The organism is Gracilibacillus sp. Marseille-QA3620 (genome assembly GCF_054950035.1).
The window spans coordinates 3322127-3552812 of record NZ_CM143102.1; the positions used below are offsets into that span (position 1 = coordinate 3322127).

At 43.1% G+C, this 230686-nt stretch carries 210 protein-coding genes, 27 tRNA genes, 3 rRNA genes, 3 pseudogenes, 3 riboswitches and 2 other annotated features (1 of these 248 only partly in view); of the genes and pseudogenes, 66 read left to right on the top strand and 177 right to left on the bottom strand.

Going from position 1 to position 230686, the window contains the following annotated elements; genetic code table 11:
* Window positions 1-590: 590 nt before the first annotated feature.
* The 8 genes from thrS to ACY8DX_RS16765 all read right to left on the bottom strand — a co-directional run bounded on the left by thrS (window position 591) and on the right by ACY8DX_RS16765 (window position 10157).
* The gene (thrS, locus tag ACY8DX_RS16730) at window positions 591-2519 is read right to left on the bottom strand and encodes a threonine--tRNA ligase (protein ID WP_049669912.1); all 1929 of its coding nucleotides are present in this window, start codon (window positions 2517-2519) and stop codon (window positions 591-593) included.
* A 369-nt stretch (window positions 2520-2888) separates the two neighbouring features.
* A complete protein-coding gene (locus ACY8DX_RS16735; RefSeq protein WP_231589582.1) occupies window positions 2889-3743 on the bottom strand; it encodes a putative sporulation protein YtxC in 855 nt (284 codons plus the stop codon).
* A gap of 133 nt (window positions 3744-3876) precedes the next feature.
* A complete protein-coding gene (dnaI, locus tag ACY8DX_RS16740; protein ID WP_049669910.1) occupies window positions 3877-4818 on the bottom strand; it encodes a primosomal protein DnaI in 942 nt (313 codons plus the stop codon).
* Window positions 4815-6212 carry a replication initiation and membrane attachment family protein gene (locus ACY8DX_RS16745; RefSeq protein WP_049669909.1) on the bottom strand — a complete coding sequence of 466 codons (1398 nt, stop codon included), beginning with the start codon at window positions 6210-6212 and terminating at the stop codon, window positions 4815-4817. The genes dnaI and ACY8DX_RS16745 overlap by 4 nt, the downstream gene beginning before the upstream one ends.
* A 72-nt stretch (window positions 6213-6284) precedes the next feature.
* Window positions 6285-6743: a transcriptional regulator NrdR gene (gene nrdR, locus ACY8DX_RS16750; RefSeq protein ID WP_049672785.1), complete on the bottom strand. Its 459-nt coding sequence runs from the start codon at window positions 6741-6743 to the stop codon at window positions 6285-6287.
* Between the two features lie 161 nt (window positions 6744-6904).
* Window positions 6905-7279 (bottom strand): adenosylmethionine decarboxylase, encoded by a 375-nt coding sequence (speD, locus tag ACY8DX_RS16755; protein ID WP_049669908.1) that lies wholly within the window; start codon window positions 7277-7279, stop codon window positions 6905-6907.
* 258 nt (window positions 7280-7537) lie between these two features.
* Window positions 7538-8566, bottom strand: coding sequence for a glyceraldehyde-3-phosphate dehydrogenase (locus ACY8DX_RS16760; protein WP_049669907.1), 1029 nt, complete (start codon window positions 8564-8566; stop codon window positions 7538-7540).
* Between the two features lie 262 nt (window positions 8567-8828).
* Window positions 8829-10157 (bottom strand): IS3 family transposase, encoded by a 1329-nt coding sequence (locus ACY8DX_RS16765; protein WP_049672034.1) that lies wholly within the window; start codon window positions 10155-10157, stop codon window positions 8829-8831.
* Between the two features lie 151 nt (window positions 10158-10308).
* On the opposite strand from ACY8DX_RS16765, the gene ACY8DX_RS16770 reads away from it, so the two are divergent.
* On the top strand, window positions 10309-10680 hold the full coding sequence (locus tag ACY8DX_RS16770) for a hypothetical protein (protein ID WP_049669906.1): 372 nt from the start codon (window positions 10309-10311) through the stop codon (window positions 10678-10680).
* 362 nt (window positions 10681-11042) lie between these two features.
* Here ACY8DX_RS16770 and ACY8DX_RS16775 read toward each other — a convergent pair whose 3' ends face one another.
* The 6 genes from ACY8DX_RS16775 to ltrA (ACY8DX_RS16800) all read right to left on the bottom strand — a co-directional run bounded on the left by ACY8DX_RS16775 (window position 11043) and on the right by ltrA (ACY8DX_RS16800) (window position 17494).
* A complete protein-coding gene (locus ACY8DX_RS16775; RefSeq protein WP_462405634.1) occupies window positions 11043-11423 on the bottom strand; it encodes a DUF4181 domain-containing protein in 381 nt (126 codons plus the stop codon).
* Between the two features lie 163 nt (window positions 11424-11586).
* On the bottom strand, window positions 11587-12915 hold the full coding sequence (gene ltrA, locus ACY8DX_RS16780; RefSeq protein WP_462405635.1) for a group II intron reverse transcriptase/maturase: 1329 nt from the start codon (window positions 12913-12915) through the stop codon (window positions 11587-11589).
* A 566-nt stretch (window positions 12916-13481) separates the two neighbouring features.
* A complete protein-coding gene (locus tag ACY8DX_RS16785; RefSeq protein ID WP_462405636.1) occupies window positions 13482-13859 on the bottom strand; it encodes a DUF4181 domain-containing protein in 378 nt (125 codons plus the stop codon).
* Between the two features lie 355 nt (window positions 13860-14214).
* Window positions 14215-15051: a permease prefix domain 1-containing protein gene (locus ACY8DX_RS16790; protein ID WP_462405637.1), complete on the bottom strand. Its 837-nt coding sequence runs from the start codon at window positions 15049-15051 to the stop codon at window positions 14215-14217.
* The gene (locus ACY8DX_RS16795) at window positions 15038-15388 is read right to left on the bottom strand and encodes a PadR family transcriptional regulator (protein WP_462405638.1); all 351 of its coding nucleotides are present in this window, start codon (window positions 15386-15388) and stop codon (window positions 15038-15040) included. The genes ACY8DX_RS16790 and ACY8DX_RS16795 overlap by 14 nt, the downstream gene beginning before the upstream one ends.
* Window positions 15389-15730: 342 nt before the next feature.
* Window positions 15731-17494 (bottom strand): group II intron reverse transcriptase/maturase, encoded by a 1764-nt coding sequence (gene ltrA / locus ACY8DX_RS16800; RefSeq protein ID WP_225231404.1) that lies wholly within the window; start codon window positions 17492-17494, stop codon window positions 15731-15733.
* Window positions 17495-18209: 715 nt separating this feature from the next.
* Here ltrA (ACY8DX_RS16800) and ACY8DX_RS16805 point away from each other — a divergent pair.
* Window positions 18210-18398 carry a hypothetical protein gene (locus ACY8DX_RS16805; RefSeq protein WP_462405639.1) on the top strand — a complete coding sequence of 63 codons (189 nt, stop codon included), beginning with the start codon at window positions 18210-18212 and terminating at the stop codon, window positions 18396-18398.
* On the opposite strand, the gene coaE is transcribed toward ACY8DX_RS16805, so the two are convergent.
* The 10 genes from coaE to ACY8DX_RS16855 all read right to left on the bottom strand — a co-directional run bounded on the left by coaE (window position 18391) and on the right by ACY8DX_RS16855 (window position 30807).
* Window positions 18391-18984, bottom strand: coding sequence for a dephospho-CoA kinase (gene coaE, locus ACY8DX_RS16810; protein WP_462406964.1), 594 nt, complete (start codon window positions 18982-18984; stop codon window positions 18391-18393). The genes ACY8DX_RS16805 and coaE overlap by 8 nt on opposite strands.
* A gap of 19 nt (window positions 18985-19003) precedes the next feature.
* On the bottom strand, window positions 19004-19642 hold the full coding sequence (ytaF, locus tag ACY8DX_RS16815; protein ID WP_462405640.1) for a sporulation membrane protein YtaF: 639 nt from the start codon (window positions 19640-19642) through the stop codon (window positions 19004-19006).
* A 71-nt stretch (window positions 19643-19713) separates the two neighbouring features.
* Entirely contained in the window at window positions 19714-20541 is an 828-nt protein-coding gene (mutM, locus tag ACY8DX_RS16820) for a DNA-formamidopyrimidine glycosylase (protein WP_462405641.1), read from the bottom strand.
* A gap of 23 nt (window positions 20542-20564) precedes the next feature.
* Entirely contained in the window at window positions 20565-23192 is a 2628-nt protein-coding gene (gene polA, locus ACY8DX_RS16825; RefSeq protein WP_439803152.1) for a DNA polymerase I, read from the bottom strand.
* 164 nt (window positions 23193-23356) lie between these two features.
* On the bottom strand, window positions 23357-25126 hold the full coding sequence (gene pnpS / locus ACY8DX_RS16830; protein ID WP_462405642.1) for a two-component system histidine kinase PnpS: 1770 nt from the start codon (window positions 25124-25126) through the stop codon (window positions 23357-23359).
* A complete protein-coding gene (locus tag ACY8DX_RS16835) occupies window positions 25126-25836 on the bottom strand; it encodes a response regulator transcription factor (RefSeq protein ID WP_049669901.1) in 711 nt (236 codons plus the stop codon). Before ACY8DX_RS16835 ends, pnpS begins: the two co-directional genes overlap by 1 nt.
* Before the next feature lie 598 nt (window positions 25837-26434).
* Entirely contained in the window at window positions 26435-27373 is a 939-nt protein-coding gene (gene mdh, locus ACY8DX_RS16840) for a malate dehydrogenase (protein WP_049669899.1), read from the bottom strand.
* An 86-nt stretch (window positions 27374-27459) separates the two neighbouring features.
* Entirely contained in the window at window positions 27460-28731 is a 1272-nt protein-coding gene (icd, locus tag ACY8DX_RS16845; RefSeq protein WP_049669898.1) for an NADP-dependent isocitrate dehydrogenase, read from the bottom strand.
* A gap of 178 nt (window positions 28732-28909) precedes the next feature.
* Window positions 28910-30025: a citrate synthase gene (gene citZ / locus ACY8DX_RS16850; RefSeq protein ID WP_439803149.1), complete on the bottom strand. Its 1116-nt coding sequence runs from the start codon at window positions 30023-30025 to the stop codon at window positions 28910-28912.
* 323 nt (window positions 30026-30348) lie between these two features.
* Entirely contained in the window at window positions 30349-30807 is a 459-nt protein-coding gene (locus ACY8DX_RS16855) for a DUF441 domain-containing protein (RefSeq protein ID WP_049669896.1), read from the bottom strand.
* A gap of 147 nt (window positions 30808-30954) precedes the next feature.
* Here ACY8DX_RS16855 and ytvI point away from each other — a divergent pair, with 147 nt between their 5' ends.
* Window positions 30955-32085, top strand: a complete 1131-nt coding sequence (gene ytvI, locus ACY8DX_RS16860; protein ID WP_462405643.1) for a sporulation integral membrane protein YtvI — start codon at window positions 30955-30957, stop codon at window positions 32083-32085.
* A 58-nt stretch (window positions 32086-32143) separates the two neighbouring features.
* Here the strand turns inward: ytvI and ACY8DX_RS16865 are convergent, their stop codons facing one another.
* From ACY8DX_RS16865 to dnaE, 10 genes are all read right to left on the bottom strand, one after another.
* The gene (locus ACY8DX_RS16865) at window positions 32144-32536 is read right to left on the bottom strand and encodes an FxsA family protein (RefSeq protein WP_049669894.1); all 393 of its coding nucleotides are present in this window, start codon (window positions 32534-32536) and stop codon (window positions 32144-32146) included.
* A 106-nt stretch (window positions 32537-32642) separates the two neighbouring features.
* Entirely contained in the window at window positions 32643-34403 is a 1761-nt protein-coding gene (gene pyk, locus ACY8DX_RS16870) for a pyruvate kinase (RefSeq protein ID WP_049669893.1), read from the bottom strand.
* 29 nt (window positions 34404-34432) lie between these two features.
* Entirely contained in the window at window positions 34433-35392 is a 960-nt protein-coding gene (gene pfkA, locus ACY8DX_RS16875) for a 6-phosphofructokinase (RefSeq protein ID WP_049672781.1), read from the bottom strand.
* A 282-nt stretch (window positions 35393-35674) separates the two neighbouring features.
* Entirely contained in the window at window positions 35675-36652 is a 978-nt protein-coding gene (gene accA, locus ACY8DX_RS16880) for an acetyl-CoA carboxylase carboxyl transferase subunit alpha (protein WP_462405644.1), read from the bottom strand.
* Window positions 36652-37515: an acetyl-CoA carboxylase, carboxyltransferase subunit beta gene (gene accD / locus ACY8DX_RS16885; RefSeq protein WP_049669891.1), complete on the bottom strand. Its 864-nt coding sequence runs from the start codon at window positions 37513-37515 to the stop codon at window positions 36652-36654. The genes accA and accD overlap by 1 nt, the downstream gene beginning before the upstream one ends.
* Window positions 37516-37674: 159 nt before the next feature.
* Window positions 37675-38250, bottom strand: a complete 576-nt coding sequence (locus ACY8DX_RS16890) for a FadR/GntR family transcriptional regulator (protein ID WP_049672780.1) — start codon at window positions 38248-38250, stop codon at window positions 37675-37677.
* A gap of 72 nt (window positions 38251-38322) precedes the next feature.
* A complete protein-coding gene (gene ystJ / locus ACY8DX_RS16895; RefSeq protein ID WP_049669890.1) occupies window positions 38323-39561 on the bottom strand; it encodes an NADP-dependent malic enzyme in 1239 nt (412 codons plus the stop codon).
* Window positions 39562-39669: 108 nt separating this feature from the next.
* Complete coding sequence (locus tag ACY8DX_RS16900; protein ID WP_462405645.1) at window positions 39670-41091, bottom strand: helix-hairpin-helix domain-containing protein; 1422 nt, start codon at window positions 41089-41091, stop codon at window positions 39670-39672.
* Between the two features lie 109 nt (window positions 41092-41200).
* Window positions 41201-43057: a group II intron reverse transcriptase/maturase gene (ltrA, locus tag ACY8DX_RS16905; RefSeq protein WP_462406965.1), complete on the bottom strand. Its 1857-nt coding sequence runs from the start codon at window positions 43055-43057 to the stop codon at window positions 41201-41203.
* Window positions 43058-43825: 768 nt separating this feature from the next.
* Complete coding sequence (dnaE, locus tag ACY8DX_RS16910; RefSeq protein WP_462405646.1) at window positions 43826-45823, bottom strand: DNA polymerase III subunit alpha; 1998 nt, start codon at window positions 45821-45823, stop codon at window positions 43826-43828.
* Between the two features lie 185 nt (window positions 45824-46008).
* Here dnaE and ytrH point away from each other — a divergent pair, with 185 nt between their 5' ends.
* Entirely contained in the window at window positions 46009-46344 is a 336-nt protein-coding gene (gene ytrH / locus ACY8DX_RS16915; RefSeq protein WP_049669888.1) for a sporulation membrane protein YtrH, read from the top strand.
* Window positions 46341-46841, top strand: coding sequence for a sporulation membrane protein YtrI (ytrI, locus tag ACY8DX_RS16920; protein WP_049669887.1), 501 nt, complete (start codon window positions 46341-46343; stop codon window positions 46839-46841). The genes ytrH and ytrI overlap by 4 nt, the downstream gene beginning before the upstream one ends.
* A gap of 385 nt (window positions 46842-47226) precedes the next feature.
* On the opposite strand, the gene ACY8DX_RS16925 is transcribed toward ytrI, so the two are convergent.
* A complete protein-coding gene (locus ACY8DX_RS16925) occupies window positions 47227-48168 on the bottom strand; it encodes a DHH family phosphoesterase (RefSeq protein WP_049669886.1) in 942 nt (313 codons plus the stop codon).
* A 137-nt stretch (window positions 48169-48305) separates the two neighbouring features.
* On the opposite strand from ACY8DX_RS16925, the gene ACY8DX_RS16930 reads away from it, so the two are divergent.
* Complete coding sequence (locus ACY8DX_RS16930; protein WP_049669885.1) at window positions 48306-48608, top strand: YtpI family protein; 303 nt, start codon at window positions 48306-48308, stop codon at window positions 48606-48608.
* Window positions 48609-48689: 81 nt separating this feature from the next.
* Here the strand turns inward: ACY8DX_RS16930 and ACY8DX_RS16935 are convergent, their stop codons facing one another.
* The 3 genes from ACY8DX_RS16935 to ACY8DX_RS16945 form a co-directional block, all read right to left on the bottom strand.
* Entirely contained in the window at window positions 48690-49994 is a 1305-nt protein-coding gene (locus ACY8DX_RS16935) for a CBS domain-containing protein (RefSeq protein WP_049669884.1), read from the bottom strand.
* Window positions 49995-50070: 76 nt separating this feature from the next.
* Window positions 50071-50304: a hypothetical protein gene (locus tag ACY8DX_RS16940; RefSeq protein WP_049669883.1), complete on the bottom strand. Its 234-nt coding sequence runs from the start codon at window positions 50302-50304 to the stop codon at window positions 50071-50073.
* A 95-nt stretch (window positions 50305-50399) separates the two neighbouring features.
* Window positions 50400-51077, bottom strand: coding sequence for a metal-dependent hydrolase (locus ACY8DX_RS16945; protein WP_462405647.1), 678 nt, complete (start codon window positions 51075-51077; stop codon window positions 50400-50402).
* 128 nt (window positions 51078-51205) lie between these two features.
* Between ACY8DX_RS16945 and ACY8DX_RS16950 the strand changes: the two genes are divergently transcribed.
* A complete protein-coding gene (locus ACY8DX_RS16950) occupies window positions 51206-52297 on the top strand; it encodes a M24 family metallopeptidase (RefSeq protein ID WP_049669881.1) in 1092 nt (363 codons plus the stop codon).
* A 608-nt stretch (window positions 52298-52905) separates the two neighbouring features.
* On the opposite strand, the gene ACY8DX_RS16955 is transcribed toward ACY8DX_RS16950, so the two are convergent.
* Complete coding sequence (locus ACY8DX_RS16955) at window positions 52906-55566, bottom strand: SpaA isopeptide-forming pilin-related protein (protein WP_462405648.1); 2661 nt, start codon at window positions 55564-55566, stop codon at window positions 52906-52908.
* Between the two features lie 728 nt (window positions 55567-56294).
* On the opposite strand from ACY8DX_RS16955, the gene ACY8DX_RS16960 reads away from it, so the two are divergent.
* Complete coding sequence (locus tag ACY8DX_RS16960; protein WP_049669879.1) at window positions 56295-56750, top strand: universal stress protein; 456 nt, start codon at window positions 56295-56297, stop codon at window positions 56748-56750.
* A gap of 326 nt (window positions 56751-57076) precedes the next feature.
* Here ACY8DX_RS16960 and ACY8DX_RS16965 read toward each other — a convergent pair whose 3' ends face one another.
* Window positions 57077-57409: a hypothetical protein gene (locus ACY8DX_RS16965; protein WP_462405649.1), complete on the bottom strand. Its 333-nt coding sequence runs from the start codon at window positions 57407-57409 to the stop codon at window positions 57077-57079.
* Between the two features lie 329 nt (window positions 57410-57738).
* On the opposite strand from ACY8DX_RS16965, the gene ACY8DX_RS16970 reads away from it, so the two are divergent.
* Window positions 57739-58563, top strand: coding sequence for a PRD domain-containing protein (locus ACY8DX_RS16970; RefSeq protein WP_462405650.1), 825 nt, complete (start codon window positions 57739-57741; stop codon window positions 58561-58563).
* Between the two features lie 118 nt (window positions 58564-58681).
* On the opposite strand, the gene nagE is transcribed toward ACY8DX_RS16970, so the two are convergent.
* From nagE to ACY8DX_RS16990, 4 genes are all read right to left on the bottom strand, one after another.
* Window positions 58682-60133 carry an N-acetylglucosamine-specific PTS transporter subunit IIBC gene (gene nagE / locus ACY8DX_RS16975; protein ID WP_049669877.1) on the bottom strand — a complete coding sequence of 484 codons (1452 nt, stop codon included), beginning with the start codon at window positions 60131-60133 and terminating at the stop codon, window positions 58682-58684.
* 132 nt (window positions 60134-60265) lie between these two features.
* Window positions 60266-60736 carry a PTS sugar transporter subunit IIA gene (locus ACY8DX_RS16980; protein ID WP_462405651.1) on the bottom strand — a complete coding sequence of 157 codons (471 nt, stop codon included), beginning with the start codon at window positions 60734-60736 and terminating at the stop codon, window positions 60266-60268.
* A 550-nt stretch (window positions 60737-61286) separates the two neighbouring features.
* Window positions 61287-62660, bottom strand: coding sequence for an argininosuccinate lyase (gene argH, locus ACY8DX_RS16985; protein WP_462405652.1), 1374 nt, complete (start codon window positions 62658-62660; stop codon window positions 61287-61289).
* Window positions 62657-63865 carry an argininosuccinate synthase gene (locus tag ACY8DX_RS16990; RefSeq protein ID WP_462405653.1) on the bottom strand — a complete coding sequence of 403 codons (1209 nt, stop codon included), beginning with the start codon at window positions 63863-63865 and terminating at the stop codon, window positions 62657-62659. Before ACY8DX_RS16990 ends, argH begins: the two co-directional genes overlap by 4 nt.
* 249 nt (window positions 63866-64114) lie before the next feature.
* Between ACY8DX_RS16990 and ACY8DX_RS16995 the strand changes: the two genes are divergently transcribed.
* Window positions 64115-64429: a hypothetical protein gene (locus tag ACY8DX_RS16995; RefSeq protein ID WP_462405654.1), complete on the top strand. Its 315-nt coding sequence runs from the start codon at window positions 64115-64117 to the stop codon at window positions 64427-64429.
* A gap of 42 nt (window positions 64430-64471) precedes the next feature.
* Here ACY8DX_RS16995 and ACY8DX_RS17000 read toward each other — a convergent pair whose 3' ends face one another.
* Window positions 64472-65005: a MogA/MoaB family molybdenum cofactor biosynthesis protein gene (locus tag ACY8DX_RS17000; protein ID WP_462405655.1), complete on the bottom strand. Its 534-nt coding sequence runs from the start codon at window positions 65003-65005 to the stop codon at window positions 64472-64474.
* Entirely contained in the window at window positions 65002-65832 is an 831-nt protein-coding gene (locus ACY8DX_RS17005; protein ID WP_462405656.1) for an EcsC family protein, read from the bottom strand. Before ACY8DX_RS17005 ends, ACY8DX_RS17000 begins: the two co-directional genes overlap by 4 nt.
* A 455-nt stretch (window positions 65833-66287) precedes the next feature.
* On the opposite strand from ACY8DX_RS17005, the gene ACY8DX_RS17010 reads away from it, so the two are divergent.
* The 6 genes from ACY8DX_RS17010 (at window position 66288) to ACY8DX_RS17035 (ending at window position 70983) form a co-directional block, all read left to right on the top strand.
* Window positions 66288-66686 carry a hypothetical protein gene (locus ACY8DX_RS17010; RefSeq protein WP_462405657.1) on the top strand — a complete coding sequence of 133 codons (399 nt, stop codon included), beginning with the start codon at window positions 66288-66290 and terminating at the stop codon, window positions 66684-66686.
* Window positions 66687-67147: 461 nt separating this feature from the next.
* Complete coding sequence (locus ACY8DX_RS17015; protein WP_462405658.1) at window positions 67148-67624, top strand: hypothetical protein; 477 nt, start codon at window positions 67148-67150, stop codon at window positions 67622-67624.
* Window positions 67625-67914: 290 nt separating this feature from the next.
* A complete protein-coding gene (gene istA, locus ACY8DX_RS17020) occupies window positions 67915-69168 on the top strand; it encodes an IS21 family transposase (RefSeq protein ID WP_049669382.1) in 1254 nt (417 codons plus the stop codon).
* Window positions 69165-69926: an IS21-like element helper ATPase IstB gene (istB, locus tag ACY8DX_RS17025; protein ID WP_049669381.1), complete on the top strand. Its 762-nt coding sequence runs from the start codon at window positions 69165-69167 to the stop codon at window positions 69924-69926. Before istA ends, istB begins: the two co-directional genes overlap by 4 nt.
* A gap of 214 nt (window positions 69927-70140) precedes the next feature.
* A complete protein-coding gene (locus tag ACY8DX_RS17030) occupies window positions 70141-70371 on the top strand; it encodes a hypothetical protein (RefSeq protein WP_462405659.1) in 231 nt (76 codons plus the stop codon).
* A 117-nt stretch (window positions 70372-70488) separates the two neighbouring features.
* The gene (locus tag ACY8DX_RS17035; RefSeq protein WP_462405660.1) at window positions 70489-70983 is read left to right on the top strand and encodes a hypothetical protein; all 495 of its coding nucleotides are present in this window, start codon (window positions 70489-70491) and stop codon (window positions 70981-70983) included.
* A gap of 110 nt (window positions 70984-71093) precedes the next feature.
* Here ACY8DX_RS17035 and ACY8DX_RS17040 read toward each other — a convergent pair whose 3' ends face one another.
* From ACY8DX_RS17040 to sppA, 9 genes are all read right to left on the bottom strand, one after another.
* Complete coding sequence (locus ACY8DX_RS17040; protein ID WP_462406966.1) at window positions 71094-71501, bottom strand: CPBP family intramembrane glutamic endopeptidase; 408 nt, start codon at window positions 71499-71501, stop codon at window positions 71094-71096.
* A 440-nt stretch (window positions 71502-71941) separates the two neighbouring features.
* Complete coding sequence (locus ACY8DX_RS17045) at window positions 71942-72361, bottom strand: nucleoside 2-deoxyribosyltransferase (protein WP_462405661.1); 420 nt, start codon at window positions 72359-72361, stop codon at window positions 71942-71944.
* A gap of 731 nt (window positions 72362-73092) precedes the next feature.
* The gene (locus ACY8DX_RS17050; RefSeq protein WP_049669870.1) at window positions 73093-74280 is read right to left on the bottom strand and encodes an acetate kinase; all 1188 of its coding nucleotides are present in this window, start codon (window positions 74278-74280) and stop codon (window positions 73093-73095) included.
* Window positions 74281-74474: 194 nt separating this feature from the next.
* A complete protein-coding gene (locus ACY8DX_RS17055) occupies window positions 74475-75461 on the bottom strand; it encodes a class I SAM-dependent methyltransferase (RefSeq protein WP_462405662.1) in 987 nt (328 codons plus the stop codon).
* A 215-nt stretch (window positions 75462-75676) separates the two neighbouring features.
* Complete coding sequence (gene tpx, locus ACY8DX_RS17060) at window positions 75677-76177, bottom strand: thiol peroxidase (RefSeq protein ID WP_462405663.1); 501 nt, start codon at window positions 76175-76177, stop codon at window positions 75677-75679.
* A 141-nt stretch (window positions 76178-76318) separates the two neighbouring features.
* Window positions 76319-76750: a GerW family sporulation protein gene (ytfJ, locus tag ACY8DX_RS17065; protein WP_049669867.1), complete on the bottom strand. Its 432-nt coding sequence runs from the start codon at window positions 76748-76750 to the stop codon at window positions 76319-76321.
* Window positions 76751-76764: 14 nt separating this feature from the next.
* Entirely contained in the window at window positions 76765-77421 is a 657-nt protein-coding gene (locus ACY8DX_RS17070; protein ID WP_462405664.1) for a DUF2953 domain-containing protein, read from the bottom strand.
* Between the two features lie 99 nt (window positions 77422-77520).
* Window positions 77521-78021: an RDD family protein gene (locus ACY8DX_RS17075; protein WP_082197010.1), complete on the bottom strand. Its 501-nt coding sequence runs from the start codon at window positions 78019-78021 to the stop codon at window positions 77521-77523.
* Window positions 78022-78033: 12 nt separating this feature from the next.
* The gene (gene sppA, locus ACY8DX_RS17080; protein ID WP_462405665.1) at window positions 78034-79026 is read right to left on the bottom strand and encodes a signal peptide peptidase SppA; all 993 of its coding nucleotides are present in this window, start codon (window positions 79024-79026) and stop codon (window positions 78034-78036) included.
* A 130-nt stretch (window positions 79027-79156) separates the two neighbouring features.
* Here sppA and ACY8DX_RS17085 point away from each other — a divergent pair, with 130 nt between their 5' ends.
* Entirely contained in the window at window positions 79157-79957 is an 801-nt protein-coding gene (locus ACY8DX_RS17085) for an NAD kinase (protein ID WP_049669864.1), read from the top strand.
* Between the two features lie 221 nt (window positions 79958-80178).
* On the opposite strand, the gene mbcS is transcribed toward ACY8DX_RS17085, so the two are convergent.
* The 5 genes from mbcS to ezrA all read right to left on the bottom strand — a co-directional run bounded on the left by mbcS (window position 80179) and on the right by ezrA (window position 86408).
* Window positions 80179-81759 (bottom strand): acyl-CoA synthetase MbcS, encoded by a 1581-nt coding sequence (gene mbcS, locus ACY8DX_RS17090; protein WP_462405666.1) that lies wholly within the window; start codon window positions 81757-81759, stop codon window positions 80179-80181.
* Window positions 81760-81915: 156 nt separating this feature from the next.
* On the bottom strand, window positions 81916-82116 hold the full coding sequence (locus ACY8DX_RS17095; RefSeq protein ID WP_049669862.1) for an alpha/beta-type small acid-soluble spore protein: 201 nt from the start codon (window positions 82114-82116) through the stop codon (window positions 81916-81918).
* A gap of 88 nt (window positions 82117-82204) precedes the next feature.
* A complete protein-coding gene (gene thiI / locus ACY8DX_RS17100) occupies window positions 82205-83413 on the bottom strand; it encodes a tRNA uracil 4-sulfurtransferase ThiI (protein ID WP_462406967.1) in 1209 nt (402 codons plus the stop codon).
* Window positions 83413-84558 carry a cysteine desulfurase family protein gene (locus tag ACY8DX_RS17105; RefSeq protein WP_462405667.1) on the bottom strand — a complete coding sequence of 382 codons (1146 nt, stop codon included), beginning with the start codon at window positions 84556-84558 and terminating at the stop codon, window positions 83413-83415. The genes thiI and ACY8DX_RS17105 overlap by 1 nt, the downstream gene beginning before the upstream one ends.
* Before the next feature lie 149 nt (window positions 84559-84707).
* The gene (gene ezrA, locus ACY8DX_RS17110; protein ID WP_439802251.1) at window positions 84708-86408 is read right to left on the bottom strand and encodes a septation ring formation regulator EzrA; all 1701 of its coding nucleotides are present in this window, start codon (window positions 86406-86408) and stop codon (window positions 84708-84710) included.
* A gap of 191 nt (window positions 86409-86599) precedes the next feature.
* Between ezrA and hisJ the strand changes: the two genes are divergently transcribed.
* Window positions 86600-87421, top strand: coding sequence for a histidinol-phosphatase HisJ (gene hisJ / locus ACY8DX_RS17115; protein WP_462405668.1), 822 nt, complete (start codon window positions 86600-86602; stop codon window positions 87419-87421).
* Here the strand turns inward: hisJ and refZ are convergent.
* Window positions 87411-88055, bottom strand: coding sequence for a forespore capture DNA-binding protein RefZ (gene refZ, locus ACY8DX_RS17120; RefSeq protein WP_439802249.1), 645 nt, complete (start codon window positions 88053-88055; stop codon window positions 87411-87413). The genes hisJ and refZ overlap by 11 nt on opposite strands.
* A gap of 160 nt (window positions 88056-88215) precedes the next feature.
* Between refZ and ACY8DX_RS17125 the strand changes: the two genes are divergently transcribed.
* Window positions 88216-88701 (top strand): GAF domain-containing protein, encoded by a 486-nt coding sequence (locus ACY8DX_RS17125; protein WP_462406968.1) that lies wholly within the window; start codon window positions 88216-88218, stop codon window positions 88699-88701.
* 654 nt (window positions 88702-89355) lie between these two features.
* The gene (gene rpsD / locus ACY8DX_RS17130) at window positions 89356-89958 is read left to right on the top strand and encodes a 30S ribosomal protein S4 (RefSeq protein ID WP_049669855.1); all 603 of its coding nucleotides are present in this window, start codon (window positions 89356-89358) and stop codon (window positions 89956-89958) included.
* A 100-nt stretch (window positions 89959-90058) separates the two neighbouring features.
* Here the strand turns inward: rpsD and tyrS are convergent, their stop codons facing one another.
* Window positions 90059-91321, bottom strand: a complete 1263-nt coding sequence (gene tyrS / locus ACY8DX_RS17135; RefSeq protein WP_049669854.1) for a tyrosine--tRNA ligase — start codon at window positions 91319-91321, stop codon at window positions 90059-90061.
* A 120-nt stretch (window positions 91322-91441) separates the two neighbouring features.
* Window positions 91442-91683, bottom strand: a binding site (T-box leader).
* 153 nt (window positions 91684-91836) lie between these two features.
* Here tyrS and ACY8DX_RS17140 point away from each other — a divergent pair.
* Window positions 91837-94827 carry a transglycosylase domain-containing protein gene (locus ACY8DX_RS17140; RefSeq protein WP_462405669.1) on the top strand — a complete coding sequence of 997 codons (2991 nt, stop codon included), beginning with the start codon at window positions 91837-91839 and terminating at the stop codon, window positions 94825-94827.
* A gap of 405 nt (window positions 94828-95232) precedes the next feature.
* Here the strand turns inward: ACY8DX_RS17140 and ACY8DX_RS17145 are convergent, their stop codons facing one another.
* Window positions 95233-96597, bottom strand: coding sequence for a sensor histidine kinase (locus ACY8DX_RS17145; protein WP_462405670.1), 1365 nt, complete (start codon window positions 96595-96597; stop codon window positions 95233-95235).
* Window positions 96594-97268 (bottom strand): response regulator transcription factor, encoded by a 675-nt coding sequence (locus tag ACY8DX_RS17150; protein WP_462405671.1) that lies wholly within the window; start codon window positions 97266-97268, stop codon window positions 96594-96596. The genes ACY8DX_RS17145 and ACY8DX_RS17150 overlap by 4 nt, the downstream gene beginning before the upstream one ends.
* Window positions 97269-97557: 289 nt before the next feature.
* On the opposite strand from ACY8DX_RS17150, the gene ACY8DX_RS17155 reads away from it, so the two are divergent.
* Entirely contained in the window at window positions 97558-97905 is a 348-nt protein-coding gene (locus ACY8DX_RS17155; protein WP_462405672.1) for a PepSY domain-containing protein, read from the top strand.
* Between the two features lie 57 nt (window positions 97906-97962).
* Here ACY8DX_RS17155 and acsA read toward each other — a convergent pair whose 3' ends face one another.
* Window positions 97963-99681 (bottom strand): acetate--CoA ligase, encoded by a 1719-nt coding sequence (acsA, locus tag ACY8DX_RS17160; RefSeq protein WP_462405673.1) that lies wholly within the window; start codon window positions 99679-99681, stop codon window positions 97963-97965.
* A 286-nt stretch (window positions 99682-99967) separates the two neighbouring features.
* Here acsA and ACY8DX_RS17165 point away from each other — a divergent pair, with 286 nt between their 5' ends.
* The 3 genes from ACY8DX_RS17165 to ACY8DX_RS17175 are packed head-to-tail and all read left to right on the top strand — an operon-like array spanning window position 99968 to window position 102438.
* The gene (locus ACY8DX_RS17165) at window positions 99968-100600 is read left to right on the top strand and encodes a GNAT family N-acetyltransferase (RefSeq protein ID WP_049669849.1); all 633 of its coding nucleotides are present in this window, start codon (window positions 99968-99970) and stop codon (window positions 100598-100600) included.
* 30 nt (window positions 100601-100630) lie between these two features.
* Window positions 100631-101278 (top strand): acetoin utilization AcuB family protein, encoded by a 648-nt coding sequence (locus tag ACY8DX_RS17170; RefSeq protein ID WP_462405674.1) that lies wholly within the window; start codon window positions 100631-100633, stop codon window positions 101276-101278.
* Window positions 101275-102438, top strand: a complete 1164-nt coding sequence (locus ACY8DX_RS17175; RefSeq protein WP_462405675.1) for an acetoin utilization protein AcuC — start codon at window positions 101275-101277, stop codon at window positions 102436-102438. The genes ACY8DX_RS17170 and ACY8DX_RS17175 overlap by 4 nt, the downstream gene beginning before the upstream one ends.
* A 92-nt stretch (window positions 102439-102530) precedes the next feature.
* Here the strand turns inward: ACY8DX_RS17175 and ccpA are convergent, their stop codons facing one another.
* The 5 genes from ccpA to ACY8DX_RS17200 form a co-directional block, all read right to left on the bottom strand.
* Complete coding sequence (ccpA, locus tag ACY8DX_RS17180; protein WP_462405676.1) at window positions 102531-103532, bottom strand: catabolite control protein A; 1002 nt, start codon at window positions 103530-103532, stop codon at window positions 102531-102533.
* 227 nt (window positions 103533-103759) lie between these two features.
* Window positions 103760-104845 carry a bifunctional 3-deoxy-7-phosphoheptulonate synthase/chorismate mutase gene (locus ACY8DX_RS17185; RefSeq protein ID WP_049669845.1) on the bottom strand — a complete coding sequence of 362 codons (1086 nt, stop codon included), beginning with the start codon at window positions 104843-104845 and terminating at the stop codon, window positions 103760-103762.
* A gap of 229 nt (window positions 104846-105074) precedes the next feature.
* On the bottom strand, window positions 105075-105404 hold the full coding sequence (ytxJ, locus tag ACY8DX_RS17190) for a bacillithiol system redox-active protein YtxJ (RefSeq protein WP_462405677.1): 330 nt from the start codon (window positions 105402-105404) through the stop codon (window positions 105075-105077).
* 52 nt (window positions 105405-105456) lie between these two features.
* Entirely contained in the window at window positions 105457-106077 is a 621-nt protein-coding gene (locus ACY8DX_RS17195) for a YtxH domain-containing protein (protein WP_439801998.1), read from the bottom strand.
* 27 nt (window positions 106078-106104) lie between these two features.
* Window positions 106105-106605, bottom strand: a complete 501-nt coding sequence (locus tag ACY8DX_RS17200) for a DUF948 domain-containing protein (protein WP_049669843.1) — start codon at window positions 106603-106605, stop codon at window positions 106105-106107.
* Window positions 106606-106770: 165 nt separating this feature from the next.
* Here ACY8DX_RS17200 and ACY8DX_RS17205 point away from each other — a divergent pair, with 165 nt between their 5' ends.
* From ACY8DX_RS17205 to ACY8DX_RS17215, 3 genes and pseudogenes are all read left to right on the top strand, one after another.
* Window positions 106771-107886, top strand: a complete 1116-nt coding sequence (locus tag ACY8DX_RS17205; protein ID WP_049669842.1) for an aminopeptidase — start codon at window positions 106771-106773, stop codon at window positions 107884-107886.
* Between the two features lie 325 nt (window positions 107887-108211).
* Window positions 108212-108636: pseudogene (locus ACY8DX_RS17210) on the top strand (transposase); the annotation flags it as partial.
* A gap of 4 nt (window positions 108637-108640) precedes the next feature.
* Window positions 108641-108940 (top strand): annotated as a pseudogene (locus tag ACY8DX_RS17215) (transposase).
* 181 nt (window positions 108941-109121) lie between these two features.
* Here the strand turns inward: ACY8DX_RS17215 and murC are convergent.
* The 7 genes from murC to ACY8DX_RS17250 form a co-directional block, all read right to left on the bottom strand.
* On the bottom strand, window positions 109122-110423 hold the full coding sequence (gene murC, locus ACY8DX_RS17220; RefSeq protein WP_049669841.1) for a UDP-N-acetylmuramate--L-alanine ligase: 1302 nt from the start codon (window positions 110421-110423) through the stop codon (window positions 109122-109124).
* Window positions 110424-110782: 359 nt separating this feature from the next.
* On the bottom strand, window positions 110783-113743 hold the full coding sequence (locus ACY8DX_RS17225) for a DNA translocase FtsK (RefSeq protein WP_462405678.1): 2961 nt from the start codon (window positions 113741-113743) through the stop codon (window positions 110783-110785).
* A gap of 76 nt (window positions 113744-113819) precedes the next feature.
* Window positions 113820-114629, bottom strand: coding sequence for a DUF1444 domain-containing protein (locus tag ACY8DX_RS17230; protein WP_462406969.1), 810 nt, complete (start codon window positions 114627-114629; stop codon window positions 113820-113822).
* 308 nt (window positions 114630-114937) lie between these two features.
* Window positions 114938-115249, bottom strand: a complete 312-nt coding sequence (locus ACY8DX_RS17235) for a thioredoxin family protein (protein WP_049669839.1) — start codon at window positions 115247-115249, stop codon at window positions 114938-114940.
* Between the two features lie 65 nt (window positions 115250-115314).
* Window positions 115315-116532: an MFS transporter gene (locus ACY8DX_RS17240; RefSeq protein WP_439803308.1), complete on the bottom strand. Its 1218-nt coding sequence runs from the start codon at window positions 116530-116532 to the stop codon at window positions 115315-115317.
* Window positions 116533-116848: 316 nt separating this feature from the next.
* Window positions 116849-117361: a DUF84 family protein gene (locus ACY8DX_RS17245; RefSeq protein WP_439803311.1), complete on the bottom strand. Its 513-nt coding sequence runs from the start codon at window positions 117359-117361 to the stop codon at window positions 116849-116851.
* Window positions 117362-117418: 57 nt separating this feature from the next.
* Window positions 117419-118495, bottom strand: a complete 1077-nt coding sequence (locus ACY8DX_RS17250) for a M42 family metallopeptidase (protein ID WP_049669837.1) — start codon at window positions 118493-118495, stop codon at window positions 117419-117421.
* 188 nt (window positions 118496-118683) lie between these two features.
* Here ACY8DX_RS17250 and ACY8DX_RS17255 point away from each other — a divergent pair, with 188 nt between their 5' ends.
* A complete protein-coding gene (locus tag ACY8DX_RS17255) occupies window positions 118684-119001 on the top strand; it encodes a hypothetical protein (RefSeq protein ID WP_462405679.1) in 318 nt (105 codons plus the stop codon).
* Between the two features lie 270 nt (window positions 119002-119271).
* On the top strand, window positions 119272-119610 hold the full coding sequence (locus ACY8DX_RS17260) for a hypothetical protein (protein WP_462405680.1): 339 nt from the start codon (window positions 119272-119274) through the stop codon (window positions 119608-119610).
* A 155-nt stretch (window positions 119611-119765) separates the two neighbouring features.
* Here ACY8DX_RS17260 and ACY8DX_RS17265 read toward each other — a convergent pair whose 3' ends face one another.
* Together ACY8DX_RS17265 and trmB are read right to left on the bottom strand one after the other, a co-directional pair.
* Window positions 119766-120611, bottom strand: coding sequence for a YtnP family quorum-quenching lactonase (locus tag ACY8DX_RS17265; protein ID WP_462405681.1), 846 nt, complete (start codon window positions 120609-120611; stop codon window positions 119766-119768).
* 48 nt (window positions 120612-120659) lie between these two features.
* Complete coding sequence (gene trmB, locus ACY8DX_RS17270) at window positions 120660-121295, bottom strand: tRNA (guanosine(46)-N7)-methyltransferase TrmB (protein ID WP_049669833.1); 636 nt, start codon at window positions 121293-121295, stop codon at window positions 120660-120662.
* Window positions 121296-121548: 253 nt separating this feature from the next.
* Here trmB and ACY8DX_RS17275 point away from each other — a divergent pair, with 253 nt between their 5' ends.
* A complete protein-coding gene (locus ACY8DX_RS17275) occupies window positions 121549-121782 on the top strand; it encodes a YtzH-like family protein (RefSeq protein ID WP_462405682.1) in 234 nt (77 codons plus the stop codon).
* Here the strand turns inward: ACY8DX_RS17275 and ACY8DX_RS17280 are convergent.
* From ACY8DX_RS17280 to pepV, 7 genes are all read right to left on the bottom strand, one after another.
* Window positions 121770-122546, bottom strand: coding sequence for a phosphotransferase (locus ACY8DX_RS17280; RefSeq protein WP_462406970.1), 777 nt, complete (start codon window positions 122544-122546; stop codon window positions 121770-121772). The genes ACY8DX_RS17275 and ACY8DX_RS17280 overlap by 13 nt on opposite strands.
* Window positions 122547-122670: 124 nt before the next feature.
* Window positions 122671-124830, bottom strand: a complete 2160-nt coding sequence (gene pulA / locus ACY8DX_RS17285; RefSeq protein ID WP_439803307.1) for a type I pullulanase — start codon at window positions 124828-124830, stop codon at window positions 122671-122673.
* Window positions 124827-125786: a diacylglycerol/lipid kinase family protein gene (locus tag ACY8DX_RS17290; RefSeq protein WP_462405683.1), complete on the bottom strand. Its 960-nt coding sequence runs from the start codon at window positions 125784-125786 to the stop codon at window positions 124827-124829. The genes pulA and ACY8DX_RS17290 overlap by 4 nt, the downstream gene beginning before the upstream one ends.
* A complete protein-coding gene (locus ACY8DX_RS17295; protein ID WP_462405684.1) occupies window positions 125752-126741 on the bottom strand; it encodes an NERD domain-containing protein in 990 nt (329 codons plus the stop codon). Before ACY8DX_RS17295 ends, ACY8DX_RS17290 begins: the two co-directional genes overlap by 35 nt.
* Before the next feature lie 31 nt (window positions 126742-126772).
* The gene (thpR, locus tag ACY8DX_RS17300; protein ID WP_049669828.1) at window positions 126773-127336 is read right to left on the bottom strand and encodes an RNA 2',3'-cyclic phosphodiesterase; all 564 of its coding nucleotides are present in this window, start codon (window positions 127334-127336) and stop codon (window positions 126773-126775) included.
* A 108-nt stretch (window positions 127337-127444) separates the two neighbouring features.
* Window positions 127445-128302 (bottom strand): D-amino-acid transaminase, encoded by an 858-nt coding sequence (dat, locus tag ACY8DX_RS17305; RefSeq protein ID WP_462405685.1) that lies wholly within the window; start codon window positions 128300-128302, stop codon window positions 127445-127447.
* A gap of 40 nt (window positions 128303-128342) precedes the next feature.
* Window positions 128343-129752, bottom strand: a complete 1410-nt coding sequence (gene pepV, locus ACY8DX_RS17310) for a dipeptidase PepV (protein ID WP_439803303.1) — start codon at window positions 129750-129752, stop codon at window positions 128343-128345.
* 371 nt (window positions 129753-130123) lie between these two features.
* Here pepV and ACY8DX_RS17315 point away from each other — a divergent pair, with 371 nt between their 5' ends.
* Entirely contained in the window at window positions 130124-130345 is a 222-nt protein-coding gene (locus ACY8DX_RS17315) for a DeoR family transcriptional regulator (RefSeq protein WP_049669825.1), read from the top strand.
* Window positions 130346-130396: 51 nt separating this feature from the next.
* Here ACY8DX_RS17315 and ACY8DX_RS17320 read toward each other — a convergent pair whose 3' ends face one another.
* Window positions 130397-131110: a pseudouridine synthase gene (locus ACY8DX_RS17320; protein ID WP_049669824.1), complete on the bottom strand. Its 714-nt coding sequence runs from the start codon at window positions 131108-131110 to the stop codon at window positions 130397-130399.
* A gap of 339 nt (window positions 131111-131449) precedes the next feature.
* Entirely contained in the window at window positions 131450-133057 is a 1608-nt protein-coding gene (locus tag ACY8DX_RS17325) for a putative polysaccharide biosynthesis protein (protein ID WP_462405686.1), read from the bottom strand.
* A 236-nt stretch (window positions 133058-133293) separates the two neighbouring features.
* Between ACY8DX_RS17325 and ACY8DX_RS17330 the strand changes: the two genes are divergently transcribed.
* The 5 genes and pseudogenes from ACY8DX_RS17330 to ACY8DX_RS17350 all read left to right on the top strand — a co-directional run bounded on the left by ACY8DX_RS17330 (window position 133294) and on the right by ACY8DX_RS17350 (window position 136934).
* Window positions 133294-134565 (top strand): BaiN/RdsA family NAD(P)/FAD-dependent oxidoreductase, encoded by a 1272-nt coding sequence (locus ACY8DX_RS17330; protein ID WP_462405687.1) that lies wholly within the window; start codon window positions 133294-133296, stop codon window positions 134563-134565.
* Window positions 134566-134583: 18 nt separating this feature from the next.
* A complete protein-coding gene (locus ACY8DX_RS17335) occupies window positions 134584-135066 on the top strand; it encodes a VanZ family protein (RefSeq protein WP_049669820.1) in 483 nt (160 codons plus the stop codon).
* A gap of 196 nt (window positions 135067-135262) precedes the next feature.
* Window positions 135263-135349 (top strand): annotated as a pseudogene (locus ACY8DX_RS17340) (MerR family transcriptional regulator); the annotation flags it as partial.
* Between the two features lie 60 nt (window positions 135350-135409).
* On the top strand, window positions 135410-135598 hold the full coding sequence (locus tag ACY8DX_RS17345) for a hypothetical protein (protein WP_231589475.1): 189 nt from the start codon (window positions 135410-135412) through the stop codon (window positions 135596-135598).
* A 46-nt stretch (window positions 135599-135644) separates the two neighbouring features.
* On the top strand, window positions 135645-136934 hold the full coding sequence (locus tag ACY8DX_RS17350; RefSeq protein WP_462405688.1) for a hemolysin family protein: 1290 nt from the start codon (window positions 135645-135647) through the stop codon (window positions 136932-136934).
* A 37-nt stretch (window positions 136935-136971) separates the two neighbouring features.
* Here the strand turns inward: ACY8DX_RS17350 and ACY8DX_RS17355 are convergent, their stop codons facing one another.
* From ACY8DX_RS17355 to ACY8DX_RS17375, 5 genes are all read right to left on the bottom strand, one after another.
* Complete coding sequence (locus tag ACY8DX_RS17355) at window positions 136972-137157, bottom strand: sporulation protein Cse60 (protein ID WP_049669817.1); 186 nt, start codon at window positions 137155-137157, stop codon at window positions 136972-136974.
* Window positions 137158-137283: 126 nt separating this feature from the next.
* Window positions 137284-138165, bottom strand: coding sequence for a hypothetical protein (locus tag ACY8DX_RS17360; RefSeq protein ID WP_462405689.1), 882 nt, complete (start codon window positions 138163-138165; stop codon window positions 137284-137286).
* 359 nt (window positions 138166-138524) lie between these two features.
* A complete protein-coding gene (gene leuS, locus ACY8DX_RS17365; RefSeq protein WP_049669815.1) occupies window positions 138525-140939 on the bottom strand; it encodes a leucine--tRNA ligase in 2415 nt (804 codons plus the stop codon).
* A 79-nt stretch (window positions 140940-141018) separates the two neighbouring features.
* Window positions 141019-141249, bottom strand: a binding site (T-box leader).
* A gap of 542 nt (window positions 141250-141791) precedes the next feature.
* A complete protein-coding gene (locus tag ACY8DX_RS17370) occupies window positions 141792-141962 on the bottom strand; it encodes a glycogen biosynthesis protein GlgD (protein ID WP_462405690.1) in 171 nt (56 codons plus the stop codon).
* Between the two features lie 15 nt (window positions 141963-141977).
* Window positions 141978-142241, bottom strand: a complete 264-nt coding sequence (locus tag ACY8DX_RS17375; RefSeq protein WP_439803189.1) for a YtzC family protein — start codon at window positions 142239-142241, stop codon at window positions 141978-141980.
* Window positions 142242-142399: 158 nt separating this feature from the next.
* Here ACY8DX_RS17375 and mnmL point away from each other — a divergent pair, with 158 nt between their 5' ends.
* Window positions 142400-143374 (top strand): tRNA modification radical SAM protein MnmL/YtqA, encoded by a 975-nt coding sequence (gene mnmL, locus ACY8DX_RS17380; RefSeq protein WP_049669812.1) that lies wholly within the window; start codon window positions 142400-142402, stop codon window positions 143372-143374.
* Window positions 143364-143930 carry a tRNA 5-(aminomethyl)-2-thiouridylate-methyltransferase MnmM gene (gene mnmM / locus ACY8DX_RS17385; RefSeq protein WP_439803188.1) on the top strand — a complete coding sequence of 189 codons (567 nt, stop codon included), beginning with the start codon at window positions 143364-143366 and terminating at the stop codon, window positions 143928-143930. The genes mnmL and mnmM overlap by 11 nt, the downstream gene beginning before the upstream one ends.
* A 143-nt stretch (window positions 143931-144073) precedes the next feature.
* Here mnmM and ACY8DX_RS17390 read toward each other — a convergent pair whose 3' ends face one another.
* The 5 genes from ACY8DX_RS17390 to ACY8DX_RS17410 all read right to left on the bottom strand — a co-directional run bounded on the left by ACY8DX_RS17390 (window position 144074) and on the right by ACY8DX_RS17410 (window position 149201).
* The gene (locus tag ACY8DX_RS17390) at window positions 144074-144871 is read right to left on the bottom strand and encodes an ABC transporter ATP-binding protein (protein ID WP_053103708.1); all 798 of its coding nucleotides are present in this window, start codon (window positions 144869-144871) and stop codon (window positions 144074-144076) included.
* A complete protein-coding gene (locus ACY8DX_RS17395; protein WP_462405691.1) occupies window positions 144865-145935 on the bottom strand; it encodes a FecCD family ABC transporter permease in 1071 nt (356 codons plus the stop codon). Before ACY8DX_RS17395 ends, ACY8DX_RS17390 begins: the two co-directional genes overlap by 7 nt.
* Window positions 145936-146070: 135 nt before the next feature.
* Window positions 146071-146206, bottom strand: a riboswitch (cobalamin riboswitch).
* 48 nt (window positions 146207-146254) lie between these two features.
* The gene (locus tag ACY8DX_RS17400; RefSeq protein WP_462405692.1) at window positions 146255-147271 is read right to left on the bottom strand and encodes an LLM class flavin-dependent oxidoreductase; all 1017 of its coding nucleotides are present in this window, start codon (window positions 147269-147271) and stop codon (window positions 146255-146257) included.
* 41 nt (window positions 147272-147312) lie between these two features.
* Entirely contained in the window at window positions 147313-148383 is a 1071-nt protein-coding gene (locus ACY8DX_RS17405) for a tetraprenyl-beta-curcumene synthase family protein (RefSeq protein WP_462406971.1), read from the bottom strand.
* A gap of 14 nt (window positions 148384-148397) precedes the next feature.
* Window positions 148398-149201, bottom strand: coding sequence for an alpha/beta hydrolase (locus ACY8DX_RS17410; protein WP_049669808.1), 804 nt, complete (start codon window positions 149199-149201; stop codon window positions 148398-148400).
* A gap of 108 nt (window positions 149202-149309) precedes the next feature.
* Here ACY8DX_RS17410 and ACY8DX_RS17415 point away from each other — a divergent pair, with 108 nt between their 5' ends.
* The gene (locus ACY8DX_RS17415; RefSeq protein ID WP_049669807.1) at window positions 149310-149840 is read left to right on the top strand and encodes a gamma carbonic anhydrase; all 531 of its coding nucleotides are present in this window, start codon (window positions 149310-149312) and stop codon (window positions 149838-149840) included.
* A 320-nt stretch (window positions 149841-150160) separates the two neighbouring features.
* On the opposite strand, the gene asnB is transcribed toward ACY8DX_RS17415, so the two are convergent.
* Entirely contained in the window at window positions 150161-152047 is a 1887-nt protein-coding gene (asnB, locus tag ACY8DX_RS17420; protein WP_462405693.1) for an asparagine synthase (glutamine-hydrolyzing), read from the bottom strand.
* 199 nt (window positions 152048-152246) lie between these two features.
* Complete coding sequence (gene metK / locus ACY8DX_RS17425; RefSeq protein ID WP_462405694.1) at window positions 152247-153446, bottom strand: methionine adenosyltransferase; 1200 nt, start codon at window positions 153444-153446, stop codon at window positions 152247-152249.
* A 123-nt stretch (window positions 153447-153569) separates the two neighbouring features.
* Window positions 153570-153699: riboswitch (SAM riboswitch) on the bottom strand.
* Between the two features lie 355 nt (window positions 153700-154054).
* Between metK and pckA the strand changes: the two genes are divergently transcribed.
* Complete coding sequence (pckA, locus tag ACY8DX_RS17430) at window positions 154055-155626, top strand: phosphoenolpyruvate carboxykinase (ATP) (RefSeq protein WP_462406972.1); 1572 nt, start codon at window positions 154055-154057, stop codon at window positions 155624-155626.
* A gap of 22 nt (window positions 155627-155648) precedes the next feature.
* Here pckA and ACY8DX_RS17435 read toward each other — a convergent pair whose 3' ends face one another.
* The 4 genes from ACY8DX_RS17435 to ACY8DX_RS17450 form a co-directional block, all read right to left on the bottom strand.
* Window positions 155649-156197, bottom strand: a complete 549-nt coding sequence (locus tag ACY8DX_RS17435) for a nucleotidyltransferase family protein (RefSeq protein ID WP_462406973.1) — start codon at window positions 156195-156197, stop codon at window positions 155649-155651.
* Between the two features lie 49 nt (window positions 156198-156246).
* A complete protein-coding gene (locus ACY8DX_RS17440) occupies window positions 156247-156825 on the bottom strand; it encodes a hypothetical protein (RefSeq protein ID WP_049669803.1) in 579 nt (192 codons plus the stop codon).
* 76 nt (window positions 156826-156901) lie between these two features.
* A complete protein-coding gene (locus ACY8DX_RS17445) occupies window positions 156902-157144 on the bottom strand; it encodes a DUF2584 domain-containing protein (RefSeq protein WP_049669802.1) in 243 nt (80 codons plus the stop codon).
* A 23-nt stretch (window positions 157145-157167) separates the two neighbouring features.
* Window positions 157168-157911: an alpha/beta hydrolase family protein gene (locus ACY8DX_RS17450; RefSeq protein WP_082197236.1), complete on the bottom strand. Its 744-nt coding sequence runs from the start codon at window positions 157909-157911 to the stop codon at window positions 157168-157170.
* Window positions 157912-158101: 190 nt separating this feature from the next.
* Here ACY8DX_RS17450 and ACY8DX_RS17455 point away from each other — a divergent pair, with 190 nt between their 5' ends.
* Genes ACY8DX_RS17455 through ACY8DX_RS17465 form a run of 3 tightly spaced genes read left to right on the top strand, consistent with a single transcriptional unit; the run spans window position 158102 to window position 160704 of the window.
* On the top strand, window positions 158102-159115 hold the full coding sequence (locus tag ACY8DX_RS17455; RefSeq protein ID WP_439803184.1) for an ABC transporter substrate-binding protein: 1014 nt from the start codon (window positions 158102-158104) through the stop codon (window positions 159113-159115).
* Window positions 159116-159134: 19 nt separating this feature from the next.
* Window positions 159135-159899, top strand: a complete 765-nt coding sequence (locus tag ACY8DX_RS17460) for an ABC transporter ATP-binding protein (RefSeq protein WP_049669799.1) — start codon at window positions 159135-159137, stop codon at window positions 159897-159899.
* A complete protein-coding gene (locus tag ACY8DX_RS17465) occupies window positions 159892-160704 on the top strand; it encodes an ABC transporter permease (RefSeq protein WP_049669798.1) in 813 nt (270 codons plus the stop codon). Before ACY8DX_RS17460 ends, ACY8DX_RS17465 begins: the two co-directional genes overlap by 8 nt.
* Here the strand turns inward: ACY8DX_RS17465 and ytkD are convergent.
* Window positions 160682-161164: an RNA deprotection pyrophosphohydrolase gene (gene ytkD / locus ACY8DX_RS17470; RefSeq protein ID WP_462405695.1), complete on the bottom strand. Its 483-nt coding sequence runs from the start codon at window positions 161162-161164 to the stop codon at window positions 160682-160684. The two genes, ACY8DX_RS17465 and ytkD, sit on opposite strands and share 23 nt — an antisense overlap.
* Window positions 161165-161355: 191 nt before the next feature.
* Between ytkD and ACY8DX_RS17475 the strand changes: the two genes are divergently transcribed.
* Both ACY8DX_RS17475 and ytzI read left to right on the top strand, forming a co-directional pair.
* Window positions 161356-161598 (top strand): DUF6154 family protein, encoded by a 243-nt coding sequence (locus tag ACY8DX_RS17475; protein WP_439803183.1) that lies wholly within the window; start codon window positions 161356-161358, stop codon window positions 161596-161598.
* A gap of 106 nt (window positions 161599-161704) precedes the next feature.
* Window positions 161705-161869, top strand: coding sequence for a YtzI protein (gene ytzI / locus ACY8DX_RS17480; protein ID WP_231589472.1), 165 nt, complete (start codon window positions 161705-161707; stop codon window positions 161867-161869).
* 29 nt (window positions 161870-161898) lie between these two features.
* Here ytzI and ACY8DX_RS17485 read toward each other — a convergent pair whose 3' ends face one another.
* Window positions 161899-162372, bottom strand: a complete 474-nt coding sequence (locus ACY8DX_RS17485) for an S-ribosylhomocysteine lyase (RefSeq protein ID WP_462405696.1) — start codon at window positions 162370-162372, stop codon at window positions 161899-161901.
* 136 nt (window positions 162373-162508) lie between these two features.
* On the opposite strand from ACY8DX_RS17485, the gene yidD reads away from it, so the two are divergent.
* The 4 genes from yidD to ACY8DX_RS17505 all read left to right on the top strand — a co-directional run bounded on the left by yidD (window position 162509) and on the right by ACY8DX_RS17505 (window position 164982).
* Window positions 162509-162748 (top strand): membrane protein insertion efficiency factor YidD, encoded by a 240-nt coding sequence (gene yidD, locus ACY8DX_RS17490; RefSeq protein WP_049669794.1) that lies wholly within the window; start codon window positions 162509-162511, stop codon window positions 162746-162748.
* Window positions 162749-162863: 115 nt separating this feature from the next.
* The gene (locus ACY8DX_RS17495; RefSeq protein WP_462405697.1) at window positions 162864-163823 is read left to right on the top strand and encodes a metal ABC transporter solute-binding protein, Zn/Mn family; all 960 of its coding nucleotides are present in this window, start codon (window positions 162864-162866) and stop codon (window positions 163821-163823) included.
* 105 nt (window positions 163824-163928) lie between these two features.
* Window positions 163929-164096 (top strand): DUF1540 domain-containing protein, encoded by a 168-nt coding sequence (locus ACY8DX_RS17500; protein ID WP_231589471.1) that lies wholly within the window; start codon window positions 163929-163931, stop codon window positions 164094-164096.
* A gap of 130 nt (window positions 164097-164226) precedes the next feature.
* Window positions 164227-164982, top strand: a complete 756-nt coding sequence (locus tag ACY8DX_RS17505) for a sporulation protein (RefSeq protein ID WP_462406974.1) — start codon at window positions 164227-164229, stop codon at window positions 164980-164982.
* 97 nt (window positions 164983-165079) lie between these two features.
* Here ACY8DX_RS17505 and ACY8DX_RS17510 read toward each other — a convergent pair whose 3' ends face one another.
* The 6 genes from ACY8DX_RS17510 to ACY8DX_RS17535 all read right to left on the bottom strand — a co-directional run bounded on the left by ACY8DX_RS17510 (window position 165080) and on the right by ACY8DX_RS17535 (window position 171616).
* Window positions 165080-165211 (bottom strand): hypothetical protein, encoded by a 132-nt coding sequence (locus ACY8DX_RS17510; RefSeq protein WP_269431770.1) that lies wholly within the window; start codon window positions 165209-165211, stop codon window positions 165080-165082.
* Window positions 165212-165297: 86 nt separating this feature from the next.
* Complete coding sequence (locus ACY8DX_RS17515) at window positions 165298-166749, bottom strand: o-succinylbenzoate--CoA ligase (protein ID WP_462406975.1); 1452 nt, start codon at window positions 166747-166749, stop codon at window positions 165298-165300.
* A gap of 72 nt (window positions 166750-166821) precedes the next feature.
* Window positions 166822-167640, bottom strand: coding sequence for a 1,4-dihydroxy-2-naphthoyl-CoA synthase (gene menB / locus ACY8DX_RS17520; RefSeq protein ID WP_439803190.1), 819 nt, complete (start codon window positions 167638-167640; stop codon window positions 166822-166824).
* Window positions 167630-168466 carry a 2-succinyl-6-hydroxy-2,4-cyclohexadiene-1-carboxylate synthase gene (gene menH / locus ACY8DX_RS17525; protein ID WP_462405698.1) on the bottom strand — a complete coding sequence of 279 codons (837 nt, stop codon included), beginning with the start codon at window positions 168464-168466 and terminating at the stop codon, window positions 167630-167632. The genes menB and menH overlap by 11 nt, the downstream gene beginning before the upstream one ends.
* Window positions 168456-170210: a 2-succinyl-5-enolpyruvyl-6-hydroxy-3-cyclohexene-1-carboxylic-acid synthase gene (gene menD / locus ACY8DX_RS17530; RefSeq protein ID WP_462405699.1), complete on the bottom strand. Its 1755-nt coding sequence runs from the start codon at window positions 170208-170210 to the stop codon at window positions 168456-168458. Before menD ends, menH begins: the two co-directional genes overlap by 11 nt.
* Complete coding sequence (locus ACY8DX_RS17535) at window positions 170207-171616, bottom strand: isochorismate synthase (RefSeq protein ID WP_462405700.1); 1410 nt, start codon at window positions 171614-171616, stop codon at window positions 170207-170209. Before ACY8DX_RS17535 ends, menD begins: the two co-directional genes overlap by 4 nt.
* A 315-nt stretch (window positions 171617-171931) precedes the next feature.
* On the opposite strand from ACY8DX_RS17535, the gene ACY8DX_RS17540 reads away from it, so the two are divergent.
* From ACY8DX_RS17540 to ACY8DX_RS17550, 3 genes are all read left to right on the top strand, one after another.
* A complete protein-coding gene (locus ACY8DX_RS17540) occupies window positions 171932-172867 on the top strand; it encodes a 1,4-dihydroxy-2-naphthoate polyprenyltransferase (RefSeq protein ID WP_462405701.1) in 936 nt (311 codons plus the stop codon).
* 157 nt (window positions 172868-173024) lie between these two features.
* Window positions 173025-174248: an ISL3 family transposase gene (locus ACY8DX_RS17545; RefSeq protein WP_462406874.1), complete on the top strand. Its 1224-nt coding sequence runs from the start codon at window positions 173025-173027 to the stop codon at window positions 174246-174248.
* Between the two features lie 159 nt (window positions 174249-174407).
* Window positions 174408-175163, top strand: coding sequence for a TraR/DksA C4-type zinc finger protein (locus tag ACY8DX_RS17550; protein ID WP_462405702.1), 756 nt, complete (start codon window positions 174408-174410; stop codon window positions 175161-175163).
* Window positions 175164-175199: 36 nt separating this feature from the next.
* Here the strand turns inward: ACY8DX_RS17550 and ACY8DX_RS17555 are convergent, their stop codons facing one another.
* The 35 genes from ACY8DX_RS17555 to ACY8DX_RS17725 all read right to left on the bottom strand — a co-directional run bounded on the left by ACY8DX_RS17555 (window position 175200) and on the right by ACY8DX_RS17725 (window position 193080).
* A complete protein-coding gene (locus tag ACY8DX_RS17555) occupies window positions 175200-177617 on the bottom strand; it encodes a glycogen/starch/alpha-glucan phosphorylase (protein WP_049669785.1) in 2418 nt (805 codons plus the stop codon).
* 16 nt (window positions 177618-177633) lie between these two features.
* Window positions 177634-179052 carry a glycogen synthase GlgA gene (gene glgA / locus ACY8DX_RS17560; RefSeq protein ID WP_049669784.1) on the bottom strand — a complete coding sequence of 473 codons (1419 nt, stop codon included), beginning with the start codon at window positions 179050-179052 and terminating at the stop codon, window positions 177634-177636.
* Window positions 179049-180077: a GlgC family sugar phosphate nucleotidyltransferase gene (locus tag ACY8DX_RS17565; protein ID WP_462405703.1), complete on the bottom strand. Its 1029-nt coding sequence runs from the start codon at window positions 180075-180077 to the stop codon at window positions 179049-179051. Before ACY8DX_RS17565 ends, glgA begins: the two co-directional genes overlap by 4 nt.
* A 26-nt stretch (window positions 180078-180103) precedes the next feature.
* Window positions 180104-181258: a glucose-1-phosphate adenylyltransferase gene (locus ACY8DX_RS17570; RefSeq protein WP_462405704.1), complete on the bottom strand. Its 1155-nt coding sequence runs from the start codon at window positions 181256-181258 to the stop codon at window positions 180104-180106.
* Window positions 181200-183179 carry a 1,4-alpha-glucan branching protein GlgB gene (glgB, locus tag ACY8DX_RS17575; protein WP_462405705.1) on the bottom strand — a complete coding sequence of 660 codons (1980 nt, stop codon included), beginning with the start codon at window positions 183177-183179 and terminating at the stop codon, window positions 181200-181202. The genes ACY8DX_RS17570 and glgB overlap by 59 nt, the downstream gene beginning before the upstream one ends.
* Before the next feature lie 676 nt (window positions 183180-183855).
* Window positions 183856-183927: transfer RNA gene (locus ACY8DX_RS17580), tRNA-Glu, on the bottom strand.
* A 3-nt stretch (window positions 183928-183930) separates the two neighbouring features.
* A tRNA-Phe gene (locus ACY8DX_RS17585) sits at window positions 183931-184006 on the bottom strand.
* A gap of 14 nt (window positions 184007-184020) precedes the next feature.
* A tRNA-Asp gene (locus ACY8DX_RS17590) sits at window positions 184021-184097 on the bottom strand.
* A gap of 16 nt (window positions 184098-184113) precedes the next feature.
* Window positions 184114-184206 (bottom strand) — tRNA-Ser (locus ACY8DX_RS17595).
* A gap of 9 nt (window positions 184207-184215) precedes the next feature.
* Window positions 184216-184291 (bottom strand) — tRNA-Thr (locus ACY8DX_RS17600).
* A gap of 513 nt (window positions 184292-184804) precedes the next feature.
* A tRNA-Glu gene (locus tag ACY8DX_RS17605) sits at window positions 184805-184876 on the bottom strand.
* Between the two features lie 3 nt (window positions 184877-184879).
* Window positions 184880-184970 (bottom strand) — tRNA-Ser (locus ACY8DX_RS17610).
* A gap of 5 nt (window positions 184971-184975) precedes the next feature.
* Window positions 184976-185050 (bottom strand) — tRNA-Asn (locus ACY8DX_RS17615).
* A gap of 9 nt (window positions 185051-185059) precedes the next feature.
* Window positions 185060-185133 (bottom strand) — tRNA-Ile (locus tag ACY8DX_RS17620).
* A 14-nt stretch (window positions 185134-185147) separates the two neighbouring features.
* Window positions 185148-185221, bottom strand: a tRNA-Gly gene (locus ACY8DX_RS17625).
* 5 nt (window positions 185222-185226) lie between these two features.
* Window positions 185227-185302 (bottom strand) — tRNA-His (locus ACY8DX_RS17630).
* A gap of 22 nt (window positions 185303-185324) precedes the next feature.
* Window positions 185325-185400: transfer RNA gene (locus tag ACY8DX_RS17635), tRNA-Phe, on the bottom strand.
* Window positions 185401-185453: 53 nt separating this feature from the next.
* Window positions 185454-185530 (bottom strand) — tRNA-Asp (locus ACY8DX_RS17640).
* 6 nt (window positions 185531-185536) lie between these two features.
* Window positions 185537-185610: transfer RNA gene (locus tag ACY8DX_RS17645), tRNA-Met, on the bottom strand.
* Window positions 185611-185636: 26 nt separating this feature from the next.
* A tRNA-Ser gene (locus ACY8DX_RS17650) sits at window positions 185637-185729 on the bottom strand.
* A gap of 7 nt (window positions 185730-185736) precedes the next feature.
* A tRNA-Ile gene (locus ACY8DX_RS17655) sits at window positions 185737-185813 on the bottom strand.
* Window positions 185814-185818: 5 nt separating this feature from the next.
* Window positions 185819-185895, bottom strand: a tRNA-Met gene (locus tag ACY8DX_RS17660).
* A 33-nt stretch (window positions 185896-185928) separates the two neighbouring features.
* A tRNA-Ala gene (locus ACY8DX_RS17665) sits at window positions 185929-186004 on the bottom strand.
* 18 nt (window positions 186005-186022) lie between these two features.
* Window positions 186023-186099: transfer RNA gene (locus ACY8DX_RS17670), tRNA-Pro, on the bottom strand.
* Window positions 186100-186109: 10 nt separating this feature from the next.
* Window positions 186110-186186: transfer RNA gene (locus ACY8DX_RS17675), tRNA-Arg, on the bottom strand.
* A 21-nt stretch (window positions 186187-186207) separates the two neighbouring features.
* A tRNA-Leu gene (locus tag ACY8DX_RS17680) sits at window positions 186208-186293 on the bottom strand.
* 14 nt (window positions 186294-186307) lie between these two features.
* Window positions 186308-186382 (bottom strand) — tRNA-Gly (locus ACY8DX_RS17685).
* A 7-nt stretch (window positions 186383-186389) separates the two neighbouring features.
* Window positions 186390-186471: transfer RNA gene (locus ACY8DX_RS17690), tRNA-Leu, on the bottom strand.
* 11 nt (window positions 186472-186482) lie between these two features.
* Window positions 186483-186558: transfer RNA gene (locus tag ACY8DX_RS17695), tRNA-Lys, on the bottom strand.
* A gap of 6 nt (window positions 186559-186564) precedes the next feature.
* A tRNA-Thr gene (locus ACY8DX_RS17700) sits at window positions 186565-186640 on the bottom strand.
* Window positions 186641-186726: 86 nt separating this feature from the next.
* Window positions 186727-186802: transfer RNA gene (locus ACY8DX_RS17705), tRNA-Val, on the bottom strand.
* A gap of 9 nt (window positions 186803-186811) precedes the next feature.
* Window positions 186812-186928, bottom strand: a 5S ribosomal RNA gene (gene rrf / locus ACY8DX_RS17710).
* 121 nt (window positions 186929-187049) lie between these two features.
* Window positions 187050-189985, bottom strand: a 23S ribosomal RNA gene (locus tag ACY8DX_RS17715).
* 214 nt (window positions 189986-190199) lie between these two features.
* Window positions 190200-191755 (bottom strand): 16S ribosomal RNA (locus ACY8DX_RS17720).
* Together the 16S, 23S and 5S rRNA genes with 21 tRNA genes alongside form the textbook arrangement of a ribosomal RNA operon.
* A gap of 419 nt (window positions 191756-192174) precedes the next feature.
* Window positions 192175-193080 (bottom strand): DMT family transporter, encoded by a 906-nt coding sequence (locus ACY8DX_RS17725; RefSeq protein WP_049669780.1) that lies wholly within the window; start codon window positions 193078-193080, stop codon window positions 192175-192177.
* 122 nt (window positions 193081-193202) lie between these two features.
* Here ACY8DX_RS17725 and ACY8DX_RS17730 point away from each other — a divergent pair, with 122 nt between their 5' ends.
* A complete protein-coding gene (locus tag ACY8DX_RS17730) occupies window positions 193203-193901 on the top strand; it encodes an MgtC/SapB family protein (RefSeq protein WP_156185550.1) in 699 nt (232 codons plus the stop codon).
* 160 nt (window positions 193902-194061) lie between these two features.
* Window positions 194062-194133, top strand: a tRNA-Ala gene (locus ACY8DX_RS17735).
* A 288-nt stretch (window positions 194134-194421) separates the two neighbouring features.
* Here the strand turns inward: ACY8DX_RS17735 and ACY8DX_RS17740 are convergent.
* Window positions 194422-194802, bottom strand: a complete 381-nt coding sequence (locus ACY8DX_RS17740; protein ID WP_462405706.1) for a hypothetical protein — start codon at window positions 194800-194802, stop codon at window positions 194422-194424.
* 521 nt (window positions 194803-195323) lie between these two features.
* Between ACY8DX_RS17740 and ACY8DX_RS17745 the strand changes: the two genes are divergently transcribed.
* Entirely contained in the window at window positions 195324-195527 is a 204-nt protein-coding gene (locus tag ACY8DX_RS17745) for a hypothetical protein (protein WP_462405707.1), read from the top strand.
* A 179-nt stretch (window positions 195528-195706) separates the two neighbouring features.
* Here ACY8DX_RS17745 and ACY8DX_RS17750 read toward each other — a convergent pair whose 3' ends face one another.
* A complete protein-coding gene (locus tag ACY8DX_RS17750) occupies window positions 195707-196786 on the bottom strand; it encodes an NAD(P)H-dependent flavin oxidoreductase (RefSeq protein WP_462405708.1) in 1080 nt (359 codons plus the stop codon).
* 334 nt (window positions 196787-197120) lie between these two features.
* Here ACY8DX_RS17750 and ACY8DX_RS17755 point away from each other — a divergent pair, with 334 nt between their 5' ends.
* Window positions 197121-197831: a B3/B4 domain-containing protein gene (locus tag ACY8DX_RS17755; RefSeq protein ID WP_462405709.1), complete on the top strand. Its 711-nt coding sequence runs from the start codon at window positions 197121-197123 to the stop codon at window positions 197829-197831.
* A gap of 561 nt (window positions 197832-198392) precedes the next feature.
* Window positions 198393-198584, top strand: coding sequence for a hypothetical protein (locus ACY8DX_RS17760; protein ID WP_049669743.1), 192 nt, complete (start codon window positions 198393-198395; stop codon window positions 198582-198584).
* 116 nt (window positions 198585-198700) lie between these two features.
* Here the strand turns inward: ACY8DX_RS17760 and ACY8DX_RS17765 are convergent, their stop codons facing one another.
* From ACY8DX_RS17765 to ACY8DX_RS17810, 10 genes are all read right to left on the bottom strand, one after another.
* A complete protein-coding gene (locus ACY8DX_RS17765) occupies window positions 198701-198880 on the bottom strand; it encodes a hypothetical protein (protein WP_462405710.1) in 180 nt (59 codons plus the stop codon).
* A gap of 65 nt (window positions 198881-198945) precedes the next feature.
* Window positions 198946-199101: a YezD family protein gene (locus ACY8DX_RS17770; RefSeq protein WP_082197002.1), complete on the bottom strand. Its 156-nt coding sequence runs from the start codon at window positions 199099-199101 to the stop codon at window positions 198946-198948.
* Entirely contained in the window at window positions 199091-199648 is a 558-nt protein-coding gene (ssuE, locus tag ACY8DX_RS17775; RefSeq protein ID WP_462405711.1) for an NADPH-dependent FMN reductase, read from the bottom strand. The genes ACY8DX_RS17770 and ssuE overlap by 11 nt, the downstream gene beginning before the upstream one ends.
* A gap of 10 nt (window positions 199649-199658) precedes the next feature.
* The gene (locus tag ACY8DX_RS17780) at window positions 199659-200417 is read right to left on the bottom strand and encodes an ABC transporter ATP-binding protein (protein ID WP_462405712.1); all 759 of its coding nucleotides are present in this window, start codon (window positions 200415-200417) and stop codon (window positions 199659-199661) included.
* Between the two features lie 10 nt (window positions 200418-200427).
* A complete protein-coding gene (gene ssuC, locus ACY8DX_RS17785) occupies window positions 200428-201192 on the bottom strand; it encodes an aliphatic sulfonate ABC transporter permease SsuC (protein ID WP_462405713.1) in 765 nt (254 codons plus the stop codon).
* A 5-nt stretch (window positions 201193-201197) separates the two neighbouring features.
* Complete coding sequence (ssuD, locus tag ACY8DX_RS17790) at window positions 201198-202343, bottom strand: FMNH2-dependent alkanesulfonate monooxygenase (protein ID WP_462405714.1); 1146 nt, start codon at window positions 202341-202343, stop codon at window positions 201198-201200.
* A gap of 20 nt (window positions 202344-202363) precedes the next feature.
* Window positions 202364-203314, bottom strand: a complete 951-nt coding sequence (locus ACY8DX_RS17795; protein WP_462405715.1) for a sulfonate ABC transporter substrate-binding protein — start codon at window positions 203312-203314, stop codon at window positions 202364-202366.
* Between the two features lie 211 nt (window positions 203315-203525).
* On the bottom strand, window positions 203526-204311 hold the full coding sequence (locus ACY8DX_RS17800; protein WP_049669741.1) for a CBS domain-containing protein: 786 nt from the start codon (window positions 204309-204311) through the stop codon (window positions 203526-203528).
* Between the two features lie 123 nt (window positions 204312-204434).
* Complete coding sequence (locus ACY8DX_RS17805; RefSeq protein WP_462405716.1) at window positions 204435-205253, bottom strand: formate/nitrite transporter family protein; 819 nt, start codon at window positions 205251-205253, stop codon at window positions 204435-204437.
* A 181-nt stretch (window positions 205254-205434) separates the two neighbouring features.
* Window positions 205435-205968, bottom strand: a complete 534-nt coding sequence (locus tag ACY8DX_RS17810) for an HD domain-containing protein (protein WP_462405717.1) — start codon at window positions 205966-205968, stop codon at window positions 205435-205437.
* A 214-nt stretch (window positions 205969-206182) separates the two neighbouring features.
* Between ACY8DX_RS17810 and ACY8DX_RS17815 the strand changes: the two genes are divergently transcribed.
* From ACY8DX_RS17815 to ACY8DX_RS17835, 5 genes are all read left to right on the top strand, one after another.
* On the top strand, window positions 206183-207676 hold the full coding sequence (locus tag ACY8DX_RS17815) for a Na+/H+ antiporter NhaC family protein (protein WP_462405718.1): 1494 nt from the start codon (window positions 206183-206185) through the stop codon (window positions 207674-207676).
* 157 nt (window positions 207677-207833) lie between these two features.
* Window positions 207834-208181 carry a PadR family transcriptional regulator gene (locus ACY8DX_RS17820; protein ID WP_049669737.1) on the top strand — a complete coding sequence of 116 codons (348 nt, stop codon included), beginning with the start codon at window positions 207834-207836 and terminating at the stop codon, window positions 208179-208181.
* Complete coding sequence (locus ACY8DX_RS17825) at window positions 208168-209148, top strand: HAAS signaling domain-containing protein (protein WP_462405719.1); 981 nt, start codon at window positions 208168-208170, stop codon at window positions 209146-209148. Before ACY8DX_RS17820 ends, ACY8DX_RS17825 begins: the two co-directional genes overlap by 14 nt.
* Before the next feature lie 151 nt (window positions 209149-209299).
* Window positions 209300-209806 carry a cupin domain-containing protein gene (locus tag ACY8DX_RS17830; protein WP_462405720.1) on the top strand — a complete coding sequence of 169 codons (507 nt, stop codon included), beginning with the start codon at window positions 209300-209302 and terminating at the stop codon, window positions 209804-209806.
* Between the two features lie 80 nt (window positions 209807-209886).
* Entirely contained in the window at window positions 209887-211113 is a 1227-nt protein-coding gene (locus tag ACY8DX_RS17835; protein WP_462405721.1) for an ROK family protein, read from the top strand.
* Between the two features lie 54 nt (window positions 211114-211167).
* Here ACY8DX_RS17835 and ACY8DX_RS17840 read toward each other — a convergent pair whose 3' ends face one another.
* Together ACY8DX_RS17840 and galT are read right to left on the bottom strand one after the other, a co-directional pair.
* Window positions 211168-212346, bottom strand: coding sequence for a galactokinase (locus ACY8DX_RS17840; RefSeq protein ID WP_049669733.1), 1179 nt, complete (start codon window positions 212344-212346; stop codon window positions 211168-211170).
* A gap of 16 nt (window positions 212347-212362) precedes the next feature.
* Window positions 212363-213865 (bottom strand): UDP-glucose--hexose-1-phosphate uridylyltransferase, encoded by a 1503-nt coding sequence (galT, locus tag ACY8DX_RS17845; RefSeq protein ID WP_462405722.1) that lies wholly within the window; start codon window positions 213863-213865, stop codon window positions 212363-212365.
* Between the two features lie 193 nt (window positions 213866-214058).
* On the opposite strand from galT, the gene ACY8DX_RS17850 reads away from it, so the two are divergent.
* Window positions 214059-214802, top strand: coding sequence for a YqcI/YcgG family protein (locus ACY8DX_RS17850; RefSeq protein ID WP_462405723.1), 744 nt, complete (start codon window positions 214059-214061; stop codon window positions 214800-214802).
* A gap of 382 nt (window positions 214803-215184) precedes the next feature.
* Here ACY8DX_RS17850 and ACY8DX_RS17855 read toward each other — a convergent pair whose 3' ends face one another.
* Window positions 215185-215382, bottom strand: coding sequence for a YwbE family protein (locus ACY8DX_RS17855; protein ID WP_049669730.1), 198 nt, complete (start codon window positions 215380-215382; stop codon window positions 215185-215187).
* 103 nt (window positions 215383-215485) lie between these two features.
* On the opposite strand from ACY8DX_RS17855, the gene ACY8DX_RS17860 reads away from it, so the two are divergent.
* A complete protein-coding gene (locus ACY8DX_RS17860) occupies window positions 215486-215959 on the top strand; it encodes a hypothetical protein (RefSeq protein WP_462405724.1) in 474 nt (157 codons plus the stop codon).
* Between the two features lie 45 nt (window positions 215960-216004).
* Here ACY8DX_RS17860 and ACY8DX_RS17865 read toward each other — a convergent pair whose 3' ends face one another.
* The 10 genes from ACY8DX_RS17865 to ACY8DX_RS17910 all read right to left on the bottom strand — a co-directional run bounded on the left by ACY8DX_RS17865 (window position 216005) and on the right by ACY8DX_RS17910 (window position 226185).
* On the bottom strand, window positions 216005-216784 hold the full coding sequence (locus ACY8DX_RS17865; RefSeq protein ID WP_462405725.1) for an enoyl-CoA hydratase/isomerase family protein: 780 nt from the start codon (window positions 216782-216784) through the stop codon (window positions 216005-216007).
* Between the two features lie 2 nt (window positions 216785-216786).
* Window positions 216787-217938, bottom strand: coding sequence for a thiolase family protein (locus ACY8DX_RS17870; RefSeq protein ID WP_462405726.1), 1152 nt, complete (start codon window positions 217936-217938; stop codon window positions 216787-216789).
* Between the two features lie 21 nt (window positions 217939-217959).
* Entirely contained in the window at window positions 217960-218796 is an 837-nt protein-coding gene (locus ACY8DX_RS17875) for an SDR family NAD(P)-dependent oxidoreductase (RefSeq protein WP_049669725.1), read from the bottom strand.
* Window positions 218797-220677 (bottom strand): AMP-dependent synthetase/ligase, encoded by a 1881-nt coding sequence (locus tag ACY8DX_RS17880; RefSeq protein WP_439802921.1) that lies wholly within the window; start codon window positions 220675-220677, stop codon window positions 218797-218799. It abuts the gene before it with no gap.
* Window positions 220678-220777: 100 nt separating this feature from the next.
* Window positions 220778-221143, bottom strand: a complete 366-nt coding sequence (locus ACY8DX_RS17885) for an SCP2 sterol-binding domain-containing protein (RefSeq protein WP_049669723.1) — start codon at window positions 221141-221143, stop codon at window positions 220778-220780.
* Window positions 221144-221262: 119 nt separating this feature from the next.
* Entirely contained in the window at window positions 221263-222483 is a 1221-nt protein-coding gene (locus ACY8DX_RS17890) for an acyl-CoA dehydrogenase family protein (RefSeq protein ID WP_462406976.1), read from the bottom strand.
* Window positions 222443-223615, bottom strand: coding sequence for an acyl-CoA dehydrogenase family protein (locus ACY8DX_RS17895; protein WP_462405727.1), 1173 nt, complete (start codon window positions 223613-223615; stop codon window positions 222443-222445). Before ACY8DX_RS17895 ends, ACY8DX_RS17890 begins: the two co-directional genes overlap by 41 nt.
* A gap of 20 nt (window positions 223616-223635) precedes the next feature.
* Window positions 223636-224250: a TetR/AcrR family transcriptional regulator gene (locus tag ACY8DX_RS17900; protein WP_082197000.1), complete on the bottom strand. Its 615-nt coding sequence runs from the start codon at window positions 224248-224250 to the stop codon at window positions 223636-223638.
* A 154-nt stretch (window positions 224251-224404) separates the two neighbouring features.
* The gene (locus ACY8DX_RS17905; protein ID WP_462406977.1) at window positions 224405-225364 is read right to left on the bottom strand and encodes an ABC transporter substrate-binding protein; all 960 of its coding nucleotides are present in this window, start codon (window positions 225362-225364) and stop codon (window positions 224405-224407) included.
* A 276-nt stretch (window positions 225365-225640) separates the two neighbouring features.
* A riboswitch (cobalamin riboswitch) is annotated at window positions 225641-225841 on the bottom strand.
* Between the two features lie 20 nt (window positions 225842-225861).
* A complete protein-coding gene (locus tag ACY8DX_RS17910) occupies window positions 225862-226185 on the bottom strand; it encodes a DUF6509 family protein (RefSeq protein WP_462405728.1) in 324 nt (107 codons plus the stop codon).
* Window positions 226186-226338: 153 nt separating this feature from the next.
* Between ACY8DX_RS17910 and ACY8DX_RS17915 the strand changes: the two genes are divergently transcribed.
* A complete protein-coding gene (locus ACY8DX_RS17915; protein ID WP_462405729.1) occupies window positions 226339-227025 on the top strand; it encodes a polysaccharide deacetylase family protein in 687 nt (228 codons plus the stop codon).
* 58 nt (window positions 227026-227083) lie between these two features.
* Here the strand turns inward: ACY8DX_RS17915 and ACY8DX_RS17920 are convergent, their stop codons facing one another.
* From ACY8DX_RS17920 to ACY8DX_RS17940, 5 genes are all read right to left on the bottom strand, one after another.
* Complete coding sequence (locus ACY8DX_RS17920) at window positions 227084-227416, bottom strand: antibiotic biosynthesis monooxygenase family protein (RefSeq protein ID WP_049669719.1); 333 nt, start codon at window positions 227414-227416, stop codon at window positions 227084-227086.
* 69 nt (window positions 227417-227485) lie between these two features.
* Window positions 227486-228520 (bottom strand): siderophore ABC transporter substrate-binding protein, encoded by a 1035-nt coding sequence (locus tag ACY8DX_RS17925; RefSeq protein ID WP_049669718.1) that lies wholly within the window; start codon window positions 228518-228520, stop codon window positions 227486-227488.
* A 150-nt stretch (window positions 228521-228670) separates the two neighbouring features.
* Window positions 228671-229435: an iron ABC transporter ATP-binding protein gene (locus ACY8DX_RS17930; RefSeq protein WP_049669717.1), complete on the bottom strand. Its 765-nt coding sequence runs from the start codon at window positions 229433-229435 to the stop codon at window positions 228671-228673.
* Entirely contained in the window at window positions 229435-230388 is a 954-nt protein-coding gene (locus ACY8DX_RS17935; RefSeq protein ID WP_049669716.1) for an iron chelate uptake ABC transporter family permease subunit, read from the bottom strand. The genes ACY8DX_RS17930 and ACY8DX_RS17935 overlap by 1 nt, the downstream gene beginning before the upstream one ends.
* Window positions 230375-230686, bottom strand: the end of a protein-coding gene (locus ACY8DX_RS17940) for an ABC transporter permease (protein WP_049672757.1). Its footprint extends 645 nt past the window's final position; 312 of the gene's 957 nt are visible here — the last part of the coding sequence; its start codon lies off the right edge, out of view; it ends in the stop codon at window positions 230375-230377. Before ACY8DX_RS17940 ends, ACY8DX_RS17935 begins: the two co-directional genes overlap by 14 nt.

Sequence of the window (230686 nt, forward strand, 5' to 3'; positions counted from 1 at the left end):
TAAAAGGGGCTGCTGGATTAAGCCCTTGTTTGATTATCTTTGACCACCCTTTATACCTTTTGCATGGGCAAAGGGTGGGCTTTCTCTGACGATGCTCACCTTTTTAACACCCTTTGCCCACTCTTCATCCCCTTTGCATGGGCAAAGGGTGGGCTTTCTCTGACGATGACCACCTTTTTAACACCCTTTGCCCACTCTTCATCCCCTTTGCATGGGTAAAGGGTGGGCTTCCTCTGGGCAGTGCCTCGCTTCTCCCACACTCTTCCCACTTTTCATCCCCCTTGTATGGGCAAAGGGTGGGCTTCCCCTGGGCAGTGCCTCGCTTCTCCCACACTCTCCCCACCTTTCATACCCTTTGTATGGGTAAAGGGTGGACTTTCTCTGGGCAGTGCCACGCTTCTCCCACACTCTTCCCACCTTTCATCCCCCTTTTGCATGGGCACAGGGTGGGATTCCACTGGGCTTTCTCCCATGCTTTCCCCCTTCCATCGACGAGCAGTAGCCTGACAGTACTTTCAAAGACCCACAGACCTGTAAAAGGACGCAAAAAAAGACCCTAATGCGCATGCATTTGGGTCTTTCTCTACTCGTTATTTCAATTCGCCTTTGATGATTGTAAGGAAGTCTTCAAAAGGCATAACTTCGGATTTTTGTTCTCCGTATTTGCGGACATTGACTTGGCCGTTTTCTTGTTCTTGGTCACCAATGACGAGCATGTACGGGATCTTGAGCATTTGAGCTTCACGGATTTTGTAGCCCATTTTCTCATCGCGAAGGTCCACTTCTACGCGCAGTCCTGCTGCTTGGAGGTCTGCTTCGATTTTCTTCGCGTAATCAAGGTGTACATCCGGAGATACAGGGATGACTTGTACCTGTACCGGTGCGAGCCATGTTGGGAAGGCTCCTTTGTATTCCTCAATCAAGAAGGCAACGAAGCGTTCCATTGTGGATACGACACCGCGGTGGATAACAACCGGACGGTGCTGTTTGCCGTCTTCGCCAACATATGTTAGGTCGAAACGTTCTGGCAGCAAGAAGTCAAGCTGTACAGTGGAAAGTGTTTCGTCTTTTCCAAGGGCTGTTTTCACTTGAACGTCTAGTTTTGGTCCGTAGAAGGCTGCTTCTCCTTCTGCTTCGTAATAGTCAAGGCCAAGCTCATCCATGGCTTCTTTCAGCATGGATTGTGCTCTTTCCCACATTGCGTCATCATCGAAGTATTTTTCTTTATCTTCCGGATCGCGGTAAGAAAGACGGAAGGAGTAGTCCTCCATGCCGAAATCTTTGTATACCTCAAGAATTAAGTTCACGACACGCTTGAATTCGTCCTTGATTTGATCAGGGCGAACGAAGACGTGGGCATCATTCAATGTCATCCCGCGTACACGCTGCAGTCCAGCAAGGGCACCGGACATTTCATAGCGGTGCATCATGCCAAGCTCAGCAATACGGATTGGAAGCTCACGATAGCTGTGGATGTCATTTTTGTAAATCATCATGTGGTGCGGGCAGTTCATCGGGCGAAGGACAAGCTGCTCATTATCCATATCCATGATAGGGAACATGTTCTCTTGGTAGTGGTCCCAGTGTCCGGATGTTTTGTATAGATCCACGCTTCCCATGATTGGTGTGTATACATGGTCATATCCAAGCTTTTGCTCTTTATCCACGATATAGCGCTCAATCACGCGACGGATTGTCGCTCCTTTTGGAAGCCATAATGGAAGGCCTTGTCCAATCAATTGGGAGTTCATGAACAGGTCAAGCTCTTTCCCAATCTTACGGTGGTCACGCTCTTTCGCTTCTTGAAGGAGGCGAAGGTGCTCATCAAGGTCCGCTTTATTGAAGAAAGCTGTACCATATACGCGTTGAAGCATTTTATTGTCGCTGTCTCCGCGCCAGTATGCACCAGCGATGTTCAATAATTTAAATTCCTTGATTTTGCCTGTGGATGGTACGTGTACTCCGCGGCATAGGTCAAAGAATTCACCCTGTTCATAGATTGTGACGGTTTCATCTTCAGGAATCGCATCAATCAATTCAAGCTTGTACTCATCACCAATTTCTTCGAAGAGACGTTTCGCCTCATTACGGCTGACTTCTTTACGTACAACCTCAAGGTTCGCATTGATGATTTTTTTCATTTCCTTCTCAATCACCGGAAGGTCTTCTGGTGTGATGGACTCATCAAGATCCATATCATAGTAGAATCCGCCTTCAATGACCGGACCTACTCCGAATTTTACGTTTTTGTAGATACGTTTCACAGCTTGAGCCATTAAGTGCGCTGTGCTGTGGCGAAGAATCTCAAGTGCTTCCGGCTGATCTGGTGTGATGATTTCAACAGAAGCATCTTCAAGGATTGGTCTACGCAGGTCATAAAGGGCTCCGTTCACCTTGCCGGCAAGTGCCTTTTTCTTTAAGCCTGAACTGATGGAGGAAGCGATTTGTTCAGTTGTTGTCCCGGCATCAAATTCCTTTACCGCTCCATCCGGGAATGTAATGTTAATTTTCTCGGCCATGTCTGCCACTCCTTTTTTTGCAAAATAAAAAGCCCGCCCCTCAATATATATCAAGGGACGAGCTGTTATGGATTTAGTCATAATACCCGCGGTTCCACCCAAATTCCGGCATTTCTGCCGACACTTAGTTTCTGTTAACGGAGTTCTCCGTCAGCCAATACTAGCCCTTCGTAAGCGTTCCTGACTGAAGTTCAAAGGTGGTAAGCATATCTGCTGTTGCGAGGAAGCTTTCAGCCGGCGGCTTCCCTCTCTAAACGCAAAGCGTTTGATCATGCCCGTGTCCTTATCATAACTTATCTTCTATATGAGGTTTGGTATGTAGGTAATTATAAAAGCTTATGATGACAAAAGCAAGGAGGTTGAATAAAATTATCTCGTATCCCCCGCTTCCCTCACACGCTCAGCAAAGCTTCTAGGGTGAGCAATAATAATCCGTTCCTCAAAGATTTTTTGGAGCGTCCGGATAATTCGAATTTCCTCATCTTCAGCATAAATAAAAATTTTCCGCGGCGCCATCGAAACGAGAGGAGCAATCGTATTGGAATCCACGAACATCGGATTTTCTGCCATCAGCTTACGGTCAATTGTGTTTGCAAGATTCCGTTTGGATATGAGCTGAAAATGCTGATTATAAAAGAAGAATTCGTCATTGTAGACGAGATGGACCTCCTCTAATAGCGGACGCCTTACCTCAAGGAGCCCTCGAATCAGGTAAATAAACTCCTGATAATCCTGTTCAAGCTTATATTCATCAATGGCAATACCAACGAGCGCAACGAGATCATCCTGTATGGAGCGCATTCGGAAATTCCATAAGGATTGATAGGAAAAAGGAACTTGTTCAGAGACAATGTCCTGGAACAAGCCTAATATCCTTTGCCTTACCTTCTTTGGAAGATTATTCGCTCCGTGATAGACAACTTCCCCCTCCCACATTAGCATAGCCATTTCCGCTATGTGCTCCACCTCATCCTCATCTTGGAAGAAATAGCGTTCCTCAATGATTTCCCGGATTTTCCTCTCCAAATGATAAGATGAGAAAAAGGAGAATAAGAATTCTATCAAAGCAAGGCAGACTGCCTGATCCTGATTCGGTTCAAGGCGGAAGGAGATGAACGCTTGTTCATCGTTCTCGGCTGGACAGACTGCCTGTTGGATGATTGGACGACTATTCTGCAAGCGCATTTGCCAGCAGGCTTGTTCTTCCCGTGAATCAAAATACACCGTGAGCAACCAAATCCCTCCAAACTTAACGAAACTTTATAATCCATATATATGGGACAATGCATTCCTTTAGAATGGCAGGATCAAATTATGAGGTATGAAAAAAGACTGCCAACAAAGGCAGCCTCCATTTCTATTCTCTTCTGTTCTTTCCATCCATCTCGACTGGTACAGTCAGATTCCGGACACGTTCCATGATTCGTTTCCCCTTCACGCGCTCTTCTTCTCCTCGTTGGGTATAAGAGAAATGATGTTCGAGCTCCTTCCAGTTGAAATTCGATGTAAAGAAGGTCGGCAAATTCTCATGCATCCGGTATTGGAGAATCGGACCGAGCACGTCATCACGGGCCCACGCACTCATGGTCTCCGCTCCGATATCATCAATCATTAGGACCTGTACCTCTTTGAGGGCATCGATCTTTTGATTGAAGGTGTTTTCAGCGAAGGAGCCTTTCAACTCACGCAGGAACTCGGGCCAATAGACAATATGGGAGGAGATGCCGTCCTCTGACAAGCCATTAGCAATGGCGCCGAGGAGATACGTCTTGCCGACACCGAATTCCCCGTATAAATAGAGCCCTTTATTATGGATGCCTTTTTTATAATTATCGACGAAATTCTTAGCCTTCTCGATTGCTTCAATTCTCGCCTCTGTCACATACTCATCAATATATAAATCAGCGAAGGTTGCATTCACAATCTCCTTCGGCACATGGCTCGCGTGAATCAGCTTCCGCAGGCGGTTCTTCTCCTCATGGAGGAGTTTCTTGCGGCATGGCTCATAGGATACATCAATTCTCTTTCCTTGGATGAATAAGCGCGGGGTATGTCCGCCAATTAAGTTACGGCAGCTTTCAAGCGATGGACATTCATCACATGTCTTCGTTTGAGTCGCATACTCATACAATTTGTTCATGCTCTTCTCAACCATGTCATTGGTCAATTCATCCTCATGCTCACGCAAAAAGGCGCGAACATCCGGGTTGCTCAAAACCAGATTGCGCATTTCATCCCATCTTTTCTGGAAGCTCTCTCGATTCCCCAGCTTATTCAATGAGTCCTGTATATTCTTCACTGCTTCTCACCTCCCTGCTGAGTTCCGCCTTGTATTTGTTCCTTCAGTCTCCGCGCCCTCTCAGCAATATCCTCCGTCTGAGCGGCTGGCTCCTTTTTCTTCTTGTCATCCATCCATTCTGGAATCATTTCTTTCCTTCCGGAGGTATTTACGCGGCGATTCGTTGTTTTGGCCGTTTTATTCTGCTTCTCATCGGCCCATTTTTGGTACTTCTTATGCTCACTCTTGGCTGTATCATAGGCTTCGCGTACGGTCGTAATCTTTTTGCGGGCCCAATGGGAGGCAATCGTCTCCACATAGCTTGCCTGAAGCTTCATATCCGAACGTAGCATGACATAATGGAGAAGGACATTAACAACGCCTGGCGGCAGCTTTTGATTAACCATCACCTTTTCAACAAGCGCCAGATCTTTCTCTGATGGCAGAGCGCCTTCAGATAAGCTGACTAGAAATTCCAGCGGTGATGTCGTTTCAAATGTATAAAGTAAATGCTCCTCAGGCGTTTTCGGCTCAAAGATGGTGCGCTCATATTCCGGCTGCACCCGTTCAATAATAGCCGGCATTTCCTCACCATGATTGATTAAGAACAGCTCACGCGCACTTTTGCGCAGCTCGTCAATATCTATCTCTTCATGCTCATTTTGACAGCGGAGGATGAGCTTGCTCATGTCCATAACCCCTATCTTGTAAAGATAGGCAAGCGTCGCGACCGCCTCCATAACAGCTGGAGTAAAGGATTTCCGCGAGATAAAGCTGCTCTTTAAGGACGCAAATAATAATTCAAAGTCAAATTGCTCAATGAAATTAGCGCTGTATCCCTGCACATCTTTAGAGAAGAACTGATTTTGGGTCGTTGTTTTCGGCTCAGCCAATTCCTTCGGATTCTTGAACTCTGATTCAAATACATCCGTAAATGAGTGAGTAACATCCTCATAATCATCTGGAATCTTCTTATCAGAAAACATCGATAAGAGCCGCTCATAATGTCTGCTGTCGAGCTTTTGCTGAAGATAAATTGGCAATAGATCATCGTGGAAAAATGCATCCGGCGTGAGCGGAGGCATGATTTCATAAATAAAGACATTTCCTTCGGCAGCAGCCTTCTTATAGGTCTTTAACAAGCCGATTCCTTCTAGCCTTCTGCGGCATTGATAGATGTCATCAAGCGGCATACCGAGTACATCCATCAGCCATCGGTGGGTGGTCTGCTTTGAATACATCATCCCGGTAGTCACCTCGTTAAGGAAGGTCAAATACAGCGAGATAGATAGACCGCCGATCAGCGGCTGATACAGATACTGAATCACCTTATGATCCATCTCTGACAATTTATCCTTATACAGGACAACATATCGATCTTTTGGGTTTACGAACATCCAGGAATATTGCATCATATTTACAAACCTTTCGCCTGCAAGAAGTGATAATGGCAAAAAAGAGCTAAAGAAACTGCCTTCAGCCCTGTTTTAATCTTCTTTTTTTATTAATTCCTTTAATTCCTTAATAAATACGTTGATATCTTTAAACTGTCGATAAACAGAGGCAAACCTTACATAGGCGACTTCATCCACCTCAGCAAGACGGTCCATGACCATCTCTCCAATATGGTCGCTCTTCACCTCGGAGAAGCCCTGATTTCGCAGTTCCTTCTCTACTTCTGTCGTGATTTCCTCTAGTTCCTTCAAGGCAACATGGCGTTTCTCACATGCCCTGATTAATCCGCGAAGGATCTTCTCACGACTGAATTCTTCACGGGCACCGTCTTTCTTCACCACAATCAAAGGTATTTCCTCTACCTTCTCAAACGTGGTAAACCGGTAGCCGCAGGACTCACATTCTCTTCTTCTGCGTATGGAACGACCTTCATCCGCAGGCCGGGAATCGAGCACTCTTGTCCCGTTATGGTGGCAAGTTGGACATATCATTTCGATTAGCACCGTCCCTTTCTCTATAGTTCTATCTTATAGAAACAAGCCCTTTTGGACAAGTGTTTGTTTCAAATAGACAAAAGCTGCTTTGTATTATACGGCGATTCGTCAAAAAAAGGATGCGATTCTTAATCGGCATCCCTTTCAAATAGTTGAATTTACATGGCGTGAACTCTTCTTACAGCAACAGGCCCCATTCCTCTTGGTATCTCAAAGGTTTCCTTCTTTTGAGCATTCAAGGCATCAGCGATATAGTTAGCTGCAACGTTCGGATCAAGGTCACCGCAAGTATATACATCAATACTAGCATAACCGTGTTCCGGAAAACTATGAATCGTTAAATGCGATTCAGAAATGATGACGACTCCACTGACTCCTTGGGGGGCGAATTTATGAAAGGCAACCTCTCTTACTTCAGCTCCCGACCTAAGTGCAGCATCTACAAAAATTTGCTCGATCTTATTCATATCGTTCAACTTTGTTAAATCACAGCCCCATAATTCCGAAATGACATGACGACCAATAGTTTTCATATTTAATTCCCCCTTCAAGCATTTAAACGAATTTGATACCTTCGTTTCTGGCCGCAACTGCCACGGGGGAAAGTTAGTCCTACGAGGTCCTAACCCTTTAAGCAGCCAGTGCCAGGATATGAAGTTCACGGTTTTTAGTATATAATTTTTAGGTTGTTTTTGCAACAAAACCCTGCCAATTCTTGTATTTCTTCCCATACTCGTTGTCCAAAAATAAACCGCTCCCATTTATACGGGAGCGGTTTTTACTATCCTTATTCAGCTTACTTGTGCTTTTTCCTTTACGAGTAAATGGGCTACATGGTTCACTAAATCTACAACCCTGCATGAATAGCCCCATTCATTATCATACCAAGCAAGGACCTTTACCTTTTGTTCGCCAATCACCATGGTTGACAGACTGTCAATAATGGTTGAATGCGGATTGGTGGTGAAATCAATGGAAACGAGCGGTTCCTCGCAAACCTCCATGATCCCAGCGAGCTTTCCGCCTGCTGCATTCCTCAATGCTCGGTTGACATCATCAGCCGTAACTGGTGTTTTCAAGTCAACGACCAAGTCCACAAGAGATACATTCGGCGTCGGCACACGGAGCGCTGTCCCGTGCAGCTTGCCCTTTAATTGTGGCAGAACGAGTGATAAAGCCTTGGCAGCACCTGTTGTAGTCGGAATGATACTTTGTGCACAAGCTCTTGCTCTCCGCAGGTCTTTATGCGGATTGTCGATATTATTCTGGTCATTCGTATAGGCATGAACCGTTGTCATCAAGCCATTATCAATGCCAAACTGCTCATCAAGCACCTTGGCAAGCGGAGCCAGGCAATTCGTTGTACACGAGGCATTAGAGATAACGAAATGATTGGCGATATCCAATTGCTCTTCATTGACACCCATGACAATTGTGACATCTTCGTTTGTACCCGGCGCTGTAAGCACTACCCTCTTCGCCCCAGCTGTTAAATGAAGAGATGCCTTATCACGATGATTGAATTTGCCAGTTGCTTCAATCACGATATCAATTTCAAGACTTTTCCACGGCAAAGCTTCCGGGTTTCGGTTATTAATCAGCAATACTTTCTTCCCATCCACGACTAAATGATCCTCATGTGGAACGACTTCCCCCTCAAATCGTCCATGAGTAGTATCATACTTTATTAAATGCGCTAGTGTTTCCGCAGGATAGCTGGCGTTGATCGCTACAATTTCCATGTTGTCTTCTTTGATGGCCTTCCGGAATACCATTCTCCCGATACGACCAAATCCATTGATTGCAACTCTAGCCTTCATTCCATTTCCCCCTAATATGAGTTATACAATTAACCAAAAATTATATAAATAGTATAGCACATTAGATAAAATACTGTATAGTTTGAACGCCTTTTTTTGGCAATTAAAACCCTTCCATTTGCATAAAATGGGAATAATTCAATGCGATAACTATTAGCATATAGGGTAGCCCTGGCAAACGATTCGAGGATGAACAAAGGATAATAAAAGGAGAGGGCTCTTTAAACTGGTACCCCTGTCAAGGACACATTAAAAAAAGAGACTAAGCTACGAGAAGATGATTCCTAAATTGAACAGGGGTCATCTTCTTTAAGTTCCATTGATAACGGTCATGATTATAGTAATTGATGTAGTGCTTTATTTTGGCCTTTAGTTCATTCAGTGTCTGGCAAGATCGATAATCGACTTCATCTTTGAGGTGCCCAAAGAACGATTCCTGAGGGGCATTGTCCCAACAGTTTCCCCGGCGAGACATGGATTGTCCCAATCCATATTTCTTCAATAATTTTTGATAACGAGGACTTGTGTAATGGCTTCCTTGATCGGAGTGGATAAACGCATCCTTGTCTAATTTTACTTTCTTGTTGTTCATTAACTTATGGATCGTCTGCGTGGCGATATCCAATGTAATTCGGTCTGAAACATGGTAAACGAGGATTTCGTTCGTCGAGGCATCTTTTATGGTCGACAAATAAGCCATCTGTCTTCCGGCATATGGCAAATAGGTGATATCTGTTAATAGTACTTTACCAGGAACTCCTTGTTTGAATTCTCGGTTCAACTTGTTTGGAACGACCTGGTGTTCCTTAGTGGCTTTGGCGATTTTCCTATAAGGATTTGACCTCCTGTGAGGACAGACAATCCCATATTTCCTCATGATTCGTTGAATCTTTTTTCGACTAAAGTGGACTCCATACTTATTTTCTAATACCATCTTAATGGAGCGAGACCCCTTCTTATACCCGCGTCGTTTAAACGCTTTTAAAATGAGCTCTTTCGCTTCTAAATCTAATTGTTCTCTTGCTTTACGGACCTCAAAAGCCTTTAAGTAACTGTAGTAACCCGAACGGGATACGCCTAAGAGGGCACAAAAGTATGCCGTCAATCGCTTGAATGAATGTTGTTCCAAGGTCTCATAAATCAGCTGATAGATTCTATTTGGAGCGAGGTTTTGACTTTCGTTTAACAGCCTCCTTTCGGTCATTTCTAGCTTTTTTAATAGCTCTATTTGTCCTTCCAACAGCTTAATTTGAGCTTCTTGGCGTTTAATCACTTCAGATGGTGAGAGTTCCCGTTTTAACGGCCTTCCAGATGCCGTTTTCCTTGAATCCGTGAGTCCAAGTAACCCATTGGTTTCATAGGCTTTCTTCCACCTATAGGCCGATTGTTCGATTCGCTTCATTCCAATGAGGTCGACATCAAAACCGCCCTCCATAAAAATTTGCCGGGGAAGCTTTCCCGTCATATACTCATCAATAAATCTATTTTTAAATGCATCTGTATAGGTGATGGATCGCTCGCTGACACGTTGTACATTTGGGTTTTTTTGAAGTAGTTTAATCTCTCTAGATGTAAATGTAATCTTACTCATGGTATCCCCTTGTATCTTATTTCATGACCTCTAGTATATAAGAAAACCTGTAGCTAGGACACTCTTTTTCAAGTGTCCTAACTACAGGTACCAGTTTACTTCGAAAGCCAACCAGTTAAAAAGAATCAGATGACGAAAAGGAGGGAGAAAGATGAAAGAACAGGTCATTCGTTCAGCCATTGGTTTGGCAATCTTTTTGGCAGGAGCGTTAGCCGCTGTGGTATTTCTTTGCTACGAAAGTGTGAGTACCCAATCGGTCATCTGGATTGGCATCATTACAGGGGTCGCCGTTTTGGGATATGGAATCCTCGGGACGGCGACCCCTGCTTATGCTCGTTCCATGGCAATGTTCATGGGGGGCATTCAGTTATGCTTGTTTGTGCCCATCTTTGCAACGATGGGAGAGCCAAGTGCCTTAGACGCCAAAGAATGGATCCACGGTCTCCAAACCATGGGGATTGTGTCAGTCATCCTCACCATCACCATTATGGCTGCCTTGCGAACCCAATGGATAGAGGAGTAAAAGAAGTTCGATTCGTTCCAGCAAATCAGGCAAAACAAGCAGTGGAGAGTTCCTCTGCTTGTTTGTCTTAACTCAGGAGAACCTTAGGGCAAAAGGGGATTCAAACAAAGGCAAGAAACAGGTAAAATGTCCTCTTAAATAACCCTGCAAAATACCAAGGGTGTCGTTAACAAAGAAAGAGCTAGATGTTGAATAAAAAGGCTCTTTTCGTAAGGATTGTTGCTAATGCCATAAGAAAAAGACAGCATTTTGGCTGTCTCCATTGTTTAACTAACGCCCCCGTTAGTTTAAGTACATTTGTTCACAAACTTTATTAATTTTGAAGAGAAACAAGCAATTATCTCATAAAGGGCCATTGCATCCTAATTACTGACAGTATTATATATGACAACTAATATCATCATAAGTGGAGCCTTTAGTAAACCAGCTAAAAAAGTGAATAAATAGTCTTTAGAGTTCTCGATATATTTCTTCTCTAATAAAGCGTCATACCCAAATAAAGTTACGCAAGATATAAGAATTAATATATATGTGTATGATGATTCTATACCTACACGAACAGAAAGAACTGCAATTAAAGAAAGTGTGATTAGTTTTACCCACAACTCATATTTTGTAAAGTATTCTTTTCTTTGAGCCACCTTGTCTTTACCAAACCATTTTCGAACAATGTTATCAACTACATTCGTGACGAAGATTGTACTCATTGTTATAACAACAATTAATTGTATCAATGACTGCATTTTTTTGCTCACACCCTTATATGTTTATATTTTATCAATATTGCATTTCATCTCAACTAGTCGAGTAGAAGAGAGCCTTTTTACCTTACGGTAAATTGTGCTTCTCCCCCCTCTCAGAACCGTGCTTGCGCTATTAACGCACACGGCTCCTCCTAGTTATCATTTACAGAATATAGCTAATTTCTTTCCTTAATTCATAAATATTGACCCTAATTCTTGGTTTGGGAAGTGGGAACATTTGAAGGAATAGCCTGAATTTATCCCATGTAAAGGACTTTCTTTGGCTCCTTCTATTCAGCCATTTAAATAGTAAAATTTCGATTTTCTCTTTAAAGTCATTAACCGTTCGAGAATTATCTGTAATGCAGTAATAGTTGTAGTATCCTACTAGAGAACGTCTAAATCTCTCCATAATTAAATGGATATTTTTATTTCTATTAGACTTCAACCATTCCTTAGATTCTTTAAGCTTGCCTTGGACTTTCTTTCTGCTCGATTTCCGTTTTACACGAAATTTTCCTTGTTTACTTTTTCCACAATAATGAGTAAATCCAAGGAAATCGAAGGTTGCAGGTTTACCATTCCCTGTTCGTTTCGCGTTATTTTCTGCAAATCTCCCGAAGGGAATAACCTTGGTCTTATCCTCAGCTATTTCCAAGTTAAATTTCTTCAATCTCAGTTTTAATGACTCGTAGAATTGTATAGCTTCCCTTTTGTGTTGAAAACAACAAACAAAATCATCCGCATATCTTACCATGTATGCCTGTCCTTCACATTGTTTCCTAACCACTTTCTCAAACCATAAGTCGAGTACATAATGAAGGTACACATTAGCCAAGATAGGAGATATTACTCCACCTTGCGGTGTCCCCTTATCTGTTTTGTATCTCCTGCTTTCCTCCATGTAACCACCTCTGAGGAACCTACTGATTATTCTCAGGAGGTTAGGATCCGTTATTCTATGTTTCAAGAACTCCATCATCCATTTGTGGTCAACATTATCGAAGAAGCCTTTGATATCTACATCTACTACATAGCTTACTAATCTCTTTTCTATATAAAAGTTTAGTATCTTTAACGCATCATGACAGTTTCTGTTTGGCCGGAACCCAAAAGAGCAGTCTAGAAAGTCATTCTCATAAATGGCATTTAGCACTTTCGCAATACCTTTTTGTACAATTTTATCCTCATGTTCCGGTATTCCTAATGGCCTCCTCTTATTAGAGTTAAGCTTTGGAATATACATTCTTCTAACTGGAATCGGACGATAACTTTTACTTCTAAGTCTGCTTGTTAAATCCATTATGTTTTCTTCGAGACTTTCGGCGTACTGCTCTTTCGTTGTACCGTTTACACCAGTTGCCTTATTGTTTGGCAGCTCATGATGACATTGAATGAGTGATTGCACATTTAATAAATGTGCAAGAGATGTAAATTTCATCTTAGGGTCAGATTTAGCTAATTCTGCTATCCTTAGTAGTTTTGTTTCCATTTATTATCCCTACCTCTGTGTGTAGTAAATGTGTCCCTAATAAGGGCAATAACTGGTAGCTAGCCTTTCCTCCATCGGCATTACCCAACTTCATTGGTACTACGCTGCTATCCGACTCCCTACCCGGCATTTGGTTTCCTTACTTGTTATCGCTTGTACACCATACTCTTCTAATAAACAGAAGAGACCGGTAGGGTCTCCCGAGTTGCCGTATCATATCTATGTATGACGTGCCAAGGTCTCTGACTCCAGAGAGGTTTTATCTTTCTCGCCTATAACAAAAGATAAAATATTGCTTTCTACACGCAGTTAAGGCATCAGCCCTCTCGGTTTACAAACGTTTATGGAGCTCAATCCCTTCAACCATTTGGCTTTCGGCCCGCCACCTAACTGTCTACGCTTAAAGACCAAAGTTACCTTTGCCCCTCCAAGACTCGCTACGAGCGAATGGCTAGTTCTTACTCGGCGGGAATCCCACCCGCTATATGATACGACCTAGGCTCGGCCGCACAACTGCCCCTTTAGTAGCATATAAAAGACTGTCAGTTTGACTATCGTGGTCTACTTCAAATATTCCTTAAAAGTAAAAGGTAGTAGCTAAATATGCTAATAATTATCGTCGAGCTTATCAGTGTTGAAATATATTGTTTCGATTCTTTTAAATACCTCCACTCCAATATAACTTGAAATGTCATTAGTGAAGCAATAAATAGAATCCACGAAATATTTATTACTATTTCCGAATATTGCGTAACAATCGGTAAGGAACATAAAAAGATAACCACTATTATCGTTCGTCCCCATCGATCAACTCTTTTACCAGGGGTCTCGGAAATTTTCTTTGTCTTTACACCCAGAAATTTTTCTGTCATTTTTTCTATTACAAATATCACTAAAAATAAGATAACAATAATAGTAAACAGTCTCACAATTAACCTCTCCATCTATCTTTATTAGTCACAACTTCAATGCTATATCCATATTAATTCGGTATGTATGGTAGCAAATCCTTCTTGCACTAAAACTGCCCGTTAGCAGCAGAAGAAATTCAACATAAAAGGGCATTAATCTTTCTTGATCAACGCCCCTGATAGTTTAAGTGAGTTAATTCACAATCCTAAATGTTTTACATACTAAAACCTATTTGTTCAAAGGAATGTTACTCCGTTTTAAAAAAGAAAAACTGCCATTATGACAGCTTTGATGAGCTATTGTATCTTAGTTTTAAAATATTTATTCTATATATAAACAACTTTTAATTACATACTAAACGTACCTACAGAAGTGAATCAAACAGATTTATTTGATATAGTTTTGTTTCCTACCAACAATATAATACAACAAATAGCCCACTACATTAAATAAAACAAAGCCTACACCCCAACCAATGTTTAAACGTTTATGATGATAGGCATTAATGATTGCCCAAATAGAAAATAACGTCCAATAGATTGCTAAACCAACAAATAAGATAGCAGTCATTATCGTTCCGAAACTTCTTTGTTCCATACCAACATACCATTGGTCATCACCATTTCCGTAAGAAAAGAAATCTGGTTTTAACCATTTAGGAGCCCAAACTGTTTGCTTGTATTGAAAGTCTGGTTCAGCTTGTGCCACATAATCAAATACATTTCCGTAACCTCCATAATTTTCACTCTTCTGAATATCATTCACATTGAATATTCTTACGGTTGAAATAAAACTTGTACTTTTAACTGATTCTTCTATATCTACTTTCATTTCAGGTGTAATGCTGCTTTTGTTTTCCAAAATATCTGCTATTTCCGTAGCAACAAGAGAAATTTGATGTGATTGTGATTCTTCACTTTGCCAAAGCCAACCAAAAATAGATAAGAATAAAGCTAGAAAGCCTAAAGCTAGATAAAGAACCCATTTTGCAAATGTTTGTTGGGTTTTAAACAGTTGTTCAATAATGGAACGCATTTCTTTTTTCCCACCAAATCGTTCAATTGCAATTTCTATTGCTTCTTGTTCAGACTTTCCTTCTGTTTTCAATTCGTGAACTGCCTCTAGTAAATGACTTTTCATTTCTGCTTTCAATTCTTTTATTTCTTTTTTATTTCCACCTACATTTTGATAAACCGAGTCAACAAATGCTTCAATTTGCTTCATATTTTTCTCCTCCCTCCAAAAACGAATCAATAATTCTCTTTATAAATTCCCATTCCAAACGCTTCTTTTCAAAACCTTCTTCACCTAATGGCGTGAGTTTATAGTATTTTCTTCTTCCACCTGGACCTTTTTCATCTCCCCAGTAGGATTCAATCCACTTATTCTGTTCAAGTCGCTTTAAAGACAAATATAGCGTACCTTCTTTTAATTCAAATTGTTCATTGCTTCTTTCTCGCACCAATTTAGCTAACTCATAACCATACATATCTCTTGTATATAAAAGCGACAGGATTAAGGTATCAATATGACCTTTCAAAACCTCTTTGTTTATTTCCATTTTTTTCACCCCCTTACAAATATTTATAAATGATAGTACCTAATAATGCAAGGTATTTATTTTTATATATCTAATATTTAACGAAATAAATAACACAGCTAAAAACTGTGTTATTAAAGAGAGATTTTTATTATATTTTACTTTTGCATTAGCGAACCTGACATATCTAAATGTATCTCTATTTAATTAACTTATTGAGCTAACCGTAGCAATAGGTAAGCGTTTGAAGTTATCTCCGGCTTTTCCCCTGCTCCACACGGAACGTGCCAGTTTCCAAGCATTCCGCGTTCCATCTGGCGATGGTTTTGATTATAAGTTTCAAGTTACTCTTATTGATTTGGATTATATGATAGGTTCTAACTCGCACTTTTCCCGATATTTATTGATTTTCTCTAATATCGGTGGCGTGATATCCAAACTTTTTATGAGTATATTCATCTTAGTTGTATCTGTCATATGGATTAGTTTGTGTACCTCTTTGTAGAGAATGCGTAAGTTATTGAACTTGTCATTTCCGCCGAGATGTACTGGCACGTAGTGATGACAGTGTACATCCCGTGCTTGTAGAAATTGTCCTGTAATTTCACATTTTCCTTGTTTCATACTATATCGACTGATTCGATTGTCCATATATTCGACACTTCGTGTCGGGATATTTGACTCCATTAGCAAGGCAATTTCTTGCTTGATATTCTTATGCAAATTCTTATGAATTAGCGCTCGGCCTTCAACTGTGAATAGTGTCAGACTTTGTGTGAAACAAATAGTGTTCTTTGTCTGAACATTCGCAAGAGGGAAGAGATGAATACCAGCAATTTCAAATGTCTTGAACCTCAAACTGTATAACTTCTTATAGGTTGGCGGCGGATTCGCTGGATGGGCGTATTTCCCGACTGGTTTAAGACGATTGTACATAGATGCACCTATATCATAAGCAAGACGTGAGAAGGCTAAGTTGACATGTGTAGCTCGATTAAAGTAATTATGCAGCCCTAAGACAAAGCTATTAAATCGCAAAGCATTTTGAGTCGTTGGTGAGGCTCGAAGTGCCTCAATTCGTTTCCTCGCTTCATCTTTTATTTTCTGTATCTTTTCGGCTTTCACAAAAGTATGGGCCACACGTTTTTCACCTTTGCGAATGGCACGTATCGTAAATCCAAGAAAGGCTGATTCATGTTTCCGCAGATTAATTACTTTTGATTTTTCCGGTGAAATGTCAAGTTTTAAACGCTCTTTCAGAAAAAGCTTAACGGCATGATACCATTTTTCGGCTGTCTTCCAGTCCCGACATAAGATTTTAAAGTCGTCGGCATAGCGAACTATATAACCTTCTTTTAACTTTGTGTGAATCTTTGCATAGCGTTCACCTTCGCGTGTCGTATATGGCTTATCAAGAGGGAAGAGTTCCCACTGATTCGCTATCCATTGATCTAATTCATTCAAAACCACATTAGATAATAACGGGGATAGTAGTCCACCTTGCGGTGAACCCTTTTCCGGAATGCCTTCACCATCAACTTCAGCTTTTAACATTTTTGAAATGCAAGCTAAAACTTTTCTATCATAAATACCTAAATTCCACAGCTGTTTAATGAGCAATGTATGATTGATATTGTCAAAGAAGCCTTTGATATCAACATCAACAACATAGTGAAGTTTAGAATGGTTAACAAGGAATTGAACTCTTGCCATCGCATGATGTGTAGACCGTAAAGGTCTAAAACCGTAACTATGATTATAAAAGTGCGCTTCCGTAATTGGCTCCAATACTTGCTTGAAACACTGTTGAATGATTCTATCGAGGATACATGGAATGCCTAGAGGTCGCATTTTACCATTATCTTTTTCAATTAATTTTCGTCTGACTTTCTTCGGGCGATAATTCTTGAGCTGTTTTTGTATCTTTTCTACTAAATCATTTTCTGTTAGTCTCTCTATGTCGATGATGGTTTTTCCATCTGTACCGGGGGTCTTAGACCCCTTATTTGACTTGATAGTCCGATAAGCTAATAAAATGTTATTCCTCGACGTGATGACGTCATATAAGTGATGGAATGTTTCTTTATTTTTAGCTCGGTGGTACAAGTCAGTAAAAGTGTCGGTCATATCATAGTAATCCCAGTATCGTAGAGCTTGCACTGTGGCATCATTCCTTTGTGAGGTGATGTTCCCACGTTCTTACCCGACCGGTGCAATGCACAATTGAAAAATAATCGTTGCCAATCACTAGACTTGGGGCTGTTCCTCTACCTCCGTTACAGAAGCTTCATCAGTCGTACCCCTACCCTCATAAGGACAAGTGCATTTCGTTCAATTACTTATAGCAACCGTTTTGGGTGACAGCCCTCGAATCAACGTTCCTTACTTTCCAAGTCCCTTATAACTTAGCTATCTATCTAAACGTAGGTGCTTCCTGTAAGCCTGTGAGCTGGATACCGCCATTGTTCGATATAACGTGTTTCAGAGGGGCAATTTTTACTCCACATCACTCACACCACCGTAAGGGTGGTACAATAGTTTCCTATTGTTCGAAACTCTAGACCTGTACATTCGGAAGTTCGTCCGTTCTTTGTGTAAGAAAATTCTCACCTTATTTAGTTTTTCAGCCATCCGGCATATCCATTGGCATACCTTTATCCTGAAAGGAATGGCTTTAGCCTTTGTTCTGCCGACTTCACCTGAGCTTCATACCCCATAATCTGTCCATTATGACGCATGCAGGAGTATCAATGGGATAGTTTCAAAATACATGGTTTTATCATTCCTATCCTCGGTTATAAAGTTAGAGTTTCTGTGGAAATTCCTCGTCTTTCGCACCGGAGTGCTTATAACAAAACTTGTCGCGCTGCCCCGATTGTTCAAGAAGTCACTCCCAATCCAATTGTACCGTAAAATAGATTGCAGCTTCCCTTTTTATTCAAAAGCAACAATCTTTACGAAAACAGCCAATAAAAAAGGACTGCTCCGCTTGTTTTTATACGGAACAGCCTTTATTGCCTGCCTTATTTAAATGTGTCCATAATCTGCCTCATCTGTTCAATCGTTTCAGAGAGCGGCCCATTATTATCAACGATGTAATCAGCCAATTCCTTTTTCTCATCGATGGGCATCTGCGCATGAATCCGAGCCAGGGCATCAGCTTCCATATACCCGTCTCTTTCCATCAGCCGTTTTAGCTGGATCTCCTTCGTAACATAAACAAGAATCGTCTCCTCCACCATATGAGTCAACTTACTCTCAAACAATAAAGGAATATCCATAATAACGATGGATGCCCCTTCTCCAAATGCCCGCTCCGTTTCCTGTCTCATCCATTCTCTCACAGCCGGATGGACAATAACATTTAATGTCTGCCGCTTTTCTTCATTCGCAAAAATAATAGAACCGAGTCTTTTCCGGTCAAGTGTTCCATCCGGAAGCAGGACATCATCTCCAAAGGCCTTTCTGATCTTCTCAAGAGCCGGCATGCCCGGTTCAACAACTTTCCTGGCCGCGATATCTGCGTCAACGACAGGATAGCCCTGTGAGAGAAGCCAGTTAGATACTGTGCTCTTCCCACTGGCAATTCCGCCTGTCAGCCCGATTATTTTCTTCATCATTTACTGTTTCCCCTGTCTAAAATAGTTTACTGATCCCTAGTGCAATTAAGACAATTCCAGGTACAAAGGACAAGATTTTCGCGGCAAAAGAATCATTTAAGTACTTTCCAGCCTGAAGGCCGGCCTTCATGAAAATGGCGCTCATAATAAAACTGAGCAGCACGACCGTCACGAGTGGATAGTCGAGAATACCGGCACCAATACCTGCGCCAAACCCATCAAGAGAAAGCGCAAAGCCTAGAAAACAAGCTTCAAGACCTGTAATTGTTCCGGAACGGTCAAAGTCAGCGCTCAGCGGCTTCTTCAAAATATGAATCACTAGACCAATTGATTTGATTTCCAGCTGAAACAATGTGCGTTCATCCACATTCAAATACACATCATCATTTTGCTTTAAATTGCTTGCGGCCGTCCATATGCCTAATGAAATGAGGATAAACCCTCCAATCATGCCTGCCCAGGACTCTGCCATGAAATGTTCACTCACAGATCCCGTGAACATGCCAATTGCGAAGCTTAAGGCCGAACATGCGGCAATAATCATTATGGATCTTAAGGGAATTGCCACATTGCGCATTCCATAAGTCATTCCGACACCGCAGCTATCCAGGCTGACTGCCATAGCGAGTAAGAGTATTGAAGCCAAGTGCTCCATTGACAGGGACTCCTTTCAACAATCAATACCCTACTATATGACAGGAGCCTATCTTTGGTTCATGGCCATTATCAACGTTTTTGACAGGAAGGACAATAAACAGTCCCCCTTCCTCCTACGGTGATTCTCTCCATGATGGAGCCGCATGTCTTACATGGCTGGCCCTTTCTCGAGTAAGCAAACAATTCAAGCTGGAACATACCAATCTGGCCCTGTGAATTTACGTAAGAGCGAATCGTGCTTCCCCCTTTTTCAATCGCCTCAGCAAGCGTAGTCTTAATCGCCGTATAAAGACGCTGAATCTCCTCCTCATTCAAGGATGAGGCTGCCCGCTCTGGATGAATACCGGCATGGAACAAAGCCTCATCCACATAAATATTCCCAAGACCCGCGAGCAAGCGCTGGTCAAGCAGAACAGTCTTGATGAAACGATGCGTCTTGGCAAGCCCGGCTGCCAGGTGCTCTGGCGTGAATTCATCTGAAAATGGTTCAGGTCCTACCTTCGAAAGCGGCAGCACATCCAGCTCAGTTCCTTTCGGGAATAAATGCATCGTGCCGAATTTGCGCACATCTCTGTATCTTAACTCGGTACCGTCTGTGAATTGGAATATGACATGAGTATGCTTATCCATCTCTTCGCTCTTGTCAAAAAGTCCGTATTTCCCTTCCATACGCAGATGGGATACGAGACTATAATCATCTAAATAAAAGATCAAAAACTTGCCGCGGCGGCCGATTTCGCGGATGGTTTGCCCCTTCAGGAAAAGGCAGAAAAGTTCAGCATCATCCGGTTCCTTGATGATCTTCCCCCATCGCACCTCTACATTCTCTATTGTCTTACCGAGCACCATGGCTTCGAGTGTTCGCCTTATCGTTTCTACTTCTGGTAATTCAGGCAAACAAATAACCCCCTTTTACTGCTCTATTTTGCGTCGTACCAAGTGTTTCCGAATGAATAATCCACCTTAAGCGGAACGCTCAATTGGATTGCATTCTCCATTTCCTCCGGTACGATTTTCTTTAAGATGTCTATTTCATCCTTCGGTGCTTCAAAAATCAATTCATCATGCACCTGAAGCAATAACTTTGCCTTTAAGTTCTCCTTCTTCAGCCGGTCATTCATGTGGATCATCGCCAATTTGATAATATCTGCTGCACTGCCCTGAATCGGCGTATTCATCGCTGTCCTTTCGGCAAACCCACGGACATTAAAGTTTCGATTATTGATTTCCGGAATATAGCGGCGTCGGTGAAGAAGGGTAGTGACATAACCGCATTCCTTCGCATCCTCAATAATATCCTTCATATAGCGCTGTACTCCTGGATAACTTTCCAAATAACGTTCGATGAAGGTACCGGCTTCCTTACGGGTAATATTCAAGTTTTGGGATAATCCATAATCACTGATACCGTATACAATCCCGAAGTTAACAGCTTTAGCCTGCCGCCTCATATTAGAGGTCACTTCCTCTTCCTTCACATGGAAGACATCCATCGCTGTTTTCGTATGAATATCCATATCTTCTTTAAAGGCATTGATTAAGTTCTCATCATCAGCAATATGGGCAAGGACGCGAAGCTCAATTTGGGAATAGTCAGCGGCAAATATGACCCAGTCCTCCACTGACGGAACGAAGGCTTGTCTAATTTTCTTTCCTTCCTCAAGCCTGATTGGGATGTTTTGCAGATTCGGATCCGTCGAACTTAGGCGTCCTGTCTGTGTAAGCGCCTGATTGAAGCGGGTATGAACCTTGCCATCCTCATGAATAACCTTCAGCAAACCTTCGATATAAGTAGATTGCAACTTGCCAAGCTGGCGATAATTGAGGATTTCACGAATGATTTCATGCTTGTTTTCAAGCTTCTCCAAAATGTCCGCAGACGTGGAATAGCCTGTTTTTGTCTTCTTGATGACCGGCAGACCTAAACGTTCAAAGAGGATCACCCCTAATTGCTTCGGTGAGTTAATATTAAATTTCTCACCTGCCAGGTCATAGATTTTCGCTTCGATATCAGCAAGCCTTGCAGCGAGCTCTCCGCCCATTTCCTTCAGTCTTTCCTTATCAACCTTGACACCTGTAATCTCCATTTCCGCAAGGATCAAGGCGAGCGGCAATTCTAAATCCATCAGCAAGGATAATTGTGCATTCGCAACAAGCTGGCTTTCAATACTAGCTTTGATCAAGCCCATCGACTGAGCTTTGCGTGCGATATGCTCACCGTAAACCTCAGGATTTGGAATCTTCCGTTTTGCTCCTTTTCCATACACATGCTCATCTGTTTGTATATGACCGGCACTATGTCTTTTCGCAAGGTCTGCCATATCTACTTCCGGCTCAGCCGGGTTTAACACATAGGAGGCAAGGAAGAGATCAAACGCGACACCCTTAAGCTCAACGCCATAGCGGTGAAGGGCAACAACCGCCTGCTTCACATCATGTACCGTTTTCTTCATGTCCGGATTCTCTGCCCATGCCTTAAAAGCAGCAGATTCAACAGCTGTTTCCGTCTCCATGAAGAAGGTGCCCTTAGCATTGGAAATGGCCAAGCCTTGAATAGGCGCTGTATGGTAATTATCCTCTAAGATTTCTACAAAAAGAGCTGTATCGTCCGTGAATATATCTTCGGTGATTTCCTTAACGAATGTATAATCAATCTCTTCAAGCACTTCATCTTCCTGTGCGTTGAGTGGATCCATCTTTTCAATCAAGGTTGCAAAGCCGAGCTCCTTATAAATCGCCAGAAGCTTTTCTTGGTCTGCTCCTGTGTAATCGATCTCCTCTAGACGAACTTCGATTGGCGCTTTCTTCTCAATCGTTGCAAGCTGCTTAGAAATGATGGCCTGATCCTTATATTCCTCAATCTTCTCCTTCAATTTCTTGCCGCTTACCTCCTCAGGAGAATTAACCACCGCTTCCACACTGCCGAATTGGTGCAGAAGCTTCAACGCTGTTTTCTCACCAACACCCGGAATGCCCGGAATATTATCGGAGGTATCCCCCATCAAGCCTTTCAAATCAACAATCTGTTCAGGAGTCAGATTATATTTCTCTCGAATATGCTCAGGTGTGTAATCCTCCATATCCGTAATTCCTTTTCGGGTAATACGGACTGTCGTCTTCTCAGAAGCAAGCTGCGTCAAATCCTTATCACCAGAAATGACCGTGACCTTGTAGCCATCACCCTCCGCAAGCGTGGCAAGGGTGCCGATAATGTCATCTGCCTCATAATTTGTTAATTCATAGCGGGAAATTCCGTACGCATCCAGCAATTCTCGAATGAATGGAAACTGCTCAGATAGCTCCGGCGGCGTTTTTTGACGACCTCCCTTATATTCAGCGAAGGTACTGTGGCGAAATGTCGTTTTGCCTGCATCGAAGGCAACGAGCATATGGGTCGGCTTCTCTTCTTCCATAATTCGATTCAGCATCATCGCAAATCCATATATGGCATTTGTATGTACGCCCTTATCATTATTGAGTAAAGGCAAGGCGAAAAATGCTCTGTAGGCAATGCTATTTCCATCTATTAAGACGATTTTTTTATTCATGCTTTCCTCCCGTATCTAACCGATTATCTTATCCTCTATTCTAACATGAGTCATGATTGAAAGAAAAACAGCTGTTCTGTATCTCAAAGACAGCCGTCAGAATAGATTAGTAAACATTAAAAAACTCCCATCACGAATGCACCCGTGAAAGGAGTTTTCCTTCTTTATTTCCCTTTTCCTGTATGCTGCTCCTTAGGGATGATTACTGTAAAGGTACTTCCCTCATTAAGCTTGCTGTCTATGGTGATTTCACCATGCTGAGCCTCGAGAATATGTTTCACGATGGCCAGTCCAAGTCCCGTTCCTCCGCTCTCTCTGCTTCTGTCCTTATCAACACGGTAAAAGCGTTCAAATATGCGTGGAAGCTCCTCTTCATCAATCCCGATTCCCGTGTCCGCTATCTTGATATAAACCTTGTCCACATCCTCGCTTGCAGATATAGTTACTTTCCCATCTGCCGGAGTGTAAGAAATGGCATTGCTGACGAGATTAATGATCACTTGCTGGATACGAAAAGGATCTGTTTCACAAACGATTGGCTGATTCGGGTCATTTAGGACAAATTGAATGTTCTTCTTGGCTGCCTTCTTCTCCAATATCTCGTACGTATCTCGCAAAACAGGAACGATATCCACCTTCTGCAAATCAAGCTGGAATCCCTGCTGCTCCACCTTAGACAATTCCAGCAATTCCTTGATTAGTGCTTGAAGCCGGTTACTTTCCTTCAGAATGATGGAGAGGAAATGATTTAGTGTATCCTTATCTTCCTTTGCTCCATCAATCAATGTTTCCGTAAAGCCCTTTATGGATGTAACAGGCGTATTCAATTCATGTGATACATTGGCTACGAATTGCTTCCGCACGGTTTCGAGCTTCTTCAGCTCCGTAATATCATGGAAAACCAAAATAATTCCTTTCCATTCACCCTTCGGACCAATAATCGGTGCCCCGTACACTTCGAAATTCTTCCGTTCAAGACCGATTGTCAAGACAATTTGTTTTTTTATTTTTTGCTCGACCATGAAGATTTCCTCAATGAGGGCATTTACTTCCTCACGATGGATTACCTTGTAATAAAGCTCCGACAAGTAATCCTCTTCATTTTCTTTAAAGAGATTCAGGTAAGCACGATTGACCATATTGATATATCCTTTATCATCAATCAATAGCAAGGCGCTTCCCATATTCTCAATCAAAGTACTGAGCCGGTCTTTTTGAATATCATAGGCGATTTTCATCTCTTGCATATCACGGGCAAGCTGATTAATGGAATCATTCAGCAGCCTCGCTTCCTTGTTGCGGCCAATATAAGTGCGTGCACGATAATTCCCTTTCGTCAGCTCCTGCACCGCATGAAAGGCGCTATCAACAGGCAGGAAATACTTCTTAATGATCTTAAAAACAAATAGCATGATAACGATGAATGCCACTGCCAAAAATGACAGAGAGGTTGTCCAGATCGATAACCCTCCCATAATGACATTCTTCTCTTGACCAACCAACAGGATGCCTTCATCCGATTGAATAGGAGAAATATAATAGAATAATCCGTCATCATGAAGCTCCCCGAAAACCGGTTCAGCTGAATGATCCCTGAAATCTTCCAACTTCGCTTGATAAAGAGCCAGCTCCTCACCTGTTGTCCCTTCTTCTACATACCTCTTATCAGAAAGAACCTCGCCGTCACGGTCAGTCAGCAGGATAGAAATACCCAGCTCTTTACTGAGTACTTCAAGCCGGCTATTAAGCTCCGTTGTATCCTCTAGATCAACGAGCTGCCATTCGATTACTTGCGCCGCATTCTTCAGGTCATTCCTCGTATCTCTTTCCAGATACATCGTGAACACCTTTCCTAATAAAAGTCCAAACAGAAAGGAAATAATCAGGATAGCGGAGGCAATCTCGAACGTCATCATTCTTCTTGATTTCTTCATTATCTCGGTTCCTCTAGCTTATATCCAAGTCCGCGTACCGTTTTAATATAGACTGGCTTCTTCGTATCCTGTTCGATTTTTTCACGTAAATGACTGATATGCACATCCACAATTCGTGTATCCCCAACAAAGTCATAATTCCAAATGACATTCAAAAGCTGATCCCTTGTGAGAATTCTTGACTTATTTTTCGCTAGATAAGCCAAAAGTTCAAATTCCTTCGGTGTCAACTCAAGCAATCCATCACGAAGATAGGCTTCATATCTTTCAATATATATTTTCAGTTCGCCGACTGTGATGAGGTCTGTATCATCCTCTTTTGACTCAGCGGCTGTATTAATCATATCCACTCTTCTTAGGAGGGCCTTTACTCTTGCCACAACCTCACGCGGGCTGAATGGCTTAGTCATATAATCATCGGCACCCAGCTCAAGTCCAAGAACTTTATCGAACTCTTCGCTTTTGGCAGTGAGCATCAATATTGGGACCGCAACCTTATTCTGACGCAGGATTTTGCAGACCTCAATCCCGTCAAGCTTAGGCAGCATGAGGTCCAATATGATCACATCTGGTCTTTCTGTCATTGCCAGCTGCTTACCCATTTCCCCATCCATCGCCTTAATGACGGTAAACCCGGCTTGTTCCAAATTATACGTAAGCAAGGTAATGATTGATTCTTCATCTTCCACAACTAGGACTTTTTTGCTCATCTTATCCTCCATCCGCTTCCCGATATATTAACTTCATTTCTAATAGCTTATGTTTGAATAGTCCTCTCTATTTATTTCATTGCCATAATCCATTCTGAATTATGCGCTCCAGACCAATCAATAAAGCATTTATCACCAATGTCTCTTCCCCAATTATACCAATCTCTCACCATTATATATGAAAAGATGAAATCTTGGTATAATGTCCCGCACCGGAATATAGGCAGGGACATGAATCATGCAGGAGTCGGTTCGTGAGATATCTAAACCACAGGAAAAGGCCTTTCAAAAGATTTCAGAATGTAGACAAAATCGCATTGACTCTAGCTGATAAGATTTTGTTCTATTCCCTCTGGCGTGGACTGCTTCCTCTATGTGTTCGCCTGAATGAGCTTCTGATAGATTTCACTTTACTTGTAAACAAATGGAAGGAGACATTCCTTACAATCAATTTCAGTAGAATTATTTGATTTCTAGAGGAGTATGCATAGTTATCTTGTCATTAAAAAAATCAAACAAGTGACTTGAGAAAAAAGTACTCTCAATTCTTTTAGGCAAAATTAAAAGGGACTCCCGAAAGAGTCCCTTTGTACATATATCACACAAGAATAGACATAACTGCCTTGACTGATTGAACGGAATGAGCAAGGGCGGCTTGTTCCTCCTCTTGCAATTCAAGTTCAATTACTTTCTCTATACCGTTTGCACCGATGATAGTCGGTACACCAAGGTAGATTCCATCATAGCCGTATTCCCCCTCTAAATAAGCTATGGCTGGAAGAATCCTGCGCTGGTCCTTCAAGATAGCCTCTGCCATGGATACAAGGGAGGCAGCGGGTGCATAGTAGGCACTGCCGTTACCAAGCAGCTCGACAATTTCTCCTCCGCCCTTTCTTGTCCGCTCGACAATACTGTTGAGACGCTCTTTAGGGATGAGTGCTTCCAATGGAATCCCGCCGGCATAGGAGTATCGGACAAGGGGAACCATTTCATCCCCATGTCCGCCAAGCACAAAGCCAGTTATATCCTTGACAGACAGATTTAACTCCTGAGCGATGAATGTGCGGAATCTTGCTGTATCAAGCACGCCTGACTGCCCAATAACACGGTTCTTTGGAAATCCCGTTTCCTTGAAAACCGTGTAGGTCATCGCATCGACCGGATTGGTCAAGACGATGATATGGCTTTCCGGCGAATATCTTACAACTTCCTTTGCTACTGAACGCATGATTTTCTGATTGGTTTGCACAAGATCATCACGACTCATGCCAGGTTTCCGGGCAATACCTGCCGTAATAATGACTAAATCGGAGTCCTTTGTATCTGCATAATCGGATGTTCCGATAATGGATGCATCAAACCCTTGCACCGGACCAGCCTGGGCCATGTCTAAAGCCTTCCCCTTTGTAGGCTTTTCCATTTGCGGAATATCCACGAGCACTACATCCCCAAGCTCCTTTTGTGCTAAAAGGAACGCTGTAGTCGCTCCTGTAAAACCACTGCCGATTACAGAGATTTTTTTGCGTTTCAATCCCATAATATATCATCTACCCCCATCGTTTATTGACGGTACCGTTCAAAAATCATCCCTCGTAAATCGTGCCTGCTTTCTACCTGTGTTCTTTATTCCATATTCTTGATTAATTCATCAGCAAATTCAGAGCATTTCACTTCGTTTGCTCCATCCATCAAGCGGGCAAAGTCATAAGTAACCACTTTAGAATCAATCGTTTTCTCCATGGAACGAGTGATCATGTTCGCTGCTTCATTCCAGCCTAAATGCTCAAGCATCAATACGCCGGAAAGAATGACAGAGGATGGATTTACTTTATCAAGACCTGCATATTTTGGAGCTGTACCATGTGTCGCTTCAAAAATCGCATGTCCAGTTACGTAGTTAATGTTTGCCCCTGGAGCAATACCGATACCGCCGACTTGTGCTGCAAGAGCGTCAGAGATGTAATCCCCATTCAAGTTCATTGTTGCAACGACATCGAATTCTCTTGGTCTAGTCAGAATTTGTTGAAGGAAGATATCCGCAATAGAATCCTTTACGATGATCTTGCCAGCTGCTTCAGCATCAGCCTGTGCTTTATTAGCCGCTTCTGTGCCTTCTGCATCTTTAATGCGGTCATATTGAGCCCATGTGAACACTTGCTCGCCGAACTCTTCTTCCGCTACTTCATAGCCCCAGTTTTTGAAGGCTCCTTCAGTAAATTTCATAATGTTTCCTTTGTGAACAAGCGTCAAGGATTTTCTTCCTTCCTTGATGGCATAATTCAACGCTGCGCGTACAAGGCGTTTTGTTCCTTCTTCAGAAACCGGCTTAATACCGATACCGGAAGTTTCCGGGAAGCGAATCTTAGAGACACCCATTTCATTGCGAAGGAATTCTAATAGTTTCTTAACATCATCAGAACCTTTGGCATATTCAATTCCAGCATAAATATCTTCTGTATTTTCACGGAAGATGACCATATCCGTATCCTGCGGGCGTTTAACCGGTGAAGGAACGCCATCAAAGTATCTAACAGGACGCAAGCATGTGTATAGGTCAAGCTCTTGACGAAGCGCGACATTTAAGGAGCGGATTCCGCCGCCGACAGGAGTTGTTAATGGCCCTTTAATCGCGATTAAGTATTCTTTAATCACGTCAAGTGTTTCAGCCGGGAGCCATTCACCTGTTTCATTAAATGCTTTTTCGCCAGCTAATACTTCTTTCCAAACAATAGCTTTCTCGCCGTTATAGGCTTTTTCTACCGCAGCTTCCAATACACGGGATGCAGCAGCCCAAATATCCGGGCCTGTTCCGTCACCCTCGATAAAAGGAATGATTGCATGATTTGGCACTTGTAGAGCGCCATCTACTACTTTGATTTTTTCTGCCTGACTCATTGAAAATCCCTCCAGCATGTATCAGCAAGCACCAAACCTGCTGTTCTTTAGTCTCTATATCTTCTCTATCTCTTTAACACTCTAAAGTATAGTATACCTATTTAAAATATTATGAACAAATTTTACATTTATAAATATCAGAATTATTTAGTGAGGCTTGTCCAATACTAGATGAAAATCAGCGTTCTTCGATTGGAACGTACTTTTGCATGCCAGGACCGACATACTCTGCACGAGGACGAATTAAACGGTTGTTTTCATATTGCTCAAGAATATGAGCAATCCAACCGGACATACGGCTGACAGCAAAGATTGGTGTGAATAGGTCATGATCAATACCTAAACTGTGGTACACGGATGCAGAATAGAAATCTACGTTTGGCGGAAGAGGTTTTCTGGAAGTAACCAATTCCTCAATTCTTGTGGACATTTCATACCATTTCGGTTCGCCGTTCATGTCAGTTAGCCTTTTGGACATTTCACGGAGATGTTTCGCACGAGGGTCCCCTTTGCGGTATACGCGGTGGCCAAATCCCATGATTTTTTCTTTATTATCAAGCTTATCATTAATATAAGTCTCGACATTCTCAAGTGAATCTATTTCTTTGAGCATTTTCATAACTGCTTCATTTGCTCCGCCGTGAAGCGGTCCCTTCAAGGCACCAATGGCAGCAGTAACACCAGAATACATATCAGATAAAGTCGCCACACATACACGTGCAGTGAATGTAGATGCATTCAATTCATGATCGGCATGAAGTACGAGAGCTTTATTAAATGCCTCAATCTCAACCTGGCTTGGCTCCTTGCCATTTAACATGTACAGGAAGTTTTGGGCATAACCAAAATCCTTGCGCGGTGCAATTGGCTCAAGACCCTTACGGATGCGTGAAAAAGCTGTCACGATGGCTGGAATCTTTGCTTGTAAGCGGATAGCTTTTCGTAAGTTTGCCTGATCATCCATGACATCTGCTTCCTCGTCATATAATCCAAGCATGGATACAGCCGTTCTCAAAGCTCCCATCGGGTGTACTTTTTCAATTGGATACATCTTAAAATGCTCGATGATTTCATTCGGCAATGCAGCATTTGCAGCCAATTGATTCTTCAAGTCCTCTAATTCAAGATGATTTGGCAGCCTGAGGTTCCATAATAGGAAAATAACCTCTTCAAAGCTTGCGTTTTCCGCTAAATCATCAATGTCATACCCCACATATGTGAGCGTGTCATCAATGATCGAGCTGATGGAAGATGATGTAGCAACAATACCTTCTAGACCTTTTGTTACAGACATTAAAATCTCTCCTTTGCCAGAAATTTCCCCTATGTTTTCCGATTCACTGGTCAGTCGGGTTAATCATGCTGAATATATCCCGGCTTTAAAGCTATATTCTTGCATAACTTCTTTACTCTTATAATAAGTAAGCGTTATCATAAGAAAGCGTTTTAAACCCATCTAAACCATTCTCTGAACGATTGCTCAGAATAATAATAGGGTTCACAAAAAAATTGTAAATTTTTGTGAAACCCGAGCCTTTTTTAATTATAAACAATTATTCCAAATTTGTGAAAGAAAACAACTCGTAAAATTATTTGACAGAGGTTTTTCCGAGAGATTTATCGAAATAAATCGATTAGCTGCATCATTAAGTAGGCGATACCGGCACCAATTAACGGACCGACTGCTACCCCATTAAATAGGGCAACCGCTAAGATTGTCCCAAACACGAGCGCCACCGTGATATGCGGGTCACTAGCAAGCAGTTGAATGCCATTCTTGGCGATAAGAGCTACCGCCACTCCGGAAAGCATAGCAACCCATGCATACGGGGATTTGGCCGCTTCAGCCAGCTGCTTAAAGCCGATATGACCGGTAGCGATTGGCACGAGTACCGCAATCGTAATAATGGTCACGCCCCAGTTGATACCCTTCGATTGAACATACGCTAAAAAGCGGCCGTCAGCTCCTGCCACTTTCATCAACAACAGGAAGCCTGTTGCGACCATTAATGAAGTATTCTTAGCAATGACCCCAATCAAAAGAAGAATAAGCAGGAAAATATAAGGTCCATACATGTTGTTTCATCCTTCCAAGTTTCAATTTATCTAAACATTGTAAATAAATAATTTATTTTACTTTTGTGGTAATAATCGAATTTTCATTGAACTAAAGATAAGAATATAATAGATAGAAGAAGACCCTCGCTTAAGGAGGCATTAATCGTGAATCTTGAATATTTATATCGTGCCCTGCGCTTTGTGTTCGTCATTGTCGGCACCGCCGCATCTGTTTATTTATTGCTTTTGACGGCGAAATATACATACCCTTTTATCATAGGGATATGCCTTGCCTTCTTGATGAATCCCTTCATCACCTTTCTAACTGGAAAGCTTCGTTTTCCACGTGCTTTGGCTGTCTTGGTCAGTATGCTCATCCTAATTGCCTTAATTGCAGGATTAATTACCTTTTTAGTCACAGAAACCGTGGCTGGCGCAGCCTATTTGTCTGATGTATTGCCAAAGCATCTCAACACCATGATTATCCTCATCCAAGATTATTTTCAAGCCAAGATTCTTCCCTTATATGAGAAGATCATTTCTTTGTTTAATAATCTCGAAGCTGGTCAACAGGATACAGTTCTATCAAATATCGAAAATATTGGGAGCAGCATTGGAACAACTCTGACAAATCTCATACAAACCACTCTTGGCTTTGTTCCTAAGTTGATTGGCTGGCTTCCAGGTGCTGGAACGGGCGCTATTTTCACCTTGCTTGCAACCTTCTTCATCGCAAAGGAATGGAACAAGCTTCTTGCTAAGACACAGCAGTTCCTCCCTGATAAGACCCTCCAAAACATCCGGAAGGTCATCATTGAACTTGAACGGGCATTATTTGGCTTTATTCGTGCACAATTGACCCTGATCTCGATGACAACACTCATTGTATTGATTGGATTGCTTATTCTGAGAATCGAATTTGCCATCACAATCGCCTTGATTACGGGGTTTGTTGACTTGCTTCCTTATCTCGGAACAGGTCTCGTGTTTGTCCCATGGATTATTTATGCCTTAATGACTGGCAATTTAAGCCTGGCCCTTGGACTCGCTATTCTGTATACAGTTGTCATTGTTCAGCGTCAGCTTATGGAACCGAAGATTCTCTCTTCCAGCATAGGGCTTGACCCGCTTGCGACCTTAGTTGCCATTTTCGTCGGTTTCAAGATACTCGGGTTTCTCGGGCTCATTCTTGGCCCAATCGTCCTCGTCATCATCCGCACGCTTTATAAGCTGCACATTCTCCATGATGTTTGGGATTTTATCATGGGCAGGAAACCAACCGATTTCCCTGAATAAAAAAAGGGCTGTTCATGGCAGACTGTTGAATCAGTCTGCCATAAACATGCCTGCTCACTTAACGGATAATCTTAATCGTACCTCGTGACTTGCTCATCAGCTTCCACAGTAACGCAGTTAGCAGCGGCTTGACCCATTTCCTTGTGATTGGAATAAGAAGCATAAGTCCGGCAATGTCACTAATAAAGCCTGGCAAAAGAAGCAGGAAAGCACCCGCAAGAATACAAATTCCATTAAAGAGCTCCTCACCAGGCATCATTCCCCTATTCAATTGTTCCTGTGCCCTTCTCAGGGTCTGTATTCCCTGCCTCTTAGCGAAGAAAAAGCCGAAAATACCGGTTAAGAACATAAGGGATACCGTCCACCCAATCCCAATATAAGAGCCTGACAGCAGCAGGACAATAATTTCAATTGCCGGTATCAGGATAAATAGAAACGTTGATCGTTTCATAAAAGCCCTCCTACATTATCTCTTCCTACCAGTGTACCACGAAAAGAAAAAGAGCTGCCTAAATTAGCAAAAGGCCAACTTAAACAACTCTTTCTCAATTTATGGATTAAAGGATGCTTGCATGTCCTTCATAAATACGTCCGCTTCTTGCATGAACGGTAACAGTTTGTCCGTCCTTCAAATCAACTGTCGCATTTTTTGCGCCAACGATAACCGGAATGCCTTGGCTTAATCCTACAACGGCAGCATGGCTTGTCAATCCGCCTTCTTCCGTAATAAGCGCAGCACATTTCTCGATGGCTGGCATCATGTCGCGATCACTTGCATTTGTTACAAGGATGCATCCTTCTGTTGCTTTTTCATTTGCTTCTGCAGCATCTTTCGCCACAACTACTTTGCCTGATGCAGATTTGCGGCCGATACCTTGGGCGCTCACCAATACAGAACCAATGATATGGATTTTCATGATATTAGTTGTACCAGATTCGTTAACTGGAACACCTGCTGTGATGATAACCAAATCACCTGGGTTCACGAAGCCATTTTTCATGGATTCTGTTACAGCTGTATCAAGCATATCGTCTGTGTTTGTTGTCGGTGTTCCCATGATAGGCTGAACACCCCAAACCAATGCAAGCTTACGCATTACACGCTCATGTGCTGTAACAGCAATGATTGGTGCATTGGAACGATAGCGGGAGATCATGCGAGCAGTAGAACCGCTTTGTGTCGGTGCAATAATAGCAGAAACCTTTAAGTTAAGGGCTGTATGAGCAACAGACAAGCCGATTGCCTCTGTCACATTGTAATCATGGTCTTTGCTGCGTGCAGAAAGAATTGCTTTGTAGTTCAAAGCTGTCTCTGTTTTCTGTGCAATATTGTGCATCGTTTGAACGGCTTCAACTGGATATTGACCTGCAGCTGTTTCACCAGAAAGCATGATGGCATCTGTACCGTCAAAGATTGCATTCGCAACGTCACTTGCTTCCGCACGAGTCGGACGAGGGTTGCGCTGCATGGAATCAAGCATTTGTGTTGCTGTGATAACTGGTTTAGCCAAACGGTTGCAGCGTTTGATTAGATCCTTTTGAACAAGTGGTACATCTTCTGCTGGAATCTCAACACCAAGATCTCCACGTGCAACCATCAAACCATCAGAAACTTCAAGGATTTCCTCGATGTTTTCAACACCTTCATGGTTTTCAATCTTAGGAATGATTTGGATATGGCCAGCATTATGTTTTTCAAGCAATTCTCTGATTTCTAGAACATCAGCTGCACGGCGAACGAATGATGCTGCAATGAAATCAACATCTTCTTCGATACCGAAAACAATGTCTTCTGCGTCTTTTTGTGTAATTCCAGGCAATTTCACAGAAACACCAGGAACGTTAACGCCTTTTTTGTTTTTGATCATTCCAGTGTTAAGTACTTTTGTATGGATTTCACCTTTTGACTTATCGACATCGATAACCTCAAGGCCGATTAATCCATCGTCTACAAGAATTCTTGAACCTGGATATACATCATCGATCAAGCCTTCATAAGTGATGGAAAACTTCTCTGGTGTTCCAAGAACTTGAGTGCTGGAAATAGTCACATTTTGGCCGGCAACCAATTCAAAACCGCCATTTTCCATATCATGAGTACGGATTTCAGGACCTTTCGTGTCAAGCAAGATCCCAACTGTTTTGCCGGTTTCCTTTGCAGCTTGGCGAATTGTTTGAATCCGTGCACGGTGTTCTTCATGGCTTCCGTGTGAGAAGTTTAGGCGCGCCACATTCATGCCGGCCTCCATTAAAGCTTTAAGCTTTTCTAATGATTCACTGGCAGGGCCAATCGTACACACAATTTTCGTTTTACGCATGCTGTATCCTCCTAATTACTTTATATAACTTAAATTGACAGCTCATCTGATAATTTATACATTTTTTGATCAATCACATGTGGCATCTTCAATGCTTCAATGATATCATAATCAACCAATTTGTTGTTCACGATCCCTACAGCACGGCCGCCCTTGCCTTCGATCAGCAATTCAACTGCGCTGGCTGCCAAACGGCTCGCTAAAACGCGGTCCTGTGCAGTAGGGGAACCACCGCGCTGAACGTGTCCTAGTACGGTAACACGAGTTTCAGCACCAGTGCGTTTTTGAATTTCCTCACCGATTTCAAACCCGTTTCCTACACCTTCTGCTACAACGATGATACTGTGTTTCTTTCCTCTATCATGCCCGCGATTCAGCTTATTAATGATATCATTCATATCATGGTTTTCTTCAGGAATGAGAATAGATTCTGCTCCGCCGGCCAGACCTGCCCAAAGAGCAATATCCCCGGCATTTCTTCCCATAACCTCAATTACGTATGTTCTCTCATGAGATGTAGCTGTATCTCTAATTTTGTCGATGGAATCGATAACGGTATTCAGTGCTGTGTCAAATCCAATTGTGAAATCAGTTCCTGGAATATCATTATCAATTGTTCCAGGCACACCCACACATGGATAACCAAGCTCTGTCAATGCTCTTGCTCCGCGGTAAGAACCATCTCCGCCGATTACAACAAGACCTTCAATGCCAAATTTCTTAAGTTGTTCAATACCCTTAAGCTGCACTTCTCTTTCCTTGAATTCTGGACAACGTGCAGTATAGAGCATTGTTCCTCCTCTATGTATAATGTCACCGACTGAACCAAGTTCAAGTTTTTTAATATTTCCATTGACCAGTCCTTGGTATCCGTTGTATATTCCATATACTTCAACATTATGGTAAATCGCCTTACGGACAACTGCGCGAATGGCGGCGTTCATGCCTGGAGAATCTCCTCCGCTTGTTAATACGCCAATTTTCTTCATGATCATCACCTCAAGTATATTATAATCTCCTCTATAGAGCTTCAACCTGTAAAGAATGGAAAGGAAAATCTCTCTGATGAAACTATATAGCCTTATTGCAATTTTTATTCTATGATAACAAAAAACTTTCGTAAACCCCATTATACCAGTATTTAAAAAATGGAAACGTTATCATGTTATTTATCTTCAGCATATTTTTGGAAAATGAACATTCCATGTACTTTTTCCCTTCCCCGAAAAAAAGAAACGTACATAAAATCTGTACGCTCCCTCATTTTCACCTTATTGATAGGTAAAAACACTCCCAAGGAAATTGTATTTCCCAATCTTCCTGTATTTCAGGTAGCGCATATCTAATAACTCATCTTTATCAAGTGATGATAGTTTCTCCAAAGACTGCGCTAATATACGGTCAATTTCACGTGCCTGATCCATTACATTTCGGTGGGCTCCGCCAAGTACCTCTGGAATGACCTCATCAATGATCTCCAGCTCTTTCAAATCCCTCGCCGTAATTTTCATTGACTCCGCCGCTTTTTTCGCTTGAGCGGAATCCTTCCAAAGAATAGAGGCTGCCCCTTCAGGAGATATGACAGAATATGTAGAGTTCTCAAGCATATGCAAATGATCGCCTACGCCAAGGGCCAATGCACCGCCGCTTCCTCCTTCACCAATCACGATACAAATAATCGGAACCTTTAATCCCGCCATCTCAAACAGATTGCGGGCAATAGCTTCACTTTGACCGCGCTCTTCTGCTGCCTTTCCTGGATAAGCTCCCTTTGTATCGATAAAACAGATTACTGGACGATTGAACTTTTCAGCCTGCTTCATGAGCCTTAGCGCTTTTCTATACCCCTCCGGATGTGGCATCCCAAAGTTACGAAGGATATTCTCCTTTGTATCCTTGCCGCGCTGATGGCCGATTACCGTGACGGGCTGGCCGCGATATTTAGCAATTCCTCCGATAATCGCATGGTCATCACCATATAACCGGTCGCCGTGGCATTCGAAGAAATTCGTAAACAAACGGTCAATATAGTCCTTGGTGGTCGGACGCAAAGAATGACGCGCTATTTGAACACGATCCCACGGCTCTAGAGTTTCATAAATTTCTTTTTCAATGTCCTGCAGCCTATCCTCAAGAGTCTCAATATCCTCCGAAAAATCATGGGAAGTGGTGCCCGCAAGTTTCTTCAGTTCTGCTATTTTTGTTTGCAAGTCCTTGATGGGCTTTTCAAACGATAATTCCCCTGTCATCACTCATTACCTCCTGGCATGTGAATCTCAAGTATATTAACCAAAGCCGCTTTTAATTCAGTGCGGGGGATAACAGCATCCAGCTGACCATGCTCAAGCAAAAATTCTGATGTTTGGAAGTCCTCCGGCAGTTTCTCATGGATTGTCTGCTCGATAATCCTTCTGCCCGCAAAGCCAATCAAGGCCCCCGGTTCAGCCAAATTATAGTCTCCTAATGAAGCGAAGCTCGCCGATACGCCGCCGGTCGTCGGATGGGTCATAACTGAAATAATCAAGCCTTGATGATCACTAAACCGTTTTAAGGCGGCACTTGTCTTCGCCATTTGCATTAAGCTTAATACCCCTTCCTGCATTCTAGCTCCGCCTGAAGCCGTAAAGATGATGAACGGCACCTTTAATTCATCTGCCTTCTCAATAGCCCGTGTGATTTTCTCGCCGACAGCAGATCCCATACTTCCCATCCGGAATGTCGAATCCATGACAGCGACCACTGTGGTCTGACCACCTAATTGACATACTCCTGTTAAGACCGCTTCATTCATGTTCGTCTTCTTACGATCCTGATCCAATTTCTCGAGATAATTCGGGAAAGATAAAGGATTCTCTGACACAATCATACGATCGATTTCCTCAAAGGTTCCTTCATCACTAAGGCTCACAATCCGCTCATAAGCCGTCATCGTATGATGATACCCGCATTTAGGACAAACTTTGTCATTCTTGATGATTTCCTTTGAATATTTGATAACCTTACAGGAAGGGCATTTCATCATGATACCTTCCGGGATATCCTGTTTTGCTTTATCTGATGGGATTGTCGCATATTTTTTTCTTCGTCCCCTTGAAAATACATCTTTTAACAAACTGCCCTATCTCCTTTCCATTCCCCTATGTGTTTTAATAACCAAGAGTGGCCTTACCTCTTGTTTACGGAAGAAAGGCCTATAGTCCGCCAACTACAAACGATTCCTTCCATGAATCCTCAAAAGATAAAGCCAAGTCCATTTGGTTATACAGCCATTCTATTCGGCCGTTACACTTTTTCTGATTTTTTCTTCATAAATGGCAAGAGCTTCGTCCTTTTGCCCATTCTCTAACATGGCAGCTAATAGGATGTATTGCTTACGCTCAGAAATAGGAAAGATACTGCCAGAAGCTTTGCAATAGCTGTTAACAGTTCTCCATATTCTCTCCATCAAACGATTATCTGTCATTATAGCCAATTTAGTGAAGAATTCTTCATCGGTAAACGAATTGTTCCTTGCCCATTGATATAAGTCTTTGCCTGCCTCCGGATCACGGTCACTACGATCGGAAAGGATTCGAATGCAATCCTTCTCAAGCAGAAGCTTCACTTCAAGCAAGTCTTCCTTCGTCTTTCCCTCTAGCACAAAGAAGGAACCCAATAGTTCCACAAGCTTGTGCTCCTGGAAATTATAGATGAATGTGCCTTCTCCTCTGCGTGTTTCAATTAAGCCTAAGAGCTCTAAGGCCCTAAGTGCCTCCCGAACAGAGGAGCGGCCCACATTCAACCGCTCTGAAAGCTCCCTTTCGGATGGAATCTTATCTCCAGGCACAAGCCTGTCCTGTTCAATCATTTTCTGAAGCTTACGTACGATTTCTAAATAAACCTTTGATTGCCCTGTTTCTTGCCTTTGCTCCACTGGCCCTCACTCGCTTTTCCCAATTGATGATAATAACTCTGTTTTTCTTCTAATCTCTTCCGGGTCCACTTTTAAACGTGCAACACCTGTTTCCATGGCCGCTTTAGCCACAGCAGCCGCGACAGCTGGTGCTACCCGGGGATCGAACGGTGCAGGAATGACATAATCCGCATGCAGCTCTTCCTCCGTGATTAAGTCCGCAATTGCATGCACGGCAGCCACCTTCATCTTCTCATTGATATGAGTGGCGCGTACATCCAGAGCTCCGCGGAAAATTCCCGGAAATGCCAGCACATTATTGACCTGATTAGGAAAGTCCGATCGCCCTGTCCCCACAACCTTGGCTCCCGCCTCTTTCGCAAGCTCAGGCATGATTTCGGGAGTTGGATTAGCCATTGCGAAGATGATTGGATCCTCTGCCATGGATTGAACCATCTCAACCGTAAGTGCATCAGCTACTGAGACCCCAATAAACACATCGGCCTCCTTGATAACATCCTTGAGGGACCCTTCTGTGCGGCTGCGGTTGGTATACTTTGCAACCTCTGCTTTCACCTTGTTCATTCCGTAGGGACGATCTTCAAAAATCGCTCCTTTACTATCACACATAATGATATCACGCACACCAAAATTGTATAGCAGTTTAATGATAGCGATGCCGGCTGCACCCGCTCCACTGGCGACGACCTTAATCTCGGACATTTTTTTGTTGGAGAGCTTAAGCGCATTCACGAGACCGGCAAGCGTGACAATAGCTGTTCCATGCTGATCATCATGGAAGACTGGAATATTGGCTTCTCTTTTTAACCGTTCCTCGATCACAAAACAATTCGGCGCAGCAATATCCTCCAGATTGACTCCGCCAAATGTCGGCTCCAGCAGCTTGACCGTTTCTACAATCTTGTCCACATCATTTGTATTCAAGCAGATTGGAAAAGCATCCACACCTGCAAAACTCTTAAATAGCAAAGCCTTTCCTTCCATAACAGGCAGGGCTGCCTCAGGACCGATATTTCCCAGTCCAAGTACGGCTGTTCCGTCGGAGACAACAGCGACTGTATTGCCTTTTATGGTATATTCATATACTGTATCCGGTTTATCATGAATTTGCTTGCAAGGCTCTGCAACGCCCGGAGAGTAGGCCAGGCTTAAATCCTTCGCATTTTGTACCGGAACTTTAGACACGGTTTCCAACTTCCCTTTGTTAATACGATGCATATGCAATGCTTCTTCTCTTAACGTCATCTCCAAACACCCCTTCTCCATATAAAACAATATCTGTCCCATCCATCTTGATGGTCTGACCAGAAATGATATCTTTCAATATATCACAATATTCAGGCTGATTCCTAGTCAATCTTCTTTTAACAACACATTTCCTTTACCAGCAATATCCTCAAGGCTTGAGATTAAATGGGGAGAAGGGTTTACCCAATTATCTTTTGACAGTTGAATCGTCTTTGCTTCCTTCTCATAATGCAGATATACTTTTACGCTGCCGCGGTATCCCGCAAGGCATTTCTTGATACTAGCAAGATTTTCGGCAGTTTGCCTATCCGATGTAAGCCTGATATAAAGCGATTTAAACAGAGAGCGCAATTGCTCATTCTCTTCATTCAAGTCATACATCGTTTTGATTACAAACTGCCGCTTGCCATTCCGCTCCTCTGATTTTCCCTCCAACAGCAGCATATTTCCTTCCTTCAACAGGCTGCTATGATGTCGGTACACATCCGGAAATGCGACACATTCTATTTCTCCCGTCTCATCACCGGCTGTCAAAAAGGCCATATTCTCTCCCTTTTTTGTCCGAATCGTTTTCACGGATTGAATAAAAGCACCGAGATACCCGGACATACCAGCGTGGTACTTCACAATAGGCAAGGCGCCCGCCTGTGTTAATTTCCTCCGGAAGCCCGATAACGGATGGTCAGATAAATAAAATCCAAGCACCTCTTTTTCTTTTTGCAGCTTTACGGCAGAAGGCATCGCGTCAACCATCATGTATTTTGGCTTGATCATCTCATCATCTGCATCAAAAAAGCTGGAATCACCGTTTGACGGACGGACCAATTCAACATGCTCCAATGCTACATCAATGCTTGCAAGCAGGCTTGCCCGGTCAATGGAAAACTCATCGAATGCACCCGCATAGCATAAATTCTCAAGCACCTTTCTATTCACTATCCGTGCAGGAGCACGTACACAAAAATCAAATAAGTCGAGGAAGGGACCATTTTTGCGTGCTTGGACAATCTCCCGCAAAACAGACGCCCCAATCCCTTTGATTCCAGCAAGACTGTAGCGAATCCCCAATCCTTTCTCAATCGTGAACGGGTAATGGCTCTTATTGATTGACGGCGGTAATATCTCATAGCCATTGCTCTTCAATTCCTGTACATATTGGAGAATCTTCTCCTCATTGCCGATAACAGATGTCATAATACCGGCCATGAAATGAAGGAAATAGTTTGCCTTCAAATACGCGAGCTGATAAGCAATCAAACTATAAGCAACCGCATGACTTTTAGGAAAGCCGTAATTGGCAAAACGGACAATCAAATCGTACACATCGTTTGCCCGCTTTGCATCATACCCTTTACTTTGTGCACCGCGTACGAAGTGCTCTCTTTCCTGGTCGAGCACATCCTTCTTCTTCTTGCTGACCGCTCTGCGAAGAAGATCAGCCTCTCCAAGGCTGAATCCAGCCATTGTGGAGGCAATCTGCAATAGTGATAGGTAAACCTTTGAAGTTATCTCCAGCTTTTCCCCCACTCCACACCGTACGTGACCCTTTCGGAGTCATACGGCGTTCCATCAAGTTTTAAATTTAATTATTATCTAATTAGATTTTCAATGATTATTTATATTGAACTTAATTCAGTTAAATTGTTTCTAAGTTACATTTCCTTCTTAATGTGTTTACCTTCTTGACTTGTTCTTTTGTTAGTTCTAATTCTTTCATCAGTTGTATTACTACTTCCGATTTTGTTGCGTGAACTAATTTATGAACTTTATCCCGAATTATAATTAGATTATGGTATTTGTCATCTCCTCCTAATTTCTTAGGTATTTTATGATGACAATGTATTTCTCCTATATCTAATTCTTTTTTAGTAATTGCACATTTGCCATTTTGAGCTGAAAATAACGATAGGCGATTATCGTTGTATTCTATACTTTCATACAGGACTGGTGTTTTCATTAAGTAATTAATCTTTTTCTGCAGGTTTGTATTCAAACTTTTGTGAATTAATTTTCGTCCTTCTTCAGTATAGTTACAAGTCTTTCTCGTAAATTGCATTGGTGATTTATGCGAGATTTTAGCTATTGGGATTATAGCAATTTCTCGTATATACCAAATCCCTTTACTTTCTCCGTATTTTCCTTTTATAAATTTGCTCATTTGGCCTTTAGAAGTTCTTATATCTTTGAAACGATTTTTTCTGAATTTAAGAGTAAGGTAATCCACTTTATGGAAGTCTTTACTTGCATGAGTAGCAGTGTTGTAATAATTGTGTAAACCACTTATTGTCGCATTAAATTTACCAATATTCTTTGCAAGTTCATTTGGTTTACCTTTTTGTAGTTCTTTAACAACCGTTTTGACTTTATCAATCGCTTTGTTCAATGCTTTGTCATTCATGTGTGAGATAACCGTATATTTATCCTTACAACTACTTTTGTTATAACTCCATTTAGTTCCTTTTCGAACCACTTTCATTTTGAATCCTAGAAATTCAGAATAGTTCTTTTTAAGGTTTACTATTTTGGACTTTTCTTCACTAACATCAAGCGATAATCTCTCTTTTAGCCATTTTGTTGTGGCTTCTTTGATTATTCTAGCCTCTGTTAGTGTTCGACAAAAGATTTTGAAATCATCTGCATATCGGACGATATGCATCTCTTTCAATTTTGTTTTTTGTAAGGCTTTATTTACCGCTATTGAACAGCTATATTGATGTTTTGTTTTCATCCCATTCCATTGTGAATGTATCCACCAATCGAGTTCATTTAATACAATATTAGAGAGTAATGGCGATAAGATCCCACCTTGCGGTGTGCCTTTATTTGGTTTACCTTCTCCAACAATTTCTGCTTTCAACATTTTAGATATCACTGATATTAGAGATTTATCTCTAATACCTAAATTCCACATTTGCTTCAGCAGTTTTCCATGATTTACATTATCGAAGAAACCTTTTATATCGATATCTACTACATAATGTAAATTATTTCTTTGCATTAAATGATAACATCTCGCCATCGCATGTGTTGTACTTCTATTTGGTCTAAATCCAAATGAATAGTCATAGAATTTAGCTTCACATATAGGTTCCATTACTTGCTTTATACATTGTTGGATGATTCTATCCTCAATTGTCGGTATACCTAAAGGTCTTAATTTACCATTTGCTTTTGGTATCATAACTCTTCTTACTTTATGCGGATGGTAATTCTTAAGCCTTTTTCTTACATACTCCACAATTTCATCTGGACTAAACTTTAATAAGTCTTTGATTGTTTTATTATTACATCCTGCTGTCAGACTCCCACGGTTTGATTTAATTTGTCTATACGCTAACAAGATATTTTCTCGACTTATAATACATTGCATTAAGAACCTGAAGTTTTTACCTTCGCGCGATTCTTTATATAGTCGGTCATATACATCTTGAAAACCATAATATTCATTAAACCTTAGCGAATCCTTTTTCAACTTCTTTTCTTTTGTAATCATTGTCAAAGTCGGTTATTCCTCCTTTGAGATTTATCATTCTCAAAGTGAATTACCTCTCTTAGTCTTACTCGAACCTTTGATTATCTAATTAAAACTTTTAAATCTAAAACTTTGACTTGTGCCTATCCCTCCACCACTTATTATCATGGTTTCTTCGGTACTGTGGCACTACTCTCACTTAGATAAAAATAAGTTATAGCTATAAGCCTTTCCTTATTACCGCTTCACTGAAATTAGGATTTCTCCACGTTCTAAGCTTTCCACGTTCCTATAACTTTATCTGTACATATACTTTTAGGTGCTTCCTTTATGCCTGTTAGCTTGATAGTGCCTGTAACACTATAAGGTATTTCATAAAATAAAGTTTTACTCTACCTCACTAACCCCACATTTATAAGTGGTAATAGCCTTTCGACTACCCAGAACTTTAGACACGTACATTCGGAAGTTCGTCAGTTTCGCTATTTAAACATTCTCACCATGAGTATTTTATAGACCCCCGGCATATCACGAACCATATCTCTTACTCAATACTTTCTTGACGGGTGGGCTCTAGCCACTTTTGTACCAATCACTACTCGTATTTTTCATTTGACTTAGGTTGCTTCTGCCGACTTCACCAAGCTTCATAAGATAAAGTTTCCTAACACTTTATCCCATGTTGGAGTATCAGGGAGTTGGTTTCAAGGCGTTACCCTATCATTCCCAACCTCAAGTTATAAGTTCTCTGCTCTACTACAGAGCATGTCGCTTTTCGGGATGAATCCCTTATGCGAAACGTGTCGCACTAATTTGCTCCTGGTAAACAATAATGCCATAGGTTGGCTCAAGGATATCCTTTAGCACAGGATGCGGATAGGAAACCGTTTCCCTGCCATGTTTCCGCGCAATGAATGCCGGGATATTATCCATCGGGCCAGGCCTGTAAAGGGCATTTACGGCCACCAAGTCGCCGAATTCGGTCGGTTTAAGCTTCTGAAGGACATTTTGCATGCCACCAGATTCAAATTGAAATATACCTGACGTACGGCCTTTTGAGAGCAATTCATAGGTCTTCTCATCATCAAGCGGTAATTGACTCAAATGAATCCTCCGCCCGGTTGACCGCTCAATCTGCCTAAGAATCTGATCCAGCAAGGTTAAATTGCGTAATCCGAGAAAGTCCATCTTCAAAAGCCCAATCTCCTCGAGGTATTCCATCGCAAACTGGGTTAAATACACACCTTCATGCCCAGCCTGAATCGGAATAGTCTCCGTAAGAGGGCGGTCTGTAATCACAACTCCTGCTGCATGGATAGAGGTATGCCTAGGCAGTCCCTCCCACTTTTGGGCCATATCAATGATTCTTTGATGATGCTCCGCTTGCTTCACCCAATCGCGCAGACGCGAGGATTCTGCTAAGGCCTGGCGTATCGTCATCCCTTGGCCGGGAGGGAGCGTTCTGGATAATTGCTCAATCTCCTTCATATTCAGACCAAAGACTCTTCCGGCATCTCTTAGTGCCGCCTTCATACCAAAGGTTCCAAAGGTAATGATTTGTGCAACGTGAAGAGCACCGTACTTCTCTGCCACATAACGAATCATCTCTTCCCGGCGATTATCAGGGAAGTCGATATCAATATCCGGCATCGTAATTCTCTCAGGATTCAGAAAGCGCTCAAAGAGAAGTTCATTCTTTATGGGGTCAACATTCGTGATTCCGAGGCAATAGGACACAATGGACCCGGCAGCAGAGCCCCGTCCTGGTCCTGTCAAAATCCCTGACTTATGCGCATGGTTCATGAAATCCCACACAATAAGGAAATAATCGCTGAATCCCATTTTCGCAATAACAGAAAGCTCATAATTCAACCGGTCTTCATGCTGTTTACTGCGGTCAGGGTAGCGCTTTTCAAGACCGCGATGGCATATTTCCGCCAAATAGACATCTGCTTGCCTGTTATCCGGCACAGGGTACTTCGGCAGGAGCCTTTGATGGAAGTCCATAGTAACGGAGCAGCCTCTCGCAATCCTTACGGCATTCTCCAGAGCATCCGGCTCTGCCCCGTACAGCTCGACCATCTCCTCAACGGAGGCAAGATGCATCGAGTCTTCCTTTGTAATCTCTGTATCTTCCATATCAGCAAGCTTTATATTGTCTTTCAGGCAAGTCAGCCCCTGATAGGCTAAGATATCCCCTTCATCCATATAACGGACTGGACCAGCGGCAACAAACGGAACCCCCGCTTCTTCAGCAAGCCTTTTCACCTTCTCCCAGATTGACCTTTTATTCCGGGGAAGCGAAAGATAAAAACGGCCCTCGCCAAAGATCTGCTTGTATTTATAAACCAGGGCGGCCGCACCTGCATCATCACCTTGTTCCAAAAGTCCTTCAATTTGCCCTTCAGCCCCAGGACTGATTGCTACCAATCCGTTCGCATAGCCTTTCAGCCACCTGTCAGGAAGGCCTTCATTTGCCCTTGTCTGAATCGCGCTCGAGATTTTCATCAAGTTCTTGTAGCCTTGATTATTCAACGCAAGCAGCAAGAGGGGAAAGCTACTTGTCTCCTCCTCATTCATCAGATCACAGGTCAACCCGATAATTGGTTTAATCCCCTGGGCTAAGCATTCTTTATAAAAGGCTGGTGCCGCATACATCACATTGCGGTCTGTAAGAGCAAGGGCTTTGTAGCCTCTATGCTTTGCACCGGCAACCATTTCTTTCACTGACAATGTGCTTTCAAGCAAGCTATAGGCACTATATACATGAAGATGGACAAAAGACATTGGCGTCACATCCTTCTTTCTTAATCAAACTAAATCATCTAAAACGATTCTTCCTCTCTATTATAAGAGTCCTGGAGAAAAAAAGAAAATATGTTCGCATTTTCATTTTGAAAGTTTTTGGACTTCCTCATAATATCCTTTATCTGTCCATATACATGTAACAAAAACAAAAAAGGACGAGTTAGATGGATCAAGCATTTTTACCTGCCTTTATTAACAGCTTCTTCATTTCATTAGGGGTCATCTTAGGCGGGTCATTAATCGGGGGACTCGCCGCCTTCATTACAGGACAGCCTCCATTAACCCATGTGTTCCGCTTATCGGAGGGTTTGAGGATTTGGGCCATCGTCGCGGCCATCGGCGGTACCTTTGATGCCGTTTACTCATTTGAAAGAGGGATATTCCATGGGGAAACAAAGGATATCTTCAAACAGATCCTGCTTATTATTTCAGCCCTCGGCGGTGCGCAGGCTGGTGCCCTGATTATTTCCTGGCTGACCCAGGAGCAAATGCACCCATGAGGATTCCGCCTTATTACCGCAGCCCCCTATGGCAGCGTTTCTTTGCGGGAGCCGCCATAGGCGCTGTCATCAGCTGGGGCCTTTTCTTTTACATGTTCGGAGACCTGCAGGAAAAGCAAGTGCAGCTCATCCAAACACAGCAGGACACCATCAAGGATTTATATGAAGAGGTCGATATTTGGCAGAGCGAATATGAAATACTCAACAAAAAAAATGAAAGCCGCCTGCTTGTTCAGGATGTTTCTATCCGTATCACCAACTATAAGAAATACCGGCTCGACCCGCTCAGCATATTTGAGGTGGAGCAAAGCATCCAAAAGGATTTCGCTTCCTTGATTGGAAAGGATTTAGAAAGCGTCAGCAAAGGCAAGGAGCTGCTCAAACGAGCCATCATCAACAAGGATATTAAGCTAAACAGCCGCCATTACCAGCTGGAAATTAAGGAACTAGTCATCTACACCAATATCGAAATTGAGCTGACAATCAAGCAAATGTAGGGAATCAAAAGAGGCTGGGACATAAGTATTTCAGCCAATGATAAACCCGAAGGATTAGACGATAAAGGAATGAATCTATCGTCTATTCCTTTGGGTCTTCATTTGTTGTTTTCTATGCATAAGTTGATGGTGGCTTTCTACTATTAGTGACTAGTGGAATCGAGCGAAATGCACTCGACTCCTAAGGAAAGCGAGTGCATTTCGCGAAGGAACGGACTTGTATTTCAACTCGTTGTCCCAGCCTCATTTTTTGCATAAAGAAGATAAGGCTACACAAAGATTGCATAGGCGGATATCCTAGTTTCGATTCCTTCCAGCTAATTTGTCCACAAATAAAAAGACTAATCTGAAAGCCTTTTAACATGCTTTCAGATCAGCCTCTGTTTTACTTATCGGCTTGGCAAACCGCTACTAAGTCCGCGATAACTTTGTCCACATCTGCCCAATCATAAATGGTGGCTCCAGATGCGAGCGGGTGCCCTCCGCCATTATACTTTTTGGCAATACCATTGATGACCGGTCCCTTCGAACGAAGGCGCACCCGGATATCGTTATTCTCCTCAATGAAGAATACCCATGCCTTCAAGCCTTTAATACCGCCAAGCGTACTTACCAGAAGGGAAGCCTGTGAGGCATTCACCCCAAAGCGCGCCATGATTTCCTTTGTGATGACCATGGAGCCAACGCCATTTTTATCCATCTTAAAATTCTCAAACACATAGCCATTTAAACGAGCGACGGCCTCATCCACATCATAAATGCCATTATAGAGTGAAGTACGGTCAAAGCCATAATGAATCAGCTCACCTGCATATTGAAAGGTTTTATCCGTTGTACTTGGATAAAGGAATCGTCCGGTATCTCCGACAATGCCAGCATAAAGAAGCCGAGCTGCCTCTTTATTCATGGTTAATCCTTTATCCTTACCGAACATATAAAAATCGTAAATCATCTCGCTGCATGAGCTCGCCGATGTATCCACCCAGACAATATCCCCATATACATCATCATTTGGGTGATGGTCAATCTTAATCAGCTGGTCGCCCATCGTATAGCGCTGGTCACACACCCGCTCCTGATTGGCTGTATCACATACAATGACGAGTGCCTTTTCATAGACGGAATCCGGGATTTGGTCAAGCTCTTTTAAAAACCGGAGGGATTCCTCTTCCTGCCCCACCATATATACATTCTTCTCAGGGAAAGAGGCTTTAATTATTTCCCCTAATCCACATTGAGACCCGTAGGCATCCGGGTCCGGACGCACATGCCTATGTATAATAATCGTCTCATATTGTTTAATTGCATCAAGTATGCGTTCTTTCATTCTCGATTCTCCTTTAATGAGTCTTCCTACTCTTTATTAAAACAAAAATCAGACCCTTATGGAAGGTCGTTCCATATTGGTCATTTTATTCTATTTCTTGTACAATATAGACATACTATTCTAACGGAGGCCAGCTCATGCCTATACTAGTTTTCTTGATTGTGACATCCCTGTCCTTTTATATTTACTATAAAGCGAAAACGTACCGGACGCATCATCCGATGCAGCGTGCATGCCTGAAAGGAAAGTCATCCATGACCCTCGGCTTTTTCGTACTGACATTCGGAATCAATCAATTATTTCTATATCAAACGACCATCACTTATTTTATAGCAGGAATCTTCATCATCATGGGGGCACTAAGCCTATATGGCGGATTTAAAATGTACCGCCACTTTGCTCCGCTGGCAGAGGATGAATTCCACGCCATGTCTAAATAAGAGACAGCCTTGCTAGCAAAAATGCCTTAACCAAGGAATACCTTTCTAATGGTTAAGGCATTTTTTAATCCAGCAATCTCATCAGCGCTCGAGCAATTGGCACATGATCATGGCTTTCCCGACCAATTTCCCCTCATTGAACACATCAATCTCTACTTTCCCGAATTTACGGCCGACCTCGAGAATCTTCGGGGCAATCTTTAGAATACTTTCCAGCTGAACAGGCTTAAGGAAATAAACGGTCATATTTTCAACAACCAGCTCACCCCTCTTATAGCCGCGAAGTGCACGATTTGCCGCCTCAATGACAAGAGCCGTAAAGACACCGTACGAAATGGTTCCTAAATGATTTGTCATTTGCGGAGTCACTTCGCATTCATAAGCATCCTCCTCTTGAACGACATTCATCTGATTAGCTATGACATCATCAATTGTTTCACCTACCTGCGGCTGTCGCTGACTCATTTGAAGAGCCTTCAGGACATCCTGACGGCTGATGATCCCAATCAGGATATTACGGTTATCCACAACAGGCAGGAGCTCAATTCCTTCCCATACCATCATATGGGCAGCACTCGCAACACTTGTCTTTTCTCCAGTAAAAATCGGATTTTTCGTCATGACTTTTTCAATGGCCGTTTCTGATGCCATCCCTAGAATATCACGAGACGTAACCATCCCTTGGAGCCTCATATTCTCATCAACGACCGGGAAACGGCTGTGCTTTGTCTTCCGATTAAGCTCTGTCCAGTCCTCAATCGTATTTCCGACTCGCAGCACCTCGGTCCGGTCAGCAGGAATAAGAATGTCTTCCACAAGCAGGATTTCCTTCTTAATCAATTGGTCATAGATAGCCCGGTTGATCATCGTTGCTACCGTAAACGTATCATAAGAGGTAGAGATAACCGGCATTTGCAATTCATCGGCCAGTCTCTTAATGGAATCCACCGTATCAAATCCGCCCGTGATCAGGACGGCCGCCCCTGCCTTCAAGGCAAGCTCATGCGCCTGGACCCGGTTTCCGACAATGAGAAGGTTCCCTGCTTCTGTGTAACGCATCATCGCATCAAGCTCCATCGCTCCGATGACAAACTTATTTAATGTTTTGTGGAGACCTGACCTTCCTCCGAGAACTTGTCCATCCACAATATTAACCACTTCTGCAAACGTCAGCTTCTCAATATTCTCTTTCTTCTTCCGCTCAATTCGAATGGTTCCCACACGTTCAATCGTGCTCACATACCCTTTCGTCTCTGCATCCTTGATGGCACGGTAAGCCGTTCCCTCACTAACCATGAGCGCCTTTGCAATCTGACGGACGGAAATCTTCTGGCCAATCGGAAGTTCATCAATATAATGTAATATTTGTTCATGCTTAGTAGCCAAACTATTCACCCTTTTTCGTTATCCATTATTCTTCATTATAATGGGAAAAGGGTGATTCTATCAAACAGCCCTTTTTTTATACACCTTTTTGCCTTACCTTAGCCGCTCCTGCAGCCTTAGAGGATTCCCTTCTGCCGGCTTTTCCATACAGAATACCGGACAGATTGCCAGCAAGGACACAAAAGGCAAGCGCCATCCACGCAGCAGAGAATAAAATTTCCTCCCTTGTCCCCTCAAAGGTTAAATGAGGTAATGACCACATTAGCATCACAAAGGCAGCAACAAAACAAAATCCATACCTTTTCTTCATCGAAAATCCCTCCTATACGAGTAATATATGAGAGATTTCCAAAAAAAGAAGCACGGCTCCCTTGATTTGCCGGGTGCTATGCTTCTTGCTGTTCCTTATAGTTCCACCGAATCCCCAGGAGCCATCACATTTACGACACCCTTCTCACACAGGGCAGCGAAATGATGCGGGTCCTGCTTAATTGGCGGGAAAGTATCATAGTGAATCGGAACGGCCTGTTTCGGATGCAGGAATTCAACTGCAAGCGCCGCATCCTCCGGTCCCATCGTGAAATTATCCCCAATCGGAATAAAGGCAAGGTCGATTGGATGCCGATCACCAATCAACTTCATATCAGAGAATAATCCCGTATCCCCGGCATGGAAGACCGTCTTGCCATCAATCGTTACGAGAATCCCGGCCGGCATACCGCCATAAATCATTTGACCGTTCTCTTCAAAACCAGTTCCATGGAAGGCTTGAGTAAGCTTCACGCGCCCAAACTCAAAATCATATGCGCCCCCGATGGACATCCCATGCGTTTTCACGCCCTTCCAACCTAAATATGTACTCATCTCAAAGTTGCAGATAACAAGGGCATCATGCTTTTTTGCGAGCTCAATCGTATCCCCGACATGATCACTATGCCCATGTGTCAATAAAATGAAGTCCGGGCTGACATCCTCGACCTTTAAATCTGTCAGCTCATTGCCCGTAATAAATGGATCAATTAAGATTTGATGCTTGTCTGTCTCAATTTTGACAACGGAATGGCCATGGTAAGAAACCTTCAAGATTCATCTCTCCTTTTCTTCAATATTGGATATAAATACCCGCATTTTTTTATTTTCTAACAATTTACTTTCTTTGATTTAATTGATAACCTACTATACATATCACTAGAGTACAGGAGGCAGTTTAAATGAGCAACTTAAAATTACTAGCTGATTGGCTAAAGGAAAAACAAGCTGATGCAGCATTTATCACATCTACCGAGAATGTTTTCTATTTAAGCGGCTTTCACAGCGATCCACATGAGCGCCTGCTTGCCGTTCTTGCCTTCCCGACAGATGAGCCAATCTTGATTTGCCCGCAAATGGAGGTTCCTGACGCGAAACAAGCAGGCTGGTCATATGAAATTGTCGGAATTTTGGATACCCAGAATCCGTGGGAACGTATCCAGGAAGTATTGAAAAAACGCAATGTCTCCATTCAAACACTCGCGGTTGAGAAGGAACATTTAACAATGGAGCGCCTAGAGGGGCTCAATGCCATTCTTGGCCAACCTTCATACATATCCGCCGAAGAAAAAATGCGCCAATTACGAATGGTCAAAAGCGAAAGCGAACTTGCAATCATTAAAGAAGCTTGCCGTCTTGCTGATTACGCCGTAAAAATCGGAACAGAAGAAATTGCAGAAGGCAAAACAGAAATGGAAATTCTCGCTGCCCTTGAATACCAATTGAAAAAAGAAGGCGTCTCTGAGATGTCATTTGCAACGATGGTATTAACAGGTGAGAATGCTGCTTCACCGCATGGTGTTCCAGGCCAAACAAAAGTGAAAAAAGGGGATCTTGTCCTTTTTGACCTTGGTGTTGTTGTCGATGGCTATTGCTCAGACATTACCCGTACGGTTGCCTATGGTCAAATTTCTGATGAGCAAAGAGAGATTTATGAGACGGTCTTAGAAGCCCAAAAAGCAGCTGTTGCTGCATGCCGCCCAGGTGTCACTTGTGCGGAAGTTGACTTGACCGCTCGTAATATCATACGTGGAAAGGGCTATGGGGATTACTTCCCTCACCGCCTAGGACATGGACTTGGCATCAGCGTACACGAATACCCATCCTTGACTGAGATCAATGAGCTGAAATTGGAAAAAGGCATGGTATTCACGATAGAACCCGGCATCTATGTCCCTAATAAAGCCGGCGTCCGCATCGAGGATGACCTTTATGTAACTGAAAATGGTGTGGAGATTCTAACGAAATTCCCGAAAGAATTAGTGACACTTTAATGAATAATCGTAAGAAGCGGAGGGGCTCCCCTCCTGCTTTTTAATGGGTTTTTATCTTATGCTCTTTGATATATCTCCTACATATTCTTCTCCACCAAACATTCTGGAGGCCCTTTTCTCTTGCAATATCTCATAGGGTTCTTCCCACTTTGTGTATTTCTTATTCCATGGATTATCCTTCTTCGTAACAATCGTTTTTAATCAATCCGAACATACTTGTTTTTTCATATCCCTCGAACGGGATAAATTCTTCTTCGTCCTTATCTCCTAATCCACTACCTTTTTCCATTGTGCAATAGAAGTCCGCCTTCTAACTCATTCATATAAACTACATCGTCTAATTTCATTGCTATTCATCCCCTTCTTCATTTTCTTTATTATAAATTCGTTAAATTATATATTGATTCAAAAAATAGGGGGAAAACTTCAAAAATCCTATAAGTCTTCAAGATACATTTTTAAAAAAAAGAAAGAGCCAGTCATAATGACTGGCTCTAACTACAATGATTCTCTATCTTGTTCATTATCCATTTCTTAATTTTGAACTCTATTAAGTACTAACTGAAATCCTATCCTTGTTTCTGATGCACCACATATGAATAGAGATTTTACCCTTTCATTTTGAATCGTCTCATAAGTAATATTCCTACTGCTGCCATAATCATAATACCAAATGCAGTTAATATCCTATATGAAACATCACCTGTTTTGGGATTACCAGTTATTTTTTCGTAGAAACTAGAAACATTGTTGGTATCTGATTTTATAACCGTCGAATCACCTGATTGGCTACTTGATGAATCAGGTTTACCTCCTGATGATTCGGTTGTACTTTCTGATGAATCAGTTGCTTCTTCTGAAGAATCAGTTTTATCTTCTGATGAATCAGTCGTTTCTTCTGATACCATTGATTTTTTATTCTCAAAGGTCAATTCAACATATAGATTATCATCATTAATTGTGACTTCCTTGTTTTGTTTGAGCAGAACATAGCCTTCTGGGGCTTTTGTTTCTTTCAATTCGTAAGTACCAAATGGCAGGTCATCGAACTTCAGGATTCCATTTTCATCTGTCACGCCGGTTTTGATGACTTTTCCATCTTGTGAAAGCGTGAATTCCGCTCCTGCTAGTTTTTCTTGCGTATCTTTATCGATTTTGGTGATTTCTATGGAGCCAGTCTTCTCTTCTGGTTCTGGTGTTACTGCTTTATCCTCGAACGTAATCTGGATATGTTGGTTTTCACCCTCGCCAATAGTAATAGTTTTGACTTCACCATTTGTCTCATAGCCTTCTGGGGCTTTTGTCTCTTTCAATTCGTAAGTACCAAATGGCAGGTCTTCAAATTTCACAATCCCTTTTTCATTGGTCGTGCCTGTTTTGATGACTTTTCCATCTTGTGAAAGTGTGAATTCAGCCCCGGCCAGCTTTTCTTGCGTATCTTTATCTATTTTTGTGATTTCTATGGAGCCAGTCTTCTCTTCTGGTGTTGGTGTTACTGCTTTATCCTCGAAAGTGATCTGGATGTGTTGGTTTTCACCCTCGCCAATAGTGATAGTTTTGACTTCATTATTTGCTTCATAACCTTCCGGTGCCTTTGTTTCTTTCAATTCGTAAGTACCAAATGGCAAGTCATCGAATTTCACGATACCATTTTCATCTGTCACGCCGGTTTTGATGACTTTTCCATTTTGTGAAAGTGTGAATTCCGCTCCTGCTAGTTTTTCTTGCGTATCTTTATCGATTTTGGTGATTTCTATGGAGCCAGTCTTCACTTCTGGTGTTGGTGTTACTGCTTTATCCTCGAAAGTGATTTGAATGAGTTGGCTTTCACCCTCACCAATTGTGATAGACTTAACTTCATTATTAGTCTCATAACCTTCCGGTGCCTTTGTTTCTTTCAATTCGTAGGTACCAAACGGCAGGTCCTCGAATTTCAGGAATCCATTGTCATTCGTCGTACCTGTTTTGATCACTTCCCCATCTTGAGAAAGCGTAAATTCAGCTCCGGATAGTTGCTCTCCCGTATCCGCATCTATTTTGGTTATTTCTATAGAACCGGTCTTTACTTCTGGTTCCGGTGTTACTGCTTTGTTTTTAATTGTGAGCTGGGTATCCGGGTTTTCTCCCTCACCAACTGTGATAGACTTAACTTCATTATTTGCTTCGTAACCCTCTGGTGCCTTTGTTTCTTTCAATTCGTAGGTACCAAACGGCAGGTCCTCGAATTTCAGGAATCCATTGTCATTCGTCGTACCTGTTTTGATCACTTCCCCATCTTGAGAAAGCGTAAATTCAGCTCCGGATAGTTGCTCTCCCGTATCCGCATCTATTTTGGTTATTTCTATGGAACCATAGCTTGTTTCAGTATCTTCTAAAGGAAGTTTGGCATTAAAAAGATAATTGTGTAATTCAAAGCCGCCATTCATTGAATTGATGAAATCTTTAACAATTAAATTACCATTAATTTGACCACTTCCGCTAGGTGTAAAGGTAGCATCCGGGGCCAGTATAGCACCAATCATTGAGAAACCTTGAAGTTGTAACTCTTGCAACTCTGTGAAATTCCATAATATCCTACTACCAGCTGAGGATGGTGCAGTCTGACCATTTAAAAATATGGAGTAATCCCCCATTTTCAAACTACTTCCTTTTACATTGATTAAAACAGTTGAAGATTCAGGAACTACTAGGTTAAGCCCCCATAATTCCCCGTAAGAAAGTTGTTCTGTTGTTAGTTCAAAGATATTTAAATCATTGTCATGACCTGTTAAAGTCAGGGTGGTATTTACTTTTTCAACCTCTCCGTTAGAGGTTAGCTGTGACCATTTCTGTGATTTATACTTTAAATCGTTATAAACCGAATTAAAATCAATTACATCTTCTTTAAAAGGATTTCCTTCTACTCTATTGTTATTGGTCATTGTATACTCTACTACAACACCATCCGTACCAATGGCTGTATTTCCTTTGAAATTGGAACCTCCTGTGGCACTTAACTTTTTACCAACAATTAAATCATACCGATCTTTCGATTCTACTAATTGATTGCTGCTCCCTATACTATAATTGCTATACTTCGCTTCATTCCCCACCGCTACTCTTCCTTCTGAATCGGAACTTTGGTGCGTATGGTTATTGAAGACAAAAATATTAAAGTCTTTAGCAACTCCTAAATCTGCCAAACTCGCTGCTGTAGCTTGTTTAGTGGAGATAGGTAGCCAAGAGATGAAAAAAGATAAAATAATTGAATAGATTAAAAACTTCTTCATTCTACAGTCTCCTTTATCAGCTATTTGTCCTTATTGCCTCAACCATTATTGAGGAGAAATAATATTCTAAATTATTTCAATATATTTAAATGTTAATTAACAATTGCTTTAAAAGTCAATTTATAAAATAAAAAAATCTCCAAATAAATATTTTAATATAAATTTAAACCTTTGGTTACAAACCTGAAGAGGGTGCTACTATACTAACAAATCAAAAAAGCACAATTTTAAGATGAATTATTATAAAAAACAATAAAAGCCAATCACATAGTGACTGGCTTTTATCGTTTCATTTAATTGCAAACCTTAATTGATTCAATCTACATAACCTCTCCTCATTAAATCTTATTTCTAGAACTTACAAAATATCAAACCCGAAATAAACGGAGTCAAAAAATTTACGGTTCACTATCTAGAGAAATTTGATCCTATGAAAAGTTCTAACAGGGACGAATTAAATCATGTGTTTTGTTAATATTTAAATATAATATTAACCCTTTGCATCATTCCTACACTTTGTCCCGCCTTTCTCAATCTTCATCTATCAAAGATTCGGTTAAAACATAAAACTCTCAGTGACTCATCAAGGTTCTTCATCTGTGTTCTTATGACAAAACCATCTAAAATTCCATAACTTAATGTAATGTTCACTATATTTCCATATAATATTGCCACTATTCGAAATGTTTTATAGTATAATAGATATATAATAAAAGGAGGAGATTAATATGGCGTTATCCTATAATAATATCCTTGTTGCAGTTGATGGTTCCCAGGAGGCCGAATGGGCATTCAAAAAATCCATCGACATCGCTAAGCGTAACCATGCCACACTTGTTTTGACACATGTGGTGGACAATCGTACTTTTGCAGCGGTTGAGGCCTACAGTATCTCAATCACTGAAAGTGCTGAGCAATATGCAAAAGACCTTTTAGAAGAGTACAAAAAAACAGCCTTGGATGCAGGCGTCGAAAAAGTAGAAATTTGCATCGAATTTGGTTCTCCTAAGGTGAAAATTCCTAAGGACATTTCGAAGAAACATAATATTGATTTGATTGTCTGCGGTGCTACAGGTCTGAATGCAGTCGAACGTTTCTTCATCGGCTCTGTTTCTGAGCATATCATCCGTTATGCGAGCTGCGACGTAATTGTCGTTCGCTCTGATGAAAAAGACAGCAAATAACCAAAAAATTCCAGCATACACGAGCTGACCCAAAACCCATTCAGCGGGCTTTTGGGTCGGCTTTTTCATTTGGCATTACATCGCACAAGATCAATGAGCAGTGCGATAATAGAGCTGATTACCTACAATAAAGAAGAGCCTTACTACGTCTGATAGGCAGTAAGGCTCTTAAAAGTTAGTTGAATTGATTGGAACAAGAAGAATTATGTTGAGATGTTATCAGCTGTCCGCTAGCTCGTTCACAAGCATCTGAACAGTTTAATAAATGTTCCTGCTGTATAGAAGATCTATAAGCACTGATTAGTATATGTTCCAGAAAACACGTCCTAATAATCTAACTGTCTTAAGCTCAACAATAATCCTTCATCGGTCATCTTTTTCACTTTATATAATTTTAACTTTTGGTCGATTTTTTTATTTGTTTTATCTCCATTGCTGAATAAATCTCTTCCTATATCTAAAGCATAAATGAGAAGCGTAATGGCACCACCTCCACCTAGTTCAACCCCTAGACGCTCGTTCTCCGTTAAATGTGTATCCATTATCCTTTTGACCTCTTTGAAGTAGTCGCCTTTAATGAGTATATAATCAAATTTCTCCTCTAATCCAGCTAATAATTCTTTAGGATTATATGCCTCATATGTAGTAAAAAGATTCATGTCCATCTCCCTTTATTCATTCAGGTATCTTCCTTGTATTTAACAAAGACATTTATAAGCAACATCAAATAACAAAAAATCAATATAGCTAATTCCATTTCATCGCTCTGGGCGAATATGATTACAAATTCACACAAGAGCAAAAGGTCATAACCATAATGCACGCATCCATAGTCCCCCATCATTGGTTATAACGAATTCTCCTCTTTTTCTATATATTTCGACAAAAAACATCATATTCCTGCTATGATTAATACATACACTTTCTAGTTTACTATGATAAAAGTACCAGCTTCTCTATCAATTTGTATTGCAGGAGGTGAAGAGGAATGAAAATAAAGAAAATCTTAAATAATAATGCTGCAATTGTCGTGGAAGATAATCAGGAAAAGATTGTAATCGGCTCTGGCATAGCGTTCAATAAAGGGAAAAACGACCTCATCAATCGAAATAAAATCGATAAACTGTTTGTGATGAAAAATGACGATCATGCCGAACAGCTTTTACCTCAAATTTCCGTTGAACATATGGCTTTAACACAAGAAATTATTCAGCATGCCGAGGATAGTCTACAAGTTAAATTAAACCCACATATCTTTATTGCTCTAGCAGACCACCTTTCATTTGCGATTGAACGCTACGAGAATGGTATTTTTATAAAAAATAAACTCCTTTCAGAAATAAGAATCTTATATAAAAAGGAGTTCGATATAGGTATCTGGGCCATTAATTATATTGAGGATAAAATAGGTATTCGAATGCCGATAGATGAAGCTGCGTTTATCGCGCTCCATCTTCATACCGCATCTGTTCCATCTGGGAATTTGCAGGTTTCCCTGCGCCAGACTTCCATCATTAATGAAATCATACATATTATCCAGGATTATTTCTCCATCCATTTAGAGGAGGGTGGACTTTCCTATGAGCGGCTAATTACTCACCTTCGCTATACACTGTATAGAACCGATGAAACTACGGAGAGAACAATGGACGAGGAGATGCTTATCATGGTACGCAAGAAATTTCCAGCATCCTACAATTGTGCCGAAACAATAGCAGAGCATCTATCCCAACAGCATGGCCTCCTTCTTTCAACAGAGGAGATTGGCTATATTACGATACATATAGAGAGATTACGGAGCAGAAAAGGTTAATATGAATAAACTGAACACTTGATAGAATTGATTAGGTACTATCAAGAAAGAATATAAAAACAGAAAAGCTCGTTCCAATTGAAAATGGAACGAGCTTTTTCCTGCAAATCTAGTGTTTTTAACTATTTTTGACTATTTTTTTCAACTCATCTGCCACAAATTGAACGCTTGTACCTACAATGACTTGCAGACTTTCACGTCCAGTCACTTTAATACCAGGAACACCAGTTGATTTGATTTTAGTCTGATCCACTGCATCCATATCTTTAACTTCAAGTCTAAGACGTGTTGCACAGTTATCAACAGAAACGATATTTTCTTTACCGCCCAAACCTTCATAGATGATTTTAGCTTGCGCAGCAAACTTATTGTCTGCAGAACCAGCAGAAGCTTCTTCGGCTTCTGTATCAAGCTCTTCTCCACGTCCTGGAGTATTAAGATTGAACTTCACAATAATAAAACGGAATAAGAAATAATAAATAACCGCAAAAACCAAGCCCTGTACAATCAACATATATGGTTGATTAGCAAGAGGCAGTCTGGAACTTAGAACAAAGTCGACTAAACCGGCACTGAAACCAAAGCCTGCTGTCCAATGGAAAGTGGCAGCGATAGCAAGAGAAATACCTGTCAATGCAGCATGAACGACGTATAATAATGGAGCTGCAAACATAAACGCAAACTCAAGAGGCTCAGTTACACCAGTAAAGAAAGCAGCAAAACCAGCAGCAATCATTAAGGAAGCAACCTGTTTTTTATTTTTTGTTTTAGCTGTGTGATACATGGCCAATCCAGCAGCAGGCAAACCAAACATCATTACCGGGAAGAAGCCTGCTTGATACATTCCAGTAACACCTTTTACACCCTTTCCGGACCAGAAGTTACCGATGTCATTAATACCTGCAACATCAAACCAGAATACTGAGTTTAACGCATGGTGTAAACCAGTAGGAATCAATAATCTATTGAAGAATCCATATAGACCAGCCCCTGCTGCTCCCAATTTGGCAATTCCTTCACCAAAGGAAACGAGTCCAGAATAAACCGGCGGCCAAATAAAGAATAAAATAACGGAAACAACCAACATGGATACAGCTGTCATAATTGGCACTAAACGTTTCCCACTAAAGAAAGCGAGCGCATCCGGAAGCTTAACATGACTAAATCGATTATACATATTTGACGCTACGATACCGGCTATAATTCCAACAAACGCATTACCAATCTTACCAAATCCAGGATCTACACTTTCTACCTCGATTCCCTTTAGCATTGCAACGGAATCAGGTGATAGCAAGGTTGTTACGACTAAATAAGCAACTAAACCACTTAAAGCGGCAGATCCATCCTTTTCCTTTGACATACCCAGCGCTACACCGACTGCAAACAAGATTGGAATATTGTCAATGATGGAGGACCCAGCTTTGATTAAGAAGGCTGCCACCGGACTGTCAGCACCCCAGCCGCTTGGGTCAATCCAGTAACCGATACCCATCAAAATAGCAGCTGCAGGTAAAACAGCAACCGGTAACATCAACGAACTACCAAGTCTTTGAAAATATTTCTTCACTTTACTCCCTCCAATTCTTCATTTTTGACTGAAAATACTCTTTCCAGCCATATAGCTGACCATTTTACGAAAGCGCTACCTTGGAATTATTGACTTTCAGCACCACCTCCTTAAAATCCATTTATCAATCGTTTAAATGGTCATCAAGACTGTCTCCCCTTGAATACCAGCACCCTTGCTGCCAAAGGTAATCTTCTTATCACTATTGGTCACGATAATAGGAGTAATCGTACTCTCCGCGTGTTCCTCTAAAAATGCCCAATCAACCTCAATCAGCAATTGTCCACTCTCAACGTGCTCACCTTCCTTAACGGCGAGCTTGAACCCTTCTCCTTTTAAGGAAACTGTTTCAAGACCTATATGTATTAATACTTCAACACCAGATTTAGACCGAATCGCAATAGCGTGTTTAGTAGGGGTAATCATAATAATTTCTCCACTAAATGGCGCATACACATGTCCTCCTGTAGGTTGAATTGCCACACCCTCCCCCATCATTTTTTGGCTGAATACCGGATCGGGAACCTCCTCAAGAGGAATAATCGTACCGTTTAACGGTGCCAACAAATCTACCCCTTTTTTCTTAAATAATCCAAAAGCCATTCTTGATTGCCCCTTTCTGTATAAAAGTAGTATCGAGTCTTTTTCATCCCATTGCACAAAAAAGGCATGGTGGAATTATCACTAGGCTACTAGCAGCCTAGTGATTTACCACCATGCCTGATCGTATCAGTCACATGCGAGACAATATCAATTTCTAAATCTATCGTATCATTTTTCTTATTTAAATTGTAGTAGTTTTTTCACTTTTTATAATTGTTTGTAACTATTGTCATTTCTACTACACATCAAACTCCACAATCGTTTCCTCAGAATAAGCCATTGAGATTTTGAAGATTGACTAGGAACGCAATGAGCGATGAACGAGTAAGTAAGTGGGCGAAAAGTTCTCAGGCATAACGCCCTCTCTTAGATAAGGAATCACTCTTCTTTCATTTCATATGACATTTTATTCCACTACAGAAATACTCCTCATTCAAGGAATATCAAAAAAAGAGCTGAACACAGCTCTTAATTGGGAAATCAAACGGAAAGCCTATCCATTTTCCACCTGTTTCGTAAAAACCTTCAACATTAAATGCTTCAATAAGTATTACTTCAACAATTCCCTTGCCTTCTCAATAGCAGCAGATACTTGCGTAAATCCTGTCCCGCCCGCACTGTTTCGTCTGCGCACAGCTTCCTCAGGCTTTAAGGCTTCATAGATATCCTCCTCGATGAGCGGAGAGGCCTCTTTAAGCGCTGAAAGCGGCAGATCAAGCAAATAGCAGCCCTGCTGAATGCAATGAAGCACGAGCTTCCCGACAATCTCATGGGCTTCCCTGAACGGAATTCCCTTTGCCGCCAAATAATCAGCCAGCTCCGTTGCATTTGAAAAGTCCTGATAAACAGCTTCCTTCATGACAGCTGTATTGACTTTCATCGTGGCAATCATCCCGTTAAAAATCTTGAGCGACCCCTTAACCGTTGTAACCGTGTCGAACATCCCTTCCTTGTCCTCCTGCATATCCTTATTGTAGGCAAGAGGCAGTCCCTTCAGGAGAGTCATCAGACCAACTGCATTGCCATACACACGGCCTGTTTTCCCCCGAATTAATTCGGCCATATCCGGGTTTTTCTTCTGCGGCATGATGCTCGACCCAGTTGAAAATGTATCATCCAGCTCAATGAAACGGTATTCCTGGCTTGACCACAAAATAATTTCCTCACTGAAGCGGGAGAGATGCATCATCAAGAGGGAGGCATTATGAAGAAATTCCGCAATGAAATCACGGTCGCTCACGGCATCTAAACTGTTTTCATAAATCCCGTCAAATCCGAGCAGCTCAGCAGTCATATGACGGTCAATCGGGAAGGTGGTCCCTGCGAGAGCACCTGCGCCAAGCGGGGAAAGATTTATTCTCTTCAGGCTGTCCTTAAGCCGGCCCTTATCCCGCTCAAGCATCCAGAAATACGCCATGAAGTGGTGGCCGAGTGAAATGGGCTGCGCCCGCTGCAAATGAGTATATCCGGGCACAACGGTTTCCACATACTTGTCAGCCGTATCAACCAATGTTTTCTGAAACTCTTCGATTGTGGCAATGATTTCTTCTACCTGGCCGCGCAAATAAAGATGCATATCGGTTGCCACTTGATCATTCCGGCTTCTCGCCGTATGAAGCTTGCCTCCGACCGGTCCGATTTCGTCAATCAATAGCTTTTCAAGATTTAAATGAATGTCCTCATAATCAACGGAAAAGGAGAGTTCCCCCTTCTCAGCTTTCGCCTTCAAGGAAGAGAGCCCTCCTTCAATTAATTCTTTCTCTTCCTTCGTAATGATTCCGCAGGCACCCAGCATCTTCACATGTGCCAGGCTGCCCTCGATGTCCTCCATCACCAATTCTTGATCAAATGAGATGGAAGCACCGAAGGAATCAATCCATTCTTCAGCTGTTTTCGTGAATCTTCCGCCCCAAAGCTTTTTCACACTGTCACCTTCTTTTGGAGATGCACCTGGCTGTTTACTTTTGTTGGCAAGCCCCATAGATTGATAAATCCAACCGCACTTTTATGGTCAAACTCATCAGCTGATGTATAGGTGGCTAAATTCTCATCATAAAGTGAGTACTCAGATTTACGTCCTTCTACAATTGCATGCCCTTTGAACAGCTTCACACGCGCAACCCCTGTGACATGGGTTTGCGACTGCTTCAAGAAGGCAAGCAATGAATCCTTAAGAGGCGAGAACCATAAGCCTTCATAAATAAGCTCCGTTAATTTCTTCTCAATAACAGGTTTGAAATGAGCCAATTCCTTCACCATTGTCAAATCTTCCAATTCTTTATGTGCCTTAATCAATGTCACGGCACCGGGGCATTCATATACTTCCCTTGATTTGATTCCGACAAGACGGTTCTCAACATGGTCAATTCGTCCAACACCATGCTTTCCGGCTAAATCATTAAGTGTAAGAATCAATTGGGATAAAGGATATTCCTTTCCGTTCAATGCGACTGGAACCCCTTCTTTAAAAGCAATTTCAACCATATCAGCCACATCAGGTGTATTCTCTAATGGACAAGTCAGATCATAGGCACCCTCTGGCGGTGCAGCCCAAGGGTCTTCTAAAACACCGCATTCATTGCTGCGTCCCCATAGGTTTTGGTCAATGGAATATGGACTGTCTAAATTAATTGGAATGGGAATATTATTTTCCTTCGCATATTGAATTTCCTCTTCACGTGACCAGCTCCACTCACGAACTGGCGCTAGCACCTTCAGTTCTGGATTCAACGCTTGGATAGATACCTCGAAACGGACTTGGTCATTTCCTTTACCCGTACAGCCATGGGCAACGGCAACCGCATTCTCCTTCTCTGCTACCTCAACAAGCTTCTTTGCAATCAACGGTCTTGAGAGAGCTGAGACAAGCGGGTATTTCCCCTCATACAATGCATGTGCCTGCAAAGCAACTAACGCAAATTCCTTCGCGAACTCTTCCTTTGCATCTATAACATAGGAAGTGCAAGCTCCTACCTTGAGGGCTTTGTCCTTTATAAATTCTAAGTCTTTCCCCTCGCCGACATCCAAGCAGCAGGCTACTACGTCATACCCCTTCTCTTTCAACCATGAAATCGCAACTGATGTATCCAAACCGCCTGAATAGGCAAGAACTACTTTCTCCTTTGTCATGTTCCTGTTCCCTCCGATGTATGTTGTATATTTATTCATTATTATATGTTTTTATGCAATTAATATGATATACACTATATCAATCCTGAAATCCTTTTTCAAGTATTTATTTTGAAAATTACTAATTTTTTTCAGAAGGAGAAGACAATATGTCCGTACACCGCGAAATAATCATGGAGGTTTATCGTTAATCAACGGACATTTGTATACAATAAGGGAGGAGCTAATAAAAGGAGGAATCCGTCAAACATGGAAACATACTTCGTTCATGATAAAAGATTAGGTATTGATATTCCAAGACTTGAGTACGATTGGGACAGCTATACAGAGAAAGATCAATCTGCCATCCTCCTTCGCTGGGAAGAAATCAGGGGAACGATACCAGACCGAGTGAAGGAGCTTGAGGGGAAAATTAATGATAAATTAAGTGAGCTGAACGAGGAAGAGAATTTCGAGAAATCCTGCACATTAAATGATGAAATCTCTGAACTTGCCTCATGCATTAATGATCTTTTGATATATTTCCGTACCAATGAAGAGCTTACAAGTAAACCCCATCGTTGATCCCAAAACGAAATGAAAAAACCGCTCCATCATCGGAACGGTTCATCGGTCTTTCCTGATCTCATGCATGATATGCCCGAGTTCCGGAATGATACATTTATTCATGGCCAAACGGACGGCACCGCTTGAACCCGGTGTTGAAAACACAGGAGTACCGAAAATCACACCTGCGCTCGCTCTTGAAAGGATTGCGGCAGAGCCGATATCCTCCTGGTAGCTAAGCATGCGAAATAATTCACCGAATCCAGGAATCTCCTTCTCGTATAAAGCGGATAAAGCCTCTATCGTCACATCACGCTTTGCAATGCCCGTGCCTCCATTTGTAAGCACGCAATCAACCTCGCTGTGCCTGCAGCCCTCAAGAACAGCCCTCTGGATTTGCTCAACTTCATCTTTGACGACTTCCCGGCTGACAACTTCATGGCCGGCAGCGGTCAGCAATTGCTCCATCAGCTGCCCGCTCTTATCTGAATCCAAGTCTCTCGTGTCACTGACGGTCATGATTTTGCAACGCACGGCCTTTGGGGCTTCTTTCTTATGAATGTATGTACTAGAGCAGCTCACCATATCATTCATTCGCTTTCTTTATCTCTTAAATAGCGGTATTTATAGAATTGATTTGCAAAAGCTGTTACATTCTTGGTCAGACGGTAATTCGCCTGGCTGCCGATGGCAAGACTGATGATTGGTACTCCCTTTAGTATCTGCTTACGGAAGAAATAAATGGCGAGCACCTTCATCAATTGCTTGATAGGCTGGTCCAGCCAGAATACATTGCTCATCTCTTCTCCCTCATAGAAATAATCAGAAGGCTTCTCTAAATCTTCCATAAGATCATCCCAGAAATATTTCTGCATGCGCTTTGGCATGGTCCCGGCATGGAACACCTTCAATGACAGGGCTGTTTCATAAGGCGTACTGATGTCATATCCATAGGATAAGCCAATCAGCTGGATACTGCGCAAATTAATAACCATTTGTGCCGGCAAATCAGCCGCGAGCGCCCATCCACCATTAGCCGCTGAAATACCGCCTTGTACCAGTGAATACATCCTATGGCGGGCCATTTGCTGCTCAGCGATATAGATCAGCCGGTCAACCGGCATCTCCCGGAGGTCCTGAATATCCTTGATGCGTTCATCGAACACACGAGCATTCTTCAGAATCCGGTCTCTTGCATCAGCCTGGAACTGGGATTCATGAATCATGGAATGTAGATGGAAGAGCCAGTTATCAAGCTTTGCAAAGAATTCCTCCTGTGTCGATTCTGGCAAAAGCGTAAACATGCTTTCAATCAAACGATCATAATAGGCTTCAAAGTCGGTCGGTTCATCGGACCGCATTTCACTTTCCCACATCTTCAAATCCTGCAAGATTATGTCTTCTCTCTCTGTAAGCGCCATTTGATCACCTCTTCTTCAAAATTGTCATGTATCAAAAGTATACCATACCTCTCTTCTATTCTTTCACATTCAGTAACAAGCTAATCGGCTTCGAATTGAATGACTGCAATTTACCGTCCCAGCCTGGCTTCTGTTACGCAAGACTCTTGTATGTTAAATGCTTTGAAAAATACACGCCGCAAACAACTGCTTAATTTACGTTTTTTTTCACTGCAATGCCATCCTTCAAATAGATTTCAGTATCCTTTGGATGATGTTTCATGCACCTCCCTAGTCAAAAAGGTAGACCTATCATTTGGTTTGCACGACTTATACAATCGAGAGCTTACTACGCTATCAAGAGCTGTGATCAGCTCTTTTTTTGATATTTCACAAACGGGCAGTTTAGCGGAAGAAGGAATACAAACTTTGCTGTTGAATTATTGTCTTTAGAAACGTTTTTGGGGGTTGGTTCGATGGAGAATTTAAGTAAATTAGACTTTGGCTATTTTATCGGGCAAGTTGTAACAAGTATAAATACCGAAGAAAATCAACCTTTAGGTATTATTCTTGAAAAAGGATGGTTAATGGTTGAATGCCCGTGGAGAATTCGGAAAGGCAAAGATATTATTTTAGGTGAAACAGATTGTGTGTCCGAACCTGAAAAATTTTCACATAAAAACTTAAAAAAACTACTCATTTCTAAGAAGATATTAAACATTTCATTTTTTGAACAGCTAATATTGATTATCGAGTTTGAAGATAATCTGACCTTTGAATTATTTCACGCTAGTAGTTACTTCGAGGGATGGTCATTTCAAGGGGACAATGGATTTGACGTATTTACATTGCCTGGAGGAAAAGTTTATTATTAAGCTAATGGGGCTTTACTTCGATTCAAGGGATGTGTTCAGTTCTTATTTGTTATACAGCTAAAGGGCAGGTTAGCGGAAGAAGGAGCATTAAAATAATCAAACTTTTTATAAAAGAATTGTACCTAGTTATAAAAGAAACTTCATTTTGATTAATCTTTATTTTAAAGCTACAAAAGTACGTTAAAGACTTATATAAGACATCTGTTATTAAAGGGTTACTAAAGAGAAAATGCCGTTTGATGTTTCTTTGGTTCATAAAAATATTGCTCTCTATTCTTTGAATTTGCTTCAAATAAACCAAAATTAAAGGTGAAGAAATTATGCTAAACGGTGATTTGATAATGAAAATCCTAGTGTAAGATTACTATCTATCCTTTATTAGTTTGGTTATTAACAAATAATTATAAAGGAAAATTAAAGTGTATATTGAAATTAATCTTATACAGGAGAGGAGATATAATTTGAAAAAATTTGTCTACATATGTTTAACGGTTCTTTGTTTATCAGGTTGTATTGGTGAAAACTATAGTGTTGGACACCCTATAACTAAATTACAGGTAAATGATTCAACATATGATTTAAAACCATCTAAAGTACAATGGCAAACGCAAGGAGATTCTACTTCTTTAGATGAAGATAATATTGAAGCACTACTTAGTGAATCCAAGAAAATCACTGTAAGTCAGGGACAATTTATAAAAATTAAATTTGAAGATAGCATTGAAGATGAAGGGGAGTACACTGATATTCAAATCAAGATTTCGGTAACTCAAAATGATAGTAAACAGTTGTTATACGAAAAAGATATTGATTCCAGTATGTTAGAGGAAATACATACTTTTGCATCCCCTACTGAAAATGGCAATTATATTCTTGAAGTCGAATTCTCTTCAAATGGTAACTATGCACAATATATTGGAAATTTATACGTTGAATAAACTGTTCACCTAAAAAGTTACCAAATGAAGGTGAACCTTCGAATCGTAAATTGCAGAGATATACAAAAACGATAAAGAGACCCCGGAATTTCTTAAATATACATCGGGAAAGTCAGGGCTTGATAAGAAAAGCCTATATCTTAAATTATTTGGTAATAAAAGATATAGGCTTTTTTATAGGTTCTGTTCGTAGTGTCACTGCCGGAGTTAAAATACTCAATAACACCGATTTAAAATTCCTCACTAATCACGGATAATCGACGTATCACTACAAAAGAGAGGGATCGTCGATGTTGAAAATGGGGGATTTTATAATGATTCGAGAACTTTATCAAAAAGGATGGACATTATCAGCTATTTCAGAGGAAACAGGATTCGACCGAAAAACCATTCGAAAATATATTCATTCTGAAGAAACACCTTCTTCAAAATCGAGAATGAAACGGAAAAGCAAGTTAGATCCCTATAAGGCGTATCTCTTACAAAGAATTCAGGAAGGAACCACAAATTGCGTGGTCTTGCTTGAAGAAATTACAGCAATGGGGTATGAGGGGAAGAGTACAATTTTACGAGATTTTGTGCAGCCCTTCCGGGCACAACCAAAGAAACAGGCCACTAGGCGATTTGAGACACCTCCTGGGAAGCAAGCTCAAATGGATTGGGCGGAAGTCGGTGAAGTAGTGATGGATGGTCATCCACAAAAGGTTTATGCCTTTCTCATGATTCTGGGGTATTCCAGGATGAAGTATATTGAGTTTACGACAGATATGAAGCTCGAAACATTGATGAAATGTCACATGAATGCCTTCTCCTATTTTAACGGCATTCCGAATCAGATTCTCTATGATAATATGAAAACCGTCGTGACAAAGCACAGTCCAACAGAGATTCGTTTTAATCGTACGTTTGAAGATTTTTTAGCCTACTATGGGGTCGTCCCGAAAGCTTGTAAACCCTACCGCCCACAGACGAAAGGAAAAGTAGAAAGAACGGTGGATTACCTAAAGAAAAATTTCTTTCAACGAAAACATGAACCTACGCTGGAAGCATGGAATCATGACATACAGATATGGTTGGACAAAACAGCTAATAAAAAGAAAAATGAAACGACACAAGAACCGCCGGTTCAGCGTTGGCAAACGGAACAGCCACAGCTTCAAGCCTGGGGAATAAAGCCGTTATTCCCAACAAGCCATTGGGAAGTGCGGGAGGTAAGCAGAGATTGCTTTGTCTCTTACTTAGGAAAGAAATACTCTGTCCCTTTTCGGTATGCCGGTCAGAAAGTTAAGTTGAAAGTGACATTGGACAAACAGTTGGAAATATACGATGCACAAGACCGCATTGCCCAACATCCCATTATGACAGGAAAAGCACATATGCATATTCAGTTGGAGCACTATGAGAAGTCAGAAGAACAACAAAAAGAGCAGAAACAACAGAACTCCCCTGGTTTGCCGACCCCGGATTTCTGTCCTTCTACTCCACAGGTGGAAGCTCGATCTCTAGCCACCTACGCCGCACTCGAGGGGAATGAATCAGAATGAAATCCAGCCTTGAAGAACGACTCATCCAGTTGGGCTGGCATGACACAGCCAGTCAATTGGATGATCTGGTAGAGAATGCTTCTACCCATAATGTATCATATTTTGATTTTCTGCACACGGTTGTTTTACAGGAATGGGAACGTCGAGAATCAGCTAAATTAGAAAATCGAATCAAGCGCGCCAAACTTCCTTATACCAAAACCATTCATGACTTTGATTTTACGTTTCAGCCAAGCATCAATGAGCAACGTGTAAAGGAAACCCTTACCTGCCGGTTTATTGCCAATGGAGAGAATCGTCTTCTTTTAGGGCCACCTGGTGTAGGGAAAACCCATCTCGCCCTCTCTTTTGCCTTAGAAGCTCTGGCAAAGGGACATACCGCCTTGTTTTTGACGGCTGACCAAATGGTGGCAGAATGCCGTAAGGCAGAAACAAAAGGAAGCATTCCTAAATTGGCACAAAAATGGAGCCGTCCAGATTTATTGATTATTGATGAGGTGGGATACTTTCCTTTTGACGAGTTGACGGCAAATGTCTTTTTTCAAGTGGTATCCAAGCGATATGAACATGGAGCGATGATTTTGACCTCGAACAAATCATATATAGAATGGGGCAAAGTGTTTGGGGATGATGTCTTAGCGACTGCCATCTTAGATCGACTCCTTCATCATGCGGTTACCTTCAATATCAAAGGAGATTCGTATCGTTTGAAGGAAAAGAAAAAGGCTGGGATTTATCCAGCAGCGTTATCGAAGTAACGGCATCAGTGGGGAATTTTATTCCGGTGATAGTGGGGAAAACTAAAACGGTATTGACACGTAGATATCGTTATTTTTCAAATATGCTACAGGGGCATTGATCCAAGGAGGATTAATGCCTTTTTGTGTTGAATTCTTTATTGGAGAAAAGGGCAGTTTAGCTCAATAAGTGTTACTGTTTTTATAAAGACATTTATTGAAGAAGGGGAATGCTTTGAATAGAAAAATCGGTGTTTTTTTATTGGTTTTCTTCTGTTATTTAATATGGCTATACTTCGCTATATATGAATCTTCAATTGATAACTGGTGGACAGTAAATGAGATTAAACAGACAACTGGTGATACTGATCAAATAGGTGTCTCATTAGGAGAAGTGTTTGCTGGTACGTTTATATTTACTCTTAGTGGTTTTGTTTTCTATTTATTGTTGAGAAAGAGAGATTAGTTCTTGTTGAACTACGGGGACTTTACTCTAATATCCAGAAATGTTATAGAAAAAAGCCAAGAAAACCACGCGAGGGACAGGTTAGTTGAACAAGGAAATATGATTTAGATAAAAGGGGTGTTAAATATTAATAAAGCAGAAAGAACTGCTGGTTTACAAACTTTACAGTTTTTATGTAAAGGAACAAGGCTAGAGGGACTTAATTTTTATGGATTAAGGTTACTTCTTTCGGAGAGTGAAAATAATTCAAATCGAATAGATGGTCAAATTTACATTAATATTGAGAGTCCAATTGGTTTATTTGAGTTGATGCCTAAGAAAATTCCATTATTAAACGAATTATCTGAACAGGATCCGATTGAATCTTTAAAGTTGTTATGTGAATTGAGATTAAAACAAATTGTAGATGTTTCTTTAGGTGTTGAAAGTCCACATTTATTCTTAACGTTTGACTCTGGTGAAGTTTTGTTTATATGGGGTCAGAATGAGCAGTACGAGAGTTGGCAAGTAGGGGTTATGGATTCTGAAGAAGGTGAGCATTGGGAAATAGTTGCTTGTCCTAATGATAGTTTAGCAATATGGGGACCAGAAGATATTGTAGGTAATATATAATTTCTTTGTAGAACTAATGTGGAGAAGGATTAATACCTTTTTCTGTTGAATACCTTATGGAAGTAAAGGGCAGTTTAGCTCAAGTTGGTATGTTATCTCATAGTATGTACTTAAATGTAATTATAATAGAATAAAGTAAATACATTCCATAAGAAATGCGTTAGGAGTGCTGGAATTAAAGATTTTGTAAATCTGAATACTAAGCCGAACGCTATACCTAATATAAAACCAAACAGAGGGTATTCTGGATGGGTAAAACCAAATAAAACGGAAGAAATGAATAAGGTAATGAGGTAACTAGGAAGTTTATTTGCCCAAATGGAGATGGGAGCTCTAAATACCAATTCTTCAAAGATAGGCAGCAAAAGTGTCAAATTGATTATAAATAGAACCAACTCGTATGTATCTAACATCATTGTTCCCGTTCTTGAATATGAATTAGTGAGATAATCGAATGTCGCAGATAAGCTCCTATTAAAAATAAATAAATTTGAAATAAAAATGAGTAATAAAGCCATAAAAATAATTACGTATGTATTTAATCTTTTTAATACGCTAAAATCCAACAATTTGATATAAAAGGCTCTAGTTTTCGGGAAGATAAATAAAAATAACACAGTTAGGATTAAACTAATTACTTGAATCTCCAATATGAAATCCTCCTGCTTAAGATTTTGTTATAGATTAATAATTCTATATATATAATTTTAAATCCTCTATTCTTTGTTAACAGGTGCATTAATCCAAGAAGGAATAATACCTTATTCTGTTGAACTCTTTATTAGGCAAACGGAAAAATGAAATTTGTGAGTTAAGTTTGTGAAACAATGTACTTAAAGTAAAAGGGGCTTTAGCTTAATAGCAAGTACAGCCACTTTCTTTATGGAGGTGGCTGTTTTCGCATCCCAACTAACTTTACGAAAGCAACCAAATAAAAAAGCTGTCAAAGACAGCTTCCTTAAAACATTTTCCCTTTATACTCGATAGCCTCAAGCTTCTTGAAGTCATAATCTTTCAGCTCTTCAAGAGTCAAGTTTGCAATAGCTGGAGTGTGTACCATTAAGTTAGAATCATCCCCAACATGAACGACAATCAACTTCTTCCCTCTTGCAATTGTATAGCCAGCCTCAAAAGCTGTCCCTGAGTCAGAGTAGTTTCCGTGATAAACCATGATAGTCCCATCGCAGAAGTCTAGAGCTTTAATATCATTCATATAGATAGCCATTGACCAGGCTTGAGAACCTGCCTTAAATTGGTCAAGCTGATTCAATCTAGGACTCCAGAAGTCAATCCCTTTCTCTTTCAAAATTTCCTCAACAGCTTGAACAGCTTCAAGCTCTTGCTCATTAAAAAATGGACTTGCTAGATATAGTTTCATTTCATTTTCCTCCTTATTTAAATTTATCCTGCATAATTAAAGCACCAACTAAAGTAAACACACAACAGGAAATAAATGCCTCTAAGAATTGTCCTTTGTATAGCATGACAACAAAAACGACTAAGCCAAACGGCAGAAGCCCATAGTAAATGACATTAAAAAGTTCCTGAGAACTCTCTTACCCCATCACCAAAAGCGAAACACTCATGACCATAACAGCCCCTGGATAATAGGCAGCTGAATCTTTGCCAGTTCTTGCCCCGCCAATCCGGGCTATTTTATGCCCAAACATTCCAACCCTAACTCCTCTCTAATTTGTTGCACTAAGTCGAATTTCTCATCATATAGCCGAGGAGTCATTATGACAAATAGCATACTCTTCACAGAAACGCTTCTATTTAGCTGAAAGACCAGTCAATGAACTCCTTCCCACTCTCTAGGGATTTTCCTGAAGTTCATTGGCTCACCTTCTTTCAGTAGGCTGTCTGCTGCATAGTTCTGACCTCACCTGTTTTTTTGTAACAAAAAGGCCTAGACTTTGAGCCCTCATCTTCTAACCCTACGGTTCGTTTTACTCCTTCATTATATCCAATCCATTTTATCCATAATAGATTCCTAGGAACGAACATATGCAAGGATATAGCCATAAAGGGCTAAGATCCAAAACATCGGCATCTTGATATACAAAAAGGACTGTGAATGCATTATTCACAGTCCTTTATAGTAATCAATTATTTTGTTAAACGCACAACGTCACGAGCAATCATGACTTCTTCATCTGTTGGGATGATGATAACTTTTACTGGAGAGTATGGGTGGTTAACGAATTTCTCTTCGCCTCTCACGTTGTTCGCATCTTTATCCCAGTACACGCCCATGAATTCCAGGCCGTGAAGAACACGTGCACGGATTTCCGCACTGTTTTCACCGATACCTGCTGTGAAGATGATAGCATCAACACCATTCATTTTTGCAGCATAAGAACCGATGTATTTGTGGATACCGTCAGCGAATTTAGACAGAGCAAGCTCAGCACGAGCGTTTCCTTTCTCTGCTTCATCCTCGATATCACGCAAGTCACTTGAGAATCCGGAAACGCCGAGCATACCGCTCTTCTTGTTAAGGATTTCAAGTACTTCTTCAGCCGAACTGTTTGTTTTCTCCATCAAGTATGGAATCAACGCAGGGTCTAAGCTTCCAGAACGAGTTCCCATTGTTAACCCTTCAAGTGGAGTGAAGCCCATTGTTGTATCGATGGATTTACCGCCTTCGATTGCTGTGATACTTGCACCATTACCAAGGTGGCAAGAGATCAAACGAAGCTGCTCAAGCGGACGTTTAAGCAATTCTGCTGCACGCTCTGACACATATTTATGAGATGTGCCGTGGAAGCCGTATTTACGGATGCCATATTCTTTGTAATAGTCGTATGGCAAGCTGTAAAGGTAAGAAGACTCAGGCATTGTTTGGTGGAATGCAGTATCAAACACAGCAACTGCAGGAACGTTTGGCAATACTTCGCGGAACGCTCTGATTCCAGTCGCATTTGCTGGATTGTGAAGTGGAGCAAGCTCAGAAAGCTGCTCGATTTGTGCAAGTACTTCATCCGTGATAACAGCAGAATCCGTGAAGAGCTCACCACCGTGTACAATACGGTGACCGATTCCGTCGATTTCATCAAGTGAGTTGATGATTTTGTGTTCTGTTAATTTTTCCAACAAAAGGTTAACAGCCACAGAGTGGTCAGGAATGTCCGTTACGATGGTTTTCTTGTCACCATCTACCGTAATGGAGAAGATAGAATCAGCCAATCCGATTCTCTCTACAATTCCCTTTGTGATTACTTTTTCCTCAGGCATTTCAAATAACTGAAACTTTAATGAGGAACTACCCGCATTGATTGCGATAATTTTAGACATTTAAATCACAGCTCCTATAATTTATGCATACTGATATAATTTTAAAATCAACTTTCAAATCTCATTAAACCATTGTAACCCGATTCTAGCAACAAAATTATTTTTATGTTATCGGTTTCACACAAGAATTTATTTTATTCAAATAATTCGAACAGATTTTAAAAAATACATCATTTACAGGAGTGGATTCTTTTTTATTTTTCTGCCTTAATCCAGTTATCAATCTTCGTCAGCATGGCAGCTGTCGCAGGTTTATCGGATAATTTCGGCATATTGACGAGAAGGACTTGCTTTGGTGCTTTCACTCCTTCACCAGCCTTTTGCAGAATAAGGATGCTCTTGGCAGACTGCTTGGTTTTAAACATGCTCTCTGGTAATTGGATAAGTCCTTGGATATAACCGTGATCATGGATGAATTGATTCAGAGCAGGCGCTTCAGCTGTATTGAACAGATCATTTGGTACAAGGAAGAATAAATAGCCCCCAGCCTTGGAATAGGTAAAGCTCTGCTCAATGAATAGGTGATGTGCATAGGACATGGAATCCTTCGCTCTTACCTTGAAGTCCTTCGCACGCTCGTTATCCGGGTAGTAGCCTACTGGCAGATCACATATGACGGCATCTGCAGGATCAATGAATAATGGCTGCAGGCTGTCCTGGTGCAAGAAATGGACAGGCATTCCGAGCAGGTTCGCACCTGAATAGGCGAGCTTCACCAATGTTTCATCTACCTCAATGCCTGTCGCGTTCAATTCCTTGCCGCTTAAAGCATTCATGACTGAAAAGAGAAGATTACCTGTACCAACTGCCGGGTCTAGGACTGACAGCGATTCCTGTTTGGCGGTGAATTTCTCCAGCAGATAGGCGAACATAAATCCGATTGCATCAGGTGTCATTTGATGATTCGGTTGTACATGTGTGCGCATCGCTTTCAAAATGGCTAGTTGCCATCCTTTTCGGATATCTTCCTTGCTGTATTGATCAAGATGGACTTCTTGATATGCCTTCTTCAATTTCTTGACGGCAATCTCACTAAGTTCATCCTGCAGCACATCGCCTTGGAAGAGGTTCTCTCCTGTTTCAGCAATTGCTTCTAATTCTGTACCGCCTAATTCCTCTTGGATAACCTTCGCAGTACTTGTAATTACCTCATATATTTGTTCAACATTTGTTGTATTCATAACATTTCCTCCAACTTTGTCCTCTAGTTCTTTCCTCATTGTAGTATTACAGCCTATAAAGAACAAGTATCACCTTTTCTGACTTGAATAAACCTCTATTGAATGAATGTGCTATAACAGCTGCAACTCAAAAAAAAAGAATCCAGGCATATCGGTTCAAATGTGAACCTTCCTGGATTCCTCTTGTTCATGCTGAATTAGGACACTTAAGCTGCTTATTTAGCTGCTTTTGCTGCTTCTATTGCCGCTTCATAATTCGGATGGTCAGTGCTTTCAGGTACATATTCTACGTATGTAACTGTATTTTGACTGTCTACGACAAATACAGAGCGCGCAAGCAAACGTAACTCTTTAATATATACGCCATATGCCTCTCCAAAGGATAAATCCTTATGATCGGATACCGTTACGACATTCTCAAGACCAGCTGCCGCACACCAGCGTTTTTGCGCAAATGGCAGGTCAACACTGACCGTAATAACTTCTACATTATCTAGTTTAGATGCTTCTTCATTGAATTTGCGGGTTTGCGCATCACATACACCTGTGTCGAGAGAAGGAACGACACTGATAATTCTAACTTTCCCTTCTGAGCTTTTCAGCGTTACTGGGGATAAATCATTTGCGAGCACAGTAAAATCTGGTGCCTTGTCACCCACTTTTACTTCTGTCCCTACTAATGTAACCGGATTACCTTTAAACGTCACGTTCGCCATACTAATTCCTCCTCAATCGTCTGAATTTTTTCATTCCTCTTTAAGTATAGGGTTTCATCTTCCCTTTGTAAAAAGCTACGATTTTTATTCTCACAAAAACAAACCACATCTCCTAAAAAGATGCGGTCTTTTTTCGTTCTCTTAATCCATGCTGTCTATACCAGATGTTTGCTGATCATTCTGCATTCCTTTTCCCTTTTTCGAAAACATGGAGCTAACCTTATCAACAGCAACAGGAGTAGCTTCCATCAATTTTTCGATTAGATGGGTATTTTCATCTAGATGCAGCATTTTAATTCCTTGAGAGCTGACAATCAAGAAAGCAATTGGGGTAATATAGACACCGCCAGCACTTCCGCCGCCAAATGGATGTCTTTGATCCTCTCCTGAAGGGCCGCTGATTTGATAATCACTGCCGCCTGCCGCATACCCGAATGCCACCTTCGATACAGTCATAATGACACTTCCGTCCGGAGTTTCGACAGGATCGCCAATAATAGTATTGACATCTACCATGCTTCTTAAGTTTTCCATCGCCGAATTCATTAATCCGCCAATTGGATGATTAGACATATGATAACCTCCTGTTAGGCCATTTGATTTTTGCCCTTATGGCTTTTTCCGCCAGTCTTATGCAGCTGCTTCTTGCTTTGCATAAATCGAGCTAATTTCCATATTGCCCTTATAGCGTTTGCCATTCTGATCTTTCCTATGCATCCAACATAGAGCTCAAGCGGTTTTTTCATCATGAAATAAGGAACGACCTCGGTTTTCGGAACAACCTCCAGTTGAAAATAACGACCAATGATTGAAATGCCTGTACCAACGATCCCCCATAATATGCCCGTTGCCATCGCCGTTGTCGGTGCATTTCCCGTTCCATAGGACAGGGAGATCTCCAGATTGGTCAATCGAATATCAGTCGTTACCTCCTTTGTCGCGGCCCTGTACTCTTTCAAATCAGATAATAATTTAGCGAGCGCATGGAAGGACCCGTCCATCTCATCAAGCGGCTGCTCCTCCTCCTGTCCTTCTTCAGATTCAGCCTTCTTTTCGTTTGCCATCGGTTCTCCCAGCTTTATGTTTTTCCCATAATGAAGCATTCCCCACCACATCTGTACCTTGATTTCAAGCTCATTTTTATGAATCGTTTTTTCATATCGAAAAGACAAGGTAACAGTCGATAGGATGAAACAGATCAGCACTATGAACAATACAAGTAAGCAAATAGATAGAATGACCAAACCAAACCCCCCTGACTTATCAACCAATCAGTATGGACAGTCCGCCTAAAAAATAAACCTGCCTGTTTTATCAACAGGCAGGTTTTTGATAGTTGTTTTCTAGCGCTCTTTATCAAGGACGACTACTGTATCGCTGAACATATCATGGAAGCCTTGTTTGCGCGGGTTAAAGGCTACGACAATATAACCAAGCAGGAAGAAGGCTGAAATATATCTTCCTATCCATTCCCTGAACAATACCGTCTTCCAATCCAGCTTATCTTGAGTCAGCGAAGTAACATGCAGTCCCATCACCATTTTCCCTAATGTTTGGGCAAAAATAAACGTCATAATGAAAAAATATCCGAAAAAGACAATTGAATCAACCACCGTATACGGCGATAAAATTCCGCTGCTGTCAATGGGAATATCGAGCAGCCGGAAAATCGGCTTGATAAAAAGCCGGCTGATGCTCCCTACAATCAGAAAATCAATTATGTACGCCCAAAACCTCATCCAAAAACCGGCACGGGTCAGCCCCTTCCCTTCTGGGGAGAAATCCTCGGCCGCCTGTATATGTGTATCTTGCTCGTTCAAGCTGTTCTCATGAATATCCGTCATTCCCGTGCCTCCTTACTCTCCAGAATATAGGTACATCATTTGCGGAGATTGATTTTCGGTCATGATGCTTTTAATGATACCTGCCTCATTATTACCTCCAACCCATTGAGTGAGCTTTAAATTCAGCATGGAGCCAAACCCAATTGTATCTGTCAGCTTTACAACAGCTGCACCCTTCAGGTCTTCATTTTTCTTCATGCCGGCAATAGCATCATCGATATAGCCAAGCTCATCAATAAGATTCAAATCCTTCGCCTGACGGCCGTCATAGATCCGGCCATCCGCCACTTTACGGACCTCCTCTTCAGACATGCCTCTTCCCTCTGCAATTACCTTCACGAATTGATTATAGGAGTTATCCACTAAAGATTGGAGAATTTTCTTTTCCTCATCGGTCATATCACGGAAGGAGTTTCCCATATCCTTGAATTTCCCGCTCTTAATCGTAACAAAATCAATCCCGTATTTTTCGGCAAGGCCTTCAAAATTATAGCTTTGCATGATAACACCCAGTGACCCCGTTAATGTCTCTGGACTTGCATAAATCTTATCTGCTGGCGTTGAGACATAATACCCGCCTGAAGCAGCCATTGAGCCCATGGCTACATACACTGGCTTTCCAGCTTTTTTGACCGCCTGAATCTTCCGGTGGATTTCCGCACTCTCATGGACACCGCCTCCAGGTGAATTCACTTCAAGTACAAGCCCGCCGATTGTATCATCCTCAGCAACGGTATCTAAATGTTTAAGCAATGCCTGATGATTATATCCGCCCGTGGATAGGAGTGAGGACTCCTCACCTGTATCAGCAATCGTTCCATCGATATCCAGGACGACAATTTTCTGCTCATAATCTCCATCCTCAATGACTTCTTCTTCCGCTTCGAAGAATTCGGACATAACTTTGTCATCTGAAGAAGCCAGCAAGGAAATCGAATTCATTAAGATTGATGCGAAGAAAATAACTGCTGCAATCCCTAAGCTAAGCCATCTTTTTTTGTTCACACATTATTCCCCCTGTCAAAGTTTGAATCTTCTTATTTTCCTGATAAAATTATTATAACATGTCGATGTTGGGCAAACTTGAATTTGCTAAGAATTCAGCATGTACTGCCTATTAAGGAGGTTTCGCTAAATGGACAACCGTAAAAATATCTATTTCTATCACAAGAAAGACAAGGATATTCTCGAAAGAATTGAGACCATTAAAGCAAACACAGATAAATACGGGTTCAAAACTGTTGAGAACCCTGCGGAAGCAAATATCATTGTCAGCATCGGTGATGACGGCACATTCCTGCAAGCCGTCCGCAAGACGGATTTCCGGGAGGATTGCCTCTATGCAGGGATATCCCTTAACAAAAAATTAAATATGTACTGTGATTTTTATATTGATGATACAGAAAAGATGGTTGACGCTGTCACCAGATCTGTCATTGAGGTTAGAAAGTACCCGACCATTGAAGTGACCATTGACAATGAGTACAGCTTCGATTGCTTGAATGAATGCTCCTTCCGCTCCTCCTTGATCAAAACTTTTGTCATCGAAGTTGATATTGATGGTCAGCCGTTTGAGACATTCCGCGGGGATGGGATGGTTATTGCAACCCCTACCGGTTCGACCGCCTACAATAAATCCCTTAACGGAGCTGTCGTTGACCCAACATTGCATTGTATGCAGGTAAGCGAAATCGCATCCATGAATAATAACCATTACCGGACATTAGGCTCCTCCTTCATTCTCGGAAGCGACCGCGTACTTACACTCCGTCTTTCTAAAACGGGTGATGATTATCCGGTCATTGGAATGGACAATGAGGCCATGAGTATCCAGCATATCGAACAATTGGACTTCCGCCTTAGCGGCCGCACGATTAAAACCGTCAAGCTGCGCGACAACTCCTTTTGGGAAAAGGTTCAGCGGACATTCCTATAAACGAATGAAACAGGTGAAAAACATCTTTTCACCTGTTTTTTATTTGGCGCATAGTGTTTTTATGCAATGCAACAGTATCCAGATTTTATGTCGATATTGAGATAACAGGAGCTTTTTCAATCACTATTATGAGAAGACTGCTCCTCCGCTTACCATATCCAAACGAACAAAGCTGACCTAAGTCCACTCGAAAGCGGGCCAAAGATCAGCTTCTTTTATGTCTATGCCTTCTGGTTTTCTACTTCCAGCTTCCTTAATTCGACCCTCATAATCTTTCCTGAGATCGTTTTTGGAAGGTCCTCCACAAAAGAGATTTTACGTGGATATTTGTACGGTGCGGTCATTGCCTTCACGTGGTTCTGCAGTTCTTTAATCAGCTCATCGGAAGGCTCCGGGGCATCTTCCCGCAATACGACAAAAGCTTTGACGATTTGTCCCCTCTCTTCATCAGGACTCGCTACAACCGCACATTCCTTTACATGCGGATGTTTCACGAGCGCATCCTCCACCTCAAACGGGCCGATTGTATAGCCTGAACTGATGATAATATCATCTCTGCGCCCTTCAAACCAAAAGTATCCGTCCTCGTCTTTTTTTGCTTTATCGCCTGTTATATAATAATCTCCTCTGAATTGCATCGATGTTCTTTCAGGGTCCTTATAATATTCCTTAAAAAGAGCTGGTGTTTCTATATGCACGGCAATATCGCCTGTTACGCCAACTGCACATGGGCTGCCCTCTTCATCAATTACCTCGACCTTATTCCCAGGTGTCGGCTTGCCCATTGAGCCTGGTTTAACATCCATCCCTTTCGTTACACCGACCAAGAGCGTATTCTCTGTTTGTCCATAGCCATCCCGGACGGTCACACCAAAATGAGTCCGAAATGTATCAATGACTTCCCGGTTCAGCGGCTCGCCTGCTGAGACAGCACTATGAAGGTGCTGCAGCTTATAATCTGATAAATGATCGACCTTGGCCATCAATCGATATTCTGTCGGTGTACAGCATAGGACATTAATGGAGTAGTCATCAAGCAGCTGAAGATATTTCTTAGGCTCAAATTTCCCGTTATAAACAAAACCCGTAGCTCCTGAACCTAGCACAGACAGGAACGGACTCCAAATCCATTTCTGCCAGCCTGGCCCCGCCGTTGCCCAAACAACATCCTCTTCTTCAATCGCGAGCCAATTGCTCGCTGCCGTCCGTAAATGGGCATAAGCCCACCCGTGTGTATGAACAACACCTTTTGGCTGCCCAGTGGTACCGGATGTATAGGATAGAAAGGCCATATCCTCCCGCTTTGTCTTAGCTGTCTTTAGAAGGCTATCCGCATGCTTGATTTTGTCGTCAAGCTCGATCCATCCCTCTTCTTGGCCATTGATGATAAATTTATGTAATGTTTCTTTGGATGATAAGCCTTTAAAGGTATCCACAAATGGTTTATGTACCAGCACAGCTTTTGCTTCCGAATGGTCAATTCGATATTGTAAATCCTTTATGCGAAGCATTTCTGAACATGGTATGACCACCAGCCCAATCTTTAATGCCGCTAAATAAACCGTATACGCCTCTATAAGCCTCGGTACCATGATCAGCATCTTATCGCCTGCCTTGAGCCCTTCACTGAGGAAGACATTTGCTGTTTTATTAACTGTCCTCATAAGCTCCTTGTACGTCACCTCTTCTGTTAAACCGCTTTCATTTCTCCAAATAAGCGCTTTTCTACGTTCATATTTTGCATACTTCTCAATCTCATCCACTAAATTGTATTGCTCAGGTGCAATCAGGTTCTCAGTCAAACTCCCCACTCCCTTTAACAATTTATGGTAACCATAGCTATTATACATGATTTTTGGAATATTTTTATTATTTATATTGGATTTTATTCTTGTCTACTCCCCGAAACAAGAAGAAAGCGGACCATAGGTCCGCTTTCTGTAGCCAATTGTATGAAATTATCGGGAGTAACCTCCACCCAATTGTTGCTCTGCCATTTGGACAAGGCGTTTTGTGATTTCTCCACCAACGGAACCGTTAGCGCGAGAAGTTGTTTCTCCTCCAAGTTGTACTCCGAACTCAGAAGCGATTTCGTATTTCATTTGATCAAGAGCTTGTTCTACTCCTGGTACCAAAAGGTTGTTTGAGTTGTTTGACATGTGTTTTTCACCTCCTTGTGAGTATAGAGTGTGTCAAAACACATGCCGATATGCGAAACCTAATATGGTAATTGTTCACAAATTCGATTTAGAACAGCTCGTCCGTTGTTCCTTCCTTCTTCTTCTCCTTATTGCTGAAGATAATGGTCTCTGTTTTTTCTACAGCTTCTTGGATGTATGGTTCAAAATCCGTGAAGGATTCGTAATGATTAACCTTCTCTCTTCTAGGCTTTGTCTTAGGATTGGCCGGCGTGAAGACGGTACAACAATCCTCAAACGGACGGATGGAGATGTCATGCGTGCCAATTCGCTCGGCAATCTCAATGATTTCCGTTTTGTCCATGGCTAATAGAGGACGAAGAATAGGTGTATTCGTCACTTCGTTAATTGTAAACATACTCTCCATCGTCTGGCTGGCCACCTGACCTAGGCTCTCTCCGGTAACGATAGCGAGGGCTTTGCGCTGTTCCCGAATCGCATCAGTGACACGCAGCATAAGCCGGCGTGTTGTTGTCATCGTATAATTATCCGGGATTTGCTTTTGGATGAGCTTTTGGATTTCGGTAAATGGAACGATATGCAGCACCATCCGCCCATTCACTTCTGCTAATTTCTCCGCCAAATCAATGACCTTCTGTTTAGAGCGTTCACTCGTGAACGGTGGGCTGTAGAAGTGGACGCATTCAATCTCCACGCCTCGCTTCATCGTTAAGAATCCTGCAACAGGACTGTCAATGCCGCCGCTTAGCATAAGCATCGCAGAACCGCTGCTCCCGATTGGCAAACCGCCTGCAGCAGCAATCTTCTCACCCGTAATATAGGCAGCATCCTTACGTACCTCAACACGGAGCTTCAGATCCGGATTATGCACATCTACCTTCAAGCCTTCCTTATGCTGGAGGCAATATCCGCCAACAAGCCCATTCAGGTCATAGGTTGAATAAGGAAATGTCTTGTCAGCCCGTTTTGCATCAATCTTGAATGTCTCAATATCTCTTGAAAGGTTGTTGATATAGAAGAGTGCCGATTCCTGAATGGCCGGAATTTCCTTTTCCACTTTCAGGGCTGGACTTAAAGAGGAAATACCATATACTTTTTTCAAACGGTCAATCACCTCTTCATGGCCCGCACCGTTTAAATGAATATACATGCGCTCATGCTGCGCTTCAATCCGCACATTCGGATAATCCATCAAGGCATTTTTCACATTTTTCTTCAGTTGGGTGATAAAGCTTTTACGGTTTCGTTTCTTTAAGGTTATCTCCCCGTAACGCACGACAATATGGTCAAATTTAATCATTTTTTACTAACCTCACTTAACATTTGAATGGCCTTGTCCACTGCGGAAACGGCCTGATCGATATCTTTTTTCTCCAAATCAAAATGAAGGCTGATTCGGATTGAGCTGCTGGCGATCTTCTCGCTCTTGCCCATTTGAAGCAATGTATGACTCATTGTTTTTTTCTTTGAGGAGCAGGCACTTGTCGTAGAAACATAAATCTCCTCATCCTCAAGCGTATGCACAAATGCCTCTGACTTTAAGCCTGGAATTGAAAAATTAATAATATGCGGTGCGGCCCCGTTCTGAGGCGTATTGATGACAACGCCATCTACTTCTGCCAGCCGGCTCATCGTATAGGCTTGCAGCCCCTTCATCCTTTCAAGACTTTTCATACTGTGCTCCGTCACAAGACGCATCGCCTTAGCTAATGATACGGCTCCGGCCACACTTTCTGTCCCGCTCCTGAATCCCGCCTCCTGGTTTCCGCCGGCAATGAGAGGAGATAGCTTAATTCCCTCCCGTTTGTACAGAAGGCCCGTTCCCTTCAATCCATGTATCTTATGACCTGATAATGAATACAGATCTACATGGGAACGGCTCAAGGAAAGATTCACCTTGCTATAGCCCTGTACGCCATCTACATGGAAGAGAATCTTTGGATACTGCTTCAGCAGCTCCCCTATTTCTTCGATTGGCTGGATAGATCCTATCTCATTATTGATATGCATAATCGAAACGAGAATCGTCTCTTCCCGTATCGCTTCCTTTAATTGATTCACACATACACGTCCAACTTCATCCACCGGCAGATAGGTAATCTCATACCCTAAATCCTTCAGCTGCTCTGTCGGATTAAGCACGGAGGGATGTTCAATAGAGGATGTGATAATATGCTTTCCCCGGCCTTTGTATTGCAGGGCCGCCCCCTTAATAGCGAGATTATTGCTCTCTGAACCTCCAGAGGTAAAAATAATCTCTGCTGGATTCACCCCCAGCATATTTGCGGCTTGTTCACGTGCCTTCGCAAGCAATTGTTCGGCCTTTCCTCCAAACCCATGGAGCGAGGAAGGATTTCCCCAAAAGCCAGTTGAAACCTTCATAAATGAATCCAGCACGGCTGGATATGGTTGTGTCGTTGCACTGTTGTCCAAATAAATCATTGGATTTCTCCTTCCCTAGCCTATCAATTAGAAAATGTAGCATAAACTTCCCGGTTTATAAAGCTGCAGATTTCAACTTAGCGTTATTTTCTCACCTTTAAGAACCGCTATCCAAAGGAAAGACCAGTCCATGGTCAAAGTGGACTGGTCTAATTAGCACTATGATCTTGTTCCAGTAAATCTTGGATTTTCTTCAATGAGCCCGGTTCCACTTGCTCAATCGCAGTGGCTGCCTGCTCAAGCGCATCCTCATATTGATAATTACGGAATTTGTTCTCTGCATCACTTAAGGCTGCTGCAACGGATGGGTATTGTCTTCTATACCGATTTCCGTATTGGATTACCTTCTCAGCAAGATGCACCTGCTCCGTCAAATGCTCAGTCGCTTCGCGAACCCGGCTGACAGCGACGCTCGCAATATCAAGATAATGCATGACGGCATTCATATTCAGCGGCTTTTCATCCAGCTTCGCTTTCACGTCGGCAAGACTCTCCTTTGCTTGGACAACCATCAGTTCATAGGAGGTCGGCATGCCTGGCAAGTTGCTTTCTTGAACCATCCGCAGTGATTCTGTCATATTCTTTTGAAGCTTGCGAATCGTCTCCCTTGATTCAAGTTCATCCTTGCGAAGGGCATTCAGCTTCTCTTCATATTCTTTCTGAGCCTTTTCTAATGCATCAAGCTTCGCCTCAAGCTCAACTATATCTTCCTTTAACACCGTGTAGGCCGTTTTTTCCTCAGCAAGCCTGTCCTTCAAGAGCTCCCATTTCGCTTTAATATTGATTAACGTCTTTTCAATATTCGTGCGGACCTCGAGCTCCTTTTCCGGCATTTGGTAGATCTGTTTGACCACTTCGGTTTCATCATCTAATTGCTCAAGACGATCAATGGATTGGTCGAGCTTCTGCTGGTACATATTCTTGACAGATAGAACATACTGACGGGCCATTACCTCCTTCTCAAGAAGATCGTAGAAGGACTGGATCGTTTCATTCAGCTTCTCAACTTCCTCTGTCGCTTCATCTGCTTTTGTTTCCTTTAAGAGGGATTTGGCCTCCGCCAGCTGCTGCTCCATCTTCTCGAGCTCAGTATCAAAATAAATATGGCTGAGCGGATAGCCCTGTGAACACATTTCTGTATATCCCGTCTTCAGCTCATGCAGCAGGCTTGGAATATGTATTTGGCAATTCGCCAGGAGATCCGGAATCTTTTCCATCTTCTCTTGAATGGCAATCAGTTTGGCTTCTATGGAGAGCACCTGCTCCCTCGCCTCTAAATAATCGCCTGATTCTGTCTGTGTATTAAACATCTGGAATTCAACGGCTAATTCATCAAATTGCTGTTCGAGACGCTCAGCGGCATCCCCAAATGTATGGCGGTGTGCGAGCAAATGCTTCTTCGCATCCCGATAGGACATTAAAAGCTCCTCAACGAGCTTCTTATTCTGTTCTTCACTGCCTATTAAATCATTCAACTCATGGAGAATCGCGGCCAGCGTAATCTCGGTCTCGTCCAAAATTCGATCAATCTCATGCTGGACAGCCACTGATTTCTTAAACTGGTATTTATCCGTGTATTCTTCCGCGTCAAAGAGCAAACTCTCCACCTCTGCCAGCCGCTCGGTCTGGATTGTATCCCAATCCTGCCGCCAGCGTTCAAACAGCCGCTCTGTTTGACCGGTCATGTTCAGACTCTTCACACGAGCCAATTCCTCAGCAATCGGCCTGTTCATGATGTCTATTTTCTTATCTGCAAGTCTGTCAATTTCCTTATAGTGCTTCTTTCTTACCAATATCCCGACGATAAAGGCAACAAAGATTAGCGCTAGTCCCCCTATCACATACTTCATAAAGAAGCCTCCTATTCAACACGAGACAAATATTTATGTATATAAGTTCATATCAATGATTTAATGATAACATGGCACAGGCTTTTTTTAACCATAAAAAGCGATATTTTCTGCAAAAAGTTATCCTAAACGACTTATCTTTTGCCAAAAACTCTCGAAACAAATAAAATTTGTCGAAAAGGAGGAGAATCATGGATATTTATGATGGTCATGTACATACACATTACTGCCCCCATGGGACAAGTGAAAAAATCAACGCCTATATCGAACGTGCAATCCAATTAGGATACCGCGGGATTACCTTTACGGAGCATGCTCCGCTGCCTGAACACTTCTCCGATCCTGCTCCTACTAAGGACAGCTCAATGGACATCAGCAAGCTCGGTTCTTATCTAACAGATTTGAAGGGCTATCAGAAGACTTATGGGGAGAAGATTGAAATAAAGATTGGATTAGAAATTGATTATATTGAAGGGCAAGAGGAAGAAACCAAACATTTATTAAGCACGATTGGACCGAATCTGGCCGATTCCATTCTGTCTGTCCATTTCTTGCAGCTAGAGGATGAATGGTTCTGCCTTGATTACAGCGATTCAGAGTTCGAGCGCATAATCAGCCGGTTTGGCACAACCGAAGCTGTCTATGATGCCTATTACCGCACATTGAAGAAAGCAATCATGAGCGACCTCGGACCGTTCAAACCAAAACGGATTGGCCATCTTTCCCTTGTTTCTAAATTCCAAAAAAAATATCCTAGCAGTTATGATTCTACTAGGCAGATGCTTGATCTTCTGCCCTTGATTAAACAGAAGGGCTACCAGCTCGACGTTAACACAGCCGGCCTGTTCAAGCCTTTATGCGAAGATATTTATCCGCCTGCAGCCATCCTCGAGGAAGCAGCTAGTATGGGCATCCCGCTCGTATACGGCTCTGACTCGCATCACCCGTCTGATTTAGGGCGCGGTCTGGATGCTCTTGACCCGGGTATTCGTGATTCCTTCATCAAGCCTTAGCCAGCTCAATCGGCGCACGGTATATCGTATGAAACAGACATTCATGCAGAAATGTTTCGATTTCTGTGAAATACGCCTTCGTGAAATGCGGCTCATTCGGGAATATATGCCATACCTCCATGAAATATTGGGAATGGATAAAGGGCTCATTCAGCATGGCCTTTAGTTTCGTGACAAACATTGGGATGGAGATTGGACGAAGCTCATTCCTTTTTCTCCCCTCCTCTAAAATCATCTTGAGGAGAAATTTTTCCTTCGAGAGATAGGTCATGTATACTTCACGGTTCAAGCTTGTGTCGACTGAGATCTCACGCAGCACCAGCCTTGTAAGCAGGAAATTCTCACGGTAATAATGAAGACAGAAGCTCGCATACTGCAGGAGGCATTCCCTCGCACCAACCTGCGGCAATTGCTCCGCGATTTGCTCCAGGCCGGTGAGATACCCCTCAAAGAAGTCCGTAAAGCAATGTTCCAGCAAGCCTTGCTTATGCTGAAAATGGTACGAAATATTAGCAGAATTGCTTCCTGCACGCCTGGCAATATCTCGAATAGATGTAGCAGAGTAACCTTTCATGTAAAATAAGTAGATAGCAGCTTCTATAATGGAATCTTTCGTCTTAGTATTCTTGTCCATTCGTAAACTCCCCTCCTTCTAAACAAAGGTTATTCTCTCTTATGGACTACTTCTGTTTTGAGGAGGCTATATCCTTCAATAAGTTCTCGACAAAAAGAATGAAACAGACAGGATTGGCATAGATTTCAATACCCTATATAGGGAGGAAAGGAGAAATATGATGTTTCAAGTCGAACAATACACCGGTACAAAAGCTGAGCAATATCAATTAGTCGGCAAACAATTACAGGCGTTAATTACCGGGGAGCCTAATATCGTGGCAAACCTCAGCAATGCCAGTGCCCTCTTAAATGTGTTTCTAAATGATGTTAACTGGGTTGGCTTCTACCTATACGAGGAAGAAAGCGATATGCTGGTTCTCGGTCCATTCCAAGGGCTCCCGGCCTGCATTCGCATTCCTCTTGGCAGAGGCGTTTGCGGCACTGCGGCATCAGAACGCAGAATCTTGCGCATAGCGAATGTTCATGATTTCCCGGGACATATCGCCTGCGATGCTGCCAGTCAATCAGAAATTGTTCTTCCAATCGTGAAGGATGGCCGCTTAATCGGCGTCCTTGACATTGACAGCCCTAATCTTGAACGCTTTGATGAAGAAGATGAAACAGGTCTAAGTCATTTCGTTTCAATCCTTGAATCCAGCCTCTAAAAAAGAAGGGGTTGGGACATAACTAAATAAATGAACCTCAAAAACGAATGATTGTAAATTATTCTCCCTATTCAATAACAGTTGGAAATAGGTTCTCTCCCTTCCACTAGTCATGAATAATAAAAAGCCACAATTAACTATTACACGGAAAACAACAAATAAAGACCCGAATGATTTGACGATAATCTATCATCAAATCATTCGGGGTTATCATTGGCTGAAATAATTATGTCCCAGCCTTCCCATGAAAGCAATTGCTAAACGCCAATCCGTATTCCACGTCTGCCTTTATCTTTAAGCCGGCATGGTCCTTTTTAGTTATTAATCCTATTTCAACTGTTTTTCTAATGAAATACATGATCTTCTTGTTCTATGACAATCGACCTAAATAATCCGTCATTAGTTGTTCGCATTTTCCAATAACAAGATAATACCTTGACTTCCCTATGAATAAATTATACAATACTCCTTGTGTAAAATATCGCAGCTTATGTTCACGTCTTTATTCGTTCATTTCATTCCTCAAGTCATTGAGGTGCATCTCGTAACCCGCTGCTGCTAGGGCGAAGGTGCATGAAAATGAAATGGCAGTAATGTATGTAAACATCGGTTTTTATTTTACAAAAATAAAAACAATCAAGGAGGAGTCTACTTATGGCTCGTTATACAGGTCCATCTTGGAAACTGTCCCGTCGTTTAGGAATTTCCCTAAGCGGTACTGGTAAAGAACTAGAAAAGCGTCCTTACGCTCCAGGACAACACGGTCCTAACCAACGCAAAAAGCTTTCCGAATACGGTTTGCAATTGCAAGAAAAACAAAAACTTCGTCACATGTACGGTGTGAACGAACGCCAATTCCGCACTATCTTTGATAGAGCTGGCAAACTTCAAGGTAAACACGGTGAGAACTTCATGGTTCTTCTTGAATCTCGCCTTGACAACGTTGTTTACCGTTTAGGTTTAGCACGTACTCGTCGTGCTGCTCGCCAACTTGTAAACCACGGTCATATCCTAGTTGATGGACGTCGCGTTGACATCCCATCTTACCGTTTGACTGCTGGCCAAACAATCGGCGTTCGCGAAAAATCTCGCAACCTTGATGTTATCAAAGAAGCAATCGAAGTAAACAACTTCGTACCTGATTTCTTAACATTCGATGCTGACAAGCTTGAAGGAACATTCACTCGTTTACCAGAGCGTTCTGAGCTTCCAGCTGAAATTAACGAAGCACTTATCGTTGAGTTCTACTCTCGTTAATCTGCCCGTTACGAAAAACCATCCCTTTTGGGATGGTTTTTTTGTTAGACTGAACATAAAAACCCAGGAGCTGATTTAAGCTTCTGGGTTTATCTGTACATTAAGCAAATTTAATTAATGTGTACTTCTTCTTACCGCGGCGGATGACGGTGAATTGGTCTTCAATCCGGTCATCAGCAGACACTACATAAGAAAGATCTGTTACTTTATCGCCATTAATGCTGATGGCTCCATTTGTAATATCCTCACGCGCTTGGCGTTTAGATGGAGAGATTTTCGCATTAACAAGCAGCTCGACTAATGTCAGCTCCTCGTCAGCTGCCGGTACATAGGATGGCACATCCTTGAAACCTTGCTTAATATCATTCGCACTTAGCTCTTTTACATTTCCGCTGAATAATGCCTGTGTGATGTTGATAGCTTTATCAAGCGCATCCTGCCCATGTACAAGGCGGGTCATTTCTTCCGCTAATGCTTTTTGAGCTTTACGCAAATGAGGCTCTGTTTCAACAGATGCTTCAAGCGCTTCAATTTCTTCTTTTGATAGGAAGGTAAAGATCTTCAAGTAGTTCACAACATCCTGGTCCGCTGTGTTAATCCAGAACTGGTAAAACTCATAAGGAGTTGTTTTCTCTGCATCAAGCCAAACAGCGCCGCCTTCTGTTTTACCGAATTTCGTACCATCAGACTTCGTAACAAGCGGAATCGTTAAGCCGTATGCTTTCGCTCCCTCACCTTGGGTTTTGCGGATTAAGTCTAATCCAGTTGTGATATTTCCCCATTGGTCGCTCCCGCCAAGCTGAATTTTGCAATTATACTTCTCATATAAATGCTTAAAGTCAATGGCCTGTAGAATGGTGTACGTAAATTCTGTGAAAGAAATACCTGTATCTAATCTTGAAGCAATCGTATCCTTTGCAAGCATATAGTTGATTCCGATATGCTTCCCGTAATCGCGCAGGAAGGTAATCATATCAAGAGAGCCGATCCAGTCAAAGTTATTGGTCATAACTGCACCGTTTTCTCCTTCAAAATCAAAGATACGCTCTAATTGCTTTTGCAGACATTTAACATTGTGCTGAATAGCTTCAACCGTTTGCAATTGACGCTCCTGCGTTTTACCGCTCGGGTCACCGATCATGCCGGTTGCACCGCCGACAAGAATAATCGGCTTATGGCCAGCCTGTTGGAAGCGGCGCAGTGTCAAGAACGGCAGCAAGTGACCAATATGCATGCTATCTGCAGTAGGGTCAACACCACAATACAAAGATGTTGCTTCCTTCTGTAGTTGTTCCTTTAAGCCTTCTTCATCTGTTTGTTGATAAATAATGCCTCTCCATTGCAAATCCTGAAGTAAATCCATTGTCATTCCTCCTATTAGTTAAAAACGCTAAACATAGTTCTTCATTTTCTTATGTGCCCGCATGAATCATTTTTCGACTATGTGCAGCAAATTGAACACAAAAAAGCCCCTTCACAAATATGAAGGGACGAATAAATCGCGGTACCACCCAACTTGCGGGATAAATCACATTTTCCCGCCGCTTAATTCCTTATAACGGTAAGGAACCGGCATACGCTACACAGCCTGCCCTCGGGGGCAAAGCCTTCACGAATGCTGCTACAGGAGGTAATTCATTAAACCGTTTGTGCCGGTTCACACCAAACCACCGGCTCTCTAAAACAGGGACGGATTAACTACTGGATTCCTGTCATTGCATCGCTTTTTAAATGAATAGATGATATGAAATTTTTATCATATTTATCCTGCCCTTGTCAAACCCATTTTAGACATCTTTCAGGTAATAATAGAATCTTTTATACGATTTTCCAACGATATGCTATAATGTACATGATTTCTTAGAGGAGTGTGAAAAATTGGAAGAAATATTCAACAAACTTAAAAAAGGGGCCCAATCCCTCTACTCATATGCAACGAAGCCAACGGTCAAGCGGAAAGCAAGCATCACATATCAAGTCGTCTGGAATTATGTTCTTATATTTATAATCGTCACCATCATTGGCATATTTTTTGCCGGTGGGGTCGGTGCAGGCTATTTTGCCTCCATTGTAAAGGATGAGCCTGTACGCAGCGAAAAACAATTAAAAAATAGTTTGCTAAATTACGAGGAAACATCGGAGATCTATTTCTCTGATAATGTGTATTTAGGAAAGCTGCGCACAGACCTTGAGCGCCAGGAAGTAAAGCTTGAGAATGTATCTGAACACGTGAAGAAAGCCTTGATTGCCACAGAGGATGCCTATTTCTATAAGCATGATGGTGTCGTACCAAAGGCTTTAATGCGCGCTGTCTTCCAAGAAGTGACTGGCTCAGCCGTCCAGACTGGAGGAAGCACGTTAACCCAGCAGCTAATTAAGCAGCAAATCCTCACAAACGAGGTTTCATTCGACAGGAAAGCGAAGGAAATCTTATTGGCGATGCGCCTTGAGAAATTTCTAGAAAAGGATGAAATACTCGAATCCTATTTGAATATCTCTCCATTTGGCCGCAACTCATCCGGCCGAAATATTGCCGGAGTTCAAACTGCGGCACAAGGGATTTTCGGCGTTAATGCGAAAGATTTATCACTGCCGCAGGCTGCCTTCATTGCAGGATTGCCACAAAACCCTTATTCCTACACACCCTTCACTCAATATGGGGAAGTGAAGGAGGATATAAGCCCGGGACTCAACCGAATGAAAACCGTGCTGAAACGGATGTACAATAATGGGGATATTACGAAAAAGGAATATGATGAGGCGCTAAAATATGATGTAAAGGCTCATTTAGCGAAAAGACAGCCTTCCTCCACAGAGCGCTATCCTTACTTAACGTATGAGGTAGAGAAACGAGCCATTGAAATCATGATGCCTATTCTCGCCAAGAAAGACGGATACAAGGCAAAGGATTTAAAGGAAGACGATGACCTTTATCAGCAATACTACAATCTTGCTGACCAAACAATCAGGCAAAACGGATATAAAATCCATACAACCATTGATAAAAAAATGTACGACAATATGCAAAAAGTCACGAAGAATTTCTCCTATTATCAAGGAACCCGCCCTGCGGAAAAAACAGACCCCGAAACAGGGGAAACTGTAATCGTCAATGAACCGATTGACACAGGAGCCATTCTGATTGAGAACTCAACCGGCAAAATTCTAAGCTTTGTCGGAGGACGTGATTTCGAGCGAGAGCAGCTGAACCATGCGACTGCGGCGGTCCGCTCCAACGGATCAACAATGAAGCCATTATTGGTGTATGCGCCAGCCATCGAGTATGGGGTCTCCTACCCTGCCAAGACATTGATTAATGCGCCGATAAACATCAATGGCTATAAACCTGGGAACTATGCTGGCGGCGGGATTACAGGGCTGACGACAGCAAGGGAAGCCTTGAAAAGGTCCTACAATATTCCGGCCGTGCTGCAATATAAGGAAATATTGAATCGCCGACCGGCAGAATACCTGAAAAAAATGGGCTTCAGTTCATTGATTGAAGCTGATTATACTAATCTATCAACTTCCCTTGGAGCCCTTGAAAGAGGAGTCACAGTTGAGGAAAACACCAATGCATTTGCCACATTCGCCAACGGCGGCGAATTCGTAGACGCGTATATGATTGAGAAAATCGAAGATAACGATGGAAATATCATCTTCGAGCATAAGTCAAAGGCAAAGAAAGTATTCAGTCCTCAAACGGCCTATCTGACACTAGACATGATGCGGGATGTCCTAAAATCTGGGACAGCAGCCGGAATCAATAACAAGCTGAAATTCTATAGTGACTGGGCCGGTAAAACCGGAACGAGCCAAAGCTTCCGTGATGCCTGGTTTGTGGCTACTAACCCAAATGTGACCTTCGGCGTCTGGATGGGCTATGACTCAAACGGATCAGTCGAAACGGGCGGGATGAGCTATTCCCAGCGGAACCAGAGCTTATGGGCCCAACTGATTAACTCAGCTTATGATGTTAATCCGAAGCTGATAGCTCCATCAAGCCAGCATCAAATGCCTGGCGGTATAGTGAAGAGATCTTACTGTATGCTGACGGGAACATTGGCTTCAGCTGCCTGTTCAAACGCCCAGCTGACCGTATCCGATTACTTTAACGCAAGCCATCTCCCTAAAGGAGGCGGCAATATGCCAACATCAAGTGAAAGCTATGTGTTCATTAACGGCAAGAAATATCTCGCCCATAAAGGAACACCTTCTGAGTTCACCGAAAAAGGTATCGCGGTAAGCGCGGACTTCTTTAACAGTATTGGCGGACAATATGTAATAGATAAATCGTCCATCATGCCGAAGGGAGATTCGTTCAAAAACCTGGTCGTCGGCGGTGCTACATTAAACGATAATGGAAAAGCGCCAGGAGCCCCAGCTGTTACAGCAAACGGCAAGTCCCTCAGCTGGAGCACGACAGGCGAGAATGATGTCATTGGCTACTATGTCTATCAAAACGGCAAAAAGGTCGCAGCCATCAAGGCAGACGACAGTAGAAGCTTCACATCGAGCGGAACAGGAAGCTACTATGTTGTTGCCGTTGATATTGCCGGCAATGTCTCAAAACCGTCCAATAAGATAGAATTTAAGACTGAAAAGAAAGCGGATGAGAAGAAAGAAGACAATAAGAAAGAAGACAGTAAAAAAGAAGAGAAGGAAGACAATAAGAAAAAAGAAGAAAACAAACCAAATGTAAAGCCTAAGCCAGCTGAACAAACAAATGACGATGAAGCAGCAGATAAACCAGCCGATGATAAACCGGCTGATGATAAACCAGCTGATGATAAGCCGGCAGAAGCTGACGAACCTGCTGAAGCTGCAGAGCCAGCATCTGCAGAACCTAAAGAAGATGAAGCAGCTTAAGCATCTCTAAAAAGTAAAAAGCTGACCCAAGCTCCGTAACTTATACGGATATTCGGGTCAGCTTTTTTATTTTAATTGCCTGCCATGCCGCCGTCCCAATTCAACGACTATACGAGTTTGATGATATTAAAAGAACATCAACCAAATACGATTGATTTATTGTCTATGCGCAAGATAACTCCTCCGGCCTTTTCGCCGTTCAATTAAATGTGACTCAATTTTCTATCTAAAAGTTTTAGTTCCAGCGATTTAGGTCCTTTCTTAATTAGAAAGTATCTTTCTCTTGGTTCAGCTGCTCTTTTCAATCTGCAAGAAAAGACCATTTGATGTCCAGCAGCGCAAAATATAGCGGAAAGTTTAGCCCAATGGCTACTCCCCGCCGGTTCAAACAATCGATAATATTTACTAACCTCTCCTCTTTGGCAACCTAAACTGAAACATGCTTCCCTTCCCGATTTGACTCTTCACCGTAATGGTTCCATGATGCTTTTCTACAATCCATTTTGCCATTGATAGTCCAAGTCCAGCATTTCCATTTTCCCTGCTTGTTCTTGCCGAATCAATGCGATAGAAGCGGTCCCATATTTTCTCCTGCTCCCTCTCAGCTATACCAATTCCATTATCTGATACTTCCCCGACAATATCATTTCCGTCCTCATAGAGCTTAATTTTGACATAGCCGTTCTCCTTGTTATAGGAAATCCCATTCATCATTAAGTTCATGAGCAAGCGCATCAGCAAGGTTTGGTCAGCTTCTATTTTCAACTCAGGCTGAATGTCTATTTCAACAGAAATGCCATTCTCGTCTGCCAGTTCCCGCATTTCCTCCGCAACAATTTCAGTCAGCTCACTCATATCAAAAAGCTCATATTGAATAGAAGCGTTCTTCTGATCAGTCCTTGCCAGTTGTAATAATTGATTAATCAGCTCTGACATTTTGGTCGACTGTCTGAGAATGGACTGAAGGGCTTCCTTCACTTCAGCTGGATGGTCAAGCTGGGTAAGGGCATATTCCGCTTGTGAAATGATGACAGAAGTCGGTGTTCGCAATTCATGCGATGCATCAGCCGTAAACTGCTTCTCATTCTCAAAGGATGTTTCCAGCCTTTCAAACATGCCGTTAAATGTATCAGCAAGCCCATGGATTTCATCCTTCGCACCAGACAAATGGATACGTTGAGATAAATCCTTTCCCTCCTTGATTTCATTGACAGCACGGTTCATTTCTTCTAGCGGATTAAAGGCTTTTTTCGTAATCCAATACCCGCCGAATCCTGCCAATAGAATAAGGATCGGAATGGATATGAGGACAATCAGGAAGATGATATTCATTGTCTTCGAAAATGAATCGATAGACATCACGGCTCGTATCCAGACACTCTGCCCATCCTGCATCAGCTCATAATCGTACACCATCCATTCGGTTTGTTGGCTGACAACTGTTTGGATACGGTCATGAGCCAATCCGATTTCTTGATCAGTAAAGCCTGATGGCAGGCTGCCTTCCCGCAAGGTTCCAGCATTGTCATAAATTAAGATACTCACTCCATCGTCATAGAATTCAAAGTCATCATCCCGCTTGTAATGTCCATTCTGAAAGCGAATCTCTTCAACGCCATCAATGGCGGCTTCCTTTAATTGTTGCTCCGCTTGATAGGTAACTGCCTGTCCAGCGAACAGCCAAATAAATGCAAACACAAATCCCATAATAAGAATCATGAGGCCTGTGTACCAAATCGTTATCTTCATCTTGATTGATAATTTCTTCATGATTGGCCTCTCAATACATATCCAGCTCCGCGCACGGTCTGAATCAGCTTATGCTCATGCCCGCTATCAATCTTCTTACGCAAATAACGAATATAGACATCGATAATATTTGACCCGCCCTCATAATCATAATTCCAGACATGCTGTTCAATTTTCTCACGCGAAAGGACGATACCTTTATGACGAATCAAGTATTCTAAAATAGCAAATTCCTTGCTAGACAGCTCGATTTCATCATTCCCGCGCGTGACAGTGCGGGAATGGCAATCCACCTTTAAGTCATCTACTTGAAAGATATTTGACACAGCACCTAATGGCCTTCTTGTTAACACACGTATTCTTGCCAGCAGTTCATCAAAAGCAAATGGTTTCACTAAATAATCATCTGCTCCGCTATCAAGTCCCATGACCCTGTCTTCAATCGCATCCTTTGCCGTCAGAAGCAGAACTGGCATGGAATTTTCATCAGCACGAATCCTTCGTAGTACTTCAAGGCCATTGATTTGTGGAATCATAATATCTAATAGAACACAATCATACTCTGCCATAGAGATATAATGAAGGGCATCTGCTCCATTATCAACCGCATCTACACTGTAATGCTCCGCACTCAGTCTTTTCAACAATACCTTCCTTAGATCTGGTTCATCCTCTACTATGAGAATCCTCATGCAAAGACCCCCTTACTAATATCCTTATCTTCATCATACCATTCCTGCATTAAGGGAAGATGAAAACAAAAAATCTGGAACCGGAATCCACGTTATATTTTTTCACCATATTAATCTTCCTTTAATCTTTCCTGTTTATGATGAAGATGAGGAGGAAAAAAGAAAGAAACAAATCATTTATTCAGCTTAAGGATTTCCTCCATTTATGCTGGCCATGCCAAGCGAAAGGAATCCTATGACCATACATGCTCTTATAAAGAGCAAATAATAAAAACGGAGGTAGAATACCATGAAGGAATCCATTAAAACAATACAGGAGAAAATGAAAAACAAGAAAAAGGCCATTCTCCTTACAGTAAGCTCCATCGCAGCGCTTGGTCTTATTCTGATTGGGGGTTATGCCGGATTAGGCTATTATTATGCGAAGCAAAATGATCATTACACAGAAAGCCAAGCAAAGGAGATTGCCCTTTCTTATGTGGATGGTGAAGTCCTTACAGTCAAGAAGCATATTGAAATGGAGGATAACCCAGCTAAATCCGAATATGAATATGAAGTTGAGGTAAAAACGGCGGATAACCTTCTTCAAGAGGTCACCATCAGTGCCCGTACTGGAACGATTGAAATAGATGATTGAGTATCAGGATGAAAAACAAACCAGCCTGTCAGCATGACAGGCTGGTTTGTTTTTCTTTTAATCCTCCATGGTCGATAAATCACCTGTTGGCAATTCCAGCTCCCATGCTTTTAAGACTCGTCGCATAATCTTACCGCTTCTTGTCTTCGGAAGCTTCTCTTTAAACTCAATCTCACGCGGAGCCGCATGTGCCGCCAATCCCTTCTTCACAAACTGACGAATCTCTTCAATCAGTTCATCAGACGGCTCATAGCCTGACCTCAAGGCAATGAATGCCTTGATGATTTCTCCTCGGACCGGATCAGGCTTGCCGATTACACCTGCCTCAGCAACAGCTGGATGCTCCACTAGCTTAGATTCCACTTCAAATGGCCCAACGCGTTCTCCTGATGTCATGATTACATCATCGATTCTTCCTTGGAACCAGAAATATCCGTCTTCATCCATGTATGCTGAATCACCTGATACGTACCAGCCTGAAGGCATGAAATAGGATTCATACTTCTGCTGGTTATTCCAGATTTGGCGCATCATAGACGGCCAGCCTTTTTTGATGGCGAGATTGCCCATGCGGTACGGCGGAAGCTCATTGCCTTGGTCATCCACGATGGCAGCAACAACACCCGGAATTGGTTTCCCCATAGATCCAGGCTTAATTTCCATGCATGGATAATTACAAATAAGCTGGGCACCTGTCTCAGTCATCCACCATGTGTCATGAATCCGTTTATTAAATACCTTCTGTCCCCACTTAATGACCTCTGGATTAAGCGGCTCCCCGACACTTAATACATGGCGCAGGCTTGAGAGGTTATATTTCTTGACAATCTCATCCCCTGCCCCCATCAGCATACGAAAAGCAGTCGGTGCGCTGTACCAAACACTGACATGGAACTCTTCAATTGTTTCATACCATGCTTCCGGCGAGAATCTGCCGCCGGTGACAACGGATGAAGCCCCATTGAGCCAAGGTGCAAATATTCCATAAGCTGTACCTGTTACCCAGCCCGGGTCAGCGGTACACCAATAGACATCCTCTTCTTTTAAATCAAGCACCCATTTTCCTGTCTGTATATGCTGGATCATCGCATTATGCGCATGAAGGACCCCTTTCGGCTTGCCGGTAGATCCGGATGTGTAATGAAGAATCAATCCATCCTCTCTGTCTACCCATTCAACCTCAAGCTCCTTTGAAGCTCCCTTGAACTTGCTGAGGAAATCAATGTATTTCCCCTTCTCCTCGACATTCTCGCCCACGATGAATATATGCTTTAGATGCGGCAGGTCATCTGCGGGAATTCTCCCTGCAAGCTCAGGCGTCGTCACAATAACGCTTGCCTCGCTGTCGGCAAGCCGGTCCTTCACAGCACCCTCCATGAATGCCTCGAAAAGAGGACCAATGATGGCGCCAAGCTTAATCGCTCCAAGCGCTGCAAAATATAATTCAGGTGTTCGAGGCATGAAGATAAATACCCTGTCTCCCTTTGATACATGTCCATATTCTTTCAATACATTTGCAGCCTGATTCGATAAATCCTTCATTTCACTGAACGTATACTTTTCAAAACGGTTAGGGTCCTTATAATAGAGTGCCACCTTGTTGCGCCGGAATGTCTCAACGTGCCGATCAATTGTTTCATAAGCGACATTGAGCTTTCCAGTTTCATGCCAGGAAAATTCCTTTTCGACTTCCTTCCAGTCAAAATGATGATAGGTTTCCTCATAATCAGCTAAATTATATTGACCCTTTTCGACAGAAAGCGCTTCCAGTTTCATTGACCATTACCCCCTCGTTTAAATGTAAAGATATTCCTAGTATAGTATAAAACCCAATTTATCTCAATTTTTAAAAAAATTTGATAACTTAAGGAAATATGTTACAATTTTGAGTAGCACTATGCTGAATGATTGATTACCAGTCTAGACAATTTATGTAAGCGCTTTATATCACCTAGGTCCTCTCATAAATGCTCTGCTGACGTAAAAAGTTCAAATCCATGCCCAAAAGCAATCGATAAAGTACTGTATAATAACGTTATTAAGTGACCTAGGTGGTGTATGAATGGAACATAAAAAAACGTATTACAAGAGAACCTTGGATACTCCCCGCGGGCCGCTCATCATTGAAGGCCCAGTGACAGGTGATACCCTGAAGGAACTCAAATTTCATGAAGGCCTTGTCGCATTTCGAATACCAGAAAAACAGCATAAAGCCTTAATCCAAATCAGCGACCTGCCTGAGGGCAGGATTATTATAGCAAGAGATGAAGACACCATTGTCGGCTATGTAACTTATCTTTATCCAGACCCGCTTGAAAGATGGTCTGAGGGAAAGATGGAGGATTTACTCGAGCTGGGTGCGATTGAAGTAATCCGGGAATATCGGGGCGCCTCTGTCGGGAAGAACTTGCTTCAGGTCGCTATGCTGGATGATTATATGGAGAATTATATTATTATTACTACCGAATATTATTGGCATTGGGATTTAAAAGGAAGCGGCTTGAATGTTTGGGATTACCGCAAAATGATGGAGCGTATGATGAGTGCGGGAGGTCTTGAGTGGTATGCAACAGATGACCCGGAGATCTGCTCCCATCCGGCAAACTGCTTAATGGCCCGAATAGGAAAGAATGTCAGTAACGAAAGCATCCAAAGGTTTGATCAATTAAGGTTTATGAACCGGTATATGTATTAAGACATCACCTTTAATGAGGAGGCACGCTCTGTGATTATTGAAGATATCATGATTAAAGATGTTATTACGCTCACGCAAGACGCCACCATCGAACAAGCCATTGAGACCGTTAAAGAGAAGAAAATCCGGCATATTCCGATTATTGATGATCATCAGAATCTTGTCGGCCTTTTATGTGATGTCGATATTCGTTCGGCCACTCCCTCTATCTTCCGCATAGATGAATACAAGGAAGATTTATTGAGACCAGTCAGTGATATTATGGTCAAAGACGTCCTCACCGCCCACCCGCTCGATTTCGTCGAGGAAATTGCCTATACCTTTTACGATCAAAGGATCTCCTGTATGCCTGTTGTCAGCAACAATAAATTGATTGGTATCGTGACAGAAACAGACCTTCTTCATACATATGTGGAGTTAACCGGTGCAAATCAGCCAGGCTCCCAAATTGAAGTCAAGGTAAAAAACAGACCGGGGACATTGAGCCAAATAGCGGCCATCATTAAGAAGCATAATGCGAATGTAAACAGCATTTTCATTTATCCGTATAAAGATGAACCGGCAAGCAAGGTTCTCGTCTTAAGAGTTCAGACAATGAATCCCGCCAAAATCATTAACAGCTTCTCCGAGGAAGGTTTTGAGGTCATTTGGCCTGCCGGGCCGGAGATGGAGTCATGAAAGAGGCTTCCTTTGTTTACTCACCAGAAATGCAAGGCTATAAATTCAATGATACACATCCATTTAATCAACGAAGATTACAGCTGACTGTTGATTTGCTCGAACAGATTGGGGCACTCAAACTCGAGAACTGCATCAAGCCTAGAATGGCCACAGACGAAGAGCTAATGCTTGTCCATGATGAGGATTATATCCAAGCAATCAAGCAGGCTGGAGAAGGGAAGCTTGACCCAGATACAGGCCTCAATTATGGAATCGGAACAGAGGATACGCCCATTTTCCCTAATATGCACGAAGCAAGCGCCCTGCTCGTCGGAGGGACGCTCGCTGCTGTGGATGAAGTCCTGGAAGGACGCTCTCGGCATGCTGTCAATCTTGGGGGAGGCCTGCATCACGGATTCAGGGGAAAAGCCTCGGGCTTTTGCATCTATAATGACAGCTCGGTCGCCATCAAGTATATGAAGGAGAAGTATCATGCACGTGTGCTTTACGTTGATACAGATGCCCACCATGGAGACGGTGTACAATGGACATTCTACGATGACCCGGATGTCTGCACTCTCTCTATTCATGAGACAGGGCGGTATCTCTTCCCTGGAACAGGCAATATCAATGAACGCGGAAATGGGAAAGGTTATGGCTTCTCCTTTAATGTCCCGCTCGATGCATTTACCGAGGATGAGTCCTTTCTTGAAAGCTACGAGCTTGCCTTACGGAAAGTAATCGAATATTTTAAGCCGGATATCATTCTTACGCAGAATGGAGCGGATGCCCATTATTATGATCCGTTAACCCATTTATCAGCTACCATCCGGATTTATGAGCATATCCCACGGCTTGCTCATCAGCTGGCACATGAATACTGTGACGGCCGCTGGATTGCTGTCGGCGGAGGCGGATATGATATTTGGCGTGTCGTCCCGCGGGCATGGTCAAGAATCTGGTTAGAGATGGCAGATTTCCCTCCTCCCTCCGGCAGACTCCCGCAGGAATGGCTGGATAAATGGTCACCCCTGTCACCAGTGACCTTGCCACTGACATGGGAGGACCCCCCGGATTTGTACAAGCCTATTCCAAGAAAGGCCGAAATCACAGAGAAAAACAGAAAAACATTGGAGCAAGCGCTCTACCCCATCCAAAGAACCACCACCCAAGAATAACAAGATAGGAATGAATCATAAGGATGCCACATCATAGAAAACAAAAAAGCTGAACCAAATGTTTATTGTCATAAACAAGGTTCAGCTCTTTTTTAGTTCTTTGTGGAGTCTCTAAGCTCCAAGCGATGCGGAAGAATGACGGAGGACTCTTCCACTTCCTCTTTATTCATCAACTTTGTCAATAGACGCATGGATACTGCACCAATATCATACAATGGCTGTACAACTGTCGATAGACGAGGACGTACCATTAATGACAAGCGTGTATTATCCGAGCTGATTACTTCAAGCTCCTCTGGAATCTTTATGCCCCTGTCATAGGCAGCGTGAATGATTCCAAGCGCCGCTTCATCAGAGCACACATAAATAGCTGTTGGTCGTTCGTTCAGTTCAGCCAGCTGGTTTAAGGCTTCAATTCCGCTGTCATAAGTAGAATCCGTTTCAACCACGTAATCTTCACGGAATGAAAGACCTGCCTTCTCTAAGGCTTCATGATATCCAGGAACGATTTTCTTACTTGTAATCGCATCCGTTGCAGGACCAGTCACCACGGCAATGCGCTCATGTCCATTCTCTTTAAAGAATGCAACCGCATCCATGACCGCCTGTTTATAATCGATATTAACGGATGGTATTTGCTCCGTATCCTCAACAGTTCCGGCTAAAACGACTGGAACAGGAGATTTTTTCAACTCTTCAATATGCTCGTCCGTAATGTTTGAGCTCATGAAGACAACTCCGTCCACTTGTTTGCCCAGCATCGTTTGGATTAAATGCAGCTCTTTGTCTTGATTGGAGTCAGAGTTGCTAAGGATAATATTATATTTATACATAGTCGCAATATCCTCAATCCCTCTTGCCAATTCCGCATAGAAGATGCTTGAAATATCCGGGATGATGACCCCAACTGTTGTTGTTTTCTTGCTCGCCAATCCTCTTGCAACCGCATTCGGACGATAGCCTAGCCTTTCAATAACTTCATTTACTTTCTTACGTGTTGCTGGTTTCACATTTGGATTCCCGTTGACAACACGCGAGACCGTTGCCATGGAAACATTCGCTTCACGGGCAACGTCATAGATGGTAATATTCATTTTTATACACCGCCCAATTCATCAATTAACTTTCTACAATAGTATTAGAGAAAAAAGTAACCAATAGTATATTATTATTCTTATGATACTCTAACACGCCGTTTCCTGCAAATAAACATAATTACCCACGATAAAATTATTGTATACTTAGCTTCCCCCAATGAAAAGAGAATAATATCATTCAGGAAAAAAAGAACTGCCTTCTACCGGCAGTTCTTTCTTCAATATTATATTCTAATACCAGAATGCTGACTAAATGGCTGAACCGCTTTTACAAATTCATCAAATTGTTTTAAGTCCATTTGCTGAGCCGAATCTGATAAGGCAACGGCTGGATCTGGATGAACCTCTGCCATGACACCGTCTGCTCCAATGGCTAGAGCAGCTTTGGCTGTTGGAATTAATAAATCTCTTCTTCCAGTTGAATGCGTAACATCGACCATAACCGGTAAATGCGTTTCCTTTTTCAAAATCGGAACAGCGGATATATCAAGCGTGTTGCGTGTCGCTTTCTCATAGGTGCGGATACCGCGTTCACAAAGAATAATATTACCGTTCCCTTGAGACATGATATACTCAGCTGCATTTATGAATTCCTCAATGGTTGCTGCAAGCCCCCTCTTCAACAGGACAGGCTTATCAACGGCTCCCGCTGCCTTCAGCAATTCGAAGTTCTGCATATTACGTGCGCCAATTTGGATGACATCAATATAATTGACCGCAACCTCAATATCAGCTGGATTGACGATTTCACTAATGACAGCCAAATCATACTCATCTGCCACTTTTTTGAGAATCTTCAGCCCTTCCACTCCAAGCCCTTGGAAATCATAAGGAGATGTACGCGGTTTATAAGCACCGCCTCTCATTAGCTTGAACCCTTTATCTTTAATGGCCTTAGCCACCGTAGCCACCTGTTCGTATGATTCAACTGCGCATGGTCCGAATACAAAGGAGGCTTCACCATTGCCGACCTGATGGCCTTTCAAGGTAATAACCGTATCCTCCGGCTTTTTCTTGCGCGAAACCAACAAGGCTTTACGATGGTCATCCTCCTGAAGCTCTAAGCTAGCCTTGAAGATTTCCTTGAAGATGTGCTCAATCGTTGACCGTTCAAATGGTCCATCATTGTTTTCGATGAGTGTATTGAGCATTTCTCTTTCCCTGACAGGATCATATCGGTGCTGGCTTTGCTTGCCTTTTACTTCCCCGATTTTTTGTACGATTCTTCCCCGCTCATTAATGAGATTCAATAATTGCAGATTTAAGCTGTCCAGTTGTTCTCTTAATTGATCCATCTCTTTATTACTCAAGTACAATCATCCTTTCTGTTTTGCAAAGCGGCTTAACAATGACCGGAATCATCGATAAGAAAAAAGTAGAGTTAATGCCAAAATGTTCTATTATTCAGTATAATTTAACTTATTATAACGGATTAAGCCGTGATTGTCACGAAAAAAATCTACACCGCTTTTAAGCGTTAAAGTATTGAAATGAATAGACAGTAAAAGCCGGTATGGATATCCCCATACCGGCTTTCATTTATTTAGAGTATTCCAACACAGTCTTTTCCAACTTCTCTGCCGTTATCTGTTGATGAGAGGCATCCCATACAGGCTTGCCATTGTGGAAAAGGATAGCTTGCGGTGATTCATGCTTAATGCCTGTTATTTCAGCTACATGATTGGAGAGCAGCCTTGCTTCCTGTACAGCCAAATAGGCTGTAGGAATATCTTGATGTACTTCCGTAAATTTCGTATATTCACCAAAGGCAGCCAAACTAATTGGACATGTGAGGCTGTGCTTTATGAATAGGAATAAATCGCGCTCTAAAAATGGCGCAAATTCATTCTCATTGGATACTTTGTTCATCCCTTATCCCCTTCCGCATCTTTCATGTATGTTAGATTATCGTTAATAAGGTTTATTTCTTGTCCGTATCCTTGTCTTTGGATGTATTCGTTTCTACCTTTACGGATTTAATCGTGCTGGAAGCGGCAGCAGTCGTTCCTGATGAGGCATTTCCGCTTGCTGTGGAAGAAAATCCTGTTTCGTTAGACGCATAGGTTTCCTCTTCTGCACGGTCTTTATCACTGATGGCTTCAGCACCCTCGTAAACATCGTCAGGTGAATCAACTGCAATATTTGTTTGCATGCCTGGTGTTGTCATATCCATATTGGATGTTTCTTCAGATGTCATATCCTCATTTTTCTTGCTAAGCTTTGTTTTCACGGCATCTTTTATCGGCGCGCTTTTCTCCTTAGCTACAGAAATCCATTCAGTTCCTTTTTCTTGAGCTGTTTGCTTCCATGCAGAACCCTTCTCAGTTGCTGTCTGCTTGAAGGCATTCCCTTTCTCCATTAAAGCGCTGCTTTGCTCAGAAAGATCTCCTCGCAGTTCTTTTCCTGACTTTGGAGCGAGGAATAAAGCTGTTGCTGCGCCAACTATTCCTCCCACAAGTGCTCCTAGGACAAAATTGCTTGAAGACATCCCTTCATCTCTTTTCGTATTGTTTGTTTTGTTTGTTAGATCACTTTTACCCATTGTTCATTTCTCCTTCCAATGATTAATTTATGAATGAGAACGCTGATATCTGGTTTCTGCTGCTGGTACTGGGAGGGATTCTTGAAGGATTTCCTGCTGCTGTTCAGCTTCTCTCTCTGCTTTCTTAGCCTTCCATTTATTAAATAGCTCAATACACACATTACCCCATTGAACAGCTTGGGCAATCTTCGGGTTATGTTCATTTGCTGCGATTTGTACACGGTCTGTTACTTGGTCAATCGTTTCATTAACCTTTTGAATGGAACCGCCGACACCTTTGACTGCATCAACCACCGTATTCAGGCTTTCAGATTTCACTTGAAGATCTTCAGCCAGCGCGTTTGTTTTGTGAAGTAAAAGGGTTGTTTCAGTTGTGATTCCCTGCATTTGCGTTTCTAAACCTTCCAATGTCCCGGAGACGCTCTCCATTGTCGTCTGCAGGGCTTTTAAGGTCTTGGAGAGATAAATAACCAATACCATAAAAGCAATGGCGATGAGCGCTACGCTCAAATACAAAATAATTTCCATTCCACATTCACTCCATCTCTAAAATATACTTAATTTCATACCCCTTACTGTCTCATTTAAACTATAAAGGATTTTTATCCATAAAGGCAATGAGGCTTTCAATTTTAATATTTAGGATAAACTGCGTTACAATGATACTATGCGTAAATGGAAAGGAGAAAAACAATGAGAGACCCAAGAATCCAGCAATTAGCCCATAATTTGATCAATTATTCCGTTGATCTGCAAAAGGGCGAAAAAGTCTTAATTGAAAATATCGGCATTCAGCCAGAGCTAGTTAAAGCATTGGTGCAGGAGGCTTATAAAGCAGGAGGATACCCGTTCGTCACGACGAAAGACCCATCCATTGAACGGTCCTTGCTTCTCGGTGCGACAGAAGAGCAATATAAAATGGTCGCACAGTTCGAATCAGCTGTCATGAAGGAGATGGATGCATACATAGGACTTCGTGCAGGAGATAATATTTCAGAACTTTCAGATGTTCCATCTGAGAAAATGAAAATATTCAGCAAATCCATTACACAGGATGTCCATCTCGGCATTCGTGTTCCGAAAACAAAATGGGTCGTGCTCCGTTACCCGACAAATTCAATGGCCCAATTAGCGAAAATGAGTACAGAAGCCTTTGAAGATTTCTACTTCAATGTATGTAATTTAGACTATGAAAAAATGGCCGAGGCAATGGAAGGTCTTGTAAATCTTATGAACCAAACTGATCAGGTCCGCATCACAGGCCCTGGAACCGACCTTACTTTTTCTATCAAGGATATTCCGGCAGTTAAATGTGCAGGCCGCCGTAATATTCCTGACGGTGAGGTTTACACTGCTCCTGTACGTGATTCCGTGAATGGAACCATTACGTATAATACGCCTTCTCCTTACCAAGGCTTTACCTTTGAGAATGTACGTCTTACCTTTGAAAATGGCAAAATTATCAAAGCTGAGGCAAATGATACCGAGCGTATCAATCAAATTTTCGATACTGATGAAGGGGCAAGATACGTCGGCGAATTCGCTATTGGCGTAAACCCGTTTATCACAGAGCCGATGCAGGATATTCTTTTCGATGAGAAAATCGATGGAAGCTTCCACTTTACCCCTGGCCAATGCTATGAGGAAGCGTATAATGGCAATCAATCAAGCATCCACTGGGATCTTGTCAATATTCAGCGCAAGGATTACGGCGGCGGAGAAATATACTTCGACAACCAATTGATCCGCAAGGACGGCATCTTTGTTCATCCTGATCTCTTAGCCTTGAATCCAGAAAACCTGAAATAAAAAAAACCCTCCAGATTAACTGGAGGGTCCAGACTGTAGACAAAATCCATTAAGGGTTTGGTCTACAGTTTTTTTATACTCTTGCATCCCATATGGACGTGAAAGCTATTTTCGGCAGAATGGACTCAGCGAACCGTGGGGGAGCTGCTTTCGCCAGCTCGCCTTCGGTAAGAGCTGTCATCAGCCTGCCTCCTTCTCCGTACCGAGAGTCTCGCCCATTCTGCCAAAAATAGATGTCTGCGCTTCATAATAATTAGCACATATAAAACAGACGTTTCCTTATTTTGGTATAATAGAGTTAACGATTCTTATCAAAGGTGATGACATGTTAACCAAATATACCCCTAAAAACCGCGAACAATTAGAAATGATTACATTAGATCAACTCGTACCTGAGAACCATTTGGTTCGGAAAGTCGAAGCCACCATTGATTTCTCCTTCATTTACTCATTAGTCGAGGATGCTTATTCGGCTGAACGAGATCGCCCCAGTATTGATCCTGTTGTTCTCATTAAAATAACCTTTATCCAGTACATGTTCGGTATTCGTTCCATGCGTAAAAAACGATTGAAGAGATTGAAACCAACCTGGCGTATCGCTGGTTTCTGGGATTTGGTATTCATGATAAGGTTCCTCACTTTTCTACATTCGGTAAAAACTACGAGCATCGTTTTAAGGACACCGATTTATTTGAACAGATTTTCTGTGAAATTCTGAATCAGGCAGCGAACAAAAAGCTCATCAAACCAGAACATGGGTTATCGTCAGTATGTATCCAATCCCCTGCACTGTAAGGACTGTCCATTTCTATCCCGTTGCACTCAAAGCAAAAATCATCAGAAGGTGATTCAACGCCATGTATGGGAGGAACACATGGAGGAAGCTGACCCACCTTCGTCATACAGAAAAGAATAAAATCATCTATGCAAAAGACGCAAAGAGACAATCGAACGAGTCTTTGCCGATGCAAAGGAAAAGCATGGAATGCGGTGGACAACCCTTAGGGGAATTGAAAAATTGTCCATGCAGGCGATGCAAAATTCGCTGCCATGAACCTGAAGAAGATGGCCAATTGGCTGTGGAAAACGCCAAAAATGGCCTAAAAAAAAGAGCAGGAGAGGTCTGTCTTGGGAGGAAATAGCAAAAAATCACAAAATGGACTGAGAATAAAAGAATTCTCAGTCCATTTTGTCGACAGTCTGAACCCTCCAGATTAACTGGAGGGTCTTTCTAATTAGTTTGTAATTAAATTCTCGTAAGCTGCCTGAACCTTTTGAATGTCCCCTGCCCCCATGAACAGCAACACGCCGTCCGGGTGGTTTTTCAACACAGATGGATCATCCTCTTGAATGATTTCAGCTCCATCAATCTTCTCGCATAAATCCTTAACGGAGAGCTTGCCGTTCAATTCACGTGCTGAACCGAAGATTTCACATAAGTAAACCTTATCTGCCTCAGCAAGTACCTCAGCGAAATCATCCAGGAATTTCTGTGTTCTTGAGAATGTGTGCGGCTGGAATACAGCTACAACCTCACGACCTGGATATTTTTGACGAGCTGAATCAATCGTTGCTCGGATTTCTGTTGGATGATGAGCATAATCATCAATCAGGATTTGGTTATCGACCTTCTTCTCGGAGAATCTTCTCTTCACGCCATTAAAGGTTAACAGGCGTTCCTTGATGACTTCCACGTCAATTCCTTCATAATGGCATAATGCAATAACGGCTAACGCATTTAAGACGGTATGACGGCCGAACATCGGGATGGTGAACGTCTCATAGTAATTATTGCGCACATGCACATCAAACGTTGTGCCTAGTTCAGAAGTCACGATATTTTTGGCCTGGAAATCGTTCTCCTCGTTAAGTCCATAAAAAATAACCGGAACTTTCGCTTGAATCCTCTGAAGCTGTTCATCATCTCCGCAAGCGATGATTCCCTTTTCGACTTGAAGGGCCATCTCTTGGAAGGCTGAGAACACATCCTCCAGATTAGAGAAATAATCAGGATGATCAAAATCAATATTCGTCATGATCGCATAATCAGGCTGATAGGATAGGAAATGACGGCGGTATTCACAGGCTTCGAATACGAAATATTTCGAATCAACCTGCCCCTTGCCTGTGCCATCCCCAATTAAGAAGGATGTAGGCTCCGCACCGCTGATGACATGCGCCATCAATCCAGTAGTAGATGTTTTGCCATGCGCACCTGTGATGGCGATGCTGACGAACTTTTTAATAAAATCTCCAAGGAATCTAGGGTAACGGATAACCGGCAGCCCTAATTCAAGAGCTCTCACAATTTCGTCGTGACTGTCTGGAAAAGCATTTCCAGCAATGACAGTCATACCTGGTTCAATATTTTCTTTGTTAAACGGCAAAATTTTAATGCCGGCTTTTTCTAAAGCTGCCTGGGTGAAAAAACGTTTCTCATAATCGGAACCTTGTACTTGGTATCCCATATCATGCAGGATTTGGGCGAGTGCACTCATCCCCGATCCTTTTATCCCTACGAAGTGATAAACTGTCATAGAATGAACCTCCAACAAACGTCTATCCTGTATAACAGTATATGACGGTTTCATTTTTTTGCTATTTTCGGCTCTTTAAGCCTTTCATGCAGATTTCTTATTTAAAGTGAACGTACGAAAACACATAATAAATCACCATAGAATAATAACACAACTTGTATGATTATAAACCTATTAGATGATTTAGTACACTTTTTCTTTCCTTCCTCTTTTTTAGAGGAACAATTTTACTTTATATCCTTTATTCTATCCAAAGAGTTGATTGATTTATCTCGATTTTGCTCACCTTTCTTTATAATCTGCAAAATCGTAGGGGGCTTCCTTTCTGACAAAGGAACCCCCAAAGATTAGGCAAGACTTTAATAAGGCAGGTGAGAGTCCTGGATAGCTTCTAAATCTGCCTGTGAAATGAGGACCTCTCGAGGCTTACTTCCTCTTGCCTCTGACAGAACACCTTCCCGTTCCATAATATCAATCAATCTTGCAGCTCGATTGTATCCGATTCGGAAACGGCGTTGGATGCTTGAAATAGAGGCACCTCCCATTTCAACCGCGAATTCACACACTTCAAAATAGAGTTCATCCTTTTCTTCCTGCACATCCGCATGCTTGAGCAAGTCAGACGGTTCAAACATGTAATTCGGTTTCGCATGGCTTTTCACATACTCAACAACCTGCTCGATTTCATCATCTGTCACAAAGGTCCCTTGCAAACGAACCGTTTTCGATGTGCCATTTTCCAGGAAGAGCATATCTCCTCGGCCTAACAGCTTCTCTGCGCCGCCTTGGTCGAGAATCGTTCTTGAATCTACCTGAGAGGACACCGAGAAGGCAATCCGCGTTGGAATATTCGCCTTGATTAATCCAGTAATTACATCCACTGATGGCCGTTGTGTCGCCACCAGTAAATGAATACCGCACGCCCTCGCCTTTTGTGCAATTCGGCAAATGGCTTCTTCCACATCAGCAGGAGACATCATCATCAAGTCCGCAAGCTCATCAATAATGATGACCAAGTATGGGAGCTTATGCTCAAGTTGGCCGGATTCAACAGCCTTTTGATTATATCGGACAATATCTCGTGCCCCGGAGTGAGCAAAGAGCTCATAGCGCCTGTCCATCTCCTCCACCGCCCATTTCAAGGCTGCTGTTGCCGCCTTCACATCCGTAATTACAGGGGCAGCCAAATGTGGAATATGATTATACGGAGCAAGTTCGACCATTTTCGGGTCAATCAATAGCAGCCGGACATCACTCGGATTGGCTTTATACAATAAGCTCACTAAGATGGAGTTGATAAACACGCTTTTACCTGATCCGGTAGAGCCAGCCACCAAGCCGTGCGGCATTTTCTTCAAGTCTGTCACAATCGGGTTACCTGAAATATCAAGACCGACTGCCGTTGTCAGCGGTGAATCTGACTGCAGGAATACATCCTCCTCCAGCACTTCCCGCAAATAGACAGGGCGAGTGCGCAGATTCGGAATCTCAATGCCAATCATTCGCTTACCAGGAATAGGCGCCTCTATACGGATATCCTTTGCGGCAAGGGAAAGCTTCAAGTCATCACTCAAATTCGTGATTTTGCTTACCTTAACGCCCGGTTCCGGCTGGACCTCAAATCTTGTAACAGAAGGTCCTTGATAATAAGCAAATACCTTTGCTTTTACATTGAATTGTTCAAGAGTTTGATCGAGCAATTCCGCCTGCTCAGCCAGCCAATCAGAATCCTCCTGAACAGCCATTTTCGGCTTCAGGATGGAAATATCCGGGTAGCTGTAGGATTCATTTTGTTTTTTTTTATCTGCCAGGATAGCCGGCTCCTGTGATGTCTGTTGAGGTTTCTCCTCTTTTCTGCCAGCCATTCTTGCCTTATCCTGTTTCAGCATCAGAACATTGAATGGGATATGCTTTCTCCGCTCCTCAATTCTTCGCGCCCGCTCTGCTTTGCGGTCCTCATCTTCGCCAATTCCAGAAGTAATGACTTCGAGCTTCGGCTCCGCGGCACTCTCATCCTGAGCAGGATTCTCTTGCTCTGCCTCTACAGGGGTTTCACTTACAGGCTCAGCCTTTTCCTCGGCAGCTTCATTAACGGCCAAGGAGAGGTCATATACCGGCTTTTCCGTTATCGGCTCCTTCTCAGGTCCATTAACAGGGACAGCGTCCGTCATGGACGGAGCAGACTCTTCTGAATCAGCTGTCTCACGTGCATCCATGCTAAGTGCGGAAACGGGCATTTCCGCAGCTGTAACATCTTCTTCAGCCGGCAGGTTAGAATACGCTGTATCTACTGCTTCTTCAACAGACAGCTCATTCATTTCCAGAACAGCCTCTTCTTCCCTGGCCTCAAGGATTGTCCCCTCTTCAGCAGGCTGTTCTGCCCCTGACAGTTCAACGGATACAGATGACTCTTCTAAATCGACATTTTTCTCCTCTTCAGTCCGATCCAAGATGATTGCTTTCTCCTCAGGAATGATTTCAACTGTTTCCGTAGCAGCAGACTGTATAAACAGGCCATTTTCAGCAAGGTCTTGATTCGTATTCTCTACTTCAACGAGTTTCTCATCGTTTCGCAGGACATCAGTAGGGATTGCAGTCTTCTCAGCAGGGTCAGCCGCGATTTCCTCATGGAAAAACTGGTTTTCCCGCTTAATAAGAGCCATTTCCTCTTCTGTAGCGAGACGCTCATCCTTCCATTCTTGGCTTTGGTCTTCCGGCAGAGGTCCAGTCACAGACATTGTCTGCTTTTCAGCTGAATCTGCCCCTTTTCCTCTCATTAAGGCCAATACAGAATCAAGGGTGGGCTGTGAGGACAGCTCATATTCAACGGTCTTCTGCTTCTTCGTACCAGCCTGTCTATTTTGGAACCCATAGATAGGGGATGGGATTTCTGTTCTCCTGAATGGTGTTTTGTTAGGCTGAACAGTCGTTGTTACGGTTTTTTGCCTTGTCACCTTCAGCGGTTTCCGTAATGGGGGAAGCGGCTGCTCTTCAATGGCTGAGGCAACAGGAGCCCATTCCCTCCCGTCGCTATGCATTTGTTGACCTTCCACCTTCTGCTTTTTCTTCCGTTCATTCAATCGCTTGATTTCTTCATCCGAGATCATCGGGAATTTAAAATTATCTTTTGGATATTTATATTGTATTTTCGTTTCTATTCCAGTCTCTATATCAGCCGGCGGCTTGCTTTGCTTATTCTTAGGCTTTTGCGGCTTTGGTTCTTGGTCATATGCTTCAACTTCATCCTCTTCGTCATCATGAAACCAATCAACAATCTTTTTGAAAAAGCTCATACCTTTCCTCACACTTTCTTTATTCATGATAAGTCTTTATTTTATCAAAAAATTCATGTTTTTAAGGGGATTTCCTATGAATTAGTAGCATTTTCCTATACTATTAGTTGTCTTCCACGGGTCTGTTCTTCGCAAGAATGAAGATTGGCTCTAATTCCCCATCCTCATACAAAAATGGCAGTGCGGTAATTGGAACATTTCCATTTGTGAAGAAATGCATATTCATCTGGGCTAAAATATCGTAACCGGCACTATTTTGGATATCTGCAATAATCAACACATCCTGATGCGGGACAGCAACAGCCATCGCGCCCTTCATGCCATCCTTGTATTTCCTCAGCTCAGAATCCATTAAAATACGGGAGGCATCATAGCCATCATTATGGTTGATGAAATAAAAATCATTGCCCCTGACTGTATCCTTCTTAGCTTCAACTGGAAGAGAACGGACATTGAACATGGCAATCGTGCGAATCATCTCTTTGTCCCATTTCTCCTTCTCCATCAATTCTTCATCAATTAAACGGTATGTATTGCCTAGGTCAACCGCATAATAGATGCGTGTTTCGGCTGTATGTTCATCCGTTACAAATGGAACGCCCTCTTTTGCCTCTTCGGGGAAAGAGGTAGAGCGAATGACTGGAAAGATCTTTTTCTCATTTCCGTGAAGAGCATGCTCCTTACCCATAACCTTTAAGGATTCCTCAGCGTAATAAACAATCTCATCTATTGCTTTATCGCCTGATTGATCATATTTGGCCAAGAGCGGGGATAAAGCCACCGTAATGCCTTTTTTCGTTTCTTTATCTTCTATCCTAAGTTCTTCCTGTTCTCGATTATATGAAAAGGTTCTCGCACCTTTAGAGAGTTTTTCCATGAGTATGTTCTTCATTTTCGTTGTTGTCATCTTCATCATGATTCCTCCTTATAGATAACTATAGCGTACTTTCACTTATTTTTCTTGGATGCATGGCAATTTGTTTCCATCTTTCTCGTTATCTTCTCTTTTAGGATATCCTCTAAACTTAACATATTGGTTTTTATCGCCAACAAGCGAAAATGGGGCTGTCGGTAAGCCTCATCCAGCACTCCCGGCATCTGCGTCCACTGATTCCGCAGGAGTCAACTGCCTGAAACGTTAACTGGCAGTATTCTACTATCTTGATTTATCTGTAATAGAGCGAAAATAAAAAAAGACCCCCATTCGGGAGTCCTATTTTATCACAATGAAGCAATGAATTCCTCAATTTGCTCCCGTGTCTTCCGGTCCTTATTGACATATCTGCCTAATTCGCGACCTTCCTCAAAGGCAACGAAACTCGGGATGCCGAATACGTCCAATTGGATGCACAAATCCAAGAATTGATCACGATCTACATAAACAAAGGTAAATTCCGGGTTTGCTGCGGCCACATCGTCAATGAATGGGTCAATGAACCGGCAATCCGGGCACCAGTCAGCGGAAAACAGAAAGATTGTCTTGCCGTTTCCTTTCAATTCCTCATATTGCTCCATGCTTTCAAGTTTCTTCATCCTAGTTCCTCCATTCCACCGGGTCGGTATTGTATAAATACTATACCCAAAAACAGGCTGATTGGCTATTCCAAGGTCACGTTTTTTGTTTCTTTTCCCAAGAAGAGAACCGCGAGCATTCCGATAAGAATGGAAATACCAAAGATTAAGAAGATGGTTTCAATCGATGTTTCATTAGCCAGCAGACTTCCGACAAGAAGCGGTCCTAATATGCCGCCTATTCTGCCGACAGAAGCTGCCATCCCAGTGCCTGTCCCTCTGATAACAGTTGGATATTGTTCAGGGGAATAAGCATACAGTGCTCCCCACGCCCCAAGGTTGAAGAATGAGAGGAAACAACCTGCAGCCATTAGCGCAGCGAGTGTTTCGGCATTACCGAAGAAGTACGCACTGACAGCCGTTCCGAATAAATAGGTCACAAGAACGAATTTACGCCCAAATTTCTCTATGAACCAAGCAGCTGTGAAATAACCAGGCAACTGAGCAAGGGTCATAATTAAGACATACTGGAAGCTTTGAATCAAAGTAAATCCTTTCAGCACCATCACACTAGGAAGCCAAAGGAACATCCCATAATAGGAAAATACGACACTGAACCAAAGAATCCACATCATTAAGGTCCGCTTTGCATATTCCTTCTTCCAGAGCATGGCAAGAGAAGCGACCACAGACGGCTTCTGCTCCTTCCTTACGGTCGCAAATTTCGATGAATCAGGAAGATGAATCCGTAAATATATCGCATAAAAAGCTGGCAGGGCGCTGATCAGCAGGGCAACCCTCCATCCATACGCAGGAATAATAAAGTACGAAATAAGTGCAGCAACAAGCCAGCCGCCAGCCCAAAAGCTTTCTAACAGGACGACAACCCTTCCACGCTTATCTTCTGGCACACTCTCAGATACAAGTGTCGATGCCACTGGCAGCTCTCCTCCAAGTCCCATCCCGATTAAAAATCGGAAGAACAGGAAAATGGCCAAACTAGTCGTTAAGGCTGAAAAGCCGCTGGCAAGTGAAAATAAAACCAATGTAATAATCAAAACATTCTTCCTGCCGATTCGATCTGCCAACAATCCGAAAACAAGGGCTCCAACAGCCATTCCGATTGAATTGACACTGCCGATCCATCCCATCTGCTGGGAAGTCAGCCCCCAATCCTTTTGCAGCGCGGCAATGACAAAAGATAGAATCCCAACATCCATCGCGTCAAAAAGCCAGGCAAGACCAGCTACTCCTAAAAGCTTATTATGCGAAGCCTTCTGTTTTTGCTCATAGGCTATATCCATTTTTCTTCCTCCAAACTTTCATTCTATTTAATCTGAACTATCTAATTTGAAAGAATACTATTTGTCTAGTCAGGTGTCAAGACACCATTTTCTCTAATTCAACTTATTTCGATTTCAAAATTATCGAAAAGAAGGTATTATTAGTAAAAGAAGGCCGCAATTTCCATTGCGGCCTTTCTAAAAATTATCGAAGAGGTTTATCTATGAAAAAAAAGTCCCTAATCCAGCTTCTTGCTGCCTTCATTCTTCCTTTCATCCTCAGTAACAAAGCCGATGAACATGCTGACATTATGAAATCATCTAAGGATGAAAAATATTAAGTTCTTTCCTTGTATTCATATTGCCCAACCAATAGCTCCATCACATGTTCAAACATCCGGTCTCTTGTAATACGGTTATTAGAGAAGACGCCGACCGCTCCTTCTGTTTTCCGAATATCTTGCTTTTTCGTATATTCGTCCATGACAGGCCCAAGCTCACGTCCAGAGAAGAGCTCCTGTGCCACTTCGTCTGGCAGCTTAATTCTTGCTCCGCCGGCGATGAATGAATCGCCTGTTTTTGTCATGAGCGCTCCCCAATTGCAAATGAACAAGCCGTACGGAGTTTTGACTACGCCTCCTTCAAGACCGATTCCAAAATCAGCTTCAGCCTCCATCAGCGCATTTCTTGCCCGGTTTAAGGCACCCTCCATCGTCTCCTCATCTGAAAATGGCTGCTCGGCAACACCTGAAGGAACATTAACTGCTATTAATTCTCCTCCTAGTTCTCTGCATGCCAGTTCTGCCGCCTTAATCTTTGCTGGATTCTTTGTCCCGATGGCTATCTTTATCATTGCTCTTACTTCCTTTCTAAAAAAGAAGGCAGCTTGCACTGCCTCCTAAACACATTAACCATTCTGTTTAATTGTTTCTACGGTCGTCTTATCACAAGCCTTTACGAGCTTAACAAGCAATTCCTTTGCTGCCGCATAATCATCGATATGAAGGATGGAGGCTGATGTATGAATATAGCGTGAGCAGACGCCAATGACTGCACTTGGAATGCCGCGGTTTGTTACATGGACCTTGCCTGCATCTGTTCCACCGTTTGGTGCCACAAAGTACTGGTAAGGGATATGATTAGACTCGGCCGTATCTAGAACAAACTCCCTCATGCCTTTATGCATGACCGTCGTTCTGTCATAAATACGAAGCAGCGGTCCCTGTCCCAAGTAGCCAAATACATTCTTGCTGCCAGACATGTCATTCGCCGGGCTTGCATCACAGGCAAAGAATAAATCAGGATCGATCATCGTTGCCGCTGTGCCTGCTCCTCTCAGCCCAACCTCCTCCATGACGGTAGCACCGGAATAAAGAATATTCGGTAGTTTTTCACCTTGGAGCTCCTCTAAAAGCTCAATCGCCAAACCACAGCCATAACGATTATCCCATGATTTCGCCAGGATTTTCTTTGGATTCGCCATTGGCGTAAATTCTGTATGGGGCACGATTTGCTGACCTGGTTTAATGCCCATTGCAATCGCATCATCCTTATCATCTGCACCGACATCAATCAGCATATTCGCAATATCCATCGGTTTCGTCCTCTGAGCATCACTCAATAAATGCGGCGGTATAGAGCTGACAACCCCGACGATTGGACCGTTATCCGTATAAACACGCACGCGCTGAGCCAGCAATACCTGGCTCCACCAACCGCCTAGAGTCTGGAAACGCAACAGTCCCTCTGGAGTAATAGAGGTCACCATAAACCCAACCTCATCCATATGGCCGGCAACCATAATCTTCGGACCATCCTCTTCGCCTCTCATAACTCCGAATAAGCTGCCCAATCCATCCTGAACGAACTCGTCGGTATATTTGGACATTTCTCTCTTCATGAAGGCCCGCACATCATGTTCAAATCCCGGTGCTCCCGGCAATTCGGTCAGGGTCTTAAATAATTCCAATGTTGATTGCTTCATCACGTATGTATCCCCTTTACCAATTATTTCACTCCTTCATATTGTACATGTTGAACCATTCACTAATCAATCTGGAAGATATTGAAAAAATAGCTTCCTAAACGCTTAATCTGTATAATGGATGGGAATAGATGATTAAGGCTTTAAACAGAGCTATGCATGAACCAATGTGATTGGAGGAATACAAAATGAACTGGAAAACATTTATCACAGGTGTAGCCGCCGGGTTTGCCGCTGGCTATGTAGTCAAGGAACTAACAAACAAGAACAACATGGTATCCCCTGAAAAAGTACTTACAGCCATCAAAACCACACTTGGCGATGAAGAAAGCAGCATCCGCGGCTCCTGGATCATGATGAAACCAGAAAAATTCACTAGAAACTCCTTAGATTACGATGTGTATAAAGGTGGTTTAACAAAGGTTGATGGGAATGAATCCTCTCAATTCGAATTCATCGCAGATGCCAATACAGGTACCATCCTAGATCTCTACCAAGCAGGGTAATATTTACCTACTTCAAAAGTCCGGCTCTTTTAAGAGCCGGCTATTTTTATGGTTATCAGGATTTTCTCCCTAAGCGAACAGCAAAAAAAACTGCTTCAGCTTTCGATTTTTCGTCCTTCTAGTGTTGATAGACCCTCTTTCTTATAGAGGAGAAGCTTAATTTCGGGACTTAAGGGCAAAGGGTAGATTCTGATTGAGTATTTGGTGCGCCATAGGAAAACTCGGAAAATCATACTGGTGGAATCCAAGAAGTTTTTGAAAGAGTTTCGGATGAAAAAGGCTGAATTTCTTTCAAAAAAACTGCTCAGCTTGTCTATTTTTTTATCTTTTGGCATTGATTGGATTTCGATTTTTGAAGAAATAATCCTAATTTCACGATTTAAGGGCGAACACACACGATTTAAGGGCGAAAAAATCAGGTTTATGGGCGAACAACTTAGCGTTAAGGGCGAAATCACTTTGTTTAAGAGCGAACAGTCATTTTTATGGGCTAAATTATTTGGGTATGGGCTCCTTTACCTGGATATGGGCGATATCCCCCGTGTATGGGCTCCTTTACTTGGGTATAGGCGATATCCCCCGTGTATGGGCTCCTTTACTTGGGTATAGGCGATAGTCCCCCAATATTAATCCCCACACCACATGACAACCTTTAATAAGTAATCTGCCTTTCTTTCTATAATCTTCCCAGTCCCAGCCAATAACCAACAAAAAAGGCCCTGTAAAAGTCCGTTATGGTGGACTCATACAGGGCTTTTTCTTCATTATCTTTTCCGTTCTACCTTCTTCATGACTTCCTTGCCGCTCGCATCCCATTTGATGGCGCGATGAGCGTAATCATGATAAAACGTAAACCAGGCACCGCTCTGGATACCATGCTTGACCCATTTTTCTTTCGCGCCAATTGAGTCCATCGGATAATCATCATAGGCAAGGACCCAAAGCGAGTTCTGATGGGCTGTTGTCGGCATCAGATCAGCCATATGAAGGAGCAGCTCACCGTCTTGCTCCATTACGATGATGCAGTGTCCGTCACTATGTCCGCCAGTGTGGACCATTTTGATGCCTTCTGTAATAATGAGCTCTTCTTCAAAGGTCTTAACCTGACCTTCAATCGGCTTCCAATTCTCTTCCCAATACGTATTGCGTGAGCGAATATTCGGCTGCCTCATTTCATCCCATTCTACCCTCGAGGTGTAGATGACTGCATTTGGAAATACGCTTTTCAGCTTGCCATCTTGGTAGCAGGTCAAGCCGCAGGCATGGTCAAAATGCAGATGAGTCATGAGAACGCCGTCAATATCATCCGTCGTTAAACCGAGCTTTTCCAAATCTTCCTCAAGCTTCGATTCCTCACTCACGCCGTAATTGCGAAGCTGCTTCTCCGTCAATTTGCCTTTGCCGATTCCAGAATCAATTAAGTAGTTCTTTCCTTCTGCCTGAACCAATATAGGATCTGATCTCAATTCGATTTGGTTTTTTTCATTGACAGGATACTTTTTGGACCAGAGCGGCTTCGGTACTACCCCGAACATCGCCCCTCCATCCATATGAGTATCTCCGCCATTAAGCCATGTCAATGTAAACTTCCCGAACTGCAAATTCTCCAATGGTTTCTCCCCTTTATCATGGATTGCGCATCTTAAGAAGGACAGATATTAAAAGGCTGCCTCACAGCGATAGATAGGGTTGCCCTTCGCGGAGAATTTCTGTTCATATTCCGTCATAACATTTCCTTCAAAGTCACTATTGTGTAAATCAAGGCTGACATAGTTCAATTTCATACCATAGTGCGAAAAGCTGACAAGGGAATATTCGAACAGTCCGCGATTATCTGTCTTAAAATGAATTTCTCCATGTTCCGGCAAAATTCCTTTATATAAGTCAAGAAAAGTCTTATACGTAAGTCTTCTCTTCTCGTGGCGTGTTTTCGGCCATGGATCGGAGAAGTTCAAATATACGCGTGATACCTCTCCCTCGGCGAAAATATCCGGAAGCTCAAGCGCATTCACATTAAGCAGCTTCACGTTCGGCAGATTGGATTCAAGCAAACGATCAAGCGCCGTAACGATGACGCGGTCTGCAAGCTCGATGCCGATATAGTTGATATCAGGGTTTTGTTGTGCCATGCCATTAATGAATTGGCCTTTTCCTGTTCCAACCTCGATATGGATAGGATTCGTATTTCCAAACACTTCAGACCATGCGCCTTTGTGCTTTGCTGGTTCCTGTATGCAGAAATATGGGTTATTTTGGAGTTTCTCCTTTGCCCACGGTTTATAACGTTGTCTCAAAATCGTGCACCTCCGCTGAATTTACGTAAAAAGAGTAGCACATCATGAACAGAAATTCCATGCTGGCTTTCTTTTCACAAAGGTTCTTCTTATTCTAAAATGCCCTGAACAAAATAAAAACCGGCTTACAGGCCGGATTTATCATGAATAATCGGTTCTTAAGTAACACAAGCTATAGCATATTCAATAAGGGAAGGAAGGGAATCATATGCCCCTGTCACAAAATCACAGTTGGATGCTTCTTAAAGATATATTGAACAATCATCAGGAGGATTGCTGCGGTTCTCAATCAGAATGCGAACAGCTGGAGAGGACGGTAACTTCACTGATGAGGCAGCCTAGTGTTGATGAGGCTACCATGTCGGTGCTGCAAGAGATTTACCAATACAGCCAAAGCGGCATCCATGCCGCCAATCTGGAAAATCATATTGAATCTCATCAACAGAAACTTGCAGGCTGGGTTGAGGATATCACTCAATATTCCTGAGCGAAGGATAAGTATTCAATACACCGGTTCATATCAGCGAGCCGGTTTTTCTTTTTGTGCAGGGCCGTTGTTTGGATCATTTGAGTGAGGACAAACCATTTCATCCGCAATCGTAATTCCGGGGTAAGGCTTAAGCCATAATTCGCCAGCCACTGCTCCCATTGGTCCTTCTCTACATATGAATATAAGAGCATTCCTATATCCATGGCAGGGTCAGCAATGATTGCTTCGTCCCAGTCAACGAGGTATAGGTTCCCTTGATCACATAAAAGCAAGTTATTATGATTAATATCTCCATGGCAAACAACATAATGATCACACTTCACATCATTCACATGCTGTTCTAGGAAATGAATCGTTTCCTTTATGGCTTTGTCTTCCTTGAGCTCTCCATCAAGAGAGTTCTTCACGGAAGCCAGGATTTGAATAGGCGTTTGGGTTGTTTTTCCTAGGCGTCGGAGCATATTTAACAAAGGTGTGGATTGATGGATCTTCTGCAGTAATTCTGCAACTGATTCTTCACACATCTCTGCGGGAGTCAGTTCCCTTCCATTCATCCATTCCTGGGCTGTAATCACATCACCATTCTCTAATCTCTTTGTCCAGATAAGCTTTGGCACAATTCCCTCGGCCGACAGCACAGCTAAGAAAGGAGAAGAATTTCTCTTTAAAAATAGCTTCTGCTCATCATGCCTGGCAATGAATGCTTCGCCTGTCGCTCCTCCGGCAGGTGTTATCTCCCATTCTCGCCCTAAATAATCCATGGTATTCACCTTCAATAACGTAAACTTGTATGGCATAATTTCCATATAAATAAAAAAGACAGCCATTGACTGCTTTTCTTCAATAGCCATCTCCTTAAATTTTAGTAGGTTTATACCGCTTTCGTCAAGTGTTCGAACAACAATTATTCTGAACAAACACATACGTTGTTAACGGCTCGAGTGTGAAATGCTTGATATCCATTTCGACACCCTGTTCTGCTGTATATCCGCAGTCCCCGCAAATCATGCCCCATTCCTGTTCCCCCGGAAGTTCAACCTCTGTTGGCTGCTCCCCATGATGATAGACAACAAGAAGCCTCTCCCATCTTCCATACTCGCCTACATCATCATATAACAGGCTGTGGCAAGCTGGGGACAGATCAAGCATTTTTGCATGGGTTTCGATTTCTTCCCTGCTCCGGAACCTGAAAGCCCCATGGCTTTTACGAATAGCCATCAAGCACCTTAAATATGAAATCGTCTCTTCGTTCTGCTCACGTAAATCCCAATTCAGCTCATTAATCCAATCTGGTGAGCAATAGCTATTTTCAATACCATGCTTCGTCCGGAAGAATTCTTGGCCGCTGTGCAGGAATGGAATCCCTTGCGAAAGGATGGCAATACTCGTGGCAAAGCGATGACGCCTCTTTCTTGATTCATTTGACTCTGCTCCGTTTGCGAGCTGGAGGCGGTCCCATAGGGTATGGTTATCATGGCATTCTACAAAATTAACGGACTGCTCAGGTCCGAGCGGATAATCTTCTCCAATGTTTAGGACAAGTTGAGAGAACTCCTCATGGCTGAATTCCTTCCCTGTAACATAGCCCGTATCCTTCAGGTTGAAATTACTCCCTTTAATAGAATCCCTGAATTTATCGTTAAAGAAACCGACATTTTCAATCTTGTGTGAATTGCTGATTGTCGTTTTATCAGCACCCGATAGAGCGGTCGGGAGGTCCCATCCTTCTCCAATGATGATGGCATCCGGCTTAATGGAATGAATGGTTTTTTCAACCTCCTTCATAGTCTCTAGATCAAGAAGGCCCATTAAATCAAAACGGAACCCATCAATTTGGTAAAACTCCAGCCAATATTTAACGGCAGATACAATAAGCTTTCTTACCATAAAACGCTCGGAGGCGAGATCATTGCCGCAGCCGCTGCCATTGGAAGGCATCCCATTCGCACCATAGCGGAAATAATAGCCTGGAACAATTTTCTCAAAGTTTGAGATTTCCTTCTGGAAAACATGGTTAAAGACAACATCAATAATAACGCCTAAGCCATGCTGATGAACGCTCTCAATCAGTTCCTTTAATTCCTCAATCCGTTTCCCAGGAACATGGGGCTTTGCGCTGTAATTCCCTGCCGGAGCAAAGAAATGTCTCGGATTATACCCCCAATTATATTCCTTGCCTATCACAGTCTCATCCACTCCGGCAAAATCATTGACCGGCATGAGCTCAATATGGGTTACCCCTAATTCCTGCAAATATTGGATTCCGCTTGAGTAGCCCTTAGTCGTTTTTGTCGCTGTCTCACTAAATGCTGCATATTTTCCTTTTGCATTCATGCCGCTATTATGATGATGAGAAAAATCGCGCACATGTGTTTCATAGATGATGGCATCAACCGGGCTTTCCAGCTTCGGCAATGAATAGTCATGCTTCTTATATTGGGACATGTCAATGACTGCACTATATTGCCCATTGACAGAAACTGCCTTTGCATAAGGGTCTGTTGCTTCCCGCCAAATGTAATTGACTCTCACCAAATAAGAATAGAAATGATTCTCTAAATTTTGATGGACGGTTAAGTGCCATACTCCCTGCTCTCCCCGATGCATCGGTATGGTTCCCTTTTCGGTGCCAAACTCATTAATCAGCTTAAGCTTTACATTCGTTGCTGTTGGTGCCCATACCTTAAAGACTGTTTTTTCCTTCTCATAGATGGCGCCCATATCCTCTCCATCATATTGATACATTTCATCAAACTCCGGTGTGCGGATAACCGCACCTGTCTGGAGAGCAAAAGCCATTCCCTTGTCGTCTTCTATTTGATATTCTTCACCAAGTGGTACCTCGAATGGGGCTGTGCATATGTACTTGGTATAATGTTCGATTTGAATGACTTCATCAACTCGTAGCTCCCCCATTCTTTGCCCTTCAAAAAAAAGCATGAAGAATAGCTTTTCATTCACCCGGTAGGAGTGAGGAATTAAGATGGTAATTTGATCTAAGGCATCTAAAAAAGCCGAAAATCTGCCTGTATACAATGTATTCACTCTCCTTGAACTGCTAGTTTGACCATATGATGCTTCAACTCAATAAAAGCTTCGCCAGCTCCAACATTCTCACCATCAGCCTGAATCGGCACTTCGAATGAGGAGGTAACACGAATCGTTCTTCCCTCAAATGAATCTACACCCCGAAGCTTTAAGTGGCCTCCCCAAAGAACCGTACTGAACATTAAAAGGAGCTTAATCCTCGGAATATTATGTATGACTAGTATATGAAAGACCCCGTCATCTGGTTTAGCATTCGGGGATATCTTAATGCCTCCGCCAAAATATGGATGATTTGACACATTCACAAGCCAAGTGTTTGTGAACGAATGAGACTCACCGTCAATCTCCACTTCCATCTCCCCTGGTTTATAGGTCATCCACTTCCACAGGAAGTAGGCCAAGTAGATGATTTTTCCCGCTCCAAGCTTATTAAAATAGTGTTTCATCCGTGATTGGTTAACGGCTTCCGTAATGGCCGCATCCAATCCAATACCCAAACTGTTCAATAAATAACCCTTACCACTGCTTGTTTTATAAAATCCAAGGTCAATAGGTCTCACCTTATTCGAATGGAGCAAACCTGATAATGCCTGCAATGGGCGCGAATCAATTCCCTCACCCCTTGCAAAGTCATTACCGGACCCTGCAGGGATATAAGCAATCCTTACTCCTGGGAAACCGGCCGCACCGTTTGCAACCTCATGAATAGTGCCATCGCCCCCTACAGCTACAAGAATGGCATCTCCAGTGCTTTGAAGAAACTCTCTAGCCAGTGCAACACCATGTCCCTTATATTCAGTAAAGGCATAAGAATAAGATATCCCTTCCCTATCAAGGGTCTCCTTTGTTTTCTCCCAGACTTTTAAGCTACCCGCATTTTTGGCGGCAGGATTAATAATGAAATAGTAGGTTCTTCGTTCAAGAGAATCCCCTCTCACTTCTGCTTTCCCCATGATTATCCATTAACTCCTCTTCCTTATTGTTTCTAATCGAACTGCCATACGCCAATAAGGCCTGTGCTGCCTTTAACTGCAGATTCTTCATGGCAGAACGGTTATGACGGATGGAGCTGAACCAATCATCAAATCTCCTCTTATCGATGATTTCCTGATCAATAGATGTGTGCAACTGATTAATATAGCCATTACGGCAAATAATGCCTTTTCGAATCGGAAACACCATATCCTTAGCAGCAAAAATCTGTTCAAGAATCCATTGCATCCGTTTTAATGTGATAGTCGGGTCGAGCACTTTTTTATCTGCCTTATCATGATGTGTCCTTGTCCAAAAACGGTCTTTACCGCCGACAAAAACGGCATCATCCTCTGCCTCAAGCACGGTCAGACACCAAGCCTCCGATGGCGTGAGCAGAATGATTTCCAGCTCTACAGGCGCATTCTTCCATTCCAGCACCGGTTTGTATAATACCAGGCAATTATCCGGAATACGCTGAAGGAAAAAGCGCAGATTCCGGTCGAATTGATAGCGACCCAGATGCAGAGGCCCTTCATCACTTGCTGTCACAGCCCACTTCAGCTGAAATGGATAAAAGTAATCCAGAAATGATTGCTTTAACTCCTGCTCATCTTCTGGGACTGTACGCAGGAAACGCGGAGCTTCAATAGGTGGTTTCTCCTGCTTTACAGAAACAGCAGCCTCTTCCCTTACCTCTCCCCTCTCCTTTAAGAAGAATTTCTTGATTCTTTGTCGAAAAGGGCGCGTATCTTCCTCTAAAGAGGGAAAATCCATCTCTCCCCCAATTAAGTACCGGCTTAGATCACCGGCTTCATAGGCTTTCTTTAAACGTGACCACTCTTCATTCTTCACATGGACAAATTGTGAAGAATAATGGTAAATATCCTGTTCATATCGGGAAATGAAGTCTTGCAGCTTAATCAATTGACTCATTGATCCCCATCCTTCCCCTTTGTTCTTCCAGTCATTTTCCTATCGCAAAGCGCACGATGGGTTCATACTTTGGCTGTTTCTCTGTATCCGTCCGATAAAGGACTACATTCTTGATTTCGCATGGTTCTATTCTAGGCAGCCCGCTTCCCCATTCCGTAATGCTTCCTGGTTCAATCTTATTCTTGCTCCTTCTTGCTAACGTTATATGTGGAACAAAAGGCTTCGTATCTAGTTCAAATCCCGCTTCAAGACAGGCATTGTATACCATTTCCCGCACAGTCTGCATCATCGTTGATTTCTCAGAATCTGCCCAGAGGATACGAGGACTGTCCTTCTGGCCAAATGTCCCCAGCCCGTTTATTTCAATCAAGAATGGCTGATATTGTGCAATCTTCTGTTCAATGAGCTTTAATGCTATCTTGAGCTTGTCCTGCTCAGCGGCCCCTAGAAAGGCTAAGGTGATATGATAATCCTCTGGATGCACCCAGCTTTTAAAGGCATAGACATCCCCTGCTCTTCCTGCCCAATCATTCAATTCCCGTTTACATTCCTTCGGTAATTCCAGCGCAAAGAAATAATGGCTTCTTCTGTTCATCGGTTATCTCCTTTATTATTTTACACTTATTTTAACCGCGGTCAGCGATATGATTAGGTTAGTAATAGAAAAAAAGCCCGGAACAATTCTATTCCAGGCAATTACTGCTTAATCGAGCGGGCCGCACTCAGCCTCAATCTCCTGTATAAAGGCATCCTGCAGTTTCCGTATAATCGGATATCGGTCCCCTGACCCGACAGGCTGCCCATTGATCATTCGTACTGGAGTAATCTCAAGCGTCGTAGAGGTGATAAACACCTCGTCAGCATGCGATAGATCATCAACCGTAAAAGCCTTTTCCTCATGAGGAATGGATTTGCTCTCACATGCTTTAAGCATAACCATGCGGGAGATTCCATTTAAGATAAGATTATTTGCTGGATGGGTATACACAGTCCCATTTGACACGATGGACACATTTGTATGGCTTCCCTCTGTAATGATTCCGTCCCGATGAAGGATTGCTTCATAGCATCCCGCATCAAGGGCTTCTTGATGGGCCAATACATTTCCGAGCAGGTTCAGGCTCTTAATATCACAATGAAGCCAACGCTTGTCAGGTACGACCAAGGCATCAACACCCCTTTCCATCAAATCCGCTGGTCTCTTGCTTTGCCGTGTATAGGCAACTAGGACTGCTTTTACATCATTTGCTGGGAAGGCATGATTTCTTGGTGCTACTCCCCTTGTCAGCTGTAAGTAAATCGTCCCTTCAGACAATTGATTCTTCTCAATCAGGCTTTCCATTATCGTCTTCATTTCTTCCTTCGTATATGGAATGGACATGCGAATCTTCTCTGCACTTGCAAAAAGACGGTCTACATGCTCCTGCCATGTGAACAATCGCCCATTATAGACACGGACAACCTCATAGATACCATCGCCAAACTGATAGCCGCGGTCCTCGATATCAATGGTGATTATCTCTCTTTTCGAAAGCTTTCCATTAAAAACGATATAACTCATATTCCCCATCTCCCCTTATGTTCGTAAATGAAAGCATTCTTTATCTCGTTAATTCATATATGGCTTGAGCATACATCGCTGTCGCCTTTAACATATCCTCAATAATGATGTATTCATCCTTTTGATGGGCAACATCTTCTCTCCCCGGGAACAAAGGACCAAAGGCTACGGCATTCTTGATTGCACGCGCGTACGTTCCTCCTCCGATTGCGAGCAGTTCAGCCTTTTCTCCCGTATGCTCCTCATATATTTTTTGAAGGGTTTTGACTAGCTCACTATCCGCGTCTACATGATGAGGACCTAAATGGGTTTTCATTTGAATAGAGAATCCATGATCGGCCGCTGTTTTCTCAAGTACAGACCAGCCCTTATCAAAGTCAAATGTAACAGGATAGCGCATATTAAAGGCGATTTTGCCTTTTCCGCCATGTTCATATGAAATAATGCCATAATTGATTGTTAGATCCTTCGTAATCTCATCATGGTAGGCAACACCAAGCTCACGTCCTCTTGACTCCTTGCTTAAATAATTGTGCACGAATGTCAGGAAGCGGAAATCATCCCCTTCAAATGGAAGTGTGACTAAAAAGTCCACTAGCCGGAGGCCGGCATTAACACCTAAATCCGGTTCCATCCCATGGACAGATACCCCATCAAGCGTAATCGTGATCTCCTGCCCTTTCACCGTATATGTACCAGTCAATTCATTCTCTGCACAAAAGTCGCCATACCGCTTCTCCCAATCTCCGGCATATTGGCTGTCAGCTGTAATCACTGCTTTAGCGAATTCAGGCACCATATTAAAACGCTGACCGGCAGAAAGGCTCTTCAAGGTAGCTTCTTTTCCTTCCATGCGAGAACCATCGAATTCATAGGTGAAATCAGCAATTCCTTTCTCTGCATAAATAATAGGGAAATCAGCATCTGGCACAAAGCCAACCGTTGGCGTCTCTTCTTTCTCAAAATAATGATCCATGCAGCGCCAATCACTTTCTTCATCTGTTCCAAGAATCAATCGGACACGTTTATTAACATCCACGCCAAGGTCTTTTACAATTTTCATGGCATAATAGGCTGCCATTGTCGGTCCTTTATCATCCATGGCTCCCCGTGCATAGATTCTGCCATTACGAATATCAGCTGAATAAGGATCAGTTGTCCATCCATCTCCTTCTGGAACAACATCTAGATGACCCAATATACCGAGCAGTTCATCTCCTTGTCCCATTTCAAGATGGGCTCCATAATTATCAATATTTTTTACCGCAAAGCCGTCCTTTTCACCAAGATCCAGCATGAAATCAAGCGCTTCCTTGATTCCTTTGCCGAATGGAATTTCCTTCGTTGCCGTTTCTTCATCAAGTGTGCTCTTAATTTGAAGCAATCTTTGCGTATCCTGAATCAATTGTTCTTTTCTTTGTTCCACTTCTTTTTGCCAATTAATTTGCATTCCCGTTAACCTCTTTTCATTCACTATCCTTCAATATCGTTATTATATCATGTATGCCTAAAATATATTTTCCAATACACTGATTCGATATAATGTTGATTTTTTGGGACACATTATTAGTGAAAGAAGTCATAAATAGTACCAGCCATTTATATGTATTATTAAATGAATTTTCAATTTTTTGAGCTGAACCTATGGATTTCATGAAAAGGGAGGGGTATTATAGTACTAGAAAGACTTCAAGGATGAAGCTTCTAATTAAAGGAGTGCTGAAAAGGTGATAACTTAAAGAGGTGGTTATGGTAAACAAGTAATACAGCAGGATGAATGTATGATGTTGCCATCGGAAACTATCCATAAGGAGTGGTTTTTTGAAACCTTCAACAAACCGTATGCTTACAAGAATTAAGTCCATTTACATGTTTATTGTTCGTAATGGTACCGTCACGACCCAAGAACTGGTCGATGAATTCGGTATTACTCCGCGCACGATTCAAAGGGACTTAAATGTGTTAGCTTATAACGAACTTGTTGTTAGTCCCAGTCGTGGAAAGTGGACCACCACCCAAAAGAAAGTTAAATTAACCTCGTAATAACAGTCTTTCCTTAAAAGAAAAAGAAGACCGTCTCCGGTCTTCTTTTTCTCATGAGCGCTTTTGCATCAGCACTAATTCCTCTTCTGTCATCTCTCGATATTCACCAGGCTCAAGGCTTTCATCAAGCAGAAGAGCACCCATCGCAATTCGCTTTAAATAGACAACCTTTTTCCCTACGGCTTCAAACATCCGCTTCACCTGATGGAACTTGCCCTCTGTAATAATCAGCTCGATTTCCGATTGTGTCCCGCTTTTAAGAATAGTCAGCTCACCAGGCTTTGTTACATATCCATCATCTAAGGTTACACCTTGTTTAAACCGTTCAATGTCCACTTCATCTACCGCTCCATCAATGACCGCATAATAGGTCTTCGGCACATGCTTTTTCGGTGCGAGCACATCATGAGCAAGCTGGCCGTCATTGGTCAGGACAAGCAGTCCCTCTGTATCTCGGTCAAGGCGTCCGACAGGGAATGGCTTCATGTAAGCATCCTCAGGTTCCAATAAATCAAGAACCGTCTGAAGGCGGTCATCCTCTGTCGCGGAAATATAGCCCTGCGGCTTATTCATCATGACATATATAAACTCCCTGTATTCAACCAATTCACCATGAACCATGATTTGGTCTTGCTCAGGATCAACATGTGCCTTTGCATCCGTGATTTTCTTCTCATTGCAGAGGACCGCTCCTGATTTCAATAATTTCTTAACATCCTTTCTACTTCCAAAGCCGGAATTAGCGAGTAATTTATCGATTCTCATCTGTATCACCTATTTATCATTATTTGAATAAACTGTACGGTACAAATTCAAACACAAGGAGTGTTTCCATGTATTATTCATCCTATTTCCACCCCATGTCGGTCGAACAGGAAAGCCGGCAGCAAGCTCCTCCTAATCCTACCTTATTTCCTGGAATCCCAGGCATTCCAGGTTTCCCTCCACAAGGGGGCAGCATAAACAGTCGGCTTAACCAACTCGAGCGCCAGGTCAACAGGCTGGACCGACGCGTAAGCCGCATCGAGAATATCCTCGGTATACGAGAAGATTATTAAAGTGATGGCCTGCTTTAAAAAGCAGGCCATCTTCATTTTCCTTAATTTATTTCTTTATACGAAACTTACGCATCAGAGCATCCGTCTTTTCTCCAAATACCGCCTGGAGAAGGCCTGTCTTATAAGAGAGAAGGAAGTAGACAAGAACCCCGACTGGTATCGTAATGGCTACACGCATCACCGCAATCATCTGGCCGCCAGAGCCCAGCCATCCAGCTAGGAGTATATCGAGCAATTTAACAACAACAGCCATCACAGCAGCAATAAGGAGCGCAAGGAGGGACCTGCGAAGGACAAGACCTGGCTTGTATCCTGAAAAATAATGAATTATATATAGATTAATCAGAATAGCAACTAAGAATCCCAGACCTGTCGCATATACCGCTCCATTTGTCTCAAACATCCGGATAAGAGGAATATTTATGCTTAGCTTCACGAGTAAACCTGTCAATAAGCTAAGAACGGTAAACCTTTGTTGGTTAATTCCCTGCATGATAGCTGCGGTCACAGAGAACATCGCGAATAATATCGTTACAGGCGCATAGACGGCTAAAACAGAAGAACCAAGTTCAGAGAAACCGTAGAAGGATCCGTAAACACTGTCTGCAAGAACACTCATCCCCGTAACTGCTGGAACAAGCAAGAATAAAAGCACTTGGAATGTTTCAGTTAATTGCTGATTGTATAACGTCCATTTCTTCTCCACAAATGATTTCGTCACACTTGGCACGATGGATAGTGAAAACGCTGTAGCTAGCGTCATGGGAATGAGAACGAGCTTCTGCGAGGTCACGTTCAACACACCAAAAGCCGTATCGGTAATCTCAGCAAGCCCAATCGATACCATTGCCCTGTTAAAGGTGAGCGTATCAACCATTTGGAAAAGTGGCATCGCAAGACCGACAAAGATGAAGGGAATTGATGAAAGGAGAATTTCCTTGTAGATGGCTCCCATTGAGATGTCCACTTCATTTTTGCTTTTCTTAAGCAAAGCATCAAGATGCCCCTTCCGCTTCCGCCAATACCAAAGTAAAACAACAAGCCCGGCAACGGCTCCAACAAATGCCGAAAACACGGCTACCCCCATCGCGGGTACGATACTTCCACCAAGTACATTCAAGACAACATAAGCGCCCGCCAGCATAAAGATAATGCGGACAATCTGTTCAATAACTTGAGAGACCGCTGTCGGTCCCATGGATTCATTTCCTTGGAAGAATCCACGGAACAAGCTTTGGGAAGGAACAAGAATCAAGGCAAAGCTGACTGCCCTGATAACCGTAGTCACCTCTTCGACTGAATAGGACTGCGTCTCCATGACAGAAGCTAGTCCAGGAGCAGTAACATACATGAGCAGAAAGGCAAATACCCCAGTCATCATCATGACCTTTTGACCTGACTCAAACAGCTTCCTCCCGATTGCATATTCACCCATCGCATTATACTTTGCTACAAATTTTGCTACAGCCATCGGAACCCCAGCAGTTGCGATGCTAATGAAAATCGTATAAGGAGTGTAGGCAAACCCATATAAGGCAATGCCTTCGGTTCCTACGATTTTATTAAAGGGAATGACATAGAATAATCCGAGCATTTTCGAAAAAACCATGCCAATAGTCAAAATAAAGGTGCCTCTAATCAGTTTCGATGACATGCTTCAAACCCTTTCGTACTTTCACTTATATAGTAGAATAGATTTATTTTTATGTTCACTATTCAGTAGTTTACTCTTTTCCATACCTTTTGACAATGAGATAAGTTGTAAGTTTAAGGTCAATACAATAGATACCCTTCCAATATATACATATCCATTCCCCGCTCTTGCTTTTGCCTTCTTGTGAGATTCGCTTATAATAGACCTTATAAGCATGTTAGAAATGAGTGGAATAGATGAAATATGATGTTGTGATTATTGGTGGAGGCCCCTCTGGACTTATGGCTGCCATAGCAGCCGCAGAGAAGGGGTCTTCTACGCTGTTAATTGATAAAGGGTCCAAACTCGGCAGAAAATTAGCCATCTCAGGCGGAGGACGCTGCAATATAACGAATCGTCTGCCTGTTGAAGAGATTATCCGCCATATCCCAGGAAACGGAAAATTCCTTTATGGAGCTTTTTCCGAATTTGATAATGAAGGAATCATATCCTTCTTCAAAGAGCTTGGCGTAGAACTTAAGGAAGAAGACCATGGGCGGATGTTCCCTGTTAACGACAAGGCTCAATCCGTTGTCGATGCCATGGTTGGGCGTCTGCTCGAGCTTGGTGCACACGTCCGTACCGATTGTCCTGTCAGTGATGTTCTCTATGAGGACGGTCATGTTAAAGGTATCCAGACAAAAGAAGGAGAACTTATTGAAACGAGTTCAGTCGTCCTAGCAGTCGGGGGTAAATCCGTTCCGCATACAGGTTCAACCGGAGATGGATATGCCTGGGCAGAGAAAGCCGGTCATACAGTAACTGAGCTTTTCCCAACGGAGGTGCCTTTAACCTCCAGTGAGACATTCATCCGAAATAAAGCATTACAGGGTCTCTCCTTACGCGACGTATCCATCAGTGTATTGAATCCAAAGGGCAAGGCGCTCATTACCCATCGCATGGACATGATCTTTACCCATTTTGGCTTATCAGGTCCAGGCGTGCTTAGATGCAGCCAGTTTGTTGTCAAGGCACTGAAGAAATGGAAGCTAAAAGAAGTTATCGTCCAAATTGATGCACTGCCGGATATGAATGCGGAGCAATTGTTCCAGCAAATCATTCAAACCATTAAGACAGATGATAAGAAGGCAGTGAAAAATAGCCTGAAGGGACTTCTCCCTGAACGTTATCTATTATTTCTGCTGGAAAGGAATCAAATTGACCCAGCTGCACAGGGGGCAACTATCTCCCACGATAAATGGCGTTCATTCTGTCAAGATATCAAGAAATTCCCAGTGGCTGTAAACGGCACACTCTCTCTGGATAAGGCATTTGTCACCGGCGGGGGGATATCTGTCAAAGAAGTAGAGCCGAAAACTATGGCCAGCAAGCTCATGCCAGGTTTATTCTTCTGCGGCGAAATATTAGATATTCACGGGTACACTGGAGGCTACAATATTACCTCTGCCCTCGTTACCGGACGTCTTGCAGGAATCAACGCAGCCATGAATGCACAAACAAGACAATAGGGCAAGGGGGAGCATGTAATGAATCTTCTAGAACGAGTAGCCAACAGCAAGATAATGACTGCCTTCCTATATCTCTTATTTGCTGCTTATCTTTTACTCTTATCCTATCTATTATTTTTTGGCTATTATCGTCAGGATATCCGAGTGGAGGATTATAACCTGACACCGTTTGAGACCATCAAAATGTATATCATTTATATGGATTACTTTAGTTTCCGTATATGGTTCACCAATCTATTCGGTAATATTATTGCCTTTATGCCGCTAGGCTTTTTACTTCCCCTTCTCTCAGAGCGCTGGAAAGGGGCAATTAAGATTACCATATTCTCTTTCTTCGTGTCCCTTACTGTGGAAACCATTCAGCTCGTTTTCCATGTAGGGGGCTTTGATGTGGATGACATGATCTTAAACACCATCGGAGGTCTTTTTGGGTACATGCTGCTCAAGATTCTCCAATCTGCCGCTGCGGCTGTGCTTATTCAAAGCAAGGTGCACAAATAATCTCTTTTTAGTGGATGTCCTTTTAAGGGCATCCTTATTTTTATGGTTTCGAGCTCTTTAAGTTGAATAAAGATTTCAGAAAATATATAATCAAAAAATAAACCATCACGTTATAGTTTGGAGGTCTTTCCTTAATGGGGCAAAGAAACTAAGAATCGGCGAATTATCAAAATCCACGAATGTCACCAAAAGGACTATTGATTATTACACGAACCTCGGCCTGCTAATAGCAGAGAGATCGCCCTCCAATTATCGGCTATATGATGAATCCTCCATCGAGAGACTTTTGTTTATCGAGGAATGTAAACATAAACAGTTATCCCTGACTGAGATAAAAAAGGAATTGATTAACCGATATTCGGAGGAAATCGATGTCCAAGAAATACGGGCAAAAATCCGTGACATTGAACAAGAAGTATCATCGCTCATAAACGATATGGGCAAAGATCAGGATGTCGTCAAGAAACAAGTTGACGCCTCATCCTTGATACAATCGATGCAGTTGCTAATGCTGCTGCTGACTAAATCATAACCAACTACAGGAGGTGTACGTCTTACCCTAGCTGTAAGACTGCTATTTGACTACCATCTATTTAATCGCTTTTGTTATCCTAATCATCTTAACCGCCTTTTTCGTTGCAACTGAGTTTGCCATCGTAAAGGTGCGTTCCTCAAAGATTGACCAGCTTGTCGCTGAAGGCAAGAAGGGCGCTTTGTCCGCAAAGAAAGTAACAACCCACCTGGACGAATATTTATCTGCCTGCCAGCTCGGAATTACGGTTACGGCACTCGGTCTAGGGTGGATTGGAGAACCGACATTTGAGGTAATCCTTTCTCCCCTATTTGAACTGATGGGTCTCAATATGGAGGTCACTCACATTATGTCCCTTGCCGTTGCCTTTATCATCGTGACGTTTATTCACGTGGTCGTGGGCGAACTGGCTCCTAAGACAATTGCCATCCAAAAGGCAGAAACGATGACGCTATTCCTGTCACCGCTGATTATTTTGTTCTACCGTATCCTATATCCATTTATCTGGCTTTTGAATGGTTCAGCTCGTTTACTCGTCAAGCTGATTGGTTTCCAGCCGGCTTCAGAGCACGAGAACAGCTATTCAGAAGAGGAGCTTCGCCTATTGCTGGCAGACAGCTACAAAAAAGGCTCCATTAATAAGAATGAATACAAATATGTAAACAATATTTTTGAATTTGACGAACGGAAAGCAAGAGAAATCATGGTACCGCGTACAGAAATCGTCAGCATATCAAAGGATGACTCCATCGAAGAGGTATTCTCCATCATTCAAGAAGAGCGTTATACACGTTTTCCTGTAGAAGATGGCGACAAGGATAATATCGTCGGATTCTTGAATGCGAAAGAATTCTTGACTGAAATGCATTTGAAGAAGGATGTCACACTCGAATCATTAATCAGTCCAGTCATTAGTGTCATTGAGACCATACCAATCCATGACCTTCTTGTTAAAATGCAAAAGGAACGCACCCATATCGCCATCTTAATCGATGAATATGGCGGCACATCCGGATTGGTTACTGCAGAGGATATCATTGAAGAAATCGTCGGAGAAATCCGTGATGAATTCGACGAAACAGAGGTACCTGATATCCGCAAGCTTGGAACCAACCATTATATCGTAAGTGCCAAACTTCTCATCGATGATATCAATGAGCTGCTTGGAATTGAGATTTCAAATGAGGTCGTTGACACAATCGGCGGCTGGTTCCTATCTAATCACTTTGAAATTCAAGACCGTACTGAAGTTGAAGCAGAGGGCTACATCTTTAAGATTCATGAACATGAGGGCAACCATATTCACTATCTTGAGATCAAGAAAGCCGATAAATAATGAAAAACGCCGAATCCCTTATAACGGATTCGGCGTTTTATTTACGATAAATGACCATTGCACTAAAGCAATAAATCTGATTTTCTTCCTCTTCTTCTCCAAAAGCGGCAATTTCATACTTAATGTCGACGATTTGGTCCTCCCTAATCTGTCCTAGGAAGTGATTCATCCCATTTTCCAAGTCTTTTTCATGTTCATAATCAAACATCTTCACTTGTATCATCGGCTCTCCTGCCTCCTTTTAGGACAGTCATAGCCAAATAGTTTGATTTTTATACACAAATATTGAATATTCCTCGGTCTGATATTACCTTTATAATTTTACGGGGAGGATTCAATATTGACCAACTTATTTTCCCATTCCATCAAAGTGGGTGGCGATTTCGAGCATTTTTATTGGATCCTCTACTTCTGAAATCGTATAAACGATTTTTTCTTCCTGCCAGGAAATTTGATTATCTTCTGTCTTTTGTTGGTCGACGTCTGCTTTGACGGAACCATATTGATTTGGTACAGGCAGTGAATTACTCTCCAAGTAGTCAACCATCTGTTTTGCGAGCGGCACGTATTCATTAGCACCTTCTAGATTGTTGGCATGGATCTGAAGGTACCATCTCCCTTCATGCCAATTCAGCCATTTATTACCCATACCACCCTCTTCATACCCTTTGATTGAATGGCCAAGATTGATAGCAGGATTGCCTGTCGGGATATCTTCAGGAGATATGTAGCCAATTTTAGATTTGGCTTCCTGATTGGTTTCATATTGTCTAGCTTCTATTACAGCAATGGGTTTAGCGATTTCATTGTTATTCAATTCTTTATCATTGATTGGGATCGCTTTCTTACTTTCAAAGAAGGTCACTCGATACCTATCATCCTTAGAATCGGTAGCAGCACTCAACATCATTTCTTCAGATGACATTGGCAAATATTTTGGCAGCTTAGGAGGCAGGCTGTTTTGAATTTGTTCCTTAACAGATGCGATGATACTTTCTTGAGAATTTGGAACGTTATTGGCACCATCTTCATCAGATGTTGAGGGGTTTTCAGTTGCAGGGGGATTGTCCTTCTTTGTATCTTCTTCACTTTTATCGTTTGACGATTTTTCCGTACTGACAGGCTGGTTAGATTTTTTGGACGCTTGTTCTTCGCTATCGGCATTTTCCAGTGTGCAGCCGGCAAGGCAGATGAAAGTCAGACATACGGCAATAGACACCTGTTTCTTCATTTACTTTCTCCTCCTTTATTGTCGTTTACCACAGGGGATACCAATTAAACAAGCGTTGAATAAACGGTAAAAAACAGTCATATCGCAATGGATACATCTCATTATTTCAGAGAGGATTTATTATCAGAATAGATGTATTTGGTCCCGAACCTCTTGATATGTAATGAGACTTGTGGACATTCATCAGAGTGACTATAAGACAAACATTATATGGACTATCTTAACCATATAAGGAAACATATTCTCCTTAATATTTCTCCTTCCCAATAATGGAGGCGTAAGCCTGTAATCGTTTTCATCTCTGTTCATATATAAAAAAAACCGGCTGACCCAATCGGGCAGCCGGCCAAAAAATCTACTTAGTTTGCGACGATATTAACAAGTTTTCCAGGAATCGCGATCACTTTACGAACAGTTTTGCCATCGATTTGCTCGAGGACCTTTCCATTCTCCATAACCGTTTTCTCCATTTCTTCCTTTGTTATATCAGCAGGAACTTGAAGCTTCGCTCTCACTTTCCCATTAATCTGGATCACGATTTCGACTTCATTATCGACCAGCTTGCTTTCATCATATGCTGGCCAAGATGCATAGGCAAGCGTATCATTATGGCCTAGTCGGCTCCAAAGCTCTTCTGTCATATGCGGGCAGATTGGTGAAAGTAGCTTCACGAAGCCTTCCATGAATTGAATTGGAAGAATCTCTGCTTTGTACGCTTCATTCACGAATACCATCATTTGAGAAATCGCCGTATTAAAGTGCAGATTCTCAAGATCCTCTGTCACTTTCTTCACAGTTTGATGATATACCTTCTCAAGATGCGTGTCCGCTGATTCTGTAATCTTATCATTTACTGTTCCATCTTCATTGATATACAGTCTCCATACACGGTCAAGGAAACGTCTTGAGCCGTCGAGTCCATTTGTTGACCATGCGATGGATGCATCAAGCGGTCCCATGAACATTTCATATAGACGAAGTGTGTCTGCTCCATGGCTTTCAACGATATCATCCGGGTTCACGACATTACCCTTTGATTTACTCATCTTCTCATTATTCTCACCAAGGATCATTCCTTGGTTAAATAGCTTTTGGAATGGTTCCTTCGTTGGTACAACACCGATATCATAAAGGAATTTATGCCAGAAACGAGCATATAGCAAGTGAAGAACCGCATGCTCTGCGCCGCCGATATACGTATCAACCGGAAGCCAATGCTTCAACTTCTCAGGATCTGCGATTGCATTCGGGTTTTTCGGATCGATATAGCGCAGGAAGTACCAGCAGCTGCCCGCCCATTGCGGCATTGTATTGGTTTCGCGTCTGCCCTTACGTCCGGTTTCCGGATCTGTTACATTCACCCACTCATCAATGATTGCAAGCGGTGATTCACCCGTACCAGATGGTTTGATTTCGGATGTTTTTGGAAGTACAAGCGGAAGCTCTGACTCAGGAACAGCTGACATCGTTCCGTCCTCCCAATGGATGATAGGAATTGGCTCTCCCCAGTAGCGCTGACGGGAGAAGTTCCAGTCACGAAGACGGTATGTTACCTTCTTCTCACCGATGCCTTTTTCTTCAAGCCATGCAATCATCTTTTGAATGGCTTCTTCTTTATTCAATCCATTCAGGAAGTCAGAGTTTACATGCTCTCCTTCTCCTGCATATGCTTCTTTTTCGATATCGCCGCCAGCGACAACCTCACGAATTGGAAGCTCGAATTTCTTCGCGAACTCATAATCACGCTCATCATGGGCTGGAACCGCCATGATTGCACCAGTTCCATAGCTCATAAGAACATAATCGGCGATCCATACTGGAATCTTCTCGCCGTTTGCGGGATTAATGGCATAAGCACCTGTAAATGCACCAGTTTTCTCTTTAGAAAGCTCTGTTCTCTCAAGGTCGCTCTTCGATTGAATGGATTGTTTGTAAGCTTCAACCTCTGCTTTTTGCGCCTCTGTCGTAATTTCATCCACAAGCGGATGCTCTGGAGAAAGCACTGTGTAAGTCGCACCGAACAATGTATCAGGACGAGTCGTAAAGACTGTGAACGATTTGTCCGTACCGTCAATCGTAAAGTTCACAGAAGCCCCTTCTGAACGGCCAATCCAGTTGCGCTGCATATCTTTAATACTTTCTGGCCAATCAAGTTCTTCTAAATCTTCAATCAAACGGTCTGCATAAGCCGTAATTTTCAAAATCCATTGACGCATCGGCTTTCTGATAACCGGGTGGCCGCCGCGCTCACTCTTGCCGTCGATGACTTCTTCATTCGCCAATACCGTTCCAAGCGCCGGGCACCAGTTAACCGGAATCTCATCCATATAGGCAAGCCCTTTTTCATACAGCTTCAAGAAAATCCATTGTGTCCATTTATAATAGTCTGGATCTGTCGTGTTGATTTCACGGTCCCAATCATAAGAGAATCCGAGGGATTTAATTTGGCGTTTGAATGTCTCAATATTCTTTGCTGTAAATTCTTCCGGGTCATTACCTGTATCAAGAGCATATTGCTCAGCAGGAAGACCGAATGCATCCCATCCAATTGGATGAAGGACATTATAGCCCTGCATCCGCTTCAATCGGGAGAGAATATCCGTCGCTGTATAGCCCTCTGGATGCCCAACATGAAGACCTGCTCCAGATGGATACGGGAACATATCCAAAGCGTAAAATTTACGTTTTCCGACATGATCAGTCGTTTTGAACGTTTTATGTTCTTCCCAATAAGATTGCCACTTCTTTTCAATCTCTTTATGATTGAAACTCATCCTAAATTCCTCCTACAAAATCAATTTCAGGTCCTTTTCATTTTCCCCTGAATATAAAAAAGCCTCTCATCCCTCAATAGTAAGGGACGAGAGGCTGTTCATCAGCTTTTACCCGCGGTACCACCCTAGTTGACGTATGTAAAACACGTCCGGCTCAAGTCTTTAACGCAGATCTGCGGCAGTCCTTACTAATCGCTGTTCACGACTGCAACTCAAGGGGGAGTTCATCATGCCGTCCTATTGGCTCGCACCAGCCGCCAACTCTCTAAAAAGCACGAACATAATTACTAGTCCCTGTCACGGTTATTAGAAAATATATACCTACATTGTATGTAAATCATTGTGAAAGTGCAAGTCCATTCTATGCTGTTTTTTCCATTTTGGCCAGATATGGGGGAAGGTATGCATCGATTGCAGATTTTCTTCTATTGATTTTGCAGCTTTGGATATAAGCAATAGCGTAGTTTCTCTGTTAACAACCTAAAAACGTGGGACTAACCGACCTCTCCTTCTTTGAATGAATTTATGGAGAGCAGAGAAATCAAAACAGCGTCAAGTCAGCATTTAATGAGGAAATAAGCCCAAATAATAACGATTTCAGCAAAAGAAGCCTCCTGCACATCTTTCTCCAGTGTTAGCGCATAGCTGGGCAAATATTTTTTAATGATATTTCCTTCTTTGATAATTTAAAGGCTAAATTTACTTGTTTATGGAGACGAACTGGTACCATTCAAGGGAGAAATAGGCTGGGTATGGTCGGGCGAAACCTTCCATCAAAAGAAAACTCCCTGCATAAAAAAGAGCCGAACGGCTAACCGATTCGGCTCTTTCATCAGGAGTACCTTCAGTATCCTATTTGTATGCTTTCGGGTGTACGGTTGCCTTCGCCGGCTGGCCTTTTTTCTCATTCATTTTCTTGGCCCTCTTTATAATGTCGTTGTCGGCTCCTGCTTCGATGTCCTGGTTATTGATCCCGTTGCGTGTTTTTTGCTCAGGGTTATGCTGTTTAGATCGTTTCATCATAAATGGAGAGCCTCCTTATCGTCTTCTTACAACCATCGCATGCTGAAGATCCTGAACACGGACTTTCATCCGATCAAGCTCATCTCGCTGCTGGTCATTGGCACTGTTTTTCATGACGGTAAGCTCATTATATGAATCCTCAAGCCTCATAAGGGCTTCGGTATAGCCCTCTGTGTTGTAATGCTCCTGTTTGGCCGATTCCTCATATTGCTGCTGTGCGTATTCAAGGGTATTCTCACAACGTCCTAAACATTCATCCATGGATTTATGCGTAGCCATCTCGCCACTCCTTTTTGGTTGGGATTGGTTAAGAAGTACACCCGAATCTTATTATGTCCGGCTGACCGCGGTTACATGAACAAATTCATTTGGAAAGTATAAATGCCCGTGTTAAAATGTAGGTTATGTGAAAAAACAATTAGGAGGGTTTTACAGATATGAAACAGGCTAACCCTTTTCCATATGCTAGTGACGATAAACGTTATCATACATGGAATTACCATTTACGCAACCAATTCGGCCATAAGGTCTTCAAGATAGCATTAGACGGCGGCTTTGATTGCCCAAACCGTGACGGCACAGTCGCTTTTGGCGGCTGCACCTTCTGCAGTGCAGCAGGCTCAGGCGACTTCGCCGGAAACCGTGCTGAGGATTTGAAGAAGCAATTCGCCGACATCAAGGGGAAGATGCATCAGAAATGGAAGGACGGCAAATATATGGCTTACTTCCAAGCTTATACGAATACACATGCACCAGTTGATGTCTTGCGCGAGAAATTCGAGACGGTGATGAATGAGGAAGGCGTCGTTGGGTTGTCCATTGCGACAAGACCTGACTGCCTGCCGGATGATGTTGTTGAATATTTAGCGGAGCTGAATGAGCGCACATATCTTTGGCTTGAGCTTGGACTCCAAACCGTCCATGAGAAAACAGCGAACATCATTAACCGCGCCCATGACTATCCAACCTATGTCGAGGGAGTCAACAAGCTCCGCAAGCACGGCATTCGCGTCTGCAGCCATATCATCAACGGACTGCCTCTTGAGACACCGGAAATGATGATGGAAACCGCTCGTGAGGTCGCGAAGCTTGATGTGCAAGGAATTAAGATTCACCTCTTGCATTTATTAAAAGGAACACCAATGGTGAAACAATACGAGAAAGGCATGCTTCAATTCCTTTCATTTGAGGAATATGTGAGCCTTGTCTGCGATCAGCTCGAAATTCTGCCTCCAGAGATGATTATTCACCGCATTACCGGCGACGGGCCAATTGATTTAATGGTCGGTCCGATGTGGAGCGTGAATAAATGGGAGGTCTTGAATGCAATCGATGCGGAATTGAAACGCCGTAACAGCTACCAAGGCAAGTTCTTTGTTCGTGATGGGGGATTGGCGACACATGAAGCTTGACCGAATCCTTCCATATGCCCGCCACCTACTGGAAAAAGCAGCTGGTCCTGGAGATGTCGTCGTTGACGGCACTATGGGAAACGGTCATGACACGGTCTTTCTCTCCCAGCTTGTCGGTGAGAATGGTCATGTATATAGCTTTGACATCCAGGAATCTGCCTTAGAACAGACAAGAGGCCGGCTTGAAGAGAAACAGCTGACCAAAAATGTAACCTTGATCCATGCAGGTCATGAACAAGTTAAGGCATTCATTCCTGCTGGAACAGAAATAGCCGGAGCTATCTTCAATCTCGGCTATCTACCTGGCGGTGACAAAGAAATCATCACGACTGCTCCAACTACCATCTCAAGTGTCGAGCAGCTGCTTGAGATGATGAAGCCTGAAGGGATCATCGTCCTAGTCATTTATCATGGGCATCCAGGCGGGGATATAGAACGTGATGAGATTCTTCGATTTGCCCGCAGCCTTCCCCAGGACACAGCCCATGTTCTGGAATATAAATTCATAAATCAAAGGAATAATCCGCCTTTCATCGTCGCAATTGAGAAAAGGTAAGTGACTGGGACAAAATTTTTCCAGTAACTAAATAGCCGAACAATTATAAAGTGCCATTTTAAGCACGATTAATAATAGTTCGGCTTTTTCTATTTCGTTTCGTAAACATTTAATGTATCATTCGTTTTTATGTCCCAGCCATTTTATGCTTTCACATATCCAGGGATGAAAGAGATTTGCGGCTTTCCCGTTACCGGGTGAAGCGAGCTGATCAGCTCTACCCCATATACCGATTTCAGCAATGGTTCATCTAAGAGAAGGCCTGCCTCCCCCTCCGCTACCTTTTGACCGCCCTTCAGTAAAGCAAGCCGATCTGCGTATAGCGAAGCAAGGTTCAAATCATGCAGGATGGCCACAATCGTTAATCCATTCTTAAGCTGCAGCTCCTTCAATAAATCCAGCAGCTCAATCGAATGCTTAATATCAAGATGATTGGTCGGTTCATCCAAAAACAGCAGCTTAGGTGATTGAGCCAATGCCTTTGCAAGCAATACACGCTGCTTTTCCCCTCCGCTTAAATCTTGAAAATATTTATGCTTAAAGGCAAGGCAATTCGTTTTCTCAAGGCATTCTTCCACAATGATATGGTCTTCTTTCTTGTATGTATTAAATAGGCCCCTGCCTTGATACGGATACCGCCCAAGCAGAACAATCTGCTCAACCGTGAAATCCAAACTCACAGTATGCTCCTGACTCAAGACAGCCGTCACCCGAGCCAGCTCCTCAGTGCTATAGTCACGCGCCTTTTTCCCGGCAATCTCAACCTTTCCGCTCACACTAAGATGCCTCGGGTCCAAAATCGCTTTAATGAAGGTGGTTTTTCCACTCCCATTCGGACCTAATAAAGCATAGAATTCACCCTTTTTCACTTGCATAGAAACATCGTTAAGAACCATCTGTTCTTTCCGGTACCCTGCACTTACGCTACATACTTTTAACATGCCATTTTCCTTCTTTTTATTCGTTCTCTTATGAGTAAATAAGTAAACACAGGCGCCCCTATCAAGGCGGTAATCACGCCAATTGGCAATTCCTGCGGGCTGACGATGGTTCTTGCCACCATGTCGGCAAGAACCAAATATCCTCCGCCAATCATCATTGACAGCGGAATGAGGTGTTTATGGTCAGCCCCCGTAACTAAACGGACAAGATGCGGGATGACTAAGCCGACAAAGCCAATCGCACCAGATACTGATACGGCCGCTCCTGTCAGGAGTCCAGCGCTGATCAGGAGAGTCAGCTTTTTCCTTCTCACATTCATCCCTCCATATTGAGCTGCTTCATCACCAAGTGCGAGTGCATTCAACTCCCTGTAATGGAACAAAATCACGGCTGAACCAACTGCAAAGAATGGAAAGAATAGACCAATATGCCCCCAGTTTTTTAAAGCCACACTGCCCATCAGCCAATTCAAGACCTCTCGCATTTGGTCTCCCGATGATAGAGCAATAATGAGCGATATGACCGAGCCAATGAAGGAGTTCAAGATAATGCCTGATAAAATGATTGTTTCATTCGCATATGTCCTGCTCGCCGCTTTCGTGATTCCAAAGACCAGAAACAAAGAGGCGAAACTGAATATAATTGCCACTAGCGGCAATGTATAGGATCCAAGGAAAGCAATTTCTACCTGAAAGAACAAGACAATCACCGCTCCAACCGAGGCCCCTGATGAAACACCAATGGTATAAGGATCAGCCAGCGGGTTTTGCAAAAGTCCTTGGAATGCCGCACCTGCCAGGGCAAGGGCACTACCGACCAATAACGCCAGCAAAATGCGAGGCAAGCGAATATTCCAAATAATCATCTCGATATTTTTCTGACCATCAAAGAATCCTTCATACCCTGTTATATTTTTGAGGAGAATGCCGACAATCTCCCCTACAGACAAATCAGCACTTCCACTCAGAAGACCCCAAATGACCGCGGCCGCCATGAACAAAATGCTGCCCGCGTAAAGGGCAGTCATCTGCACTCCTCCATGTTTTCCTTCTCTACTGCTCATCTTTTCCACTCCATCATTTCCTTGGTGTAAGTTAATTGCCAGACAATAAAAAAACCTCAGCCCAAAGGATGAGCTAAGGATTCACGCATGTGCTCTTGTGAATGCTTTAAGCCTACTTTTCCCTCCGAAAAATAAGTGCTAAAACCATTAAAAGCAGGTCTCCTGGCTTATGGCGGCATTACTCGCCAATTACAGTAGCGGGGGCTGCACCGGAGTCTCACCGGTTTCCCTATTCTCCCTTGAAAAGGGCACTTTTATGGAATAATCAGCTATTTTATTCTTTCTTCATTGTACTGGAACATAGGACAATACGCAATTCTTAATCAGGAAAGTTCAACCCTATCTCTTTTGCAATCAATTCAAAGGATTTTTTCTTTGCCTCGAAGGAATGTGTAATCGTGGTCAACATAATTTCATTGACGTGAAAACGCTCACTAAGCTCGGCCAGATGCCTGCCAATTGTCTGAGGAGAGCCAATAATTATACGGCGCCGATTATAAATAATCCTTTCCCGTTCATAGATGGAAAAGCTCTGATCTAGAATCTCATCCGGATGAGGCGTCCCTTCCCTCATAATCCCCTGAGCCAGCCAAAGCATGGATAGATCAAGCGAGCCAGCCAAATACTCGGCCTCCTCGTCCGTTTGAGCACATACGGCAAAAACCGTGACCATGCCTTCTGGACGTGACAGTGTTTCAGATGCTTGGAATTGATTCAAATAATGCTGCATATTCTCTTCCGCAAATTCGCTGTTAATAAATAACGCAAAATTATACGGAAGACCTTTATAGGCAGCAAGAGCAGCGCTTGATGAACTGGAGCCCAGCATCCAAAGCTCTGGATGCTCCCCAATGACAGGGGTAGCCGTCAATCCATAATACGGATGAGAATCCGGGAGACGGTCATGCAAATACCAGTATAGTTCATCCACTTGATCGGGAAAACGATCCTTGCTCGGAATTGGACGTCCATCCTGCAAAGCCCTCGTCGCCCTCGGCATGCCGCCGGGCGCTCGTCCCACACCAAGGTCTATTCGCCCAGGCGCAAGCCCAGACAGCACCCGGAAATTCTCTGCAACCTTATAAGCGCTGTAATGCGGAAGCATTACACCGCCTGTTCCAACTCGAATACGCTTTGTCTGTGCAGCTATCCATGCAGCTAAGATCTCAGGAGAGGAGCCTGCAAGCCCCAGGCTGTCATGGTGCTCCGAAACCCAAAAGCGGGAATAGCCTAATTCATCAGCAAGTCTTGCCAGCTCTACTGTATTGCTTAATGCCTTTTCTGTCGGTTCTCCAGCTGCCCGTGGTGATTGATCCAAAACACTGAGCTTTAACATCGGTATAGATAGCCTCCCTTAAGGATTGTTCTTCACCCTGTTCACTTCGACACTTTTCTCATGGCATAGTACATTTTACAATTCCAATAAAAGAAATAGGAGCGAAATCCCCCTTGTTTTAATAATTTATGAACATGTGCTTTGACATCCTTCTGCTTGGCCACTTTTCCATCAGCAAGATAAATGCCCACCAATCCTTGATTCACCATCTTATGAAAATGTTCATCCGGGATCATTTCGATGTCCCGATTGGCCTGTTCTAAAAAAAAGCATAAACGTTCTATCATCTTCTGCTCAGATTCATAATAAAAACAGAAGTTCAAATCATTACCGACCCGGTCTTCTTCTTGGTCAATGAAATAATCGAGCATGATATGAAGTCCTTGTACATAGGGAAAATAAGCATTCCTGACATTCTTCGCGAGACCATCTCGAAATGATGCACGCGCCCCATAGGAGACAAGGCAGAAAATTCCGAGCGTTGAGCCGGCACAAGCGCTGAATTCATACCAGGTCATCCCTTCAGGCAAATGATGTTTATTGTCTTCGAACCAGGCTTGTAGTCTATGTACCCTTTCTTCCCATATAACATGCTTATGTACTTGCAAATCACAATAATACCCGCAAAGTTCGAATAAATACGGCTGAATCTCCTTATAATACGGCAAGGTTTGCATAACCTCCTGGCATGTCTTTACCAGATCGGATAAATATCCGCCGTCATTTTGATCCTCTCGTCGCTCATAATAATTCTTAAGCTCCGCTGTTGGGTTGAGCGCATGCTGCATGGATTCGTGCAACAGAGAAAAATCCTCCGGGTCTAATGAGGTACTGCGGTCACATAAATTATCAAGATAATCACTGATTGTCTGGTAAGCAACAATAAATCGAATTACCTGAGCCCTGTCTTCCCCAGCAATTAAAGCGAGTATTGACCCGCCTTCACAATGAAAGGTCTTATGGGCAATACTCGCCGTCGCCTGGATGCGGAGCTCCTCATTAGGAATTGACTTCGCTCTTTCTTCCCAATAGTCCAATTCACGGTGAACGATTGGAAAGATATCTTTAAAAACCAATTTCGCTAAACCGAATTCAGTTGCAGGCAGCCTCAACATTCTCCATCTCCTTAAATGATATAACCAATATTACGGAGGCGGGCTTCCACAAAGCTCTTGGCGTATTGGAATACGTCCTCCCGCTCTGGTTCATTAAATATCTCATGATACAGCTTTGGCCACTCTTTATAATGCTTCTCAGAGGCAGGGAAATAATTGAACCATTCCCTTACCATATTGCGGTCAACAATTTTGTCATCTCCCGCCTGCATGACCAGTAATGGAATATCCGGAAAATCCTCATCAAAATCAAAGGCATCCTTCATCGCCTTTACCAGTTCACGATACCATCTAATGGACACACTCGTCACATAAAGAGAATCATTTAAGTCAAACTCAATGACTTCCTTATTACGCGTAGCCATGTCAATGGTTATCCCCGTACCTCTCCGATAAGATGGATACACAAGATTCATGACATGGGAAATGGTATCCAGCATCTTAGGCGGATTAATCAATGTTCCGAAGCAAGGGGATGACAGGATAACGCCTGCAAGATTAAATTCTCTCGATTGAAGCATTTTAATCACAACCAAACCACCCATGCTGTGGCCAAGCATAAAGACAGGCAGTCCGAATGTATAGGCTTCATTCACCCACGTCTCTACGGTATCGATATATTCTTCAAACGAATTAATATGGCCGCGGTTTGCTCTTGAAGTCATCCCTTGTCCAGGCAGGTCGCCATTTATAACATGGTATCCAGCTGACAGCCACTTTTGGACAAGCCAAGTGTATCTTCCGGAATGCTCCATTGCCCCATGGACAATGACAATCACCCCGTTAGCCTTCCCCTCGGTTTCCCATTTTTTCATAGATGCACTCCTCCAGTTTGATTATACGTAAATATATTTACACATCATTTTTTTATATGTACACTTTCATTAACTATCTATTTTACAATAGAATACGGAGGTTATGAAATGAAATTATATCAATATAAAGATAAAATCCCTTCCTTACATAAATCAGCCTATATAGCTGACTATGCTGTCATAACCGGTGACGTTACGATTGGCAAGAACTCAAGCATTTGGTTTAATACGGTTATTCGAGGCGATGTCGCCCCCGTCATCATCGGCGACAATGTCAATGTTCAGGACAATTCTGTCCTGCATCAAAGCCCTAATAATCCGTTGATTCTTGAGGATGATGTCACAGTCGGACATCAGTGCATCCTTCATAGCTGCCATGTAAAGAAGAAAGCCTTAATAGGAATGGGCTCCATCATTCTCGATGGCGCTGAAATTGGCGAAGGTGCTTTCATCGGTGCCGGCAGTCTTGTCCCGCAGGGCAAGAAAATCCCGCCAAATACCCTTGCGTTCGGCCGCCCAGCTAAAATAATCCGCCCGTTAACAGACGAGGACATAAAGGATATGGACCGAATCTATCGAGAGTATGCTGAGAAAGGACGTTATTATGCCAGTATACAACCAATCCAACCAAATCAATAACCCAATATAGAATGGGATACATCTTATTGTATACCCATTTTTTATGTTCATTATCATATTAGGTTGTTCCTATTTGTCCTGCCAGAGGAACATGACAAGCTCATTTCTCTACATCCATTTAATGGCCAGCCTGAATAGTTCATATGCTTGTTCTTGTATGTATGGAAAGATAATTACTTAGTACCTATCAATTATTTTACTGTATAAGAATCATTTTGGTTTCATTTTCCATTAAATATTTTTTTGAAAACGTTATCATCCATTCATAAAGAATAGGCATCCGCAACGGAAGCGGATGCCCCAGGATTGTTACATCCCTATTAATGTGTCGTTACTAAATCTTCAGTCATTGTTTGAAAAGAGTACTTTTTTTCGATAAAGATTCCATACCAGATCATGAACACAAGTACTGTCCAAATCTTGCGGCTATTATCGGCCTTTCCTTTTACATGGTCATCAAGCAAACGGAGAATGACATCCTTATGGAATAAATGGTCCGTGTCACTTTCCAGAATAATGTTCACAGCCCAATCATACATCTCATCCTTCAGCCAATGACGAATTGGAACAGGGAAACCTAGTTTCTTTCTTGTGAGTACATGGTCAGGAACAATTCCTTCCACGGCTTTGCGCAGAATGTACTTAGTTGTGCCATGACTTGTCTTCATATCAGATGGAATCTTAGATGCCACCTCAAATACTTCCTTATCAAGGAATGGTACACGCAGCTCAAGGGAATGTGCCATCGTCATCCGATCAGCCTTTAACAAAATGTCCCCTCTGAGCCATGTATGAATATCAATGTATTGCATCTTGCTGACATCCTCATACCCTGCTGCGTCACGATAGAATGGTGCAGTAATGGTCTTATAATCCAACCCGCCATGGTATGGTTTGTACAGCTCTTTCTTTTCATCCTCCACGAACATTTTCGCATTGCCGATATAGCGTTCTTCCATTGGTGTACAGCCACGTTCAATGAAGCTCTTTCCTTTAACCCCTTCAGGAAGAATAGCCGCAATTCGTTTTAAGGAACGGGTTAAGACAGCAGGCATTTTCGTGAATACATCAAGAGATTGCGGTTCGCGGTAAATATTATAACCGCCAAATAATTCATCCGCTCCTTCCCCAGACAGCACGACCTTCACATGCTTTCTCGCTTCCCTTGAAACGAAATAAAGTGGTACACATGCCGGGTCAGCAAGCGGATCATCAGCATGCCACATAATCTTCGGCAGTTCCTGCATATATTCCTCCGGCGAAATGATGTAGCTAATGTTTTCTACGCCCAATTTATCGGCTGTTTCTTTTGCCACATCGATCTCACTGAATCCTTCATGCTCAAAGCCGACAGAGAACGTCTTAATATTTGGATGGAATTTCTTTGCGATAGAAGCAATTATAGAAGAATCAATTCCTCCGGAAAGGAATGAACCGACAGGCACATCTGAGCGCATATGCTTCTGTACACTGTCAATCATTACTTCACGAATCTCCTCTGTCCAATCCTGCTCTGACTTCAGAACTGGTGAAAAGGACGCCTTCCAATATTGACCGATTTCAATTGGTCCCCCGATTGATTTCTTTAGATAATGACCTGGGAGCAGCTTCTTGATGCCATCCGTCATTGTTTCCGGCTCAGGCACGAATTGATAAGTTAAATAATGCTGCAATGCATCCAAATTAACCTCTTCATCACCAGAAGCCAATACGATGCTCTTCTTCTCAGAGGCAAAGAATAATCTGTCTTCTTCCTCTTTATAGAAGAACGGCTTGATTCCAAACGGATCGCGCGCTGCAAAGATGGATTTCTCCTCTTTGTCCCAAATGACGAACCCGAACATCCCGCGCAGCTTCTTAACAGCCGCTTCTCCATAATACGCATATGCACCAAGGATAGCCTCCGTATCAGAATTCGTCTTGAATTCCAATCCTTTAAGGGAAAGCTCCTCTCTTAGCTCCAAATAGTTATAAATTTCACCATTGAAAACGATCCAATACCGTTCATTTTCAAAAGAAAGTGGCTGGTGACCGCTTTCCAGGTCAATAATACTTAAACGGCGGAAGCCTAATTGAATATATTCATCAACATAAAAACCTTCATCATCCGGTCCTCTATGGTAAATAAGATTGTTCATTTCCTTTAAACAATCAGATACGAGAGCATCTTGACATTTATCTAGAACACACCCAACAAAACCGCACATTACGAAAAAAACCTCGCTTTATAATAAATATTTTTTATAATCGCACCAATCTATACTATCAGACTTTTTGCGCAAAATATGTCGAATCCTACGAATTATTTACCGGTATTTTTAGAAAAATATGTAACATTAGTATGTCATTTGTCGCATAAAGACTATTAAAAAAACCTTAGGGCATGTATGCCCTAAGGTTTTTTCATTATATGGAAGCTTGTGTACGAAGTACTTCTGCTTTGTCTGTTTTCTCCCATGGAAGATCCAGGTCATTGCGTCCAAAATGGCCGTAAGCAGCTGTTTGTTTATAAATTGGACGGCGCAGATCAAGCATTTTGATGATACCAGCTGGACGAAGGTCAAAGTTTGCACGGATTAATTCAACCAGCTTATCTTCATCAACCTTGCCAGTTCCAAAAGTATTCACCGCAATGGATACAGGCTGAGCTACTCCAATCGCATAAGCCAATTGAACTTCAGCCTTTTCAGCGAGACCGGCTGCCACGATGTTCTTCGCTACATATCTGGCAGCATAGGCAGCAGAACGGTCTACCTTTGTCGCATCCTTGCCGGAGAAAGCACCACCGCCATGACGCGCATAACCGCCATACGTATCAACGATGATTTTTCGGCCAGTCAATCCAGCATCTCCTTGAGGTCCGCCAATCACGAAGCGGCCTGTTGGATTGATGAAGTATTTTGTCGCTTCATCAATTAAATGAGCCGGAACAACTGACTTGATTACATGCTCTTTTAAATCCGCCTGAATTTGTTCAAGGGTTGTTTCCGGGTCATGCTGAGTTGAAATAACAATTGTATCAACACGAACAGGTTTATCATTCTCATCGTATTCTACAGTTACTTGAGTTTTTCCATCAGGACGAAGATATGGCAGGATTTCCTGCTTACGTACTTCTGTCAATCTTCTTGATAATTGGTGGGCAAGTGAGATTGGAAGAGGCATTAATTCCTCTGTTTCATTGCAGGCAAACCCAAACATCAGGCCTTGGTCACCAGCACCGATTGCTTCGATTTCTTCGTCTGTCATCGTTCCTTCTCGAGATTCAAGCGCCTGGTCTACCCCTTGAGCAATATCTGCTGACTGCTCATCAATGGACGTCAAGACAGCACAGGTCTCTGCATCAAAACCGTACTTCGCTCTTGTATACCCAATTCCTTTAATCGTTTCACGAACGATTTTCGGGATATCCACATAGGTGGAAGTCGTAATTTCTCCTGCAACAAGGACAAGGCCTGTCGTAACAGAAGTCTCACAAGCTACACGCGCATTTGGATCCTGCGCAAGGATTTCATCTAGAATGGAATCTGAAATTTGGTCACAAATCTTATCTGGATGCCCTTCAGTTACAGATTCAGATGTAAACAAATGTCTCTTAGTCGACATAATAAAACTCCTCCTTAAGTACTTATCTATACGGTTACTCATTATCTTTAGTCATGTCCTGAATGCACAAAAAAAGACCTTCCTAAAGAGGAAAGGTCTATATCTCACGAAATTCGCCTTTCACTCTCATCGTTCAAGGCTTCTATTAGCCTTGCATCAAGTTAGCACCTTTGCGTGAACCTAATAGCGGTTCAAACTGCAGGTTGCCCCGGCTTCATAGAGCTTTGTTCCCTCCACCGAGTCTTGATAAGAGTATCCGTTTCAAAGTTAAATCTTAACTTACTATACTATGAACTGTCAATATATGTGCAGGATATATTTGTATGGGTTTCAAAGCCCCTCAACTGTCGCAATTTTATGAATAAATTGATATAATATATTGTGAACAAGTTAACAATATTAGTAATAGGAAATATTAAAAGCCGAATCAATCCTGTATGGCTAAGGAAGTGAGCAGCAGCTAAGGATGTGGAACGGTTGTTTAATATTTTTTATTTATCTAATCGTTAATTAGTATGTTTAATTTATACAAATATGTTATACTATTTTTCATACAAGAGACAAATACATTAATTGGAAGAGGATGATTTCTTATGAGCCATGTTGAAATGTCCAATGAGTTGAAGCAACTGCTATCTAATGAGAATATGCACATCCAGTTATCCGTTCCTCAATTGGTTGAGAAAGTATTAGCACGAAATGAAGGGATTTTGACATCCACTGGTGCCATCAAGGCAGAAACAGGCAAGTATACCGGTCGATCTCCAAAAGATAAATATATTGTCGAGGAAGCTTCCTCAAAGGATAAAATTGACTGGGGAAGCGTAAATAAACCCATCTCGGAGGAAGCATTCGCGAACCTGTATGAGAAGGTCATCAACTACTTGAATAAGCAGGATGAACTTTTCGTCTTTAATGGCTACGCAGGTGCAGATAAAGAATACCGCTTACCTATCCAAGTAATCAATGAATATGCTTGGCATAATCTGTTTGTACATCAGCTGTTCATCCGCCCGACAGCGGAAGAACTAAAAACCCATAGCTCAGAATTCACGATTATTTGTGCGCCTGGATTTAAGGCAGACCCGAAAGTTGACGGTACGAGATCCGAAACCTTCATTATCGTTTCATTCGAGAAGAAAGTCGTCTTAATCGGCGGTACAGAATATGCCGGGGAAATGAAGAAATCCGTCTTTTCCATCATGAACTACTTGCTTCCTGAGAAAGACGTATTCTCCATGCACTGTTCAGCCAATGTTGGACAGGAAGGGGATGTTGCCCTATTCTTTGGTCTTTCCGGTACAGGCAAGACAACCTTATCAGCAGATCCGAGCCGCCGCTTGATTGGTGATGATGAGCACGGCTGGTCTCCAAGCGGTGTCTTTAATATCGAAGGGGGCTGCTATGCAAAGTGCATAAACTTATCTCATGAGAAAGAGCCGCAAATCTTCGATGCCATTCGATTCGGTTCGGTCCTTGAGAATGTAATGGTTGATGATAAGACTCGCATTGCTGACTATGACAATGGTTTCTTAACGGAAAATACACGGGCTGCTTACCCAATCGATGCCATCGACAACATCGTCAAACCAAGTGTGGCTGGGCACCCGACAACCATTATCTTTTTGACAGCTGATGCATTCGGTGTGCTGCCTCCTATCAGCAAGCTGACAAAGGAACAAGCCATGTATCATTTCTTGAGCGGCTACACGAGCAAACTAGCTGGAACAGAACGCGGCATTACTGCACCAGAGGCAACCTTCTCAACCTGCTTCGGTTCACCATTCCTTCCGCTTCAGCCTACACGCTATGCGGAGATGCTTGGCAAGAACATCGAGGAGCATAATGTCCAGGTATACTTGGTCAATACAGGATGGACAGGCGGCGAATATGGCACAGGCAGCCGTATGAAGCTTTCATACACCCGCTTGATGGTACAGGCAGCCCTTGAGGGTGAACTAAGCAATGTTGAAACCGTTCAAGACAGTGTATTCGGCCTACATATCCCGCTTCATGTACCTGGCGTACCCGATGTCGTATTGCAGCCAAATAAAACATGGGCAGATCAAGAGGCCTACTATAAGAAAGCTCATGAGCTTGCTGCCAAGTTCCGTGAGAATTTCTTGTCATTTGATCATATCGACACAAATATCGTCATTAAAGGCGGTCCAATTGCTTAAAGAAATAGCAAAAGCGGAGAAATCAATTATGATTTCTCCACTTTTTTTGTATGTCCACCATTCGATTCTTCTCAACGAGCGGCCACTTCTTCAGCCAGTTCTTTATCGCTATTCTCTTTTCATATAGATCCAGCCGCTCGGCTGTCTCTGCAAAAAACGGAGTCGGCCGTATCTTCATCGCAAGGAGGTCATGCACGCCCCATGGTGCACATAATTGAAGATCTCCATGTTCATCCAGCTTTACGCCGACTGCACTTGCCGTTTCGGGGAATTTAGAGATAGCATCACTAGTTGAAGTATACGGAGGAATCTGATTGACCATATGCATCCTTGCTTCATTCTTGACGGACCACGGCCTGCCCGGCAGGAGCCTCTCTAACTTCCGCTCTAAATCCTTTTCCACTCTCTCATCTGTCTCGCTCTCATCGAAGTAGATAAAGTCTATATCTGGAAGCGGCGTTCTCTTTGTATACCCATGTAAGACATCCCATACCTTTGTACGGACAAAACCGGCACAAATCGACCAATCTGATTTATGCAAAGATTGGGCTGCTTCCAAGGTCTCCATCATCCAACGGTCTTGTTGAATGACTTTAAGGATATCTGCTTCATTCTTCAATCTACATCCCGCCTCTCATTTCATTCACCGCTCTTAAACAATATCTCTTAATATCCGCCAATTCATCTTTATTTACAGGCAATTGAGCTTTCTCACAGAAGGAAACAAAGTCAGTGCAAGCTTTCATAATTTCCGCCTCAAACACCCCTTTCGGAATACGCTCACTTACTATTTCAGTCTGTTCAACAGACAGGACAAAGCCCTCTTCATCTGTTTCATACTGATAATCCAACACCTTTAATTGGCAGTCCTGCTCATTTAGCAGAATAAAGAAATCCGTTGAATAATCCAGAAAAATAATATTTGCCCCTCCATCTTTCTCATAATCCTTGAACCGAATCAAGGTCTCACACGTCGTCAAGAGAGAGGTCGTAGCATAGCTCATACCGCCAAACCGCTCTCCTCGAATCCAGAAAGATATCTCTCCGTCCAAAAAACTATCATCCACTTGTGTCTTCAAATTACGGAGGGCCGCCTCCTTACAGCCTGATTCCAAGATACTTATCAGAGACAGCTGACTAACCGTGTCATCACGGTGAAATTCATAATCATACACAAAAATACCAATCTGAAAATCCATTCTGTCTCCCCCTTTATCGCTAGGAAAATCAAAAAAGGCACACAGTGCATATGCCTTCTGTCTGCCTTTTAGCTTCTTAGTTGCTGGAATTTAAGGAGATAAGCTGATAGGTTATCGTTGTCTTAGCGTTCTCCCATTCTACCTTCTTGATCAATGCTGTTCCTCTTGTGTCTCCTTCAAGCGTTGTCCGAATTTCAATCGGAATATCAATTGGATATAATCGATATCCATCCTTTTGTAATGTGAAGAGATTTTCCTGAACACGCTTCTCATTAGATTTCGTCACAATGAGGGTATTCATCTCCATTGGCATGCCCACATTATTCAACTCCCTCGTTTGATCTACTTATTTACCATCGTACCATTGGAAGCCGTTTCTTTCATCCATTTCGTCAGATCACGCACAATTTGACGGTTTATTTCCGGTGGAAAGTAATGGGTAAATCCGGGAAAATACCATGTTTCCACTTCTTTACCTGCCTCTCTCAACCGCTCCTCAAGCATTACTGCATGCTGAATGGAGACATTCTTATCTTCCTCGCCATGAATAATCAGTACCTTACAAGCGATTCTCTCTATCTCATAGAGAGGCGTACGTGCTTTATAGGCAGCCGGATACTTCATCGGGCTTCCCCCAATGACCCGCTTGAGCATTCTTCGAAGATCAATCCGCTCCTTATAGGTAAGCACCATATCTGATACTCCTCCCCATGTAACAAGGGAGGCAGCCTCCGGACAGCCAATAGCTGCCCAAAGAGCCATAATTCCTCCTCGTGAGAAACCAAATAGGTGAATCCGCTCTGGATTAACCATTGGATGCCTCTTCAATAATTCAAAGCCGGCAATCGCATCAAAGCGGTCCTCCAAAGCAAAATCCTCATCTCCCTCCCCTCCCTGATTCCCTCGGTAAAAGGGAGCGAACACAACAAATCCCTGTGAGGCGAACTGGATGATTCTGCTCGGTCTGACGGTGCCGACATTCTTGATTCCGCCTCGCAGGTATAGAAAACCATCATGTATTCCAGCATCCTTTGGTTCTGCCAACAGTCCTTTCACCGTCAAGCCATTCGAGAGATAGGTCACCATATATAAAGAAATCCTTGGATGCGGGGAAGGGTATCGTGTTTTTTCGACTATTTGTCCAAGCTTAGAGGATGTTTGTTCCACTCTTCCTCACTCCTTTCATTTATAGGCAATCACACATTTTTTCCCGTATACATACAATGCAAGTATTAAACCAACGGCATACATATTGCCCGTTAAGGAGGAATTTCCCTTGAAGAACAAGCTTAAAACCAGCCTATTCTGCTTGTTATCGTTCGTTCTTCTCTTTAGTTTAGCTGCCTGCAAAGACAGCGGGGATGATAAAGAGAAAGCATTGAAACCAGTCCGCGTGGCAGAGGTAACCCGCTCCATTTTCTACGCTCCGCAATATGTCGCCCTTGAGAAAGGCTTCTTTACAAAAGAAGGCCTTAAAGTCGACCTGCAGACAACCTGGGGCGGTGATAAAACCATGACAGCCCTATTATCAGGAGGAGCTGATGTCGCGCTAGTCGGCTCAGAGACATCCATCTATGTGCATGCCCAAGAATCACGAGATCCGGTCATTAATTTTGCCCAGCTTACCCAAACAGACGGCACCTTTCTAATCTCAAGAAAAGAAATCAAGGATTTTAACTGGGATATGCTGAAGGACAGTACCTTCTTAGGCCAGCGAAAAGGCGGGATGCCGCAAATGGTCGGCGAGTTCGTATTGAAGAAGCATGGAATCGACCCACAGAAGGACTTGGATTTAATCCAGAATATCGACTTTGCCAATATCGCGAGTGCCTTCTCATCAGGTACAGGTGAATTCGTCCAGCTATTCGAACCCCAGGCAAGCATGTTCGAGAAAGAAGGCAAAGGGTATATCGTTGCCTCATTCGGCCAAGAATCAGGCCATATTCCTTATACCACCTTCATGGCTAAACAGAGTTATATAAAAGATAACCAAGATACGATTGAAAAATTCACACGGGCCATCTATAAAGCTCAGCAATGGGTGCAAGAAACTGATTCAGCTGAGGTCGCCAAGATTATTTCACCTTATTTCGAGGACACCGATACATCCATCATCACTTTAGCGGTTGAGCGTTATAAGGCGCAGGAATCGTTTGCCCTCGATCCCATCCTTGATAAGGAAGAATGGGCAAATCTTCAGGATATCATGAAGGAAGCTGGAGAAATCGAATCACAAATTGACCACCAAACATTAGTGGATACCTCCTTCGCCGAAGAGGTCTCCAAATAACAAAGGAGAATATAGCACTATGCCTTTACTCCAAATTAAAAATGTCTCACACCTCTATTTATCCAAAAATGAAGCTGCAGCTGCACTTGAAGACATTACGTTAAGCGTCGAGAAGGGAGAATTCATTTCTCTTCTCGGCCCAAGCGGCTGCGGTAAAACTACCTTGCTCTCCATTGTTTCGGGTCTGATGAAGCCTACAGAGGGCTCAGTAACCATCTCAGGCCATAATGTCTTAGAGAGCCGAGAGGATATTGGCTACATGCTTCAGCAGGATTATCTCTTTCCATGGAAGACTATTAAGGAAAATATCCTGATTGGTCCTAAGCTGTTAAAGAAGCTAGACGATGAGCATGAGGCCAGTGCCCTTTCATTACTCGAGCAAATCGGGCTCGGCGATGTGTTAGGGAAATTCCCACGCGAGCTTTCAGGCGGTATGCGGCAGCGGGTCGCACTCGTACGTACACTCGCCACAAATCCGACTCTTTTATTACTCGACGAACCCTTCTCTGCTCTTGACTTCCAAACAAAGCTGAAATTAGAGGACCTGGTCTCATCAACCTTAAAGTCCTTTGGGAAAACAGCGATTCTCGTCACCCATGATATCGGGGAGGCCGTTGCCATGAGCGACCGTATTTTCCTGCTTTCACCCCATCCCGGCAAAATTCATAAGGAATTTATTGTCCCGGAGGAAGTAAGGAATCTCTCCCCATTCACAGCCAGGAATCACCCGGATTACAATGAAGTATTTCAAGCCATCTGGAAGGAGATGGAGCAATATGCCTGATGAACAGAAAGTGCAAGCCCTTCATCGCGGCTATCTCCAGCAATTGAAGAAATCACAGCGCCAAGTATGGGGCTACCAAGGAATACTATTCGTACTCTTCTTTGCTCTATGGGAGACGGCGAGCCGTCTTCTCTGGATTGATCCGCTTCTTTTCTCTGCTCCATCAAAAGTCGTCAAAATGCTGATTGAAAAGATTCAGGATGGGAGTCTGGCTATTCATTCCGGTCTCACCTTATTTGAAACGGTTGTCAGCTTCATTCTCGGCACACTGCTTGGCACGATGCTGGCTGCTGCACTCTGGTGGTCACCGCTTCTCTCCAAGGTTCTGGACCCGTATCTTGTTATCTTTAATGCGATGCCAAAGGTCGCTCTCGGTCCCATTATAATCGTGGCTATGGGCCCGGGTATGACATCTATCATCGCAAACGGGATTATCATCTCTGTGATTATCACAACCATTGTCGTGTATACGAGCTTTAGAGAGATTGATCCGAATTATATAAAGGTGCTGCAAACCTTTAAGGCTGGGCGGGGCCGTATCTTTATGGAAGCTGTCCTCCCCTATTCCCTGCCAGTTATCATATCTACGCTAAAGGTCAATGTCGGCCTTGCCTGGGTCGGCGTCATTGTAGGAGAATTCCTGGTCAGCTCCGAGGGACTCGGATATTTAATCATCTACGGGTTCCAGGTTTTTAATTTCACCCTTGTTCTCATGGCCTTGCTTGTCATCGCGGTCTTTGCCACCGTTATGTATAAATTCGTTGAATTTCTGGAATCAAAGCTTATTCGTGACCAGCATCATTGATTGCAGCTAATCGGTCCAATGCATAGGGAACAACTTTGTCTTTCATGATAAAGCTATAGTCAGAGCTTGTTTGATAATTGTCCGGCAATCGATCAACTAAGAGGGGGCCGTCCGTTTCCATATAGCTTCCTTTATCCTCCAAACGGACAATATCTGCATAGTAAACCGCCTTAATGATGGGCAATGGCTCACTCTCCACTTTATATTCACCAAGAGGGATCATATCTCCCGCGATTCCCCCTGTTTCTTCATTCACTTCACGCACTGCAGCCTGAACAGGGGTTTCGTTTTCTTCAACCTTTCCTCCTGGAAACTCAATTCCTCGCTTTGGATGCTTCGTCAGCAGCCACTTGCCTTGATAGGAACAAATGACTAATACATGGGCTGCCGCTTCCTCGAATAAACCTTGCTTATCATTCCACTGCACTTGATTATCATAATAATCATAAAACCTCTTCATCTCATACCACCTCCTCATCAAGAGTGTTCTTTCCTGCTTTTCCTACATAAAATTATAGCATTCCATCGGGATTCCCCCTTATTCGACGCATCCTTTTACAATATTTCTTGTTTTTCAAGAGTAGACTTATTCATGTTGGGGTAAACAAATACTATATGGATAGAGAAAATAATTGGAAAGGAGTTTAAAGAATGAATTTCATTGATGAACTATACCAGCTGTACCGTGATAAGCTGACCGGGGATGATGAAGACATCGATGTATTGGCGCTTGCCGTTTTAGAGCAATTAGACCGCAATGATGTTCTGCAATTGATTTCAGAGCTTGAGGATCGTGAACTATATAATTTAATGGGGCTTTATTTAACCGATAGCCTGAAGAGGCGCTTTGCGAATGATACATTCGACCAAGACCCTTCAAAATTTCTCCATTGATTGGCATGCATACATAGCCGAACCTTCCTGACTAAAGGAGGTTTTTTTTCGTTGTTCTCAAAAAATGATATACTAGCCTTATCTGCGTCTTTTAGGAGGATAATGAATGGGAATGATGTACATCGTGTTTCTCGTAAGTGCCATTATTATCGTAGCCGTAATCGCTGTTACGGCCATGGTCACCACCAAAGCATATGGATACAAGCATACAATTGATCCCATCGAGAATAACCCTAACATCCAAGAAAAAAGGCCTTCTGAGGAAAAATAAAAAAGGAGGAATCACTCCTCCTTTAAAAATCAGGCAAATACTTGCTTCAATTCTTCCTTTGGTTGTTTGAGCCAGAAATTCATTAATTTCTTTGCGCCCTCAAGATCATGCAATTTAGCCTGACCGCATTGTTTCTCGTTAGCCGCTGGAATCTCGGTAATCTCCACCGCTTCCTTCATCGTTTTATCAAGGACATCAATGATTTCCTCAACCGTCGGCTCCCCGCTCACCACAAGATAAAACCCGGTCTGGCATCCCATTGGCGAGATATCGATAATATCGAAATGCGTGTAATCCTCCGCATACTTACGGATATTAAAGGCAAGCAAATGTTCTAATGTATGAATCGCATCCGGCTTCATCGCCTGCTTATTTGGCTGGCAGAAACGAATATCAAACTTATTGACAACACCGTCGCTCCCTACCTTATGAACACCGCAATGACGTACATAGGGGGCTTTTACCGCATTATGGTCCAATTCAAAGCTTTCTACAGATGGCATATGATGATGACCTCCTTTTTTACTCCTTTCATTCTACCTCTTCCCTGACTATATTTCATCTCTAAAATTTGATGTTTCAAGCAAAAAACTTTATCATATGGTGGAACAAATCAAAAAATGAAAGAAGTTATTAAACATGAAAAAGATTCTTTTGAAGATCATTCATTTTTACCGAGTCGGCATCTCCCCCCTGAAACCGCCAAGCTGCCGTTTCTACCCAACCTGCTCCACTTATGGACTGGAGGCAATAGAACGTTTTGGCGCATTGAAAGGAACTTGGCTGACGATTAAACGGATATCAAAATGTCATCCATTCCATCCAGGCGGATTTGACCCCGTCCCTGAGAAAAAAACAAAGGATGATAAAAACACTTGATTTATCAAAAAAACCACTGTATGATAGCCATATGTCAAATCGAAATCGTTTCGATTTATTTTTATGCCATTTAAATCGTAATCAGTACGATTAAGATAAAAAGGAGGCTATAGCTTTGCGTAAGCTAACATTTGTATTTGCACTAATCCTTACAGTATCCGTCTTCTTAGCTGGCTGCGGTTCATCCTCATCCGAAACTAAAAAAGACGATTCTGCATTAACAATCTACACCACCGTTTACCCGCTCCAATATTTTACTGAGCAGATTGGCGGCGAATATGTGAATGTCAGCTCTATCTATCCAGCCGGAGTAGATGAGCATACCTTTGAACCGACTCAAAAGGACATCATTAATATCGCAGAAGCTGACCTATTCTATTATATCGGCTATAACCTCGAGGGCTTTGTCACAAGCGCCGAGAAAACCTTAAAGAACGAAGATGTAGAGATGGTTGCCATTGGCGAGGATGTTCATATCGAGGAGGAGGGCCATGACCACGAGGAAGAGGGCCATGACCACGAGGAAGAAGCAGATGATGGACACGATCATGGCTCCGTAGACCCGCACCTTTGGATAGACCCGGTCTATGCAAAGGAAATGGCGGAACTAATCAAGGATTCCCTTTCTGAGAAGCTCCCAGAGCAAAGTGGTGTATTCGAAGAAAACTATCAGACTTTAGCCAAGAAACTGGACAATTTGAATGAAGAATTTGCTGCAGCTACTACAAACGCCAAGCACTCAGAATTCTTGGTTTCCCATGCAGCATTTGGTTATTGGGCAGAGCGATACGGCCTTGATCAAATCAGTGTCTCTGGTATTTCCACATCAGAGGAGCCAAGCCAAAAATCCTTGCAAAATCTTGTGGATACAGCTGAAGATCATGATTTAACCTATATTCTCGTCGAGCAGAATGTCAGCAGCAAATTGACAGATGTCATCAAAAATGAGGCTGATTTGACATCTCTCCCGATTCATAATTTAGCTACACTGACACAGGATGATCTCAATGACAATCGTGATTATTTCTCTATCATGGAAGATAACCTCAAGTCATTAAAAACAGCTTTAAATTAAACAGAAGCGGAAGCTAGGTGCTTCCGCTTTTTTGATGTTTTGTCCAGTTTTTTCTGCTCATAAAACTTCTCTCCGGCCGCATCCTAATGCCAAAGGAGGAGATTGATGATGCCAAATGGAGTCAAATGTTCCGTGGATTCATGCCATTTTTGGAAGGCAGGCAATAAATGCGCAGCCGAAAAGATTCAAGTGAATACCTATTCCGAGGAGCGTGCTTATAAAAGCGGCGATACCGGTTGTAAGACATTCCGTCCATCAAATGATATCCTTTAAATTCAAGGGGCTTCTTTCAGAGAGGCCTCTTTTTATAATGAAAACAGGACATTTTAACTAGTATTAAGACAAGGAAGATTATATAATAAATTCAAAATATATACTTTTTCAAAAAGGGAGAAGTTGCGTGATGCTAAATAAGATGCTGAGTTCGATTGGGATTGGAGCTGCCAAGGTCGATACGCAATTGTATCAAACAAGTTATACAGTTGGTGAAGAATTAGCCGGTAAGATTGTCATCAAAGGGGGAAAAACGGAACAGCAGATTGACCGCCTCTATTTGTCGCTAATGGCTACGTACGAGGTGGAGAAGGATGACCATAAATACACTCAGAAAGCTGAGATCGAAAAGTATCAATTATCTGAAGCGTTTCTCATACAGCCAGATGAAGTAAAGGAGATTCCTTTCTCCTTTCAGCTGCCGTTCGATGTTCCAATCACCAAGGGAAGAACGCGGGCATGGATTCAGACAGGATTAGATATTAAAAATGCCGTTGACCCTCAGGACCAGGATTATATCGACATCAACCCGCATCCGCTCGTCCTTGAATTCCTGCAGACTGTTAATCAATTAGGGTTCCGTCTGCGCGAGGTCGAATGCAAAAAGGCATCTGCATCCGTTCGGAAGCGATTCCCATTCGTGCAGGAATTTGAGTTTAAACCAATCAGCGGTGAATTCCGCTCCAAGCTTGATGAACTAGAGGCCATCTTTTATGTTTCAAGAGATGAAATTGAAGTACTTTTGCAGATTGACAGAAGAGCAAGAGGCTTAGGCATCTTTGAAGCACTCGGTCTTGATGAGAGCTTTGTACGATTTACGTATGACAAAGGGGACTTACCGTCACTCAGCAGCCGGTTGACAAATCTGATCCGCCAGCATAGCTAACTATAATGATTCATCATTAGGCTCATCTATCTGCGGGAGGATGGGCCTTTTTATTTCCGATGCAAAAATGAAAGCGCCTTCAATAAGGCGCTCTCATTCATTTAATTTCCTTTAATAAGGTTGCTACTTCTTTTTCAGCAATGTTGGTAATCGCGGTTATCACTGATAATGGAAGTCCGCGCCGCAATAGAATCTCAGCAATCAAATATTGCTTTTTCGAACGAGCCATTTTCTCCCCGCCTTCTCAAGTCTTTTTTATTATTATACTGGAAATCAAGACTGAAAAGAATAAGTCCTTCACCTAATTTTCTGAATTCACAGGAAATATTTAGCTAATTCCTTCCGTACAAGCTTATTTGAAGCATTGCGGGGAAGCTCGTTAATAACAATAAAATGCTTGGGAATCTTGTACTTGGCAAGCCTTTCCGTGCAGAATTGAAGGATTTCCTCCTTATTGAATACAGCCCCTTCCTGCAATACAAGAGCAGCACCTGGTACGGCACCCCATACATCATCATTTAGTCCTATTACACCAGCTTCTTTGACAACGGGATGAGCACTTAACACAGATTCAACCTCTGCTGGATACACATTCTCCCCGCCGGAGATAATTAAATCAGAACGGCGGTCAAGCATGTATAAATAGCCCTCCTCATCCAAATAGCCAAGGTCACCTGTATGGAACCAGCCGCCAGCAAATGACTCTTTCCCTCTGTCATGAAGATAGCCCGGCGTCACATTCGGCCCTTTAACCCGAATCTCTCCAGGTTCATGCGGGTCTGCTTCCCGGCCGTCCTTCCAAATGGAAATCTCGCACGGGAATAAAGGTTTACCGGAAGATCCAAGCTTCCTTAAAGCATCCTCCGGGGCAAGAGTCGCAATTTGAGAGGAGGTCTCCGTCATCCCATATGTCTGGAATACGCGGATGTTCATCTCTGCCGTACGTTCGAGCAATGGCATAGGTGCCGGTCCTCCGCCTAAGAGCATGCCATAAAAGGATGCAGGATATTCAGCCTCGTTCAAATCATCCAGCATACGGCTCAGCATCGTAGACACAATTGACATAATGGTCACACCTTCAGCCAAAATCTCCTGATTCGCAAGCTTCGGGTCAAAATGCCTGTGAAGGACAACTGCACTTCCATAGATGACTGAACGCAGCAGGATAGATAACCCGCTGATATGGAATAACGGCATCGCACACAGCCATTTGTCATTCTCTCTTAGTCCGAGATTAAGCATGGATCCGAAAGCACTGGATAGGTGGTTGCCATAGGTCTGCCTAACTGCCTTTGCCTTTCCGGTTGTCCCGGACGTATACATAATCGTCGCTGTTTCATTGAGATTCATCTCTTTAATAATAGGAAAAGACTGCGGCTCCGTCTCTCTTAGCGTGTTTAACGCAACGATGCTGGTCTCGCTTTCCGTTTCCCTATCTGTAATCAGGAAGGCTGCATCTGCATCCTGGAGCTGCCACTCACGCTCATGGTCGGTCAACCTTCCATTCAGCAGAAGCGTTTGAGTGCCAATCAGCATTAGACCATGAATAATAAAAACCATCTCAGCACTATTATTCATTTGGATGGCCACGCGCTGTCCGCGCATGATGCCCAATCCCGTCAGCCTTTTGGCATATAAGAGAGACATATTTTTTAGCTCCTTAAAGGTCCAGACACTCCCCTCAAAGAACAAGGCAGCTCTGTTCGGAGTCAAAGATGCACGTTGGCTGAGAAATTGCGGTATTGATGATTTTCCTTGTATAAACATATCCTCACCTTTTTCAATCTGCAAAAATGGAAACAGCCTGACGAAATGACACGTCAAGCTGTTTGTATAAAATCAAGGGAATCTTGGGAATTGGCCAAAGTCTGGTTTCCGTTTCTCCTTAAAGGCATCTCGTCCTTCTTTTGCTTCATCCGTTGTGTAGTAAAGCAAGGTTGCATCTCCTGCTAATTGCTGTAAGCCTGCAAGGCCGTCTGTATCTGCATTGAACGATGCTTTAAGGAATCGAAGAGCAGTTGGACTCTTCTCAAGCATGATTTCGCACCACTCTACTGTTTCCTTCTCTAACTCTTCAAGAGGTACTACTTTGTTGACAAGCCCCATTTCAAGCGCTTCCTGTGCATCATATTGTCGGCATAGGTACCAGATTTCCTTCGCTTTCTTATGTCCGACGATTCGTGCCAAGTAGCCTGCACCATAGCCGGCATCAAAGCTTCCAACATTCGGGCCAGTTTGGCCGAAGCGAGCGTTTTCTGCCGCGATTGTTAAGTCACAGACCACATGCAGTACATGTCCGCCGCCGATTGCATAGCCGGCAACCATTGCCACGACCGGTTTTGGAATAACACGAATCAAACGTTGAAGATCCAGCACGTTCAAGCGAGGGATTTCGTCATCACCGACATATCCGCCATGTCCTCTGACCTTTTGGTCTCCGCCTGAACAGAAGGCTAAGTCTCCAGCTCCTGTAAGAATAATGACCCCAATTTCTTTATCATCGCGGGCACGAGAGAAAGCATCAATCAGCTCCATCACCGTTTTAGGTGTGAACGCATTTCTAACCTCCGGCCTGTTGATTGTAATTTTGGCAATCCCATTATATTTTTCATAGAGAATTTCATCGTATGTACGAATTGGAACCCATTCAATCGCCATCATATTTCCTCCTTTTTAAATAGTCAACTACTATTCTACCAAATTCCGCCGGTTTCTCCACGTGAATTGCATGACCGGCACCCTCAATTATCGAAATTTGTGGAAAAGGCAGCGCTTCGGCCATTTGTTTAGCTATGCGCACGAATTTCGAATCAAGCTCGCCGGCAAGAAGCTGAACCGGCATTTGCAGCCTCGCCAGCTCTCCCCAGTAGGAAGGCTGAGAACCAGTTCCCATTCCCAGCAGACTTCCGGCTAGACCTGCTGCCCTTTGGGATACCCGCTCTTCCCTCACTCGGTCCTTTATTTCTTTTGGCAATGTCTCTTGTGTAGCAAAGAGGGGAATCTGACTCCATTCATCCGCAAACCTCTCTACGCCTATCTCTGCAATCCTGGCAGCCAATGCTGCATCCTTCTTTCGACGGTCCTCCTGCTCAATGGCAGAAGGAAGACCTGGAGAGGAACTCTCAAGGGTGAGACTCATCACATATTCTGGGAAACGGACAGCAAACCCAAGCGCCAACCTTCCTCCCATCGAATAACCAAGCACATGCACTCTAGTCAGACCAAGATCATCGAGGATTGCTCTTAAATCATCCGCTGCCTCCTCCATCCTGTATCTTTCATGACAATTAGGCGCACTTGTTTTCCCATGACCGAGCAGGTCCACCGCAATGAAGCGGTACATATCCTTGTACGTTTCCATAAGCTCGTCCCATGTATGGCCGCTTCCAGTAAAGCCATGGAGCAGCAGCACCGGTTCACCTATCCCAATTATCCGGATATGATAAGTGCTACCGTTGATTGGAATGAAACGCTCAATCAACATGATGCAGCACTCTTATTTCCCGGGAAACACCTTTCACCAATTCCCGATAGGCATCTACATCATGTTGTCGATTTGTCTTCATCTCTACAATGCGGAAATCTGGATTTTCCGACCAGCTGTGAAGGGCTTCATCCACTTCCTCCCATGTCGCTGGACAAACATAGCGGGCACCATATAAAGCAGCCGTATGTTCAAAGCTCAGTCCATGGGGGGTGCCAAACAGTTCTTCAAAGTGCCGTTCCTTCTCTGCCTGCGGCAAGAAGGAGAATATGCCTCCCCCGTCATTATTGATGACTAGTACGAGAAGGTTTAATCCATACATCTTTGCAGCAAGAAACCCATTCATGTCATGGAAAAAGCTCAAGTCTCCGAGAGTCAGCACCGTTGGCCTATCTGATGATGCAGCAATACCAAGAGCTGTGGAAACTGTTCCATCAATTCCATTGGCACCCCTATTGGCAAAAATACGAATCTCTTTATGAGAATCATAGAAGAACGTATCTACATTTCTTATCGGCATGCTGTTTCCCACCACTAAATTTGCTCCATGCGGCAGTAAGCTGTTAAGCTTAGCGAAAAGCTTGCCCTCCTGAATAACTGTCTCATCATGTATGTAATTAAGCTGCTGTTTTACGGCCTGTTCTGTGTCTTTCCACAATGAATGCCACTCTAGATTGAAATCAAACTCCAGTTCAGCTGAGATTTGTTCACAAAAAGCCCTTTCATCACAATACAGCATATGTGTACCCATTCCTGTCGGTTCTCGCCAACCTAAACCGCCATCAATGACAAGATGATTAACCCGCTCCATTGCCTTAATAAATAAAAGCAGCGGCTTAGAAACCGGCATAGAACCAAAACGGATAATTAAATCCGGTTTCAGAAGCTCGAATAATGACGAATCCTTCAAGAAAGTGTCATAGGTTTCAATTATTTCTTCAGAACCCTCACTGCATCCTCTAAGCTGTGATAAAGGATCGGCAATAATCGGAAAACCGGTTTTTCTTGAAAGTTGGAAGACCGCATGATCAAATCCGGGCTGATCTATTGATCCGCAAATAATCAGTCCACGCTTAGACTGTTTAATGACTTCTAGGCAATCAGCGAACTGTGCAGCCGTGAGCATCGCACTCCCCTGCCGAACATCAATGCTTGTCCGACTCTCTTCGCTTGCTCTTACCCACTTCTTCATCTCTGATAAATTTGGAATCAGCGGTTCACGAAGCGGAATATTGATATGAACTGGCCCAGCCGGTGCGAGAGCCGCAGTACCAGCTGCCCGAGCCGCAACAGTCCTTGCATAATGGAGCATTGATACTGCTGAATCAGGAAGGGACATTTCTACAAACCATTTCACATGCTGTCCGTATAAATGAAGCTGATCAATGGCCTGGGGAGCACCTATCTCTCTTAATTCATGCGGCCTGTCTGCCGTAAGAACAATCAATGGCACCCTTGCATAATGGGCTTCGACAATAGCTGGATAATAATTGGCTGCGGCTGTTCCTGACGTACATAAAATTGCGACAGGGCTCCTTTTCTCCTTGGCCATGCCAAGTGCGAAAAAAGCAGCAGAGCGTTCATCAATATTTACATGAACACGCATCTCTTCATGCTCTGCCATACAGTAAGCAACCGGAGTAGACCTTGAGCCGGGGCTAATGACTACATCCCTGACACCGCAGGCAGTCAATTCATCAACAAAGGATGCAATATAGGCTGTTAAAGCCTCTTGATGTTTCATAACGTTAATCCTCCTAAAGCATTGAGCATCGGCTTAAATTTCACTCTCGTTTCCGTGAACTCGCTCTCTGGGTCTGAGCCTTCGACAATCCCGCAGCCTGCAAATAGGAAAGCTTGATTCCCCTTCAAAAGACCAGAGCGGATACCAACGGCGAAATCTCCGTTTCCTTCCCTATCCATCCATCCAACAGGAGCAGAGTAAAATCCTCGATCCATCTCCTCATACTCACCTATCTTCTGCAGTGCCACCTTCCTCGGTGATCCGCCAAGTGCTGGTGTTGGATGCAATAATTCCACAAAATCCAAGATTGAAGACTTCGGCAGTGCTGTTCCTTTAACAGGTGTGTAAAGATGCTGGATGTTCGCCAGCTTCATAAGAATCGGTTCCTGTGGAATATGCAAATCGAGACACTGCTCTTCCATTGCCTTCCTCATCATGCTGACGACGAATTCATGCTCAGACCGATTCTTCTCATCATTCAATAGCTCCATTCCTAAGCGTTCATCTGAATGAACATCACTGCCCCTTTTCGTAGAACCAGCTAAACAGGCGGAGAATACTTGTTTACCCTCTTTCTTGATCAGGCGCTCAGGTGAGGCCCCAAGAAAGCAAGAGCTGCCGGACTCTAATCCAAAGATAAAGCTTGCCGGCTGCTGTTCCGTTAAATTCTGAAGGACTGTCCCGCTCGGTACTGCTCCTTCAAAGTGAAGATCTAATTCACGTGCAAGGACAATTTTATCCATTAGCCCTGCGCGAATATCCTCCACAGACTGTTCAATTGACCTCTTCCAGCGCCCTGCATTCTTCTCTTCAAATTGAGAGACAGCAGGAATAGATGCTCCCATTAATGGAGGCAGCGATAAAAGCTGTTCTCTTTCTCTTAGAAATTCTTCTATCATATGGTCCTCACAGTCATCTGTGATTAATTTTGTCGAAGTAAGAAAAACTCCATGAGCACTTTCAGTCAGCAAAAAGCGAGGCAAATAAAATAGATAATCTTCGAGGTCCTCCCACAAACCACTGGAGGCCTTCTCTCCCTCCACAAAGGAAAAACCGCCAAATAAGAGCGGTCCTGTAGCCGCCTCATGTAAGCCGGTATTCATCGATGCTTTGCTCAAAAGCGCTTCCCATTGCTCACGAACTTGGGTAAAACGGTTCCTGCCAATACGGTCAGGCTTGAGCTTTGCAGCAATCCCCATTCCGCAAAGAGCAAGATCACCTGCAGAATCTCTCCAATAAAAGCGTTCTCCTTTATATGAATGACCGCTAGTTTGATAGATTTGCAATGGTTTCATAGCGGCCACAGCTTCCACATGACTAAAAAGGACAGCCTTCTTCGTCTGCCTCACAGTCTTCATTGTTTCAGCCAATCGATGTTTCATATCTGTTATTTGCTGTAATGCCATTCAAATCCCCCCCGGTCCTGTATCCATAAGCTTTCTTAAAGATACACCCGCACATTTTAACCTGTCAATTTTTGTATAACAGGATGATTTGCTTTTCATTTCTACTAAGAAAAGCCCTTCCATCCAAAAGAGAACAGACGCTATAAAAACATTGACACTTCCCCCGCCGTTTCTCTACACTATTTTTAGTATATTATAGTGGATGGGGTAATGCTTCAAATATGAACTATTAGATTAAATGGAATTTATAATTAGTTTATCATGTTTCCTTGCCATCGTTCGCTAGTTATTTTTAGCGTAAAGGAGTTTACCATTATGGAACATCTCTCGACCAAAACCGAGAAGATTCACTACCGAAAGAAAGACTGGCGTGTATGGTGGAAATTAACGAGACCTCATACTTTAACAGCCGGCTTCACGCCAGTATTAGTCGGAACAGCCCTGGCCCATCAGCATGTTGAATCTCTTCACTGGGGGCTATTTTTCGCGATGCTGGCAGCCGCCCTGCTCATCCAAATCGCGACCAATCTGTTCAATGAATATTACGATTTCAAGCGCGGCCTTGATACGGAGGAATCCATTGGAATCGGCGGCGGCATCGTTCGGGAAGGAATTTCTCCAAAAGCCATTCTGACTTTGGCTTTATCCTTATACGGAATTTCCATCCTGCTAGGAGCCTATATTTGCGCCAACAGCAGCTGGTGGCTTGTCGTAATTGGCCTTTTATCCATGTCTATGGGCTATTTCTATACCGGCGGGCCATTCCCAATTGCCTACACGCCACTAGGCGAGCTGACATCAGGCTTTTTCATGGGCGCGTTAATCATCATCATCTCCTTCTTCATACAAGTTGGAGCCGTTACGTATGATGCTTGGCTGATTACGGTGCCATTCTTCTTAACAGTCGGGGCTATTATGCTGTCCAATAATATCCGTGATCGTATCGGAGACCAAAAAGGCGGCCGCAGGACAATTGCTATCTTAATTGGTCATGACAAGGCAGTCATTCTCTTAGCCTCCATGTTTGTTATCTCCTATATTTGGGCATTTGTCTTAATTGCTCTCGGGATAACCTCTGCATGGACATTGCTCGTTCTTCTCAGTATTCCAAAGGCAATAAAGGCAGTCAAAGGCTTTAAGGGTAAACAGGCTCCGCATGAGATGATGCCCGCGATGAAAGCAACCGGCCAAACTAACACTTTCTATGGCCTTTTGTTCGCACTTGGCATGCTGATTGGCTTCATCTTATAGCCGACATACAAGAAAGATCTCCTCATATAGGGAGGTCTTTTTCTTGGTTCTATACTAAATGTTGGGGTGTCCACAAAAAACGGACATAAAAAAAGAGCACACATGCTCCACTTTTCTTATACTTGAATTGTCGAGAAACAAGTCGAAAAGGAGATGTGTGCTCTTGAATTTTAACATAACATTGCCAGGTTTAGAAGACGTTAAGGTGATAAAGTCCAAGGTAAATGATCATGGTGTTTTTGAAATGACCGTGGAGATGCCCCTGACCCCGCATATTTGTCCAAGATGCGGCGAGAAAACAGGGAAGGTTCATGATTATCGCATCCAGTCCGTTCGACATCTGAAAATGGCGGAACGACCAACGATTCTCCAGTATCGTAAACGCCGGTATGCCTGTCAATGCGGGAAAAGGTTTGCCGAACAGAATCCGTTTGTCGATCGGTATCAACGCTTCTCAAAAGAATGGAACCAACAAGTACAAATACGAGCCATCAAAGCGAAGACATTCAAGGAAATCGCCGCTCAATACCACACATCCGTCAGTACCATCATCCGGCGGTTTGATGCCATTGTCCCGTCCTCCATGAAGGGGAAGTCAGCCTTACCAGAAGTGATTGCCATTGATGAATTCAAGGGGAATACAGGCAAGGAAAAGTACCAGCTCATCATCGCAAATGCCGAGACTCGCGAGCCAATTGACATCCTACCAAACCGGCGAAAGGACACCATCAAGGACTATTTGCGCCAATACGGCGCGAAGGTGAAAGTGGTGGTCATGGACATGAGCCAGGCCTTTAAAGCGGCGGTTCAACAGGCGTTGGATCGTCCCATCATTGTGGCGGATAGCTTTCACTTTGTGCGATATATGAATTGGGCGCTGGATCGGGTTCGAGTGAGGGAACAGGCCAGGTGGCATGAATATGACCGAAAGAAATGCAAGAAAGCCCGCTATATCTTTCATAAAGCTGCTCATAAATTAACGGAGAAAGACCAATGGCTTCTTCAGCGATACTTCAGCTTTTCCCCTGAGCTCCAGAAAGCGTATGAGCTCAAGGAAGCCTTTTATACTTGGTTTTATAAGGCAAAAGAAAATGGAGAAAATGGGATTGTGGAGACGCAGAAAGAACTTCGCAAGTTCTATCAGAAGGTAGAAGAGAGTGGCATTCCTGAATTGAGCAAGACAGTCCAAACGTATCGAAACTGGGAAAGAGAAATCTTAAATCGCTTCGAGTTCAATTACTCGAATGGGTTTGTGGAAGGCTTAAACAATTTGACAAAGGTCATGAAACGGAATGGATTTGGCTATCGGAATTTCACCCGATTCCGCGCGAGAATCCTTCTCCATCATCAATATAAAAACATCGGCGATTCATTAGGATAAGGGATAGAGCAAAAAGACTCTACCCCAACACTTGAAAAAGAACCTTTTTCTTTTAGTCTGCAAGGTTTCCTTCGATTCTCGCAGGGTATTGTATGATACAGGCTACTAACACATAATCTGCCAAATATATCTGATAAAATACGAGAAGGACGTGAGAATATGATTTCAAAGGACCAAATCAATCAGTTGAAAGATAGATTGGAAGACCAAAAATCTGAACTCTTGGAAAAGATTCAGTCCGGGAAGAACTCCCGTATGGATTTAAGCGAGAGAGAGTCTGTCAGTGAGCTATCAGCCTATGATAATCACCCTGCAGACCTCGGAACTGAATTATTTGAGCGGGAGAAGGATATCGCACTTCATGTTCATGAAGAAGAGCAAGTAAATAGAATTGATGATGCATTAAAGGCCATTGATGAGGGGACCTACGGGAAATGCCGGGAATGCGGACAGGAGATTCCTTTCGAACGACTGGAGGCCATTCCGAATACCCTTTATTGCATAGAGCATGCAGAGGCCGCAGACCGGCGCTCCGATGAAAAACGGCCAAGCGAGGAAAGTATAATCAAGGACCCTAGAAAGGATTCCATGCAGCGCACCTATGACCCGCGAATCGAGGATTACCGTGACAGCTTCGGGGATGCTGCTCGGTACGGAACATCTGAAACACCGTCCGACATGGCCAATAACAGCGGCGAGTATGACGATATGTATCCAGAGGAAGACCGATCAGGTGATTCTCCGAATGACATAGAGGACTTTGTCGGCAACGGCCCAGATGGTGAACGCACCGTTTACCGGAATGAGGAGCTTGAGGCTTATGAGGAAGAATTGGACGAAGAAGGAATCGAATCGCCACTCGGTGATATTCCATACCGTAAAGAGGACAGCTATGTAACTGATAAGAAGAAATAAGAAAAGCAAGCCCGAAATCGGGCTTGCTCAACTTCTTTAAGCTTGTATAATTGGAGAATTCACAGGCTTAATATGCCAGATATTATCTGCATACTCAGAGATTGTTCTGTCACTTGAGAAGAATCCTGAGTTAGCGATATTAACTACGCTTGACTGATTCCACTTCTTCTTATCTTCATAGGCTTTTGACACCATTTCCTGTGTCTTCGCATACGAATCAAAGTCACGGAGAACAAAGTATTGATCATTCTCAATCAGCAAGGAATCATAAATCATGTCAAACATGCCATTTGTGTTCGGGAAGAAACCGTTCACAAGCTGGTTGACTGCTTCATGGATTCTTCTGTCGAGCATATAATATTCCGAAGAATGATAGCCTCCGTGGGCTTGATAATTCATAACTTCATCAGAGGTCATACCGAAGATAAAGATATTATCCTTGCCAACACGTTCATGAATCTCCACGTTTGCTCCATCCATCGTTCCGATTGTTAAAGCACCATTCATCATAAATTTCATATTTCCTGTGCCTGATGCTTCCTTGCTCGCTGTAGAGATTTGTTCACTCACCTCAGAAGCTGGGAAAATTTCCTCTGCCAATGACACACGATAATTCTCAAGGAAAACAACTTTTAAATAATCATTCGTTGTCTTGTCATTATTGACCTTCTCGGCGACTGTGTTAATCAGCTTAATGATTTTCTTCGCATAGTAATATCCTGGTGATGCCTTTGCCCCGAATATAAAGGTTCGCGGATGCGGACGGAAATTCGGCTCTTCCTTCATGCGATTATACAAATACATAATATGAAGAACATTTAATAATTGCCGTTTATATGCATGAAGACGTTTAACCTGCACATCAAAGATGCTGTCCACATTAACCTTAATCTGATTTTGCTGGAAGATACGCTCAGCCAGCTTAACTTTATTATCATGTTTGACCTTCTCAAGCTTTTCTAAGAAGGCGGCATCATTTTGGAATGACTCTACTCCTTTCAAGCATGAAGGGTCAACCATCCATTTATCCCCGATTGATTCCGTAATCAAATTGGAAAGGGCTGGGTTGGATTTAATGAGCCATCTTCGATGCGTAATGCCATTCGTTTTGTTGTTAAATCGCTCTGGGAATACTTGATAGAAATTATTCATTTCCCTCTTTTTCAAAATCTCCGTATGTAAATGGGCAACCCCATTTGTGCTATGAGTGCCAACTAAGGCTAAATGAGCCATCTTCACCTGATCATGGGCGATAATCGCCATATCCTCAATTCGCTGCCATTGACCCGGATACTTATCCCACAACTCCTTGCAGAAGCGTTCATTGATTTCTTGGACAATCATGTAGATGCGAGGCAAGAGCGGCTGGAACAGGCGTACTGGCCATTTCTCCAATGCCTCTGAAAGAGTTGTATGATTCGTATAAGAAAACGTTTGAACCGTAATGTCCCAAGCCTCTTCCCACGAAAGCATCTCCTCATCCAGTAAGATTCGCATCAGTTCAGGAATCGCAAGAACAGGGTGTGTATCATTGATATGTATAGATACATAATCGGGCAGCTGCCTAATATCCTTCTGCTTCTTCCTGAACGTATTTAAAATAGCATCGATACTTGCCCTCACTAAGAAGTATTGCTGTTTCAGCCGAAGAATCTTACCACTGTCCTCTGCGTCATCGGGATAAAGGAACTCAGATACCATTTCTGTCTCCCGCTTATAACGCATGATGTCATCATGGAATGGAACATTGGCAGGCTCCGCATTCCATAGACGAAGTGTATTCACCGTTTCTGTATGATAGCCTACAACTGGAATATCATAAGGAACGGCCATGATTGGTTCTGCATCACGGTGTTTGAAGCAAAGCCGTCCATCCTCGTCATAGTAAGATTCAACCTTGCCCCAAAACGGGACTTCAACAGCCAAATCAGATTTACGTACCTCCCAGACCTGGCCATTTTGAAGCCATAGCTCCGGATATTCTACTTGGACACCGTCAATGATTTTCTGTTCAAACAGTCCGTATTTATAACGGATGCCGCAGCCATGACCTGGAAGATCAAGTGAAGCAAGGGAATCCATAAAGCAGGCTGCCAAGCGGCCAAGTCCTCCATTACCAAGAGCGGAATCAGGTTCAGTCGATTCTAAATCCTCAAGGTTTATCCCAAGGTCGGCAAGACCCTCTTCCACGACATCATGAATGCCGAGGTTGAGGATGTTGCTGCCCATGATTCTCCCGAGCAGGAATTCAATCGATAAATAATAGACTTGCTTCGTTTCGCTCGTACGATATACTTGATTCGTTTTAATCCAATTGTTGCTGATATATTCGCGAATCATGTTGCCTAGCACGTGGTATTGGTCCTGCAGACTAGTCTCTTCAAAACTCTTTCCCACGGACATTTCTAGCTTGGATAAAAAGGCTTTCTTAAATTGTTCTTTATTATCAAACATCTAAAAATCATGCCCCCTAAATCAAGTCTGTATATAATCTCTCATACTCTACTGCTGAGCGTGCCCAGCTATAATCCTTCTCCATTGAATTCTGGACGATTTTCTTCCATTCCTTTGGTTTCTTATAGAAGGACAGCGCCCGATGGATCGTATAAAGCATGTCATGCGCATTGAAATTGGTAAAGGAAAAGCCGTTTCCTTCTCCCGTATATTCATTATATGGCTGCACTGTATCTCGCAAGCCTCCTGTTTCACGCACAATTGGCAATGTGCCATAGCGCATCGCAATCAATTGACTCAAGCCGCATGGTTCAAATTTAGACGGCATAAGGAATAAGTCAGCTCCCGCATAGATTTGGTGAGCAAGATCTTCATTAAAGCCGATATGAACACGGCATTTGTCCTGATACCACTGAGCTGAGTATCCAAAGAAATGCTCAAATTCTGGGTCACCTGTCCCCAGCATGATGAACTGGGCATCCTGCTGCATAATTTCATGGAAGACAGCTCTGACTAAATCGAACCCTTTTTGCTTCGTCAATCGTGAAATAACCGCAATCACCGGCTTACTCTCATCTACCGGCAAACCAAAGTGCTCCTGGAGCTTCTTTTTATTCTTTTTCTTGCCAGCCAAATCAGCCGCACTGAACTGGTACGGCAGGGAGGAATCGTTTTCCGGATTATACAAATCATTATCAATCCCATTAACGATGCCGTATAAATCATGGTCCCTAGATTGCAGTATACCCTCTAGCCGCTCCCCAAAATACGCCGTTTTTATTTCTTCCTTGTACGTTGGGCTTACAGTTGTAATTGCATCTGCATAAGTAAGTGCGGTCTTCATGAAATTGACGCATCCGCCAAACTCCACTTGATTGAAGTAATCATAATGAACACCAAGTACATCACCAAGGAAGCCTTTTTCATAGATTCCTTGGAACATTAAATTATGAATAGTAAATACATTCTTCACATTAGCCAGCTTTGTATCTTGATGCTGGGTCTTAAGAAGAAATGGAATCATGCCTGTATGCCAGTCATGCGTATGTATAATGTCAGGCAGGAAAGGAATATGATAAAGCGTTTCGACTGCCGCTTTGCAAAAATAGGCGAAGCGCTCTCCATCATCAAATTGTTCATACAATTTAGGACGATGGAAATAGTATTCATTGTCCATGAAATAATACGTAACACCCTCATATTCTAATTCAAATATTCCGCAGTACTGTCTTCTCCAGCTAAGCTGAACCTCAAATTCAGCAATCTTTTTTGCGGAATCAAAAAAATGGGCAGGGATTGTTCCATACTTTGGAAGCAATACTCTTACCTCATGCCCAAGTTTCTTCAATTCTTTTGGAAGGGAGCCGGCCACGTCGGCCAGCCCGCCAGATTTAGCAAATGGTACACATTCAGATACTATAAATAAAACATTCACGAATTCATCAACGCTCCTTGCTTTACACCTTTTTGAATGACGATTGGCTGGAATGGCGAACCAACTAATATTGTACCATCCGCAATCTCCACATCCTTATCAAGAATGACATAATCGAGCTTGCAATTCTTGCCTATTTTGGTTTTCTGCATGATGATGGAGTTTTTGATGGTTGTACCTTCGTCAATATTAACCGCTCTGAAAACGATGCTGTGGTCAACTTCTCCCTTAATGACACAGCCATTAGCAACCATCGCTTGAGTAACATTGGAGCCAATGCCGTACTTGGAAGGCGGCTCATCCTTCACCTTCGTATAGATTGGGCTTGTCTTCATGAATAGCTGATACCAGTTGTCAACCTTCAATAGCTCCATGCTTGTTTGGAAGTAGGAGCTAATGGAATCAACAACCGCCAAATATCCATCATATTCAAATACATGGACCTTGAATCCAGAATAATGATCATGCACGGCTTCACTTACGGATGTATAGCCCGTCTCCTGACGTTCTTCAATCAATTTCACGAGCAAATCCTTCTTCAAGACATAGATTCCAAGGGATATCTTGCCCTTTTTGACTTCGGTAATGTCTCCTCCATGCTTCAAATGCTCTTTAAGCACGGCATTGAAGTCAATATTGCATACTGTATGGCTGTTTGCGACAACCACATATTCCTGCTCGCTTCTCTCAAGATAAGTCATATGATAAGAGAAATGCTCCAAGGAAGTGATTTCTCCATTCGTTTCCGCCGTATGCGGAACAGGCAGGAAGAAAAGCCCGTCTCTTTTTCTGTTCAAATCCCAATTCTTCCCTGTACCGAGATGGTCCATCAAGGAACGAAAATGATATTGTGGATAGACAGCCACATTAGATATGCCGGAATTAACCATGCTGGACAGGATGAAATCAATCAGCCGGAAGCGGCCTGCGATTGGCAAGGCGGCAACATTGCGGTGGTTCGTTAATATATCAAGAGATTCAAAGTTTTGCGTGGCATCAATAATGCCCAACAATGATTTATTCATATTCGTTTTCAGCGCCTTTCAATATATTAGGATAGTTTTATCGCATTCTCTTCTGTAAGCAGCTCTGGATTAACTAGAATGACATCCTCATCATCAATCGGCTTGATCACTTGGTCATCCGGAATTACCGCACCAGGAGGAATGATGGCTCTTTCAATCACAACGTTCTTGCCAATGATGGCATCAGACATGATGACTGAATCCTTAATGTATGAGTTCTCTCCTACCCTTGCACCGTAGAACAAGACCGATTTCTCAATCTTCCCATCTACGATACAGCCTTCATTGATAAGCGATTCACGTACAACAGCCTTTTCAGATAAATATTGAGGAGCCCTGTTTGGATTAACAGAGTAAATACGCCATTTGTAGTCATACATATTTAACTCGCAATCTTCATCCAGCAAGTCCATATTCGCTTCCCAATAGCTTGTAAGTGTACCAACATCCTTCCAATAGCCTTGGAAAGGATAAGCATATACTTTTTTGTTATATTTCAATAGCATCGGAATAATATCTTTTCCAAAGTCACGGGAGGAATGTTCATTTTGGGCATCCTTGATCAAGAATTCCTTCAAGACTTTTCGATTGAAGATGTAAATGCCCATTGAGGCAAGATTATTTTTCGGTTTTTTCGGTTTTTCCTCAAATTCTTCAACAGAGTAATCATCTCTTGTATTCATGATACCGAAGCGGCTTGCTTCATCCCATGGAACTTCGATTACAGAGATCGTCGCGTCTGCTCCTTTTTCCTCATGATACTCAAGCATTTTGGAGTAATCCATCTTATAAATATGGTCACCAGAGAGGATGATGACATAATCCGGATCATATTGATCGATATAATTCAGGTTTTGATAAACCGCACTGGCTGTTCCTGTATACCATCTCATCTCCTTGGAGGCGGAGTATGGAGGAAGAACCGTTACACCCCCGTCCCGTAAATCCAGGTCCCAGGCACTTCCATTTGATAAATAAGAGTTAAGCAATAATGGCTGGTATTGGGTAAGAACTCCTACGGTATCAATGCCTGAATTGGTGCAATTACTTAATGTGAAGTCGATGATTCTGTACTTTCCGCCGAAAGGTACAGCTGGTTTTGCCACATCTGCGGTTAAAGCCTCAAGCCTTGTTCCTTGTCCCCCTGCGAGCAGCATTGCCACGATTTTTTTCTTTGCCATTTTGATTTAACTCCTTCCGTTTTTTAATTGGGCGAAGCACTGTGATACCAAATGGCGGTATCTTCACAACGACATGATATGGTTTTCCGTGGAACCCTTCATCCTGTGCCGGTATAGCCTTTTTATTCACATGATTGCTTCCGCCGTATTTTCGATCATCACTATTTAATATTTCTTTGTATTCATACTTATCCGGAACACCGACTTTGTATTGATCATAAGCAATATTTTTGAAATTACAGATAACAATCAATGGATTGCCGCCTTTATCCCTCCGTACAAAAGAGAAGATCGATTGGTCGGTATTATTGACATCAATCCATTCAAATCCTTCCGGGCAGTCATCCAGTTCATATAAAGGTTTGGATCGCTTATACAATTTTAATAAATCCTTAAAGAATTCATTCAGTGTGCGGTGGGAATCATAATTGAGCAGATGCCAGTCAAGTTGTTCTTTATCTTTCCATTCAGAAAACATGCCTAGCTCTCCACCCATGAACAACAATTTCTTCCCTGGGTGTGCAGCCATATATCCTAATAACAATTTCAATTGGGCGAATTTCTCTTCATAGCTTCCTGGCATTTTGTCTAGCAGGGATTTCTTGCCGTGAACCACTTCATCATGTGACAAAGGCAGAATAAAGCGCTCCGAGTAGGCATACATCAAGGAGAATGTTACTTTATGATGGAGATTTGAGCGGAAATGCTGATCCGTTTCCATGTATTCTAAAATATCGTTCATCCAACCCATATTCCACTTATGGGTAAATCCTAAACCTCCCTCTGTTACCGGCTTAGTTACCCCTGGCCAATCTGTTGAATCTTCTGCCATCATAAGCACGGAAGGGTCATATTCTTTAAGTACACGATTTAACGTCTTCATAAACTTGATTGCATATGGATTGATATCGCCACTATATGTATTCGGCCAATAAATCATATTGGCAACCGCATCCACCCGGAATCCATCCACATGGAAACAGTCCATCCAATAACGTGCGTTTGAAATCAGGAAGCTGTGAACTTCCGGCTTCCCTAAATCAAAATTAGCCGTTCCCCAAACTGGATTCTCCCGATGCTTATGGTCATGGTATTCATAAACCGGGGCTCCATCAAAGAGGAATAATCCATGGGCATCCTTGCAATAATGCCCTGGCACCCAATCAAGCAAAACACCGATATTATTTTGATGACATTGATCGATGAAATATCTTAAGTCATCCGGATTGCCATATCGGCTTGTAGGTGAGTAATAGCCAGTTCCTTGATAACCCCATGAGCCATCAAAGGGATGCTCTGTAAGCGGCATAAGCTCAATATGAGTAAAGCCCTGCTCAATGATGTAAGGAATCAGTTCAGATGCTAGCTCCCTATATGTATAAAAATACTCTATCTCACATTCATTGCTAGGGATAAAATCATCCTCATCCTTTATCTTCTTCTTCCATGTTCCCGCATGCATTTCATAAATATAGAGCGGCTCATCTGTACAATTTTTCTTGGATTTCTTCTTAAGCCATGATTGGTCACTCCATGTATAATCCGTTTCATACGGATATACAACGGAAGCGGTATTTGGTCTGATTTCTGAAAAGAAGGCATACGGGTCGCTTTTTAGAAGGATTTCACCTGATATTGCTTCAATCTCATACTTGTAAATTTCATTGGAGAGATTCGCTTCAATGAGGACAGACCAGATCCCTTGTTCGGATACTTTCACCAGTTCATAGCCTATGCCATTCCACTTGTTGAAAGAGCCGACTAACCGGATGCTGCGGGCGTTTGGGGCAAATACTGTAAAGCGGGTAAACACTTTATTATTTTCCTCAATTAGATGGGCTCCAAACAGCTTGTAAGCATCATATAGTGAGCCCTCATGAAATAAGTGAATCTGATAATCTGTAGGTGCATTATGAGGCATATCATCACCCTTTCAGTATTTTTTCAAAGTATTCTTAATATAATAATTAAACTATTTAACCCATAAATAACGCAAATGCAAAAATTGTTAAAATATTTATTATATACCCATATTTTTTACCTTTTCGACTGATTTCTCCCTGTCAGTTGTTTTTTCATATTCCCTTTATCAAGCAGGTTGAAAACATTCATAAGACCTATTTAGACTCATTATGCATACATTTATTTGCTAAATAATACACCTCGTTAATAATGATTTCGCTTAATCTTCTCAACTTCCTGCCTGAAATTCTGTGGAAGAAATAAATATGAACATATTCTACTATCATTGCGTTATTATTTATCTACTTTTATCATACTAGATATTACGCTTCGTATTATCTAACAATTGGGCGAATTCAAAATAACGTTTTTGTTAGATTGGCATCTCAGCTGTATTAAATAGAAAGCCCTGTTAAGTGTTGATTTACGCTGGAGGGGCAAATTCAAAGGTTTTAATGAGCTGCCACCAATGCTTTTTTATCTGCGGATTGACTCCTTTTCGTAATCTCATAGGAAACAATCACCTGAAACGTTAACGGGCAGTTTTCAATTATCAACATCCTTCTTTAACACGCCAAATGAACGCAAAAAAAGACATGTACAATTTGTACATGTCTCTTAATAATTTTATCTTATGACCCCTACGGGATTCGAACCCGTGTTACCGCCGTGAAAGGGCGGTGTCTTAACCGCTTGACCAAGGGGCCGAATGGTGGCTCAGGACGGAATCGAACCGCCGACACAAGGATTTTCAGTCCTTTGCTCTACCGACTGAGCTACTGAGCCTTCATTTATGTAAATGGCGGTCCGGACGGGACTCGAACCCGCGACCTCCTGCGTGACAGGCAGGCATTCTAACCAACTGAACTACCGGACCAATATAAAGGATATTATGGAGGAGGAAGAGGGATTCGAACCCCCGCGCGGTTTGACCCGCCTCTCGGTTTTCAAGACCGATCCCTTCAGCCAGACTTGGGTATTCCTCCAATATGACATGGTGCCGGCAAGAGGACTTGAACCCCCAACCTACTGATTACAAGTCAGTTGCTCTACCAATTGAGCTACACCGGCAAATAACAATCTCTCGTTGACTGCTTTATTATTCTAACCTGTTTCTAGGGATAATTCAATCAGAAATATATGGAAATACTAATTTTATTTTTACGTAGAATCGTAATAATCTGGAAGCATAGAAGAACGACCTCTCTTTCAGTGATGGAGAGAGAAGAAAAGCCCTTAACAGCCCGTTTAAAGGCTTTTAGAATGAAGATAAATAAAGAGACCCTCTCTATCATCTTTCATCCCAGAACGGCCTTCAGAGCTGTCTAACCATCTAGTTAATTTTATGCTTCATCTTATTTCGAATGATACAATACAATCTACTCTCTAACCTGGAACGACAACCAATACAATTTGTATTTATTTTTCATGCCGCTTTAAACTACTTCTAAATAATCATTCTTCTATGACTAGATCATTAACACCTGGAGAAAATAGAATGTTCCCTCTGCTCAAGAGCCATATGCCGAATGGATAGAATTTTAGAAACAAAGAAAAAACCATGTACAAATTGTACATGGTTTATGACCCCTACGGGATTCGAACCCGTGTTACCGCCGTGAAAGGGCGGTGTCTTAACCGCTTGACCAAGGGGCCAAATGGCGGAGAAGGAGGGATTTGAACCCTCGCGCCGGTTACCCGACCTACACCCTTAGCAGGGGCGCCTCTTCAGCCTCTTGAGTACTTCCCCATATATGGCTCCGCAGGTAGGATTCGAACCTACGACCGCTCGGTTAACAGCCGAGTGCTCTACCACTGAGCTACTGCGGAATATTGATATGGGCCTAAATGGACTCGAACCATCGACCTCACGCTTATCAGGCGTGCGCTCTAACCAGCTGAGCTATAGGCCCATTATGATAAAAATTGGAGCGGGTGAAGGGAATCGAACCCTCATCATCAGCTTGGAAGGCTGAGGTTTTACCACTAAACTACACCCGCATCTATGGGGCGGCTGATGGGAATCGAACCCACGAATGTCGGAACCACAATCCGATGCGTTAACCACTTCGCCACAACCGCCGTGCGTTATTTGTTAATTAAATGGTGGCTCAGGACGGAATCGAACCGCCGACACAAGGATTTTCAGTCCTTTGCTCTACCGACTGAGCTACTGAGCCAATTCATTTTTTTATATGCTGCTCAATGCTTATCGATGAGCTAACAGTAATAATGGCGGTCCGGACGGGACTCGAACCCGCGACCTCCTGCGTGACAGGCAGGCATTCTAACCAACTGAACTACCGGACCATATTATTGCGGGGACAGGATTTGAACCTGCGACCTTCGGGTTATGAGCCCGACGAGCTACCAGACTGCTCCACCCCGCGACGATAATAATGTTTTAAAAGATATATGGCGGAGGAAGAGGGATTCGAACCCCCGCGCGGTTTAACCCGCCTCCCGGTTTTCAAGACCGGTCCCTTCAGCCAGACTTGGGTATTCCTCCATATATGTGGTGGACCTTGTAGGACTCGAACCTACGACCGGACGGTTATGAGCCGTCTGCTCTAACCAGCTGAGCTAAAGGTCCTATTTTGGTAGCGGCGGAGGGGATCGAACCCCCGACCTTACGGGTATGAACCGTACGCTCTAGCCAGCTGAGCTACACCGCCAAAATATGAATCCTATTAGGTTTAGGTAAGTAATGGTGGAGCCTAGCGGGATCGAACCGCTGACCTCCTGCGTGCAAAGCAGGCGCTCTCCCAGCTGAGCTAAGGCCCCATATGATAATAGTTAGAATGGTCGGGAAGACAGGATTCGAACCTGCGACCCCTTGGTCCCAAACCAAGTGCTCTACCAAGCTGAGCTACTTCCCGAAAGAATAATTGGCGCGCCCGAGAGGAGTCGAACCCCTAACCTTTTGATCCGTAGTCAAACGCTCTATCCAATTGAGCTACGGGCGCATACTTGGTAAAATCTAAGAGTGCCGAGGGCCGGTCTCGAACCGGCACGGTAGTCACCTACCGCAGGATTTTAAGTCCTGTGCGTCTGCCAATTCCGCCACCCCGGCATATAACTTGGCATTGGAGCGGAAGACGGGATTCGAACCCGCGACCCCCACCTTGGCAAGGTGGTGTTCTACCACTGAACTACTTCCGCATATAAGTGCGGGTGAAGGGAGTCGAACCCCCACGCCGTAAGGCGCCAGATCCTAAGTCTGGTGCGTCTGCCAATTCCGCCACACCCGCATTTTTATAAATGGTGAGCCATGAAGGACTCGAACCTTCGACCCTCTGATTAAAAGTCAGATGCTCTACCGACTGAGCTAATGGCTCATGAAGTGGTGCCGGCAAGAGGACTTGAACCCCCAACCTACTGATTACAAGTCAGTTGCTCTACCAATTGAGCTACACCGGCGAATCATGTGTAAGTCTCTTAACGAAGACTTTCTTATTTTATCGGTTCTTTCAATTAATTTCAAGTAGAATTTAATGGAAATTTTATGGTGGAGGATGACGGGATCGAACCGCCGACCCTCTGCTTGTAAGGCAGATGCTCTCCCAGCTGAGCTAATCCTCCATATTAAGTGCCTGGCGACGTCCTACTCTCACAGGGACGTGAGTCCCAACTACCATCGGCGCTGAAGAGCTTAACTTCCGTGTTCGGAATGGGAACGGGTGTGACCTCTTCGCCATCGCCACCAGACTATTTTCGTCAGCGACATTTAATATTTTAACATCGTTTCTGACTTTAGTCAAGAGTTTTTTTAAACTTTTTTCACTCTCTCAAAACTGGATAATGTTTGTTTGGCCTATGCGTTTTGTTCTTGGTTAAGTCCTCGAACGATTAGTATCCGTCAGCTCCATGTGTCGCCACACTTCCACCTCGGACCTATCTACCTGATCATCTTTCAGGGTTCTTACTAGCTTGCGCTATGGGAAATCTCATCTCGAGGGGGGCTTCATGCTTAGATGCTTTCAGCACTTATCCCGTCCGCACGTAGCTACCCAGCTATGCTCCTGGCGGAACAACTGGTACACCAGCGGTGCGTCCATCCCGGTCCTCTCGTACTAAGGACAGCTCCTCTCAAATTTCCTGCGCCCACGACGGATAGGGACCGAACTGTCTCACGACGTTCTGAACCCAGCTCGCGTACCGCTTTAATGGGCGAACAGCCCAACCCTTGGGACCGACTACAGCCCCAGGATGCGATGAGCCGACATCGAGGTGCCAAACCTCCCCGTCGATGTGGACTCTTGGGGGAGATAAGCCTGTTATCCCCGGGGTAGCTTTTATCCGTTGAGCGATGGCCCTTCCATGCGGAACCACCGGATCACTAAGCCCGACTTTCGTCCCTGCTCGACTTGTAGGTCTCGCAGTCAAGCTCCCTTGTGCCTTTACACTCTGCGAATGATTTCCAACCATTCTGAGGGAACCTTTGGGCGCCTCCGTTACTCTTTAGGAGGCGACCGCCCCAGTCAAACTGCCCACCTGACACTGTCTCCCACCCCGGTTCAGGGGTGCGGGTTAGAAGTTCAATACAGCGGGGGTAGTATCCCACCGACGCCTCCACCGAAGCTGGCGCTCCGGCTTCAAAGGCTCCTACCTATCCTGTACAAGCTGTACCAAAATTCAATATCAGGCTGCAGTAAAGCTCCACGGGGTCTTTCCGTCCTGTCGCGGGTAACCTGCATCTTCACAGGTACTATAATTTCACCGAGTCTCTCGTTGAGACAGTGCCCAGATCGTTACGCCTTTCGTGCGGGTCGGAACTTACCCGACAAGGAATTTCGCTACCTTAGGACCGTTATAGTTACGGCCGCCGTTTACTGGGGCTTCAATTCGCACCTTCGCTAATGCTAAGCGCTCCTCTTAACCTTCCAGCACCGGGCAGGCGTCAGCCCCTATACTTCGCCTTGCGGCTTCGCAGAGACCTGTGTTTTTGCTAAACAGTCGCCTGGGCCTTTTCACTGCGGCTCACCTGGGCTTTGACACCCTGGTGAGCACCCCTTCTCCCGAAGTTACGGGGTCATTTTGCCGAGTTCCTTAACGAGAGTTCTCTCGATCACCTTAGGATTCTCTCCTCGCCTACCTGTGTCGGTTTGCGGTACAGGCACCTTCTTCCTCGCTAGAGGCTTTTCTTGGCAGTGTGGAATCAGGAACTTCGGTACTCTAGTTCCCTCGCCATCACAGCTCAGCCTTGTGTGATGAGCGGATTTGCCTACTCATCGGCCTAACTGCTTGGACGCGCATATCCAACAGCGCGCTTACCCTATCCTACTGCGTCCCCCCATCACTCAAATGGAAGAGAGGTGGTACAGGAATATCAACCTGTTGTCCATCGCCTACGCCTTTCGGCCTCGGCTTAGGTCCTGACTAACCCTGAGCGGACGAGCCTTCCTCAGGAAACCTTAGGCATTCGGTGGAAGGGATTCTCACCCTTCTTTCGCTACTCATACCGGCATTCTCACTTCTAAGCGCTCCACATGTCCTTCCGGTCATGCTTCACAGCCCTTAGAACGCTCTCCTACCACGCATACCATACGGTATGCATCCGCAGCTTCGGTGATACGTTTAGCCCCGGTACATTTTCGGCGCAGAGTCACTCGACCAGTGAGCTATTACGCACTCTTTAAATGGTGGCTGCTTCTAAGCCAACATCCTGGTTGTCTGGGCAACTCCACATCCTTTTCCACTTAACGTATACTTTGGGACCTTAGCTGGCGGTCTGGGCTGTTTCCCTTTTGACTACGGATCTTATCACTCGCAGTCTGACTCCCGAACATAAGTCTTTGGCATTCGGAGTTTGTCTGAATTCGGTAACCCGATGAGGGCCCCTAGTCCAAACAGTGCTCTACCTCCAAGACTCTCAGTTCGAGGCTAGCCCTAAAGCTATTTCGGAGAGAACCAGCTATCTCCAGGTTCGATTGGAATTTCTCCGCTACCCACACCTCATCCCCGCACTTTTCAACGTGCGTGGGTTCGGACCTCCATCCAGTGTTACCTGGACTTCATCCTGGACATGGGTAGATCACCTGGTTTCGGGTCTACGACCACATACTCATACGCCCTATTCAGACTCGCTTTCGCTGCGGCTCCGTCTCTTCAACTTAACCTCGCATGGGATCGTAACTCGCCGGTTCATTCTACAAAAGGCACGCCATCACCCGTTAACGGGCTCTGACTACTTGTAGGCACACGGTTTCAGGATCTCTTTCACTCCCCTTCCGGGGTGCTTTTCACCTTTCCCTCACGGTACTGGTTCACTATCGGTCACTAGGGAGTATTTAGCCTTGGGAGATGGTCCTCCCGGATTCCGACGGAATTCCTCGTGTTCCGCCGTACTCAGGATCCACTCGGGAGGGAACGAAGTTTCGGTTACAGGGTTGTTACCTTCTCTGACGGACCTTTCCAGGTCGCTTCGCCTACCCCGTTCCTTTGTAACTCCACAATGAGTGTCCTACAACCCCAGAAGGCAAGCCTTCTGGTTTGGGCTGGTTCCGTTTCGCTCGCCGCTACTCAGGAAATCGCGTTTGCTTTCTCTTCCTCCGGGTACTTAGATGTTTCAGTTCCCCGGGTGTGCCTTCATACACCTATGAATTCAGTGTAAGATACTGCTCCATTACGAACAGTGGGTTTCCCCATTCGGAAATCTCCGGATCAAAGCTTACTTACAGCTCCCCGAAGCATATCGGTGTTAGTCCCGTCCTTCATCGGCTCCTAGTGCCAAGGCATCCACCGTGCGCCCTTATTAACTTAACCGTTAAAAAACTCTTACTCGGTTTTTATACATTAATGACGCATTACTTTGCCTTACTACATTATCCAGTTTTCAAAGAACGAACTTCAACAGGACGTTGTGACTTCTCCGTTCGACACACGACGTGTCGGTCTTTAGGAGAAGGTCCGCTGAAGGAAGGATTGCTCCTTCAAAACTAAACAAAACTACTTGGCTGAGGCAGTCTATATTCCTTAGAAAGGAGGTGATCCAGCCGCACCTTCCGATACGGCTACCTTGTTACGACTTCACCCCAATCATCTGTCCCACCTTCGGCGGCTGGCTCCCGTAAGGGTTACCCCACCGACTTCGGGTGTTACAAACTCTCGTGGTGTGACGGGCGGTGTGTACAAGGCCCGGGAACGTATTCACCGCGGCATGCTGATCCGCGATTACTAGCGATTCCAGCTTCATGCAGGCGAGTTGCAGCCTGCAATCCGAACTGAGAGTGGTTTTATGGGATTTGCTTAACCTCGCGGTCTTGCTGCCCTTTGTACCACCCATTGTAGCACGTGTGTAGCCCAGGTCATAAGGGGCATGATGATTTGACGTCATCCCCACCTTCCTCCGGTTTGTCACCGGCAGTCTCCCTAGAGTGCCCAACTGAATGCTGGCAACTAAGGACAAGGGTTGCGCTCGTTGCGGGACTTAACCCAACATCTCACGACACGAGCTGACGACAACCATGCACCACCTGTCACTCTGTCCCCCGAAGGGGAACGCCCTATCTCTAGGGTTTTCAGAGGATGTCAAGACCTGGTAAGGTTCTTCGCGTTGCTTCGAATTAAACCACATGCTCCACCGCTTGTGCGGGCCCCCGTCAATTCCTTTGAGTTTCAGCCTTGCGGCCGTACTCCCCAGGCGGAGTGCTTAATGCGTTAGCTGCAGCACTAAGGGGCGGAAACCCCCTAACACTTAGCACTCATCGTTTACGGCGTGGACTACCAGGGTATCTAATCCTGTTTGCTCCCCACGCTTTCGCGCCTCAGCGTCAGTTACAGACCAAAGAGTCGCCTTCGCCACTGGTGTTCCTCCACATCTCTACGCATTTCACCGCTACACGTGGAATTCCACTCTTCTCTTCTGCACTCAAGTCCTCCAGTTTCCAATGACCCTCCACGGTTGAGCCGTGGGCTTTCACATCAGACTTAAAGGACCGCCTGCGCGCGCTTTACGCCCAATAATTCCGGACAACGCTTGCCACCTACGTATTACCGCGGCTGCTGGCACGTAGTTAGCCGTGGCTTTCTGGTCAGGTACCGTCAAGGTGCCAACCTATTCGAATGGCACTTGTTCTTCCCTGACAACAGAGCTTTACGACCCGAAGGCCTTCTTCGCTCACGCGGCGTTGCTCCGTCAGACTTTCGTCCATTGCGGAAGATTCCCTACTGCTGCCTCCCGTAGGAGTCTGGGCCGTGTCTCAGTCCCAGTGTGGCCGATCACCCTCTCAGGTCGGCTACGCATCGTCGCCTTGGTGAGCCGTTACCTCACCAACTAGCTAATGCGCCGCGGGCCCATCCGTAAGTGTTAGCTAAAAGCCAACTTTCCCTCTGACACCATGAGGTGTCAGAAACTATTCGGTATTAGCACCGGTTTCCCGGAGTTATCCCAATCTTACGGGCAGGTTGCCCACGTGTTACTCACCCGTCCGCCGCTAATCATCCGGGAGCAAGCTCCCATCTGATTCGCTCGACTTGCATGTATTAGGCACGCCGCCAGCGTTCGTCCTGAGCCAGGATCAAACTCTCCAAAAGATGTTTGATCTAGCTATAATTTAAAACATTGACGAGAGTTAAACTCTCTTGTTTAAGACTTGCTTAGCGTTTCGTTTTGTTTAGTTTTCAAAGAACAATCTATTTCTTTTTATTCGTCGTTTTAGCGACTTTCATATTATATCAAGATAACTTTTAGCTGTCAACACTTTTTTAAAAAAGTTTTAAGAGCTTATCACTTCAATTATCTTGTGCCGCTCAAGCGACTTAAATAATATACCAGAATAACTATTCTGCGTCAACAACTTTTTTATAACTTTTCATTCACTCGAAGTGAACGTTAGTAAATATACCATGCTCCTATAAAGTTGCGCAAGTACTTTTTTATAACTTTTTTTATTTCCCTTCTCTATACCTACATAACATCACGGCAGGATTTAATCCTTATAGAAGAAACACATTTAATCTGACACCTTTCTCACTTGTATTTTTCTCTTTCTATTTGATATTAAAATGAATAATCCTAGACCGAATAATATCATGGCCGAACCGATCAGTTGGGCTACCTTTATATGTTCATGTAGTAAATAATACGCCAAAACACTTGCCCCTACTGGTTCAAATAGGATTGCCATAGAAATTGTTGTACCGCTTACCCACCCAAGTGCCCAATTCAACAAGGAATGGCCGAATAAAGTCGGTATTATAGCCAACAACAGAAAAATCACCCATTCTGCTGGCGGATAAGGACCAAATGCCTCTCCTTTTAACCATACGTAGAATCCCAACACGACCGCACTCATACTATAGACGGTAAAGGTGTATGCTGTCAGCCCGACCTTCTTTCGTAAAATCTGCCCGATCATAAAGTAAGCAGTTATAAGTGCACACGACAATAAAGCAAGAGCATCTCCGTACAGTGCTGTTCCCTCCGCAGTAAAATCTCCCGCTCCAATAACAATGCTTCCACCTATAGCAAGGATGATACTAAAGAAGACCCCTGCTGTTACCCTTTCCTTAAATAAAATAAAAGCAGCAATAAAAGCAAATAAAGGCTGCATCGTCACGAGTACCGTTGAGCTTGCGACTGAAGTATACCTTAATGACTCAAACCATAGAATGAAGTGAAAGGCTAAAAACACCCCTGATACCAGGGAAAGAAGCCATTCCTTCAGTCGAAAGCTCCTGACCTCCTTTATCGCTCCGCGAAAGAAAAGCGGCAAAAGCATCAAACTTGAAAAAAGCAATCGATAAAAAGCCATGACACCTGAATCCGCACTTGAATAGCGCACAAGTATAGCCGAGGATGAAATAGCTGTTACACCGATTGCAATGGCTATATAGGGTTTATAAAATGTATTTTTCATATATAGATCCAACCTTTAACTTTATTTACACACTATTTTTAGAAACAATTCATAATAGTGGAACTTTATCACAACATATCTTATTCTAGATAGAAGATTCTCACAGAAAGGCGGTTAAAGCAATGGATTTCGCTATAATTGACGCACATATGCTTGTGAAATTATGCATTTCAGCCGCACTGGGACTGATCATCGGCCTTGAACGAGAAATTAAAAGGAAGCCTGTCGGTCTAAAAACCTCCCTTGTCATATCTATCGTCAGCTGCCTGTTGACGATTGTTTCTATTGAATCAGCCTATACGGCCAAAGGTTCAGAATTCGGAGTGGCTGTCACAATGGATCCTCTCCGTCTAGCAGCACAGATTGTGTCTGGGATTGGCTTTATCGGAGCAGGCGTCATCCTTAGAAGAGGGAATGACAGCATATCTGGTTTAACTACCGCGGCACTTATATGGGGAGCCGGCGGTATCGGAATAACCGTAGGCGCAGGTTTCTATATGGAAGCAATCGCAGGCGTACTATTATTAATTATAAGTGTTGAACTATTGCCATACCTATTCAATCTCATCGGGCCGCGGAAGTTCAGAGAAAAGGAACTCTATTTAAAACTCGTGATAGGAGAGAAAGAAAAGATTGCCGCAATCATTTCTCTTATTGAAAAGCATAATATTGCTATTAAATCAGTGAGGATAAAGGACTTGGCTACAAATCACCTTGTCCAGCTCAGAACAACAGTTGACAACAAACGCAAAGTAACCGATGTATATTATTCCGTTTCAGAGATTGATGGAATCATGAGCATTGAAATTGAAAATGCATGATACTTCTCTTCTCCATAAAGCGGCAGCGGCTGTGTTCTCACACCGCTGCTTTTTTAGATAATAGCTACATGTTTATTTTCTAAAAAATTATTTAATCCACATTGACATTCTATTGAATTTCGATAAAATAGAATTTGTAAGAAAAAAGAGATAATATTTTGGGGCTATAGTTCAGCGGGAGAATGCTTCGCTGGCAGCGAAGAGGTCAGGGGTTCGAATCCCCTTAGCTCCATACCGGGAAACCCTTGTGCAGAAAGGGTTTTTTCTTGTTTTACTGGAGCTTTCTTTTCGAGGAACGGGTGGGATTGCACATTTATTGCACAAGTTGTTCGTTAGACGCTTTGGGCTTGAAAAACGCCTGTTCAAAGCGGATAACTCCAAGACAAGCCGATAGTAATGACTTTTGGGGTCATACTGCTCCTGCATCAAGGTCCCCTGCAAATGGCAAAGAATTTAAAAATACAAAGAGACGGCCCATAGGCCGCCTCTTTTTTGTCTATATTTTCCGTACTTATTTCTACTATTTAAATACCAATACTTCGCTGAAAAACCAGTAGGTCAGCATCCCTAAGATGTAAGCAATAACATCCCAAAAATCACCGGTACTTGATTGTATAAAAAGGGGCGTGATCAGCTCCCAGCAGATACCACATAATAAGCCGGCAATCAGGAAGTGCTGGATCTTTGTTAGCTGAAACGAAGTCCAGTTACTCAAGGATAAAATAAAGTTCAGGTATGCTGCAAAGGAGATGCCTCCAAGGTAGTCATTGAAATGACAGCGCAGCACATATCCAAGCACAGGAATCTGTACATCTGCTTTAATCAGTTCATTCACTTGAAATAGAATCAGCGGGACAATGAAAAACAATAGATCCTTTTTCTGTTTCTTATTTAACCGCATATTGCGAAGATAACCAAGGCGACTATTACCGCGAGAACTGTTGATAAGAAACCCATAAGGCATCCTCCTTTACAAGATAAGATGAATATCTAATATGCTTTTATTGGAGCATTTCTTAAATACATCTATTATCCCCCCAATGTTAATAGGCATTACATGAATATTGAATTTGCCGCTCTTTCATATGGGGCAGCGTCTTTTATATACGGCCATAAGAAGAAAAGTCTAGGATCATTTAGTTATATTACCTGCTGGTCATAAGGGCTCTCCTCTGTTTTGAATATTAATAATATTCACCTATCTCTATTTTAACACCAAAAAGATATTCTGGCATAAATATATTCGTAGGAAAAAGACCCTTTGAAAGCAGATAGAATCAGGCTATGCATCATAGATAATATTGATTCTATTTAATTCAGGACATTCTTATTTATCAGATGCCGTTAATTGCAGCAATGAAAAAGTCGTCTTAGTTACTTTAATAAAATAGTATATTTAAAAACCCTTTATCTAGGAGAAGAGTGAATATCATAAAGATTAGTTTTTTTGATTCTGGTATTGGGGGAATGACGGTCCTTCACCAAGCATTGAAGCTTATGACGAATGAGAGCCTCCTATTCTATGCAGACACCTTGCACATGTCATACGGTGTTAAACCCAAGGACAAGGTGAAGAAATATATAGTTAATAAGGAAAAGGTGCTACCCTATCTGCAAAAGGAATGAGCTTTACATGATTTAAGCCACTTCGGCACAGTCGTTTCATTTCGGAAAGCAAGTGAAGGCTTCTGAAACATTAATGAAGTATAACGTAAAATAAGCTGGACGAAACCTATTCAAATGCTAAAAGAGCCCAAGCCACTTAGTGCTTGGAGCCCTTCTTTCCACCTATTTTCTCGTTTTCTTCATTGGGTTCTCTTGATTTCCTCCGCCTCAGAGAGAATGGCTTTGATTAAGGATTCTGCCGATAGACTTCTGGCTAATCTCGGACTTTGTCCTGACCATAACGAGAGATAATCAGGATTCTCGTTTGCGCTTGAGACTTTTCTGATATCTTGGGTCAGCGTGTTTTGGACAGGAAATTCAGGGAGTCCAGCTTCATGCTTTTGCATAACCTCGGTGAAACGATTATGTATCCCCCTCGCCCATTTTCCTGAGAAGGAACGGGTTAAGGTCGTGTCATTCTCGTTCGCATGAAGGACGGCCTCCTTATGGACATCTTGAGCACCACTTTCCGCGCAGGTTAAGAAGGCTGTCCCCAGCTGCACTCCCTTGGCTCCTAAGCAAACAGCCGCCATCAATCCCCTCCCATCCATTATTCCGCCGGCAGCGATAACCGGGATGCTTACATGATCAACTACCTGTGGTATCAAGGACATCGAGCCAATCGACCCCTCTATTGCTCCAGGCAAGAAATTCCCGCGATGCCCGCCAGCCTCACTCCCTTGAACGACGACCATATCCATTCCTCTCTCCTCATTTACAACGGCCTCTTCGACTGTTGTGGCGGTTCCTATTAAGAGGGTGTTTGCTTGTTTTAATTCCGCGATTATCTCAGATGATGGAATTCCAAATGTAAAGGTGCATATAGGGATGCTCTCTTCAATGATTACCTTAATTTGTTCATGAAATGTTTTTTTTAGCTGCTCGTAATCAGGAACGACAGCCAGCTCTTTAGCAGGGAGATTTAACTCCTCTCGTAAAGGATTCAAAAGACCGTTGGCCCTTATTATCTCCTCCTCACTTGCCTCAAATTCATTCGGCACAAATAGGTTAACACCGAACGGCTTTTTGGTTCGCTCTTTGACCTCCACTATTTGGCTTCTCATTTGCTCCGGTGTCATATAGCCTGCCCCAATCATTCCAATTGCCCCAGCACGAGAGACAGCGGCTACCAGCTCAGCTGTCGTGATCCCGCCTGCCATCGGTGCTTGTATAATAGGATACTCAATTCTCAACCGTTCCGTCATTTCATTGTAAAACACATAATCACTTCCTTTTTCATTCTATTGAATATTCTTCTAGAAGGTATCCTTCTTTTCCTTTATGCCAAGACGAATGAAAAGGGAATGGAGGAGCATTCTGCCAAAACATTTTGTTGCATTTACAATATAATTTCTGATAGATATAATAAAGTGAAACTTCCTTCAGGGGGCCTTTTCTCCACTGAAGGTTAGTTGAACCAATCGGGCTTTTATGGACAGTTGATCTCCGACCTGCTTCTCGGTTTTCTACGCTTTTTTCAGTTGGCGTCTTACTGTCCGTTAATGCGGGCTAAGAGTACTTGACAATCTACTGAAGAAATGGAGTTGTTCTAAAATGGGGAAAATCATCATTGACGAAGCGTTTTGGGATGTCTTTCCGGGAGCGCAGCTAAATATATTGGTCATCACCAATATTCAAAATCACTGTTCTAAGGAAAAGCAGGCTTACTTTGCTGAACTCTTGAAGGATGCATCAAATGAAGCCAAGCAGTATTTAACCAATGAGACATTCAGCCAAAACACTGTTATTGATGAATGGCGAAAGGCCTTTAGCCAATTTAAAACTAAAAAAGGAGCCCGCTCCTCAATTGAAGCTCTTCTCAAGAGGGTCAACCAAGACAGGGCGTTCACCCCCATTAACCCTTTAGTAGACATATACAACAGCATTTCACTCAAATATGCGGTACCATGCGGCGGCGAGGATTTGCAGCTCATCAGCGGCGACTTGCATCTCGGCAAAGCTAAAGGGGGAGAATCCTTCCTTCCGTTAGGCGCTGACCAAGATGCCCCTGCACTGCCTGAAGAAATCATTTATTACGATAATGAAGGGGCCATTTGCCGCTGTTTAAACTGGCGTGAAGCACAGAGAACTATGCTCACCGAGGAAACGACCGATGCTGTCCTCGTCATTGAATCTACTAATGAAGACCAGGCGCTGCGGGCTGAGCAGGCGATGAAAGAAATGAAAGTGCTAATGAATTCCTTCTTCCAAACTGAATGCGTGATTACAACGCTGTCGAAGGATAATTCCTGCTTTGAATATTGAAGATAGGTATAGAAACTGATAGGAACATTCCATAGATAGGATGTCCCTATCAGCATATTTGGATTTCGATGAATAGCCGCATTTTACAATATCCTTCATCTTCGCCCCGCCTAGCTCTGCTCCCCTCTTTCCGATATGGTCAAAACGCCAAATAAACTCACGCATTGTTCAATTTACCAGTTCATTTTTGACATATTTTATGGTATGGTTTGTAAAGACAGCTTCATATATAGACTCGTAAACTCATCAAATGATTCTATTTGAATTTGACCAGGGATTTGAAGGCCCTGCTTGCAGCAAAGAGATTTGAAGGAGACTGCTCCTTAGACGATATAGAAAAACTCTTGCGGACCAAGGGTTTTTTCTTTTTTCTCGGCTTGGATTAATCCTTTCACCTGGATCCTCCAACGCCTAAAACTGGTCCATGATAATCCGACACCAGGCCCTTCATTACTTGCTGATGGCTCATTTAGCTTTTAATGATGTGAAGAAATCACGCTAAGTACAGCGGTGATTGTATGGTCTTCAAGTTAGTGATGCACCTAAGAGGGGATGATTTGTATGAAATACTTACTAATTAAAGCACTGTTTCTATGTGCCATGTTTTTTGTCTTTTATCAAAATCTGTCACATGTTTATGCTGCTGAGCAAACAGGGAAGATTGCCTTTGATCCGGTTGAAGCTGTGCTCGAAGTGTCTGTCATGACAATTTTGACAATCATCGTACTCGTCGTTGAACCGAAGAAAGGCTAATAAACTTTATTTAATAAATGAAACACAGTCTGAATGATGCAGAGACTGTGTTTATTTTTTGCAGCAAAAAAGCCGTCCCATTATGCGACAGCCTCTTCCTTTGGACATTTGCCCCTTTATCCCATTACAACACTTACAACCAGATAGACAACCAAACAGAGTACAATGCTCTTTATGTACATGCCTGCTGCTTGTTTAGCTGACTCTACCTCTTCTTGTTTACTCATTTTGATTGATTGGATGGACCCATAAAAGATCCCGGTCATAATGGCAATGATCATAGGAATCGTATTCATGCATGCAGCCTCCTCTAAACTATCCTACCATATCTATGGGGAAAGTTTTACTGAAGCGGCTCCTCCTATTTCTTGACGGCTAACCGGTATTTTTCTCCCTTTTCGATTTGGGTAATTTGTGAATCATGGATTTTTATTTCAACCTTTCCGTAATCTATCTCTATGAGGAAACGAATAATCTGCTCAATGGCTGCTTTATTGGCCTGTTCTTTACGAGACATTTATCCCCGCCCCTTTCCAATTGTTTAGATTCACCATCAACTCCTTCATTCTCGTCATCAATCTGGCTTCAGCCTCATCGCTGATGGTGAATTGATGATTGCCTATCCTCTCAATTTGCTGGTCGACTACATAAACACCCGATATAAACTGGTTTGCACCAAGTACTGATAAGACAGGCTTTAAGGCATATTCAATAGCTAACAAATGGGCAGCCGACCCTCCTATCACAAGCGGAAGTATGATTTTATTCTCCAACCCTTTCTGCGGAATAAGATCTAAATAAGTTTTCAAAATGCCGGAATAGGAAGCCTTATAGACTGGCGTCAGCACAATGACTCCTGCAGCCTCCTGCAAACGTGCATTGGCTTCCTTGATCACTGGACTGGCATAATTGGCTGAGAGAAGATCCTCAGACGGAAGTTTATGAACATCAATTATCCCGTGGCTGATTTTTTCCTTTTCCAAGAAAGATACGGCAAATTGAAGAAGTCCATTCAATCTTGATGATGAATTGGGTGCTCCATTAATGAAGACAATTGTTGCCATTCAATCCCTCCTAAATAGATGTACTCTTCAAGGAATACTCCCTTGATTTCTCTTTGTCCTTACCAAGAATATGGCTGCGTATTTTATTAACAGTTTCCACGAATATAGGATGATCACGTTCTCTTGGATAAGGAAGATGAATGGATTGCACGAGTCCGATACGCCCATCCTCAATGATGATGACACGATTGGAGAGCGCAACAGCCTCTTCCACATCATGTGTGACCAAGATCGCCGTAAATCGCTTTTCCTGCCATAATGCCTCCACCAGCTGATTCATCTCGATACGCGTCAGCGCATCCAATGCACCAAGGGGTTCATCGAGCAGCAGCAATTCAGGCTCATGCACGAGAGCTCGAGCAAGTGCGACACGCTGTTTCTGCCCTCCTGAGAGTACCGAGGGAAAGGCTTCAGCCCGCTCGGCCAGTCCAACATGAGCGAGAAGCTCTTTCCCTTTATGGCGCTCATTCTTCTTAAGACCTAAGGTGACATTATTAAGTACGGTCTTCCAAGGCAGCAGACGACCATCCTGAAACATGATTTTAATTTGGTCGCTCCGTCTGCTAACAGGCTCCCCGTCTATATGTACATCGCCCTCTGTTGGTGATTCCAATCCGCCAATCATACGAAGCAGCGTGCTTTTACCGCAGCCGCTCTTCCCGACAATGGCAACGAATTCACCTCTTTGTACCTTAAAGTTCAATCCGTCCAATACTTCATGATTCCCATAGGCTTTCTTAGTATTTAATAATTCCAGCAGCGCCGCCATATTCATCCTCCTATCTTTGTAGATTGGGATTCCATTTCAAGAAACGCCTTTCCGCCAATTTCGCCGCATAATCCGATAGCTTTCCAAGAATGGCATATAGCAGAATGCTTAGGACAACAACATCCAGCTGCATGAATTCCCTTGCATTCATTGCCATGTAGCCGATACCGGAATTAGAGGCAATCGTCTCAGCAACAATGAGCGTGACCCAGGTAATGCCGAGTGCATAACGGACCCCGACCAGGATAGAGGCAAGCGCACCCGGAAAGATGACCTGGCTGAACAGGGCAAATCCCTTCAATCCGTATACCTTCCCCATTTCAATCAATCCTTTATCAACCGATTGAATGCCATGAAATGTATTTAAATAGATGGGAAAGAATGTCCCAAGAGCTACTAAGAAGATTTTTGCCCCCTCCTCTATCCCAAACCATAAAATCACAATTGGAATCAGAGCAAGATGCGGGATATTTCGAATCATTTGAATGGACGTATCAAATAGCGTTTCAGCCGTCTTGGATAAACCATTCCAAAGCCCGAGTAAAAATCCTATTCCTCCGCCGACTAGAAAGCCGATAGCCGCTCTCTTCGTACTAATTCCAATATGATGGGCAAGCTGCCCCGAATCCCACATGTCCTTTGCGGCCTTTCCAATATCGACAGGATTGGGCAGGACCCTTGACGAGATCAGCCCGGCAGATGAACATATTTGCCAGGCGGCAACTAGCCCTATGGGAAAAAGCCAAGGGGTGATATGATTGATTGCCTTTTTCATTCCATTCACCCATTCACCTTAATGGATTTCGGCGGCAGAGTATTGGCGACCATTTCCCCAAATGGAGAGACCATGGCCGGATTATTTCGGGTGCTCTTTTGCTCTAAATCAAGATGAGGGAACACAAGCTCTGCTACTCGGTAGCATTCCTCTAAATGAGGATATCCAGAGAGGATGAATGTTTCTATTCCTATTTCCTCGTATTCCTTCATTCTTGCAGCAACTGTCTTAGGATCACCGACCAAGGCGGTTCCAGCTCCCCCTCTCACCAATCCAACCCCTGCCCAAAGATTCGGGCTAATCTCAAGATTATCCCGCTTGCCATTATGCAATTCTGCCATCCGACTTTGCCCGACTGAATCGAATCGTGAGAAGACCTTTTGCGAAGCGGTAATTAAATCATCATCTACATATTTGATTAAATCCTCTGCTGCCTTCCATGCCTCTTCTTCTGTTTCGCGGACAATAGCATGGAGGCGGATGCCGAATTTAACGGTTCTTCCTTCCCGTTCTGCAAGTGAGCGTACCTCCTTGACCTTTTCTGCCACTTTCTCAGGCGGCTCCCCCCATGTCAAATACACATCAATATGCTTGGCGGCAACCTCCTTTCCAATTTGAGATGAGCCTCCAAAGAAAAGAGGAGGATATGGCGTCTGCACGGAAGGGTATAATAATTTCCCTCCATTGATATGGATGAATTCACCATCAAAGTCGGCGCTGCCATGCGCGAGCAGGTCTCTCCATACAGTCAAGAATTCATCTGTCAGACGATATCTGTCCGGATGCGATAGATGTAAGCCATCCCCAGCGAGCTCCACGGGATCTCCCCCTGTTACGACATTGATTAATAGACGCCCATCTGAAAGCCGATCAAAGGTCGAAGTCATCCTAGCCGCAACTGACGGTGAGGTTAGGCCGGGCCGTACGGCTACAAGAAATTTCAATTGGTTTGTAACGGGGATAAGTGCGGAGGCAGCGACCCAGGCGTCCTCACATGATGTCCCTGTCGGCAATAAGGCTCCTTCATATCCTAAAGTATCCGCCGCTTGGGCTATTTGCTTCAAATAGGCAAAGTTGACCTCTCTGCCGCCTGCCGTTACACCTAAATACCTTGAATCGCCATGTGTCGGAATAAACCAAAATACGTTCATTTCAAGCTCCCCTTTACGATTTATTGCGCAGCATCCTTCACATTAATTACTTTTGGAACCAGCTTCAGATTATAGAATTGGTCAGCGATTTTCTGCTGGTCATGGATTACCTCATCCGATACCTTCTGAATGCCAAATGGCCGCCTTTCTAACGTTCTGTTCAAAACCGCTAAATTCATCCCAATCTCGGGAGCCAAAAACTCAGCTGCTTCTTCTTTATTCTCCTGCACCCATTCCTCAGTCTCTTTAATCTCCTCATAAATAATGTCTAATACCTCCGGATGCTCATCAGCCAATTGCTTGGAAGAAAGGAAAAACTCCCTATTGGCGGCAAGGTCGGCCGCATCAGCAATGATACGAGCTTTTGCCGAGATTTCAGCATCCGCTAAGAATGGATCCCAAATGACCCAAGCGTCAATATCCCCTCTCTCAAACGCGGCGCGTGCATCAGCAGGAGGCAGGAAAGCCGTCTCGACATCGCTGTATTCCAGTCCGGCATCCTCCAATGCTTTTACAAGTAGATAGTGAACATTCGAGCCTTTATTCAACCCAATCTTCTTCCCTTTTAAATCTTGAGTACTCTTAATGGTTGAACCCTCCGGCACAATAATGGCCTCACCCTTGGCATTTGGCGGCTCATGGGCAAAGTAAATAAGCGGTGCTCCTGCAGCCTGGGCAAAAATCGGCGGTGCCTCTCCCGTATGACCAAAATCCACACTCCCGACATTTAACGACTCCAATAATTGGGGTCCTGCAGGAAATTCTGTCCACTTAACGGTGTACCCCTTCTCCAGAAGCGCCACATCCAAGCTTTCGTTCGCCTTCAAAATGTTTAAGGTGCCGAACTTCTGATATCCGATATGAATCACTTCCTCGGAATCCGCTTCCTCTCTATCAGTGTCAGTGCTACAGCCGGCCAGCAAAAGGATCAAGCTGATGCCAGCTAATGCTTGCGCAAATCCCCTCTTCATAACTCACCCCCTCCCCTATCATGGACATGGCCGCTCTCTCCAATAAAAATAAAAAGGCATAACCCTCTACAAATAAAGGATTATGCCTTCGGTGGTCCGATCGGCCAGTCATTCAATTTTCTGATTAATCAGAGTATAAAATATATTATTCCTATCTGTCAACTACAATTTAAATTTTCCCGTCGATCATAAAAAAGCATCCAGATGATTCTCATTCTGAATGCATTTGCTCACATGCCGCTAGAACCCTTTCACATTCCTTTACGGTCTGAATGATTTCTCTGAAGGAACTCCCGCCTGTCAGCTCCTGTGAATGGGCAAGATTATTTCGAAGCAGCTCAAGCTTATTGAAAAACCGCTCTGCAGCTGCCCGTGATGTAAAACCGAGATTTAAAAGCAGCTCCTTTTTCTTCACAATTAATGTTTTCTTGTCACTGAGCTGCAGACAGTCAAGAAGCGTTATCTCTTCATTTCGTTCCTTTCTCATTTCATATAAATGCTCAGCGCTTCTCAGCCGCTCCGTACTCACTTTCTCCTTCCAGGACAGATCCCGATAAACTTGTTTGACAACATAGAGAAGATGCATCTCCATTAAAGAAATGATTCCAAATAAAAGCATCCGAACCGGCGGCTTTTGCAGGTCTGCCAACGTAACAAGCCTAGTAACCTCATTTCTCTCAAGAATAAAGATTCGGTCAATATGCTCAAATAAATAGAGCAGATGAATTAATGGTGTAGATTCCGAAACAAGATCAGAGGGCTGAAAACGAATCATCGCGCTGCTCCCTCTCTCTAAATAGCCAATTACCCTGCCATTATCCTTTATACCAACGACATCAAAGCCGGTCTGCTCCATATAATTCAGAATATCATCCATCTTGCTGCCTGCTTCAAAGCTGACCAATTCCTCAGAAATATGGTTGACATGAATATTCTCTTCAAATAACTTCCGCAAGCTCTTATACGGGCTTGGAATAGAGGATTGTTTCTGATTCATCCCTCAATGCTCCTTTTATGTATGATTTTTCCTTATTCCCCTATCGTACTCCTTGGCCTGAATATTCGTAAACCTATATGCTGGATATTAAAAGGGAGATGCATGAAAGGCATCCCCCATCATTTACCCTTCTATCCCCTTCGACTCCTCTTTTCTGAGTTCTGTACCGGATGGCAAATGCTCTTCGTAGGATTGCCAGTAAACAGCCGCTACTAGGACTGCTCCCCCTATGGCATTGCCAAGGAATACTGGGATAAAGTTGCCGAAATACTCGCCCCAAGAAAAATATCCTTCAAAGATTGCAGCTGGTATGATGAACATATTTGCGACAACGTGCTGAAAACCGATAGCGACAAAAGCCATGATAGGGAACCAAATAGCAGCAATCTTCCCTCCAATATCTTCAGCCCCATAGGATAGCCAGACAGCAAGCCCGACAAGCCAGTTACATCCAACAGCCGAGATTAATGCCGGCCAGAAATCGGCCTCAAGCTTATGGCCAGCCGTATCAACAACCTTTTCAAGGAATGCTCCGCTTGATGTTAATTCCGCCAAATGCCCGAAGAAATAAGCAACGAAAAGGGCTCCGGCAAAGTTACTGAGAGTTATCCAAAACCAGTTATGAACAAGCCTTGACCAGCGTACCCTTCCTGTGAGGCAGGCCATTGGCACCGCCATCATATTGCCGGTCAATAGCTCACCGCCAGCAATCAAGATTAAGATAAGCCCCAAAGGGAAAACAGCCGCTCCTAAAAACGAACCAAAGGTCCCCCAATCCGACGGTAAACTTGCCGTCACACGGACAGATAATAAATACCCCGCTGATATGTATGCTCCGCCTAAAAATCCTAATAGCAGCATGCTTTTTAAATTCAAGCTCGTTTTCTTTACACCGGCTTCAACCGCATATGCAGCAATATCCTGCGGACTCTTATATGCCATGCTTCTTCCTCCCAAATCTAGTATCGTTCCTCTTTACCACTATTTGGTTAACCTTATCCCTCTAACCCCCATTTAATTATAACTATATTCCAATACAGTAAAAAAGGACTATTTTGTGAAATATTATCCTATTAAACACAAAAAAAGAGAGAACCCCATGACACGGTTCTCTCCTCATTCATTATACCGATTTCTTATTCTCAAATCCTTGAGCTGCATCAATAATCTTATCAAGCTTAATGATGCTTTTTCTTGCCTTTTCATGGTCAACTTTGCGGTAGTGGTGCAATCCGCCTTCTTCCTCATCCATCTCATCAGCCCATTTAACAATTTGCTGAAGGGGGGTGCGTACGATATCATTTGTGGGAAGAAAAGAGTCCGTATGGAATAGGATCGCTAGCGATACAGTCTTCGCCTTCACTGGATTCTCTCCAAGTCTGATTAATAATTTATGCGCCCTCTCAGCCCCTTTTATCGCATGAATATCGTTTTTGCGATAGAGATCATAATCCCACTTCCCGTTCCGGTACCAGGTGAAATGCCCCATATCGTGAAGTAAGCCCGCCTTAGCGGCCGCATCAACATCCTCCCCCTGCTCCTTCGCCAGGTTAAAAGCATGATAAGCTACCGCGATCGCATGAGCTAATCCAGAACGATTCAAGTACTTTTGTGCAATTCGATGTTCAAAAATATCTAGTAAAGTGACATCCCTCATTTCTCTCTCCTCCTTCAAAAAACCGAATATTTATGTGCGCTCATTTATATTAATGTGCATTATAGCACGCATGAGGTGTAAATTTAAAATAAAAACGTCGAAATGTGAATAATTCCCTGTATATAAATAAATTTAATATTTTATTAATATGAAACTCTCTTTATTTCCGTTAAATTATGTTGATATAATATTAATTTTGTAAGGAGGTATACATATGACTGGAACAGCTATAGTACTAATACCACCTCTTGTCATCATTATGCTTGTCCTTTTGACAAGGAGGGTCATTCCATCACTCGGCGTTGGAATTATTCTTTCATCCCTTATCTTCGAAAACTTTCACTTCGGCGATACAATCAAGCGGATTGGAAAAACGATTCTCCATCTTTTCTACGAGGATGGCGAAGTCGCAACCGGAAATCTAAATGTTCTTGGATTCCTTCTTTTGCTCGGAGTCATGACCGGCATGATTCATCTATTAGGCGGAGGAAGGGCATTCGGGGAGTTCGCTTCCAAAAAGCTTCATTCCAAAAGACAGGTAACAATGGGAACGGCTCTTTTCGGAATGACCATGTTTCCGGATGACGTATTCAATATGTTTACGAATGGACAAGTCTCTCGGCCATTATTTGACCGTTTCGGCATATCGCGCGAAAAACTGGCCTATATGATTCATTCCACCTCAGATCCCCTCTGTGTTCTGACACCCATCTCAAGCTGGGGAGCTTATATTACATCGATTTTCGCAGCCATCTTTGTGATGCATGATATGGATGCAAATCCGATTGTGACATTTGTTGAGGTAGGATTCCTGAATTTCTATGCATTAACCACTATTGCCCTTGTCTTCCTTGTTGCCTATTTTGATCTCCGTTTCTGGAAAATGCGAAAGGCTGAATCACATGTAAAGCCATACGATTCAAATGATTCACATCGTAAAGGCTCTATTTGGTCATTGTTCATCCCAATCATCGTATTAATGATCAGCTCTATTGGTTTATTAATATGGACTAGCTATCGAAATAGTGACACGAAAAGCATCGTTGATTGGTTCGCGAATGGCGAGGTCAGCTATTCCTTGCTTATGGGCGCTCTGGCGGCCTGCCTTGTAACATTCGTTTTCACAATCCGTACAAAACAGGTGAAATTGGTGCCACAGGCTCTCATCAATGGGATGAAGACAACCTTGCCTGCAGTCTGGATTCTCTTATTTGCCTGGATGCAGTCCGAATTAACCGGGTTATTGAAGACCGGGGAATACTTAGGCGGTATTATTGAGCAAACTAGCCTTTCCAGCTCATGGCTGCCGTTTCTCTTATTTATCCTGACGGGAATCATGGCATTCTCCACTGGAACAAGCTGGGGAACATTCGCAATCATGCTTCCAATTTCCGCTCAGATCGGTCTTGTCACAGGAGTAGATATCACCCCATTATTTGCTGCCGTACTCTCCGGGTCACTCTTTGGAGATCATTGCTCGCCTATTTCTGATACGACGACTGTTGCCGCATCAGCAGCCGGGTGCAATCATATGAACCATGTACTGACGCAAATTCCTTATGCGCTCACAGCTGCTTCGATTACGGCTGGAGCTTTCCTCTTCTATGGCCTGACAGGAATTTCATGGATTTCCTATTTATTCATCCTTCTTATGCTGACTGGCATTACCGTTATCTATCGAAGAAAAGAAGCAAAACAAACCGTTTAAGATACCTTCGCAAAGGTTCATCGAATGAGCTTTTTGCGAAGGTATTTTTTATATCATTATTTATCTGAAAATTGTACACAAATCACTATCACAACAGTTATACTTTAAGAAACATAATACTGTATCATGCATAGTATGTATCATAGGGGGTGCACAGATGAATACGTTGTTGAACTCATTAATGACAGAATTAAGGAGAGGGACATTAACATTGGCTGTTCTCAATCAGCTTCAAGAACCTCAATACGGCTATTCCCTTGTCCGTTCATTGGAACTAGCCGGAATCACGATTGAACAGAGCACCTTATATCCTTTACTAAGGAGACTCGAAAAGCAGAAGCTGGTAACAAGCTATTGGGACACATCGGAAAGCAGGCCGCGCAAGTATTATGCACTCAGCAAAGAAGGCAGTGAGTTGTATGAGCAATTGAAAGAGGAATGGCTTATCCATTCTAAACGATTGTATGACATGTTAAATGGAGGGGGAAAAAATGAATCTGATTGAGACGTATATACAAGAAGTCATTCGCCGGCTGCCTGAGAGAAATCGGGAGGATATTGCACTGGAACTCCGTTCAACCATTGAGGATATGCTGCCTGAGGATTATACGGAACCAGATGTAAAGGACGTGCTCACACAGATGGGAGACCCGGCCAAATTAGCAAGAGAATATCGTGATTGGCCGCAGTATTTAATCGGCCCTCGTTATTTTGAAAGCTATATGGCCCTTTTAAAAATCGGTTTGTCCATCGGGTCAGCCATAGCGCTGATTGCTTACCTTGCTCAGCTAGTTAACGGTTTTACAGGCGAGGAGTCTTTCTTAAGTCTCTTGTCAGCTATAATCATAGGTGCAGCAGGCTCAGTGATTGAGACGGCCATGCATGTGTTCTTCTGGACAACAGTAAGCTTTGCTGTTGTCGAAAGAATAGATTCTTCAAAAGGCGGACAGCCATTTATATATAAGAAATGGACTCCTGATGATTTAAAGGAAGTATTGGACCGGACAAAGGAACGAAAGATTTCCAATGTCGAAGTATTCGGCGGATTGTTTTGGACAGCTGTTTGGGCAACCGTTTATTATTATGCGGACCAATTAGTTGGAATCTATCACAGCGGCACAAATGGCCTGGAATTTATTACACCGATCTTTAATCAAGAGGTGCTTCAAATGTACTGGCCGGCCATCATCGCTCTCATCGCCCTGGAGATTGTCCTCTCCCTTTTCAAATGGATGAGCGGGAAATGGACAATAAAGCTAGCCGCATTTAATACGGTCCTTCAAATCATCACCACAGTTGTCTTCATTCTAATCGCCAATCAGCCTCATTTATTCGATGCTCAATTCATTGCCTATCTAGGTCAATCCTTCAATGAAGAGGTACGCACTTGGACGATCAATCTAGCCATGGCCCTTTTCTTCATGGGCGCAGCCTTTAATGTCTATGACGGCTTTCGGAAAGCCAAACGATAGAAGCTTTAAGAGTATTTAGCATGATTACCGCTATTCAGAATGGAATCACGAATAAGGAGACCAGTGCCAAAAGCCCGTTCAGCACAGGTCTTTTTGTCTTTGTTTAATAGCTCCAGCAAGCGGGAAAAGCGCATAAAAAGGAGGAAAAACGATGACAGACATTCAATACCTATTCTTTCAAGATGATGGATTCATACCAAATAATCCTGAGCTTCCTGCAGCTGTCTATAAAAAGGCATTGGAACCAGGTATGATGGAGGACATTTTCCGCCGGCATCAGTGGTCAAACAGCTGGACAAACGGCGTCCTTCAAGAACACCATTATCACAGCAATACCCACGAAGTACTCGGAGTGGCGAAAGGACATGCCCGATTAATGCTTGGCGGTGCTGAGGGACAGATGATTGACGTTGAATGCGGCGATGTCCTTGTTCTTCCTGCTGGGACAGGTCATAAATGCATAGAGGCCCATGAAGGCTTTACGGTTATTGGTGCCTATCCTAATGGCATGGACTATAACATGAAATACGGTAAACCTGATGAAAGACCAGCAATTCTTGAAGAAATCAAGCAGGTGCCATTCCCTGAGGCTGATCCAGTTTTTGGCGAAGACGGTCCATTGCTCAAAAAATGGATGAACACAGGTTTCCGCATATAAACTCCTGTTCCATTCGTTTATAATAGGGATAGACTTTGTCAATCAAGGTCTGACTATATTTTATGGCAGCGGGAGGCCACATGAGTAAAGAAATCATTACCGGAAGCTTTCAAAGAATGAAATCCACCAACCTCTCCATCGTTTTAAATCTAATTCGTGAGAAAGGCCCTATTTCACGGGCAGATATCGCCAAACTCACAAAGCTGACCCCTCCTACCATCAGCAACCTGACAAAGGAGCTTCTATTGGAGGAACGAATCGTGGAACAATCCCTAGGCGAGTCCAGCGGTGGCCGTAAGCCGACCTTACTCACACTTAATAGTGAACGACATCACATCATCGGGGTTGATATTGGCTCTCATGAAATGAATTTAATCTTAACGAACCTTACAGGCGAGGTTAAACATAGCATCATTCAAGCAATGCCATCCTCTGTGAAGAAGGAATCACTCCTTTCCTTATTGACCAAAAGCATCCGTACGATGATAATCAGTGCTCCAGAGCCAGAGAAATTAATTGGAATCGGCGTGGCTATGCATGGAATCGTCGATGTGGCCAAAGGGGAGTCCGTATTCGCTCCAAACCTCAACCTGCATCATATACCCATTAAAGACATACTTGAGAAGGAATTCGGTCTAATGGTGATTGTTGAGAATGATGCACGCGCTATCGCCCATGGTCACCAATGGTTCGGTCATGAGAAAGGTGCCCAAGACCTTGCCTGTATCAATGTTGGGCGGGGAATAGGCGCCGGGCTAATTATAGACGGAGAGCTTTATCTGGGCCATGATTTCATCAGCGGAGAAATTGGCCATATGGCGATTGACCTGCATGGACCAACTTGCTCCTGCGGCAATAATGGATGCCTCCAAACCTTTGCAACAGGCCCGGCGATTGCTAAGAGAATGCGAGCCAAACTCGAAGAAGGGGAATCAAGTTCTCTTTCCGTTATGCTTGGAGACGGCTCATGCAGTGAAATCACAGGCGAGGAGGTCTTTGAAGCGGCAAAGGCTGGGGATTCGCTTGCCCAGCAAGTCTTACAGGAGGCAGGAGAATACCTTGGCATTGGATTAACGAACCTGATACATATCATTAATCCCGAGAAGATTGTCTTAAGCGGCGGAGTCATTAATGCACGGGAGTTTCTGCTCGATACCGTCCAGGAAACGATTCAAAAACGCGCACTGACGGAGAAGGCAAAAAAAACAGTGATTACTGTTTCCTCCTTTGGAAGCTATGCAACTGTCATAGGAGCCATATCCTTGGTTTTGCGTGAACTATTCTCGGAATCTCGGAGTTTCAGATAAAAAAAGAATGATGCAGAATAAGCCAAAACGGCCTTCCTGCATCATTCTTTCTTTTTAGATTTCCTTTGCACCATCCCCGATATCGCAAAGATAGAACTCAGGTACTAACCCTGTTCTTTCTTCATAATGCTTCGCAACTTCCTCCTGGAATCGAGCCACCGCTTCATTCTTGACGACGCTGACATTGCATCCTCCGAAGCCGGCCCCTGTCATCCTAGTACCAATACAGCCATCTACCTTGCATGCTTCCTCATACATTACATCCAGCTCCGTACCTGTAACCTCGAACAAATCACGCAATGATTCATGAGACTGCTTCATCAGCTTGCCAAACAAAGCTACATCATGGTTTTTTAATGCTTCTGCTGCTCTTAGCACACGGGTATTCTCGCAGATAACATGATCAACACGTTTTTGTACAACCTCCTCCTTGATTGTATCCTTATACAACTGCCAATTATCGTAGCTGACATCGCCCAATGTTTTGATCTCAGGCATGGATTGCTGCAAAACAGCCAATCCACTCTCACATTCAGCCCTTCTCTCGTTATATTTCGAATCAGCGAGACCACGGCGTTTATTGGTGTTTGTGATGACGATGGTATATCCATCAAGCTCTACTGGCGCATATTGATACTCAAGCGTGTCACATTTCAGCATGATGGCATGGCCTGCTTTTCCCATAGCGACAGCGAATTGATCCATAATGCCGCAATTGACACCAACGAACTTGTTCTCAGCTCTTTGAGACAGCTTCGCCAATTCTACTTTATCAACCTGACACCCAGCTAGTTCACTTAATGCTAGTCCGGTCAACACTTCAATAGAAGCAGATGAGGAAAGGCCAGCCCCATTTGGAATATTGCCGTGGAACATGATGTCAGCACCCGTATAACGTGCTTCTTCATCTCCGGCAAGCTCGAGCAATTCTACTAGTACTCCCTTCGGATAATTAGCCCAGTCATCCTCCTTCTTGTACACAATGGAATCAACTGCTGTCTGCGCTGTAGTATCAAAATTCGTGGATTGGAAATGGTAGACACCATCCTTCCGCAGGCGAGCGACTGCCCATGTTCCAACAGAAAGAGATGCCGGGAAAACATGCCCCCCATTAAAGTCTGTATATTCACCGATCAAGTTCACGCGTCCTGGTGTGAAGAATACGCGAGCCCCTTCTCCAATGCGACCGAATCTCTTATAAAATTCTTGAAGTAAATGTTGTTTTTCCATCATCTCTTCCTCCCTTTTATCAGCTATGAATTTGGTCAATAAAGCGAATGAAGGCTTGCTGACCCTCTGCTGTTTGCTTAAATACTCCTGAGTGCTCAAGTACGGTTAAGAACCGGGCTCCAATTTCCTCTTGCATGATTTCACTAACCGTATCGCTTGTCAGCTGCCCCCGTCTTGTCCTGATTTCCTCATACCAGTCATAATGCTTTAACATATCAGTCTGCCATTCTTCCTTTTCCGTGCTCTCTACTAAATAATGAGATAGCCTATTCACTTCTTCTACAAGCCGACCAGGAAGCACAGCAAGTCCCATCACCTCAATTAGTCCGATATTCTCTTTCTTAAGATGATGCAGCTCCTGATGCGGATGGAAGATTCCATCTGGATGCTCAGGTGACGTCCGATTATTCCGCAGGACAATATCCATCTCAAATAAACCGTCTCTCCTTCTAGCAATTGGTGTTACCGTGTTATGAGGCGTGCTGCCGCTATAGGCATGAATATCGGCCCCTTCATCGCTATAGGTCTGCCACACTTTCCAAATACGCTCTGTTACCTTAGCTACTTCTTCCTTTTCACCACGGAGGCGAATGACTGACATCGGCCATTTCACAATGCCTGCCGATACATTCGGGTAACCAGCAAGCGTAAAGGTTTGGGTGATTGGAGCTTCTTCAATCGCAAATGTATAACGCCCCCCTTGGAAATGGTCATGATTTAAGATCGATCCCCCAACAATCGGCAGGTCTGCATTCGAGCCAATGAAATAATGCGGGAATTGGTCAACGAAATCGAGCAGCCGGTCAAATGTTTCTCTTGAAATCTTCATGGGCATATGTTCTTTCCTAAGCACGATGCAATGCTCTGGATAGTAAACATATGGCGAGTACTGTAAATACCAGTCTTCATGATTAATAGAGAGCGGAATAATGCGGTGATTTCCCCTCGCCGGATGGGTAAGTGTTCCCTTGTATCCTTCATTCTCCGGACAAAGCAGGCATTTGGGATAAGAAGAGGAAGGTGTATTCTTCAGCATCGCAATTTCCCGAGGGTTTTTCTCCGGCTTGGATAAATTAATCGTAATGTCCAGTTCGCCGTATTCTGTCTTGGTCTTCCATATTTGATTTTTTTGAATACGGTCCATACGAATATAGTTGGACAGGATAGAGAATTGATAGAATTGGTCTGTTGCTTTGACGGGACTCGACACATAATTCTCTCTGAACTGACGAATAACCTCAGACGGCCTTGGCAGCAAGCAGGTCATTAGCTCCGCATTTAGGAGATCTCGCTCGGTCATTGTATTAGAGATACTCCCCTTTTCCTCCGCAATATTAAGAATAGTATCCAGGATTTCGTGAATAGTAGACCTTCCCTCGAGCGGTTCACTTTCAACCCATTCTGAAAGGTCTAACACAGACATAAGCCTGTTCCGTGTATAAATTTCATCTTCTTTTGGCAGGAGACTATTTTCGATGCCATATTGGAGCAGACTTTGAATTGTTTGATAGATGGATGGCATATTAATTCACCTCAATCGCATTCTCTCGAAACCCTTTTCATTTTACTTTATTAAATTAATTAATAAACTTTCTACCCTCACTATACTGTTTTTTCATAAAATAAACAATTCAAAATACAGCGGATTCATAAATTGTTTGAAACTTCTTTTTTAGGGAATAATTCACTATCTAAATGAACAGGAGAATCGTTTTATGTCATTAATCAATCAGGTAAATCGTGAATTGCTTCAAAAAGAGGATATGGAAAATGCTTCGATAGTACCGGCATGGGTCACAGAGGAATACAGAACCTTAAAAAAAATCGTAACCGACCCCACGTTCCCATGCTATTTCGGAATGAAGGCCGAGAATAAGGGCGAGCTTCGTTATGCCTATATTACTCATGAGGATTGGTCCAATCTGCCGAAGGCGCTTGAAGGCTTTCTTGATTTATTCAAGCAGCCGACAAAAGTTCGTCATGGCTTCTTCCTTTTTGTAGAGCCCGAAAAAGAGCCGAGAGACATCCCTTATTATCGTGATTATTTCTGGAGGGTTCTGCAATACTTGCATGAACAAGATCCTGCTTCATGGCCGCAAATGGCACCTAAGGATCCAGACCACTATTTATGGGACTTCCATTTTGGCGGTGAGCCGATATTTGCTTTCGGCAATTGTCCGGCCTATAAGCAGCGGAAAACACGTGATCTCGGCAGCAGCCTCGTGATTGGCTTTCAGCCCAGGAAAATCTTCGAAGGCTTAAAGGGGACAGAAAAAGGTGGAATCATGTCACGTGAAAAGGTGCGTGAACGCGTTGAAGCATGGGACCAGCTTCCGAAGCACCCGGATATCAGCCATTATGGCGACCGGGCGCATAATGAATGGAAGCAATTCTTCATCGGTGATGATAGTGAGCCGATAACTGGAAAATGTCCATTTCACCATAAGGAAATGGATTGAATTATACAAAGCGGCTTCCTGAACTAGTCTTTGGGAGGCGGCTTTTTTTATTTCAGAGGAAAGGCTTTTGCCTTTCTCCAGCTGGACGGACTGAGATAACATGTGACCAAAGATGGTTAGCCCTTAGCCTCTGTCTTTTTCCCTTAAAGATGGCTGTTCGCCCATATATGATAAGCTTTCGCCCTTAAACCATGAAATTCTGAAGAAACGCATTCAAAATGGTAGTTCAAATAAGCTGGATGAGTTTTTCGTTAAATATCCCGTCATTTTCATTATTAAACTCCAGAAACAATCTGCATGAAGCTTTTATCTCTTGTAAGTTCGAGACAAACAAAACAGGCGGAAAGACATCCGCCTGTTTTGTTATCAAGAAATAGGTCATTTACTGTACGATATGCTTTACCCTTCCCACTTGTCCATCAGTCAGCCTAACCTTGATGCCATGGGGATGTGTCGGTGAATTCGTCAAGATATCTTTAACGATTCCTCTTGTTAATGTCCCGCTTCGCTGATCCTTTTTTAAGACGATATCGACCTCGAGCCCTGGCTTGATTTGGCTGCGATTCTGTCCGTTTGTCATATACTCACCGCCTCCTTCAATGATTTAACACTCTGAACATGATGGTTTTTAATAACTAATGATATAATGGACGAATAGAAAAATCCACTTATTTGGAGGAAGTATGTTAACGTTTGAAGAAAAACTCGCTATAGCGGCAAGCTTTCCAGAGCTTGAACAAAAAAACGTGTCACTGGGGCGCGTGAATTTCCAATTCCCAGAGAGCAAGACTGACAAAAAGAATGTCATTTATCATCTGCACCCGAACGGGAATGGCTTTGTGTATGCAGAAGGGATTCCAGGATACCCTGTTGACCAAAAAGGCATGGTTAATATTCGTGACTACTCAGAAGAGGACCTGCGCACATTGATTCAGAAATCCATTGATCTTCTATCAATCAACCCGAACGAAGCCATCACCATTGAAGGAGAGGCAGTCGAAGAGGTATGGAGAAATGAAGAGGGTCATACCCTCACCATCATCCTTGAGGAGGATATGTGGAATGTGTATGCCGGCATCTATTTAGACGGTACATTCCCATCCTACAATGAAGCAAAATCCTACTTGATGGAAGAGGGCTTCGCAAAGCAGAATTAATGAATGAGAAAAAGGGCTTACCTTTACAGGAAGCCCTTTTCTTTTTTATTTCCCTTTAAATTCAGCCTTTCTTTTCATAAAGAAGGCACTAATTCCTTCAATCGCATCCTCAGAGCGTACTATGCTTACATTATGCTCAAGCTCAATTTGCAAGCCTTCATCAAGCGTTGTTTCCATTCCTCTGCTCACCGCATCTAATATCCCTCGAATGGCCAGCGGCGGCCCTTCTGCTAATTGATCCGCATAAGCAAGCGCCGTTTCAAGAAATCCATTTGCTGGAACTAGCTGATTGACCAATCCATATTCAAGCGCCGTTTTTGCTGAAATGGTTTCACCACTCAGCATAAGCCCTAGTGCCCGCCTGCTTCCAATTAACCGAGGAAGACGCTGCGTTCCTCCATATCCCGGAATAATCCCCAGCTTGATTTCCGGAAGACCGAAATCAGCCGCTTCACTTGCAATGGCTAGATGACACGCCATTTGAAGTTCATTCCCTCCTCCGAGAGCCCGGCCATATACAGCCGCGATAATCGGCTTTGGAAAGCTTTCGATTCGGTTAAACAAATGATGCATTCGCTGAATCATTGACCTTGCCTTGCCCGGGTCTGCCAGTTCAGCAAATTCATTTACATCTGCTCCCGCCGAGAAGAACTTATCACCAACACCAGTTATAATAATGGCACGGATTCCATCATTGCTCTCAAAGTCATCCAAATACCCTTCAATCTCATATAGAGTATCTCTGCTGAGCGTATTGAGCGGCGGGCGATTAATCGTCAGCATAGCTGTCTTCCCTCCGACTTCCAACGTACAGTTCACACCCATAGTTAAACCTCCCGTTCAATAATGACAGCAATAGCCTGGCCAAATCCAATACACATCGTCGCAAGGCCATATCTTCCATTTACACGATCGAGTTCATTGATCATCGTGGCAATGATTCGGGCACCGCTGGCTCCAAGAGGATGGCCGAGCGCAATGGCCCCTCCGTTCCTATTCACTTTATCCATGTCGGCATTAAGCTCTTTTGCCCATGCGAGCACAACGGAGGCAAAGGCTTCATTGACCTCAAATAAATCGATATCCTCCATTGTCAATCCGGCCTTCTCCAATACCTTCTTCGTTGCAGGAATGATTCCGGTCAGCATAATTTCCGGGTCGACGCCTGCGATTGCGGTCGCAACGACCCTTGCTCGTGGATGCAAACCAAGCTCCTTTGTCTTTTTTCGTGATGTGAGCAAGACCGCTGCTGCCCCGTCACTAATTTGGCTTGCGTTTCCTGCTGTCACATGACCATCTGGAAGAAACGAGGGTTTTAGCTCGGATAAGCGGTCCAAGGAGGTATTGGGGCGCGGGGTTTCATCAGCCTCGAACATCACTTTATCTCCCGTTTCATTTTTGACCTCAATCGGCACGATTTCCCGTTCAAACCTTCCTTCTTCAATAGCATCAAGTGCTTTCTGATGACTCGAAAGGGAGAAGTGGTCCATCTCCTCCCGGGAAATCTGCCACCTCTGTGCAATCAGCTCTGCCGAGAATCCTTGCGGGATGATTGTGTACTGGCTCATAAGCATATCAGGGAAATCACCGCCATCACTTCCCATAGGTACCCGATTCATATTTTCTACACCAGCAGCAATCGTACAATCACTCATCCCCGCCATGATGGCATGAGCCGATTGGGCCAATGTATCGAGACTTGATCCGCACATCCTATTCGTGCTGGACCCGCATACCTCAACAGGAAATCCAGCAATCAAGCTGGCAATTCGACCAATATTCATACCTTGTTCACCAATTTGGGTAACACAGCCCATTTTGATATCCTCAACTTCCATTGGGTCTATTCCAATTCGCTCAGTCAATTTCCTTAACACATGTGCGGCCATTTCATCTGGACGATAGCTGGTGAGGATTCCACCCTTTCGTCCAATCGGCGTCCTGACAGCCTCTATGATTATGGCATCTCGATCATTCATCTCGGCGATCTCCCTCTTCTCTTAAAATGTAAATAGATCAATGCCGCCTGCTACCGGCAGAGCAACTCCTGTTATATAAGAGGCTTCCTTACTTGAGAGAAAGGTTATCGCATTAGCAATGTCCTCCGGTTCACCCGGCCGTTTAAAAGCAGTTCGCGCAATCATTCTGTCTCTCATCGACGGATTCGTATATTGGAAGGCTTCCGTATTGATAATTCCCGGCACAATCGCATTAACGGTAATTTGATATTTCGCTCCTTCAAGCGCTAAGGATTTCGTCAATCCCAGAATACCGGCTTTTGTGGTCGCATAACTGGCTTGCCCATATCCGCCATGTGTCCCGGCCACTGATGCCATATTAATAATGCGCCCTTCCTTTTGATCCTTCATATACTTCCAAACGGATTTGCAGCAGTTATAGGCACCTGTCAAATTGACGTTCAAGTCCCTGCTCCAATAATCATCATTTTGATCTTCTAGTCTGGCAGTATGATCCAAGGTTCCTGCATTGTTGACGAGTATATCAATACGGCCAAACTGGCTGATGACCTCAGCCATCACTCGTTCGACTTCCTCTCGATTTGTCACATCCATCTTAAAAGCTGCTGATTTTCTTCCCAACTCCGTTATTTCCTGTGTGGTCGACTTCGTATAAACGGCCTTTGAATGGACCATAATTTGAGCCACCGGACCCAGTTTTTCTGAAGTTGCATCGATTTGTTCATCGTCTTCGATTAATATGTCTGTTACGATGACATCCGCACCTGCCCGAGCCAAGCATAAGGCATCCGCTCTGCCAAGTCCTCTGGATGCACCTGTTACAAGCGCTACCTTGCCTTCTAATGAAAATGGCATCATTCATTGCTCCCCTTTCACTCTAGGTAATGAGATTCCCACCGCTGCTTCATCGGCAGCGATGTCTATTTCTCCATTGGCAGTCTCCGCATATAAATGATCAATGGCAGCCTTATATTTCTTTTCCACCTCTGCATACCGTACCTTTAAGGAAGGGGTCAGCTCTCCTGTCTCAACTGTCCATTCCTTATTGACGAATAAAAGCTTTTTCGGCTGTTCATATTGAGCAAATTTCTTTGTGTATTTCGTGACTTCTCTTGTTAATAAAGCTTGTATTTGCTTATTGGATAATAACTCCTGAGGAGAACCATGAATCCCCTTATGCCTGCACCATTCCTTCAAATTGGTGAAATCCGGTGCCAGCAGCGCGATGACGTATTTTTTGTTCTGCCCGACCAGGACGGCATTTTCAATATAGGGACTTTGATGCAGCGCATTCTCTACCGGCTGTGGAGCAATATTCTTTCCTGTAGACAGAACAAGAATCCGTTTCTTACGGTCAATAATCCGTAAATATCCATCCTCATCCAGCTGGCCGATATCACCGGTCTTAAACCATTCCCCTTCGAAGGCTTCTGCTGTTGCCTCCGGGTCGCGGTAATACCCACTCATCACACTTGGACCTTTCACCAGCACTTCTCCATCTGCCGCTAAACGAATTTCCAGATTGGGCAGCGGCTTTCCAACCGTTCCTACCTTTGAGCGTGAGAAAGGATTCACGCAAATGACCGGAGCTGTTTCCGTCAGCCCATACCCTTCAAGAACAGGCAGGTCAACTGACCAAAAAAATTGGCCAATCTCCGGATTTAACGCTCCTCCTCCTGAGATAAACCCTCTGATGCGGCCCCCTAATTTTTGTTTAACCTTCTGATAGACAAGTCTTTCAGAGATTTTCCATCTTCGTCTAAATTCCTTGGGCAGTTCAGCCTTGCGCATTAACTCATCAGCCGGACATGACAAATAATAGCGGTAGCGCTCTTCCCCTACCCCCAGAGCCCAATGAAAGACCTTTTTGCGGATGGGCGTTCCAGATTCGACCATCTTCATGGCTTGTGCATAGACTCTCTCAAATAATAGAGGAACGCTGACCAATACAGTCGGCCTGACTTCGAGAAGATTATCTTGAACGGTATCAATACTTTCTGCATACGCAATCGTAGCTCCTACATAGAAGGGGAAAAACTGGCCAGCCATTCGCTCAAATATATGCGATAAGGGGAGATGGGAAAGCATAATGTCGTCGGGCCGTGCTTCCAGCACCCAAAACTGAACTCCTTCCACATTGGCTAAAATATTGCCATGGGTAAGCATGGCGCCCTTTGGATGTCCAGTTGTTCCGGAAGTATAAATAATAGTCGCTAAATCCTCTCTCGTAATCTGCATAAAGCCGTCTTGCCAATCTTCTGTGGAATTCCTTTTGCCTCTTGATAGGAATTCCTGCATGGAAGCAGAAAAATTCTCTGCGGGAGGTTTTTCTGCAGGTTCATAAATGACGACTCTCTCATGCTGAAATTCCTCTAATTCCAGCTTTTGCAGCTGCCTCTCATTTCCAACAAAAATGAATTCGCAGGCTGAATTATGAAGGATATAGCTTACTTGATTACGCGGCAAAGTGGAATGAATAGGAACGCTGACTGCACCAATGCTCATAATCGCAAGGTCACTGATTGCCCAGTATGGATGATTATCCGACAGAATGGCAACCTTATCTCCCTTCCCTACTCCTCTCTCCAAAAGGGCATGGGCCGTATGAGCAACCTGTTCCCAAAAATCTGCATAGGTGATTGCTTTGTAAACACCTTTGACCTTTGCCATCAATGCATCTTTCTGGCCGTATCTTTGAACTGTTCTATAAACCATATCGACCAGATTCAAAGGTTTCATAGGACACCTCCCTTATATAGGATAATCAGGTATGGATACCACACCTGATTATCTCTCCCTACCAATTCGTTCATCAGCACTCCTAACCAGTCTCACAAACTTATAGATGGTCTTGGACATTGTATTGCTTCAAGATGCCTTCAAGCTTAATCGCTTTACCAATATCTCCTTTAATCTTGAGTTTGCCGGACATGAACGCAACAGTTCCATTTAACTTGCCTAGCAAGAATTGGCGGAAGTTATCTAGAGACATAATCAAGGTGCAGTCAGCTGGGGCAGCTTCTCCTTCCGCTACCTCTGCCTTGCCGTCTTGCAGATTCAGCTGATAGACACCTTCTTCTGCTCCCGTTATCGTAAACTGATACCTTGTCGTAATTCCCTCAATTGGACCAGGATTGGCATTTAACGCCTCCTCAATTTTTGTAAAAGACTCCGGTAATGTATAATCTTCAATTGCTTTACCCATTTTTCTTTTCCTCCTTCATTTATTGGCCTTCCGGCATTTGAATCTTATCTCATTCTTTTTAATAGCAAACTCACATTCTATTAAGGTCAGGGCATCACCTCCTGCAAATGACTGCTTCTTTATACACGAATCCCATATGGTTCATATAAATGACGCGCTATAATCAGCTGCTGAATTTGATTTGTGCCCTCAAAAATGTCATAGATTTTCGCATCACGGTACAGCTTCTCTACTAAATTCCCCTCCAAGCCATAAGGTCCCATGATTTCCAGGCTTGCCGATGTTACCTCAAGTGCAATCTTCCCGGCAAAGGCCTTGCACATTGCAGCCTCTTTCGCATTAGGCTTTCCTAGGTCTCCTTTCCAGGCTGACTCCCAAGTTAACAGGCGGGCCGCTAGTATCTTCTGCTGCATCTCGGCCAATAGCCCCAACGCTTGTCTGTAATGCACACCATGGCGCGGGAATTCTGATTGGACGAATTCGAGCGTATACTCATACGCTGCTCTTGCAATACCGGTAGCCATGGCCGCAATGATCGGTCTTGTACTATCAAAGGTCTTCATCGCAACTCTGAAGCCGCCTGAGCGCGCGCCCGTGCTCTGATAGGCTTCCTCTCCTCCGAGCAGATTTTCATCCGGAACAAAGCAATCTTCAAAGACCAGTTCTGCTGTCTCAGAAGCCCGCAGCCCCATCTTATCCGCAAGCCTCGTACAAGAGAATCCCGGCGTTCCCTTCTCTACAACGAATGCCCGGTGACCGGCTCTTCCAAGTGTCTTATCCACAGTCGCAAAGGCCACTACCCATGAGGCTCTCTTACCATTCGTAATGAAGATTTTTTGACCATTCAGGACATAGCCTCCATTTACCTTCACGGCGGTTGTCTGCAATCCAGATACATCCGAGCCTGCCTCCGGCTCCGTTAAAGCATATGCTCCCCATTTAGGCTCTTCATCTCTTGAGAAGATTGAAAGAAAACGCTCCTTCTGCTCCTTTGTACCGCTATGCTGAATCGGCGGGCCTCCAAGACCTGGTCCAGGCAATGTAAGAGCAATGGCGCAATCTCCCCATCCAAGCTCCTCTGAAGCAATCACGCCAAGCCGGTTTCCCTGCTTTTCCCGTTTCTTCTCCTCTTTTTCTTTCCTCTCAACATCTCCATCCTTCTCTCCAAAGGAAGACATACTGAGCGAGATTCCTAATTGATTGACTTTCTTCAGCCAATCATCCGGCACCCTCTTTTGTTCATCAGACAGCATAGAAATGGGACGGACTTCATTTTCGGCAAACCAATGGACAACATCCTTAACTTGGGCTTGATGTGGAGACAGTTCGTATGAAATCAACCGCTTCACTCCTTTCATCTTCATTCAGGAGCCAATCTCCTGCATACGCGTTTAAGTCATGCTCCTGCGCAAGCCATACCACTTGGGCCTGACCGTCTCTCATCCATTTCTCAACAGGGTGGTCTTGGACATATCCATGTCCCCCAAGAAGCTGTACAGCCGAATCTGTCACAAACCGGACAGCTCGATGAGCATTCTGCAGAGCTTGAATACTGTGGAATCCAGCATCATTGGCTCCAATGTCTATTTGCTTAGCCGCATATAGAACAAGATGGCGGGCAGCTTTGACATGAATCGCCATCTGAGCGACATTAAAGGATACCCCTTGAAACTTAGCGATTTCTGAGCCGAATGCCTTCCGGCTTGCGGTGTATTCCACCGTATAATCAAGCGCAGCAGAGATAACCCCTACCTCCTTCGCTGCCTCCATGACCCGAATTCGCCTCATAGCAGACTGAGCAAGCTTTCTCGCTTCTACCCCTCTAGCAATGACCGACTCCTTGGAAACGGTTACTTTTTTGAATGACAGGCTGGCAAACCCAGCGCTTAATAGACCTAATCGATAATCACCCTCTAAAGCCTTGAATGAATGATCGAGGCTGTTCTCAAGCAAGAGAATGACCTCTTCTCCATCCTGTGCTTTCCCGTGGATCAGCACATAGTCCGCATACTTCCCATTTCTAAGCGGAACAGTCTCGCCATCAATCAGATAGCCCTCTTCATGACGGCTGATGGACAGCTTTGGCTGGTTCGGATGGCAAAAGGCGATTGTTGGTACATTCCCAGCCTGACAAGCTTTCTTATAGGCAGCAAAAGCAGGATGTTTCTCCGCTTCTCTTATAAAGGCCCCTGACTCCCCTGCTCCTGGAAGTCCCTGTACGATGTCTAAATCCCCATAAGCTAATGCCTCCAAAATCTGTACCTGCGAGAGGACAGGAAGCTCTAATCCACCAAAGCTTTCCGGCAATTCAAGGGTATCCAGGCCAATTTCTTGCAGCTTCTTGATGATTTCCTCACTGACCTTACGATTCTTTTCCATTTCTCTTGCGGCCGGCCGAATCATTTTCAGGGCAAAATCTCGCGCCACTTGAATAAATGCGGCTTCCTCCTCACTCGGTTTGAATGAAACCAAGCCAAATCCCTCCTCACATATTAGTGATCGTTCGATAGATTGACGAACGCGCCTATGACAAGCCTGTTCAACAATCTGGCCATTTCCTCTATATGAAGGTCACTAGTTGTCTCCTTCACATGGCGAATCACCACCTCATTAATGGCGCCTACCATTGCCTGCGAGATAATGCGGATTTCTTCCTCTCTCACCTGTTCTGAAAACTCTTGATAGGCAAAGACAAAAATCAGGTCAGCAAAGCTTTGCATCGCTTCACGCCTGACTACCTCCACCTCCTCAGAAATACCAACTGATTCAAGCAGGATAAAATGAGCCACAGCAGGATTGGTAAAGCAGATTTGCAAATAGCGATAAATACCGGCATACGCTTTATAGCCAACTCTCGGCTCTTGCACAGCTGCCTTTTTGATTTCCAAGGCGATTTCATCAATTAAATCCTGGCAAAGAGCCACAACTAATGCTTCCTTGCTCGAAAATTGCTGATAGAAGGTCGTTTTGGATACATGGGCAGCTTCAACAATCTCGAGAACAGAGGTATTCTTAAAACCCTTTAAAGCAAAGAGCTTTAAGGCAGAATACAGCATCTTATCCTTCGCTTCTTTCGGAAGTTCCTTCATTAGCAGCATCTTGATCATTCCATTCTGTTATGAGAGTACGAGTACGTATTGGTACTATCTTAACCCAGTAATTGGGACTTTTCAATAAAATTAACAGAAAATTTAAATAATAGTTTTCGACAAAAAAAGAGCTGGACAGCTTTCTTAATGAAAGCCTTCCAACTCTTTTATCTTATTTATACACATCCGGGTAGACTGCCTTCGCAATCTCCTTTAATCCATCAATTAAGCGAGGACCTGGTCTCGTGACCGTATCGCTGTTCACATCATAAACTTCCTTCTTCTTCACAGCATTTACTTCAGACCAGCCGCTTCTAGCGTAAACCTGCTCTTGTGGATTATCGATATAATAACCATATGTAGTGATGATAACATCAGGATCCCTTTCAATGACCGTTTCCTCACTCATCGTTACCCAGCCTTCTTGGTCGGCTGCAATATTTTCTGCCCCAATGATCTCGAGCATTTCGTTCATAAATGTGCCGCTTCCCGTTGTATATAAATCCGGTGAGGCCGATACTTCAATCCATACCTTCTTCGTTTCCTTCACCTCAGCCGCTTTCTCTTTAATGGCTGCTATCTCTTCTTTCATTTCAGCGATGATTTCTTCGCCTTCCGCCTCTTTACCAGTTGCCTTTGCAATCAGCTCCATTGTCTCATAGGCACCTTCAATAGAATTTGCATCTGGGACAACAACGACATCTATCCCAGCTGATTGAAGCTGTTGTATGATATCTTTATCATTTGTCCCTTGAGAGGCTGAAAATAAAGCAAGATCAGGATTAAGCTCCAATAATTTCTCCACATTCACCTCAATGCCGCCTAGCTTTGTTTTCTCAGAAACAGACTCAGGATAATTATCATAATCAGATACCCCGACAATTTCATCCTCAAGCCCTAATGCATACGCTGTTTCAGTATTGCTCGGAAGCAAGGAGACAATACGCTCAGGCTTATCTTTGATCGTAATCTCTTCTCCTGTTCCATCCTTCACCGTTACTGGAAATGCGCTTTCTGTACTTTCACTGGAGTTCTTGCTCTCGTTTTCATTCTCTGATGTACCGCCGCAAGCAGTAAGAACAATGGATAAGGCCATCAAGAAGGCCAATATACCGGCAAATCTCTTCTTCATTAACACGAATAATTCCCCTCCTCTAAAGTGAAACTTCCATCATCGAGGATTTCTAAACCTCAATGACAGTTAGTTTAAGCAATCCGGCATTTACGGACAATGGTTCTTATGCTCCTCGATTTTCCTTTGCGCTTTTAGCCGTGGAGCCCTTTCTGTCTGTTAATGCGGAATCAAATCTTCAGCCACATAAAAAGCCTTAGCTTCAATACGAAGCTAAGGCGGCATTCCAGTAATAGAAGCATAGAATCAGTCGCCCTATTCTTCCCACCGAAAAATAGAATTCAAGTACATAGAGCAGGTTTCCTGGCTTACGCTTATCTTGTTTAACCTGATTCCGCCTTCCCGTATTCAATAATGAACCAGTGGCATGAGTGAATCAGTTTATATGCGTTTACAGTAGCGGGGGCTGCACCGGACTTGCACCGGTTTCCCTATTATCCTTGTTTTCATCAAGGCACTCTATTACGGATTATATGGTTGTATCTCTAATCATATCCTCAATTGGATAAATTCTCAATAGCCGAATCATCCTCTTCTGCATCATAATGCTCTCGGCAAAAAGTAAGGACAGCTGTCTCTTCGTCTTCTTCTAATTCAAAGTCGAGCACATTTTTCGTTTCATTTTCAATGAATTCATATTTGCTGATTCGTTCCTTCTCTTCATCCTTTAAGAAAATAACGCGCAGCATAACACCGTTCTCGCTATATAATTCATCATCCTCCGGAACATCGAGCTCAAGAAAGAATTCATACCGTTCGCCGGTTAAAATTCCAAATGGATCGTCCAATCTTTCCACTGTATAGCCTTCAATCTTTAACATTCAATCAAACCTTTCATCCATAACTATTTCATATTATACATATTTGTTCGACATTTTAACCACTTTTTGTTTCTATGCATTAATCATTTCTGCATATTCTTCATGCATTTTCCCTAAACTATTCGAGAAACCCTGATGACTTAGGAGAACAAAATGCGAAAATTAATTGTACTTTCCTTATTAGCTCTTCTTCTGCTTCCAAATGAAGCTCTTGCCAAAACAGCCTATTTAAGCTTTGATGACGGCCCATCCAATATCACTGAACCAATCATGGATATCCTTGATCTCCATGATGTGAAGGCAACTTTCTTCGTTACCGGTACGAAAGAAAAATCACACCATTATTTATACAAGGAAATGGTGAAACGTGGTCATGCTCTTGGACTTCATTCCTATTCGCACAAGTATTCATCTATTTACCGGTCAAAGGCATCTTTCTATGCGGATATTGAACGGCTGGAGGAATTCTTGAAGAAAGAAGTCGGTTCCTCTCCAAATATATTACGCTTTCCCGGCGGTTCAAATAATTACATCAACCGGCAATATGCCGGTACTAATTTGATGCCAATCCTTAAGGAGGAAGGCAAGAAACGCGGTTATGTATTTTTTGATTGGAATTGTGATGCAAATGATGCGATTAACCCTCCGGTTCCCGAAAAGAAAATTACAGCTGGGATTATGAATTCAATCAATGGACAAGAAAATTTATATATCCTGCTCCATGATTTCAATGGGAATACAACCGTTGTAGATGGACTGCCTGAAATTATCCGCCGTTTGAAGCATAAAGGCTACACATTTAAGGTGATGGATGAGACAACACCTCCTCTTGAGTTTTAAAGACGAACAAAAAGCCCATCTCACATTTTATTAGGGATGGGCTTTTTGTTCACTCGTCTTATTCAACGACCAGGTATTTTCCGTGCTCCATATTGATAACATAATCAGGCTTTGGCGGCTTTCCGCCATGCTCCTTGATTTTCGCCTTATGGCCTGCGATATGCTCAGGGCTCTTCTCCCAGGCCTTCCATGCTTCCTCTGATTCCCATCGAACCAGCATAACCACTTCCTCTTCCCCGCGTGCTGCTTTCTTCACTAACAGCTCACGCCCGATGAATCCTTCACGCTGTTCCACTAAGGATGGTCCTTGTCCAGGCTTTTTCTTAAAGCGCTCAAGTATCTTGTCTGCATTTCCTTCTGTCACTGTCCACTTACGGATTTGTACAAACATGATTCTCACTCCTGTCCCATTTAGTTAAAAAGAGCATGTCCCTTTGAGACATGCTCCATATTAATGAAATTATTTAAGCTCATTTAAGATTTCATCAAGTTTATCTGCTTCTGTTGTTACACCATTGCTTGAGAAGTACCAGTTAACACCGTCAAGATAGACGATTTTTCCTTCTTTATAAGCACGTGTTTTTTTGATGATATCATTTTCAATATCTTTTTTGATTGTCTCTACATCAGAAGCTGTACGGTCAATGATGAGCAACACCTCTGGGTCAACGGAAAGGACAGATTCATAAGAGAAATCGGAACCATGTGATGAAGCATCGATTTCAGTTGTTGCCGGCTTAAATCCAAAGTCATTATAAACATAAGCGAAGCGAGAATCTTTACCGTTGTCGAATCCGGAGATTTTCTTGTCATTGTACATAGCCACTAGTGCATTTTCATAGCCTGCTGCTTTTTCTTTCACAGCATCCACTTTTTCTTGCAGATTTGCTTTTAATTCCTCTGCTTTATCTTTCTTATCAAAGATTTTAGCTGCTAGATCAACTGTTTCGTATACAGCCTCTATGTAATTCTCATTGTCAGAGCCAATGAAAACAACATTTGGCGTAATTTCTTTAAGCTCTTCATAGTACGGTGTTTGACGGCCTGAGATGAAAATAACATCCGGCTCTGCTGCTGCTACTGCTTCAAATTCGATTTGTTTCAATGTACCAACATCAGCTACATCATCATTTACATACTTTTCTTTCAAGTGATCCGGCATATTTCCTTTACCACCGCCGGCAGCAACCCCTACGATTCCTTCAACCCCTAAAGCATCAAGTGTATCTAAGAAACCATAGTCAAGCGCTACAATACGCTCAGGCATTTTATCTAAAGTGACATCTTCAAATGTCGTCGTTTTTCCGCTTTCTTCATCTTCACGTGAATCTGATAATGAAGGCACAGTCATCGGGAATGCTGAGTTAGACTCATTTCCTTCTGTTTGTGAAGCTTTCTCAGAGGAATCTCCTCCTGTTGACTCTTCACTTGTGTTACATGCAGACAACATTAATGTTAGTGTTGCAAGAGCTGCTAAAAACTTCCACTTCTTCATCCTGTATTTCCCCCTAAACAGAATCTTTAATTGAAAATGATTATCATTTTCATTTACATTTATCATTCTAAACTGAACTTTCAAAATCTGTCAACTCTTTTTACCAGCATTTCTAGATTTTTTCGTTTAGATGATAAAAGAGGGAAAGCCTTAATGCGAATTAAAGTAGACACAAATGCGGCAACCGTTTTGCTCCTGCACTGGGATATGCATATCATAGACATCCCGCAAAGCATCTGGATTAATGATTTCATGTGCAGGGCCATCCTTGATCAGACGGCCATCCTTCAATGCAACAATACGATCAGAGTAGACAGAAGCAAAGTTAATGTCATGCAAGACGATGACAACGGTCTTTCCAAGTTCATCAACCAGCTTGCGAAGGATTTTCATAATCTGGACAGAGTGCTTCATATCAAGGTTATTTAAAGGTTCATCAAGCAGGATATATTCTGTATCCTGTGCAATGACCATGGAAATAAAGGCCCGCTGTTTTTGACCGCCGGATAATTCATCAAGGAATTTATCTTGCATGTCTACTAAATTCATATACTCCAATGCTTGGTCAACTAATCTTTCATCCTCTTTTGTCAGTCGCCCCTTTGAATATGGGTAGCGGCCGAAGGATACAAGCTCCCGCACAGTCAAGCGGATGTTCAAATGGTTCGATTGCTTTAGAATAGCCACACGTTTAGCAAAGGCATCAGACTTCATTTTTTTCACATCTGCCTGATCTAGAAATACTTCACCTGTATCCGCATCTAAGAGCCGGCTGACCATGGACAATAAAGTTGATTTCCCTGCTCCATTTGGTCCGATGAACGAAGTAATCTTCCTAGGATGTATTTTTAATGTCACATTTTCAACAACCGGTTTCTTTCCAAAACTCTTAGAAAGCTCTTTAATTTCGATCATTATGCTTTCCTACTTTCCTTCAGTAATAAGTAAATAAAGTAAATACCACCGACAAAGTTAATGACGACACTAATGGTTGTACTGAGTTCAAATACATGCTGTACGAGAAACTGCCCGCCGACAAGCGCGATAATACTGATTAAGCTCGCACCAGCAATTAAAACGGAATGCTTGTAGGTGGCTAAGTATTGATACGCTAAATTAGCTACAATTAATCCTAAAAATGTAACAGGTCCAACTAAAGCCGTAGATGTGGCAATAAGGATAGACGATAAGACCAATACCTTCAAAACGATTCTATCGTAGTTAACGCCAAGATTGATGGCATTATCTCGGCCTAAGGATACGACATCGAGATCTTTGAGCAGACGATAACCGTAGAGGAAGGCTGCACCTAAGATAACGATAGCCATGAGCAGCAGCTCAGTCTTCACATTCATGAAGCTGGCAAACAAGCGGGCTTGCAGGCTTTCATACTCAACAGGGTCGATAATGACCTGCATGAATGTCACAAGACTGCCAAGGAGTGTCCCTATAATCATCCCGGCCAATAATAAAAGATAAATAGGATATTTATCCGCCCGGAACAGAAAACGATAGAGAATCAGGGCAAAAATCACCATAGCGGCAATGGATAACCCAAAATTCAAGTAACGGCTTACAACAAAAATCGATGCTGAGCCTGCCGTGAAGTAAATGATTGTCTGGACGACCTCATACATCGAATCTACACCCATGACAGATGGAGTCAATAACCGATTATGGGTAACAGTTTGGAAAATTACCGTTGCGTAAGCGATTGCCGTTCCGGTAATCACCATCGCAATGAGGCGCTCCACACGTCTAGGAAAGGCATAGCTGAAGCTTCCTTGAATATTATAAAAGGCAAAGAGTCCCATACATATTAGGGCAATAACAGCCAGCAGCAATAATTTTGTGCTATTTTTTCGCATATGCTTTCCCCCTAAACAACATAATCAAGAAGATCGCACTGCCAATGACTGCAACTGTTGTATTGACCGGTATTTCATATGGATGAACAATCAGCCGGCTGATAATGTCGCAGGCCAGCAAGAATGCTGCCCCCATGAAGATCGTATGGGGAATAGTCTTGCGTAAATTATCCCCCAGGTATAAAGAAACAAGGTTCGGCACGATTAAACCTAAGAAAGGAATCATACCGACAGTTAACACAACGGTCGTTGAAATAACTGCCACGATAACCAGTCCGATATTCAGGACTGTGCGATA

Coding starts and splice junctions, on each gene's coding strand:
- thrS (WP_049669912.1), bottom strand. CDS start 2,519: ATGGCCGAGAAAATTAACATTACATTCCCGGATGGAGCGGTAAAGGAA.
- ACY8DX_RS16745 (WP_049669909.1), bottom strand. CDS start 6,212: ATGATGCAATATTCCTGGATGTTCGTAAACCCAAAAGATCGATATGTT.
- nrdR (WP_049672785.1), bottom strand. CDS start 6,743: ATGATATGTCCAACTTGCCACCATAACGGGACAAGAGTGCTCGATTCC.
- speD (WP_049669908.1), bottom strand. CDS start 7,279: ATGAAAACTATTGGTCGTCATGTCATTTCGGAATTATGGGGCTGTGAT.
- ACY8DX_RS16760 (WP_049669907.1), bottom strand. CDS start 8,566: ATGAAGGCTAGAGTTGCAATCAATGGATTTGGTCGTATCGGGAGAATG.
- ACY8DX_RS16765 (WP_049672034.1), bottom strand. CDS start 10,157: ATGAGTAAGATTACATTTACATCTAGAGAGATTAAACTACTTCAAAAA.
- ACY8DX_RS16770 (WP_049669906.1), top strand. CDS start 10,309: ATGAAAGAACAGGTCATTCGTTCAGCCATTGGTTTGGCAATCTTTTTG.
- ACY8DX_RS16775 (WP_462405634.1), bottom strand. CDS start 11,423: ATGCAGTCATTGATACAATTAATTGTTGTTATAACAATGAGTACAATC.
- ltrA (WP_462405635.1), bottom strand. CDS start 12,915: ATGGAAACAAAACTACTAAGGATAGCAGAATTAGCTAAATCTGACCCT.
- ACY8DX_RS16785 (WP_462405636.1), bottom strand. CDS start 13,859: ATGGAGAGGTTAATTGTGAGACTGTTTACTATTATTGTTATCTTATTT.
- ACY8DX_RS16790 (WP_462405637.1), bottom strand. CDS start 15,051: ATGAAGCAAATTGAAGCATTTGTTGACTCGGTTTATCAAAATGTAGGT.
- ACY8DX_RS16795 (WP_462405638.1), bottom strand. CDS start 15,388: ATGGAAATAAACAAAGAGGTTTTGAAAGGTCATATTGATACCTTAATC.
- ltrA (WP_225231404.1), bottom strand. CDS start 17,494: ATGACCGACACTTTTACTGACTTGTACCACCGAGCTAAAAATAAAGAA.
- coaE (WP_462406964.1), bottom strand. CDS start 18,984: ATGAAGAAAATAATCGGGCTGACAGGCGGAATTGCCAGTGGGAAGAGC.
- ytaF (WP_462405640.1), bottom strand. CDS start 19,642: ATGGAGCACTTGGCTTCAATACTCTTACTCGCTATGGCAGTCAGCCTG.
- polA (WP_439803152.1), bottom strand. CDS start 23,192: ATGAATAAAAAAATCGTCTTAATAGATGGAAATAGCATTGCCTACAGA.
- pnpS (WP_462405642.1), bottom strand. CDS start 25,126: ATGAAGAAATCAAGAAGAATGATGACGTTCGAGATTGCCTCCGCTATC.
- ACY8DX_RS16835 (WP_049669901.1), bottom strand. CDS start 25,836: ATGAGCAAAAAAGTCCTAGTTGTGGAAGATGAAGAATCAATCATTACC.
- mdh (WP_049669899.1), bottom strand. CDS start 27,373: ATGGGATTGAAACGCAAAAAAATCTCTGTAATCGGCAGTGGTTTTACA.
- icd (WP_049669898.1), bottom strand. CDS start 28,731: ATGAGTCAGGCAGAAAAAATCAAAGTAGTAGATGGCGCTCTACAAGTG.
- citZ (WP_439803149.1), bottom strand. CDS start 30,025: ATGTCTGTAACAAAAGGTCTAGAAGGTATTGTTGCTACATCATCTTCC.
- ACY8DX_RS16855 (WP_049669896.1), bottom strand. CDS start 30,807: ATGTATGGACCTTATATTTTCCTGCTTATTCTTCTTTTGATTGGGGTC.
- ACY8DX_RS16865 (WP_049669894.1), bottom strand. CDS start 32,536: ATGAAACGATCAACGTTTCTATTTATCCTGATACCGGCAATTGAAATT.
- pyk (WP_049669893.1), bottom strand. CDS start 34,403: ATGCGTAAAACGAAAATTGTGTGTACGATTGGCCCTGCCAGTGAATCA.
- pfkA (WP_049672781.1), bottom strand. CDS start 35,392: ATGAAGAAAATTGGCGTATTAACAAGCGGAGGAGATTCTCCAGGCATG.
- accA (WP_462405644.1), bottom strand. CDS start 36,652: ATGACAGGGGAATTATCGTTTGAAAAGCCCATCAAGGACTTGCAAACA.
- ACY8DX_RS16890 (WP_049672780.1), bottom strand. CDS start 38,250: ATGATTGAACAGGACAGGCTTGTGCCTGGAGATAAGATTCCATCCGAA.
- ystJ (WP_049669890.1), bottom strand. CDS start 39,561: ATGACGTTAAGAGAAGAAGCATTGCATATGCATCGTATTAACAAAGGG.
- ltrA (WP_462406965.1), bottom strand. CDS start 43,057: ATGATTACAAAAGAAAAGAAGTTGAAAAAGGATTCGCTAAGGTTTAAT.
- dnaE (WP_462405646.1), bottom strand. CDS start 45,823: ATGTCTTTTGTCCATCTTCATGTATATAGTGCCTATAGCTTGCTTGAA.
- ytrH (WP_049669888.1), top strand. CDS start 46,009: ATGGATCAAGCATTTTTACCTGCCTTTATTAACAGCTTCTTCATTTCA.
- ytrI (WP_049669887.1), top strand. CDS start 46,341: ATGAGGATTCCGCCTTATTACCGCAGCCCCCTATGGCAGCGTTTCTTT.
- ACY8DX_RS16925 (WP_049669886.1), bottom strand. CDS start 48,168: ATGAAAGAACGCATACTTGATGCAATTAAACAATATGAGACGATTATT.
- ACY8DX_RS16930 (WP_049669885.1), top strand. CDS start 48,306: ATGCCTATACTAGTTTTCTTGATTGTGACATCCCTGTCCTTTTATATT.
- ACY8DX_RS16940 (WP_049669883.1), bottom strand. CDS start 50,304: ATGAAGAAAAGGTATGGATTTTGTTTTGTTGCTGCCTTTGTGATGCTA.
- ACY8DX_RS16950 (WP_049669881.1), top strand. CDS start 51,206: ATGAGCAACTTAAAATTACTAGCTGATTGGCTAAAGGAAAAACAAGCT.
- ACY8DX_RS16955 (WP_462405648.1), bottom strand. CDS start 55,566: ATGAAGAAGTTTTTAATCTATTCAATTATTTTATCTTTTTTCATCTCT.
- ACY8DX_RS16960 (WP_049669879.1), top strand. CDS start 56,295: ATGGCGTTATCCTATAATAATATCCTTGTTGCAGTTGATGGTTCCCAG.
- ACY8DX_RS16965 (WP_462405649.1), bottom strand. CDS start 57,409: ATGAATCTTTTTACTACATATGAGGCATATAATCCTAAAGAATTATTA.
- ACY8DX_RS16970 (WP_462405650.1), top strand. CDS start 57,739: ATGAAAATAAAGAAAATCTTAAATAATAATGCTGCAATTGTCGTGGAA.
- ACY8DX_RS16980 (WP_462405651.1), bottom strand. CDS start 60,736: ATGGCTTTTGGATTATTTAAGAAAAAAGGGGTAGATTTGTTGGCACCG.
- ACY8DX_RS16990 (WP_462405653.1), bottom strand. CDS start 63,865: ATGACAAAGGAGAAAGTAGTTCTTGCCTATTCAGGCGGTTTGGATACA.
- ACY8DX_RS16995 (WP_462405654.1), top strand. CDS start 64,115: ATGGAAACATACTTCGTTCATGATAAAAGATTAGGTATTGATATTCCA.
- ACY8DX_RS17000 (WP_462405655.1), bottom strand. CDS start 65,005: ATGAATGATATGGTGAGCTGCTCTAGTACATACATTCATAAGAAAGAA.
- ACY8DX_RS17005 (WP_462405656.1), bottom strand. CDS start 65,832: ATGGCGCTTACAGAGAGAGAAGACATAATCTTGCAGGATTTGAAGATG.
- ACY8DX_RS17010 (WP_462405657.1), top strand. CDS start 66,288: ATGGAGAATTTAAGTAAATTAGACTTTGGCTATTTTATCGGGCAAGTT.
- istA (WP_049669382.1), top strand. CDS start 67,915: ATGTTGAAAATGGGGGATTTTATAATGATTCGAGAACTTTATCAAAAA.
- istB (WP_049669381.1), top strand. CDS start 69,165: ATGAAATCCAGCCTTGAAGAACGACTCATCCAGTTGGGCTGGCATGAC.
- ACY8DX_RS17040 (WP_462406966.1), bottom strand. CDS start 71,501: ATGGCTTTATTACTCATTTTTATTTCAAATTTATTTATTTTTAATAGG.
- ACY8DX_RS17045 (WP_462405661.1), bottom strand. CDS start 72,361: ATGAAACTATATCTAGCAAGTCCATTTTTTAATGAGCAAGAGCTTGAA.
- ACY8DX_RS17050 (WP_049669870.1), bottom strand. CDS start 74,280: ATGTCTAAAATTATCGCAATCAATGCGGGTAGTTCCTCATTAAAGTTT.
- ACY8DX_RS17055 (WP_462405662.1), bottom strand. CDS start 75,461: ATGAATACAACAAATGTTGAACAAATATATGAGGTAATTACAAGTACT.
- tpx (WP_462405663.1), bottom strand. CDS start 76,177: ATGGCGAACGTGACGTTTAAAGGTAATCCGGTTACATTAGTAGGGACA.
- ytfJ (WP_049669867.1), bottom strand. CDS start 76,750: ATGTCTAATCATCCAATTGGCGGATTAATGAATTCGGCGATGGAAAAC.
- ACY8DX_RS17075 (WP_082197010.1), bottom strand. CDS start 78,021: ATGACGGATATTCATGAGAACAGCTTGAACGAGCAAGATACACATATA.
- ACY8DX_RS17085 (WP_049669864.1), top strand. CDS start 79,157: ATGGACAACCGTAAAAATATCTATTTCTATCACAAGAAAGACAAGGAT.
- ACY8DX_RS17095 (WP_049669862.1), bottom strand. CDS start 82,116: ATGTCAAACAACTCAAACAACCTTTTGGTACCAGGAGTAGAACAAGCT.
- ACY8DX_RS17105 (WP_462405667.1), bottom strand. CDS start 84,558: ATGATTTATTTGGACAACAGTGCAACGACACAACCATATCCAGCCGTG.
- ezrA (WP_439802251.1), bottom strand. CDS start 86,408: ATGAAGTATGTGATAGGGGGACTAGCGCTAATCTTTGTTGCCTTTATC.
- hisJ (WP_462405668.1), top strand. CDS start 86,600: ATGGATATTTATGATGGTCATGTACATACACATTACTGCCCCCATGGG.
- refZ (WP_439802249.1), bottom strand. CDS start 88,055: ATGGACAAGAATACTAAGACGAAAGATTCCATTATAGAAGCTGCTATC.
- ACY8DX_RS17125 (WP_462406968.1), top strand. CDS start 88,216: ATGTTTCAAGTCGAACAATACACCGGTACAAAAGCTGAGCAATATCAA.
- rpsD (WP_049669855.1), top strand. CDS start 89,356: ATGGCTCGTTATACAGGTCCATCTTGGAAACTGTCCCGTCGTTTAGGA.
- tyrS (WP_049669854.1), bottom strand. CDS start 91,321: ATGGATTTACTTCAGGATTTGCAATGGAGAGGCATTATTTATCAACAA.
- ACY8DX_RS17145 (WP_462405670.1), bottom strand. CDS start 96,597: ATGAAGAAATTATCAATCAAGATGAAGATAACGATTTGGTACACAGGC.
- ACY8DX_RS17150 (WP_462405671.1), bottom strand. CDS start 97,268: ATGAGGATTCTCATAGTAGAGGATGAACCAGATCTAAGGAAGGTATTG.
- ACY8DX_RS17155 (WP_462405672.1), top strand. CDS start 97,558: ATGAAGGAATCCATTAAAACAATACAGGAGAAAATGAAAAACAAGAAA.
- acsA (WP_462405673.1), bottom strand. CDS start 99,681: ATGAAACTGGAAGCGCTTTCTGTCGAAAAGGGTCAATATAATTTAGCT.
- ACY8DX_RS17165 (WP_049669849.1), top strand. CDS start 99,968: ATGGAACATAAAAAAACGTATTACAAGAGAACCTTGGATACTCCCCGC.
- ACY8DX_RS17175 (WP_462405675.1), top strand. CDS start 101,275: ATGAAAGAGGCTTCCTTTGTTTACTCACCAGAAATGCAAGGCTATAAA.
- ccpA (WP_462405676.1), bottom strand. CDS start 103,532: ATGAATATTACCATCTATGACGTTGCCCGTGAAGCGAATGTTTCCATG.
- ytxJ (WP_462405677.1), bottom strand. CDS start 105,404: ATGAACAAAGTATCCAATGAGAATGAATTTGCGCCATTTTTAGAGCGC.
- ACY8DX_RS17195 (WP_439801998.1), bottom strand. CDS start 106,077: ATGGGTAAAAGTGATCTAACAAACAAAACAAACAATACGAAAAGAGAT.
- ACY8DX_RS17200 (WP_049669843.1), bottom strand. CDS start 106,605: ATGGAAATTATTTTGTATTTGAGCGTAGCGCTCATCGCCATTGCTTTT.
- ACY8DX_RS17205 (WP_049669842.1), top strand. CDS start 106,771: ATGAGAGACCCAAGAATCCAGCAATTAGCCCATAATTTGATCAATTAT.
- murC (WP_049669841.1), bottom strand. CDS start 110,423: ATGACAGTTTATCACTTCGTAGGGATAAAAGGATCGGGGATGAGTGCA.
- ACY8DX_RS17225 (WP_462405678.1), bottom strand. CDS start 113,743: ATGAATAAAGAAAGTGTGAGGAAAGGTATGAGCTTTTTCAAAAAGATT.
- ACY8DX_RS17230 (WP_462406969.1), bottom strand. CDS start 114,629: ATGAAGATGACAACAACGAAAATGAAGAACATACTCATGGAAAAACTC.
- ACY8DX_RS17235 (WP_049669839.1), bottom strand. CDS start 115,249: ATGAAGAAACTTGAAAGCATGGAGCAATATGAGGAATTGAAAGGAAAC.
- ACY8DX_RS17240 (WP_439803308.1), bottom strand. CDS start 116,532: ATGGATATAGCCTATGAGCAAAAACAGAAGGCTTCGCATAATAAGCTT.
- ACY8DX_RS17250 (WP_049669837.1), bottom strand. CDS start 118,495: ATGAAGCAATCAACATTGGAATTATTTAAGACCCTGACCGAATTGCCG.
- ACY8DX_RS17255 (WP_462405679.1), top strand. CDS start 118,684: ATGAACTGGAAAACATTTATCACAGGTGTAGCCGCCGGGTTTGCCGCT.
- ACY8DX_RS17260 (WP_462405680.1), top strand. CDS start 119,272: ATGAAAAAGGCTGAATTTCTTTCAAAAAAACTGCTCAGCTTGTCTATT.
- ACY8DX_RS17280 (WP_462406970.1), bottom strand. CDS start 122,546: ATGGATTATTTAGGGCGAGAATGGGAGATAACACCTGCCGGAGGAGCG.
- ACY8DX_RS17290 (WP_462405683.1), bottom strand. CDS start 125,786: ATGGGGAAAGCAGAAGTGAGAGGGGATTCTCTTGAACGAAGAACCTAC.
- ACY8DX_RS17295 (WP_462405684.1), bottom strand. CDS start 126,741: ATGAGTCAATTGATTAAGCTGCAAGACTTCATTTCCCGATATGAACAG.
- thpR (WP_049669828.1), bottom strand. CDS start 127,336: ATGAACAGAAGAAGCCATTATTTCTTTGCGCTGGAATTACCGAAGGAA.
- dat (WP_462405685.1), bottom strand. CDS start 128,302: ATGAGTTATATCGTTTTTAATGGAAAGCTTTCGAAAAGAGAGATAATC.
- pepV (WP_439803303.1), bottom strand. CDS start 129,752: ATGCAAATTAATTGGCAAAAAGAAGTGGAACAAAGAAAAGAACAATTG.
- ACY8DX_RS17320 (WP_049669824.1), bottom strand. CDS start 131,110: ATGAGAATCGATAAATTACTCGCTAATTCCGGCTTTGGAAGTAGAAAG.
- ACY8DX_RS17325 (WP_462405686.1), bottom strand. CDS start 133,057: ATGTCATCGAAACTGATTAGAGGCACCTTTATTTTGACTATTGGCATG.
- ACY8DX_RS17330 (WP_462405687.1), top strand. CDS start 133,294: ATGAAATATGATGTTGTGATTATTGGTGGAGGCCCCTCTGGACTTATG.
- ACY8DX_RS17335 (WP_049669820.1), top strand. CDS start 134,584: ATGAATCTTCTAGAACGAGTAGCCAACAGCAAGATAATGACTGCCTTC.
- ACY8DX_RS17355 (WP_049669817.1), bottom strand. CDS start 137,157: ATGATACAAGTGAAGATGTTTGATTATGAACATGAAAAAGACTTGGAA.
- ACY8DX_RS17360 (WP_462405689.1), bottom strand. CDS start 138,165: ATGAAGAAACAGGTGTCTATTGCCGTATGTCTGACTTTCATCTGCCTT.
- leuS (WP_049669815.1), bottom strand. CDS start 140,939: ATGAGTTTCAATCATAAAGAGATTGAAAAGAAGTGGCAATCTTATTGG.
- ACY8DX_RS17370 (WP_462405690.1), bottom strand. CDS start 141,962: ATGATGAAACGATCTAAACAGCATAACCCTGAGCAAAAAACACGCAAC.
- ACY8DX_RS17375 (WP_439803189.1), bottom strand. CDS start 142,241: ATGGCTACGCATAAATCCATGGATGAATGTTTAGGACGTTGTGAGAAT.
- mnmL (WP_049669812.1), top strand. CDS start 142,400: ATGAAACAGGCTAACCCTTTTCCATATGCTAGTGACGATAAACGTTAT.
- mnmM (WP_439803188.1), top strand. CDS start 143,364: ATGAAGCTTGACCGAATCCTTCCATATGCCCGCCACCTACTGGAAAAA.
- ACY8DX_RS17390 (WP_053103708.1), bottom strand. CDS start 144,871: ATGTTAAAAGTATGTAGCGTAAGTGCAGGGTACCGGAAAGAACAGATG.
- ACY8DX_RS17395 (WP_462405691.1), bottom strand. CDS start 145,935: ATGAGCAGTAGAGAAGGAAAACATGGAGGAGTGCAGATGACTGCCCTT.
- ACY8DX_RS17400 (WP_462405692.1), bottom strand. CDS start 147,271: ATGTTAAAGCTCAGTGTTTTGGATCAATCACCACGGGCAGCTGGAGAA.
- ACY8DX_RS17410 (WP_049669808.1), bottom strand. CDS start 149,201: ATGAAAAAATGGGAAACCGAGGGGAAGGCTAACGGGGTGATTGTCATT.
- ACY8DX_RS17415 (WP_049669807.1), top strand. CDS start 149,310: ATGAAATTATATCAATATAAAGATAAAATCCCTTCCTTACATAAATCA.
- asnB (WP_462405693.1), bottom strand. CDS start 152,047: ATGTGCGGTTTTGTTGGGTGTGTTCTAGATAAATGTCAAGATGCTCTC.
- metK (WP_462405694.1), bottom strand. CDS start 153,446: ATGTCGACTAAGAGACATTTGTTTACATCTGAATCTGTAACTGAAGGG.
- pckA (WP_462406972.1), top strand. CDS start 154,055: ATGTCCAATGAGTTGAAGCAACTGCTATCTAATGAGAATATGCACATC.
- ACY8DX_RS17435 (WP_462406973.1), bottom strand. CDS start 156,197: ATGATGGAGACCTTGGAAGCAGCCCAATCTTTGCATAAATCAGATTGG.
- ACY8DX_RS17440 (WP_049669803.1), bottom strand. CDS start 156,825: ATGGATTTTCAGATTGGTATTTTTGTGTATGATTATGAATTTCACCGT.
- ACY8DX_RS17450 (WP_082197236.1), bottom strand. CDS start 157,911: ATGGTGACCTATCTCTCGAATGGCTTGACGGTGAAAGGACTGTTGGCA.
- ACY8DX_RS17460 (WP_049669799.1), top strand. CDS start 159,135: ATGCCTTTACTCCAAATTAAAAATGTCTCACACCTCTATTTATCCAAA.
- ACY8DX_RS17465 (WP_049669798.1), top strand. CDS start 159,892: ATGCCTGATGAACAGAAAGTGCAAGCCCTTCATCGCGGCTATCTCCAG.
- ytkD (WP_462405695.1), bottom strand. CDS start 161,164: ATGAAGAGGTTTTATGATTATTATGATAATCAAGTGCAGTGGAATGAT.
- ACY8DX_RS17475 (WP_439803183.1), top strand. CDS start 161,356: ATGAATTTCATTGATGAACTATACCAGCTGTACCGTGATAAGCTGACC.
- ytzI (WP_231589472.1), top strand. CDS start 161,705: ATGGGAATGATGTACATCGTGTTTCTCGTAAGTGCCATTATTATCGTA.
- ACY8DX_RS17485 (WP_462405696.1), bottom strand. CDS start 162,372: ATGCCATCTGTAGAAAGCTTTGAATTGGACCATAATGCGGTAAAAGCC.
- yidD (WP_049669794.1), top strand. CDS start 162,509: ATGAAAAAGATTCTTTTGAAGATCATTCATTTTTACCGAGTCGGCATC.
- ACY8DX_RS17500 (WP_231589471.1), top strand. CDS start 163,929: ATGATGCCAAATGGAGTCAAATGTTCCGTGGATTCATGCCATTTTTGG.
- ACY8DX_RS17505 (WP_462406974.1), top strand. CDS start 164,227: ATGCTAAATAAGATGCTGAGTTCGATTGGGATTGGAGCTGCCAAGGTC.
- ACY8DX_RS17510 (WP_269431770.1), bottom strand. CDS start 165,211: ATGGCTCGTTCGAAAAAGCAATATTTGATTGCTGAGATTCTATTGCGG.
- ACY8DX_RS17515 (WP_462406975.1), bottom strand. CDS start 166,749: ATGTTTATACAAGGAAAATCATCAATACCGCAATTTCTCAGCCAACGT.
- menB (WP_439803190.1), bottom strand. CDS start 167,640: ATGGCGATTGAATGGGTTCCAATTCGTACATACGATGAAATTCTCTAT.
- menH (WP_462405698.1), bottom strand. CDS start 168,466: ATGTTGATTGAGCGTTTCATTCCAATCAACGGTAGCACTTATCATATC.
- menD (WP_462405699.1), bottom strand. CDS start 170,210: ATGAAACATCAAGAGGCTTTAACAGCCTATATTGCATCCTTTGTTGAT.
- ACY8DX_RS17535 (WP_462405700.1), bottom strand. CDS start 171,616: ATGGCATTACAGCAAATAACAGATATGAAACATCGATTGGCTGAAACA.
- ACY8DX_RS17540 (WP_462405701.1), top strand. CDS start 171,932: ATGGAACATCTCTCGACCAAAACCGAGAAGATTCACTACCGAAAGAAA.
- ACY8DX_RS17550 (WP_462405702.1), top strand. CDS start 174,408: ATGATTTCAAAGGACCAAATCAATCAGTTGAAAGATAGATTGGAAGAC.
- ACY8DX_RS17555 (WP_049669785.1), bottom strand. CDS start 177,617: ATGTTTGATAATAAAGAACAATTTAAGAAAGCCTTTTTATCCAAGCTA.
- ACY8DX_RS17565 (WP_462405703.1), bottom strand. CDS start 180,077: ATGAATAAATCATTGTTGGGCATTATTGATGCCACGCAAAACTTTGAA.
- ACY8DX_RS17570 (WP_462405704.1), bottom strand. CDS start 181,258: ATGGCAAAGAAAAAAATCGTGGCAATGCTGCTCGCAGGGGGACAAGGA.
- glgB (WP_462405705.1), bottom strand. CDS start 183,179: ATGCCTCATAATGCACCTACAGATTATCAGATTCACTTATTTCATGAG.
- ACY8DX_RS17725 (WP_049669780.1), bottom strand. CDS start 193,080: ATGAAAAATACATTTTATAAACCCTATATAGCCATTGCAATCGGTGTA.
- ACY8DX_RS17730 (WP_156185550.1), top strand. CDS start 193,203: ATGGATTTCGCTATAATTGACGCACATATGCTTGTGAAATTATGCATT.
- ACY8DX_RS17740 (WP_462405706.1), bottom strand. CDS start 194,802: ATGCGGTTAAATAAGAAACAGAAAAAGGATCTATTGTTTTTCATTGTC.
- ACY8DX_RS17755 (WP_462405709.1), top strand. CDS start 197,121: ATGGGGAAAATCATCATTGACGAAGCGTTTTGGGATGTCTTTCCGGGA.
- ACY8DX_RS17760 (WP_049669743.1), top strand. CDS start 198,393: ATGAAATACTTACTAATTAAAGCACTGTTTCTATGTGCCATGTTTTTT.
- ACY8DX_RS17765 (WP_462405710.1), bottom strand. CDS start 198,880: ATGAATACGATTCCTATGATCATTGCCATTATGACCGGGATCTTTTAT.
- ACY8DX_RS17770 (WP_082197002.1), bottom strand. CDS start 199,101: ATGTCTCGTAAAGAACAGGCCAATAAAGCAGCCATTGAGCAGATTATT.
- ssuE (WP_462405711.1), bottom strand. CDS start 199,648: ATGGCAACAATTGTCTTCATTAATGGAGCACCCAATTCATCATCAAGA.
- ACY8DX_RS17780 (WP_462405712.1), bottom strand. CDS start 200,417: ATGGCGGCGCTGCTGGAATTATTAAATACTAAGAAAGCCTATGGGAAT.
- ssuC (WP_462405713.1), bottom strand. CDS start 201,192: ATGAAAAAGGCAATCAATCATATCACCCCTTGGCTTTTTCCCATAGGG.
- ssuD (WP_462405714.1), bottom strand. CDS start 202,343: ATGAACGTATTTTGGTTTATTCCGACACATGGCGATTCAAGGTATTTA.
- ACY8DX_RS17795 (WP_462405715.1), bottom strand. CDS start 203,314: ATGAAGAGGGGATTTGCGCAAGCATTAGCTGGCATCAGCTTGATCCTT.
- ACY8DX_RS17800 (WP_049669741.1), bottom strand. CDS start 204,311: ATGAATCAGAAACAATCCTCTATTCCAAGCCCGTATAAGAGCTTGCGG.
- ACY8DX_RS17805 (WP_462405716.1), bottom strand. CDS start 205,253: ATGGCATATAAGAGTCCGCAGGATATTGCTGCATATGCGGTTGAAGCC.
- ACY8DX_RS17810 (WP_462405717.1), bottom strand. CDS start 205,968: ATGAGGGATGTCACTTTACTAGATATTTTTGAACATCGAATTGCACAA.
- ACY8DX_RS17815 (WP_462405718.1), top strand. CDS start 206,183: ATGACTGGAACAGCTATAGTACTAATACCACCTCTTGTCATCATTATG.
- ACY8DX_RS17820 (WP_049669737.1), top strand. CDS start 207,834: ATGAATACGTTGTTGAACTCATTAATGACAGAATTAAGGAGAGGGACA.
- ACY8DX_RS17825 (WP_462405719.1), top strand. CDS start 208,168: ATGAATCTGATTGAGACGTATATACAAGAAGTCATTCGCCGGCTGCCT.
- ACY8DX_RS17830 (WP_462405720.1), top strand. CDS start 209,300: ATGACAGACATTCAATACCTATTCTTTCAAGATGATGGATTCATACCA.
- ACY8DX_RS17835 (WP_462405721.1), top strand. CDS start 209,887: ATGAGTAAAGAAATCATTACCGGAAGCTTTCAAAGAATGAAATCCACC.
- ACY8DX_RS17840 (WP_049669733.1), bottom strand. CDS start 212,346: ATGATGGAAAAACAACATTTACTTCAAGAATTTTATAAGAGATTCGGT.
- galT (WP_462405722.1), bottom strand. CDS start 213,865: ATGCCATCCATCTATCAAACAATTCAAAGTCTGCTCCAATATGGCATC.
- ACY8DX_RS17850 (WP_462405723.1), top strand. CDS start 214,059: ATGTCATTAATCAATCAGGTAAATCGTGAATTGCTTCAAAAAGAGGAT.
- ACY8DX_RS17855 (WP_049669730.1), bottom strand. CDS start 215,382: ATGACAAACGGACAGAATCGCAGCCAAATCAAGCCAGGGCTCGAGGTC.
- ACY8DX_RS17860 (WP_462405724.1), top strand. CDS start 215,486: ATGTTAACGTTTGAAGAAAAACTCGCTATAGCGGCAAGCTTTCCAGAG.
- ACY8DX_RS17865 (WP_462405725.1), bottom strand. CDS start 216,784: ATGGGTGTGAACTGTACGTTGGAAGTCGGAGGGAAGACAGCTATGCTG.
- ACY8DX_RS17870 (WP_462405726.1), bottom strand. CDS start 217,938: ATGAATGATCGAGATGCCATAATCATAGAGGCTGTCAGGACGCCGATT.
- ACY8DX_RS17875 (WP_049669725.1), bottom strand. CDS start 218,796: ATGATGCCATTTTCATTAGAAGGCAAGGTAGCGCTTGTAACAGGTGCA.
- ACY8DX_RS17880 (WP_439802921.1), bottom strand. CDS start 220,677: ATGAAACCTTTGAATCTGGTCGATATGGTTTATAGAACAGTTCAAAGA.
- ACY8DX_RS17885 (WP_049669723.1), bottom strand. CDS start 221,143: ATGGGTAAAGCAATTGAAGATTATACATTACCGGAGTCTTTTACAAAA.
- ACY8DX_RS17900 (WP_082197000.1), bottom strand. CDS start 224,250: ATGATCAAGATGCTGCTAATGAAGGAACTTCCGAAAGAAGCGAAGGAT.
- ACY8DX_RS17905 (WP_462406977.1), bottom strand. CDS start 225,364: ATGAAGAAGAGATTTGCCGGTATATTGGCCTTCTTGATGGCCTTATCC.
- ACY8DX_RS17910 (WP_462405728.1), bottom strand. CDS start 226,185: ATGTTAAAGATTGAAGGCTATACAGTGGAAAGATTGGACGATCCATTT.
- ACY8DX_RS17915 (WP_462405729.1), top strand. CDS start 226,339: ATGCGAAAATTAATTGTACTTTCCTTATTAGCTCTTCTTCTGCTTCCA.
- ACY8DX_RS17920 (WP_049669719.1), bottom strand. CDS start 227,416: ATGTTTGTACAAATCCGTAAGTGGACAGTGACAGAAGGAAATGCAGAC.
- ACY8DX_RS17925 (WP_049669718.1), bottom strand. CDS start 228,520: ATGAAGAAGTGGAAGTTTTTAGCAGCTCTTGCAACACTAACATTAATG.
- ACY8DX_RS17930 (WP_049669717.1), bottom strand. CDS start 229,435: ATGATCGAAATTAAAGAGCTTTCTAAGAGTTTTGGAAAGAAACCGGTT.
- ACY8DX_RS17935 (WP_049669716.1), bottom strand. CDS start 230,388: ATGCGAAAAAATAGCACAAAATTATTGCTGCTGGCTGTTATTGCCCTA.